The organism is Kitasatospora hibisci, assembly GCF_043950205.1.
GTDB lineage: Bacteria > Actinomycetota > Actinomycetes > Streptomycetales > Streptomycetaceae > Kitasatospora > Kitasatospora hibisci.
The window spans coordinates 7236666-7466785 of sequence record NZ_CP171642.1; the positions used below are offsets into that span (position 1 = coordinate 7236666).

Here is a 230120-nt window from a genome sequence, read left to right on the forward strand (position 1 = left end):
ACAGCTGCACGCCCCAGAGCGCGGCGATCTTCTCCAGCTTGGCCGGCGAGCAGGTCTCGCCCACGTACAGGAAGGTCCTGAGCCCGATCTCCGCCGGGTCGCGGCCGGTGTCCTTGAGCATGTCGTACAGCCGCAGCGCCCGGCTCGGCGTGCAGATCAGTGCGGTCGGCCGGACGGTCCACATCATCTCGACCATCCGCTCGAACGGGCACACCAGGCTGAGCGTGCCCACCGGGACCACCGCGGCGCCGACCTGCTCTAGCGCCCGGTCCAGGTCGTAGGAGGCGAAGGCCAGCTCGTACGGGATCGCGATGAAGGCGAGGTCGCCGGGGCCGAGCACGTGGCCGACGGACTGCTCGACCGCCACGTTGCCGCGGATCCAGTCCTCGTAGGTGATCATCGAGGAGGTCGGGCTGCCGGTGGTCCCGGTGGACTCGCCGTAGCGGATCAGCTCCTCGCGTCCCACCGCGAGCAGGCCGAACGGGTAGGCGCCGCGCAGCTCCGCCTTGGTGGTGAACGGCAGCGCCCGCAGCCCGGCGGCGTCGGTCGGCCGCACCGAGCCGAGCTCCCCGGCCCACTTCTCACGGTAGAAGGGCGAGTTGGCGAAGGCGTGGTCCAGCTGGCGGCGCAGCAGCGCGAACTGGTGGTCCGGCACCTGGTCCGGGCTGAGCTTCTCGAACGCCGCCAGGTCGGCCAGCGCGGCCTCGCGGATCTCCGGATAGCGCAGGTGCGGCGGGCGGTCGGCGGTGGTCACCGGGCATCCTCTCCAAACATCAGCTGGGTCTTGATCCGGGTGCGGGGGTCGAGCCCGAAGGCCTCCTCCGCCCGTTCGGCCGGCAGCCGGTGGGTGACGAGCAGCCCGGCCTCCTCGCGGTGCCCGGCCAGGAACTCCTGCGCCCGGGCGAAGCCGCCGGTGCCGCCGATCGAGCCGACCAGGGTCAGGGCGTTGGCCACCAGCAGGTCGGTGCGCAGCGCCGCGCTGCGCCGCAGCCCGAAGCAGAGCACCCGGCCGCGCGGCACGGCGCAGGCCAGCGCGGTGGCGAGGCCGTCGGCGCCGCTGGAGCAGTCCACCGTGAGGTCGTAGCGGGCGGCGGCGGTCAGGGCGGCGTAGCCGCCGGCCGACCGGGCGGCCGCGTCCGGCTCGGGGGCCTCGGTGCGCACCCGGGCGCTCGGCAGCAGCTCGGTGACGGCCGCGGCCTTCACCGGGTCCGCCTCCAGCAGCTCGACGTCGCCGGTCCCGTGGGCGCCGGTGAGCAGCAGGTAGGAGGCGAGGCCGAGGGCGCCGGCCCCGATCACCAGGACCCGCTCGTCGGGGCGCGGGGCGACCCGGTGCAGGCCCTGGGCGGCGACCGCGAAGAACTCGGAGAGCGCCAGCAACCCGGGCCCCAGGCCGTGCCGGTCGGGGTAGAGGTAGCGGCGGTCGACCGTCCGCAGCCGGGTGGAGAAGCCGTCCACGGTGAGGCCGAACTTCTCGATCCGGGCGCAGACGTTGCGGTCGGTGCCGCACCGCGGGCAGTCGCCGCACCAGCGCGAACAGTCGCCGGTGACCCACTGGCCGAGCAGGTCCCGGCCACCCGGGCCGGTGTCGACCACCCGGCCGGCCCACTCGTGGCCGAAGCGCAGCGGATAGCTGCTCGGTCCGCCGTAGGTGCCGTCGTACAGGGCCTGGTCGCTGCCGCACAGGGTGACCCGGTCGACCTCGACCAGCACCTCGTCCGGGCCGAGCGGCGCGGTCGGCGGCTTGGCCTCGTCGACCGTGATCCGCCCGGGGGCGGTGAGCCGCAGGTCCGGTCCGGCGCTCATCGCGCACCCCCGGCGGGCGGCGCCGGACGCGGCGGCAGGTGGTCGTTGAGCTCGGCCTCGATCCGCTCGCTCTCGGCCCGCGCCATGGTGATGCGGTCACGCAGGCTGATCGAGTTGAGGCCCCACCACAGGTACCAGTTGTCGTTGGCGAGGACGCGGGCCTGGATCTCGTCCAGGAGCGCGTCGTCCTCGATGACCGCGCGGGACGCGTAGTACTTGGGCACGATGAATCGCTCCGTTCCGGTGATCATTCCCTCGGCGACGGCGGTGGCGTGCAGGGCGGTGCCGCGGCACACCCGCAGTCCGAGGGTCCAGAAGGCGTGCACGTCGGGCGTGGCCGGCGGCACGAGCTGCTCCATCACGTCGAAGGTCTCGCGGACCGAGTCCCGGTCGTCGCCGGGGCTGCCGATGAACAGGCAGTGCTCGACCCGGATGCCCGCCTCCACGAAGCGGCGGTGGGAGTCGACGATCTGCCGTTGCCGGAAGTTCTTCTTCAGGCCGCGCAGGATCCGGTCGCAGGCCGAGTCGGTGCCGAACTCCACGTAGTAGCAGCCGGTCCGGGCCATCAGGTCGACCAGCTCGGCGGTCACGTTGCCCGGGTTGACCATGCAGGACCACGGCATCTCGATGCCGCGCCGGACGAACTCGCGCAGCACCTCCAGCGAGTAGTTCAGCGGCAGGTTGAACACCCCGTCGACGATCTCCAGGACCTCCAGGCCCTCGTCGCGCAGCCGCTCCACCTCGTCGGCCACCCGGGAGACCTCGTCGAACTTCACCCCCGTCCCGTCGACCAGGAAGTTGCTGCAGAAGACGCACTCCAGCACGCAGCCCTTCTTGGTCTGGATGGTCGCCGGCACCTTCAGGCTGCGGTCGTGCGTCTCATACGAGTAGCTGAAGTAGCGCTGGTCGTAGAGCGCCGGGTCGGGGCGGGCGGCCTTGCGGTAGTCGATCCGGAAGACCGGGTCGCGCCGGTGGTACCCGCCGTCCGGCCGCGGGCGGATCACCCCGGGCACGTCCAACGGCTCCTCGCCGCGGGCCAGGTGCTCCAGCAGCGGCTGGACCGACTCCTCGGCGAAGCCGGTGACCCCGTAGTCGGCCTGGACGAAGTCCATCAGGTCCTCCGGCACGGTGGAGAACCCGGGACCGCCCAGGAGCACGGTGACGCCCGGCAGTTCGTCGCGCGACCAGTCGGCGACCTCGCGGGCGAGCGGGGTGTAGACGACCGGCTCCAGCATGCTCTGCGAGTCGACGTTGCGGATCGAGATCCCCACCACGTCCGGCTTGAAGGACTGCACCGCGGCCCGCACCACCGGCTCGTCCTCCTCCTCCCACATCAGGTCCAGCGTCTCGACCTGGTGCCCGGCCTCCCGGGCCTGGGTGGCGATGGTGACCATGCCGATCGGCAGTACCGGCCGGAAGGACTTGAGCTTGTTGATCGACACGAAGAGCACCTTCACGGCCGGCCTCCGTCGACCTCGGTGAGCACGGCGACCAGACAGCGCAGCTGCTGCTCGCTCTGGTGCCAGTGCACGACCAGCCGCAGCAGGCCCAGCCGGCGCGCGACCGAGGCGATCAGGCCGCGCTCCTCCAGGGCGTCCACCAGCTTCTCCGGGCTCGGGTGGCGCACCGTCACCACGGTGAGCTCGGGCTCGGGGGCGACCTGGAAGCCGGCCCCGGTCAGCAGCCGCACCAGCAGCGCCCGGCGCTCCCAGAGCCCGGCCACCGCGGCCCGGTAGCCGCTGCGGCCCTGGGCGCGCAGGGCCGCCCAGGTGGCCAGCACCGCGCCGCCCGGCCGGGTGCCGAGCAGGGCCTGGTGGTCGAAGGTGCCCCGGTAGTGCGAGGAGGTGCGCAGCGCCGCGCCGTCCTCCGCATCGCGGAACAGCACGTGCCCGGCGGGGATCGGCGCGCCGCCGTACTTGTGCGGGTCCAGGGTGACGGAGGTGACGCCGGGCACGGAGAACCCGATCGGCGGCAGCGGCTCGCCGAGCTCGCGGGCGAACGGCACCAGGAACCCGCCGGTGGCGGCGTCCACGTGGACCGGGACGCCGAGCTGCGCGGCGTGCGCCGCGATCGCCGGCACGTCGTCCACGGCACCCGACTCGGAGCTGCCGGCGGTGGCCACCACCAGCGCGGTCTCCGGGGTGACCAGTGGCAGCAGCCGGTCGAGGTCGACCCGCAGCCGCTCGTCCGAGGGGACGCGCACGACCTCCACCGGGAGCAGCGCGGCGATCTTGTCGAAGGAGAAGTGCGCGCTGTCGCCCAGCAGGATCCGGGCCGGCGCGTCCGCCCCGAAGCGCGCCCGGTGGCGCCGGACGGCCGCCTGTACCGCCAGCAGGTTGGCCTCGGTGCCGCCCGAGGTGGCCACGCCGGTCGCCCCGGGCCCGTCCATCAGGTCGGCCAGCATGGCCGTCACCTCGCGCTCGGCGCGGGCCAGCGACGGGAAGATCCGGTTGTCGCCGAGGTTGGCCTGCTGGTGGGCGGCGAACACCTGCTCGGCCACCGGGAGCGGGGTCGAGCAGATCGAGTTGAAGACGGTGCCGTCCCGGTAGTCGTGGTCGTCCGCACAGAGCCCGGCGACCTCGGCCAGCACCTGCTCGACGGGGGTGCCCCGGTCGGGCAGCCCGCCGGCGGGCTCACCCGGCGGCGGGGACCCGGTGGGGGACGGCGAAGAACTGGGCAGCGTTGCCATGAGCGAGAGCCCTCACGATCTGCTCGGGGACACCATGGAGTCGGAGCCGGTGCACCGTCCTGGCCAGACCCAGCGGGTCGGCCGAGCCGAAGTGCAGCCCGGTGTTGAGCATCAGCCGCTCCGGGCCGAACCGTTCGAGCAGCCGCAGCACCTCGCGGTGCGACTGCTTCTCGCGGATCTGGAACAGCGCGTCCTGGCGCGGGGCGACCGCGATCCCGTACCCGCCGAGCCCGCGCAGCGCCGGGTGCTCGGCGAGCAGGTCGATCCGCTGCTCGTCGAGGTCGAGCAGGGCGACCGAGGCGGGGTCGATGCCGGCCCGCTCCACCGCGCCCGCCAGTGGCGCCAGCATCTCCCGGAACGGCGCGAGCGCGGGCGGCGACTCGACCAGCACCGGCACACCGCGCGCCGAGGCCAGCTTCAGCTGCCGCTCCAGCACCTCCACCTCGTCCGGGCCGCCGCTGCGCAGCGACAGCTCGCCCAGCGCCCGGACCCTCGGGTGGTCCAGGTACTCCTCCAGCGCCTCGATCCCGGCCAGCGCCCCGGACAGTCCCGCCATGTCGGCCGCGTGCACCGCGAGCGCCACGTGCAGGTCGATCCCGTACGCGGCGGCGCGCGAGGTCTCGGCCACCGCGAGCCGTTCGAACCGGGCGGCGAAGGCGCTGCCGGTGTCCCGGGCCTCCAGCGAGGCGGAGCACGGGGCGAGCGCCGTGAGCACCCCGCTGACGGCCATCAGCTCGTAGTCGTCGGCGTTGCGCAGGTCGCTGTGGATGTGGTGGTCGAACAGCGGCGTCAGGCCGGTCCCGTCCAGGGCCCGCGGGGCGAGCGGCGGCGGGGGCGGCGGCGGTCCGGGGGCGCGGCCGGCGGGCACGGCGGCCTCAGCCCCGGAGACCGTCGGCGGCGGCGACGGCGGCGGTCAGCACCTCGCGGCTGCGGCGCAGCGCGTGCTCGTACTGGTCGGCGTGGTTGTACAGCTCGACGCTGACGAACCCGTCGTAGCCGCCGCGACCGAGCACCGCGAAGAAGCCGGCGAAGTCGATGTCGCCGTCCCCGGGGATCTCGTGGTGGTGCACCCGGCCCTTGATGTCCTCGACCTGGATGATCCGGGTGTACGGCAGGTTCCGCTCGACGGAGCCGAGGTAGTCCTCCTCCACCACTCGGCAGTGGCCGAGGTCCTGGGCGAGCGCGAAGCGGTCGGAGGCCAGCTCGTCGGCGAGCCGGGCCACCCCGTCGTTGGTCTCCAGGAAGAACTCCGGCTCGGGCTCCATCGCCAGCACCGCGCTGCCCGGGCCGTCCAGCACCTGCCGGATGCCCTCCGCCAGCCACTGCCGGGCCTGCTCCTCGGAGACCTCGGCCTTGCGCTTGCCGGTGGCGAAGTTGACGTAGGGGATGCCGAGTTCGTCGGCGATCCGGACCGACCGCCGCACCAGGTCGACCCGGCGGGCCCGGCCCTCGGCGGTGGGGTGGATCAGCGAGGGCTCGAACCGCTCCTCGCCCAGCAGGTTGTCCGCGCCGGCGGCCAGGCAGCAGGCGGTCAGGCCGGAGCGCTCCAGTGCCTTGCGGATCGGTGCGGCCTCGGAGGGGCCGAAGGCGAACGGGTCCAGGTGCGCCGGGTGGAGCGAGAGCTCGATCCCTTCGTAGCCGGCGTCGGCGACCGCCTCGATCGCCCGCTCCACCGAGATCGTCCGCAGGCCGTTGGCGTTGTAGGCAAGCTTGACCACAGCAGTTCTCCTTGTCTCGGCCGGTGCTGACCGGCCGTCGGGTCCGGTGGGCTCACACCGGCGGATGGGTCACTTCTCGGCGGTGGCGTGCACGTGGAAGTCGTGCCAGGTCCGCAGCTCGATCCGGTGGAACCCGGCGGCGCGCAGCATCTCCTCCAACTCGCCCAGGGAGAAGCGCAGGTGCACCTCTTCCGGGCCGGCGCCGTCGGGCTGGCGGGCGTACCAGGCCTCGATCTCCCGGTTGCGCTCCTTGTCGGCGGTCTTGCGGTAGTCGGCCAGCGCCACCCGCCCGCCGGGGCGCAGCACCCGGTGCATCTCGGCGATGGCGGCCGGCGCGTCGTCGGCGAGCTCGTGCAGGACGTAGGTGGAGATGACCAGGTCGGCGCTGTCGTCGGCGGCGGGCAGCGGCACCACGGAGCCCACGGTGCGGGTGACCCGGTCGGCCACCCCCTCCCGGGCGGCCCTGGCGGCGAGCACGTCCAGCAGCTCCGGGCTGCCGTCCACGCAGTGCACCGAGCCCTGCGGCCCTACCGCCCGGGCGGCCGGGACGGCCGCGTAGCCGGTGCCCGCGCCGACGTCGATCACCTGCTGGCCGGGCGCGGCGCCGACGGCGCGCAGCAGGTCCTGCACCTCGCCGAGCGCCCAGCGCAGCGGACCGTCGAGCCGGTAGACCGTCTCGGCGATCTCCGGGGAATGCGCGGTGTTCATCGGGATGACTCCTTCGGGGGCCGAACGGGCGGTCCGGCCCTGCTGGTTCGGCTGGTCTGCTGGTCTGCTGGTCGGGGCGTGCACGGGGCGTCCGCGCGGACGCGGTCGGGCGTACGGGGCGTCCGCGAGGCTCAGGCGTCGGCGAGGACGCTCTTCAGCAGGGGCTCGGGCACCGGCGTCTCGTGGTCGCCGTCGACGGTGTGCACCCGGCCGATCTCGGGCACCAGCACGAACCGCACCGCGCTGCCGGCCCGGCGCTTGTTGTCGCTCAGGATGACCTCGACGATCCGCTCGGGAGTGAACTCCTCCGGCACCGAGGTCGGGCTGCCCATCAGGGTGCCGAGCACGTGCTCCTGGCGCTCCAGCACCTCCGGGTCGGTGACCCCCAGCCGGATGCCCAGCCGGGCCGCGGCACACATCCCGATGCCGACCGCCTCGCCGTGCAACAGCCGGCCGCCGGAGAGGAACTCCACGGCGTGGCCGACCGTGTGGCCGTACTCCAGGATGATGCCGGTGCCGCGCTCGCCCGGGTCCAGCTCCAGGATGCCCAGCTTGCTGCGGACCACCTCGTGGCAGACCCCGAGCAGGTCGTCCCGGATCCCGCCGACGCCGTCGGCCAGCAGGCCCTCCAGCCTGCCGAACCAGGCGGCGTCGTTGACCAGGCCGTTCTTCAGCGCCTCGACCAGCGCGCTGCGGTGCTGGCGCTCCGGCTCGGTGCGAAGCATCGCCACGTCGGCCCAGATGAAGATCGGCGCGTGGTAGACGCCGAACTGGTTCTTGCCGAGCGCGCCGTTGATGGCCTGCTTGTTGCTGAGGGTGCCGTCGGTGAGGTTGAGCATGGTGGTCGGGATCTCGACGAAGCGCAGGCCCCGGTAGACCATGGCGGCCGCCAGCCCGGCGAGGTTGCTGATCATGCCGCCGCCGAGGGCCCCGACGACCGAGTCCTTGGTGGCGCCGGCGGCGACCAGGCGCTCGCACAGGGCGGTCAGCTGAGGCCAGCCCTTGACCTGCTCGCCCTCGGCCACGGTGATCAGGTTGACCGCGACGCCGGCCCGGCCGAGCTTGTTGGCCAGGTCCCGGCCGAAGCGCTCGTACAGCGGCTCGCTGGTGACCAGGTAGAACTCGTCGAAGTCGTAGTGTCCCAGGTACTCGGGCAGGCGGTCCCCGATCCCGTCGCCGAGATAGAAGGGGCAGCTCGGCTTGGTCCCGCTGGACAGCTCGATGATGGTTCCGTCGGACACGTCGGTCCTTTCGTGCAGGGTGTCGGAACGGGGGTGTCGGAACGGGTGGTGCGGGCACGCGGCTGGTTCCGGGTGCGGCCCCGCGCGCCCGCGCGCGATCTGCGCGCGGGCCGCGGAGCGTGTGGTCGGTGGGGTGGGTGGTGGTCGGTGCTGCACGGCCGGCCGCGCAGCACCGTCCCGTGCGCGGTGCGGGTGCGGCACGGACGCTCAGCGATGGGCGAGGTAGCCGTCAAGGTCGAGCAGGCCGTTGCCGCTGACGCAGGCCACGATCACCTCGGACCGCCCGGTCTCGCGGGCCAGCACGGCCCGCTCCACCGCGGCGCGCAGGGCGTGGCAGGACTCCGGGGCGATCAGCATTCCCTCGGTGGAGAGCACCAGCCGCCCGGTCTCGAAGGCGTCCGCCTCCTCGTACGCGGTCGCGTCGAGCAGTCCCTCGCCGCGCAGCACGCCGATCAGCGGCGAGCCGCTGTGCTGGCGCAGCCCGCCGACGTGCGTCTCCGGGAGCTCGTAGTCCCGGCCCAGGGTGTACGACTTGCTGAGCGGGGTGACGCCCTCGGGGTCGGCGTGGTCGTAGCGCAGCGTGCCCCGGGTGAGCCGCGGGGCGCTCGCCGACTCCGCGCCGAGCAGCAGCAGCCCGTCCCCGCGCTCGGCCTTCTCGGCCAGGAACGGGCCCATGAAGCCGCCGAGGTTGCTGCCGCCGCCGACGCAGGCGATCAGCGCGTCCGGCTGCTCGCCGAGGGCGGCCAGCTGCGCCTTGGTCTCCTGGCCGATGACGGTCTGGTGGATCAGCACGTGCGCCAGGTTGCTGCCGGAGATGTAGCGGGTCTCCGGGTGCAGTGCGGCGTGGCTGATCGCCTCGCCGATCGCCGTGCCGAGCGAGCCGAGCAGGTGCCGGCCGTCGCGCAGCAGCGCCTTGCCGACCGGGGTCTGTTCGCTCGGGGAGGGGTGCACCTCGGCGCCGAGCATCTCGATCAGCGCGTTCCGGCCGGGCTTCTGCCGGGCCGACACGCCGGCCCAGTAGATGACGGCCTTCAGACCGAAGCGGCGGGCGGCCCAGGCCACCGCGTGGCCCCACTGGCCGGCGCCGGTCTCGGTGACCAGCGTCCCGACGCCCTGCTCGGCCGCGTAGTGGGCCTGCGCGATCGCCGAGTTGAGCTTGAAGCTGCCGGTCGGCAGGACGTCCTCGCGCTTGAGGTAGATCCGGGCCGGGGTGTCCAGGTAGCGCTCCAGGGCGCGGGCGCGCAGCAGCGGGGTCGGCCGCCCGATCGAGGCGAGCTCCTCGCGCACCCGCTCCGGGATCTCCAGGAAGGGCTCGGTGGCGGCGTCCTGGGCGCGGACGGCGTCGAGCCGGATCCGCTGCTGCAGGGCGATCCGCGAGCCCCAGTCGTCCTGCTCGGCGCCTTCGGGCTCGCGCGGCGGCGGCACAGCGCCCGGTAGGCTGGGGACGAGGTTGTACCAGTGCGACGGGACCGAACGGGGGTCCGCCGCGGCCGGCACCGGTACGGGGGTCCACGGGGCGGCTGGAGTCACGATGCATCCCTCTCGTCATCCGGATGGGGGAACCGTGCACGTCAGTCTCCGCAGCCGACGGACCGGGTGAGAAGCGGATCGAGCGTTGTTGACCGGCTCAGTCAAGCTTCGGATCGGTTGCCCGGGTCGGGCTTGACCGGAACGGTGGGAAAGCGGTTCCCGGTCCCGGATCCACGGGTTTCGCGGCCCGGACCGCGCGGCCGGCCGCGGTGACCGATCCCGCGCGCCCTCGTTCGCCCCTGCGGGGGCCTGTGGCCGCAGTGACCCCCGGGTGCCTCGCGCCCCTCGATCCATCAGCCGTACGGGAGTTCGGAACCATGAGTACCACCGGCAGGGCAGAGAAGACCGACCACCGCAAGCTCGGCGGCGCGCTGTACAGCGCGAAGTCGGTCCCCCAGGTCGTCGACGTCCCCGAGTTCGCCTTCCTCGCCGTCGACGGCGTCGGCGACCCCCGGCAGAGCCCCGACTTCGGGCCCGCCATCGCGGCGCTGTACGCCGCCTCCTACGCCCTCAAGTTCGCCGTCCGGGCCGAGACCGGCCTGGACTACGCGGTGATGCCGCTCGAAGGGCTCTGGCACAGCAACGACCCGCACTTCGACGCGGTCTCGGCCGACTCCTACGGCCCCGGCGCCCGGGCCGGCTGGGAGTGGACCCTGCTGATCCGCCAGCCCGTCCCGTACACCGACGCACAGCTGGCCGGTGCGCTCGCCAAGGCGGAGGCCAAGGCCGAGGGCAGGGCCGGCACCGAGGCGGTCGGCCGGGTCCGTCGGGAGTCCTTCGCCGAGGGCCGCTGCGTCCAGGTGCTGCACAAGGGGCCGTACGAGACCGAGCCGCGCACCGTGAAGCTGCTGCACGACTACCTGCACACCGAGCGGCTCGCCGAGGCCGGACGGCACCACGAGATCTACCTCTCCGACCCCACCAGGACCGCGCCCGAGCGGCGGCGCACCATCCTCCGGCAGCCGGTGTCCTGAGCCCCTGGTACGTTCGGACCCGGACGGTGCCCCCGTGGCCGCCGTGGCGCGCACCCGTGCACCGCCCGAGTACCGCCGGTGCACCGGTGGGCCTGCTGGACAGCCCCGGAGGGCCCCCCTAGCATCGGGAGAATCCCCGCTCGGGTCCACGACCCGCCGGGGGTCCGTCTTCGCCCGGTTTCGGGCCTGCTCCGGGGTGGTGTCCCGCACGGACCCGCCCCGGGCCGACGACTAGGGACGTCCGACCCTGGCGCGCACGGGGGGTGATCGCGCAGGTTTGCAGTGATGTGCGATCTATCGGCGTGCGTGTCAGCGACCCGTCCGTCGCCAGGTGTCGGCCCAGCAGGCCCGGACTCGGCTCCGGTGGCAGGCCCGTGCGACGGACCCGAGAACCGGAGGGCTTCAGTCCGCTATGAAGATCGACACGCTCAGCAGCCACGACGAACGACTGCGCCGGGCCATCCCGCACATCGTGGCCCAGGTCAGGGACGGTGAGGCGGCCGTCTCCCTGGAGGAGCTCGCGATGGCCACCAACACCTCTCCCGACTACCTGCGCCGGGTGTTCCGGCACCAGGTGGGCGAACCCATCCACCGGTACGTGCGCAGACTCAGACTCTCCCTCGCGGCCTACCGGTTGGTGTACGGCGACCGCACGATCATCGACATCGCGGTGAGCGCCGGGTACAACTCGCACGCGGCCTTCACCCGCGCGTTCCGGTCCGCGTACGGGATCTGTCCCACCGACCTGCGGACCAACCCGCAGAACACCACCTGGAACACCGCCGGCGCGGCCGGCACGGACATCCGCCCGGCGGCCATCCCGCAGCGCCGGGTCGCCTTCTACTCCCACCTCGGCCCGATCGACAGCGCCAACACCGCGTGGGAACGACTGCGCGGCTGGCTCACCACCCAGGGGCACTGCCCCGCCCGCTCCAAAGCGCTGGGAGTCTCCTACGACGACCCGGACTTCTTCATCGGGGCCCGGACCAGGCACGACATCTGCGTCCCGGTCTCCGACCGCTTCGACCCGCAGGCCCGCGACGGCATGGGGGTCCAGGTGGTACCCGCCTCGACCGGGCTGGCGATGCGTCACGTCGGCCCGCCCGAACTGATTCCGTTCACCTACATGCACCTGGCGGTCAGCGCCGCCACCAAGGGCATGCAGCGCACCGAACGTCCGCCTCTCCCTTATTACTTGGAGTTCTCCTCGTTCCCGTCCGCTCACCCCGAGCGCCAGGTCGCGGTGGACGTCTACCTGATGCCGCACGCCCGCCGGTCCTGATCCGCGGCGGTTCGGTGCCCGGGCAGTGGGCACCGGGCCGCCGGCGGTCGACCGACCGCCGAGCGGGCCGGGAAGGCGGACGTGCCGAGCACGTCCCGACCCCAGGGCGCCTTCGACGGTTCGCAGCTGATGCGATCCGGAGGAGGCGCCCTGGGCCGTCCGGGTGACATAGTGGCCCGCGGACGCGGCGTGCTGCCGCGTCAGATCGCGGCACGGGCAAGGTCGAACGGGGGGATTCCCGCAGGTCGTCGCCCGGTCGCTCGGAACCAAGCAAAGGATGGTTACCCGTGCGGTCCGAGAAGGCTTCGGCCACCTCCGCACCCGTGGCCGCCAGTCAGTCACTGACGCTGGCGGGCATGCTCTTCGCCGTCTCGATGACGTTCATCGACCAGACGATCATCTCCATCGCCGCCCCGGACATCATCCGTGAGCTGCACCTCTCCTCCATGGGCATGCAGTGGGTGGTCAACGCCTACCTGCTCGCGCTGGCGGCCTTCTTCGCCCTGGGCGGGCGGCTCGCGGACGTCCTCGGCCACAAGCGGATGATGGTCGTCGGCACGCTGACCTTCGTCATCGCCTCGGCCCTCTGCGGCGCGGTGCCCTCGGGCGGCGCGGCGCAGACCTGGCTGATCGCCTTCCGGGCGCTCCAGGGCGTCGGCGCCGCGTTCATGTTCCCGGCCGCGCTCGCGGTCGTGGTCGAGGTCTTCCCGGTGGCGCGGCGCGGCCGCGCGCTGGCGCTCTTCTTCGGGGTGGCCGGCGGCCTGACCGCGATCGGCCCGATCCTCGGCGGCTGGCTCACCAGCTGGACCTGGCGGGCGATCTTCTGGGTCAACGTGCCGGTCGCCGTCGTCGCGCTGGTCCTGACCGCGATGGCGAAGATCCGCAACACCCCGCGCAGCGAGCCGATCGACTGGGTCGGCGCGGCCCTGGCGGCGCTCGGCATGGGCCTGAGCGTGTGCGGCCTCCAGCAGGCCGCGACCTGGGGCTGGGACAGCCCGGCGACGTGGCTCTGCATCGGCGGCGGTCTCGCCGTGCTGGTCGTCTTCGTCCTGGTCGAACTGCGCAGCGCGGACCCGCTGATCAAGCTGCGGGTCTTCGCCGACCGCGCGTTCGCGGCCGACAACGCGGTGCTCTTCTTCGCGATGATCGCCTTCGTCCCGGTGTTCTTCTTCGCCTCGGTCTACGCGCAGGTGGCCCTCGACCAGTCGGCCAACGACGCCGGCCTGTACCTGCTGGTCTTCTTCGCGGGCTTCGGCCCCGCGTCGCAGATCGGCGGCCGGCTGCTGGACCGCCGCGGCGCCAAGCTGCCGATGATGCTGGGCACCGCGCTCTCCGCCGCCGGCTTCGCGCTCTGGGCCGGGAAGATCACGGACCTGTCGCTCGGCGCGCAGTGGCCGTACATCGTGATGGCCGGCGCCGGCATCGGCCTGCTGCTCACGGCCGCCTCGACCGACGCCGTCAACCGCGCCATCGGCGCCTCCTACGGCGAGGTCACCGGCATCACCCAGACCGTGCGCAACTACTCGGCCAGCCTGGGTCTCGCCGTCCTCGGCACGGTCCTGCTCAACAGCACCACCGCCAACATCGAGAAGACCCTGCAGGGCCAGGGCCTCCCGATGGACGTCGCGCACAGCACCGCGGAGATGATCACCAAGAGCATCACCGGTCACGGGGAGGCGGGCAGTGCCCCGTCCGACGCCCCGGCGGCGCTCATGGACGCGATCCGCCACGACTTCGCCGCGGCCAACGGGCCGGTGCTGTACGGCATGGCGGTGGCGCTCGCGGTCGCGTTCTTCTGCGCGCTGCTCCACCCCGGCACCCGGGTGACCGCCGAGGCGGACCACGCCGAGAAGGCGACCGCCGGGACGGCCGCCTGACGCCAGTACGGAACCGAGGAGCCGCCGGGTCGCAGGACCCGGCGGCTCCTCGGCGTTCCCCTTCGTTCGCCGCTTCTCCGGCGGCAACCCGAGACTCCGTGATCACCCGTACGGAGTGATCTGCCCGGAGGCGCGGTTGCCCGGGCCCGGATGCGTGCATCAGCCGTCCGGGGCGGACGGATCCGGGGCGAACGGAGTTGCGCATGGTGAACCCCACCACCACGGCGGCGTGTGTGACGGCGGCGGGTGCGGCGGCGGACGGTTCGGCTCGGCGGCCCCTGAGCTGCGCCGGCGCGGTCCGGCCGTCGCCGTCCCCGACCGCACGGGTCCGGAACGCCTACGCCAGGAATCCCCGCAGGAGGGCGGCCGTGGCGGCGAGGTGTTCGTCGGTGGCGCGGCGGGCGGCCTCGCCGTCGCCGGCCAGGATGGCCCGGGCCATCGCGCGGTGCTGCTCGGCGGCGTGCTCGATGTTCCGTTCCAGTATCGGGATCGCGTTGAGCAGGTCGTTCAGGCGCATCCGGGCCTCGGCGATGCCGGCGGCCAGCGTGGGGGAGCCGGTGAGCTCGGCGATGGCGAGGTGGAAGCGCGAGTCCAGCTGCCGGTACTGCTCCGCCGGGGCGCCCTCCAGATCGGTCAGGCGGCTCTCCAGGTAGGCCTGCTGCTCGGTGGAGAGGGTGCGCCGCGCGGCGGCCTCGGCGGCTCCGGTCTCCAGCACCTGCCGGTACGTCAGCGCGTCCTCCAGTTCGCTGCCGAGGTCGCGGGCGGCCCGCCGCAGCTCGGCGACGTCGGGTGCGGGCATCCGGTAGGTGACGAAGGTGCCGCCGTAGCGGCCGCGGCGGGACTCCACGCACTCGGCCTGCTGGAGGGTGCGCAGCGCCTCGCGCAGGGTCTCGCGGCTGACGCCCAGCCGGGCGGCGAGCTCGCGCTCGGCCGGGAGCCGGTCGCCGAAGTCGAAGACGCCGAGCTTGATCGCCTGGAGCAGCCGCTCGACGGTCTCCTCGAAGGCGTTGCCGGTCCGCACCGGGCGGAAGATCGCCCCGGCCTGCCAGTCCAGGCGCGCGCGTGCGCGTGCTTCGTCGACGTCCACGCCCGAATCGTACCCACGGGCGACGCGGGCGGACCCGCCCCGTCCGTTCTCCGCTCAGCTCTTGACGCGGGCCGAGCGCGGGGTGAACGATGCTGCCCACCACCCCAATGGTCTGGTTCCAGTCCATTGAAGAGCCGTCCGACCGTCGACCCCGCCGGGAGCGGCGCGCCACACCGCCGTGGCCGCGCGCCCCCTCGGCACACCTCAACCCCCAGGGGTGCCCATGACTGACGCACGCTCACCCGACCACCCTGCCCCGTCGGTGTTTCCGGCGAACACCGCGACCGTTTCCGCCGACGAACAACGGCTCCGCGAACTGGGCTACACCCAGGAGCTGGCCCGCTCGATGTCGGGCTTCTCCAACTTCGCCGTCTCCTTCTCCATCGTCTCGATCCTTTCGGGCTGCCTGACCCTGTACGGGACGGGGATGAACAACGGCGGCCCCGCGATGATCATCTGGGGCTGGCCGGTGGTCGGCCTGTTCACGCTCTGCGTGGGGCTGGCCATGGCCGAGATCTGCTCCAGCTACCCCACCGCCGGCGGGCTCTACTACTGGTCCGCCAAACTGGCCCGCAGCCGCGGGCCGGCCTGGAGCTGGTTCACCGGCTGGTTCAACTTCCTCGGCCAGGTCGCCGTCACCGCCGGCGTCGACTACGGCGCCGCCTTCTTCACCAACGCCTTCCTCTCGCTCCAGTTCGGCTTCGAGGCGACCCCCGCGCACACCGTGGAGATCTTCGCCGCCATCCTGCTGATCCACGGCCTGCTCAACACCCGGGGCGTGAAGCTCGTCGCCCTCCTCAACAACGTCTCCGTCTGGTGGCACCTGGTCGGCGTCGCCGTCATCGTCGGCGCGCTCGCCCTGCTTCCGGACCGGCACGCCTCCGCGTCCTTCGTCTTCACCGAGTTCGTCGACAACACCGGCTTCCACAACCAGCTCTACGTGGCCATGCTCGGCCTGCTGCTCGCCCAGTACACCCTCACCGGCTACGACGCCTCCGCGCACATGACCGAGGAGACCCACGACGCCGCCCGCTCCGGCCCGCGCGGCATCGTCAACGCCATCACCGTCTCCCTGGGGGCCGGCTGGATCCTGCTGCTCGGCCTCACCTTCGCGATCCGCGACTACGACGGCGCCCTCGCCAGCGACACCGGCGTCGCCCCCGCCCAGATCTTCATCGACGCCGTCGGCACCGGCGGCGCGGAGTTCCTGCTGCTGATCGTGATCGGCGCCCAGTTCTTCTGCGGGATGGCCTCCGTCACCGCCAACTCCCGCATGATCTACGCCTTCTCCCGGGACGGCGCGCTGCCCGGCTCCGCCCTCTGGCACCGCATCGACCCGCGCACCCAGACCCCGACGAACGCGGTCTGGCTGGCCACCGGCGGCGCCCTGCTGCTCGGCCTGCCCGCGCTCTGGAACACCACCGCCTACACCGCCGTCACCTCGATCTCCGTGATCGGCCTGTACATCTCCTACGTCATCCCGGTCTACCTCCGGCTGCGGCAGGGCGACGCCTTCCCGCGCGGCCCCTGGCACCTGGGCCGCTGGAGCCGCCCGATCGGTGCGATCGCCGTCGGCTGGACCGCGTTCATCAGCGTCGTGTTCACGCTCCCCACCGTCAGCCCGATCACCGCCGAGACCTTCAACTACACCCCCGTCGCGGTCCTGGTGGTGGTCGGCTTCGCCGGCCTCTGGTGGCTGGCCTCGGCCCGGCACTGGTTCACCGGCCCGATCCTCACCGCCCCCGCCCCCGCCGCCGCGGCGACGCCGGGACCCACCGCACCGGACCCCGAGATGGAGACCCGTTGAACAGCGCCCGGCTCACCCTCGACGAGTTGCGCACCCGCGTGGCCGACGGCTCCGTCGACACCGTCGTCCTGGCCATGACCGACATGCAGGGCCGCCTCCAGGGCAAGCGCGTCGCCGCCGAGTACTTCCTCACCGACGTCGTCGCCAACGCCGCCGAGGGCTGCGGCTACCTGCTCGCCGTCGACGTCGACATGAACACCGTGGACGGCTACGAGATCTCCTCCTGGGAGCGCGGCTACGGCGACCTGGTGCTCCGCCCCGACCTCGACACCCTGCGCGCGGTGCCCTGGCACCCCGCCACCGCGATGGTCCAGTGCGACGTCGCCCACCACGACGGCCGCCCGGTCGCCGTCTCCCCGCGGCAGATCCTGCGGCGCCAGCTGGAGCGGCTCGCCGCCCGCGGCTGGCACGCCTACGCCGCCACCGAGCTGGAGTTCATCGTCTTCCGGGACAGCTACGAACAGGCCTGGGACAAGGACTACAGCCGGCTCACCCCGGCCAACCAGTACAACGTCGACTACTCCATCCTCGGCACCGGCCGGATCGAACCGCTGCTGCGCCGGCTGCGCAACGGCATGGCCGGCGCCGGCCTCACCGTCGAGTCCGCCAAGGGCGAGTGCAACCTCGGCCAGCACGAGATCGCCTTCAAGTACGCCGAAGCCCTCACCACCTGCGACGACCACTCCGTCTACAAGACCGGCGCCAAGGAGATCGCCGCCCAGGAGGGCTGCAGCCTCACCTTCATGGCCAAGTACGACGAGCGCGAGGGCAACTCCTGCCACGTCCACCTCAGCCTGCGCGACGCCGAGGGCGCACCGGTCTTCGCCGGCGACGGGCCGCACGGCTTCTCCCGCACCATGGAGCACTTCCTGGCCGGCCAGCTCGCCTGCCTGGCCGACTTCGCCCTGCTGCTCGCCCCCACCGTCAACTCCTACAAGCGCTACGTGTCCGGCAGCTTCGCGCCCACCGCCATCGCCTGGGGCCGCGACAACCGCACCTGCGCCCTGCGGGTGGTCGGCCACGGCCCCTCGCTGCGCTTCGAGAACCGCGTCCCCGGCGGCGACGTCAACCCCTACCTCGCGATCGCCGCGCTGATCGCGGCCGGCCTGCACGGCGTCGAGCAGCAGCTCGAACTCGAACCGGAGTTCACCGGCAACGCCTACGCCTCCGACGCACCCCGGGTGCCCGCCACGCTGCGTGACGCGGCCGAGGCCTTCGAACGCAGCGCCGCCGCGACCGAGGCCTTCGGCAAGGACGTGGTCCGCCACTACGCCCACGCCGGACGCACCGAACTCGCGGCCTACGAAAGGGCGGTGACCGACTGGGAGCGGCGCCGCGGATTCGAGCGGCTCTGAGGGGGACGCCACCCGTGACCCGTGAACCGCACCCGACCCGTGAACCGCTCCGCCGCCCCCTGATCGGCATCACCAGCTACCAGGACGAGGCCGCCTGGTCCGTCTGGCGCCAGCGCGCCTCCCTGCTCCCGCAGACCTACGTCGACGCCGTCGTCCGGGCCGGCGGCACCCCCGTCCTGCTGCCACCCCAGCCCGGCGGCGCGGAGCACCTGGCCGAGGCGCTGGACGGGCTCGTCCTGGCCGGTGGACCGGACGTCGACCCGGCCCGCTACGGCGCGGCCGCCGACCCGCGCACCGGCCCGCCCCACCCCGCCCGCGACGACTGGGAGAGCCGGCTGCTGCACGCCGCGCTCGCCCGCGACCTGCCCCTGCTCGGCGTCTGCCGCGGCATGCAGGTGCTGAACGTCGCCCTCGGCGGCACCCTGCTCCAGCACCTGCCGGAGCGGAGCCACCAGATCGTCCCGGCCGGCTTCGTCCGCCACCCGGTCGCGGTCGAGGGCGGCAGCCGGCTCGCCGGCGTCCTCGGCACCGTCACCGACGTCTCCTGCTACCACCACCAGGCGGTCGACCGGGTCGGCCGCGGACTCCAGGTGACCGCCCGGAGTGCCGATGGAACCGTCGAGGCGCTCGAACTGCCCGGCCACCGTTTCGTGCTGGGCGTCCAGTGGCACCCCGAGACCGACCCCGACGACGACCGCCTCTTCCACGCGTTCCTGACCGCCAGCCAGCCCAGGGAGACCACCCGATGACCGAACCGGACCTCCACGAGGTCGTCAACCCCGCCACCGAGGAGGTGATCACCACCGTCGAGCTGGCCGGACCCGCCGAGACGGACGCCGCCGTCGCCCGCGCCCGGGCCGCCTTCGACACCTGGCGCCGGGTCGCCCCGGCCGACCGGGCCCGGCTGCTGCGCGCCTTCGCCGCCGCCGTCGACGCCGACCGCGAGCACCTCGCCGCCCTGGAGGTCGCCAACGCCGGCCACACCATCGGCAACGCCCGCTGGGAGGCCGGCAACGCCCGAGACGTCATCGAGTACTACGCCGCCGCCCCCGAACGGCTCTTCGGCCGCCAGATCCCGGTGGCCGGCGGCCTCGACGTCACCTTCCAGGAACCGCTCGGCGTGGTCGGCGTCATCGTGCCGTGGAACTTCCCCATGCCGATCGCCGCCTGGGCCCTCGCTCCCGCCCTCGCCGCCGGCAACACCGTGATCGTCAAGCCGGCCGAGCTCACCCCGCTCACCGCGCTGCGCCTCGGCGAACTCGCCCTGCAGGCGGGCATCCCGGAGGGCGTGCTGCAAGTCCTGCCCGGCCGCGGGACGGTGGTCGGACAGCGCTTCGTCACCCACCCGGACGTGCGCAAGGTGGTGTTCACCGGATCCACCCGGGTCGGCAAGGAGATCATGGCCGGTTGCGCCGCCCGGGTGAAGCCGGTCACCCTCGAACTCGGCGGCAAGAGCGCCAACATCGTCTTCGCCGACGCCGACCTCGCCAAGGCCGCCGCCACCGCCCCCTACGCCGTCTTCGACAACGCCGGCCAGGACTGCTGCGCGCGCTCCCGGATCCTGGTCGAGGCCTCCGTCCACGACGAGTTCATGGCACTGCTGGAACCCGCCGTCCGCGGGGTGCGGGTCGGCGACCCGGCCGACGAGAAGACCGAGATGGGCCCGCTGATCTCCGCCGCCCACCGGTCCAGGGTCGCCTCGTACGTCCCCGACGCCGCGGCCGTCGCCTTCCGCGGCACCGCCCCGGACGGGCCCGGCTTCTGGTACCCGCCGACCGTGCTGGCCCCGGTGCGCCACGACGACCCGGCCTTCACCGAGGAGATCTTCGGCCCGGTGGTCGCCGTCGTCCCGTTCCGCGACGAGGAGGACGCCGTGCGCATCGCCAACGCCACCGAGTACGGCCTCTCCGGCTCGATCTGGACCCGCGACGTGGGCCGCGCCCTGCGGGTCTCCCGTGCCGTCGAGGCCGGCAACCTCTCCGTCAACTCGCACTCCTCGGTGCGCTACACCACCCCGTTCGGCGGTTTCAAGCAGTCCGGCCTCGGCCGCGAGCTCGGCCCGGACGCCCTCGACGCCTTCACCCAGACCAAGAACGTCTTCATCTCCACGGAGGAGTGATCAGCATGACTCAGCGACTCGACGGCCGGGTGGCCGTCATCACCGGCGCGGGCAGCGGCATCGGCCTGGCCACCGCCCGCCGGTTCGCCCAGGAGGGAGCCAAGGTGGTCTGCGCCGACCTCGACCCGGAGACCGGCGCCAAGGCCGCCAACGAGGTGGGCGGCCTCTTCGTGGAGGTCGACGTCACCGACGAGCCGGCGGTGGAGGCCCTCTTCCAGAAGGCCGTCGACACCTACGGCCGGGTGGACATCGCCTTCAACAACGCCGGCATCTCCCCGCCCGACGACGACTCCATCCTCACCACCGGCCTGGAGGCCTGGAAGCGCGTCCAGGAGGTCAACCTCACCTCCGTCTACCTCTGCTGCAAGTACGCGATCCCGCACATGCAGCGCCAGGGCAAGGGCTCGATCATCAACACCGCGTCCTTCGTGGCCGTGATGGGCGCGGCGACCTCGCAGATCTCCTACAGCGCCTCCAAGGGCGGAGTGCTGGCGATGTCGCGCGAGCTGGGCGTGCAGTTCGCCCGCGAGGGCATCCGGGTCAACGCGCTCTGCCCCGGCCCGGTGAACACCCCGCTGCTCCAGGAGCTGTTCGCCAAGGACCCGGAGCGGGCCGCCCGCCGCCTGGTGCACATCCCGCTCGGCCGGTTCGCCGAGCCGGAGGAGATCGCCGCCGCGGTGGCCTTCCTCGCCTCCGACGACTCCTCCTTCATGACCGCCAACACGTTCCTGGTGGACGGCGGCATCTCCGGCGCGTACGTCACCCCGCAGTAGCCGGGAGCCGGCGCGGCGGCCGGGCGGACCCTCGGGACCGCCCGGCCGCCGCCGTGTACGGCGGCGCGGTGGGAATCCCGGCGAACCCGCCGGGCGGGACGGCTGCATCCGGCGTGTTGCGGACGGTCGCAGCGCTAGCCTGGGGACGGAAGCACCCCCAGCACGGCAGGGGACGGCCGGGGCCCGGCGCCCCGGAGGTTCCACCGCTCGAGTTCTAGCACACCGTGATCCGCCTGGTACGGAAGGATTCCCATGTCTGAGAACCACGATGCAAAGGTCGTAGCGGCGGAGGAGGCCGGCGGCTGCCCGGTCGCGCACGGGCGCGCCCCGCACCCGACCCAGGGCGGTGGGAACACCCGGTGGTGGCCGGAGCGGCTCAATCTGAAGATCCTCGCGAAGAATCCGGCCGTGGCCAATCCGCTCGGAGAGTCGTTCGACTACGCCGAGGCGTTCCGCGGCCTCGACCTGCCGACCGTGAAGCGGGACATCGAGGAGGCGCTCACCACCTCCCACGACTGGTGGCCCGCCGACTACGGCCACTACGGCCCGTTCGTCATCCGCATGGCGTGGCACAGCGCCGGCACCTACCGGATCAGTGACGGCCGCGGCGGCGCCGGGGCAGGCCAGCAGCGGTTCGCACCGATCGACAGCTGGCCGGACAACGCCAACCTCGACAAGGCCCGCCGGCTGCTCTGGCCGGTGAAGAAGAAGTACGGCCGCAGCCTCTCCTGGGCCGACCTGATGATCCTGGCCGGCAACGTCGCCCTGGAGTCGATGGGCTTGCGGACCTTCGGCTTCGGCGGTGGCCGGGTGGACACCTGGGAGCCGGAGGAGGACGTCTACTGGGGCCCGGAGACCACCTGGCTGGGCGACGAGCGCTACACCGGCGACCGCGAGCTGGAGAACCCCCTGGGCGCGGTCCAGATGGGCCTGATCTACGTCAACCCGGAGGGCCCGAACGGAACCCCGGACCCGCTGGCCGCGGCCCGCGACATCCGCGAGACCTTCCGCCGGATGGCGATGAACGACGAGGAGACCGTCGCCCTGATCGCCGGTGGGCACACCTTCGGCAAGACTCACGGGGCGGGGCCGGCGGAGAACGTGGGCCCGGAGCCGGAGGCCGCGCCGCTGGAGCAGCAGGGCCTCGGCTGGAAGAGCGGTTTCCGCACCGGCAAGGGCGGCGACGCGATCACCAGCGGCCTGGAGGGCGCGTGGACGCCCACCCCGGTGACCTGGGACAACAGCTTCTTCGAGACGCTGTTCGGCTACGAGTGGGAGCTGACCAGGAGCCCCGCCGGGGCGTACCAGTGGAAGCCGAAGGACGGCGCCGGCGCCGGCACCGTGCCCGACGCCCACGACCCGGCCGTCAGCCACGCCCCCACGATGCTGACGACCGACCTCTCGCTCCGCCTGGACCCGGTCTACGAGCCGATCTCGCGGCGCTTCCTGGAGAACCCCGAGGAACTGGCGGACGCCTTCGCCCGGGCCTGGTTCAAGCTCACCCACCGCGACATGGGCCCGGTCGTGCGCTACCTCGGCCCCGAGGTCCCGACCGAGCGGCTGCTCTGGCAGGACCCGCTGCCGCCGGTGACCCACCCGCTGGTCGACGCCGCGGACGTCACCGCGCTCAAGGCCCGGGTGCTCGACTCCGGCCCGGCGGTCTCCGACCTCGTCTCCGCCGCGTGGGCCGCGGCCTCCTCGTTCCGCGGCAGCGACAAGCGCGGCGGTGCCAACGGCGGGCGGATCCGCCTGCAGCCGCAGAGCGGCTGGGAGGTCAACGACCCCGACCGGCTGGCGGGCGTGCTGCGCACCCTGGAGGGCGTCCGGACGGCCTTCAACGCGGAGCAGACCGGCGGCAAGCAGATCTCCTTCGCCGACCTGGTCGTCCTCGCGGGCTGCGCGGCGGTCGAGCAGGCGGCGCGCGGCGCCGGCTTCGACGTCGAGGTCCCGTTCGCGCCCGGCCGCGCGGACGCCTCACAGGAGCAGACCGACGTGGAGTCCTTCGCCGCGCTGGAGCCGGGTTCCGACGGGTTCCGCAACTACCTGGCGAAGGGCACCCGGCTGCCGGCCGAGTTCCTGCTGATCGACCGGGCCAACCTGCTGACCCTGAGCGCCCCGGAGATGACGGTCCTGGTCGGCGGCCTGCGGGTGCTGGGCGCCAACCACCAGCAGTCGTCGGTCGGCGTGCTGACCGGGACCCCCGGGGCCCTGACCAACGACTTCTTCGCCAACCTGCTCGACCTGGGCACGACCTGGACGCCGACCTCCGAGGACGCCACCGCGTTCGAGGGCCGCGACGCCGCCACCGGCGAGCTGAAGTGGACCGGCAGCCGGGTCGACCTGGTCTTCGGTTCCAACTCCGAGCTGCGGGCCGTCGCCGAGGTCTACGCGAGCGACGACGCGAAGGAGAAGTTCGTGACGGACTTCGTCGCGGCCTGGGACAAGGTGATGAACCTCGACCGGTTCGACCTCCGCTGACCCGCTGACCGGTTGACCCGCGTGGCCGGGCCGGCCCGGCCGTGCGAGCCCCGGACCGCCCGCCGCCCGCCCGACTGCCGCGCCCCCGGATCTCCTCCGGGGGCGCGGCAGTCGGCGTTGCGGCGGCGCCGGGGGTTAGTCCTCCTCGACGGTCTCGAACGCGTCGGGCTCGGGGGTGGCGAGCCCGCCGAGGTCGCGGACCTTCTCGCGGAACGCGTCGGCGCTCATCGCCGCCCGGTGGGACTCCGCGTCGGTCCAGCGCGCCGTCTCGATGAACACCTCCGGCCGGCGGAGCGAGCGGTAGAGGGTGTGGCTGAGGAAGCCGGGCTGGGCGCTCATGTGCTCGGTGATGCCGGTGAGGACCTTGCGGAAGGCCTCGACGTCGCCGTGCACGGTGAGCCGGTTGATGACGGTGATCATGTCCTGTCTCCAGTGGGTCGGTCCGGGCGGGCCGCTCCGGCGGCCCGGCGCAGGTTGCGGCGGAGGATCTTGCCGTTCGGCGAGCGGGGGATGCGGTCGACCGCGTCCAGGTACCGGATGTGCTGGTAGTAGGGCAGTCGGTCGTTGACGAAGGCGGCCAGCTCGTCGAGCGAGGGGCCGTTGCCGAGGTCCGGGGTGAGCACGACGAAGGCGTGCGCCACCGCTCCGGTCACCGGCTCCGGGTGGTCGACGACGGCGCAGTCCAGGACGGCCGGGTGGCGGATCAGCACCTCCTCGATCTCGGTCGGGGATACCAGCCAGTTCTCGTGCTTGAAGACGTCCTTGAGCCGGTCGACCAGGAACAGGTGGCCGTCCTCCGCCTGGTAGCCGATGTCCCCGGTGGAGAACCACCCGTCGGCGTCGGTCGCCGGAACGTCGGCGTTCAGGTAGCCGGCCATCAGCTGGGGGCCGCGGACCTGGACCTCGCCGCGCTCCCCGGCGGGCAGCGGAGCCCGGGTCTCCACGTCCACCACCCGGCAGTCGGTCCCCGGGACGGGGCGGCCGACCGAGCCCGGGCGGGGGTCGCCGGGTCGTTCGCAGTGGGTGAGCGGCGAGGTCTCGGCGAGCCCGTACCCCTGCACCACCGGGATGCCGAACTGCTCGCCGAGCACTCGGGCCTGGGCCGGCAGCAGCGCCGAGCCGCCGGACAGCACCGCCCGGACGGTGTCCAGCCGGAGCTCGCCCAGGCCCGGGTCGGCGGCCAGGGCCGCCAGGCGGACCGGCAGGCTGTAGAGGTGGGTGGCCCGGTTCCGGTTGGCCGCCGCGACCGCCGCGGTGGGCGCCGAGTCGGGGCAGAGCACCTGCGTCGCCGCCGCGTGGACGGCCGAGTTGAGGTGCATCGGATGGAACAGCGGCAGGTGGTTGACGGTGACGCTGTCGCCGTCCAGGCCGTGCACGGCGGCGATCTGCGCCGCGTTGGCGACCAGGTTGCGGTGCGTCAGCCGGACGGCCTTCGGATCGCCGGTGGTGCCGCTGGTGAACTGGATGCACGCCACCGCGTCGAGGTCGGGCGCCGGGCCGCGCTCGCCCGGCGGCAGCAGCCCGGTCGGCAGCCGCTCGGCGGTGATCACCCCGCCCAGCTTCGGCAGCCGCGGGCGCAGCCGCTCCAGACGCTCGGCAACCTGCCGCGGGGCGACCACCGCGGCCACCTCCGCGGTGCCCAGGGCGTGCACCATCGCGTCGTCGCCCATCAGCGGGTTGACGACGGCCACCGTGTGGCCGGCCCGGACGGCGCCGTAGTACGCGACCACGAACGGCACGTCGAGGGCGGCCACCACGCCCACCACCGCCCCGCTCCCGCCGACCGCGGCGGTGAGGGCGCCGGCCGCGGTGTCCACCTCGGCGTCCAGGTCGGCGTAGGTGGTGTCGCCGAGGGGGGTGCGCAGGGCGACCCGGTCGGGTGCCACGGCGGCGGCCCGGCGCAGCAGGCCGTCGAGCGGGAGCTCGGGCACCAGGCCGGGCGCCGGCCCGGTGCCGGCGTCGGGGGCGGTGTCGGTGTCAGTCACGGGCCGCACGGAGGCGCTCCTCGGCGAACTGCTGCGCGTAGCGCAGGGTCTGCAGGCTGTTGGTGCTGAGCACCCGGCGCAGGTAGGCGCGGGCGTCGGCGACCGTGGTGCCCTCGCCGAGCAGGTGGAGGGCGGAGGGCTTGATGGTGGCGGTGTGCCGGGCCCGGGCGATGACGCCCTCGGGGGTCTCCTCGAAGACCCAGTGGCCGGTGTGGCCGTCCAGCAGGGCGGGGAGGTTGATCTGCTTGTAGACGATCTTGTTGATCTCGGGCAGGCAGACCCGGACCGACCGGGTGGTGTGCTCGCTCCCGTCCGGGGTGTGGGTGTGCATGTCGAAGAACTGCACGCCCGGGACCTCCTCGGTCATGTCGAGCTTGGTGACGTGCGGGACGCGCTCGGGCCACTTGTCCGCCGCGTACAGGAACTCGTAGACGTCCTCCAGCCGGCCGCCGATGAACAGCGGGTCCTCGAAGGAGATGACCCGGGGCTCAAGATCGGCCCACTGCTCGGCGCTCTCGCGCAGCGACTCCAGCTGGGCGGGGGCGCGCTCCTCGTGCTCGGCCGTGATCCGGGCGGCCGCCTCGGGGTCGTCTCCGGCGGTGGTGAAGGTGTGGACGAGCTCCACCGCGGTCGCGCCCTCGCCGTGCGGGGTGAACGTCCAGGCGGCGGTGGCCGACGCGAGCGGGGCCGGCGGGGCCACCTGCTCCAGGGTGATCCGCAGGCCGGCGCGGTCGAGCCGGCGACGGGCGTCCCAGGCGTGCACGCCGGTGCCGCCGGTCAGGGCCCAGCGGCGGACCAGCTGGACGCCGTCGGCGTCCTCCTCGACGATCTCGCCGTGCACGGCGGGTCCGAAGTGCTGCACCCAGGCGGCGAGGTCCGCCGTCAGGTCGAAGCAGAGCTCGGCCGGCGCCTGGACGATCGCGTTGTGCCGGACGGTGTGCGTGGTCGACATGCCGTTTCCTCTCTCAACGGGGGAGCTCGACGAGGAGCTCGGTGGGCCGGAGCCCGGGGCTGACGGAGCGCCGGAGGCGCATCGGGGTGAAGACGGGGGTGGTCGTCGCGCGGCCGTCGGGCGCGCGCCGGGTCAGCGGCCGCCGGAGACGTCGACGACGGCGCCGGTGATGTTGCCGTTCGCCTCCGAGCAGAGGAAGGCGACGGTGCGGGCCACGTCCTCGGGCGCGCTGAGCCGACCGGTCGGGGTGCGCAGCCGCTCCCGCTCGCGGACCTCGGCCGGCAGGTCGGCGAGGACGCCCTCGGTCCGGGTCAGGCCGGGGCTGACCACGTTGACCAGGACGCCGTCAGGCCCGGCGTCCCAGGCGAGGCTGCGGGCGAAGCCGTGCAGGGCGGCCTTGCCCGCGGCGTAGAACTCCTGGCCGGGAGCGCCGTCCCGGGCGAGGTGGGAGGAGACCAGCGCCACCCGGCCCCAGCCGCGGGCCCGCATCCCGGGGAGCACCAGCTGGACGGTGCGCAGGGTCTGTTCCAGGTTGTCCCGCAGCAGCGGCTGCCACTCCGCGGCCGGCACCTCCTCGGTGCGGCTGCCGGGCGGCCGCCGCCGGCCGCGCCGCAGCGCGTTGGCCACCAGGACGTCGACCCCGCCCCACCGCCGCTCCACCTCGGCGAAGGCCGCGGCGACGGAGTCCGGGTCGCCCAGGTCGTACGGCACGGCGAGGGCCCGGCCGGCCGCGGCGCCGAGCTCCTCGGCGAGGGCCCGGGCCTTGGCCTCGCCGGTGCGGTAGGTGACCGCCACCCGGGCGCCCTCGGCGGCGAACGCCCGCGCGGTCTGCCGGCCGATGCCGGCGGAGGCGCCGGTGACCAGCACCGTCCGGCCGGTGAGCCCGAGGTCCACGGTCACACCTCCCGGGCCGCGCGGCGCCGGCCGCGCAGCACGTCGAGGGCGGCGGCGAGGTCCGCCGGGGTGAGCCGGTCGCCGCGGGCGCAGAGGTAGCCGTCCGGCCTGACCAGCAGCCAGCCGCCGGGCGGCAGGCCGAGGTCGGCGCGGAGCGCGCCGCCGGGGTCGGGCAGCGCGGCCGGGCCGTCACCGGCGACGGTGCGCACCGACAGCCAGTCGCCGTGCTCCGCGCGGGCCGCTGCGGCGGCCTCGGCCGCGCCCGCGGGGCCGGCGGCCACCAGCAGGCTGGGCCGCAGCTCGCGCAGCTCGTCGAGCAGGGCGCTCCAGCCGGGGCCGTCGGCCCGCTCGGCGGTGACCTGGCTCAGCCGGCTGCCGGCGCGCGGCCCGGCGGCCTCGGCCGGACGGCGGTCGGGCACGGTGAGCGGGCTGTCGGCGTACTCCAGCGCCAGGGCGGACATCGAACCGATGATCTTCCGCTCGATCCGGCCGCGCAGCGGTGCGAAGGCGCGCACCAGGGCGAACACCACGGGCAGGGCCGCGCCGGCGGCGGAGTTGCGCAGCTGCACCAGGCGGGTGGCCTTGCGGGTGGAGCCGAGCAGAGCCCGGCCGACCGGCACCCGCTCGGCCGAGTAGCTGTCGAGCAAGGCGGGGTCCGCGTGGCCGTGTTCGACCAGGGCGAGCTTCCAGGCGAGGTTGTAGGCGTCCTGGAGGCCGGTGTTGAGGCCCTGGCCCGAAGCGGGGCTGTGCACGTGGGCGGCGTCCCCGGCGAGCAGGCAGCGGCCGCTGCGCATGGCCGGGATCATCCGCTGCTGGATGGTGAAGACCGACACCCAGCCGGGCCGGTGCACGGTGACGGGCCGGCCGAGCCCGCGGCGCAGCTTGCCGGCGAACCGCTCGGCGACGTCCTGCGGATCGCCCGCGTACGAGGTGTCGGCGGTGTCCAGCAGCCGCCACTTGCCCTCCTGCGGAAAGGGGATGGCCATGACCGTGCCGCTGCCGACCTTGATCCAGTGGATGCTGTTCTGCGGCAGGTCCATGTCGACCTCGGCGTCGGCGATCAGCCAGGTCTCGGTGGAGTCGCCGATCAGCGGCAGCCCGAGCAGCCGGCGGACGGTGCTGTGCCCGCCGTCGCAGCCCACCAGCCAGCCGACGGAGGCGCGTTCGGGGCCGGCCGGACCGCTCAGCTCGACGGTGACGCCGTCCTCGTGCTGCTCGAAGCCCTCCAGCCGCACCCCCCACTCGATCTCCACGCCCTGCTTGGCGACGGCCTGGCGCAGCACGTCCTCGGTGGCGGCCTGGTCGATCATCAGGGTCATCGGGAACCGGGTGGGCACCTGCGAGTAGTCCGGGCCCAGCACGGCCAGCCGGCGGCCGTTGAGGTGCATGGTGAAGCGCTGGATGACCCGGCCGCGCGGCATCATGTCGGCCAGCACGCCCTGCTGGTCGTAGACCTCCAGCGACCGGGCGTGCGTCGCCATCGCCCGGCTGGTGGCGGCGGGGCCGTCGGCCGCGTCGACCAGCCGCACCGGCACGCCGCGCCGGGCCAGTTCGAGCGCCGTCGCCAGGCCGACCGGGCCGGCGCCCGCGATGAGTACCCGCGGCCCGTCCGGCGGCGCCGCCGGGCCCTTCTCCGCCGTGGTCATGTCCGCCTCCAGGCAGTCTCGGTGGGGCCGGCCGGTCCGGTGGGGTCCGTGACGCGGCCGGCGGGGGAGCCGGCCGCGCGGGCGGCCGGGGCGAGCGGGAGCAGCCCGGCGCGGCGCGCCTCGGCGAGCGTCGGGGCGAGGCGGTCGCGGTCGGAGAGCAGCCGGTCCTGGGTGTCCGGCCACGGCAGGGCCAGCTCCGGGTCCAGCGGGTGGACCGCCCGCTCCAGCTCCGGCCGGTAGGGCGCGGAGCACAGGTAGAGCACCGTGGCGTCCTCGGTGAGCGCGGTGAAGCCGTGGCCCAGCCCCGGGGCGAGCTGGACGGCCCGCCAGTGGCCGGGCCCGAGCCGGACGGAGTCCCAACGGCCGAAGGTGGGCGAGCCGACCCGGAGGTCGACCACGACGTCCAGCACCTCACCGGCCACGCAGGTGACGTACCGGGCCTGCCCAGGCGGCGTGCTGACGTAGTGGATGCCGCGGACCACGCCCCGGCGGGAGACCGAGAGGCCGGCCAGGGCCACCGGCATCGGCCCGTCGGGGCCGGCCGGCCGGTCCACCGAGTACAGCTCCGCGAAGGCGCCGCGCTCGTCGTGGTGCGGCCTCAGGGTGACCTCCCACGCCCCCTCCACCGCTAACGGACGCATGTCGCACGCTCCTTCCGCACCAGCTCCGCCAGGACCGGGACGACCTCCGCGGGCGCGGGGAGGCCGGCGATCTCCCCGGCCAGCCCGGCCGCGGCCGTCCGCACCGCCGGATCCGCCAGCAACGCCCGCACGCCGGCCACGACACCCGCCGCGTCGGCCCGCTCGGGCGGCAGCCAGCGGCCCGCGCCGAGCCCCGACAGCCGCTCCGCGTACGCGGTGGTGTCGGACAGGTAGAACGGCAGGACCAGCTGCGGCAGGCCGTGCACCATGGCCGTCATCGCGGTGCCCGGGCCGCCGTGGTGGACCACCAGGTCGCAGGCCGGCAGCACCGTGTCCAGTGGGAGCCAGCCCGCCGCGCGCACCGAAGCGGGCAGTGCTCCGGTGGGCGCGGCGTCACCGGTGGCCAGCACCGTCTCCACGCCCGCCGCGTCCAGGGCGGCCGGCAGCGCGGCCAGCAGCCCGGCCCTGGCGCCCGGCGCCATCGATCCCAGGGTCACGCAGACCCGGGGGCGCTCGCGGGGCTCGCGGAGCCAGGACGGCACCCGGGCCGGCCCGTTGTACGGGACGTAGCGGATCCGGTGGACCGGTCCGGCCGGCCCGCCCGGGAGCTGCAGCCGCGCCGGGCACGGGTCCAGCCGCAGCCGCGGCGCCGGCAGCCCGGGCAGTTCCAGCGCCGCCAGTTCCGGCGCGAGTTCCTGCTCCGCCGCCTCCGCGTACAGCCCGGAGAGCCGCAGGCCCCAGCCGTGTTCCACCCAGGGCAGCCCGAGCCGCGCGGCGGCCAACCGGCCTGCGTACTCGGTCGGTTCACTGACCACCAGGTCCGGGCGCCACCGCTCGGCGATCCGCAGGGTCCGCTCCAGGACGTGCGCGGCCAGCCGCCCGAAGCCGCGCCCGCTGCGCCTGACCCGCCCCTGCGGGTCGGCGGGGCGGGCGGCCGGCGTGCCGTCCCGCTCGAAGCCGATCATCCCGCCCATCGACACCGCGCCGGCGCTGGCGACGGCGGGCAGGCCCGCTTCGCCCGCCACCCCGGCGAATTCCCCGGGAGCCGCCAGCAGGACTTCGTGGCCCGCCGCCCGCAGTGCCCAGGAAAGGGGCACGAGCGGCAGGACATGCCCGTACATGGGCGCCGTCGTGAGCAGAATCCTCATGCGCCCCACGATGGCAGAGCGGGGCCGCCCGGAATAGACCGGAAGCCGCTCCTCGATTCAGGGTCGAGCCGGACTCGACCGCTTCTCAGGTCCGCGCGCGGGAAACTGCGGGCGGGCCGTACCGGCCCAGGAATCGGAGGGCCCCGAAAATGCGCGTGCTGTTCACGACTTTCCCCTCGCCGTCCCACCATTTCCCGATGGTTCCGCTGGAATGGGCGGTGCGCTCCGCCGGCCACGAGGTGTGCGTCGCCAGTGCGCCCTCGCTCACCGCCGCGGTGCTCGGCTCCGGGCTCCCCATGGTGGAGGTCGGCTCCGCGGTGGACCTCGGCGGCAGCGCCCGCAACCGCGACCTGTCCGCCTGGCACGACCACGACCGCTGGCCGGCCCGCTGGCCGGTCGAGCCCGACCTGCTGGACGACTCCCGCAAGCAGCTTCTGGAGGCGCTCGGGCAACGGCAGTTCGCCATGGCGGCCGGCATGCTGGACGACCTGCTCGCCTTCGCCCGGCACTGGCGGCCCGACCTGGTCGTCCACGACGCCGTCTCCTACGCCGGCCCGGTGGTCGCCGCCGCGCTCGGAGTGCCGAACGTCAGCCACCTCTGGGGCAGCCCCGGGCTGCAGAAGCTGGAGATGAAGGGCTTCGGCGACGAGCCGCAGGACGGCTACGTCGAGCTCTTCGAGCGGGTCGGCGCCGAGGTGCGGCTGCGGCCCGCCGCCTGGATCGACCTCTGCCCGCCGAGCATGGGCTTCGGCCCCGCGCCGGACGTCCGCCAGGAGCGCTACGTCCCCTACAACGGGCCCGGGACGCTGCCGGACTGGCTGCTCGAACCGCCGCGGCGCCCGCGGGTCTGCGTCACCTGGGGCGCCACCACCGCCAAGCTGCTCGGCCCGGCCATGACGGACCTGCTGCGCAAGGCGGTCGAGGCGGTCGCCGCGCTGCCGGTCGAGGTCGTCCTGGCCACCACCGCCGACCAGCGCGAGCTGCTCGGCGACCTGCCGGACACGGTGCGCACCGCCGTCTCGCTGCCGCTGCACCTGCTGGTGCCCGGCTGCGTCGCCGTGGTCCACCACGGCGGGTCCGGGACCACCCTGACCGCCGCCCGGGCCGGCGTCCCCCAGGTCACCATCACCCGCCGGCCCGAGCCCACCCTCAACGCCGAGCGCCAGGCCGCCACCGGTGCCGGCATCCACCTCACCTACGGAGAGCTGGACCGGGAGGCCGACCCGGTGGCGGCGATCCGCGAGCGGGTGGCCGCCGTCGTGGCCGGCGGCCCCTACCGCGAGGCCGCCCGGCGGCTCGCCGCGGAGATGGCGGAGCAGCCCGCCCCGGCGGAGGTCGTCACCGAACTCGACAAGCTGGTCTGAATTCCCCGGCGACCGGCCGTCCGGCCGTTCGGAGAGTCCGCCGGAACCCCGCCCCAGGCACTTCGCCCCAGCAGAGAGAGGCATTCATGAGAAAATCACCGCCCGCCGCCGCGGTTTCCCCCGGTTCGGCAGCCGACCACCTCGTGTCGCTCACCGGACTGCGCGGAATCCTCGCCCTCACGGTATTCGGCGCGCATTTCTTCCTCTCCTTCCACTTCGCCGGCGGCACCTTCGACTCCAAATTCCAGCAGGACGTCTTCCACGCCCTGTTCTCCCGTTCCGGCGGGCCGGCCGTCGCCTGCTTCTTCCTGCTCAGCGGCTTCGTGCTGACGTACATCGCGCGGCCGGGGGACACCGCGCGCTCCTTCTACCGGCGCCGGATCGCCAAGGTCTACCCGGTGCACCTGGTCACCGCGGCGATCGCCTTCGCCCTGGTCGCCGTCCGCTACGGTGTCCCCGGCACGAAGGTCACCCTCTCGCACGTCTTCCTGGTGCAGAACTGGGTGCCCAGCCAGTGGTACTACCTGACCATGACCGGCCTCGACTGGTCGCTCAGCTGCGAGGCGCTGTTCTACCTCTGCTTCCCGGTCCTGGTCTTCGTGCTGGCGCGGGCGCGGAACTGGCAGCTCTACACCGCCGCGGCGGTCTGCACCGTGCTCGCCTTCGTCCTGCCGTACGTCGTCTCGCACACCTTCACGCTGACCAGCCCCGATCCGATGGAGATGGTCCCGACGCAGGACTACGGCGGCCCGATGGGGTACTGGTTCGCCTACATCTTCCCGCCGATGCGGATGGCCGAGTTCGTCATCGGCATCGCGCTCGCCCTGCTGGTGCGCCGCGGCGCCTGGCGCGGCCCGAACACCGCCGTCGCCCTGCTGCTCACCGCCGTCGGCTGGGGCGTCAACCTCCACCTGCCCAGCTACCTGTCGCTGGGTGCCGGAATGGTGATCCCGTTCGCGCTGCTGATCGCGGCGCTCAGCACCGCCGACATCACCGGCGGCTGGTCCCCGCTGCGCTGGCGGCCGCTGGTGTGGTTCGGCGAGATCTCGCTCTCCTTCTACCTCACCCACCTGCTGGTGCAGGAGGAACTCTTCAGCCGGCTCTGGCAGTTCGGCGTCGACCGGGACTGGCTGCCGGTCCCGCTGCCGGTGCTCTCCTGGTGGGTCGGACTCCTCTCCTTCGCCGCCCAGTTCCTCATCGCGCTGGCCGCCGCCTGGCTGCTCTACCGGCTGGTCGAGCGGCCGATGGTGCGGCTGCTGCGTCCGCGCGGCGTCCCGCCCCTGCCGATCACCACCGCAGCGTTCGGCGCGCCGCAGCCGCCCGCCGCCGAGCGGACCGACGAGACCCAGCTGGTGGAGAAGTGACCGAGCTGCGAGTCCTGGTCGCCGCCTCCGGCTGGCCCACCCACTACATGGCCATGGTGCCGCTCGCCTGGGCGCTGCGCGCCGCCGGCCACGAGGTCCGGATCGCCGCCCAGCCGTCCATGCGCCCGGCGATCGTCCGCTCCGGCATGCCGATGGTCCCGGTCGGCCCCGACGTCGACTACCTGGCGGTGCGCCGGCGGACCCTCTCCCAGGAGAAGGCCGACGGCACCTCCGGCACCGCCGAGGAGATCCGCGAGGCGGCCGCCGCCGAGGACGGCGGGCTCTTCGGCGCCTGGGCCGAGGCGACCACCGCGGCCCTGGACGACACCGTCGCCTTCGCCCGCGCCTGGCGGCCCGATCTCGTCATCGGCGACACCATGGCCCCGGCCGGCCTGGTCGCCGCCCACGTCCTCGGCGTGCCCGCCGTCCGCCACCTCTGGGGGCCCGACATCCTCGGCTCCGAGGGCGGCGAGAAGATCCTGGACATCCTCCCCGGCTACTGGGACCCCTACCTGCGTCACGGCCTGGACCTGCAAGGACAGGACCCGGCCCACCGCACCGTCTCGCCCTGCCCGCCCAGCTTGCAGGCTCCGCCCGCGCCGACCCGGTTGCAGCTGCGCTGGCCGCCGTACAACGGCCCCGGCACGGTGCCGGACTGGGCCGACCGGCCCGCCGGGCGCCCGCGGATCGCCCTCACCTGGGGCACCTCCACCACCGGGGTCCTGGACGGCGCCGGCACCCGTCTGGCCGACGTCGTGGCCGGGCTGGCCGGACTCGACGCGGAGATCGTCGTCGCCGTCACCGCGGAGGAGCGCGAACGGCTCGGCACCCCGCCGCCCGGAGTCCGGGTGCTGGAGAACCTGCCGCTGCACGTGCTGCTGCCCGGCTGCGCCCTCCTGGTGCACCAGGGCGGCTTCATGACGGCGCTCACCGCCGCCCACCACGGTGTGCCGCAGCTGCTGCTGCCACAGCTCCCCAACCAGATCAGCGACGCCGAGGTGCTGGCCGGTTCCGGCGCCGCCCGGGTGCTGCCCGCCGGGCGGACCGGAGCCGGGGACGTCCGCGCCGCAGCCGCGGCGCTGCTCGGCGACGACTCCCACGCCGAGGCCGCCCGACGCCTGCGGCAGGAGATCCTGGACCAGCCCACCCCGCGCGAGGTCGCCGCCACCCTGGCCGACCTCGCCGCCACCGGGACGTGAGCGCGGCCCCCGGCGACGGCCGCGCACCGCTGGTCGTCGTCCTCGGGGCCTCGGGCTACATCGGATCGGCCGTCGTGGCACAGCTCGCCCGGCGGCCGATCCGGCTGCGCCTGGTGGCCCGGCGGCCCGCGGTGCTGCCCGCGGTCCGCGCCGCGGTGGTCGAGCAGGTGGTGGCCGACCTCGCGGTGCCCGGCGCGGCCGCCGTGGCCGTGGCCGGTGCCGACGCCGTCCTCGACCTGGTGGCCCACCTCGACCCGGCGGTCGGCTGGCGCGCCGTGGAGGGCGGCGGCGCGGAGCTCGGCGAGCGGCTCGGCGCCGGCCTGGTCCGCGAGATCGCCGGTGCCCTGCGGGCCGGGCACCGCCCGGCCGGCGCGCCGCCCCCGTTGGTGGTGCTGGCCGGCTCGGCCTCCCAGGCCGGCCGCGGCGGCGTGGTCGACGGCACCGGCCCCGACCGGCCCCTCACGGTCTACGCCCGGCAGAAGCTGGCCGCCGAGACGGAGCTGCTGGCCGCCGGAGCCGAGGGCGTGCTCCGCGCGGTGTCGCTGCGCCTGCCCACCGTCTACGGCAGCGGCCCCGGGCCGGACGGCCACGGAGTGGTCGCCGCGATGGCGCGGCGCGCCCTGGCGGGGGAGCCGCTCACCGTCTGGGGCACCGGAAGCGTCGTGCGCGACCTGCTGCACGTCACCGACGCGGCCGCCGCGTTCACCGCCTGCCTCGACCACGGCGCCCGACTCGCGGGCCGGCACTGGCCGGTGGGCACCGGACGGCCCGTCCCGGTCCGGGAGCTGTTCACCGCGCTGGCGCGGGCCGTCGCGGACCGCACCGGCCGCCCGGCCGTCCCGGTCGGCTCTGTGGCGCCGCCCGCGGCGGCGACGGCCGCGGACGCCGCCGGCACGGTGGTGGACGCCTCGGCGTTCCGGTCCGCCACCGGCTGGCGGCCCCGCCGGGAGTTGCCCGAGGCCCTGGCCGAGCTGGCGGCGGCCCTGGCCGACCGCCCCTGAACCGCCCTCAACGCCCCGCCGCACGACGGGCCGGCCCCGCTCGACGATCGAGCGGGGCCGGCCCGTTGCCGTGGGCGCCGGAGCGCCTCAGACCACCTTCACCTCGGGCACGTAGACGATCCACCGCCCGCCCGCTCGCCGGAACCCCTCCTCCTTGGCCATGATCTCCTCGGCGTGGTTCCAGGCGAACAGCACCGCGTAGTCGGGGTAGTCGGCCCGGAAGTCCTCCGGCGAGCGGACCGGGATGTGCGAGCCGGGGCTGAGCCGGCCCTGCTTGGCCGGCGTGCTGTCCGCGACGTACGACACCAGCTCGGGGCCGATGCCGCAGTAGTTGGTGAGGGTGGCGCTCTTCGCGGTGGCGCCGTACGCGGCGACGGTGGCGCCCTCGGCCTTGCAGCGCTCCAGCACCGCGCGCAGGTCGTCGCGCACCCGGTCGACGGCGGCCGCGAACCGGGCCAGGGTGTCCCGTTCGGTGATCCGGGCGGCCTTCTCGCGCTCCAGGAACAGGCCGACCGCCGGACCGGGGGTGCGGGCGCCGCGGCGGGCGACGGTGTAGCGGATCTCGCCGCCGTGGACGGCCAGGTGCTCCACGTCGACCAGCTCGAAGCCGTAGTGGGCGGCCATCGCCTGCACGGAGCGCACGGTGAAGAAGTAGAAGTGCTCGTCGTAGATCTGGTCGAACGAGGTCTGCTCGACGATGTCCGCCATGTACGGGTCCTCGAAGACGAAGACCCCGTTCGGGGCGAGCAGGGCGTCGACGCCGCGGAAGACCGAGTCGACGTAGGAGATGTGCGAGAAGGTGTTGGCGGCGTAGATGACCTGGGCGGGCCCGTCCGCGGCGGCGATCTCCGCGGCCGTCGACTCCTCGAAGAAGGCGTTGCGCACCCGGATGCCCTTGGCGGCGGCGGCCTCGGCCACCCCCTTGCACGGCTCGACGCCGAGGTGGCGCCGGCCGGCCCGGTGGACCGTGTCGAGCATGATGCCGTCGTTGCTGCCGAACTCGACCACGAACGCGTCCGGGTCGAGCAGTTCGGTGTCCAGGAAGTGCCGTGCGGTGGCCCGGAAGTGCTGCTGCATCACCGTCGAGCCGGACGAGTGGTACGGGTAGTCGGTCCGGAACATCCGCTCGCGCGGGACGTCCTCCAGCAGCTGGACCATCGTGCAGGACTCGCACTGGGCGACCGCCAGGCGGTGGAAGAACTCCTCGGCGCCGCCGGCCGGGTCGACGAAGGCGTCGGCCAGCGGTTGTCGGCCGAAGTCGAAGAACTCGTGGACGGCGCCGCCGCAGATGCGGCACTGGGACGTGGCAGACATGGTGGCTCCTCAACTCCTGTCGATGACGCGGACCCGCCGGCCGGTCGGGCGGTGGCCCCGGGTCGGACCGCCCGCGCCCGGGGCGATCCCTTGATCGGGATCGTCCCGGACACGACTCGACAAACGGTTGAGGTGTGCTGGACGAGGACGGCCCCGGGGAGGCCGCCGCCGTCAGGCCGGGACCACCCGGCGCAGGTACTCGCCGGTGACGCCCGGGCCGGCGGCGATCTCGGCCGGCGTGCCCTGGTTGACCACCCGGCCGCCGCGGTCGCCGGCGCCCGGCCCCATGTCGATGATCCAGTCGGCGCAGGCGGCGACGTGCAGGTCGTGCTCGGCGATGACCACCGAGTTTCCGCTGGCCAGCAGGGTGTCGAAGGCGTCCACCATCTTCTGCACGTCCGAGGGGTGCAGCCCGGTCACCGGTTCGTCCAGCAGCACCAGGCCACGGCCGCGCCCGGTGGTGCCGAGCAGGATCGCGTTGGCCAGCTTCAGCCGCTGCGCCTCGCCGCCGGACAGCTCGGTGCCGCTCTGGCCGAGCTGGAGGTAGCCGAGGCCGGCCCGCTGGACGGCGCGCAGCGTGGTGGCCAGCCCGGCGGGCGCGGTGAGGAACTCCGCGGCCTCGTCCACGGTCAGCGTGAGGATCTCGTCGACCGCCTTGCCCTGGTAGGTGACGCTCAGCACCTCAGGGGTGAACCGCCGGCCCTCGCAGACGTCGCACTCCACCCACATGTCGGGCATGAAGTGCAGGTCCACCTGGCGCCGCCCGTAGCCGGTGCAGGTCTCGCAGCGGCCGCCGGGGGAGTTGAAGGAGAACGCGCCGGGCCCGAGGCCGAGCGCCTTGGCCCGCGGGGTGGCGGCGAACAGCTTGCGGACGGTGTCGAAGGCCTTGGTGTAGGTGGCCGGATTGGATCGCGGGGTGCGGCCGATCGGGTCCTGGTCCACGACGGTCACCCAGCCGAGGCGCCCGGCGCCCTCGACGCCGGCCATGGCGGCCGGGCGCTCGCCGCGCAGCACCGCGTCCATCCCGGCACCGAGCGCCTGGTGCAGCAGGCTGCTCTTGCCGCTGCCGCTCACCCCGGTGATGCAGGTCAGGGTGTTCAGCGGGATGTCCACCCGGTCGAGCCGGACGTTGTGGACGTCGACACCGAGCAGGCTCAGGCGCGCGGCCGCGCCCGCGTCGAACCGCTTGGCGCGCCGCACCCGCGGGCCGCGCCCGGCGAGGTAGGCGCCGGTGACCGACTCCGGGTGGCCGCTGAGCTCGGCGGTCGGCACCGAGGCGACCAGGGTGCCGCCCTGGCGGCCGGCGCCCGGACCGAGGTCCACCACCCAGTCGGCGAGGGCGATGAGCTCGGGGTCGTGCTCGACCAGGAGCACGGTGTTCCCGGCGTCGCGCAGGTCGGTCAGGATCTCGCGCAGCGGGTGCTTGTCGGCCGGGTGCAGGCCCGCGCTCGGCTCGTCCAGGACGAAGATGATGCCGCTGAGGTCCATGTTCAGCTGCGCGGTGACCCGGGCGCGCTGGAGCTCCCCGCCGGACAGCGAGGGCGCGGTGCGGGTCACCTGGAGGTGGCCGAGCCCGAGCTCGACCATCAGCCGGACCCGGCGGGCGAGGTCCGGCAGCACGTTGACGGCGACCTCGCGCTGCATCGGGGTGAGGGTGGCGTCGATGCCGTCCACCCAGGTGCGCAGCTCCTCCACCGGCAGCTTGATGACCTCCGGGTAGGTGAGGCCGCCGAGTTCGAGGGTGCGGGCGGTCTCGCCGAAGCCGGTGCCGTGGCAGGCGGGGCAGGGCACCCGGACCATGAAGCGGGCGTAGGCCTCGCGCGCGGTGTCGGTGCCGGAGGCCTCGTAGAGCCGGGTGACCTCGCGGACCGCGCCGACCAGCGGCACGCTGCGCTCGATCACCGTCTCGGTGCCGGACTTCTTGTGCTTGCTGGTGATCTTGAAGGTGACCGCCTCGCCGTCCGTGCCGTGCAGGACGGCGCGCCGGAACGCCTCCGGCAGCTCCTGCCAGGGGCGGTCGAGATCGGCGCCGTGCTGCGCGGCCAGGGTGGGCAGCGCCAGGTGCTCGCCGGAGTTGGTGCGCTGGAACCACTCGCCCGCGCCGCCGAACAGCGGGAGGTCGGGCCGGGTGATGATCCGGTCCGCCTCGGCGCTGTCGGTGTGGCCCATGCCGGCGCACCGCTTGCAGCGGCCCTCCATGCTGTACCGGTCGAAGTAGGCGCTGGTGAGGTTGCGCAGCTCGGGGTGGGCGACGGCGAGCGGACCGAGCGCGGGCATCCGGGCGAAGAGCAGCCCGAGGAAGTCGTTCAGCCCGCTGATGCTGCCGAGGGTGGAGCGGGGGCTGCGGTTGAGCCGGCGCTGGTCGACCGCGAGGGTGACGCCGAGCCCGCTGATCCGGTCCACCTGGGGCCGGTCCTTGGGCGAGATGAACTGCCGGAAGAACGGTGAGATGCCGTTCAGGTACCGCAGTTGCGCCTCCGCGTGGACGGTGTCGATGGCCAGCGACGTCTTGCCGCTGCCGCTCACCCCGGTGAAGGCGACGATCCGGTTCTTCGGGAAGGTGACGCTGACGCCCTTCAGGTTGTGCGTCCTGGCGCCGACGATCTCGATGACATCCCCGCCCGGGACGTGATCCGTGTGGCTCACTGCTGCTCCTCCGATGCCGTCCGATGAACTTGACTCGCGATACTACTCTCACGATACTAAAGCCGTGAATCTAACTCGACTCATGGTTCTCGGGACGCTGCAGAACAGTGGTCCGCTGCACGGCCACGAAATCCGCCGCATCGCCGAGGTGACGAGCGTCAGCAGCTGGGGCGGCGTCAGCGTCGGCGCCCTCTACCGTGAGCTCCGGACGATGGACGAGACCGGCCACGTCGAGTCCGTCCGAACCGAGCAGGTGGGCAGGCGGCCGGCGAGAACCGTCTACCGCATCACCGGCCTCGGCGAGGCCGAGCTGCGCGGGTTGCGGGAAGAGGCCGTCACCGAGATCCACCACGGCACCGACCCGTTCGGCGTCGCGCTGCTCTTCACCCGGACCGACGACCTGCCGACCCTGCTCGGCCTGCTCAAGCGTCGCCGCGACGCGATCCGGGCGATGCGCGACGGCATCGCGGCGGAGGGCGAGGCCCTGCACCGCGCCGGCACGATCGGCCCGCTCGACGCGGCGATGTTCCGCCGCCGGGTGATCCAGCTCGACGCCGAGCTCGCCTGGCAGGACGACCTCGACCGGGTCATCGAGCAGGCCGTCGCGGGCTCCTCCGGCGCCCGCCCGACGGCCGGCGCCGAGGAATCCGGTGCAGCCGACCCGGCAACAGCGGCCGACCAGGCCGACGAGACCGACGATCCGACCACGGAGGTCCACTCATGAACATGATCGAAGTCCACGGGCTCGCCCGGACGTTCCAGGCACCGCACGGGGAGGTGAACGCGGTGCGCGGCGTCGACTTCACGGTGGCCGCCGGCGAGATCGTCGGCTTCCTCGGCCCGAACGGCGCCGGGAAGACCACCACCCTGCGGATGCTCACCACCCTGCTGCGACCGACCGCCGGCACCGCCACCGTGGCCGGCGCCGACCTGCTCGCCGACCCGGTCGGCGTCCGCCGCCGGATCGGCTACGTCGCCCAGGGCGGCGGCGCCAACCCGGCCGAACTGGTCGCCAACGAGCTGATGCTGCAGGCCCGGCTCTACGGCATGTCCAAGGCCGAGGCACAGAGCCAGATCGACTCCCTGGCCGCCCAGTTAGGCCTGGCGGAGCTGACGACACGGCTCGTCGGCAGCCTTTCCGGCGGCCAACGGCGCCGGCTCGACATCGCCCTCGGCCTGGTCCACCGGCCGCCGCTGATCTTCCTGGACGAGCCCAGCACCGGCCTCGACCCGACCAGCCGCAGCAACCTCTGGGAGCACATCCGCCGACTGCGCGACGAACTCGGCGCCACCGTCTTCCTCAGCACGCACTACCTGGACGAGGCCGACGCGCTCTGCGACCGGATCCTCATCATGGACCGCGGCACCATCCTGGTGGAGGACCGTCCGGAGGAACTCAAGCGGCGGGTCGCGGGCGACGCCGTCACCATCGAGGTCGCGCCCGGCGGCGTGCGCGAGGCCGCCGCCGTGGTCGAGGGGCTGGACGGCACCTCCGGGCTGACCACCACCGGCGACACCCTCCGGTTCCGCACCGAGCACAGCAGCCGGACCATGATCGACCTGCTCCACGCCCTGGAGGCACGTCAGGTCGAACCGGTGTCCGTGCAGGTCGACCGTCCGACCCTGGACGACGTCTTCCTCACCCTCACCGGCCGCTCCGAGGAACCCGCCGCTGCCGCCACCGCCGGCGCCGTCTGAACAGAGGCCGACATGCAGACCCTCCGTGACACCCTGCTCGTCTTCGACAACCAGGTCCGCTTCACCTTCCGCAACAAGATCACGATCGTCCTCGGTCTGGTCCAGCCCGTCCTCTACCTCCTGCTCTTCGGCCCGCTGCTGACGAAGGTCGGCGGCATGGGCGGCGACGGCGACACCTGGCAGACCTTCGTCCCCGGCGTGCTGGTCTACCTCGCCCTCTTCGGCGCCGGCTTCTGCGGGTTCGGCATCATCTCGGACGTCCGCTCCGGCGTGATCGAGCGGCTGCGGGTCACCCCGGTCAGCCGCTTCGCCCTGCTGATGGGGCGGGTCGGCCGCGAGGTCGCGATCCTGCTCACCCAGTCGGCGATCATCGTCGTGGTCGGCGTGCTGCTCGGCCTGCGGGCCGGCGTGCTCGGCGTCCTGGCCGCCGTCGTCCTCGTCGTCCTGCTGGGCATCGCGCTGGCCTCGCTCTCGCTCGCGCTCGGCGTCGCCCTCAAGTCCGAGGACCAGTTCGCCCCGCTGCTCACCTCGGCCGCCCTGCCGATCATGCTGCTCGCCGGCATCCTGCTGCCGATGAGCCTCGCCCCGACCTGGCTGGACGTCATCTCGCGGCTCAACCCGCTGCGGTACGTGGTGGAGGCCATCCGCGACCTGTTCGCCGGCCACTACGCCACCGCGGCCGTGCTGGAGGGAACGCTCGTCTCCGTTCTCCTGGCCGCCGTCTGCGTCTACGTCGGCACCCGCACCTTCGCCCGCGAGAACGCCTGACGGGAGCGGTCGCACCCGTACCGCGGAGGAGCCCGAGGAGCCGTCCAGGCTCCTCGGGCTCCTCCGTCGCGCCGGCACCCGGGGCGGCTCTCACTCCGGCAGGCGGCCCTCCAGGTAGACGTACCCCTCGCGGTCGACCCGGCCCACGTCCCCGGTGCGCAGCCAGCCGCCGTCCAGCGCCCGCCGGGTGGCGGCGGGGTCGCGCCAGTACCCGCTCATCATGTGCGGCGCGCGCAGCCGGAGCTCGCCGGAGCGGCCGGCCGGTCGCCGCTCGCCGTCCGGGCCGCAGACCCGCACGTCCACGGTGGGCAGCGGCTGCCCCACCGAGCCGAGCAGCTCCGGCCGCGGGCCCGCCGCCGCCCGGTGGTCCTCCTGCCGCAGCAGGCTGATCGCGCGGACCTCGCTGCTCACGTAGTTCTGCGAGAGGATCGGCCCGAACGTTTCCACCGCCCGCCGCACCACGGACGCGGGCACCGGCCCGTTCCCGTACGGCAGGTAGCGCAGGCTCGACAGGTCGGTGCGGTCGAGGTCCGGGTGGGCGACCAGCTCGGTGAAGTGGTGCGCGGGCAGGTAGGTGCTGGTGATCCGCTCCGACGCCACGGTGGCCAGCACCCGGCCGGCGTCGAAGCCGTTCATCAGCATGACCGTGCAGCCCGCGCGCATCAGCATCAGTGCGACCTCGCCGCCGTTGCCGGCCAGCGGGCTGACCGCCAGCGTGGTCACCCCGGCCGGGAAGTCGCCGAGTTCGCCCTCGTGCGGGCGCCGCCAGGTCACGTTCATCGCGGCGAACCGGTGGACCGCGCCGCGGCGCGGTCCGGTGGTGCCGCGGGAGTACGCCACCAGGGCGACGTCCTGCTCCCGGGCGCGCGGGCGCATCGGTCCGCCCGGCATCCGCGCCGCCAGGGCGGACAGGTCGGTGCCGAAGCCGGGCACGCCGAGGGAGAGCACGCCGGGCTCCGGCGCGCCCAGCGCCGCGGCGCCCCGGCGGTCGACCACGAAGACCGCCGGCCGCTGCTCCGCGGCCACCACGCGGGACGCCGCCACGTCCGCCGGGTCGCCCGCGTGCAGCGGAACGAACCGGCAGCCCAGCAGGTGGGCGGCCAGTCGCACGGCGACGTGCTCGGGGGAGTTGCCGGCCAGGCAGACCACACCCTCGCGGTGGGTCATCCCCATGTCCTCCAGGGCCCGCGCGATCCGGCTGCTCTGCTCCACCAGCTCGCCGAAGCTCACCAGCCGGTCGCCGTCCCGCAAAGCGGTGCGGCCCGGCCACCGGCGCAGGCCCTCGAAGAGCTCGGCCGCGTACCGGGACGGCTCGCCGCGCCCGGTGCGCTCCTCGGTCAGCAGCGACCGCCGCGGCTCAGCCATCGGAGCCCCCGCCGGACACCACCGGGCCGAGGACGTCGTCGATCCGCGCCATCAGCCCCGGTTCGAGCTTGACCCCGGACGCGGCGGCGTTCTCCCGGACCTGCTCCGGCCGGGAGGCGCCGATCACGGCACCGGCCACGTTCGGCCGGTGCAGCACCCAGGCCACCGCGAGCTGGGACGGCGTCAGACCGGCCTCGGCGGCGACCGGCTCCAGCCGGGCGACCCGCTCCAGGACCTCGTCGGTCAGCAGCCGGCGCATGAACCTAGCCCGGCCGCCGACCAGTTCGGCCGCGCCGCGGGAGCCGTCCGGCGCGGGGGCGCCCGGCCGGTACTTCCCGGTGAGCACTCCCTGGGCGAGCGTGAAGTACGGGATCTGGCCGATCCCCAGCGGTTCGCAGACCGGGATCACCTCGGCCTCCGGCTCGCGCCACAGCGCCGAGTACTGCGGCATGTTGTAGACCAGCTGGACGTTCATCGAGCGGGCCAGCGCGGCCGCCTCGGCGATCTGCGGCGCCGTCCATTCGGAGACGCCGATGTAGAGCACCTTGCCCGCCCGGACCAGGTCCGCGAAGGCGGACACGGTCTCCTCCAGCGGCGTGTTCGGGTCGTACCGGTGCGCCGTGTAGAGGTCGACGTAGTCGGTGCCGAGCCGGCGCAGCGAGGCGTGCAGGGCCTCGCGGACGTGCTTGCGGGACAGGCCCGAGCCGTTGGGCCCGGTGCCGGTGGGGAAGAAGACCTTGGTGCAGATCACCACGCCGTCCCGCGGCTCGCCGGCCAGGGCGCGCCCGAGCAGTTGCTCGGAGCGCCCCATGCCGTAGATGTCCGCGGTGTCGAAGGTGGTGATCCCGCTGTCCAGAGCGGCCCGCAGGCAGCCGAGCACGCTCTCGTCGGGCGTGCTGTCCTGCGGGTAGAGCAGGTTGCCGAAGACGACCTCGCTGATCCGCAGCCCGCTGCGGCCCAGGTGCCGGTGTTCCATGGTGCGTTACCTCCAGTCCTGTGGCCCGAACCAGCGGGCCAGGGCCGCGGTCAGCCCGTCGGTCGCGGCCGCCCCGGGCTCGGCCGCCGCCCAGGCGACGTGGCCGTCCGGGCGGACCAGCAGGGCCGCCGGTGCGCCGCCCTGCGGGGGCCGGGCCGCGGTGACGTCGATCCGCCCGTGCCAGGGGGCGGCCGCCCGGGCCGGCCCGCCGCCGGCGGTCAGGTCGATCAGCACGCCGCGGCCGCGGCGCAGCAGTTCGGCGGGGCGGGTGGCCAGGCCGTCCGCCTCCAGTTCGAGATCCGGGGCGAAGCGGCCCACCAGCGGATGCCGCCCGCCGGTGCCGCCGTCCGCGGCCGCGCCGTCGTCCGGGCCCTCCTCGTCGCCGTAGCGCAGGTCGATACCGTTGAGGGCGGCGGTGAGGTGCCGGTTGGTGTCCTCCAGGAACAGCAGCTCCTCGAAGACCTCGCGCAGCGCGGTGACGTGGTGCTCGTCCGGGTTCATCAGTGCCAGCTGCGCCCGGGTGTACAGCAGCACCCGTTCGACGGCGCGGTGCCGTTCCCGGTGGTAGCTGTCGAGCAGGCCGGGCGGCGCCCAGCCGTGGATCTCGGCGGCCAGCTTCCAGCCCAGGTTCACGGCGTCGTGGACGCCGGTGTTCAGGCCCTGGCCGCCGATCGGGAAGTGGATGTGGGCGGCGTCCCCGGCCAGCAGCACCCGGCCGGACCGGTAGCTCTCGGCGAGCCGGGTCGCGTCGCTGAACCGGGACATCCACAGCACCGGTTCCACCAGGTCGAGTTCGCGTCCGTACACGCGGTGCGCGGCGGTCCGCAGCTCCTCCAGGGTGACCGGCTCGTCGGCCGGAGGGTGGGGGCGGCCGTACTCGATGACGACCACCCGTCCGATCCCGCCCTCCGGCGGGAAGGCGAGGACCACCACGCCGTTCTCGGTGCGCTGCCAGCGCTTGGGCACGTCCCGCTCGGTGAGCGTCACGTAGCCGATCAGCGCGCTCACCGAGGGCGCGAACCCGGGGAAGCCGATGCCGGCGAGCCGGCGCACCGTGCTGCGGCCGCCGTCGCAGCCCACCAGGTAGCGGGCCCGGACGCGCCGCTCGCCCGCCGGGGTGGCCAGGGTGACGGTGACCCCGTCGGCGTCCTGGGCCAGGCCGGTGAGCTCGTGGCCGCGCCGGACCTCGGTGTCCAGGGCGGCGGCGTGCTCGGCGAGCAGTTCCTCCGTCCGGGACTGCGGCACCAGGAGGCTGTACGGGTGCCTGGTCTCCACCAGGCTGTGGTCCAGGCCGCGGCTGAAGATGCCGCCGAAGGGCAGGCCGGAGACGGTGGCCATGCCGTCCTTGAACCGCTCCAGCAGGCCGCGCATGTCCAGGTACTCGACCGTGCGGGTGTGCAGCACCCCCGCCCGGTCGTGGCCGGCCGGCTCGGTGAGCTTCTCGACCACCAGGACGCGGACGCCGGCCAGGCGCAGTTCCGCCGCGAGCATCAGGCCGACCGGCCCGCTGCCCGCGACGACGACGTCGTACTCCATCGTTCCTCCTCTCAGCCGGTGATGTCCCCGGCGGCACCGTCGCACAGCCACGCCTCGATCCGGTCGACCGCCGACGCCAGCGGGGGCATGGCGAGGATCTCCTCGCGCAGCCCGCGCGAGGCGGCGAGCTGAGGCGCGCCGGGCCGGACCAGCTCGGCCACCGCCGAGCGGATCGCCGGGACGTCCGCGTGCTCGGCGGTCAGCTGGACGCAGGCGCCCGCCGCCTCCAACAGGTCGGAGTTGAGCCGCTGTTCGAACAGGTGCGGCATGGTCAGCTGCGGCACGCCGAAGCGGGCCGCGGAGAGCACGGTGGTGGCGCCGCCGTGGTGGACCACCGCCGAGCAGCCGGGCAGGACGGTGTGGATCGGCAGGTCCTGCACGATCCGCACTCCGGGCCGCTCGCCGAGCAGCTCCCGCTCGGCGGCGGTGACCGCCAGCACCGGCTCCACGTCGAGCCCGGCGAGCGCGTCGAGGATCTTCGGGACGAGGAACATCTCGGGCTGGTCGGTCGCGGTGGAGGTGAAGGTGCCCCAGGTGATGCAGACCCGGGGCCGCTCCGGCCGCTCCAGCGCCCAGGACGGCACCGTGCCCGGCCCGTTGTAGGGCACGTACTCCATCGGCAGCGACGGGCCGGGCGCGGTGATCCGCAGACTCGGCGGCGTCGGGTCGACGGCGAGCCGGTCGAAGGCCTCGGGGGCCTCGGCCCCGTACAGCGCGTACGTCGGGCCGAGGCGTTCCAGGACGTGGTGGGCGAGCCACTTGCCGGGGTCGGTGCCGTAGAGGTCCGGCCCCCAGGCGTGCCGGACCACCGGGGCGCCCACCACCTGGCCGGCCACCGAGGCGGCGAACGCGACCGGGTCGCGGACGACGAGGTCCGGCCGCCAGGCGTCGGCGAGCGCGACCACATCGGGCGCCATCATCTCGGCCACCCGGTGGAAGATCGTGATGATCGCGTCCCGCGTCCGGTACAGCGCGGGATCGGTCTCCGCCACGAACTTGCGGTGCAGCCGGGCGAAGTCGAGGTCCGGCCCGACCGGCACGGCCGTCATCCCGGAGGCCAGGACGGTCTCCACGACGTGCGGCTGGGCCGCGACCCGCACCTCGTGGCCGGCGGCGCGGAAGGCCCAGGCGAGCGGGGCCATGAACATGTAGTGCGACGGCCAGGCCGCCGTCGTGAACAGGACGCGCACAGCGACTCCGCGGGGGTCAGGAGGGCTTGGCCGCGATCAGGACGCGGTCCCCGGTCAGGGAGTCGACCGGTTCGGCCGACACGAAGGCGAATCCGGCGTCCTCCGCGTAGCGGCGGCACTCCGCGACGGTGTACTCGGAGCCGCCGTCGCGCATGATCCCGCAGTTGAGGCTCTGCAGCAGCGAGACGGCGTCGGTGCGCCCGTCGTCGAGCATCGCGTCGTAGACGACGACGATCCCGCCGGGGTTCACGGCCTCGAACACCCGCTTCAGCAGCTCGGCCCGGGCGGCCGGCGGCCAGTCGTGCAGGACGTGGCCGATGATCGCGACGTCGGAGGCCGGGGCGGTGTCGGCGAAGAAGTCGCCGCCGACGAAGCGGACCTTCCCGGCGGTGCCGAGCGCGTCCATGTGCTCGTCGAACAGCGGCTCCACCTGCGGCAGGTCGAACACCGCCCCGCTCAGGTGCGGGTGGACCCGGACCAGGTGGGCGGCCACGTTGCCGCGCGCCCCGCCGACGTCGACGAAGGAGGTGTGGCGGGACCAGTCCACGCAGCGGTCCAGCTCGTGGGCGACGAAGCTGTTGAAGGCGTCCATGTGGCCCATCAGGCCGCGCACGCCGTCGAGGTTCTCGAAGTCCTTGCGGAAGTCCCGTTGGACCTTGGCCGGCTCGTTGCGCAGCACATCGGTCAGCGAGGCCCAGGAACGGTAGTGCAGCCGGGAGTGCTGGGCGATCGAGCCGCCGAGGTAGCGCGGGCTGCCGGGGACGAGGAACTCGGCGGCCTCCGGGTGGTTGGCGTACCGGCCGTCGTGGCGCTCCAGCAGGCCGAGGCCGACCAGCGAGTCCAGGAAGTCGCCGCCCGGCCGGGCACGCAGGCCGAGCCGCTCGAACAGCTCCTCCGCGGTGGCCGGGCCCTCGGTGAGCAGCCCGAAGAGGTCGAGCTCCACGGCGCTCTGCAGCACCTTCGCCTGGAAGTAGGAGGTGTTCAGCCGCAGCAGCGCGCGGGCCACCGAGGCCGGGCCGGAGGTCTGGGCGAGGACGGTCATGTCATGCCTTTCGAGTCAGCGGGGTAAGGGGGATCGGGGGTTTCCAGGTAGCGGTCGATGACCGTCCGGAAGTAGTCGGGCCCGAAGGCGGGCCGGGTCTCGGCGGGCAGCAGCCGGAGCAGCTTCTCGTTGGAGACCGAGTGGTCGTCGGCGACGTCCACGGTCTGCTTCGCGGCGGTGGTGCCCAGCCGGGCCTCCAGATGGGCGATGATTTCCTCGATCGGCACCGCGTGCCCCGAGGCGACGTTCACCACCTCGCGGGAGACGCCGGCGGTGAGCAGCGCGTCGATGACCGCGACCACGTCGAGGACGTGCACCACGTCGCGCCGCGCCCCGCGGTGCACCCGCACCGAGCCGGCGCGGATCTGCGCGACCAGTGAGGGCAGCAGTTGGTGGCTGCGCTGGGCCCGGCCGACGGTGTAGGCGAGCCGCAGGACGAGGGTGTCGACGCCCGAGGCGCGCAGCACCCCCTCCATCGCCAGCTTGTGGCGCCCGTAGGGGGAGTTGGGGAAGACCGGCCGGTCCTCGCGGCTGCGGTGGCTGCCGGCGCCGTACATGCCGCTGGCGCAGGTGGAGAAGTAGACCAGCCGTCGGCCGTCCCGTCGGCAGCGGTCGAGGACCCGGTAGAGCAGCTCGGCCTCGCGGGCGAACTCCGCGTCGGCGGTGCTGTGTCCGCTGGACACGCCGGCCGCGAAGACCACCGTGCCGGGGTGGGCCGACGCCAGCGGCTTGAGGCTGCCGGCGAGGAAGCCGCGTCCGACGATCTCCATGTCGCTCCCTCAGCGGCGTTCGGCGATCAGCACCCGCAGCGGGTTGTGCGGCAGGGTGTGCTGGGTGGGCCGGGTGAAGCCGGCCGCGACGACCATCTCCTCGTACGCGGAGACGGGGTGCACCTGGCCCTCGGAGGTCCAGGCGAGCATGAGCGCGGAGAACAGGTGGGGGACCGGGTCGCGGTGCGGCGCGGTGTCGTCGGTGCTGATGGCGATGGCCACCAGCTTGCCGCCGGGCCGCAGGGCGCTGCCGGCGCGGGCGAGCAGCTCGGTCGCGCGGGCGGTCGAGAAGTGGTGCAGGACGTTGGCGACCACCACGACGTCGTACGGTCCGCCGAGCGGGACCTCGAACATGTCGCCGGGGAGGAAGTGGGCGCGGTCGCGGACGCCGAGCCGCTCGGCATTGGCCTCGGTGACGGCGAGCACGTTGGGCCAGTCCAGGGACCAGACCTGGGCGCGGGGGTCGCGGGCGGCCAGGGTGTAGCCGTAGAGGCCGTGCCCGCAGGCGACGTCGAGCACCCGGGGGGCGTCCTGCCCCGGGGCGCTCGGCGCCGGGAGCACCGCGTCGGCGACCAGGTCGGCGATCGGCTGGGTGTTGAGCGTGCCCAGCGCGGCGAAGTCCTCCCAGAAGGTGTAGGAGGGCGTCTCGGCGTTCTGCTCCATCACCGTGCCGCCGTTGCGGACGGCTTCGCCGAGCCGCTTGACGGCGTCCCACTCGTAGTCGCTGGCGGCGAGGCGGACGGCGTGGCCGTAGTAGTCGGGGTGGGTGCTGACGAGGATGCTGTCCGCGCCCGGGGCGAGCCGGAACCGGTCGCCCTCCGTCTCCAGCAGGCCGATCGCGGCGAGGGCGTTCAGCAGGATGTGGACGGCGCGGGGGTCCGCGCCGCAGGCGGCGGCGACCTCCTTGGGCACGGCCGGGCCGTCGGCGAGGGCGTCGAAGACCTTGAGGTCGACGCCGGCGCGCAGGACGCCGGTCTTGCGGACCGCGGACATCATGGTGAGGAGGTCCTGCCTGGTGACGGTCGGTACTCGGTCGTCGGTCATCCGGTCTCCCTGGTTTGAGCGGGAACTGACGGTTCGCCAGAGCATCGTGTGGCTGCGGGCTGGCGATCCGCTTGAGCCGCGGTGGAGGCCGTCGGCGCTCCGGAGCGGGCCGCGGGTGTGATGCAGATCACACTGACATGGCCATGATGTACGCCGGGTGATCGGGCGCGCGGGCCGTCAAGGGGTCGTCCCGGGTCGGGCCAGCGGCTTTGCCAAATCCACACATTTGTGACCCGGGGTTTGCCTGAGCCTCGCGGATACGCTCCGTGCCCGCACGGCCGGAGCCTCGGTCGGGCCGTCGGCATTGTCCGTTCATGGTGGTTGACCAGCGGCTTTGCGGGAATGGCCATAGAGGCGGCCGCGCCGGACGGGCCTGGTGGCCCCCGAGGAACAATCTTGACGTAGGCAAATAATCTCATGACACTAGTCTCACGAGAGTTTGATCACCGACGGAATTCCCGGGGGCTTGAAATGATCACGAGCGACCGTTCCGAGTGCTTCACGATCCAGGTGTTGGGTGCCCTGAAGCTCCGCACCGCCGGCGGGGCCAACATGGTGGACGACCTCACCGCGCCCAAGCCGCGCAAGATCATCGCGCTGCTCGTCATGCAGGCGAACCGCGTCGTCCCGACCGCCGCGATGGCCCGCGAGCTGTGGGGCGACAACCCGCCCGCCAGCGTCCAGACCACCCTCCAGACCTACGTCCTCCAGGTGCGCCGGATGCTCAGCCGCGCCCTCGGCATCTCCGCCGCCGAGGTCGCCCGCACCGTGCTGGTCACCAAGTTCGGCGGCTACCAGCTGATCATCCGGCACGGGAACATCGACGCCCACGAGTTCGAGCGGCTGCTCGCCGAGGGGCGGCAGGCGCTCGCCGACGGTAGCGACGAGACGGCCGTCCGGCTGCTCACCGAGGCCCTCGAACTCTGGTGCGGTGCACCACTGGTGGACGTCAAGCCCGGACCGCTGCTGGACGCCGAGATCCGCCGCCTGGAGGAGAACCGCCTCACCGCGCTGATGCAGCGGGTCGACGCGCGGCTGCGGCTCGGCCGTCACCACGAACTCCCCGGCGAACTGGCCTCGCTCGTCGGCCAGTACCCGATGAACGAGAACCTGCACGCCCAGTACATGCTCGCGCTCTACCGCTGCGGCCGCTGCCCCGAGGCGCTGGAGGTCTTCCGCCGGCTGCGCGACCACATGGTCGGCGAGCTCGGCCTCGAACCCTCGCTGCGGATCCAGAGCCTGCACCGCGCGATGCTGGCCGCCGACCCCGCCCTGGAGTACGGCCCCGACCGCGCCGACGGCAACCTGCTGCTCGACCGGCTCGGCGGGGCGCCCGCGGCACCCGGCCCCTGGGCGTCCCGCCTCGCCAGCTAGCGCTTGTCCGGCGATCCCGCAGACCCCTAGGCCGCCCGGCGCCAGTGGACGCCGTGGCCGTCGATCGGCACGATCGGCTCCCGCACCCCGTGCCGTTCACGGAAGTCCGCGACCGCCCGCCGGCACGGCTCGATGTTGTAGTCGTCCACGATCACGAAGCCCCCGACCGACAGCTTCGGGTAGAGGTGGGTCAGCGCGTCCGTGGTCGACTCGTAGAGGTCCCCGTCCAGCCGCATCACCGCCAGCGAGTCGATCGGTGCCGACGGCAGCGTCTGCTCGAACCACCCCTCCAGGAAACCCACCTGGTCGTCCAGCAGCTGGTAGCGGGCGAAGTTCTCCGCCACCTCCTCGCGCGTCACCTTGAGCACCCCGTTGATCCGGTGCAGCGCCATCTCGCGGTCCAGGGGGTGGCTCCCGGAGTGCACCACCGGAACGCCCTCGAAGGAATCCGCCACCCAGACCCGGCGGTCCCGCACGCCGTACGCCTCCAGCACGGCCCGCATCAGGATGCAGACCCCGCCGCGCCACACGCCCGTCTCGATCAGATCGCCGGGAACGCCGTCCTCCAGCACCCTGGCGACACAGGACTGGACGTTGTCCAGCCGTTGCAGCCCCACCATCGTGTGCGCGGTCGTGGGCAGGTCCCTCCCCGACGCGCGCAGGTCCGTGTCGTAGCCGTCGACGTCGCCGTACCAGCCGACCGGCGCGTCCTCGTAGATCACGTTCGCGAGCACCCGCTTCATCAGGTTCAGGTACAGCTCGCCACCGTGTGGAACCACGTCTCCTCCTAGAGCCGAAATGCGGCCGATGAACCGGGGCGCCGATCACCGGGGGCAAGAAACGTACGGCCGTGCACTCGAACTCCACTCGAAAGCCGGGGCACCTGCGGACCGGGGTGCTTCGAGTGCGACTCGACCGGGCCTGTGGGGGCGGCGGGATACCAAGGGGAGGAACGCATCCCGGCCCGCAGAGAGAGGAACTGCCTTGAAGGCTCTGGTCCTGGCCGGCGGCATGGGCACCCGGCTGCGCCCGCTCACCCATGCCATGCCCAAGCAACTCGTCCCCGTCGTCAACAAACCGGTCCTCTTCCACGGTCTGGAGCAGATCGGGCGGGCCGGCGTCACCGAGGCCGCCGTCATCGTCGGCGACTGGCACCGCGAGATCCGGGAGGCGGTCGGCGACGGCTCCCGTTTCGGCCTGGAGATCACCTGGATCCAGCAGGAGGCGCCGTTCGGCCTGGCGCACTGCGTACTGCTGGCCCGGGAGTTCCTCGCCGACGACGACTTCGTGATGTACCTCGGCGACAACGTCTTCTCGGACGGCATCGCCGACCTGGCCGACGCCTTCCGCCGCACCCGCCCCGACGCCCAGGTGGCGGTGGTCCGGGTGCCGAACCCCGAGGAGTACGGCATCGTCGAGGCCGGTCCGGACGGCCGGGTCACCGCGCTCCGGGAGAAGCCCCGGGCGCCGCGCGGCAACCTCGCGGTGGCCGGCGCGTACTTCTTCTCCCCCCTGGTCCACGACGCGGTCGCCCGGATCGAGCCGAGTCTGCGCGGCGAGTGGGAGATCACCGACGCCATCCAGCTGATGGTCGCCGAGGGCCGCGACGTGCGGGCCGCGGAGATCACCGGGTGGTGGCGGGACACCGGGAGGATCGACGACATCCTCGACTGCAACCGGCTGCTGCTCGACCGGGTGGAGACGGCCGTCACGGGCACCGTCGACGAGGCCAGCACCGTGCTCGGCGCCGTCGTGATCGAGCCCGGCGCCCGGGTGGTCCGCTCGCACCTGCGCGGACCCCTGGTCATCGGCGCCGGTACGGTGGTCGAGGACAGCTACATCGGCCCGCACACCTCGATCGGCGCGGACTGCGTGCTCACCGACGCCGGCCTCTCGCACACCATCGTGCTCGACCGGGCCACCGTCACCGACGTCAACGGCATCCACGGCTCGGTCATCGGCCGCTCCGCCCGGGTCGGGATCTCCCCGCCGGGCGACGGACGGCACCGCCTCGTCGTCGGCGACCACACCGAACTCCGCGTGCTCGCATGAGGATCCTGGTCACCGGCGGTGCCGGGTTCATCGGCTCCCACTACGTGCGCAGCCTGCTCTCCGGGGCCTACCCCGGCTACGAACGGGCCGACGTCACCGTGGTCGACAAGCTCACCTACGCAGGCAACACCGCCAACCTCCCGTTGGCCGACCCCCGCCTGACCCTGGTCCGTGCCGACGTCTGCGACCGGTCCGCGCTGCTCGACGTGCTGCCCGGGCACGACGCGGTGGTGCACTTCGCCGCCGAGTCGCACGTCGACCGCTCCATCGCGGAGGCCTCGGTCTTCGCCCACACCAACGTGGTCGGCACCCAGACCGTCCTGGACGCCTGCCTGAGCGCCCGGGTCCCGCGGATGGTCCACGTCTCCACCGACGAGGTGTACGGCTCCATCGCCCGGGGCTCCTGGACCGAGGACCGCCCCCTGCTGCCCAACTCCCCGTACGCGGCCTCCAAGGCCGGTGCCGACCTGATGGCCCGCGCCTACTTCCGCACCCACGGCCTCGACGTCTCGGTCACCCGCTGCTCCAACAACTACGGCACGCACCAGCACCCGGAGAAGGTCATCCCGCGGTTCGTCACCGCCCTGCTCGACGGCGGGCACGTCCCGCTCTACGGCGACGGCCTCAACGTGCGCGAGTGGCTGCACGTCGACGACCACTGCCGGGCCGTCCAACTCGTCCTGGAGAAGGGCGAGCCGGGGGAGGCGTACAACGTCGGCGGCGCCGAGCTCACCAACCGGGAGCTCACCGGCCGGCTGCTCGACCTCTGCGGTGCCGGCTGGGACCGCGTCCGCACGGTGCCCGACCGCAAGGGCCACGACCGGCGCTACTCCGTGGACGACACCCGCATCCGAACCCGGCTCGGCTTCGAACCGGGCATCCCGCTCGACCAGGGCCTGGCCGACACCGTCCGCTGGTACCGCGACCACCGCGACTGGTGGCAGCCGGCCCCGCACCCCACCCCGAACCCCGGGGAAGGAGACCGATGAACAGGCGCGTCGTCATCACCGGCATCGGGCTGGTGGCCCCCGGCGGAACCGGCACCAAGGCCTTCTGGGAGCTCATCACCTCCGGCCGGACGGCGACCCGGCCCATCTCCCTCTTCGACGCCACCGCGTTCCGTTCCCGGGTCGCGGCCGAGTGCGACTTCGACCCGGTACTGCACGGCCTGACCCCGCAGGAGGTCCGGCGGATGGACCGGGCCACCCAGTTCGCGGCGGTCGCCACCGACGAGGCGGTCGCCGACGCCGCCCTGGCGTACGACGTCGTCGACCCGGGCCGGCTCGGCGTCACCGTCGGCAGTGCCGTCGGCTGCACCACCAGCCTGGAGCGCGAGTACGTCGCCGTCAGCGACGGCGGGCGGAACTGGCTCGTCGACCACGGCTACGCCGTGCCGCACCTCTACGGCCACCTGGTGCCCAGCTCGATGGCGGCCGAGATCGCCCGGCGGGTCGGCGCCGAGGGCCCGGCCGCCGTGGTCTCCACCGGCTGCACCTCAGGCCTCGACTCGGTCGCCCACGCCCGCGAGCTGATCGCCGAGGGCAGCGCCGACGTCATGGTGGCCGGCGCCACCGACGCCCCCATCTCCCCGATCACCCTCGCCTGCTTCGACGCCATCCGGGCCACCACGCCCCGCAACGACGACCCGGAGCACGCCTCCCGGCCCTTCGACGTCACCCGCAACGGCTTCGTGCTCGGCGAGGGCTCGGCGATCTTCGTCCTGGAGGAGTACGGGCACGCGGTGCGCCGCGGTGCCCCCGTCTACGCCGAGATCACCGGCTTCGCCTCCCGCTGCAACGCCTTCCACATGACCGGACTGCGTCCCGACGGCAGGGAGATGGCCGAGGCGATCCGGCTCGCCCTGGCCGAGGCCGGCGCCCGGCCCGCCGACATCGACTACGTCAACGCGCACGGCTCGGGCACCAAGCAGAACGACCGGCACGAGACCGCCGCCGTCAAGCTGGCCCTCGGCGCCCGCGCCTACGAGACGCCGATGAGCTCCATCAAGTCGATGATCGGACACTCCCTCGGCGCCATCGGCGCGATCGAGATCGCCGCCTGCGCCCTCGCCCTGCGGCACGGCGTCGTGCCGCCCACCGCCAACCTGCACACCCCCGACCCGGAGTGCGACCTCGACTACGTGCCGCTGCACGCCCGGCGCCAGGACCTCGACACCGTCCTGACCGTCGGCAGCGGCTTCGGCGGCTTCCAGAGCGCCATGGTGCTCGCCCGGCCCGAGGAGCGCGCCGCATGACCGCCGTCGTCACCGGCCTCGGCGTCCTCGCCCCCAACGGCGTGGGACTGGAGGCCTACTGGGCCGCCACGCTGCGCGGCGAGAGCGGCATCGACCGGCTCACCCGGTTCGACCCGGAGCCCTACCCGTCCCGCCTGGCCGGCGAGATCACCGGGTTCGACCCGGCGGCCCTGCTGCCCAACCGGCTCCTCCCGCAGACCGACCCGGTCACCCGGCTCTCCCTGGTGGCCGCCGAGTGGGCGCTGGCCGACGCCGACCTCGACCCCGCAGAACTGTCCGAGTACGACATCGGCGTGGTCACCGCCAATACCGCCGGCGGCTTCGAGTTCGGCCAGCGCGAACTGCAGAACCTCTGGTCCAAGGGCGGCGCCCACGTCAGCGCCTACCAGTCCTTCGCCTGGTTCTACGCCGTCAACACCGGCCAGATCTCCATCCGGCACGGCATGCGCGGCCCCAGCGGCGTGGTGGTGGCCGACGGTGCCGGCGGCCTGGACGCGATCGCGCAGGCCCGGCGGCTGATCCGCAAGGGCACTCCGGTCGTGGTCAGCGGCGCCGTCGACGGCTCGCTCTGCCCCTGGAGCTGGACCGCCCAGCTCACCAGCGGCACGCTGAGCACCCGGGAGGACCCGGCCGCCGCCTACCTGCCCTTCGACGACCGGGCCTGCGGCCACGTCGTCGGCGAGGGCGGTGCCATCCTGGTCCTGGAGGACGCCGGGGCCGCCCGGTCCCGCGGCGCGCGGATCCACGGCCGCCTCACCGGCTACGGCACCTCCTTCGACGGCCACACCGCACCCGAGCGCGGCGCGGACCGCGGCGCCGGGCTCGGCCGCGCCGCCCGCCAGGCGCTCGACCAGGCCGGCTGGCGGCCCGCCGACGTCGACGTGGTCTTCGCCGACGCCGCCGGGACGCCCGCCGCCGACCGCGCCGAGGCGTCAGCGCTGGCCGACCTGTTCGGTCCGCACGGAGTGCCGGTCACCGCGCCCAAGACCATGACCGGCCGGCTCGCGGCCGGCAGCGGCCCGCTGGACGTCGCCACCGCGCTGCTCGCCCTGCGCGACCAGGTGATCCCGCCGACCGCCAACGTCCGCCGGCCGGCGGCCGGGTACGCGCTCGACCTGGTCACCGCGCCGCGCCGGCAGCCGCTGCAGCGCGCGCTGGTGCTCGCCCGCGGGCACGGCGGCTTCAACTCGGCGGTGGCCGTCGAGGCCCCGGCGGCCTGAGCGGTGCCGGCCACGCCGAACGGGCCGGGGCCCCACCCGCGGGTGGGGCCCCGGCACCGGACACGTGGTCCGGACTCGGATCCGGGCTAGGAGACCTGGGTGAGGGCCGCGTGGTAGACCGCCCCCGAACGGGTGCCGGTGCTGTCGGTCGAGGTGACGTAGAACTCCACCGTGTGCTTGTCGAAGTCGGCGACCTGACTGACGGTCACGTCGCCGGGCTCGACCCAGGAGATGAAGTACTGCTTCGGGCCGGTCTGCACGGCCAGGTCGGGGACGGTGAAGGTTCTTCCCGGGGCGGAGCCCTTGACGGTGAGGCCGGTCACCGACGTGCCGTCCGCCGAGAAGGTGTTGCGGTAGACGGCGCCGGTGTCCACGGTCACCAGATACGCGTGACCGGCGAACGGAGGGAGGTGGTCGGGCCTGTTCCGGGAGCCGGCGTCCGGGTGCTGCGCGGCGGACGCCTGGTTGGCGACGAGCGTGGCCGTACCGGTGAGGGAGAGGGCGGCGGCGGCCGCGACAGCGGCGAATTTGTGCTTCATGGGATTCCTTCCAGGGGATCCGGGAGTGCGGTGCGGTTCGGTACGCGATGGATCAGGCGGACCAACGTGGCTGATCCGCAAGGGAGTTCTTCCACGCTCGCATGGTGCTCATGCCGCAGGAGGAACCCGGTAGTCGAACTTGCCCACGAGCATGCGACCGCCGCAGTCGACTGCCGGTTCCCGCGCCCCGGACGGTCCGGACGATCACCCGGTTGATCCCAGCACCAGTCCGTCCGGGAGGTCGGGAAACGGGAGCGCTGACCGGGGGAACTTCGGCGTTCCGGGCCTGGTAGAACACTGACCTGTGGGTATTCAGGAGCGCGAACGCAAGATGTATCGGCCGCTGCGGCGGGCCGGCCTTGAGGTGATCCCGAACGCCGTGCCCGACGGCACGATGCCGATCGTCCTCGGATACCGTCCCGAGGACTCCGTCGGTCGCTTCTCTCGCCCCTACGAGACCCCACGGCTTGTCGAGCGTCTCAACGAGGACTGGTACGACCTGGCTGTTTCCTCTGGTCTCCTCGACCAGCGGCGCGAGTTCCTCGTCATGCTTCCGGAGGACACCCGTACGCACGACGCCTTCTTGCAGGACTTGCGCTGGGGCCGCCGCGCCGCACCGGCGGCCTGGACCAGGGTCCGGCTCCTGGAGTGCTGGGACATCATGGGTCGGGGTGCGGCATCGGCGTTCCTCGGCGTTCGAGCGGGCCATCCGGGCTTCGGCATGATGGCGCTCGACAGCAGCGTGTACATCAGCTGCTCGACGGGTGAGATCGGCGTCGACGTCGTCGCGGTGGGCCACCCGGACCGCTCGGAGAACGTCCTGCGGGAGTTGGAATGGTATGCCCGTTGGGACCATCCCCGCGCCGACAAGGAGTTGCAGAAGCGAATCGCCGTCTGGCTCGCGGGCCGCGCACCAAGTGCCGTCAGCCGTTCCGGACGATGACCACGCGGCCCCGGTGGCCGAGGCCGGCCAGGGTCGTCGCTGTCCAGCTGATCACGTGACCACTCCATCGCCCAGTCGTTCACGCGGTCATGGGCCGGGGTGACCTGACAGGTGCCGAATGGGAGCGGCTTCGACGTCAAGCACTGGTTCCTCGCGTACACCTTCCCGTCTCGCTTGCCGGACCCGAACCGTCCGGCAGTGTCAGTCCGTCCCGGCGTTGTCTGGGCTGCTACCACCCGTCTCGGCATCCTCCGAGACGAACTGCCTGCAGCTTCAACCAGGTTGCTGCGACGACCCGGCGGTGACGGTCTCTCACCTCACTCGACTCCATGGCGCCTCGTGGCGCACCCACTCGCTACGGCAAACGCGGCTACGTCCACCTCGGCACCGCCACAGCAGCAGCCCGCACCATCGGGCTGCGAGCGTGATCGCCTGGACAGGTCTTCTAGTGGCCGTCCCGGGTCACCACCCGGGTGCGGACCCGCCAGCCGCCGTCCGCGCGGACCAGCACGTCCTCGCAGACACAGGCGCGGTGCAGCCGCGGCTCGCCGCCGCGTGGCGTCAGGTACACCAGGGCGTAGCAGCGCACGGAGACGCTGCCGTCCGGCTGCTCCTCGACGTCCAGCATGCCGTGCCAGTGCCGGTGGGTCTCGCCCGCCGCCTCCTGGGCGGCCCGGGCCCGGCGGGCCCCCTCGGCCAGCTCGGCGCGGCCGCGGCTCGGCGCGGGCCGGCCGGGCAGCTGGAATGTGCCGTCCTCAGTGAACGTGGCGGCCCACTCCTCGGCCCGGCCGCCGTCCAGCAGCTGCATGTGTCGGGCGTAGAACTGCTCGATGTCGGCACGCAGCCGCTCCAGCGGCACCGACGTGGTCTCGTTCATCGGGTCAACTCCGTTTCTTCTCAAGGAACTCGGTGGAATCGGTGGCCACGGCGCCGGCTGCGGCGAACAGCTCGGAGCGGACCTGCGCCGCCGGGTTGCCGAAGGCGATCCGGGCGGTGAGCTTGGCGCCGACCGGGGTGTGCTGGACCAGCGAGGCCAGCCGGGGCCGGACCACCCGGGCCACCCGGCCCTGCGAGAGCATCGCCCGGGCCTGCATGGTCTGGATCCGCATCACCTGGTCGATGTCCCGTCCCCGGGGCTCGGCGTAGGCGCGCAGGCGCCCGGCCGTGACGTCACCGGCCCGCACCGCCGCCACCAGCACCGGGTGCAGCAGCGCGGCGTCCTGGATCGCCAGGTTGATGCCCTGCGCGCCGAGCGGGCTGTGGGTGTGCGCGGCGTCCCCGATCAGCACCAGGCCGTCGCGGACCCACTCCCGGGCGCGGCCGGCGAAGACGTCCAGCAGGGTCAGGTCGGTCAGCGCGGTGATCCGCTCGCCCACCGCGTCGGCGTACTCCGGCACGGCCCGCCGGATCTCCTCCTGCACGTACGCCAGCCCGCGCTGTGCCAGCCCGGCGTAGCCGCGGTGCGGCAGCGTCCAGCCGAGCTGCACCGTGTCCGGGTACGACGGGTACGCCAGTACCGGGCGGCCGCCGTCCCGGAACACCCGGACCGCCCGGTCGGGCACCCCGGTGCCGGGCAGCTTGAACCAGAGCACGTCGAAGTCGAACACGTCGTCCCGGTCGGCCGGGATCCCGGCCAGCCGGCGCACCTTGGAGAAGCGGCCGTCCGCACCCACGGTGGCCGCGGCGCGGACGGTGTGCCGCCCGCCCCGCCCCTCGGCCACCGCGCCGCGCACCGCCCCGCCCTCCTCGACCAGCGCCGTCACCCGGCACCCGGTCAGCAGCCGGAACCCGTCGAACTCCTCGCAGCGGGACTGCAGTTCGGCCAGCACGTGCTGCTGCGGCAGGCTCAGCAGCCGCGGGTACGGGCCGGGCAGCCGGGTGTAGTCGATGTCGAGCAGCGCCCGGCCCCGCTCCACCAGCTGGAACCGGTCCAGCCGGTGGCCGCCGCGGGCCTCCGCGGGGGCCAGCACCCCCAGCTGGTCGAGCAGCGCCAGACCGCCCGGCTGAAGGATCTCGCCCCGGTACTCGCGGTCGAGCGAGGCGGACCGCTCCACCACCGCGACCCGCAGGCCGGAGCGGAGCAGCAGCAGGGCGAGCGTCAGGCCGGCCGGTCCGCCGCCGACGACGCAGACGTCCGCGGTGGTCTCGGTCTCAGGGGGTGCGGTCATCGCAGGGCTCCTCGGGGAGTCGGGTCCGGGCGAGACATGCGTCGATCACCCGGCGGTAGTAGTGCGGGCCGAAGCCCAGGCCGGCAGCGGCCGGCACCAGCCGTCGCAACCGCTCGGTGCAGACCGGGTCCTCCGGCGGCACCTCGACGACCTGCCGCTCGGCCCGGACGCCCAGCCGGTGCTCGATGTGCCCGACGATGTCCTCCACCGGGACGGACCAGCCGGAGGCGAGGTTGACCACCCCGCCCGGCGCCCCGACGCCCAGCAGCGCGTCGATCAGCGCCACCGCGTGCCCGACGTCGATCAGGTCGCGCCGTGCCCCGCGGTGCACCCGCACCCGGCCGAGCCGGACCTGGCGCACCAGCGACGGCAGGAACTGGTGGGGGCGCTGCGCCCGGCCCACGGGGTAGGCCAGGCGCAGGATCACGTGCTCCGCGCCGGAGCCGCGGATCACCTCCTCCATGGCGAGCTTGTGCCGCCCGTACGGGGAGGACGGGCGGACCGGCCCGTCCTCCCGGCAGGGCCGGTGCTGGACGCCGTACAGGCCGGCCGAGGAGGTGGAGAAGTACACCAGCCGCCGCCCGCTTCGCCGGCAGCCGGCGAGGGCGTCGTAGAGCAGGCCGGCCTCCCGGGCGAAGCCGGCGTCGGCCTGGCTGGTGCCGCTGGAGACGCCCGCCGCGAAGACCACGGTGTCGGGGTGGCGGGCCACGAGGGGCCGGAGGCTCTGGGCGAGGAACCCGCGGCCGACGATCTGCATCGAGCGCTCCTAGGCAGCGGGAGGGGCCGCGGCGGCGGCCCGGCGGACCTGGTCCAGCAGGTCGGCCTGACGGAGGATGCGGTCGCCGTGGCCGGCGAAGCCGCGCCCGGCGAGGGCGGTCCGGGCGAAGGCGGCCACGATGTTGGCGAAGTGGTCGTCGGCCGGGAGCAGCAGCTCCTCGGTGCCCTCCCGACGCTCGACGCGCAGCACCGGCCGGTGGTCCGGCGGCGGGGTGAACGCGCGGTCGAGGACGGCCGTCCCCTCGCTGCCGGTCAGGCTGTAGCGGCAGCGGTAGTGGTGTTCCATGCCGAACGAGAGCGCGGCGGTCAGCCGCGGCGAGGTCAGCAGGGCCGCGCCGGCGGTGTCCACCCCGGTGGCCGGGTCGTGCCGCAGCACCGCGCCGGCCACCTCCAGCCCGGGGCCGCAGAAGAGCTGCGCCGCGCGGACGGTGTAGGCGCCGAGGTCGAGCAGCGCGCCGCCGCCCAGCTCGGGGCGGTGCCGGATGTCGCCCTCGGGGAGCCGGGGGATGGTGAACTCGGCCGAGAACGAGCGCGGTTCGCCGATCCGTCCGGACTCCACGAGGTCCCGCACCCGGCGGTGGGCGCTGTGGTGGAGGAACATGAAGCTCTCCATCAGCAGCAGTCCGTGTCGCCGGCTGAGCTCGACCACCTCCCGCGCCGGCGCCGGGTCGGTGGTGAGCGGCTTCTCCGCCAGGACGTGCTTGCCGGCCTCCAGCGCCCGGACGATCCACTCCGCGCGCAGCCCGGCGGGCAGCGGCACGTAGACGGCGTCCACGTCCGGGCGGTCGAGCAGCGCCTGGTAGCCGGCGACCGGTTCGGTGCCGAACTCCGCGGCGAACTCCCCGGCCCGCTCGCCGGAGCGGCTGGCCACGGCGGCGACCCGGGTCAGCGGGCTCGCCGTCAGTGCGGGCAGCATCTTGCGCCGGGCGATGGACGCGCAGCCGAGCACTCCGACGTTCAGGCGCTCCACCGGGCCCCCCGATCGCGCAGCGAGCCGAGGCAGGTGACCAGGGTGCGGGCCTCCACCGTGAAGTGGTTGCCGAACTGGATGAACCGCTGCACCTGGTCGGCCGTCACCCAGCGGTAGGCGTCGGGCAGCTCGGCGGGGAAGTCCTCGCCGGCGGCCGTGATCAGGTACCGGTTGGCGCGCCGGAAGAAGCGGCCGCCCTCCTCCGACAGCACCGCCGAGTAGAGCACCCGCTCCGGCGGCGCGGCCAGCACCAGGTCGAGGAAGGGCACCGGCTCCGGCAGGTCGGAGAACCCGTCGGAGACGCACTGCACCGTCGGCGCGAGCTCGACCGCGTCGAAGGTGCCGGGCTGGGACAGGCCCTGCAGCAGAAGTTGCGGTCCGGCGGGGGAGGGGCGCACCACCAGGGCCGCCAGCCCGGTCCGTTCGGCGGCCAGCAGCGGCTGCGTCCACCGGGTGACCTCGCGGTTGCCGGCGACCACGGACACCGCGACGACGCGCTGGTGGCGCCGTCCGGTGTGGGCGATCTCGGTCTCCGTCCGCCGCCACCGGTCCACCCGGTCCAGCGGCACCAGCGTCGTCTCACGCCCCTGTCGGGTCTTCAACTCGTTGAGCCAGCTGAGTACTTCGGTGTCGGAGTGCACTCCCTCGGCGTCCTCGGCGTGCTCGGCCCTCTCGGCCGGCGGCGGCCGCAGCGGGAGCGAGGACAGCACCGTCCGGGCGTCCATGTTGACCAGGTTGTCCACGGCCAGCAGCCGGTGGATCTGGCCCAGCGTCAGCCAGCGCCAGTCCGGGCGCACCTCGACCTCGCCGGTGACCTCGACCACCAGGTTGCGGTTGCGCTTGCGCAGGAAGCTGTCGCCCTGCTCGGACTGGAGCACGTCGGTCAGCACGATGCCAGGGCCCGCGGCCAGGAAGTACTCGATGTACGGGGTGGCCAGGCCCTGGTGGACGCGGGTGTAGTTGCTGCGGGTGGCCTGGACGGTCGGGCCGAGCTGGATCGTGCCGATGTTGCCCGGCTCCATCTTGGCCTGCATCAGGAAGTGCAGGACGCCGTCGAACTCCTTGGCCAGGATGCCGAGGATGCCGGTCTCCGGCTGGCAGATGATGGGCTGCGACCACGCCCGCCCGTCCTCCTCCCGGACCTCCAGGCCGCGGATCGCGAAGAACCTGCCGGTCTCGTGCACGAGGTCCCCGGTGCCGGCCTCGGTGTGCCACTTCTCCAGGCGGTCGAACGGGATCCGCTCGACCCGGAAGGTGCCGGCCCGCCGCCGCTCGGAGAGCCAGCCGGGCACCTCCTCGGCCCCCTCGACGGCCGCCGCCGAGCGGGCCAGCCTGGCGGCCGCCTCCGTCGACGGGTGACGGGCGGGCCGGTCCGCCGTCCTGGTCTCTGCTGCGCGGGCCATCACGGTCCCTTCCGAGCGCGGGTGTGGAGGGGCCCACCGTCCCGCGGCGGCGTCGAGACGGCATCGAGAGGGCGTCGAGGCGGGCTCGAAGCGGGCTGGAGCGGCGTTCGACGCCGATTCGAGCGGGGCTCCGGCGCCGGCGGCCAGGCTCGACGCGGACCACCTCCATCACGACCCGAGGAGCGAACGACCATGATCACCGAAGCCGATCTCAAGCGGATCATGCGCGAGGGGGCCGGCCAGGCCGAGGGGATCGACCTCGACGGCGACATCGCCGACGTGCTCTTCAGCGACCTGGGCTACGACTCGCTCGCCGTCCTGGAGACGGTCAGCCGGATCGAGCGCGAGTACGGCATCCGCATCCCCGAGGACGCCCTCAGCGCCGTCCGGACCCCCGGCGAGTTCCTGGCCGTGGTGAACCGGGCCACCGCCGAGGCGGCCTGATGGCCGAGTGGGAGCACCGGACGGCCCTGATCGCCGGCGGCACCCGCGGGGTCGGCCTGGCCGTCGCCCGCGAGCTCGCCGGCCGCGGCTGCCACGTCTACCTCAACCACGCCCGCGACGACGCCGCTGCGAAGGACGCGCTCGCCGCGCTCGCCGGCCTGCCCGGCCGGGCGACCGTCCTCAAGGGTGACGTCACCCGCCCCGACACCCTGCCGCGCCTGCTGCGGCGTGTCCGGGAGGAGCGCGGCCGCCTCGACGTCTTCGTCCACAGCGCGGCCTCGTTCCACCCGATGGACGCCGCCCGGCCGGACGCCGAGCTGTTCCGGCAGGACGTCACCACCGCGCTCGCGCCGCTGCTCCTGGGCGTCCGCCCGCTGGTCGAGGCCATGGCCGGCGGAGCGGGCCGGATCGTCGCCGTCTCCAGCAACGGCGCCCGGCGCGTCGTCCCGCGCTACCTCGCGGCCGGCGTGGCGAAGGCCGCCCTGGAGGCGCAGATCCGCTACCTCGCCGTCGAACTGGCACCGCTCGGCATCACCGTCAACGCGGTCGCCGCGGCCAAGCTCGACAAGGGCCCCGGCGGCGCCGACGGCGGCGTCCTGCGCGTCCTCGCGGAGCGCACCCCCGGCGGCCGCCTCACCACCCCGGCCGACCTCGCCCGGACGGTGGCCCTGCTCTGTGCGGACGAGGCGTCCTGGATCCACGGCCAGGTGGTCACCGCCGACGGCGGCCTGAGCCTGCGCGCCTGACCCTCCCTCCTTCAGCCCCCCACGACCACGCGGGCCGTCCGCACCGCCCGCGCCCCACCCCCCGAGGAGACCCGTGCGCATCATCGACCTCTCCACCCCGATCGACGCCGCGGGCTGGGAGCCGGAGCCCGTCGAGCACCGCATCATGTCCGCGGCCGAGGGCGCCAAGCACATGAGCGCGGAGATGCTCGAACACTTCGGCCTGGAGTTCGACCCGTCCGTCCTGCCGGACGGCGAGCTCCTCACCATCGACACCCTCACGCTCACCACCCACACGGGCACCCACATCGACGCGCCCTCCCACTACGGCTCGGCCGCCCGCTACGGCGACGGCCGTCCCCGCCACATCGACGAGCTCCCGCTGGAGTGGTTCCACGGCCCCGGCGTCGTCCTGGACCTCGGCGGTGCCGAGCCGGGCGCCGTCGACGCCGCCCACCTGCGCCGCGAACTGGACCGGATCGGCCACACCCTGGCGCCCGGCGACATCGTGCTGCTGCGCACCGGCGCCTCCCGGCTGGCCGGCACCCCGGAGTACTTCAGCCGTTTCACCGGGCTCGACGGCTCGGCCGTCCACTTCCTGCTCGACCGGGGCGTCCGGGTGATCGGCACCGACGCGTTCAGCCTGGACGCACCGTTCCGGATCATGATCGAGGGGTACCGGGAGACCGGCGACCGCAGCCTGCTGTGGCCGGCCCACTTCGCCGGGCGGGAGCGCGAGTACTGCCAGATCGAGCGGCTCGCCCACCTGGAGGACCTGCCCGCCCCGACCGGCTTCACCGTCAGCTGCTTCCCGGTGAAGATCACCGGCGCCGGCGCCGGCTGGACCCGCGCGGTGGCCGTCCTCCCGGCCTGACCCGCGCGGGCGCCCGTGACACGCGGGGGCGTGTCGGGCGGCGGCCTCCCGGCGGGTCGGACCGTCGTTCGGTAAGTTGGTCCGTCACGCTGGGTTTGCGGGTGCCGGGGCCGACGGAGGCCACGGTCGGCGGGGTGCCGGTCTTCCTCGGAGGGCCGCGACAACGGGCCGTGCTGGCGCTGTTGCTGATGGGGCGGGGGCAGGTCGTCCCGGTCGACCGACTGGTCGACGTGCTCTGGCCGGACACCCCCACCCGGCGCGCCCTCGCCTCCCTGCACCCCTGCCTCTCCCACCTGCGCCGGGTGCTGGAGCCCGGGCGCCCGCCGCGATCGGCGTCCGAACTGCTGGTCAGCCTGCCGCCCGGGTACGCCGTCCGGCTGCCGGTGCAGGCCGTGGACGCCTGGCGGTTCGAAGCCGCGGTGCTGGAGGCCCGGAACGCGCCCCCGGCGGACGCCCACCGGCGGCTCACCGAGGCGCTCGGCTGGTGGCGCGGCCCGGCCTACCAGGAGTGGGCCGACCAGGAATGGGCGGTCACGGAGGTCGCCCGGCTCGGGGAACTGCGCTCGGTGGCGGGGGAGTCGGCGGTCGCCTCCGGGCTGCGGGCGGGACTCCCGGCCGAGGTCCTTCCGGCGGCCGCGGAGCTGGTGCACACCGACCCGCTGCGGGAGGAGGGCTGGCGGCTGCTGGCGCTCGCCCAGTGGGACCTCCGGATCCGCACCCGCGCCGCCGGACCGGACCCGTCCGCCACCGCCGCCGGCACGTCCGCCCTCGCCGTCGCCGCCGGCCTCGCCCTCGTCCACCCCAACCCCCTGGGCGAGGCCCGGATGGCGGACCAGGCGATGGCCGCGCTGCGGATCGGCTGACCGGGAACGCGCACCGCGGGTGGCGTCCGGGCGGACGCCACCCGCGGTGCGGTGCCGTTCAGGCGCGCTGCGCGCCGTCCGCGCCGACCACCAGCCAGTGGGCCGGCAGCGCGATCCGGCTGCCGGCCGGGTCGAACTCCGTGAGCAACAGGGGCATTTCGCCGACCGCGAGGACGGCGAGGCCGGCCGAGTGGAAGAGCCCGGCGAACGCCTCGTCGGTGACCTCGGCGGGGGCGAGACCGTGGTCGAACACCGGGCGCAGCTTCGGCGGCGGCCCGGCCGGGCCGCGCACCAGGTCCGTCAGGACCTGTTTCGCCGCCGCGGCCGGCTCGACGACGAAGGCCCGGCCGCGTTCGCCGACGAGCGCGGCGACGGCCTCGGCGACCGCACTGCGGTCGGCGGACTCGCTCTGGTGGATCACACCGCGCACGTACACGTTGGCGTCGCCGAGGCGGTCGTGGAGCGCCCGGACGGCCTTGGCGTCGGTGGCGTCGAGCTGGGCGAACTCGGCCCGCTGCGCCGGGTCCCCGCGCCGGGCGAGGTCGACGGCCGCGGTGGACAGGTCGACCCCGAGCACGCGCGCGAAGCGGTCGGCGAGGAAGCGGGTCTGGGTGCCGTTGCCGCAGCCCAGGTCGACGAGGGGCAGCTCCGGGTCGGCCAGCTGGGGGTCGAACAGCGCGAGGTGGCGTTCCGCGGTGACGGCCGGCTCCGCGTCCCAGATCACCCCGCCCGGCTCCGCCGGCGCGTCCCGCCAGAAGCCCTCCCATGCGTCGCGGTACCGACTCGTCACGCTCATGGCGGAGACCTCCTGCTGTCACGCACGGTGTTGGGCTCGTGTCTACCGGTACCAGGGGCCGGGCGGCAAGCATCCTGCGGCCGACCCGTGGCGCGGTGTCGCCGGCCGCAGGGGGGGCGGCCGGGGGCGGGACCGGGGAGCCGGCCGGGCACCGCCCCGGCGAGTGCATCGTCCGGTACGGGGAAACCGTCCGGAGGACGAGGACACGGGGACCGGCCGACCGGCAGCCTGGTGGGGTGCTCCGTGGAACCGCCCGGGGCCTTCACCGACGAGCCGGCGGAGCGTGGCCCCATGACCGTCCATCAGCCGAACAGCCCGGAGCCTTCGAGTCCGGAGCCTTCGAGTCCGGGGCCTTCGAGTCCGGAGCCGACCCGGTCCGGGAGGGGTCCCGCCGGTGCGGCGCAGCGGCGCGAGCTGGTCCTGCGCGCGGCCGTGCGGCAGGGACTGCTCGACCCCGAGGACGCGCTGCTGGCGGCCTTCGTCGACCTCGACGGGGTGGCCGCGAGCGTGGCCGCTCTGCACCGCGCCTTCCCCGCCGACCTGGACGTGCTGCACACCTTCGCGGCCAAGGCGAACTGCCTGGTCCCGGTGCTGGCCCGGTTGCGCGGCCTCGGCATGGGTTGCGAGGTCGCCGGCCCCGGTGAGTTGGCCCAGGCGTTGGCGGCCGGTTTCGACGTTGGGCGGATCGTCTTCGACTCGCCGGCCAAGACCCGCCGCGAGCTGGCCCGGGCACTGGGCCTCGGCATCGCGGTGAACATCGACAACTGGCAGGAGCTCGCCCGGGTCGACGCGCTCCTGGACGCCCGGGATTCCCCGACCCGCTCCCGGCTCGGCGTCCGGATCAACCCGCAGGTCGGCGCCGGGACGATCGGGGCGGTGAGCACCGCCACAGCGACGTCCAAGTTCGGCATCCCGCTCGCCGACGAGGGCAATGCGGACCGCCTGCGCGAGGCCTTCCGGGAACGCCCGTGGCTCGGCTGGCTCCATGTGCACGTCGGCTCCCAGGGCTGCCCGTTGGACCTCATGGCCCAGGGTGTCGGCGAGGCCGTCGCCTTCGCCGAGCGGCTGAACGCCGAGCCCGGTCGCCGCCGGGTGGTGGGCATCGACATCGGCGGCGGACTCCCCGTCAACTTCGCCGGCGAGGAGACGGATCCCACCTTCGACGCGTACGTGGAGCGGCTGCGGGCCCACGCGCCGGCCCTGTTCGGGGGCGGCTACCGGGTGGTGACCGAGTTCGGCCGCTCACTGCTGGCCGAGAACGGCTTCACCGCCGCCTACGTCGAGTACACCAAGGTGTCCGGGGGCCGGCACATCGCGCTCACCCACGCCGGCGCCCAGGTCGCCACCCGGACGGTCTTCATGCCCGACGCCTGGCCGCTGCGGATCACCGCGCACCACCCGTCGGGCGCCGCCAAGGCCGGGGAGCCGGTGGAGCAGGACGTCGCCGGGCCGTGCTGCTTCGCGGGCGACGTGGTCGCCCGGGCCCGGCCGCTGCCGCTGCTGGAACCCGGGGACCTGGTCGCCCTCCTCGACACCGGCGCCTACTACGCGACGACCCACTTCGAGTACAACAGCCTGCCCCGGCCGGCCGTGCACGGCTTCACCGTGGACGCCGCGGGCGGCGTGCACTTCGAGCCGCTGCGGCCGGCCCAGGGCGTCGACGAGCTGGTCCGGGCCGATCACTGACCCCCGGGGCCGGCCGCGGCCGCCGGGACCCGACGTCAGGACACCAGGGTCTGCTCCGCGAGCTCCGTGAGCCGGACGGTGCAGAGGCCGCCGCGCTCGGTCCTGACCTCTGTCACCTTCAGCTGGGTGCCGGGCAGCAGGATGAACTCCTCCTCGCCGGTGAACGCGGAGAACTCGCGGATGCCCACGGCCCGGGCGGGCTCCACCTCGAAGAGCGTCCGCTTGCCGCGGCTGCCGAGGAACGCCCGGGCCACACCCGGCTCGGAGGTGCACGAGGACACGCCCCACCAGGTCACCGTCCGGCCGAGCGGGTACTGGCCCCGCAAGTCCAGCGGCACCCCGCGCCAGAGCGGCGCCGTGCGGGCGGGCAGCTGTGACACGGCCGCGAACAGCAGCCGCAGGTACGGGAGGTAGGGGAGGAGCCGGCTCCGGTCCGGGGAGCGCAGGATGGCGTTGATCTCCCGGTAGAACGCGGACTCGCAGGTGTAGAGGTAGAGCGCGGCGACCGCGTCGGCGGACAGCCCGCTCGTGGTCCCGTCCGCCCGTCGCTTGCCGAACTCGTGCGCCCGGGTGACGTGCCGGTCCAGCCCGGACAGCAGCTCGGCGACCGGGCCGACGGCGTCGCGGAAGTCCATCACCGGCGTGTCGAACACCCCGGTGATCGCGGGGAGGACCAGGCCCTCGTCCTTCACGCTCGCCAGGCGGTCGAGGTAGAGCTGGTGCAGCTCCATGGTGGACGTGATGAAGGCCCCCATGCGCTCGGCGGTGTCGGCGTCCGCCCGGCCGTTCTCCGCCGCGCGCTCGTTCCACCCCGTGCTCGGCAGCCAGTCGATCTCGTCCGCGCCCAGCGAGGCGAGGGCCGCGTTCACCGCGCCGAAGTGGTCGCCGTCGCAGAAGACGTCGCCCTGCGCCGCGGGGTTGGCGTGGTCGATGTGCCGGACCTCGACCGCGGGGTACTTCTCCTGGAGTTTGAGCACGACCTTCTTCAGGCTGCGCGCGTGCGCGCCCCACCACGCGAAGACCACGCCGCGGTCCTCCTCGGCGGCGTCCTGCTTGGCCTTGAGGATCTCCTCGACGATCCGCTCGGCGACCGGCCGCCAGAACGCGGTGTGCCGGTCGGTTCCCGTCGAGCCGTCGCTGCTGGAGGTGAGCGCCGCGTTCAGCAGCAGCACGCCCTGGGTGAGCATCGCCTGGAACCACTCCGGAGGCTGGACGGTCTCCCGCTCCTTCAGAAGCGCGCGGACGTCCGCGATCGGCGTCTTCTTGACGATGCCGTACTTCCACATCGCCGCCGCCTTGATGATGCAGCGGATGCTGACGACCCGGCCGAACTGGCTGTCCTTCCAGTCGTGGAAGGTGTTGTCGAACATGGCGATGCCGGTGGCGCTCTCCGGCCTCGGGTAGGGGTTCTGCCCGAACACGACGACCTTCCACTTGCTCGGCGCGTTCGGCTTGAGCGCCTGGAAGGTCAGCTCGCGGACCGGGACGACCTCCGGGCTGCGGCCCGTGCCGATGAACGAGGCCGCGTCCGGCTGCGCCTCGATGACCGGCTTCAGCAGCGGGAGCCAGGGCTCGCCGCCGCCCTTGAAGAGCTCCGTGAGCGCCAGCGGGTCGTTCGGGGCGGGCGTCGCGGCGGGGGCGGGGATGGTGGCGTCGGTCATGGTGGCGGGCTCCGAGGGTCGGACCGTGCGTGCGCGGGGCGGGGCGTGCTCGTGAGGGGCCGCCAGTCTCTGCTGACCGCCACTCACAGTCCTACCGCCCGGGTCCGACAGCCGGGCCCGGCGCCTGCGCCCCTCCCGGGCGTCGGGCGGCGCCCGGGCCTCCCGTGCCCGACCGCCTTGTCGGTGCCGCCCGCTAGCGTCGGTGGTGTCGGACGAACCACAGCTCGATCGGAGTGAAGTATGGCCATGGACCGCGTGCAGTCGCCGCTCAAGGTCGTGTTGACCGACATCAACGCGACGGTGGTGGAGGCGTGGCGGGCGGCGTTCGCCGACACCCCGGGGATCGAGATCCGCCGGGGCTCGATCCTCGACGAGCAGGTCGACGCCTGGGTCAGCCCCACCAACTCCCGCGGCCGGATGGACGGCGGCGTCGACGCGGTGGTCAAGCGACACCTCGGCGCGGGCATACAGTTGCGCGTCCAGCGGGCGATCCGCGACCGGTTCGCCGGCCGGCTCCCGGTGGGCAGCGCGGTGTGCGTCCCGTCCGGGGCGACCGACCCGGCGTTCCTGATCTCGGCGCCGACGATGGAGGCGTCCTCGCAGAACGTGAGCGAGACCCTGAACGTGGCGCTGGCGTGCGCGGCCGCGTTCCAGGCGGTCCACCAGCAGAACCGGAGGACGCCCGGCAGCATCACCTCGGTGGCGCTGGTCGGCATGGGCGCCCGGACCGGCCGGGTGCCGGCGCGGGTCTGCGCCAACCTGATGTGGACCGGCTACACCTTGTTCCAGGACCACTGCTTCGAGGACGACGACGAGCTGCGCGCCACGATCACCGCGCAGCTCGACGACCTGGAGAAGGCGCCGACCGAGCAGCGGGTGCGGATAGCCCCGCCCGCGCGCCGCATGTCCCGTCGCTGACCGGCGGCGGGGTCCGGACCCGGCCCGGTCGGCGACGGGAGCCGGCCTCACGCGGGTTCGAGGACGATCCAGACCTGCCCGGGGTGGAAGGGCATCGGCTGCCCCGCGTAGCTGAACTCCGTGCCGCCGGCCGGATCCGGCCGGGACCAGCTGCCCCGGTACGCCGCGCCGTCGCGCAGGACGACCGCCTCGCCGCTGCCGACCGTCGGGGCGAACGGCACCAGGTGCCCGAAGGAGTCGACCAGTCCCCGCGGCGACGTGGTCTCGGCGACCTTCTGCACCACGATCGTCGGTGCTCCCATCTGCCCGGCGTCCGTCGTCATCGCCGGCCTGCCGTCCGCCGCCACCAGGTACCTGCCCTGAGCGGCGGACCAGGTGAAGGTGAACGAGGCGGCCGGCATCCGCGCGGTGAACGAGCCGGTCGGGACACCGCCGGCCGGTGCGTCGCCGAAGCGGAACCCGACGTCCCGGGCCGTCGCCGCGTCCGGGAAGTGGTCGAGGATCCCGGACGGCACCACGTACTCGTTGAACGGCGGTACGTTCCACTGCCCGCGGAAGAAGGAGTCGTCCTGCTCCGGTGAACAGGTGAACAGATCGGCCCGGGCGAGTACGGGAAGGAGCGCGGACTGCGCGCCTGAGTAGGCGAAGTCCACCCGCCCGTACTGCTGCAGGAGCGGCAGGTCGGTCTCCCGGGCGCTGCGCACCGGGCCGATCCGGTCGCCCGGGGGCAGGTGGTCGGAGTCGTACACGGCCAGGAAGCGGGAGAGCCCGCCCTCGACCTCGATCGCGTAGACCACGTCGGCGGCGTTCACGCCCGTCTGCGGTCGGGCGGCCGGAGCGTTGTCGATCTTGACGGCGACGATCCGGCCGGCCCCGCCGGCGAGCCCGGTGAGCGGCGACATGCCGCCGGGGGCCGGGTGGGGGACGGCCGGCGGGGCCGAACCGGTCGTCGACGGACCGGCGGGCGGACCGTCCGCCGGGTGCCCCGGGGAGCCTGTGCCGCCGAGGGTGAGGACGGCTGCCACCACTGTTGCGAGGAGAACGGCGGCGCCGCCCACGACCAGGGCCGCGATCCGCTGCCGGAGCGACAGCGCCCGCCACCGGCCCCGCGCACGTTCCACGTACCGCATCCGGGCCCACCTCCGCGCCCCCGGCTCTCAGGACCCCGCCACCAGGGAGGACGAACCGGCCGACCCGAACGGTTCCGTGGGGTTTCAGCCGTTCCGCCCGGTTCGCCCACCCGGGTCCACCCGCCCGCCGCTCCCGCCTCCGAGGGCGCGGGCGAGGCCCCGGAACGCCAGGGCGGCGAGTCGGCACCAGGCCCGCGCCACCCCGCCGGGGACCCGGTACCAGGCCAGGCCGAACGGCAGGGCGATGGCGAACCACGACGGCGGCGCCACCTCGCCCGGCCGCTGCGCGCCCTCGCGCGCCCACCGGCGGCACCGCTCCACACCGCGGCCGGTCCAGTCCGCGCACCGGTCGGCCCGCCCGGCCCAGCTCGCCGCGGCGTCCAGCAGCCGGGCGCGCCGGTCACCACGCGGCCGCCGCGTCGCGGGCCCGGTCACCACCGCTCCAGCCGCGCCGCCAGCCACTCGGGGAGGGCGTCCCGGTTCGCCCGGCTCACCTGGAGGAGCTCCACGTCGGTGCGGTGCTTGAGCTCGTCGGTGAACGGGCCGGGCTGCGCGTGCACGGTGGCGACCACGTCGACCTCGCCGGCGAACAGCTCGCGGACGGCCTCCTGGAACGGCGGGTACGCCAGCTCCATCCGTCCGAGCTCGTCGACGAGCACCAGTCCCTTCGCCGGCCCCGACGCGGCGGTGGGCGCCCACACCAGGGACGGCACCGCCAGCCGCTCCATCACCCCGAGGTCGACCCCGTACCGTCCGACCCGCGGCGGGCCCGGGAGCCCGACGTGGGCGAGCACGCCCCGCCGGCCTGCCAGCGTCTCCAGGGCGAAGCCGACCCGGGCACCGCCCTCGCGGATCTCCTCGGTGGTGAACCCGACGGCCTCGCCCGCGCGCAGCAGTGCCGCCAGCCGGCGGATCGCGGTCGTCTTCCCGCTGCCGGGGCGCCCCTCCAACAGAATCCTCGTCGCCATCGCGTGCTCCACGGCGTGGGCGGTGGGTGGCCCTGCTCCCAGGCTCCCACCGCGGAGCCCGGCCGGGCCAACGGAACGGCGCGGGCGGCCGGGCCCGCCGGTCCCCGCGTGAGCGCACGGAGGCCCGCCGCCGGCCCGGGGGCACCGGCGGCGGGCCCGACGGCACGCGGCCGCCGAATCCCCGGCTGCTCGGACTACTTCGCCGGCACGGGGAGGAAGTAGACGTTGTTCGGCGCCACGATGCTGGTGATGGCCTGGCCGAAGAGGGTGGTCGGCTCCTGGCCGTCGGTGAGGATGTCGGTGTTGAGCACCACCACCAGGGTCGCGTCCTGCTCGGGCAGGTACAGCACCAGGCTCTCGTACCCGGGCAGCGAGCCGTTGTGGCCGATCCACCCCTGGATGTCGAACAGGCCGAGGCCGTAGCCCGCACCGGGGACGCCTCCGCCCAGGAACTTGGTGCGCTCCGCCTGGGTCTCCGGCGAGAGCAGTGTGCCGGTGGCGACGTCCTTGGCCCAGCGCCTGAGATCGTGGACGTCGGAGATCATCGCCCCGGCCGCCCAGCCCCAGCTCGGGTTCCAGTCCGTGGCGTCCACCGTCGCGCCGTCGAGGGTCTGGTTGGTGTAGCCGTGCGCGTGCGGGTCGGGGAACTCCGCCCCCTTGGGGAACACGGTGTGGCGCAGGCCGCTCGGGTCGATCACCCGGTCCTGGATGAACTCCTCCAGCGGGATGCCGCTGACCTTCTCGACGAGCAGGCCGAGCAGGATGTAGTTGCTGTTGTTGTACAGGAACTGCGTCCCCGGCTGGGCGACGTTGGGGTGCTTGTAGCCGTAGGCGAGCAGCTCGTCCGGGGTGAAGGGCCTGGTGGGGTTCGACTCCAGGGCCTTGATGAAGTCCGGGTCCGAGGAGTACGGGAACAGGCCGCTGCGCATCTCGGCGAGGTTGCGCACGGTGATGTGGTCGCCGTCGGGGACGCCGGCGATGTACTTCGAGATCGGGTCGTCGAGCCCCACCAGCCCGTCGTCGACCAGCTCCAGCACGGCGGTGGCGGTGAAGGTCTTGGTGACGCTGCCGATCCTCATGAAGAGGTCGTCGGTCATGGGGGCGCCGGTCTTCTTGTCGGCGACGCCGAAGGAGCGGAGGTAGTGGCCCTCGCCCGGCAGCCAGAGCCCGACGGTCACGCCGGGCACGCCCGTCTTGGCCATCGTCTCCTTGATCGCCGCGTCGATCTTGGCCGCGACCTCGGGGCTCAGCTCCGCCGACAGCCCGTCCGCGTCGGCGCTGACGTCCGCGTCCTGGCGCTGGTCCTCGCGCTGCTCGTGACCGCGGGCGTGGTCGTGGCGGTGTCCGTGCCCGTGCCCGCGCTTGTGGTGGTGCGCGTGGCCGCGCCCGTGCTCGTGGTCGGCTCCGTGCCGGTGGTCGTGGCCGTGGGCGGCGGCCAGCCCGGGCGTCGCCGCGTTCGCCGGGGTCGCCGCCACCGGTATCAGTCCCGCGACGGCTATGGCCGTGATGACCAGGCCGCGGTGGGCTCTCGTGTTCCGACGGTGGGGCAGCGCTCGGGTCATCTCGAATGTCCTCGTTCCGATGTGTGTCCAGCTCTTGCTGCGATCGTCGGCGGCGGACACCGCCGGGACGACTCTGACGAGCTGTACGGGTGACAAGGCATCGGATGACCCGGGCGCGCCGTCCGAGGGACGGGCCCCGCGCCCCGGTACGGCGCGCCGGCAGGGACGTCGCCGGAGAGGATTCACTCGTTCGAGTGTGGTGCCTTCGGCGGCGGCCTTCGGTGGCGTCGTCGAACCGGGGCGGGGAGCACAGCGGACGGTCAGCCCTCCGCGGCCGCGGAGGGTGCTCCGCGGGACACGAGGGCGGCGGAGACGGCCTCGCTCTTGACCAGCCACGCCACGCCGAACGCGAAGACGGAGACCGCCTCGCCGGCGTACATCGGGGTGAGCGGCGAGTCCCAGGTGAGGTGGACGACGGCCCCGACCGCGACCACGGCGAGGCACGCCACGATGGACCAGCCGCAGACCAGGTACACCCGGTCGGCGGCGGTCCGGTGCCCGCCCGCGCTCCGGGAGTCGGCGAACAGCCGGAGGCAGAAGTAGGCGAGCACCCCGAACAGCCCTGCCGCGAAGCCGAGGTGGAGCGTCCCGACGACCTTCTGCGTGGTGGTCGGGTCCGGTGTGATCGACACCGGCGGCTCGGCGGGGAAGAGCGCCACCAGGACCGCGAGGACGCCGGCCACCGAACTGAGCCGGTCCTCCCGTCGGTCGTGGCGGTAGCAGATCAGGAACACGCCGACGGCGCAGAGGCCGCCGACGAAGACGTTGCGCATGTGGGTGTAGTAGGAGGCGCTCATCGAGCTGAGCAGGGCGACGTGGGAGGAGGTGAGGATGTTGCCCACGGGAAGGACGATCGGCAGGAGGAACCCGATGACGCCGACGCCCCGGCGCAGGCGACGCACGGTCGCCCCGTCCTGGGCTTGGAAGTTGACGAGGGGAGATCGATCGGCCATGACGGCCCCCTTGACGGCCTGAGGCTGGGTGGGTCGCGGCCGGACGGGGCCGCACACCAGGCACGGTGGTCGCTGCGGGATGTACCCGCACAACCGGTCCGGGAACCCGCACCAGCCCGACCGTTCGGCAACCGTGACAGGGCGTCGCACAGCCCCTTCGGCATCGCCGAGGGCCGCGCCGAGGGCCGCGGCTCCGGCCGGGGACCGCAGAGCCGATGAGGAGCCGATGGAGAGGGGGCCCGGACAGCACGGTGGGGCGACTCGAACAGCGGGTCGAACCCGCAAGGAGGTCACATGACCAGGACCCTCACGACGCTCGGCGACCGGATGCTGGGCGCGCTGCTGAAGCAGAAGAAGGCCGGCGCCTGCGTGCCCCCGGACTACTGCGGTGTCGTCGCCTGCACCTCGCGGAGCGGCTTCTGCTCGGGCGGCTGGTGGTGGCAGCCGATGTGCAACGGCTACTACAACTGCCAGGGCGTCTGCAAGGGCACCGGCGGCTTCCAGTACGACAAGAAGGTCGCGTACGGCTGCTGACGATCCCGAGGGCGGGGGACCGTTCCCGGCGGCCCCCGCCCTCCGTCGCCATCGCCCGGCCCAGAGAGAGGAACCGACATGCTCACCGCCCTCATCGTTCTCGCCGTCGTGCTCGGCATCGCCACCGCGGCCAACCTCGTCCTCACCTTCGCCGTCATCCGCAGGCTGCGGACGCTGGAGGAGGGCGGCGGCACGGGTGCCCCCGACACCCTGCCGGCGGTCGGCACCGCCGTCGGCGAGTTCACCGCCGTCACGACCTCCGGGGAGGAGGTCACCGCGGCCGACGTGGCCGCCGGTGACGCCTTCGCCGGCTTCGTCATGGTCGGCTGCACGCCCTGCGGCACCCCTGATCGAGTCCCTGGCCGGCGGCGCCGCCACCGGGGCCGCCGACCCGCTCTTCTTCGTCGTCGGCGACCCGGAGAATCCCGAGACCCGCAGGATGACCGCCGCCCTCGGCCCCGTCGGCCGGGTGGCCGTCGTCGCCGAGAGGTCCGCGGCCACCGACGCGTTCGGCCGGGTCAGCGCCTTCCCCACGCTGCTCCGGATCAAGGACGGCGTGATCGCCGCGGCCGGCCACGAGCTGGGCGACGTCGTGCCCGCCCCGGCCCACCGCACGGCGCCCGCCCGCCCGGCACTGGTCGGGGAACGGGTGTGACCATGACCGTCCTCGGGCGGATCCGGACCGCGGCCGCCGCGCTGCGGCTCGGCTGGCGGGCCTCCCGCGGCGGGATCCTGCTCCAGCTCCTGCTCGCCCTGCTCACCGGCGCGCTCCCGGCCGCGATGGCCTACGTCACCAAACTGCTCGTCGACGACCTCGCCGGCGCTGGAGGGCCCGGCGCGGCCGACGGCACCCGGGTGGCGTGGCTCGCGGCCGCGGGCGCCGCCCTCGCCGGCGCGACCGCCGCGCTCAACCACGTCACGGCGCTGGTCGCCGCCACCGTCGGCCGGGCCGTGAACATCGAGGTGCAGGACCGGCTCTACGAACGGGTCAACGCCTACCGCGGGCTGCGTCCGTTCGAGGACCCGGCGACCCAGGACCGCATCCGGCTGGCCGAGACCGCGGCCCAGGGCGCACCGCACGACGTCCTCGACTTCCTGCTCGACTCGGTCCGCAGCACCGCCACGATCGCCGGCTTCCTCGGCACCGTGCTGGTGTTCTGGCCGCCGATGGGCGCACTGCTGGTGGTCTGCGTCGCCGTCTCCGTCGCCGGCCACCTGCGCACCTCCCGGGGCATGGCCGACGCCGCCGCCGCCGTCGTCCCCGCCGCCCGTCGGCAGTACTTCTACCGGATGCTGCTCACCGACCCCCGGGCCGCCAAGGAGATCCGGCTCTTCGGTACCGGTCCGCTGTTCCGGCAGCGCGCGCTCGACGGGCTCCGCGAGACCACCGGCGCCGGCCTGGCCGCGCTGCGCCGCAGCGTTCTCGTCCAGTCGGGGCTCGCCCTGCTCACCGCGGCAGCCGCCGGCACCGCGGCGGTCGTCGTGGCCCGGCAGGTGCTCGCCGGCCGGATCACCCTCGGCGACATGACGCTGTTCACCGCCGCGGTGGCCGCGGTGCAGGGCGCGCTCTCCTCGATCGTGATGCAACTCGGCCGCGCGGAGGAGGCGTTGAGGCTCTTCGGGCACTACCGCGCGTTGCTCGACTCGCCCGCAGACCTCGCCGACGGCACGCACGTCCCCGCCCCGCTGCACGAGGGCATCACCTTCGAGGACGTCTGGTTCCGCTACACCCCCGACGCCCCCTGGGCGCTGCGCGGCGTCGACCTGCACCTCCCGCAGGGCCGCGCGGTCGGTCTGGTCGGCGTCAACGGCGCAGGCAAGAGCACCCTGGTCAAACTGCTCTGCCGGTTCTACGACCCGGAGCGCGGGCGCATCCTGTGGGACGGCGCCGACATCCGCACGATGCCGGTCGACGAGCTGCGGCGCAGGATCGGCGCGACCTTCCAGGACTTCATGACGTACGACCTGACCGCCGCCGAGAACGTCGGCCCGGGCGCGCCCGAGCACCGGGAGGACCTCGACCGGATCCGCGCCGCCGCGGCCCGCGCCGGCATCGACCGGAGCCTGGAACTGCTGCCCCGCGGCTACCGCACCCTGCTCAGCCGGACGTTCACCGACGAGGACGAGCAGAACGGCGTCTCGCTCTCCGGCGGTCAGTGGCAGCGCGTCGCACTCGCCCGCTCGCTGATGAGGGAGGACGCCGAACTGCTCGTCCTGGACGAGCCCAGCTCCGGCCTCGACGCGCTCGCCGAGCGGGAGGTGCACCAGGCGCTGCGCCGCCACCGGGCCGGGCGCACCAGCCTGCTGATCTCGCACCGGCTCGCCGCCCTGCGCGAGGCCGACCTGATCGTGGTGCTCTTCGAGGGGCGGGTCGTGGAACGCGGCAGCCACGAGGAGCTGACGGCCCTCGACGGCCGGTACGCGGAGCTGTTCGCCGCACAGGCCGAGGGCTACCGAGAGGCCGAGGAGACCGTCGCCGAGGGTGCCGACGGCGACGGCCCCGGCATCGGCGGCGAGGACGCCGTTGCGCTGCGGGTCGCCGCGGCCCGGGCCGAAGGAGTGCGATGAACGGCCTTCCCCTGACCGCCGCCGTCACCGCCGGGGCGCTGGCCGGGGCCGTGGTGACGGTGCTGCTGGTCCGCCGCTCCTTCGAGCTGGTCGACGTCCAGGGCGGCAGCATGGAGCCCACCCTGCGCGACGGCGACCGGGTGCTGGTGCGCCGCACCCGGGTGTTCCGCCGCGGTGACGTGGTGGTCTTCTCCGTGCCGGACGGTCCGCGCGACCCGGAGGACGCGCCCTGGCTGGTGAAGCGGGTCAGCGGAGTGGCGGGCGATCCGGCTGCGGACGGCTGCCCCGCGGTGCCGCTCGGGCACCTCGCGGTCCTCGGCGACAACCCGCGCAGCCTGGACTCGCGGACCTTCGGCACCGTTCCGAGTCGTACCGCCCTCGGTGTGGCCGTCCGTCGGATGTCCCGCGACGGGCGGCCCGCGCAGCCCCTGAGCCGATCGGGCCGCGGAGCAAACCACCGTTCGGGGAGGACCGCATGACGATGCTGCAACTCGCCGCCCGCGCCCTGCTGGTGGTGGTCTTCGGTACCGCCCTGGTCGGCAAGGCGCGCAGCCGTGCCGCGCTGGGCGCGTTCGCCGCCGACCTGGCCGACTTCCGCTGGCTGCCCGCCGCGCTGCGGCGGCCGACCGCCGTCGGCGTGATCGCCGCCGAGGTGGCGGCCGTGGTGCTGCTGGCGACCGCGCGACAGCTCGGCGCGGTGGCCGTGCTGGTGCTGTTGACCGGGTTCACCGCCGCGACCCTGCAGGCCGGGCGGGCGGCGGACTGCCGGTGCTTCGGCGCGGCGAAGCCGGCCGCCCGGGGCACCGCCCGGGGCTTCGTGCTGCGCAACTGTCTGCTCGCCGCCGCCGCGCTCGTCGTGGCGCTGGCCCCCGGCGGCGCCGTGGCCCCGGCCCTGGCCGCGGCCGCCCTGGTGGTGGGCGCCGGCGCGGGTGCCGTGATCGTCCGGTGGGACGACATCGCCTACCTGTTCCAGGGCCCGGCCACGGCCCGCCGCCCCTGACGTTCCGGCGCCGTCCGGCACGGTGCGGCCGCCGCCCCGCTCCCGCCGGCGACGGTGCGGCCGCCGCTCGCGGGCGGGGTAGCGGTCCACCATGGCGGTCAGCTCGGGGACGAGCGGGCCACTCCGGTGACCCTGGTCGCCCGGGCGGGGCGGGGTCTCCCTACCCTGGGTGGGTGAACGAGGAGCGCGCTGAGCAGCGGCGCAGGTGGACGCGGAGCGGTCGTGAGATCGGGGGACCGCTGCTCTCGGTGCTGTTCGTGCTGATCGGCGTCCGGGAGACGTGGGCCAGCCCCGACCTGCGCGGGCCGATGTGGGCCAACGCCCTGTGCCTGGTGGCCATGGCGCAGCCGCTGGCCACCTGTGGGCGCCTGGTGGTCTCGCCGGTGCTGGTCGCGCTGGCCGGCATGCTGGTGCAGACCGTCCGGCTGACCCCCTCGACGGGTCTGGTGGCACCGCTGGTCGCCGCCGTGGTCGCCGCGTACAGCGCCGGGCGCAACTCCCCGCGGCGCCGTACGGCGCTGGTGCTGCTCGCCGTGGTCGTCGGTGTGGAGTGGGCGGGGCCGGTGGCCGTCAACCACGATCCGGTCGGCGACTGGCTCTTCGCCGTGGTGGCGGCCTGGGCCGGCTGGCTGCTGGGCCGGGACCGCCGGGCGAGGGAGGAGCTGACCCGCCAGCGGATCGCCCGTGCCGAGGCGGAGCGGGCGCGAAAGGGGCAGGTGGCGGCCGCCGTCGCCGCCGAACGTCAGGCGGTGGCCCGGGACCTGCACGACACCGTCGCGCATGCGGTGACCCTGATGGTGTTGCAGGCCACCGGCACCCGTCTGGTGGCCCGTACGGACCCCGCCGCCGCGGAGGCCGCGCTCGCCTCCGTCGAGACGGTCGGCCGCCAGGCGATGGACGACCTGCGGACGATGCTGCACGTCCTGCGCCGGGAGGACGAGGGGCCGGAGGGGGAGGCCCCGCCGGCCCCGGGCCTCGGCCTGGACGACCTGCCGGGGCTGGTCGACGGCGCCCGGGGCGCGGGGCTGGAGGTGCGGCTCGACCTGCCCGACGCCGACCCGGTGCTGCCGCGCGCCCAGGCCACCGCCGTGTACCGCACGGTGCAGGAGGGGCTGACCAACGCGGCCCGGCACGCACCGGGCAGCCGGGTGCACGTCGCCGTCATGGCCCGCCGCGACCGGGTGACGGTCACGGTCGGCAACGAGGCCCCGCCCCACGCGGGCCCGCCGCTGCCCGCGGGTGCCGGCACCGGTCTGGTCGGCTTGCGCGAGCGGGTCACGGCACTCGGCGGCACGCTCCGGACCCACGGCGAGCGCGGTGACGCGTTCGTCGTCACCGCCACGATCCCGAGGACGGGCCAGCGGTGACCGACGGCTCCCACGGCCCCGTCCGCGTGCTGGTCGCGGACGACGAACCCCTGGTCCGCGCCGGCCTGCGGTTGGTGGTCGACGCCGCCGCCGACCTGGCGGTGGTCGGCGAGGCCGCCTCCGGCCCCGAGGCCCTGGCCGCCGTCGAGCGGCACGCCCCGGACGTCGTGCTGATGGACGTCCAGATGCCGGGGCTCGACGGCATCGCCGTCACCCGTACCCTGCACGAGCGGCCGGCTCCGCCCCGGATCGTCATCGTCACCACCTTCGGCCTGGACGCCTACCTGCACCAGGCGCTGCAGGCGGGCGCGGACGGCTTCGTCCTCAAGGACTCGCCGGCCGAGCTGATCCAGCAGGCCGTGCGGTCGGCCGCGGCCGGCGAGGCCGTGCTCTCGCCGCGGATGACCCGGCGGCTCATCGAGCGCTACACGTCGGCCCCGGCCACCGACCCGGCGCCGCCGGACGGTTACCAGGACCTCACCGGGCGGGAGCGCGAGGTGCTGCACCTGATCGCCCAGGGGCTCTCCAACGCGGAGATCGGTGGCGAGCTGTTCATCAGCGAGGGCACCGTGAAGACGCACGTGACCCGGGTCCTGCTCAAGCTCCGGCTGCGGGACCGCGCACAGGCCATCGTGCTGGCGCACCGCCACGGCCTCCACCGGGAGCCCCCGCGGTTCGCGTAGCCCCGGCGGGTTCCGCGGTGCGGGCGGGGGTGCGCAGCGGACGCCCTGGCGGGTCGGTCGCCCCGCCGTGTCGCGCGGGTACGACGAAGGTCATACCCGCGGATGCGAGTTACGGCTGACGACACCGCGGTCCGCGTGCTCCTAGGGTCGGAGGCGGCGAGGGGCCGTGACCGGCACGGCCGTTGCGCACCGCACCGCGAACGCCGTCATGACCGCTGCCCGTTGCCCGCTCCCGCGGTGTCGACACCCGCGAAGGGACCGGGAACGGCGCCGACGGCGTTCGGCAGGTCGGTGACCGGAGCACCGCGGTCCTCCCGAGCCGCACGGGGCGCACCCGCCCCCGCACCACCTGAACGACCGTCATGGGGGACACCGATGAAGACACGCACCGCACCGGCCGCCGCTGCCGTCACCGCCCTGGCAGTGGTGTCGCTCGCGGCGTGCGGCGCCGGCTCGGGAGGCCCCGCCACCGGCAGCGCCACCGCCCCGGTCACGGCGTCGGCCGGAGCCACCGCCCCCGGCGTCCCGGCGGCGCCGAGGCACGCCCTTCCCGAGCCCTACGACAACGGCAAGGGCTGGGCGGCCAAGCCCGAGGACGGGAGCGTCCTCTCCTCGCCGATCGTCGCGCCCGGCGCCGGCCTCGTCCTGTTCCGTTCGGTCTCCGCGGACCTCGGTACGGAGCGGGTGGTCGCCCGCGACGCCCGGACGGGCGTGCCCCGCTGGAGCAGCCGGCCGGCCAAGCGGTCGGCGGGTTCCGCAGGCGGGTTCGAGTCGACCGACGCCAGCCTGCTGCTCACCCACGACCACGGCCGGGAGCTGGTCGTCCTCGCCTCGGGCGGTGTCGAGGGGGCGGCCACGGTCACCCGGCTGGCGGTGTTCGACCCCGCCGGCGCGTCCGGCGACCAGGCGGCCCCGTTGCGCGAGGTGACCGTGTCACGCCTCCGGACCGGGGCGCTCACGGCGTCCTGGGAGAACGGGCTGGTGACCGTACCCGTCCAGGACGGTGTGGTGGTGGTCGACGTCACCTCGGGGCAGGTCACCGTCCACGACCGGCAGAGCCCGGCCCGCAAGGCCCCCAAACCGTGTCCGCGGGTGCTGGAGAACTGCGACGCCGCCATCAGCAGGATCGTCGGCGCCACGTCCGCGGGCCCGCTCGTGGAGGGCTACCAGGCCTTCTGGTCGGGGCCGTGGATCAGCGACGACGTGGTCCCGCCCGAGGCCGCCGGCCCCGGCGGCGTTCGCGGCGTCCGGGTCTGGGGCACCGGGACCGGGGACGTCCTGGCGGCCTGGCCGACGAAGGACGACGCCCCGGACAGGGCCGTGTGGGCGCTGCACGGAGGGGCCGACGGCAAGGTGCTGGCCTCGGTGACGTGCGCCGTGGACGGGACCCCGGGGGAGCCGTTCCTCACCGGCGGCGGCCGGTACCTGGTGGCCGGCGCCGTGGTGTTCGACACCCGGTCCGGGCAGGGCTTCTGCTTCGAGCCGAGCGCCTCCCGCACCGGTACCCGCGTGCGGACGGTCGACCCGGAGGGCACGGCCTACGGCAGTGCCCGGTCGGGCGCGGCGCTCTGGGACGGCAAGGCCTTCGACCGGTCGCCGGCGAGCATCGACCTGGCCGCCGGCGGGCGGGTCTCGGACCAGGCGGCGGGCACCCTCGTCCCCGACCGTGCGGACGGCGGCGTCGCCGTCATCGGCGGCACCACCGCCTCGGGCGGCGTCATCCTCGTGTACCCGCACCGCTGACCCCGGCACCCCACCTCCCATCCCGCCCCGCCCGGGGCGGCCGGCCCGAGACCGTCAAGGAGCAGTACGTCATGGATCAGAACCTGGGCCCCCGGGTGCGCCAGTACGGGGCGAGCCTCATGTCGCTCGCCGTCTGGCTTGTGCTGGGCGGGCTGTTCCTCGCCGCCGGCCTCGACGTGCTGTCCGTGTGGCGGCGGGTGACCGACGGCACGACCACGTTCACCGGCGACCCGTCGGTGCTCGCGGCCGCCGGGGCCGGCCTCGCCGCGATCGGTGCGGCCGTGATCGCCGTGTCCGTCGTGCGCGCGGTCCGGCGCCCGGTGGTCGAGCTGTACGAGCACGGCATCGCGGTCCGGGCCCGCGGCGAGCTCCGCGTCCACCGCTTCGAGGACATCCGGGACTACTACCGGGCCTCTCCGCTGCGCTACCTGGCGTACCGGACGGGGGAGGGCGATCCGTGGGTCTACGTGGCGCACACGACCTCCCGCATCGGACGGCTGGAGGCCGATCTCACCCAGGCGCTGGTCGACCACCGGGTCCCGCGGGTCCTCCACGAGATCCGGACCACGGGGTCCGCCGCCTTCTGGTCGTTCGACGCGCGCAAGCAGCACCTGAAGTCGTGGGTGGCCAACACCCGCAACCTGGACGGCGCGCGCCCGGCCGTCGTCGTGTCGGCCGACGCCCTGACCGTCGACGGCCGGCGTCACTCCCTCGACCGCGGCCTGTCCTGCCGCTTCCACCCGATGAGCGAGACCGTCGCCTTCGAGAACGCCGATGGGGAGTTCCACCGCACCCACGTGGCCTCGCTGCTCTCCCTCGACGTCCTGCTCGCGGTGCTCGCCGAACTCACCGCGGCGGGCGCGCCCGCCGGTCGCTGAGAGAACTCACCGCGGCGGGCGCGCCCGCCGGTCGCTGAGCCCTCCCGCGGTCGAGCCCGGTCCGGCGGACCTGCACGGAACCGGGCTCGACCGCGTGCGCTCAGGAGCGGCCGCCGCCGCTGACGCACCGCTCGGCCGGGGTGTCCGCCCCGGCCGTCCGGACGGACCGGTGGCCTTCCTGCGCCGGACCCGGCTCTTCGCGCAGACGGCGGTCGCGGCGGATGGCCGCGGGTGTGTGGCCGTACCAGCGTTGGACGGCGCGGCGCAGGGCACGGGCGTCGGCATAGCCGCTCCGTGAGGCGATCGTCTCGATGCTGAGATCGGTGGTCCGGATCAGGTGCGTGATCCGGGTGCGGCGCACGGTCTCGACCTCGTCGGTCCAGGTGGTGCCGTGTTCGTCGAGGCGTCGCTGGAGGGTGCGCGCGCTGACAGCCATGCGCTGCGCCACCGCGGGCAGTGTCGGGGCGGCGCTGTCGCAGGTGGATGCCAGGACGGCGCGGAAGAGGTCCAGCCAGTCGTGAAGCGGGATGGCGGAGTTGAGCGTGTGCTCGGCGTGTCGTCGCAGCACGGCGGACAGACCGGGTTGGACGTGCGGTGCGGGGGTTCTCAGGTCGCAGGCGCGGAAGGTGATGGAGCTGAGCGGGGCCTCGAAGTCGATGGCCTGGGTCCCGTACAGCTCGGTGAGGGCGCCGTGCCGGCGGGGTGTCCCGGTGGCCAGGGCCACGCGCAGCGGAACGAGCCGGCGCCCGGCGGCGTCGCTCAGGCGCCGCTGGTACAGGCCGAGCGCGTAGGCGCGGACGGCGGAGGCGGCCTCGTACGTCTGGTCGGCCTCGTTGAGGTGACTGATGGTGATCAGATCACCGTCCTCGGTGATTCGGAGGCCCTCCGTGCTGAGGTCGGCCACGGAGGCGAGGTGGGCCGCGGCGTCGTGAATGCCTTCGAGCGGGGTGGGCGCGGAGGTGATCAGGTAGTCCCACACCCCGAGGGCCCCGATGGCGGACTGCTGCGTCATCAGCAGGGACACCTCGGTCCAGGGCGCACGAACGGTCGTCAGTTCCCAGAGGCGGACGGTGGTGGCCGCCGGTGTCCGGTAGAGGTCGCCCCGGAGGTGGTCGGGGTCCAGCCCCAGGAAGTGCGTGTAGGACTCCGGGGGAATGCCGAGCCGGCGCGCGCCCTCGACGTTCACGCGGGTGAGGGCGGAGGACGTCGTTCCCAGGTGCGCATGCGAGGCCACGGGGGCCCAGCATAGGCCAGCCCGAAGTTCCGGACCGTCTTCGGGCCCCGACGCCCGGCGTCCCGCACGGGAGTGAGGGAGGGACCCCTGTGGCGCGAGCTGTCCCGTGGCCGGCGCGTGGTGTCCTGGACCGGGTGATCTTCGTGACCGTAGCGTCATGACCGTTCTCGCACGGCGTGCGAGGGCCGGGACGGCGGACGACGAGCCGATGAGCCGATGAGCCCTCTCTGATCCACGGTCGGAGGGCCGCGGCCGGCGCGCACGCCGGCAGGGTGCGGCGCCGCAGCCGTGCGCCGACCGGACCCACCGAGAAACCAGACAAGAGACACACCGAGGAGCCCAGATGCGTTCCCTGATCAGTACCGCCTTCATCTCGCTCGACGGCGTCGTCGAGGCCCCGGGCGGCGAGCCCGGCTACCGGAACACCGGGTGGACCTTCAAGCACACCGAGTTCCTGCCCGAGGCGTTCGAGATCAAGGGCCGGGAGCAGAGCGAGGCCACCGCCATGCTGACGGGCCGCACCAGCTACGAGGCCTTCAGCCCGGTGTGGCCGGACATGGCGGAGTTCGCCGAGTACAAGGCGATCCCGAAGTACGTCGTCTCCACCACCCTCACCGAGGACGACCTGGTGCCGAACTGGGGCGAGACGACGATCCTGCGCTCGCTCGACGAGGTCGCCGCGCTGAAGCGGACCGAGGGCGGCCCGATCATCGTCCACGGCAGCGCTTCGCTCAACCGGAGCCTCTCGGACGCCGGGCTGATCGACCGCTACCACCTGCTCGTCTTCCCGCTCCTGCTGGGCGCGGGCAAGCGCCTGTTCAGCACTGCGGACAACGACGTCCGGAAGCTGGACCTGGTCGAGCACCGGGCCTACCCCAACGGCCTGCAGCTGAACGTCTTCGACGTCGTCCGCTGAGGAGGCCGGCGAACGGCCCGGCCCCGCGGTGGTGAGCCCGCGGGCGTCGGCTCCGGCCGGCGCTCTCCGGGCGACGTGGGGACCGCGTCCGCGCAGTGAGGCAGATCACAGTGGGCCTCGGCGCCGCCGGAGCAGCGTTCGGCCGCCGGACGCCCGTCTGGAGGGTGGACGGGCAAGTGGCTCGTCCACTCCGGCTTCTAGGGCACGGAGTTGTGCTTCGTGTAGGGGGTTTGTCCATGACGTTCTTCGCTATCCACAAGAGGCGGCTCGGCTCGCTGGTGGCGGTGGCCGGGGCTGCCGTACTGACGGCGGGTACGGGGGTGGCAGCGGGCGCGGACGCGTCCGTCCAGGCGGCTCCGGTACCCGCGGCGGCGGTCACCCGGGCGGCCGCGGCCCCGGTCGCGGCCCCCGTCGCGGCGAAGGCCGGCGGCGTGCAGACGGTCGCGCCGGGTGAGCGGCTCACCGCCGGCGGCGCCACGCTGTGGCTGACGCCGCAGGGTCTGTCCGTCGTGGCGCCGAAGTTCTCCGGCACCGACAAGCCGGACGTGACCCGGGTCGCCGATGTGCGGCCGGGCAAGGTGACCAGCGCGGCGTGGGGCGACGCTTCCGGCACCCTGTGGGCGGGAATCTTCCGGGGCCCGGTCTCGGACTCCACGAAGATCACCATCAGGCTGGGCGACCGCACCCTGGACGCCAAGGTGGTCACGCTCGCCGGCAGGCCGGGTTGGGGTGCCTTCTACGCCTTCGACACGCAGAAGACGGACGCTTCGGCCAAGCCGGCCGTCACCGTGCAGAGCTAGCGGACGGCCGAAAGAGGTGGCCGCCTCCGGGCGGCCACCTCCCGCTCTTGGGCGAGGATCAGTTTGACCAGCATCATCGACGACGAGTTCCAGGACTTCATGGCCGCCCGCTGGCCGGCCCTGGTCCGCACGGCCTACCTGCTCACGGGGAGCCACCACGGCGCCGAGGATCTCGCGCAGACCGCGCTGACCAGGGCGTTCGTGAAGTGGCACCGGGTGCGCGGCAGTGACGATCCGGCCGCCTACGTGCGCCAGATCATGGTCCGCTGCCATGCCGACCAGTTCCGCCGCAACCGGGTCCGGGAATGGCTCACCACGCATCTGCCCGACGTCGCGGCACCGTCCCAGGAGACGTCGAGGGAGCAGCGCGAGGCCCTGATGCAGGCGCTGAGACGGCTGCCCGCCCGGCAACGCGCGGCGGTGGTGCTGTACTTCTTCGAGGACATGAGTCACGCCCAGGTGGCAACGGCACTGGGGACCCGGGAGGGCACGGTTCGCAGTCAACTGTCCCGCGCCCTGGCCAAGCTGCGCGAGGACGGGCTGCTGGCCGGGCTGACCGGCCGCAGCGTCCTCGATCACCTCCCCCCCTCCGTGCCCACCCTGACCGGAAAGGACGGCCGTTGAACCCCGACGCCCTGGCCGACGCGCTGCGTCAGACCGCCTCCCGGGTCCCCGTCGGCCCGCCGCCCGTGGAAGCGGTGTTCCGACAGGGGCGAGCCCTTCGCCGCCGCCGCCGGGCCGCCGGCCTGGCCGTGGCCGCGGCGGTGCTCGCCCCCGCCTGCCTCCTGGCCGTCCGGTCGGCGGGAACGCCTCCCAGCGTTCCCGCCGGCACCGCCCAGGCGGGCACCACGCAGACCGGCCCGCAGGTGGTGACGTCCGGAGAGAAGGTCACGAACCCGTCGGGCACGTCGCTGTGGTTGACCGAACAGGGGCTGTTCCTGACGACGGCCGGTCAGCCCGGCTCCGCCGCGGAATCCGTCCTGGTCGCCGACACACCGGTCGGGCGACTCACAGGACTGGCACGGGGGAGCGGCTCGGCTACGGTGTGGGCCGGCGTCTACCGCGGCCCCGGAACGCCCGCCAAGCTCACTCTTGCGGTCGACGGCCGGACACTCCCGGCCCGGCTGTACGCCCTGGCGGGCTCCCCGGGGTGGGTCGCCTACTCCGCCGAGACGGCGCTGCCCCGGAACAGCGCCGAGAAGCCCACCGTCGAGGCCTATGCCGCCGACGGCACCCTGTTGCTCACCACCCGCCTGTGACCTCCGGGGACGACTGCGCCGTGGCTCCGTCCGCTGCGCTCATCCCCGGCCTGGCACGGTGATCGCCACCTTGCCCGTGACGCGGCCGTCGAGAAGGTGCCGGACGGCTGCTGCGGTCTCGGCGAGCGGGTAGACGCTGTCCACGACGGGGCCGAGCGTGCCCGCGTCGATGAGAGCGGTCAGGTCGCGCAGCCCGTCGGCGTGTTCGGAGGCGATGAAGGTGCCCAGGTGCTGGCCGGTGAAGGGGGACAGCAGCTGTGCGCGGAGCTGGCGGTCGGTGCCGCCGAGCCAGCGGCCGTTCGTCTCGCCGCCGGTGATGACGAGCCTGCCGCGGGGCGTCAGGGCGCGGCGCAGGTCCCGCAGACCGCGGTTGCCCGCGATGTCGATGATGACGTCGTAGGGCCGCGGGCCGGCGAGGAAGTCCTCGCGGGTGTAGTCGATCACGTGGTCGGCGCCGAGCGCCCGTACGGCGTCGAGCTTGGGGGTGCTCGCGACGGCGGTGACCCGGGCACCGAAGGCGTGGGCGAGTTGGACGGCGAAGCTCCCCACCCCGCCTGCGGCCCCCGTGATCAGTACCTGCCGGCCTTCCCCGACCCCGCCCTTGTCGCGAACCGCCCGGAGTGCGGTGAGCGCGCTGACGGGGACCGTCGCCGCCTCCTCGAAGGTGAGTCCGGCCGGCTTCGGGGCGATCCTGTCGGGGCGGGCGGCGGCGAACTCGGCGAACGCGGCGGGCGCCGTGCCGTAGACCTCGTCGCCGGGTGCGAAACCGGTCACTCCGGAGCCGACCGCCTCGACGACACCGGCGACGTTGCGGCCGGGATTGGGGAGCTTCGGCTTCCGCAGCCCGCTCACGGGCCGGACCGCGTACGGCAGGCCGGCCATCATGTGCCAGGTGCCCCGGTCCACGCTGGAGGCGCGCACCCGCACCAGCACCTCGCCCGGCCCGGCAACCGGCCGGGCGAGCCGTGCCGCGCGCAGCACGGCTTCCGGTTCGGCGCCGTAGCGCTCCTGCACGACGCCCGCCATCGTTCCGGGCTCGCCCGTGGTCACGATCGACTCGCTCATGTTCCGCATCGTCACTGTCCCGGTTTTCGTCTCTCGCACGCCTGCGGCGCGAATACAAAGGGGCTTACGCCGTAAGTAGAGCACTTACGTCGTAAGCTCGTCAATGTTCGGAGACCCGCGAGAGAAAGTGACCGGCCACCGTGACCCGACGCACCACCCCGCAGCCGACCCGCGAGACGCTCACCCGGCAGCGGGTGCTGCAGGCCGCCGTCGAACTCGCCGACGCCGGCGGCCTGGGGGCACTCAGCATGCGCAAGCTCGGCGAGGCCGTCGGAGTCGAGGCGATGTCCCTCTACAACCACGTGGCCAACAAGGAGGACCTGCTCGACGGCATGGTCGACCTGGTCTTCGGCGAGGTCGCCCTCCCCGCGCCGGGTGACGACTGGCGACGGGCGATGCGGCAGCGGGCGATCTCCATGCGCTTCGTGCTGTCCCGCCACCGCTGGGCGATCGGGCTGATGGAGTCACGCTCCACGCCCGGCCCGGAGACCCTGCGCCACCATGACGCAGTCCTCGGGTGCCTGCGCCGGGGCGGGTTCTCCCTCACCCTGACCGCCCACGCCGTCTCGGTCCTCGACAGCTACATCTACGGGTTCGCCCTACAGGAGAAGGCCCTGCCGTTCGACTCCCCGGAGGCGACCGCCGAACTGGCGGAGTCCATCATGAGCGGATTCGGCGACGGTGAGTACCCGTACCTGACCGAGATCGCGACCGCCCACGTCACGCGTCCCGGGTACGCCTACGGCGACGAGTTCGCATTCGGCCTCGACCTCGTCCTCGACGGCCTCCTGCGCGCGGCGGGCGAGGAGGCCGGTGGCCGCACGGACGCCGGCGTGGGCGATGCCCACGCCGATCCGGGAACCGGCCGCGATCCGCGCGAGGGCGCCGTGCTCGCGCAGGCGGACGGAGACGGAAGCTCGCTGCGGGCGCCGGAGCCCGCACCTGCGGCCACCCTCCCGGGCGGCGGTCGGCATGGTGACCCGCTCGGCGAGGGGGCGCGGCAGGACGGGTGACCAGCGGGGCTCTCCGGCGGAACGGCTGAGACCCCGGGCGGCTCTCAATCGGCCGGGAGCCGCCAGGGCCCCCCACCCGCGTCCGCCACCCGCAGCTGGCGCAACAGGCCGCCGTAGTCCTCGTCGTCGTCGCTGATGAAGATCGGATAGGAGCCGGCGACCAGCGCGACGCCCTCGACCTTGAGCCCCGAGCTGCGCGCGATCTGCTGCGGCGGTTCGACGGGGTGCAGGCTCGCGCCGATGGCCCCGCCCGGGCGCACGGTGGCCGCGCGGTACACGGCGCTGTCGAAAGGCCCGAGGTTGCCGGGATCGTACGCCGACGAGATGTAGAGGTTGCCCTTCGCGTCGATGTCGAGGCCGGTGGCGGGGCGTGCGCCCGGCGGCTCCGCGGCCGTGAAGGGGATCGACGTCCAGGTCGTGCCGAAGGTGATCTCGCCGTTTCGGCCGATCGTCAGGGAGGTCATGTTGATATTGGTGGTGTCGCTTCCCTGCCGCCGCTCGGCGTAGACGAAGTAGTCCCTGCCGTGGACCGTCGCGACGGCCGTCGCCTCGACGTTCACGAGCGGCTCGGGCGTCTCGGGCCACGGAACCGACCCCGCGATCTCGACGTTGAGGTCCTTGTCCCACCGGGCCAGGTAGATGGTGGGATCGGGATCGCTTCCGTCGGCGTTGCTCTCCACCAGCAGGGCCTCGTTGCGGCCGGGTACCCGGGCGATGCTCTCCAGGTCGTTGGGAACGCTGGGGAACCTGACGTCGAGCTCCTGGATCCTGATCCCGTCGGTGTTCACGGGGGTCCGGACGATCGCCAGGCGCGGCAGGTCGCGCTCGGCGTCGTTGTCCCTCGCGTCGTGGCAGACCAGGAAGACCTGTTGGGGCTCGTCGCCGCTCCCGGCGGCGGGCCTGCGCTCGGTGGCGAGCCAGGCGAGGCCACTGAACTCGCGCGGTGCCGTGTACTGGCGCGGCGCCTTGACGTCGGTGCCTACGGCCGACGGAATGCCGGAGCCGTTCCCGACGCCGCACGCGGAAAGCGCGAGACTGCTCACTCCTGCGAGCGCCGGAATGAGCCGGCACGCGACGAACCGACGTCGAATCATCTGTCCTCCCGTCGGAAGCGGGTGGGGCCGACGGCCCTTTCCGGACAAACGTAGGTCATCCGGAGCGGAGCCCCGCGCAGGCTCCCCGTGGCGATTCCAGAATGCCGAAGCCCCCCCTCGGGCGGTGTTCAGACGGTCGTGCCGGGAGGCCGCGAGGCGTCACGGGTCGATCTCCTGTACGGGGTTGACGGCACGTCGGCTGACATGGCGCGGCGATCGGGTCCTCCCCTTCCCCGCGCCCCCGGCAGCTGCACGGTGCGCCCGTGGTCGTCGGCGGACCGGTGTCGACCGCGCCGACCCCGCCGGTTCAGCCGCCGTCGGCGGGCGGGGCGGGCGGGACGGGACGGGAGCCGCCGTCGGCCTCGGCGGCGTCGGCGAGGGCCTTGGCCGCCGCCTCCGCGGCCTGTGCGGCGTCGTCGTCCGCGGCCTGCGCGGCCCTGTCGTCCGCGGGCCTCTCCCGGGTGGCCGGCGACTGCGGCAGCACTTCGCTGAAGGCGCGGGAGACGTTCTCCAGTGCGGTGGTGAGCTCGCCGGGGATCACCCAGAAGGTGCTGCCCGGGCCGCGCGCGATCCGGGGCAGCATCTGCAGGTACTGGTAGGCGAGGAGCTTCGGGTCGGGGTCGTTGCGGTGCACGGCCTGGAAGACCTCGTCGATGGCGCGGGACTCGCCTTCGGCCTTGAGGATCTCGGCCGTGCGGTTTCCCTCCGCGCGCAGGACGGCGGCCTGCTTGTCGCCCTCGGCGGTGAGGATCTGCGACTGGCGCTGCCCCTCCGCGCCCAGGATCGCCGCGCGCTTGTCCCGCTCGGCCCGCATCTGCTTCTCCATCGCGTCCTTGATCGACTGCGGGGGGTCGATGGCCTTGATCTCCACCCGGTTCACCCGCAGCCCCCACTTGCCGGTGGCCTCGTCCAGCACGCCGCGCAGCTGGTTGTTGATGGTGTCCCTGGAGGTCAGCGCCTTCTCCAGGTCCATCGACCCCACGACGTTGCGCAGCGTGGTGACGGTGAGCTGCTCGACCGCCTGGAGGTAGCTCGCGATCTCGTAGGCGGCCGCGCGGGGGTCGGTGACCTGGAAGTACAGCACCGTGTCGATCTCCACGACCAGGTTGTCCTCCGTGATCACCGGCTGGGGCTTGAACGAGACGACCTGTTCCCGCAGGTCGATCACCGGGTAGACCCGGTCGATGTAGGGGATCACGACGTTGAGGCCGGGGGTGAGGGTGCGGTGGTACCGGCCGAGCCGTTCGACGTTGCGGGCCCGGGCCTGGGGCACGATGCGCACGGCCCGCAGCACGGTGAAGACCGCGAACGCCGCGACGACCAGTCCGGCGATCAGGGCGGCTGAGACGTCCATGGTTCACTCCCGGGGATAGACGAGCGCGGTGGCGCCGCTGATCTCGATGACGTCGACCGTTGTTCCGGGTGGGATCACGAGTGCCTCGTCGTAGGCGCGGGCGGTCCATTCCTCGCCGCCGATGCGGACCCTGCCGCCGGCACCCGTCACCTCCGAGACCACGTACGCGGTCCTTCCGATCAACGCGTCCACCCCGAACCGTTCCGCCGGGGGCCGCAACGCCCGGCGTACGACGACGGGGCGGACGAAGACCACGGTGGTCGCGGCGACGGCCGTGAACACCAGGAACTGCAGCGGCAGCGGCAGCCCGGCCGCCGCGAACCCCGCGGTGACCAGCGCGGCTCCGGCCAGCAGCCCCAGTGCGGCGGTGAGCGTGAAGATCTCCGCCGCAGCCAGTACCGCGGCGGCGACGAGCCAGATCAGCCACGGGTCCATGGCGCCTCCTGCCGCAGACGGTGGGTGGGAACGGCCGGCCGGTACCTGCTCCGCCCCGCGCGACGGGTTCGTGCCGCCGGGAGGACTCCCATAGGGGATTTACCCGAACAATCTGGGGGAAATCGAACTCGGAGGCGTGAGTGCCTCTCGGGTCCGTCCGCCGACCGTGCGCCGCGGCCCCCGCTCCCCGCTGGCCCGCGCCGCCGGGGGGTGCGCACGTCCGGCCCGGCCCGGTCGGTGGCGATGCCGGTGCGACGGCCGGGGCGAAGGCCGGCGCCGCCGCGGGCGCCCCCGGGCCGCGCACCGCGGCACCCTCCGACGAACGCGCCGGTCGCAGGCGGGAGCGCCACGGTGGTGCCCCGGGCCGCCCGGCCGAACAGCGGACGACCGTGCGGCGGCGAACCATAACGCTTCAGTCAAGTCGGCCGCGAATGCAATGGCATGCAGGTATCGACCAATCCGTCCGGGCGTGGTCGACCAGGCCCGCCGGGTCGCCGTTTGACGCCCGGTCAGCGCGCAGATGCGGCGCCGTCGAAGCCGCCACCTCTCCACGCCCAGGATCGTGGATCCACGGGTGATCGGATTCTGGCAGGATTCCGGGTACTCGATCCCCCCGAGAAGCGAGGTGCGGCTTGTCCGGCCGAGTGAGCAGTGGCCCGGCGTGCCCCCGGCCCTCCCGCTGCCGCTCACCGCACGATGCCTTCCGACCTCCGGAACCGGCGCACGGCGGATCCGCGAAACCGGAACCCGTGCCGGGCGAACCCCGCTCCGGGGTCCGGCGCGAACGGTCCTTCGTGCCGCAGCCGCCGACGGGAGCGTTCCACCGGCCGCACCGCCCGACGGGCCACGCCGCTGCGTGCGAGGCGCCGACCCGACGAACCACCGCCGCGCGGTGTCCGATCCCGTCCAGGAGCACCATGAAGGACCACGCCGACACTTCTCTCGCGGATCTGACGGACGGCGAGCTGACCTCCCTGATCAGGGGCGGCTCGACCGGCGGCGAGGTCTCCGAACTCTACGCCCGCCACCGGGAGGCGGTCCTGGCCCACGCGCGCGCGTGCTGCCGTGACCCGCACACGGCGGAGGACCTGGCCTCCGAGGCGTTCGCCCGCACCCTGGACGCCGTGCGGTCGGGCGCGGGACCCGCCGAATCCTGGCGTCCCTACCTGCTGACCGTCGTGCGCAACACCGCGGCGGCATGGGCGGAGGGCGGCCGGCGGTCGGCGCCCACGGACGACATCGACCACCTGCAGGCCGCCCTGCCGCAGGTCGCCGGCGGCGAGGAGTCCGCCCTGCGCCGCGAGAACGACGCCCTGCTCGCCACCAGCTTCCGCACCCTCCCGGAGCGCTGGCAGCAGGTCCTGTGGTACACCCTCGTGGAGGAGGAACCGGCCCAGGACGTCGGGAGGAGACTGGGGCTCAGCGCCAGCGGCGTGTGGTCCCTCGCGGAGCGGGCCCGCGAAGGCCTGCGCGAGGCCTATCTGACCGCCCACATCGACGGACGGGCGGATTCCGAGGAATGCCGGCACTACCGCCCACAACTCGCCGCCGCCGTCCGCCGCGACACGCACCGCCGCAACCGGCGACTCGACGCCCATCTCGCCGAATGCCGCGCCTGCCACAGCGCCCTCGGTGACCTGGCCGACCTCAACGCCCGACTCCGCGCCGTCCTGCCACTCGTGATGCCGCTGTGGCACGGCGGAGCCGGGGCGGTTGCGGGAGGCGGCGCGGCAGGCGCCCTCACCCCGCACACCGGCGCACTGACGACGGCCGGCAGCGCCGGGGGCACGGCGGCGGGCACCGGCACCACCCTTACGGCGACCGGCTGGCTCGGCATCGCGGGCGCCACACTCGCGGTCGGTGTCCTCGGGGCCTTCGCCTACCTCGGCGGCGGCGACGGCACGGCGGCGGATCCGGCGCCCGCTCCCAGCGCAACGGCCGCCTCCCGCGACATCGCCGCCCCGCCGGCCGGACCCGCACCGTCCACCACCGACGCGTCCGCGTCCGCATCGGCACCGGCCTCACCGGGAGCCTCGGACCGCACTCCCACCGGGTCGCCGTCGGCGTCCTCCCCGACCGGCCGTACCAGACTCCGCATCGATTCCACCGACCGGTGCATGGAGATCCCCGGTGGCAGCACCGCCGTCGGCGCCCAGCCGCAGGAGGCCGCGTGCACCGGCAGCACCTGGCAGAACTGGGACGTCATCGACCTGCCAGCGGCCGGCCAGCAGGTGTCCGTGCGCAACGCCGCCAGCGGCCAGTGCCTGACCTACACCGACACCACCGACGACAAGGCCCCCGTCCGCCAGGAACCGTGCGACCCCGCCAACGCCCTCCAGGCCTGGACCCTGAAGCGGCCCCAGGACGGTCTCGTCTCCTTCGTCACGAGCAACAACACACGTCTCGGCCTCAAGGACTGGGCCCCCGCAGTCCAGGGCAAGTCCTACGGCCCGCTCATCGCGACGACCCACTACTACTACAACTCCCCCTCCCTGCGCTTCCGCGTCGACCGGTGAGCCGCGGCCCCGCACGTCCCCGCGGCCGGCGGCCGCGGCACGCGTCGTGGAAGCCGTCGTCGTAGTCGCAGTCGTGCTCCGGATCGTCCGCGTCGATCCGGGCGCGGCAGACGTGACCCGGTCCGTGAGGCTTGGCCGGGCAGGGCCCGGTCGCCGGTCTCGACGGTCGCGGAATGCCGGGTGCGGCTGCGGACGACGTCCCGTGGCGGGCGTCGCCTCTCCGTGAGGGCGTGCCGGTCAGCAGTGCGCAGCTCGTGCCCGGCCCTCCAGGGCCGCACGGGTCCTGGGACCGTAGAGGCCGCGCTCCTCGCCGCGGATCCGGGTCGAGTCCTGGAAGCCGGTGAGCGCGTCCTGCGTGCGCAGGTCGAAGATCCCGGTGAAGAACGCCGGCGGAAAACGGCGACAGCTCGCTGCGGCGAGGAGTTCCTGCAGGCGCCGGATCTCGGGGCCGTGATCGCCCAGGCGCAGGCTCCGCGGCGACGGCGCGGTGGTGGACGGCGTGGTGGTGGGCGTGCCGGGAACGGGCACGCCGGGCGAAGGCGTGGCGGGGGAGGACGGCGCCGGGCCCGTGACGGGAACGGTGGGCGCGGGGGCGGGCGCGACAGGGGCCGCAGGCCCGTTCGGCGCCTCCGGCCGACCGGTGCCCGAGGACTTCGACGGCGACGGGCGGGGACGTCGGCTCGGGGCCGAGGGCGCCGTGGGAACGGCGGGGCTCGGTGAGGCCGGGGCGGAGGACGGCGGTCGCGTGGCGGGCTCGGAGGGCGGGTTCGGACCGGGCGCGGTGGTCACCGGACCGGGACGCATCGCGTCGCCGCCGGTGCGCCCGGTCGGTGGGCCCGCGAGGGCGACCAGCCCGGCGCACAGGGCCGCGAGGCTCAGGCCGGCGCCGGCGGCCACGGCCCGGGGGCGCCAGCGGGTCGTGCCGGTGGGGTGTCCGGCGTGCTCGGAGAAGCGGTGGGTCCTCGGGGCCGGGCCGGGGCCGGGTCCTGTGTCGGTTGCGGGGGGACCGGTCGGCAGCTGTGGGGTCTCGCCGCCGACGAGTCGCTGCAGCAGGGCCTCGGGGAGGTGACCGCGCAGGAGCCGCAGATCGTCGCTTGCCCGCAGGCAGTGCGGGCAACGCCGCAGGTGTTGCCGGAGGTCGGAGGGGACGGGGCCGCGGCCGCGGGTGAGGTCGTCCAGGCGCACCGTCAGGTGACGGCAGGAGCGGTCGTCCAGTTGTGCGGTGTGGACTCGCAGGTAGGTGCTGCGGAGCTTCTTCAGGGCGGTGGATTGCGTGGTGGGCTTCGACGGTCCGCCTCCTCCGGACAGCTCGTGCCGGAGTTCGGTCTGCCAGGGTTCGGGCAACTGCCGGAAGGCCCGGGGCAGTAGCGAGGGCGCGGTTCGTGCACCGTCGTCCGGAATCCTCCGGCGGTGCGGACGCGGACGCGGGGGTGCGTCGCGTGGTTCGGGTGCCGTGACCGCAACGGCCCGGGCGTGGGCGACCTGGAGCATCGCCTCTCCCAGGTGCGGTGCCCAGCTACCGTCGGGGCCGTGCCCGGACCTGACGGCGTCGAGGACGAGGTTGAACGCGGCGGCAGCCCACTGGCCGGCCCGGTCCGGGTCGGCGCCCAACCGGAGCGCGTGGGCGAGGACGGCCCCGCCGTGACGGTGCATGAGCTCCCTGGCTGCACGCGGTGCCATCGTCGCCACGTCGAGCAGCCCGGCCAGTTCGGCGTCCGCGAGCGAGGCCACGGGCGGTCGTCGCATCGGGGTTCCCTCCAGTGATCGTGTTGGTGTGGGAGCGGCGGCGACGTCGGGTCACGTGCCCGCGGCGCCGCCCCGGGCTGTGGCCGGACCTCGGCCGGCAGGGGTTCTGCGGGCACGGCGGAACACCGGGACGGCGGTGGACGGGCGGCGGCGGTCGGCCCGTTCGGGGCCAGGCGCCGCGCGTCCCGGCAGTCGGGTCCGGGAGGCGGCCACCCGGACCCAAATGCCGCGGACCCCGCGCGGCCTCGGAGAGGCGGCGCGGAGCCCGGGCAGGGTGGTGTCGGCCGGACGGCGCGGACACGGGTCGGGATCCCGAAGCCCTTACGGGCCCGCCCCGATGGGGGTGAAGGTCCCCCGGTCGAACCGGGTGGACCGGGATGTGGCCGGGGGGTTTCGGGATCAGGGCCGCTGGTCGGCCCGGTGACGGGAGCGAGCGCGGCGGCTGGCGAGGAACACGCCGCCGAGCACGAGACCGGTACCGGCGAGCGCGGTCAGGGTGATCGCCGTACCGTCGCCTCCCGTCTCGGCCAGGTTGGGCGCGGGGCTTCCGGTGCCGCCGCCGTTGCCGGCGGCACCCGCAGTGGCGGGACCGGCGGAGGCGGGGCGTCCGGTGGCGCCGGGGGCGGTGCTTCGGCTGCCCGGCGTGCCGCCGGCCGTGGGCTGCGCGGTGCCCGGCGCACCGCCTGTCCCGGTGCCGGTGTCCGTGCCGGTGTCGGTGCCCTCGACGTCGGCGGGCCCGTCCGGGTCGGCGGGGTCGGCGTTGTCCGCGACGTCCTGGGGGGTGGTGGCAGGCCCGGTCGAGGCATCGGCCGTCACTGCGGGCGTCACGGGAACGCTCGGGGCGGTCCCGGCGGGTGCGGCGGCGCCGCCGAGGCTGACGGCGACGGTGGCACCGTCGGTGTTCTGGCCGGTGACCTTCACCGTCACCTTGCCGGCCTTGTCGTGGAGTTCGGTGACGGCCCCGTTGTGGTCGGCGGTGGACACGACGATCGGGCTGGCCGTGTGGTAGGCGCCGCCGGTCACGCGGTAGGCGTAGACGCCGTTGAGGTTGGTGTCCAGGGAGCCGGACGGGCGACGGTACTCCAGCACGAGGCTGTCCTTGCCCATCGGGATCTCCAGGGCACGGGTTCCCTGCCTCGCGCCGTACAGGGGACGGAGGGTGAAGGTGCCGGAACCGGTGGCCCTCTGGTGTTCGGCGGCGCTGAGCCAGCCGAGGCGGATCAGCTGCGTGGCGGACAGCCCGGCCTGCCCGTTGCCGCCCATCGGCGACCTGCCGGCAACGGCGGCGCGCTCCCCGCAGTCGACGAGGTTGCCGTCGTTGCACAGGTACCGGATCTGGTGGCCGAAGCCGATGTTGTGGCCGAACTCGTGGCGGATCGTCCCCTCGTTGACGTCGTTGTCGCCGGTGTTCAGCCAGGTGAAGCGGCCGCCGATCGAGCCCATGCCGAGCCAGTAGCAGCCGAGGTGGGGCAGGACGATGGACAGGTTGTCCCAGTCCCTCTTCCGGACGAGGCCCTTGGCCGCCATCTGTGCCTCGACGTCCTGCCGGACCTTCCAGAGGTCGCCGCAGCCGGCGTTCTCGTTCAGGGTCAGCGGCCCTACGACCTTCTCCTTGACGGCGGGCACGAAGGTGAACCGGCCGCGGGAGACCTGGCCGTAGTAACTGCTCAGAGACCCGTCGGCGCCGAAGTACTTGGCGATGGCGTTGTCCCTCATCGCGTTCGCGTCCGGGTGCTTCCTGTCCTTGAAGTTCGCCACGACCACGAGGACGCGGTTGTCGTGGGAGGAGTCGTCGGCGGCCGCCGGGGTGATGGTCCCTCCGACGGCCACGACCGCGAGTGACGCCGATGCCGCGAGGAACTTGCCGATGCCGTGGTGCATGGTGCCCTGTGCTCCTGTTGCTCGAAAGGCTGTTGTGCCCGGAGAGAGCCGACCCCGGCCGGCTCCTCCTGCGCCGATGCCGTTTCGTTATGTTCATCGCGTCGAAAGGGGCGGCACCCTCCGGGGCAAGGGGCGGCGGGCGGCAGGACGAGGGGGCCGGCGGTGACGGCGGGCAGGGACGTCCTCGGGGTGCCGGGGCGGCCGGCCGGGGAGTCGGCGAGGTACCGGTGCCCGTTCCTCCGCGGTGCCGGCCCCGTTGGCGCCAGGCACGGTCCGGTCGGTCTTGCCGGGCCGGCAAGACAAGTACCGGTCCAACAAGCACCCCAGGGGATCTGCCACGAAGGATGAGAAGGCCCTGACCATGTGGTTCGCGTCGGCCATCGCGGGTCCCGGCGAGCCCGCGAGCCGTGAGCACGGCCAGGACGACGGCGTCCGCGCCAACGGGGCGGAGCGTTGGTGTTTCACTATGCGCCGGAGGGCAATCGGCTTGCGGCCTGGTCCCATGGCCGAGGCTCGGCCAAGTCGTCCCTGTCGAAGGCATCCTCCTCGAACCAGCCCGTCCCCGCGAGCCATGTCTCCAGCCACGCTGCGAGGCTGGCGGAGTCGAGGAACCAACACTGATCCCACGGTCCGCCGCTGTACGGGTTCGGCTCGAAGAGCAGGACCTGACCGTCCTCACTGAGACAATCAACGCCTGCGTACATGGCACAGCCCCAGGTCAGGATCGGTACGACGCCTTCGGGCCACTCCGGGTGCTCCACGCCAACGGACGCCTCACGTCGCGTCAGGTATTCGCCGGCGACGCTGGAGCCCGGACCGAGCAGCGGCAGCAGTCGGTAGTCGGGGCCGAAGCCGCCGTCAGCGACCTCGCGATACAAGCGCGCAAGGAGCGGATGCAGCGCGAAGCCCAGTTGCCCCTCGGCCTGCGCAATCTGGGCATCGCCGACAGGCGCGGGAAGGTTCTCGTTGTCCGATGCGGCCCGGCTAGCGACGCGTTGCACGAGGTCATCAATGTCGGCCATGACCGTGATGCTGTCAGAACCCGCTGACATGCCGACGGCCAGGCCCTCCGGGCGGACTGATGGGCGACAGGAAGTTCAGAGCAGACGAGCAATCAATGCTCGTCTTCCAGTGCTGCGAAGAGTTCAGCGCACTCGCCGGCGAAGGAGCACAGTTGGTCAACGAGCTGTCGAATGCGCTGCGGGTCCCGGTCCCTATGGGGTGGAGCGTCGGTCCACTGCTGCCACAAGCCACCTGCGGCAAGGTCTAGTAGTCGGACAACTACCCTCGGTGCACCGTCATCCGGTCCCGCGTGGGCCCGCCGAGGCGGGCGGTGGTTGGTGACGGGCCCGGCGCCGCGAGGCGGGCTCACGGCGCCGGGCCAGGCGGTCAGATCAGCTGGGCGGGGTCGTCCAGCCAGGCCTGCCAGCCGTCCCGGGTGACGGTGAGTCCGAGGCGGGCGATGCCGGGCTCGCCTGCCTCGTGCCACCAGGTGAGGGCCTGCTCGAAGTCGTCCCAGAGGCGGCGGCCGCCGTACTGGCGGACCTGGTGCTCGTCCTTGCCGTCTCGGAAGGTCGCCGCCGACCAGGCCGGGGTGGTGAGGGAGTAGAGCCACAGGGTGCGGGCGCCGTCGTCGTGCGGCTGGATCGCGTGGACGACGTCGCGCAGGCGCAGGCCGGCGGCGAGTGGGAACGGGTCGAACTTGCCGTGCGGCGGCAGGACGGCGGTGGTGGTGGACTCGGCGACGGTGCCGCCGTCCGGCGGGTTCTGCGGCCATGTGAGGCGCTGGGAGCGCATCTTCATGAACTCCGCCGGCTGGAGGAACGGGCCGCTCGCGGTGCCGTCGCCGCTCACGGTGAGGCGGACCAGGGCGTCGGCGTTGGAGTAGTGGGTGCCGAACGGGGCCAGGATCAGTCCGCCGGGGCGCAGTTGCTCGATCCACGCGCGCGGGATCTGGCGCAGTCCGTAGGTCGCGGTGATCCGGTCGTACGGGGCGCCGGGCGGGTGGCCGAGCGTGCCGTCCGCGCAGACGGCCTGCGGTCGGTAGCCGGCCCGCTCGAGTGCGGCACAGGCCTGGGCGGACACGGCGGGGTCGATCTCGACGGTGGTCACGTTCGCGTCGCCGAGCCGGTGGGCGAGCAGGGCAGCGTTCCAGCCGGTGCCGGTGCCCTGCTCCAGCACCCGCATCCCCGGCTCGGCTTGGAGGTCATCCAGCATGGAGGCCACCAGCGACGGCATCGAGGCGGAACTGGTGGGCACAGTGCCGGGCTCGGCGCCCTGGTGCAGGCCGTCGTCCCACTGGGTGACGATCGGGATGTCCGCGGCGGCCGCCGCCAGCCAGCCGGCCTCGTCGACGGTCCGCTCGACGGGCCGGCTCTTCCCGGTGGCCATGTCGTGCGCCCAGATCAGGTCCGGCAGGAACAGCGAGCGCGGGACGGCGTCGAAGGCCGGCGCCCACGTGTCGGCGACGGGGAAGGACCGCCCCGGCGCGGGGCGGCCCTCCTGCTCAGGTACGAGCGTCACTTCCGGTGTCCCCCGTCCCCGGGCGGGGTGCTGCCGTCAGGGGACGGCGGGTCGGACGGCGGCGTCCACGGAGTGCCCGGGTGTCCGTCGCCCCCGCCCCCGCCGTCGCCGCCCGAGCCGCCGCCGTCGACTGCCTCGATGTCCATGCCGAGCTCCTTGTCGTCGCTGTGACGGTGCCCTCCCGTGGCCCGGGAGGAGTAGAGGGCCGGCCCCGGCGCACCGGGGCACGGTGGCTATGCCAGGGCGGGAGAGCGGGTGCGCAGGTCCGCGTGGACGGTCTTGCCCAGCGGCTCCAGGGTCACTCCCCAGTGCCCGCCGGTGAGGTGATGGACCAGGGCCATGCCGCGGCCCGACACGGCGGCGGGGCCCGCGTCGATCAGGCAGGGCAAGGCACGGGAGCCGTCGCGGACGCTGATCCGCACGCACCGGTCGGTGTTCCGCTCGATGGTGACCGTCCTTCCGCTGACACCCTGTCTTCGCCTCTTTGCCCGCCAGCTCGCTGACGACGAGTTCGCCCGTCCCGACCAGGTTGTCCAACCCTCACGTGCGCAGCGTGGTGCGCACCAGGCGCCGGGCCGCCGACGCTGACTGCGGTTCATAGGACAGCAGAGCCCCGGCGGAGCTGGCCGCCGGTGGCCGCTTCGGGGCCTCGACGGTCGTGGTCACCGGGAACCTCGCACCCGCCGGCACGCCCCGGGCGCGGCCGTGGCCGGTGGGCGGGGTATGCGCTGCGCGGCCACGGCGGTTCTCCGCTCTCGTCGGCGGTGACGGCTGCGCCCACCCGACGGAGGCGGGCGGGCGCAGCGGCCCCAGGACGCCCGCCGGGGCCGGGTGTCCGGTCCGTCACGGCGGGCGACGAATCGACGGTAGGGAGTGCGCGGCCGGGTCCTCAACGAGGTTGCGCCATCTTGCGCGAAGTCACCCGAGAGTGGCTATCGCCGCGGTGATCAGCTGACGTGCCCCAGCCCCGCGGACGGCCATCGAAGCCAGGTCGGTGAAGGTGCGAACGTAGTCGGCGATCTCGCGGGGCTGGGTGATCCGCAGGTAGCCGGAGGTCAGCTCGACGGCCACTTCGGCCTCGTCGAACATATAGAAGTCCTCGACCGGCAGGTGCGGCCGGTCGGGCCGGGTCGGGATAACGCCGATGCTGACGAACGGGCTGGAAGTGACGGCGAGCAGGTGGCCGAGCTGGGCGGCCATCGTCTCCGGGTCGCACACCGCGGCGCGCAGCACCCACTCCTCGATGAGCAGGCCGAAGCGGTGCCGGCCGGAGAAGAGCATCCGTTGGCGTTCCAGTCGGGCCTCGACGGCGTCGGCGACGTCGTCGACTTCGACGCGGGCGCGCTGGATCGAGCGAAGGACGGCGGTGGTGTACTCGGGGGTCTGGACCATGCCCGGCATGACGCGGCTGGCGTAGACGCGGAACAGGTGGGTGCGGTGGTAGAGGGCGGCTACGGACTCCTGGGCGGCGCGCAGTCCGCTGCGCTCCATGCGGCGCCACTCGGTGTACATGGAGTCCACCGTGCGGGCGGCGGCGATGAGGTCGGGGACCTGGTCGGCGGCGTCGCAGGCGGTGCACCAGGCACGCAGGTCGTCCTCGGAGGGGGCGGACTTGCCGCTCTGGATCCGGGAGGTCTTCGCCGGGTGCCACCCGCAGCGGGCGGACAGCTCGTCGCCGGTCAGGCCTGCGTCCTTGCGCAGGCCGACCAGGCGGTTGGCGAGTGCCTTGCGCGCCTCGATGACGCTGGACGACGGGGACGACGACATGGTGCTGGCTGCCCGGCGGGTGGTGGTGGACGGATCGGTCAGACGGTGTACCGGGCGTGCGGGACGGCCCGTTCCCAGACCGCTTCGAAGGCGCCGTTCACCATCTTCACCACGGCCGGATCCTCGGTGACCTCGTGGCCGGCCCACTCACCGTCCCCGGTGAACCAGTGAAAGAGCACCAGTCGCTCGTCGACCAGCCACAGGTCGTTGCCCGGCAGCGCGAGGTCCGAGGCCTTCGACCGGGGCAGCCAGCGGACCTGCTCGCCGAGTGCGACGTTGTGCCGCTCGGTGATCGCGTGTTCCCACCGGATGTAGGCGGTCACCGGCTCCGAGACGATCCTCGCCCGGCGCATCACCACTCCGCGGCCGACCGTCTCCCGCACCAGGGCCGCCCAGGTGGTGTACTCCTCCGGCAGGTCGTACGCCTCGGGCCGGTCCACCGGAAGGCCGGCTCGCCAGTCGGCGAAGACGGGGTCGTCCATGTAGGAGTCGCGCATCTCCAGGTGGCAGGCGGAGCGGTCAGCGCTCCTCAGCAGGGCGCCAAAGTCCGGCATGCTCGGCTTCATCGCACACCTTTCGCAGGAACGGGATCATCCGGACCGGGATCCGGACGACGCCTTCGTGGTCCGGGACGCCGGTGGGGTGGCCTTCCACCCACTCGGTCTCGCTGATCACGCGGTACATCTCCATGTCGGGCAACCAGCCCTGGATGACGATCTCCGCCTTCTCGTCTTCCAACCACACGGTCGGAGACCCGCCGTTGGGTGTGTCCGGGTCGATGCCCCTGAACCGTAGTGCCATGACCGCTCCTTGTGCCAAGCCGGTTGCGGATCCTTGCGCCTCCACGGTTCCGCTCGGCTGACTGACCGTCAAGAGCGCGCGGGCGCAGCCGGGCGGCACTCACCTCGTCCTTGAAGCCGTGGCCCACCAGGGTTTTCTCCAGCCGCATCCCGCATCGCTCGCACGCCCGGTCGTGCAGGGCTGTGCCGGCGGCGTTCTCGTGCGCCGATGCGGCCAGGAGCACGACACCGATGATCAGCCCCAGCACGTCGACGGCCAGCCCTCGCTTGCTGCCCGGCGTCCTCTTGTTCGCATCCAGTCCCGTCGTGGTCTTTGGGACACCCGCGGCCGCGCGCACGGACTGGGTGTCGATGACCACGAGGGACGGGACCTCTAGGCGGCGCGGGCCCGGGTCAGCTGCAGGGCCATGATCGGCTGGGTGGTGGGCCGGTCCGAGCCCCCTGCCGGCTCCTCGGTGACACCGACGGCGCGGGCGCCGTCGAGGGGTGCGGTGAGGACGAGGGCGCCGTCGCCGGCCGGCAGCAGACCGGCCGGGCTGAGGGTGCCCGCGTGGTCGAGCCAGAGTTCGTAGACGCGGCCGGGCCCGGGGGCGGGGAGTCCGGCCGCGAGGAACCCCGCCCGGTTGCGGCTGGCCGACCAGACCACGGACCCGGTCCCGGAACCGGCTGCGGTGGCGGTCGTCACCCGGGCGTCGGGAGCGGTCAGCAACTCGCCGAAGGCCGCCTGCTGCACCCGCAACCGCTCGGCCGCGGCACGCTCCTGTCGCGCCTGATCGTGCTGCTGTACGGAGAGGACGCCGAGCGCGGTGGCCGCCGCGAGGGAGGCGGCGAGGGCGAACCGCGGCCATCGGGCCCGGCGGCGGACCGCCCTCGGTGCTGCCGAAGCCGCGACGACCTCGCTGCGCAGGGGACCCGGCGGCAACTGGCGCTCGTACTCCAGCCGGGCCAGGACCCTGGCGCGCATCCCGGGCGGGGGCGGGACCGCCTGGGCCGCATCCAGGCGGGTGAGGGCCGCGGAGAAGCCCGCCACCTCCTCCCCGCAGGTGTCGCATCCGCGCAGGTGGGCCTCGAAGGCGTCGCGCTCGTCGTCGTCGAGGGCGTTCAGCGCGTAGGCGCCGGTGAGCAGGTGGGGGTTGCCGTCGTCGAGGGTGGTCATGATCCGGCTCCCAGGCAGTCGCGCAGCCGGATCAGGGCGTCACGCATGCGGGTCTTGACGGTTCCCAGCGGCGCGCGCAGCCGTTCGGCGACCTCCCGGTACGTCAGGCCCTGGTAGAACGAGAGCAGGACGGACTCGCGCTGCAGATCGGTGAGGCGGCGCAGGCAGTGCCGGACCTGCTGTTGGTCCAGGTGGGCCTCGGCGCGCTCGGCGACCTCGTCGAACGGGGTCTCCCGGGTGCCGGCGGCCGCCTTCTGGTCGCGGTCGGCCGCCGCGCGGCAGTGACGGACCCGGTCCACGGCCCGCCGGTGGGCGATGGTCATCACCCACGACATCACCTCACCGCGGTCCGGGTCGTAGCGGGCCGCGCCACGCCACACTTCCAGCATCACGTCCTGCATCACCTCCTCCGACTGGGCCTCGTCCCGCAGGACCCGGCGCACCAGGCCGAACACCGGGCCGGCCACCGCGTCGTACAGACGGGCGAACGCCTCGTGGTCACCTCGGGCCACGTGCTCCATCACCGTCCTCAGATCGGACGGGGGCTCGGCTTCGCCGCGCCGCAGGAAGGCGACGGAGCTCACTGCCCCCGCCTCCGCCACCCGCGGCCCGGAGGGCGGGTGTGCCGGGGGCGGGCGCCGGCCGGTCGGCCGGGGGCGGCACGCATGGCGGCCTCCCGGTTACTGCTCGGGACTTCGAGGCTGTGGTTCATCGGTCGCACGGTATTCGCCGGCGGTGGTCCGGCGGATTGCCTGCGGCCTGATCCGGTGCGCCAAGTCACCCGATCAGGTGAAGCCGGGCGCTTCACCCATCCGCCGCAGCCGACCACCCGAATGCGAGACGTGAGCAATGACGTGACCACTGTCCGCGCCCGGCGTCGCGTACCGGCCGGAGCACTGCCGGCCCGGATGGCGTACGGGATCACCGCCGCCTGCGCGGCCGTCGCCGTGGGCGAGGCGGCGGCGGCGTTCGTGCGCCCGCAGGCGGCCCCGGTGGTCGCGATCGGCTCGGCCGCGATCGACCTCGCACCCACCGCGGTCAAGGTGTGGGCGGTGCGCTCCTTCGGCACGTCCGACAAGACGGTCCTCCTCGCCGGGATCCACGCCACCATGGGCGTGCTCGCGGCAGCCCTGGGACCGGTGGCCGCCCGCCGCCGCGCCGCCACCGTCGTGCTGCCGACCGGCTTCGGCCTGCTCGGTGCGTGGGCGGCACTCGCCCGCCCGGACGCACATCCCGCCGACGCCCTGCCCTCGGCCCTGGCCGCCCTGGCCGCCACCGCCGTCCTGCTCCTGCTGCTGCCGCACCGTCGCCCCCGCCCGGCGGTACGGCCGAGCGGGCCCGAGCCGCAGCGCCACCCCGGCACCGGCGCCACGAGCACGCGCGACGACCCGCCCGCCACGCCGCACCCCCGCTCCGGGCGCCGCACAGCGCTGACCGCCGGCGCCGTCATCGCCCTCTCCGCAGGCCTCGCCGCCGCCGGGCGCCACCTGGCCGACCGCCGCAACGACGTCTCCGAGGCCCGCGCGGGCCTCACCCTCCCGCGCCCGGCTCGCCCCCTGCCACCACCGCCCTCCCGGGCCGCACTGCCGATCCCCGGACTGGCGCCGCTCCACACCCCGGCCGGCGACTTCTACCGTGTCGACACCGCGCTCACCCTGCCCCGCATCGACCCCCGTGACTGGACCCTGCGCATCCACGGCATGGTCGACCGCCCCGTCGAACTGTCCTTCGCCGACCTGCTCGCGCTGCCGCTGGAGGAGCTGGACCACACCCTGTCGTGCGTGTCCGGCGAGGTCGGCGGACCCTACGTGGGCACGACCCGCTGGCTTGGCGCCTCACTGCCCGCGCTGCTGCGGCGGGCCGGGGTGCGCGCGGGTGCCGACCAGCTGCTCGGCCGTTCGAAGGACGGCATGACGATCGGCACGCCTCTGGAGTGCGTCCTCGACGGCCGCACCGCGCTGCTCGTGGTGGCCATGGACGGTGCGCCCCTGCCGGTCGCGCACGGTTTCCCGTGCCGCAGCGTGGTCCCCGGCCTCTACGGCTACACCTCGGCCACCAAGTGGCTGGTCGACCTGGAGGTGACCACCTTCGCCGCCCGCGACCCCTACTGGGTGCAGCGAGGCTGGGACCGGACCGGCGAGGTGCGCACCGCCTCCCGCATCGACGTGCCCGCCGCCTTCGCCCGCGTCCGGGCCGGGGACGTCACCGTCGCAGGCACGGCCTGGGCCACCCACCGCGGAGTCGCCGCCGTCGAGCTCCGCGTCGACGGCGGGCCCTGGCAGGAGGCGGAACTCGCCGCCGACGCGGGGCCCGACATGTGGCGCCAGTGGCACCACACCTGGCACGCCGCCGTCCCGGGTACGCACCGGCTGGAGGTCCGCGCCACCGACGCCACCGGAGCCGTGCAGGACGAGACCCGCAGACCTCCCTTCCCCTCCGGGGCGACCGGCTGGCACAGCACCGTCGTCACCGTCCACTGAACCAACCGACGCGCCGCGGCCCTCCGCCGCGTGCGACACGACACCACCACCCGAGAAGAGAAGAACTGATGACCGCCATCCAGCGCCGCAAGCCCGTCACCGCCCTGCTCGTCGGAGGCGTCCTCGCCGCCGCCCTCACCGCCTGCGGCGGCAACGGGGGCGAGGCGTCCGACACGGCCGGCGGCGCCACGACGGCCACCGCGGCCGCATCGGCCTCCACCCCGGCCCCGCCCGCGGACTCCCCGGTCGGCCAGGCCATGGCCGGAGAGCCGTTCGGTGCCGCCTGCACCGCCGTGCCCAAGGAGGGAGCCGGATCCTTCACCGGCATGGCCGCCGACCCGGTCGCCACCGCGGCCTCCAACAACCCCCTGCTCTCCACCCTCGTCACCGCCGTCCAGAAGGCCGGGCTCGTGGACACCCTCAACTCCGCGAAGGACATCACCGTCTTCGCCCCCACCAACGAGGCCTTCGCCAAGCTGCCGAAGAAGGACCTCGACGCGGTCCTCGCCGACCAGGACCGGCTCACCAAGATCCTCACCTACCACGTCGTGCCGCGGCGTCTGGCCCCCGCCGACCTGACCGGTGCTCACAAGACCCTGGAGACCCACACGGTCACCGCCACCGGGACCACTCCCGACTTCACCGTCAACGGCTCCGCGAAGGTCCTGTGCGGGAACGTGCAGACCGCCAACGCCACCGTCTACATCGTCGACACCGTCCTGATGCCCGCCTCCTGACCCGCCCCGTCCCGAACCGCGGTCCCCGGCCCCACGTCCCCAGGGCCGGGGACCGCGTCACCTCCCGCCCTCCCGGCCCGTGGCCACCCCGCCGCTGGTAGCCTGCCGGCCGATGCCGAGATCGCGCCGGCCTGCTGCGGAGCTCCCGGATCCGCGGGCCCTTCGGCGACGGCGCCGTGGTCCCGTGGTCAGCGGACGGTGATCCGGTCGAGGTTGGGGCCGCCGTCGGCGGTGGTCGAGGTGACCCGGACGGTGTTCGCGCCGGCCTTCAGCGAGATCGGCAGCGACGTGGTCGACCAGGTGTCCCAGCCTCCGGTGGGCGGGAAGGCGTGTCCGACGGCTGCCAGGACCCCGTTGACGGTGACGTCCATCGGCCGGTCGGCGCCGGTGCCGTTGGCGTAGGCCAGGTCGAGGGCGGCCGCGGACGCGGCGCCCGACGGTACCGTCCACTCGGCGTAGCTCCCCTCGGCCCTGGCCAGGTTGACGAACCCGATGCCGCTGAAGCCGGCGTGGTTCGTGTCGATGGTGCCGCGGGCGATCCGGGCCTCCTCGGCCCGGTAGACGCCCGAGCCTCCGGGGACCAGCTGGTAGCCGCGCATCGCGGTGGTGAGCAGGTAGCAGTTCTGGAGTGAGCCCGAAGTGTCGCCGAGCGAGCGGTAGATGCCCCACTTGGGCCGCACCCGGTCGGCGAGGAAGGTGTCGACGCCGGTCTTCGAGACGTCGATCAGGGTGCTGCCGGCGCTGCGCAGGATCCACCGCACCGAACCCGAACTGCCGTCCCCCACCTTGATCTGGAAGTCCACGTCCACCCAGCGGTCGTGCAGCGGGTCCAGGCCGGTACGTCCGACCAGGACCCCGCTGATGGGGAGTCGGAGCTCGATCGTCTGCGCGCCGTTCACCCGGCGCAGGGACTGCACGACGATCGGCGAGGTGCCGTTGCCGGGCTGCTTCATCTGCATGATGTGGGTGAAGGTGGTGGTCGCCTTCAACGAGGAGGGGATGTACATCGAGTAGGTGGTGCGCCAGGTCTGGCCGGACCGCCACTCCAGGAGGGCGCCGCCCGCCGGGCTGCGCATGCCGGTGACCTCGTGGCGCTGCCGGTCGGTGGCGGAGTCCCGGTCCACCGTGTGCATGTTCCAGCGGTAGTTGCCGTTCTCGACCCGGATGTGGGGGTGGCCGGCCGGGTGGGAGCCGGCGCGGTCGTCCTCGATCGTCTCGAAGGCGGCGAGGCCGTCGGTGGCGGCCGAGGGTGCCCAGCGCTGCTGCCAGCTGGAGACGGTCAGGTTGGTGGCTGCCGAGGCGCCGGTGCGCGGCAGCGCGGCGGTCGCGGCCGCGGTGAGGGCGGCACCGAGGACGGTCCGGCGGGAGGGCCTGTTCACGGGGGCTCCTTGCGGTCGGTGGGCGGTGTCGGCTGCACGGCCCGTGCGGACGGGCGCCGGCGGAAGCGGATCCGCCGGCGTCGGCGCCGCGGGGTCCTGCAGCGGGTCGAACCGGCCGTCGGGTCGGGGTGGTCGAGGCGGCGGAGGCGGTTCGGCGTCAGCCCGTGGTGGTGGCGGGCCGCGAAGTCACGCTCCGGGTGGACTCGTTCATGCCGTCGCCGCGCCTTCCTCGACGGGGGTGGGCTGGGTGACGTACAGAATTCCGACATGAGGGAGCACGGTCAAGAGATTTGGTTAGGAAAGTTTCCCAACTGGCCCTGGGTGGGTCAGCGGCGGGCGGCGCGGCGGCGGCCGAGGTGTGCGGCCGCGCAGCCGGCGGCGACCAGTGCGGCCGCGCCGACGGCCGTGACGGCCAGCAGGCCGTCGTCGGCTCCGGTGGCGGCCAGTACCGGAGCGGCGGTGGCCGAGGCCTGCGCCGGGGCCGGCGCTCCGGAGGAAGGGGCCGCCGCGGCCGAGGCGGTTACCGGCGCCGTGGGCGCGGCCGTCCGAGCGGCCGTCGGAGTGGTGGAGGCCGGGGCGGCGGTGGTCGTCGGGGCGGCCGGGCTCGTCGGACCGGCGGTCGGCTTGGGCGGGCAGGCCGTGCCGCCGTTCCACGAGGCGATCAGCAGGCCGGAGAACGGCTCGTCCGGGTAGTGCGGCAGCGGGTGGTCGCTGTCCTTCCCGTCGTACTTCCCGCCGACCCCGTAGAGCGCCAACTCGCCGAAGCAGTGCGGCAGGTGGCCGCTGACGTCGAGTGTGTCGCGGTAGTGCTCGCGGGTGAGCGTCGTGGTCGCCCAGCCGAGGAAGGTCTGTCGGCCCGAGGTGGCCCAGCTCGCGCCCTGCGTCTCGTACGACCCCAGGGAGACGTGGTAGTCGCAACCCGCGGTGGGCTCGCCGGCCAGCCGGACCTGGACGGTGCCCGACGGGGAGGGGATCGCTGCGCCGTCGGTCCAGTCGGCGCCGCCGTCCACGGAGTACTGGACCGGCGGCCGCCCGCAGGCGGGTTCGGCGTGGGCGGCGGGCACGGCGAGGACCGCGGGTCCGGCGGTGAAGGCGAAGGCCGTGATCGCCGCCAGGCCGCGGCGAAGGTTGCTGGACAAGGGTGTGCTCCTGGTGCGACGGGTTGGAGAACGGTGGACCGGTACGAAGGGCGCCGGGGGCTCAGGCGCCGTGCCCTCGGTGCGCGGAGGCGTCCAGGGGAAGGAGGTTCACGGGCAGCAGGGGGAACCAGCGCAGCGCCTCGAAGCCGGCGGGCAGCCCGTTCGGGGTCCCCGAGGCGGCGTCGGCCGGGGCGTCGGCCGTGGTGTCCGGCACGGCCTCGACCGCGGGCTCGGGCCGCTCGGCGAGCAGCGCGCGGGCCTGCTCCAGCTGCTCCTGCAGCGCACCGGGCGGGAATCCCGGTGCGGTCGCCGTTCGGGTCCGCTGCCACCGCCGGCCGCGGAAGTCGGCCAGCCGGACGCCGGGTTCCCCGGCCGGGCGCGCGCGATGGCGCCACAGTCCGGTGCGGGGGTCGAACGCGTAGTCCGGCAGCAGTCGGTGACCGTCGGAGGCCACCAGCTCGACGGCGGCCAGGACGTACTCCAGCGCCTCGTCCGTGGTGAAGTACGGGAAGCTCACCCGCGTCCACCCGGGCTTGATCCCCTCGAACCCCTGACCGACGATCACCTCCCGGAATCCGGCGGACCGTTCGGCGTCGATGCCCAGCAGCCGGTGGCCGTACGGGCCGGCGCAGGAACAGCCGCCGCGCGCCTGGATGCCGAAGAGGTCGTTGAGCACGGCCGTGACGAGGTTGTGGTGCAGGTAGCGGTCGGGCCGGTTCCGGTCCCGGACCAGGAAGGACACCACGGGCAGCCGGGGCGTGTCGGTACGCCCCAGCAGCCGCAGGCCGGGGTGGCGGCCCCAGCCGTCCCGCACCCGGGCCCAGGCGGCGTCCTCCCGCTCCTGGATGAGCCGGGTGCCGACGTCCTCCTTGAGGGCGAAGACCAGGCCCGCGCGGATCGACTCGACGACGGCCGGGGTGCCGCCCTCCTCGCGGGCGACCGGGTCGGTGACGTAGTCGTGGTCGAGCGGGCCGACGTAGGACACGGTGCCCCCGCCGGGCACGGTCGGCACCGGCCCGACCAGCAGGTCCCGGTGGGCGACCAGGATGCCCGGAGTCTGGGGACCGCCGACGAACTTGTGCGGCGAGAGGAACACCGCGTCCTTGTGGTCGCCTCGGCCGGGGGCGGACTCCGCGACGCGGATCGGCAGGTAGGGCCCGGCCGTCGCGAAGTCCCAGCAGGCCAGGGCGCCATAGGCGTGCAGGAGGGCGGATATCCGATCCGTGTCGGCCAGGATGCCGGTGACGTTGGACGCGGCGGAGAAGCTGCCGACCCGCAGCGGACGGTGGGCGTGGAGGAGCAGTTGGGTGCGGAGGTCGTCCTCGTCGAGCCGGCCGTCGGCGCCCTCGCGGATCACCACGACGTCGGCGGCCGACTCGCGCCACGGCAGTTCGTTGGAGTGGTGCTCGTAGGGGCCGACGAAGACCACCGGGCGGTCGTGCTCCGGCAGCCCGGCACCGTAGCGGCGGCTGCGCCGGGACGGGCTGCGCAGGTCGAGCAGGGCCACCAGGCGGTCCACGGCGGCGGTGGTGCCGGAGCCGCAGAAGAGCACCGCGTGGTCGTCCCCCGCCCCGACGGCGCGGTGGATCAGCGCGCGTGCCTCCTCGCGGAGGCGGCCGGTGTGCAGGCCGTTGCCGGAGCTCTCGGTGTGGGTGTTGGCGTAGCGGGGGAGCACGGCGTCGCGGACGAAGTCCTCGACGAAGTCCAGGGGGCGGCCGGAGGCGGTGTGGTCGGCGTAGGTGATCCTGCGCGGGCCGTACGGGCCGTCGATGAGGTCGCCCTCGCCGATCAGCCCGGCCTGGATGCGGGCGAGGAGGTCGGCGGCCGCGGTGTCGGTGGGGGCGGGGCCGGCGACGGCGGGTCCGGCGGTGGGCCGGGTGCCCGGGCGGGGCTGGTCACCGCAGTGCGAAGAAGGGGTCATCATCCCAATGTCATAGCTTGAACCGTGGCTGTGTCTCATGAGGTTCGCCCTATCGGGCGGGCTCGGCCGTCGGCCGGGGGGAGGCGCCGTCCCCGGGGGCGGCGAGGTCTGCGGCTCGTCCGTCGCCCTCGATGTCGAGGTGCGGCAGCAGGCGGTCGAGCCAGCCGGGCAGCCACCAGTTCCCGTCGCCGAGCAGGACCATGGTGGACGGCACCAGCAGGCCGCGGACCACGGTCGCGTCGAGCGCGACGGCGGTGGCCAGGCCGACGCCGAACATCTTGACCACCGGATCGTCGGAGAGCAGGTAGCTCAGGAAGACCGCGACCATGATCAGGGCCGCCGAGCTGATGATCCGTCCGGTGCCTGCGAGGCCCGCCACCACCGCGCGACGGCTGTCGCCCTCCCGCAGGTAGCCCTCGCGCACGGCGCTGAGCAGGAACACCTCGTAGTCCATCGAGAGCCCGAAGAGCACCGCGAACATCAGCAGCGGAACGTAGCCGGGGACCGCCACAGGGCCTTCCAGGCCGATCAGTTCGGCGCCCCAGCCGTGCTGGAAGACGGCGCTGAGCACGCCGTACGCGGCGGCGACCGAGACCAGGTTCATCACGGCCGCCTTCACGGCGACGACCGGCGAGCGGAAGGCGAGCAGCAGGAGCAGGCCCGCGACCGTCAGGACGAACCCGACGACGAGCGGCATCCGGTGCGCGATCCGCGTGTTGAGGTCGGCCTGGGCGGCGGTCGCCCCGCCGACGTGCAGCACCTGGCCGCTGCCGGCGGTGGCGGAGGGCAGGACGTCGGAGCGCAGCCGGTGGACCAGCGCGGTGGTCGCGGCGTCGGAGGGGGCGGTGGCCGGGGTGACCTGCCAGCGGGCGGTGCGGCCGTCGGCGGCCACCGTGGGCTGGCCGACGGCGGCGACGCCCTCGGCGCCGCGCAGCGCGGCGGTCACGGTGGCCAGGCGCGGATCGACGGCACCCGCCCCGCCGGCCTGGGCCGGGGTGGGCAGGACGTCGACGACCTGGAGCACGCCGTTGGACCCGGGGCCGAAGGCCGCCGCCATCCGGTCGTAGGCGGTGCGGCTCATGGTGCCGGAGGCCTTGCCGCCGGCGTCCAGCTGGCCGAGGTGGAGGTTCAGCGCCGGGGCGGCGAGGACGCCGAGCAGGGCGAGACCGGCCAGCAGCAGGGGCCAGGGCCTGGCGGCGACCAGCGCGGCGATCCGGCCCCAGCCGCGCGGGCGGGCGTCCGGGGCGGGAGCGGACCGTGCGGGGGTCAGGCGCTTCCCCAGCAGGACGAGCACCGCGGGCAGGAGGGTGAGGTTCACGCCCACCGCCGTGACCACGGCGATCGCGGGGGCGAGGGCCAGGGCGTAGAGCAACGGGAGCCCGCCGAGCGCGAGCCCCGCGAGGGCGGCGACGACGGCGCTGCCCGCGAAGGCGACGGACTTGCCCGAACCGGTCGTGGTGCGCACCGCGGCGTCCTCGATGCCGACCCCCGCGGCGCGCAGCTCGCGGAAGCGGCTGAGCCCGAACAGGGTGTAGTCGATCCCGACGCCGAGGCCGATCATGGCGGCGATGGTCTCGCCGGCCTCGGGGACGTCCATCAGGTGGCCGGCCAGGCCGACGGCCGGCAGGGCGATGCCGAGGCCGGTGATCCCGGCGAGCAGCGGCAGCCCGGCGGCGACGAGACTGCCGAGGGTGAGGACGAGGATCACCAGGGCCGTCCCGAGGCCGATGGCCTCGCTGCGGCCGGTGGTCCCCTTGTCGACCGCGGCGGCGAGGAATCCGCCTGGCGTCACCTCGATGCCGGCGGCGGTGGCCGGTGCGGCCGCGGCCAGCACGGCCTCGGTGGTGCCGGCTGTCACCTCCCGCCCGGTGAGGTCGAGTTCGACCGAGAGGTAGGCGGTGTGGCCGTCGGCGCTCACCGCCGCGGCACCGGCCGGTTCGTACGGCGTGGTGACGGCCACCACGTGCGGCACCGCGGCCACGGCCGATGCCGCCGCCCGGACCGCCGCGGCGGCCCCGGGGGTGGTGAGCGGGGCCGCGGAGGCCTCGGTGTGCAGCAGTACGGGCTGGCGGCCGGACGCCGGGCCGGGGAAAGCCCGTTCGGTGACGTCCTGGGCGGCCTGGCTGTCGCTGCCGGGAATGGAGACGGCCTCGCTGGTGACGCGCCCGAACGCCCCGAGAGCGGTGAGCGCGATGGCGAGCAGCAGCAGCCAGGCCGCGACCACGCGCTTGGGCCTGCGGGCGCACCAGCGCCCCGTGCCGGTGAACATCTGCGGCGGACCGTCCTTCTTCGCGGTGGCGGGACCGCGGCGGCGTCCGGCCGAACTAATTGCACTCACCGTGCAACGCGTACACTTGCACTCACGGTGCAAAGATGTCAAAGAGACGCCGACGAGACGCCGGAGTGACCCGTGAAACGGACCGAAGCCGCCACGCCAGGACCCGACGGACGCACGGAACGCGGACGTCAGACCCGCGAGAAGATCGCCGACGCGATGCTGTCGCTGCTCGACGAGAACCAGGCGCACTTCCCGGCCGACAGGGTCGCCGAACGGGCGGGCGTCTCAAGGCGGTTGGTGTTCCACCACTTCGCGGACATGGGGCAGCTGGCCGAGGTCGCCGTCGGCCGGCGCCTCTCCCAGCTGCTGGAGCAGGCCGGGCCGCTGCCCACCGAGGGGCCACGGGGGGTCCGGGTCTCGGCGCTCGCGGAGCAGCGCGGCCGCATCCTGGAGGGCATCACCCCGGCCCGGCTCGCCATCATGCGGCTGGAGAACCCGTCCGCCCGCGTCCAGGAGGGCGTCCAGCAGATGCTGGACTTCGCCCGGCTGCGGCTCACCCAGATCTTCGCCCTGGAGCTCGATCCGCTCCCCGAACCCGCCCGGACCGACCTGCTGAACGGCCTCGACGCGGTCACCACGTGGAGCAGCTGGCACCACTGGCGAAGCTCCGGGTTGAGTCCCGAGCAGGCCCGCCACACCATGGCGGCCACCGTCCACGCCCTCCTCGCCGCCGCGGACCGCCCGGCCGGGGCGTGAGCCCTCCCGGCCCGGCGGCGGGGCCGGGACGGCCGGGCGTCTCCTGCGGCGCCTGGCCGGCCGGTTCGGTCGCCGCGAGCTCCGGGCCGCGGCCTTCCGCCGCCGTGTCGGCAGCTCCCCGGCGGACCGCCGGGGAGCGTTCCGCGCGCAGCACCGTGCGGCCCGGCGCAGGGCCGCGTGCGCCACGTGGTGCGGGCGGGGCGCGGGCCCGGGAGAGTGGAGACATGCGTGGTCGAGCCTCGCCAGGACGTCGGCGGGCGCGCTCGCAGGCATGATCGGAGGAGCATCGTGACCACAGACACCGCCCTCGGCTACGACGTGTTCGTCCTCGACCCGTCGCCGCTGACCGGGTCCGGACCGCTGCCCAACGGGGAACCGCGGCGCTACCAGCCCATCGCGGTCACCCTCGTCCACGGCCGGCAGGACGCCGTCCTCGTCGATCCGCCGCTCACCACCGAGCAGGCGCAAAGGGTCGGGGACTGGGTCGAGGCGAGCGGGAAGCGGCTGACGCACATCGTCGCCACCCACGGTCACGGCGACCACTGGTTCACCGCCGACATGCTCGCCGGGCGCTTCGGCGCCCAGGTGATCGCCTCCGCCGGGACCATCGATCGGATGCACGACAACGTGTCGGCGCGGGAACTGCTCTGGGACGTGATGTGGCCGGACCAGATCCCGGTGACCGCCGTCACGGCCGAGACGGTCCCCGGCAACCGGCTCGCCCTCGAAGGGCACGACCTCCGCCTCGTCGAGGTCGGGCACGCGGACAGCGACGACTGCACCGTTCTGCACGTGCCGGACCTCGGTCTGGTGGTGGCCGGCGACGCGCTCTACAACGGCGTGCACCTGTATCTCGGCGATGCGGCCGATGGGGAGTTCGGCCCGTGGCGCAAGGCCATCGACACGGTCGCGGCCCTGCAGCCGCGCCGGATCGTCGCGGGCCACCAGAACAAGAACCTCGACGACGACGCCGGCCGGATCATCGCCGAGACCCGCCGGTACCTCGACGACGCCGAGGCCGTCCTGGCCGAGCAGGCGACGGCGGAAGGCTTCTTCGCGGCGATGCTGGAGGGTCACCCCGACCGGCTCGGCAGGACCGTCCTGTGGGTGAGCGCACGGGCGCTGTACTTCGCTCGTGAGGGGGACGACCCCTGGCAGTCCCTCATGGCGGCCTGGCTCTGATCGGACGCCGCCGGCCGCGAGGTGGGACCGCCGGCGGTTGCCGGGGGGCGAAGGGCCCGCTCGGGGGGCTGTCTCCGTACCCACCGGCGGCTCCTGTGCCGACCGGCGGCGCCGCCGCCCTTCGCCGGCGTGCCAGCCGGGCGGCAGGCGGCCGGGTGTTTGTAGCGATCTCTTGACTGGCGTCACCAGAGCGCCATACTGGCCTCACTCCCCGCTCGCCGAAGAGGTGCCGCCGCATGGAGCTCACACCCTCAGCGCATCTGGACACGTTCTGCCGCGACAACCTCCCGCCGCTCGACCAGTGGCCGGAACTTCTCTTCGAACTCCCCGAGCTGGCCTATCCGGACCGGCTCAACTGCGCGCACGTGCTGCTCGACGAGTCGATCGAGCGCCTCGGCCCCGACCGGCGGTGCCTGCTCACTCCGACGGAGCAGTGGAGCTACGGCGAACTGCGCGAGAACGCGGACGCGGTGGCCCGGGTCCTGACCGAGGACCTGGGCCTCGCCACCGGCAACCGGGTGCTGCTGCGCGGCCCCAACACCCCCTGGCTGGTGGCGTGCTGGCTCGGGGTGCTGAAGGCCGGCATGGTGGCGGTCACCACCATGCCGCTGCTGCGGGCACCCGAACTGACCGCGATGCACGAGATCAGCCTGCCGGCGGCGGCGCTGTGCGACCACCGCAGCCTGGCCGAGCTGGAACGGGCCGCCCCGCGGGACCTGACCGTCCTGGCCTACGGCGGTCCCGGACCGGACGACCTGATCGCCCGCTGCGCCGCCCGGCGCGGCCGCTTCACCGCCGTGCCGACCGCCGCCGACGACGTGGCGCTGATCGCCTTCACCTCCGGTACCACCGGCCGGCCCAAGGCCACCCTCCACTTCCACCGCGACGTCCTCGCCAACGCCGACACGTTCTCCCGGCACGTCCTTCGGCCCACCCCGCATGACCTCTTCGCCGGCACTCCGCCGCTCGGCTTCACCTTCGGCCTCGGCGGCCTCGTGGTCTTCCCGCTGCGGGCCGGCGCCGCCACCCTGCTGCTGGAGCAGGCCGGCCCGGAGGAGCTGACCGAGCAGGTCGCCCGGCACCGGGTCAGCGTGCTGTTCACCGCGCCCACCGCCTACCGGGCGATCCTGGCCGCCGGGCTGGCCGGCCGGCTGGCGGGTGTACGGCGATGCGTCTCGGCCGGCGAGCACCTGCCGGCCTCCGTCTGGGAGGCCTTCCACGCGGCCACGGGGCGGCGGCTGGTCGACGGGATCGGGGCCACGGAGCTGCTGCACGTGTTCATCTCCGCCGCCGACGGTGACATCCGCCCCGGCGCGACCGGCCGGCCGGTCCCCGGCTACCGGGCCGCCGTGCTCGACACGGACGGCGTGCCGGTGCCGGACGGCAGCCCGGGACTGCTCGCCGTCAAGGGCCCCACCGGATGCCGCTACCTGCGCGACGAGCGCCAGCTCAGCTACGTGCGCAACGGCTGGAACCTCACCGGCGACACCTACGTGCGTGACCGCGACGGCTACTTCTGGTACCAGGCGCGCACGGACGACATGATCGTCTCGGCCGGCTACAACATCGCCGGACCCGAGGTCGAACGGGTGCTGGCCGACCACCCGGACGTGCTGGACAGCGCGGTGGTCGGCGTGCCCGACGAGCGGCGTGGCAGCGTGGTCCGGGCGTACGTGGTGCTGCGCGAGGGCGTGCCGGCGGGGCCCGGGACCGTCCGGGCACTCCAGGAGCACGTCAAGCGGACGATAGCGCCGTACAAGTACCCGCGTGAGATCGAGTTCGTCACCGAACTGCCGCGCACCGCCACCGGCAAGCTGCACCGGGCCGAGCTGCGCCGTCGGGCGGCGGTGCACCCGGCCAGCGTGGCGGTGGAGCGGCGGGTGGAGTGGTCGGACACCGACGCGGCCGGGCACTACCACTTCTCGGCGGTGCAGCGCTGGGTCGAGGCGGCGGAGGCGGTGCTGCTGCGCCGGCTCGGTCTGGCCGGGCTGTTCGGCCGGATCCCGCGGGTGCACTTCGAGGCCGACTACCGCGAACGCCTCTGGTTCGGCGACCAGGTCCGCACCGAGCTGCGCGTCCTGCGGGTCGGAGGCTCCTCGCTGCACTACGCCTTCGAGGTGCACGGCCCGCTGGGCCTGGCCGCGACCGGGCGGATGTCGGTGGTGCACGCCGCCGCGCAGGCCAAGGGCGCCGAACCCTGGCCCGCCGAGGTGCGCCGGGCGCTCGCCGAGTCCGGGCCGCAACGGCCGGAGGGTTACCGGTGACCGGCGGCGTGCCGCCGGTGAACGGCGGGGGCGTGCCGGCAGGCTCCGCGGTGCGGCGGATCGCGGTGATCGGCGCGGGTCCCGGCGGTCTCTACTTCGCCGCGCTGGCCAAGAAGTTGGCGCCGCACCGGGAGATCACCGTGTGGGAGCGCGACGCCCGCGACGACGCCCACGGCTTCGGCGTGGTCTTCTCGGACGAGACGCTGGACGGCATCGCCCAGGCCGATCCGCCCGTCCTCGCCGCGCTGTCCGCCGAGTTCGCCCGCTGGAGCGACGTCGACGTCCGCTACGCCGGCCAGGTCCGCACCTGCGGCGGGCACGGCTTCGCCGCGCTGGACCGCAACCGGTTGCGCACGATCCTGCAACAGCGCTGCGCCGCTCTGGGGGTGGACGTGCGCTACCGCACGCCCGCGCCGCCGGTGGCCCGACTGGCGGCGGGGTACGACCTGGTGGTGGCCGCCGACGGGGTGCGCTCGGCCACCCGGGCGGCGTTCGCGGAGGCCTTCCGGCCCGAGCTGGACGAGCGGCACTGCCGCTACATCTGGCTCGCCACCGACAAGGTCTTCGAGGCCTTCACCTTCATCGTCGAGCAGCACGACTTCGGCGCGCTCCAGGTGCACGCCTATCCGTACAGCCGCCGGCGCTCGACGTTCATCGTGGAGATGGCCGAGGAGGCGTGGCGCAAGGCGGGCTTCGAGGAGCCGGCCGGCCGGGAGCCGGGGCGCGGGGAGAGCGACCTGCCGAGCGTGCTGCGGTGCGAGCGGCTGCTCGCTCCGCACCTGGACGGGCACCGGCTGATCCCCAACGCCTCGCGCTGGATCCGTTTCACCACCGTGCGCAACGCGAGCTGGCACCACCGCAACGTGGTGCTGCTCGGGGACGCCGCGCACACCGCCCACTTCTCGATCGGATCGGGCACCAAGCTGGCCCTGGAGGACGGCCTGGCGCTGGCCGCCGCACTGCACGAACACCCTTTGCTCGAAGCTGCGTTGGTGGCCTACGAGCGCGAGCGGCGGCCGGTGGTGGAGTCCGCGCAGCGGGCCGCGCAGGCGAGCCTGGAGTGGTTCGAGACCGTCGGCCGGCACACCGGACAGGGCGCCGATCAGTTCGCCTTCAACCTGCTCACCCGCAGCCGCCGGGTCACCTACGGCAACCTGCGCGCCCGGGACGCCGCCTTCGTGGACGCCGTCGACGCGGCCTTCGGCGGTGCTGCGGACGGCGCGGCGGCGGCCCGCGCGGCGAGCCCCGACAGCGCGGCCTCCCCGGCCGGGGACCCCGACGGCGGCGGCCCGGCGGGGGTTGCGCCGATGTTCCGGCCGCTGCGGCTGGGCCGGCTGCGGCTGCGCAACCGGATCGTGGTGCCGCCGCTGGCCACCTTCACCGCCGTCGACGGGATGCCCAGCGGCTTCGACCGGGCCCAGCTCTGCGCGCAGGTCCTCGGCGGCGCCGGTCTGGTCTTCACCGGCATGACCGCGGTCAGCGCGCGGGGCCGGGCCACCGAGCGGTGTCCGGGCCTGTGGACGGACGCCCAGGAGGCCGCCTGGCGCTCGGTGGTGCGCGCGGCCCGGGAGCTCGGTGACACCCCGGTGGGCATCCAGCTGACCCACGCCGGCCGGCGCGCGGCGAGCACCGTCCCCGGCCCGGACGGGATCGGGCGCCCCCTCGCGGACGGTTGGCCGACGCTGGCGGCCTCGCCGCTGCCATGGGCGGCGGGGGGCCCGGCGCCGCACCCGGCCGGCGCGGCGGAACTGGCCGGTGTGGTCGCCGACTTCGCGGCCGCCGCGGCCCGTGCCGACCGGGCCGGATTCGACGTGCTGGGGCTGCAGTTCGGCCACGGGCACCTGGTCTCCGGTTTCCTCTCGCCGCTGACCAACCACCGTACCGACCGCTACGGCGGGCCGCTGGAGCACCGGGTCCGGCTGGCCCTGGAGGTGCTCGCCGCGGTGCGGGCCGCCTGGCCGGCCGGCAAGCCGATCGTGGTCCGGGTCTCGGCCGCCGACTGGGCGCCGGGCGGAACCACCGAGGCGGAGGCGGTGGCGATCTGCCGGGCACTGGCCGGAGCGGGCGCGGACGCCCTGGACGTCTCCACGGGCGAGGTGGTCGCGCACCAGGAGGTGCCCTACGGGCGCGGCTACCAGGTGCCGTTCGCCGACCTGATCCGCAACGTGACCGGGATCCCGACCATCGCGGTCGGCGCGATCTCCGGTCACGACGACGCCAACTCGGTGCTGCTGGCCGGCCGGGCGGACCTGGTCGCGATCGGCCGGGCCCACCTGTACGACCCGCTGTGGACGCTGCACGCCGCGGCCGAGCAGGGCTACGCGGGCCCCGGGGCGCGCTGGCCGCAGCCGTGGCAGCCGGGCAGCCGTCGGCCGCCCGGGCCCGGCACGGACCGGGTCGCGCCCCGGCTGCGGCTGCTGCCGGAGGCGGCCGCGCCGGTGCACCGCCGCTGGCTTCCGGCGGACGCTCCGGCCGCCGGAAGCCGGGACCAGAACGCCGGCCGGGAGCCGACCGAACCCGTGCCGAACTGAGGGAGGACCGGATGCCCCATCTGCCCCGCTTCACCGCCGCCGCCGTCCAGGCCGCCCCCGTCTACCTCGACGCGGACGCCACCGTCGACAAGGCCGCGGCCCTGATCGCCGAGGCGGCCGCGCACGGCGCCGAACTGGTGGTCTTCCCCGAGGTCTTCGTGCCCGGCTACCCCTACTGGAACTGGACGATGAACCCCGTCCAGGGCTCGCCCTGGTTCGAACGCCTCTACCTGGCCTCGGTCGACGTCCCCGGCCCGCACGTGGACCTGCTGTGCGCGGCCGCCCGCCGGGCCGGGGTGGTCCTGGTGATCGGCGTCAACGAGCGCGGCGGGCCGGCACTGGGAACCCTGTACAACACGCTGCTCACCATCGGTCCGGACGGCCGGCTGCTGGGCGTGCACCGCAAGCTCGTACCGACCTGGGCCGAGAAGCTGACCTGGGCACCGGGCGACGGCAGTTCACTGGTGGTGCACCGCACGCCGGTCGGCCCGCTCGGAGCGCTCGCCTGCGGCGAGAACACCAACCCGCTGGCCCGCTTCACCCTGCTAGCCCAGGGCGAACTGGTGCACGCCGCGAGCTACATCGCACTGCCGGTCGCGCCCGACGACTACGACATGGCGGAGGCGATCGCCCTGCGCGCGGCCGCGCACTGCTTCGAGGGCAAGGTGTTCACCGTGGTCTCCTGCTCGACGATCTCGGCCGAGATCGTCGACCTGGTGGCCGGCGGGGACCAGCAGGTGCGCAAGCAGCTCGCCCGCCCGCGCGCCGCGCTCTCCGGAGTCTTCGGCCCGGACGGGCGCCCGGTCACGGAGCCGCTGGTCGACGAGGAGGGCATCGTCTACGCCGAGATCGACCTCGCGCGCTGCGTCCGGCCCAAGCAGATGCACGACATCGTCGGCCACTACAACCGCTTCGACGTCTTCCGGCTGCACGTCGACACCGGCCCGCACCGGCCCGTGCACCTCCGTGACGGCCACCGGCCCGACGACCACCGGCCCGGCGCGAACCGGTTCCACCCCGAGCAGGAGAGCACCCACCACCAGGAGGACGCGTGAACGACTACGACGACACCCGGCCTGGCCGGGCCAGGGTCGGGAGCAGCCCCGAACTCGACTCCTACTACGAGGAGTTGGCCAAGCAGGAGGCCGGCGCTCTGTGGACGGTGGCGAACGAGATCGAGCCCTGGTACCCGCAGCCCAGGTCCGTCCCGGTGCTCTGGCGCTACGCCGACCTGGCACCACTGGTCCGCAAGGCGCTGCCGCTGGTGCGGGCGGACGACGCCGGCCGCCGGGTGGTGATGCTGGTCAACCCCGGCCGGCGTGAACTGAGCGCGGCCGTCGGTCTGTTGTACACGGGCCTGCAGATCATGGGTCCGGGCGAGGCGATGACCGCGCACCGCCACCAGGCAGCCGCACTGCGCTTCGTCCACGAGGGCACCGGCGCCTGGACGGTCGTGGACGGCCAGAAGCTCAAGGTCGGGCCGCGCGACTTCGCGATCACGCCCAACAACACCTGGCACGAGCACGGCAACGAGGCCTCGGACCAGCCGGTGATCTGGCAGGACGGGCTCGACATCCCGCTGGTCAACGCGCTCGACGCGGGCTTCTACGAGGTCCACCCCGAGCTCTACCAGCAGCCCGGCACGGTCGTGAACTCCTCGCTGCTCAGCTACGCCGGCACCCTGCTGCCGTACGGCGTCGAGAAGTGGAGCCGGCCGTACTCCCCGCTGCTCGGCTGGCCCTGGGAGCCCAGCTACGAGGCGCTCCGGCGGCTGGCCCGGGCGGGCGAAGGATCCCCGTACGACGGCGTGATCATGGAGTACGCCAACCCGGTCACCGGCGGTCCGGTGATGCCGACCATGAGCGCCCACCTGCAACTGCTGCGCCCGGGGCAGGCCACGTCGGCGCACCGGCACACCGGTTCGGTCGTCTACACCGCGGCCAAGGGCCGCGGCGTCTCGGTGATCGCCGGGCAGCGCTTCGAGTGGCAGCAGGGCGACGTCTTCGTGGTTCCGTCCTGGGCCTGGCACGAGCACGCGAACCCCGACCAGGGCGAGGACGCCTGCCTCTTCTCGTTCAACGACTTCCCGGTGATGCGCTCACTCGGCATGTACCGCGAGGAGGCCCACCCGGACAACGGCGGCCACCAGCCCGTCCTCTCGTAAGGAGTCCTTCGATGCACCTGCTCAGCTTCCACACCGGCGGCAGCGACACGCCCCGTCTCGGCGCGCGGAGCGGCGAGCGCGTGGCCGACCTGGCGGCGCTCGCCGCCGCGGCCGGTGCCGAGCTGCCCGGCGATCTGGCCGCGTTGATCCGGGCCGGCGAACCCGCCCTGTCCACCGCGCGAGCGCTGCTGGCCGGTGCACCGGCCGACGCCTGGCTGCCGATCTCCCGGGTCACGCTCCGTGCGCCGCTACGCCCCGGCAAGATCGTCGGAGTCGGCCTCAACTACGTCGAGCACGTCGAGGAGTCGCACCGCTCGCTCGACACCGAGCGCGAACTGCCGGACCGCCCGGTGCTGTTCGGCAAGCCGGCCACCGCCGTCACCGGCCCCGGCGGGCCGATCCTGCACAACGCGGACCTGACCAAGCAGCTCGACTGGGAGTGCGAACTGGCCGTGGTGATCGGCCAGGCCGCCCGCCGGGTCACCGAGGCCGAGGCGCTGCGGCACGTCTTCGGCTACAGCATCGTCAACGACATCAGCGCGCGTGACCAGCGCCGCTCCGGGCAGTGGTTCTTCTCCAAGGGCCAGGACTCCTACTGCCCGTTCGGACCGGTCGTGGTCACCGCCGACGAGATCCCGGACCCGCAGAACCTCGACCTCTCGCTCAAGGTCAACGGTGTGACCAAACAGGACTCCAACACCCGCCACATGCTCTTCGGCATCGCCCGGCTGATCGCCGACATCTCCTCCGGCATGACCCTGGAGCCCGGCGACGTCATCGCCACCGGCTCGCCGTCCGGCGTCGGAGCCGGCCTCGTCCCGCCGCAGTTCCTGCAGCCCGGCGACGTGGTGGAGGCCACGGTCGAGCGGATCGGCACGCTCGCCAACCCGGTCGTCGACGCCCGCGGCCACGAGGCCCGCGACCACGGCGAACTGGCGGGCGCATGACCGCCTACCGGATCGGCCAGATCGTCCCGAGCTCCAACGTCACCATGGAGACCGAGGTGCCGGCCCTGCTGCGGGCGAGGGAGAGGGTCGCCCCCGAGCGCTTCACCTTCCACTCCAGCCGGATGCGGATGACCAGGGTCACGCCCGAGCAACTGCGCGCGATGGACGCCGACTCGGACCGCTGCGCGCTCGAACTCTCCGACGCCCGGGTCGACGTGCTCGGCTACGCCTGCCTGGTGGCGGTCATGAGCAACGGGCCCGGCTACCACCGGGAGGCCGAGCGGCGGCTGCACCGGCGCACCGCCGAGAACGGCGCACCGGCCCCGGTGGTGACCAGCGCCGGCGCCCTGGTGGCGGGGCTGCACGTTCTCGGGGCGAAGAAGGTCGTGCTGGTGGCTCCCTACCTGCGGCCGCTCGCCCGGACGGTGGTGGACTACCTGGCGCACGAGGGCATCACGGTGACCGACCACGCGGCCCTGGAGATCCCCGACAACCTGGCGGTCGCCGCCCACGACCCGGCCCGGCTTCCCGGGATCGCCGCCCGCCTGGCGCACGCCCGGGCGGACGCCGTGGTGCTCTCCGCCTGCGTGCAGATGCCCTCGCTGGCGGCCGTCGAGGAGGCCGAGCAGCGGCTCGGCAAGCCGGTGGTCTCCGCCGCGATCTGCACCGTCCACCAGCTGCTGCGCGCGCTCGGGCTGCCCGCCTTCGCCCCCGGGGCGGGGGCGCTGCTCTCCGGCGCCTACGCGGGGAGCGAGTCACCGGTCCCGGGTCCGGCGCCCAGCACACCGCCGTCCCGGCCGCCGGCGGCCGTGCCGCAGCCGCCCGCCGTCCCGCCGTCGGGATCACTTGGCTGCGCTCCGACAGTATGATCACGCCGGACGGCCGCGGACGCCGGCGCCGCCGCGCGCCCGCGAGGCCACGACGGGAGGAGGGTCGCCATGCCGGAGAACGCGCCACGCCCCAGCTCCCTGATCCACACGATCTACGGCGAGTTCGTGCGGCGGCTCGGCGGCTGGATCTCGATAGCCGACCTGATCGCGCTGATGGCCGAACTGGACGTCGACGCACCCGCCGTCCGGTCGGCGATCTCGCGGCTGAAGAAGGCCGGCACCCTGCTGCAGGAGCGGCGCGCGGGCACCGGCTACCGGCTGAGCCCGGCGATGGGCCCCGTCTTCGACGAGGGCGACCGCCGGATCTTCCACAGCCTGGCGCCCGCCGAGCTCGCCGACGGCTGGGTGGTCGCGGTCTTCTCGGTCCCCGAGTCGGAGCGGGCCAGCCGCCACCAGCTGCGGTCGCGGCTGGGCTGGCTCGGCTTCGGCAACGCCGCCCCCGGGGTCTGGCTGGCGCCCGCCCGGGTGCTGCCGGACGCCCGGCGGCTGCTGGAGCGACTCGGGCTGAGCGCGTACGTCCACCTGTTCCTGTCCGAGTACGCGGGTTTCGCCGAACTGCGGTCGGCGGTCGGATCCTGGTGGGACTTCCCGGCGATCGAGGCGCAGTACGCCGAGTTCACCCAGGTCTGGGGGCAGGTGGCCGCCGGCCTGCGCCCGCACGCGCACGCGCCGATCGATCCGGTCGAGGCGTTCCGCGCGTACGTTCCGATGCTCACCCAGTGGCGCCGGCTGCCCTACCTGGACCCGGGGTTGCCGGCGCCGCTGCTGCCGCCGGAGTGGAACGCCGTAGCGGCCCGCGCGGTCTTCACCGAACTGCACGGTCTGCTCGCCGAACCCGGTCTCCGGCACGTCGAGCAGCTCACCGGCCTGTCCCGCCGGGCGCTCGACGCCCAGCCCCAGCCGGCGCCGGATCCCCGTCCGTCGGCCCATCCGCCGCCCGACCGGACGCCGTGACCGAGGAGATACCGCCGTGACCGACCACGCCCCCGCCGACCTGCTGATCCGGTCCCGCGCCGTCCACACGCTCGTCCCCGGCGAGGCTCCACGTCGTGCGCTGGCCGTCACCGGCGACCGGATCACCGCGCTGTCCGCCGCGGCCGACGGCCTGGACCACCTGATCGGCCCGGGGACGGAGGTGCTGGACCTGCCCGGCGCCTCCGTGCTGCCCGCCTTCGACGACACCCACACCCACCTGATCCTCGCCGCACACAGCGTCCACGACGTACCGGTCCACCGGGCCCGCGACCTCGGCGAGTTCCTCGGCCTGATCCGTGAGCGGGCGGCGAACACACCCCCCGGGCAGTGGATCCGCACCACGATCAACTGGCAGGAGGTCAACCTCGCCGAACAGCGCCTGCCCCGCACCGAGGAGTTGGACGCGGCCACCGACCGGCACCCGGTGCTGGTGCGGCGCGGCGCCTACAACATGGTCCTCAACACGCCCGCGCTGCGACTGGCCGGCATCACCGGTGCGACCGAGCCTCCGCCCGGCGGCGTGATCGAGCGGGACGAGCAGGGCCGGCTGACCGGCCGGCTGGTCGACAAGGCGGTCGCACTGGCGGAACGGGTACTGCCGCGCCCCGCGCTCGCCGATCGCATCGACGGCCTGCGGGCCGCGTCCGCCGACTACGCCGCGACCGGGATCGGCACCGTCCGCGACTGCCTCGTCCCGGTGGAGGACCTCGACGTGCTCGGTGCGGCCCGCCAGGCCGGTGCGCTGAGCGTGCGGGTGCGCGCCCTGGTCTCCGGCTTCGGGGCCCGCACGCCCGCGCAGGTGGACGAACTGCTCGACCGGATGGAGCCCCGGCGCGCCGAGGGCGACGCGTGGTTGAGCGTGTGGGGCGTCAAGTTCGGCATCGACGGCGGCATCGAGGCGGGCGCCCTGGACGAACCGTACGAAGGCCGCCCGTGCTACCACGGCACCCTGCTCTGGGAGCCGGAGGAGCTGGCCGCCGCGGTCGACCGGGTGGTCGCGCGCGGCTGGCGGGTCGGCGTGCACGCCTGGGGGGACCGCGGCCTCCGCACGTTGCTGGACGTCTTCGAGCAGGTGCTCAAGGACCGCCCCGGCCTGGCCCCGGGCACCCTGGTGGTCGAGCACGGCGGCCTGGCCAGGCCCGACCAGCGAGCGCGTGCGATCGCGCTCGGCATCCCGGTCACCGTCCAGCACCCGCTGCTGCACGACGCGGCGACGGCCCAGATCCGGGCCTGGGGCGCCGAGCGGGTGCGCGGCATCTTCCCGCTGCGGGAGTGGCTGGACGAGGGCGCGCTGCTGGCGGCCGGCTCGGACTTCCCCGTCGGGCCGTACGGGGCGATGGTCTCGGTCTGGGGTATGACGACCCGGCAGACCGTGGCGGGCGCACAGGGCGCCGAGCACGCGATCACCCGGGCCGAGGCGATCGCGCTGCACACCGTCGACGCGGCCCGCCTGCTCGGCGAGAGCGGCACCCGCGGGAGCCTGCGCCCCGGCGCGCTGGCGGACCTCACCCTCTGGCCCGCCGACCCGCTGACCTGCCCGCCCGACGAGCTGGCCGAGCTGCGGCCGCTCCGCACCGTCCTCGGCGGCCGGACGGTCCACCGGACCTGACGGCCGTCCGGCCACGGCCGGGCCGCCGGCGCGCATGCGCTGATCCGCGACTTCATCGGGCTGTCATCGGCCGCTGTCACCGTCGTCCGGTGATCTCGGCCGACCGCGTGCCGCACCGGAGAGCGGGCGCGTGGGCCGACTGCGTTGGGAGGAACGAATGCGAGCACGACGGATCGCGGCCGCGGCAGCCGGAATCCTGCTGACGGTCGGGCTGACAGCGGCACAGGGGGCCACGGCACAGGGGGCCACCGCGCGCGTGACGGCTCCGTGCGAGGGCACCTACACGATCGTCGTCGGGGGCACCGGCAGCTCGTGGAACAACGACGGGTTCACCGGCAACATCCAGCAGCACGTCGGGTATCCCACCCAGATCCCCAACGGTGCCAGCACGCGGGCCGGCGTCAACGAGCTGAACCGGCTGGTCCGCGACCAGCGGGCCGCGTGCCCGGGCCAGCACGTCAAGATGGCCGGGTACTCGCTGGGAGCCGGGGTGGTGCACGTCTGGGTCACCGAGAACTGGCAGACCTTCGACAACGTCAACGCCATCCTCGTCTCGGACCCCAAGCGCCAGGGCCCGCCCGGGGCCAACGGCGGGGCCGTGCCGTTCGGCGGAATCATCGGGGCTCCGCTCGCCGGTGCCGACAGGTTCTTCGGCAACGTGCCCGTCAAGACGATCTGCCACTGGGACTACGTCTGCGACGAGTCCGCCGGCATCTGGACCTACCCGTACAACCACGTCCACAACTACCCCGAAGACTTCAACATGGACCACCACAACGACAGTGCCAACGAGGTCTGGTACAACGGCGCCTGGTACCCCGCGTAGGCAGTGAACGCCCGTCGGCCGGGCCCGTGGCCGCAGTCCTGCACCGCCTGTCGACGGCCGGGAACGTCCGGCCGCCGACAGGCGGTGAGCCGTTTCCGCCGCCGTGCAGCTCTGCCGCCCCGGGGTGCGACGCTTCATCGGGATGTCATCGGCCCTCCCTAGCCTGGCCGTGTTCAGTCAAACGACCGGACCGCAGGGGGAAGGACGACTCGATGGCACGGAGCAGACTCGAAGCGAGGCTGCCGATCGCGGTCATGGCCGCGATGGCACTGATGAGCACGGTGGCGGCGGCCGGGACACCGGCCGCCGGGGGCCCGGCCGCCGTACGGGGGCCGGCGCCGGACCGGCCGACGATCCGGTACACCGAGTACGGGATCCCGCACATCATCGCCTCGACCCTGGAGGGCCTGGGCGAGGGGTACGGATACGCGGCGGCCAAGGACAACATCTGCACCCTGGCCGACACCTACCTGATGGTCAGCGCCCAGCGGTCCCGCTACCTGGGGGCCGACGGCAGGGCGAGCCCCGGCCAGAACCAGAACAGCACCAGCAATCTCAACAGCGACCTGTACTTCCAGCGGATGAACGACGACCGGGTGGTGGAGCGACTGCTCGACCAGCCCGCCCCCAACGGGCCGGAGCCGGAGGTCAAGGAGGCCATCCGCGGCTATGTCCGGGGGTACAACAGGTACCTGGCCGAGACCGGCGTGAACAACCTCTCCGACCCGGCCTGCCGGGGCGCGGCCTGGGTGCGGCCGATCACCGAGCTGGACGTCTACCGGCACGCGCACGCCGAGATCATCATGGGCAGCGCCGATCCGCTGCTGGACGGCGAGGTGAACGCCGCGCCCCCGGGAGCCGCCGCCGCGCCGTCCGCCGCCGCGCCGGCGGTCTCCCCGGAGGAGACCGCGGCGAAGATCCGCGAGGCCATGGCCGCGAGCCGGCAACAGGGCAGCATGGGCAGCAACGCCCTGGCGGTCGGGTCGCAGGGCCTGGCCGCGGGCACCGGCACCAGCATGCTGCTGGCCAACCCGCACTTCCCGTGGCAGGGCAAGAACCGGATGTGGCAGAGCCAGCTGACGATCCCGGGGAAGATGAACGTCTCCGGGGCCAGCCTGCTCGGACTCCCCGCGGTGAACATCGGGCACACCGACGACGTCGCCTGGAGTCACACCGTCGCCACGGTCGCCCCGTTCGGGCTGTTCGACGTGCAGGTGGACCCGCTGCACCCGACCAACTACCTGGTGGACGGCGCCTGGCAGCAGATGACCTCGCAGCAGGTCGGCGTCGACGTGCTGAATCCGGACGGCTCCCTCGGCAGGGTCACCAGGACGCTGTGGTCCACCCGCTACGGTCCGGTCACCACCTCCGTGCTCGGCGTCGCGCTGCCCTGGGTGGTGAGTGCGCACGCGGTGCGCGACGCGAACATGGACAACCTGCGGGCCCTGAACACCTGGTTCCACCTCGACCAGGCCAAGGACGTCGACGACGTGGTGAGCACGCTGGAGACCACGCAGGGCGTGCCGTTCTTCAACACCGTCGCCTCCGACCGCAAGGGCAACGCGCTGTACGCGGACATCCAGGCCGCCCCGAACATCACCGACGCGCACGCGCAGTCCTGCCTCACCCTGACCGGCCAGGTGCTGTTCAACCAGCAACTGCGGCTGCCCAACGTGCCGCCGGTCTCCGTCTTCGACGGCAAGCGCAGCGAGTGCGACTGGCCGGACGACCCGAATGCCGTCGCACCGGGACTGCTGGACCCGCACAAGCAGCCGCGCCTGATCCGGTCCGACTTCGTGGGCAACGCCAACGACAGCGCCTGGCTGGCCAACCCCGAGCAGCCGCTGTCCTTTCCCCGGGTGATGGGCGACACCGCGGCGCCCCGCTCGCTGCGCACCCAGGAGCTGATCCTGACCGCGCAGAACCGGATCAGCGGCAGCGACGGCCTGCCTGGCCGGGGTTTCACCCCGGAGGCCATGCGGCAGTTGCTGTTCGCCGACAACAGCAGGGCGGCCGACCTGGCCCTCAACGCCACGGTGAGCATGTGCCGCAGCCAGCCCTTCGGGCTCGTCCTGGTGGACGGCAACCTGGTCAACGTGAGCGAGGCCTGCCCGATCCTGGCCGCCTGGAACCACAAGTACACCGCGGACAGCCGAGGGTCCTGGCTGTTCGAGAACTTCTGGTACCTCCTGACCAACGGCCAGGCGATCGAGAAGCTGCCGTGGCGGGTTCCCTTCGACCCCAAGGACCCCGTGCACACGCCCAACTCGCTGGACCCCGGGAGCTCCGCCGTCCGTGACGCGCTCGGCCGGGCGGTCCTCGCGCTGCGCAACGCGGGCGTTCCGCTGAACGCGCCGCTGTCGGACGTCCAGAAGATCACCCGCAACGCCGAGCAGATCCCGATCCACGGGGCGATCCACGAAATGGGCGTGCTGAACGTGGTCACTCCCGGAACGGTCGACGGAAGGCTGGACATCACCTTCGGCTCCAGCTTCGTCCAGGAGACGCGGTTCACCGCCGACGGCCCGCCGCAGGCCGCCTCGCTGCTGGCCTACTCCCAGTCCGCCGACCCGAACTCGCCGCACCACTCGGACCAGACCAAGCTGTTCTCGGCCGGCCAGTGGGTGACCGAACGCTACACCGAGGAGCAGATCGCGGCCTCACCGGCGCTGGAGATCAAGGTCCTGGACTGATGCTCTCGCTCCGCGCAACGACGACACCGACGAGAGGGAACACCGTGACGAGGACATGGAGCCGGTGGCGCATGGTGGTGGCCCTGCTGGCCGCCGTCCTGGCGACGGCCACGACGGCGGGTACGGCACGGGCCGCCGGCGGCACCGGGGCGCCGCCGCCGATGGCGAACGGGTTCGGCCTGACCCAGGTCGAACCCGCCGTGGGCGGTCCGACCAACTTCTACCTCACCGTGACCACTCCCGAGGTCACGGGCCGGCACCACATCAAGATCATCCTGCCGGGCGGGTACTACGACGACCCGACCAGGCGCTACCCCGTGCTGTACTTCCTGCACGGCTCACCCGACGACCCCGTCCAGCAGAACTACCCGGCGCTGACCATGTCCGACTCGATGATCACCGTCATCCCGGACGGCGGTGCCCGGGGCTGGTACGCCAACTGGCTCGACCAGAACACCCTGCTCGGAGCCCAGAACTGGGAGAACTTCCACCTCCGGCAGGTGGTCCCGTTCATCGACGCGAACCTGCGGACCGTCGCCGCCAAGAAGGCCAGGGCCGTCGCGGGCGTCTCGATGGGCGGCTTCGGGGCCCTCCACTACGCCCAGGACCACCCCGAGCTGTTCAGCCAGACCGCGTCACTGTCGGGAGACATCGATCTGTCGGCCGACTCCATGGACCTGCGGCTGGCCGTCGTCGCCTCCCTCATCGACGCACAGGGCGCGCTCTGCGGCTCGTCCTCCGGATTCTGCGGCGACCCCGCGAACGACCCGTACAAGCCCGGCGTGGACAGCGACGCCCTGTTCGGCTCGCCCTACCCGGTCTTCAACGTGGACTGGCGGTGGAACGCGGCCGACCCGTCCCAGCACATGGACAAACTCGCCGGAGTCGGGGTCTCCATCTACGTGGGCAACGGACGCGGCGTGCCGACCGACCTGGAGTTCTGGCTCGAAGGCGCGTCCAAGCACGTCAAGGACCGGATGGACGCCCTGGGCATGTCCTACCACTACGTCGACTACGGCGACGGCTCCGGCTGGGGCACCCAGTGCAACGGCGGCCACAACGCCGGCTGCTGGGAACAGGACCTCCGGGACCTGATCCCCCGGCTCGAACGGGCCTTCGCTTCCTGAGCGTGACCCAGGGCCTGTCCCGTGGACCGGCCCGGGCGTCACCGCGTGGCTGCGGTCAGGCCCGGGCCGACCTCGTCCCCGCTCAGGATCAGCCGGTGCGTCTGCCGCAGCAGCCGACTCGGCGCGACCCCCAGGTCGTCGGCCAGCCGGCGGCGGGCGCGGTCGAACACGGTCAGCGCCTCGGCCTGTCGGCCACTCCGGTACAGCGCACGCATCAGCATCGCGGCCACCGGCTCGTTCAGGGGGTGCTCCGCAGCCAGGGCGAACAGCTCGGCGGTCGCCTCGGCGCACCGGCCCAGTCGCAGCTGCCACTCCAGCTTCCGCTGGGTGACGGCGATCCTGCGCTCGGCGAGCCGCAGCCGCTCCAACTCGGCCAGCGGGCCGGGCAGCCCGGCGAGGAGCTCGCCGCGGAACAGGTCCAGGGCCCGGGCACAGAGGCGGACCGCCTCGGTCGGGTCGCCCGCCCGATGGGCGGCCCCGGCTTCGGTGACCAGGCGCTCCATGCGCGCCAGGTCCACCTCGACCGCACCCGGTACCAGCCGGTAGCCGCACCGGGCGTGCTCGATCACCGAGTCCGGGCTGTCCCCGATGCGCAGGGTCTTGCGGAGGCGGTAGATGTGGACCGGTACCACGTTCGTGACCGGCTGGTCCGACCCCCAGACGCCGTCCAGCAGTTCCTGCTGGCTGACGGTCCGCCCCGCGTGCAGCGCCAGTGCTGCCAGCACGGCTTGCTGGCGCAGGTGCCCCAGGTCCAGGGACCGCCCGCCCCACCGGGCCTGCAGCGGTCCGAGTACGGAGATCTGCACCTTCGGCCCGGCCGCCGGGCCGGCGGTGCTGCGCGGAACCGGGCCCGCCGCCTGTGAGCGGGGGCCGCAGCCGGGGGAGACCACTCCGCAGTCGAAGGCGTGGACGATGGCGGCGGCGCGGTCGCGCAGCCCGAGCTTCCCGAGGATCCGCGCGACGTGCCCGGCCACGGCCTCCTCGGAGATCGCGAGGGCGGTGGCGATCTCGTCGTCCCGCAGGCCGCAGCCGACCGCGTGGAGCACGTCGCGCTCGTGGGGACCGAGCGCGGCGGCGTTCGGCCGGCGGGTGGTGGCGGTCGTCGGCATCGCTGCTCCCTGGACTCCGGGCCGGCCGGTCCGGCGGACGCCGTCGACGGTAGTGACGGGCGCCCCGGGCCCGTAATCCGGAACGATCCGGAGGAGGGCGCACGGCGGTTCCCGCCGTGGACGCCCGGTCAGGACCGCGGGCAGCCGGTCAGGGGCAGTGGACGAGGGCGGGGTGGTCCTTGGTGCGGACGGCGGGGAGCCAGGCGGTGGTGGGGCCGGGGAGGTGGACGCGGTACCAGAGGGTGGAGGAGCGGTCCTCTTCGTCGATGACGGGGAGGCCGGTGGGGAGTTGGCAGTCGGCGTCGAGGAGGTCGTCGTGCCAGACGCGGGTGGGAACGACGTTCTCGGCGGTGTAGGGGCGAAGGGGGTCGACGGCGAGGCCGAGGCTGCACCGGGGGTCGCGGTCGGCGCGGTCCTGGCAGCTGCGTTCGGCGTTGAAGACCCTGATGCGGGTGGGGTGTTCGGCCGGGCCGGAGTGCGGCCGCAACACGGCGACGGCGACCGCGGCCGCGGCGCAGGCGGCGAGGGCGAGCACGACGGTGCGCGGTCGGGGGTGACGGGTGCGGCGGCCGGACCGGTGGGCGCGGATCCGGGCGAGCAGGCTCTCGGCGGTGTACGGGGCGCGGGCGGCGTGGGTGGGGGCGAGGCAGTCGGCGGCGAGGGCGCGCCAGAACGGGGGGACCTCGGGGGCCAGTCGCAGCGCGGCGCGGCCCTGGGCGTACTGCTGGGCGGCGGCGCTGCGGGCGGTGGGGGTGGCGCCGGGGAAGGGCGGGACACCGGCGGCGAACACCTCGTGGATCACGATGCCGAGCGCCCAGATGTCGGCGGTGGGACGGATCTTGACGCCGTGTTCGCCGAGCGGCTCCCTCCAGCGCTCCGGCGGGAGGTAGTCGGGGGTGCCCATGGGGGCGGAGTGGCCGTGGGTGCCGGTGAGTTCGATGGCGAGGCCGAAGTCGGAGAGGCGGACCTCGCCGTCCTCGGCGATGAGGACGTTCTCTGGCTTGAGGTCGGTGTGGACCCAGCCGGAGCGGTGCAGGTGGGCCAGGCCCTCGCAGATGCCGGCGATGATCCGGGCGCCCCGGTCCTCGTCGACGCCGGTGGCGAGCAGGTCGCGCAGCGTGCCCCGGGCCCGTTCCATCACCAGGACGGTCGCGCCGTCGAGCGCGGGGTGGCCGGGGGAGTCCAGGGCGAGGGTGTCGAGCAGGCGGACCAGCCGAGGGTGCGGGGCGGTGCGGGCCAACTCGGCCTCGCGGCGCGCGGCGTCGGCGACCTGGCGGGCCTGGCGGGGGGCGAGTCCGGCGGTCGGCAGCACCTTGAGGGCCACGGTGTCGTCCACGCCGGCCGTGTTGTCCGAGCCGTCGGCACGAGTGGTGTCCTCGGCCCGGCGGGCGGCGTAGACGGTGGCCCATCCCCCTTCGCCGATCGGCTCGGTGACGATCCAGTCGCCGATCCGGTGGCCGGCGGGCAGCAGTTCCTGTCCGGACCCGCGGAAGGCCGGAACGTGCACCATCGGGCCCCTACCCCCGGGGCCCGGCGGCTTCGGGGCGCGGCAGGAGTGCCAGGTGCTCCTCGCGAACGATGCCGAACTTCAGGGCGAGTCCCACGACGGCCTCGCGCTTGCCGCTGCGGCGGTCCGCGCGGCCCGCGTCGTCGGGCAGGTCGATGCGGAGCTTCTCGTCGGCGAGGTAGTCGAGGTGCGAACTGACCGCGCGGGCGGTGAGCCGGGCGCAGACGGGGTGGTCGCGCAGCCGCGCGACCACCTGGGGGGTGGTGGGCACGGCGGCGGGGGAGCGGTCACGCAGCCACGGCTCGCAGAGCGCGACCAGGACCAGGAAGTAGGTGGCGGTCTCGTCCAGCGAGTACGCCGTCATGGTGCGGCTCTCCCAGGAGCCGCCACCGCGGGCCTGCGGGTCCAGGTAGACGTGGTCGGGCGCGAACACCTGGAAGGACAGCGGCGTCTCACGCCGTGAGGGCAGCACCACGCGGGAGAACTCGAACGGGATCGGCGCGCCGATGCGCCGTGGCGGCACCCGCAGGTACTCGCCGGCGCCCTCCGGGTTCTCCACCAGATAGGCGTGGGTGCTGCTGAGGTTGCTCAACTGCCAGTGGTCGTCGGTCGCGTGGATCTCGCCGGCGAGGCGGGAGACCGTCTCGTCGCCGAGTCGGAGCTCCACCGGCGTGCCGGCGGAGCCGCGGCCGAAGCGCACCCGCTCCCCCGGACCGAGCCGCAAGGTCACCGCGTCCTCGCCGTTCCCCTCCGGCAGGTGGACGAGAATCCCGCTCACCGTTCCTCCGTCCCGCGCACCGCTTCCCCGTTCGCCTGCCGATCGTTGTCGGACGGACGGAACGTTACCTCCTTGGGCATGACAATAAACCGTATGGTGGCGCAGGCCACGCGACGGTGAAGCAGGGGAACGCGCGTGCGGAGGGTCAGCGCATCGGCGCCCTCGGGTGCGGCAACGGCGCCGGCCGGCCGCCGCCCACGGCGGTACGGCCCGCGAGCGGGAGCACGCGTGCTCCCGCTCCGGCAGCCCGCAGCGGGCTGTGCCCGCTGATCGGGGACATCGTCGCCCTCCAGGAGTTCCGGTGCGGTCAGGGGACGGCGGGTCCGGCGGTGGTGTTCAGCCAGGTCCAGTCGGACCAGGTGGAGAATCCGGTCTGCCACTTGTGGTGGACGCCGGCGCTGCTGGTGCCGAAGACCTCGATCCGGCCGTCGGCGTTGGCGGTGGCGACGGTCTCGGTGCCGGCGCCGCCGAAGGTGTCCCACGGGCCGTAGGGCGCGTTGACGCCGGTCTGCCAGGTGTGCTGCGCGGTGCTGCCGTTGATGGCGAACACCTCCACCCGCCCGTCGGGCGAACGCTCACTGGTGAGTTGGGAGTCGGCGGGTCCGCCGGCGGGTTCCCAGTCGGACCAGGTGGTGGGGTTGGTCTGGTACTTGTGGAAGACGCCTGCGGGTCCGGAGGCGAGGACTTCGAGGCGGCCGTCCTGGTTGTGGTCGACGGTGAGGTCGTGGCCGCCGCCGCCGAAGGTCTCCCAGGTGGACCAGGCGCCGTTGACGGCGGTCTGCCATTGGTGTTGGAAGGTGGTGGTGTTGAGGGCGAAGACTTCGAGGCGGCCGTCGGGGGCCTTGCCGAGTGAGATGCGGCTGTCGGCGGGGCCGCCGCCGGCGGGTTCCCAGTCGGACCAGCCGCTGTTGGGTGCGGTCTGGTACTTGTGGAAGATGCCGGCGGGTCCGGAGGCGAAGACTTCGAGGCGGCCGTCCTGGTTGGAGCCGGCGGCGATGGAGTGGCCGCCGCCGCCGAAGGTCTCCCAGTCGGACCAGGTGCCGGAGGGCTGGAGCTGGTAGCGGTGCTGGAAGGTGGTGCCGTTGATGGCGAACATCTCCAGGCGGCCGTCGGGGTTCGGGCCGATCGCCAACTCGGCGCCGCCGGGGCCGCCCAGGGGTTCCCAGTCCGACCAGGCACCGCTCACGGCGGTCTGCCAGGCGTGCGAGACGCCGTCGGCACCGGCTGCGAACACCTCCAGCCGGCCGTCCGCCGAACGCGCCGACACCACCTTCCCGGACTGCGCCGGATACACCAACGGCGCCGGTCCGGGCTCGTGGTGGCCGTGCCGGTCCGCGGCGGCGCGCGCCGCGTCCAGGTACCGCAGGTGGGCACCCGCGTTGTAGGTCGACCAGGGCTGCCAGTTGGTGCCGCCGTTGGAGATGCGGAAGGTCTCGTCGGCGTTGCACTGGGCGTCGTAGGCGCAGGCGTCGGTGACCTCGGGATGCCAGTAGTCGTTGATCTCCCACAGGCCGCGGTCGGTGGACGGCGGGGTGTTGTTCTGGACGTTGGACGCCAGCGGGTTGCAGCTGGACTCGGCCATGCCGACGGCGATCGCGGTCACCAGGGCGTCGCCCCGGAACCCCGCGTTGTAGCCGACCTCGGCGCACAGGTCGATGCCGGTGGCGGCCGGTGCGGGCGTGGCGCCGACCACCAGGCCCGCCGCCACGCCCAGTGCGGCGCATGCGGACAGCAGGACCCGGTGGGACGCCCGGCGGGCAGGTTGTGTGCTGGTCACGTGGTCGCTCCTCAACTGACGGCGGGTCCGGCGGTGGTGTTCAGCCAGGTCCAGTCGGACCAGGTGGAGAATCCGGTCTGCCACTTGTGGTGGACGCCGGCGCTGCTGGTGCCGAAGACCTCGATCCGGCCGTCGGCGTTGGCGGTGGCGATGATCTCGGTGCCGGCGCCGCCGAAGGTGTCCCACGGGCCGTAGGGGGCGTTCAGGTTGGTCTGCCAGGTGTGCTGCGCGGTGCTGCCGTTGATGGCGAACACCTCCACGCGGCCGTCCGCGGTGGGCTGGCTGGTGAGTTGGGAGTCGGCGGGTCCGCCGGCGGGTTCCCAGTCGGACCAGGTGGTGGGGTTGGTCTGGTACTTGTGGAAGACGCCTGCGGGTCCGGAGGCGAGGACTTCGAGGCGGCCGTCCTGGTTGTGGTCGACGGTGAGGTCGTGGCCGCCGCCGCCGAAGGTCTCCCAGGTGGACCAGGCGCCGTTGACGGCGGTCTGCCATTGGTGTTGGAAGGTGGTGGTGTTGAGGGCGAAGACTTCGAGGCGGCCGTCGGGGGCCTTGCCGAGTGAGATGCGGCTGTCGGCGGGGCCGCCGCCGGCGGGTTCCCAGTCGGACCAGCCGCTGTTGGGTGCGGTCTGGTACTTGTGGAAGATGCCGGCGGGTCCGGAGGCGAAGACTTCGAGGCGGCCGTCCTGGTTGGAGCCGGCGGCGATGGAGTGGCCGCCGCCGCCGAAGGTCTCCCAGTCGGACCAGGTGCCGGAGGGCTGGAGCTGGTAGCGGTGCTGGAAGGTGGTGCCGTTGATGGCGAACATCTCCAGGCGGCCGTCGGGGTTCGGGCCGATCGCCAACTCGGCGCCGCCGGGGCCGCCCAGGGGTTCCCAGTCCGACCAGGCACCGCTCACGGCGGTCTGCCAGGCGTGCGAGACGCCGTCGGCACCGGCCGCGAACACCTCCAGCCGGCCGTCCGCCGAACGCGCCGACACCACCTTCCCGGACTGCGCCGGATACACCAACGGGGCGGGGCGCGGACCGGTTCCCGGGGTGCAGGGCATGGTGATCCCGCGCTCCGCCAGGTAGGGGATCGGGTCGGTACGCACGGTCGCGTCCGGGTCGGCCCAGACCCGCAGGTGCAGGTGCGGCCCGCTGGAGGTGCCCTCGCTGCCCATCTGCGCGATCGGCTGACCGGCCGTCACGTGGTCGCCGGTGGCGACGTCCCGCTCGCGCATGTGCCCGTACTCGGTGATGGTCCCGTCCGGGTGCAGGATGCGGATCCACTGGCCGTAGCCCTGCGCCGCGCCGGAGACCAGTACCCGGCCGTCGCCGACCGCGTAGATCGGGGTGCCGTAGTCGTTGGCGATGTCGATGCCGTTGTGCTCCGGGGTGTAGCCCTGGGAGATGTAGCCGGCCGCCGGGCAGGACGCCGCGAATCCGTCGGCCGCTGCAGGGGTGGCCGAGGCGGGGGCGGCCGGCAGGGTGACCGGCAGCAGCAGGGTGACCGCGGCCATGGCCAGGCGCGCGGCCCGGCGGGAGGTGCGACGGGTGAAGGAGGGGAACACCGGGCCGCCCCTCACGCCTTGCACGGACGGCCGACGGTGCCGCCGGGCGCCGACGGGCCCGCGGCGCCCGGTTCCGGTGCGGCGACGAACCCGCCGGGGGAGTTCGGGACGCTGCTGCGGGTGGGGTGGTGCGCGGTCAACGTGACCTCCTGCGGGCGTGACGGCCACCTGTCCGGACCGCCGGGGAGTGGGGCGGTTGGGACGGTAGCCACGCACCGCACGGCACAGAACCCGGAACCATCCGGACTGACAGGGGCTCACCGGCCGAGGAGACTGTCGTCCTCCGGACGGGGCTGTGCAGGGCACGCCGGACGGCGGCGGGAATGCGTGGTCGGCACATGCGTGGTCAGCAGGAGTCGACGGACCGGCCCCGCCCCGGCAGAGGCGGGCCTGAACGGCCGGGGACCCGTAGGGCGGGGTCAGCCGCCCGCCGGGGGTCAGCGCCGTGCGGCGGCCTTGTCCAGGTCGGCGGTGAACCTTGCGAACTCCTTCCGCCAAGCGAGGCGAACGTTCATCCGGGTGGGTTCGTCGTGCCCGGGGAGGGCGAACGGGAAGGAGCTCCAGAGCAGTCGGCGGCGGACCGTGCCCATCCGGCGGGCCGTTTCGTCCCGGTCGAAGCTGTAGACGAGGTCGCCCGGCCGCTGCCCTATGCCCCTGGTCTTGACCTGGTGGAAGTGGACGGACCGCGCGGTCGCGGTGACGAAGTAGGTGTCGGCGTCGAGGCCGCCGCCGAGGCAGGAGAGCCATGGGCTGTCGTCGAGGAACACGCCGAAGACGGTGAGCGGGGGATCGGTCGGATCCATCTCAAGCACCGTCTGCTCGACCTGCTTGATCGTGGCGTCCTTGCGCACTGCCATCCGTCCGTCCTCCCGTCCCGGTCGGCCCGGCGTCGGGGCCGGCCCTGTCCGTGACCGATCGGGCGCCGACTGCCGCCCGGGGTGGCCGGGCGCATCCCGTGCCCCGGCCGTGGCCCAACGTAGGGGCTGCGGGGGGCGGAGTGGATGACGGTCGGCACCGAAAGACTTGGGAGGTCCGGGACCTCTCGGTCCCGAGGGGTCGGTCCGGTGACCGGTGGCGGAGGGCGCCGGGGAGAGCCTGCGGGCGGTCCCGGTGCGCGTCGGCCCGTCGGCCCGCGTCACCGACGCGTGGCGGGGAACCGTGAGGCTGCGCCGGACGGAGGTGACGCAGGGCGGCGGCCGGGGCCGAGCCGTCGGCGGCCGAGCGGATTCACGAGTGGCCGCACGGGTGAACGGTCGTCAGATGCTCAACCCGCCAGTGGGAATTCGCACCAGACGTTCTTGCCGCTGCCGAGCGGCTCCACACCCCAGTTCCCGGCGAGGGCGTCCACCAGCAGCAGGCCACGGCCCGAGGTGGCGGTCTCGCCGGGGGCCCGACGGTGAGGCAGGGCGCTGGAGCGGTCCTGGATCTCCAGCCGGATGCAGGGGGTGCTCCCGGTCCGCAGTTCCATGGTGAGCAGGGCGCCCCCGTCGGTGTGCACCAGGGCGTTGGTGATCAGTTCGTCCGCAGTCAGTTCGACGTCGGACAGCAGGTCCGTCGCGCCCCACGCGGCCAGGGCCTGGCGGAGCACGGCCCTGGTCTGAGCCAGCCCTTCCGGATCGGCCTGGTGGACGTGCTGGGTCAGCTGCCTGGTGGCGTGGGCGCCGGGTACGGCTGCGCGGTGCAGCAGCAGGAGGGCCATGTCGTCGCTGCTGCCGAGGCGGTTCGGGTGGCCGCCGCAGAGGTGGTCGGCGAGCGCCTCGGTGTCGGTCGGCCCGGCGCGCATGGCGGCGGCGAGGTCCTCGATGCCGTCCGCGATGTCCCGGCCGGGGTGCTCGACCATGCCGTCGGTGCACAGGAGCAGGGTGTCCGAGGGAGCGAGGTCGAGGCGGGTCTCGGGGTAACCGTCCTGGCCGAACACCGTGGCCACGCCGAGCGGCAGACCACCGCGGACGCTGGCCCAGCCGGTGCGGCCGGTGCTGTGCCGCACGAGTGGTTCGAGGTGGCCGGCCCGGACCAGGCGCAGTGTGCCGGTCTCCAGGTCGGCGTCGACGTAGATACAGGTCGCGGACCGCTCGGTGTCGAGCTCGGCGAGGAACCCGGAAGCGCGGGCCATGACCGTCGCGGGAGCGTGCCCCTCGGTTGCGTAGGCCCGCAGGGCTATCCTCAACTGACCCATGACGGCGGCCGCGTGGCTGTCGTGCCCCTCCACGTCGCCGACCACGAGACCCACCCGCCGACCGGGCAGAGGGATGACGTCGTACCAGTCTCCGCCCACCTCGCGTCCGCTGCGGCCGGCGCGGTAGCGGACGGCCACCTCGCCGCCGTCGATCTCGGGGATGCGGCGCGGCAGCATGGTGGTCTGCAGCGTGGTCGCGAATTCGCGTTCCTGGTCGAAGAGCATGGCGCGTTGCAGGGACTGCGCGACGGCGCTGCTGAGCGCGATGCAGATGTTGCGGTCCTCGGTGCTGAAGTGGTGCCTGTCCCGGTAGAACAGGCCCATGGCGCCGATGGAGCGGGCCTGCGCGGCCAGGGGCAGGAAGGCCGCGGCCTCGATCCCCATCTCCTCGGCGTAGGGCAGCAGGCGGGGGTAGCGGGTGGTGAGCTCCTCCCGGGTGCTGACGAAGCGCGCGTGCCGGGTGAGCACGGCCTCGGACAGCGGCAGCCCGTCCTCCAGGTGGGTCAGCGAGAGGTCGTCCTGGGCCCTGAGCTCCGCCGACGGCTGCTCGGTCACGGCGACGAGGCGCATGACGTCCCCGTCCACCAGCCCGAGGGCCAGCCCGTCCGCGCCGAAGCGTCGCAGCCCTTCGCTGTCGGTCAGCACGTTGGTCACGTCGCGGACGGTGATGGCGCGGGCGAGGGCTTCGGTGGTGGCGCGTACGGAGTCGGTCTGGCGGCGGCGGTCGGCGGCGAGCGTCCGCATCCCCTCGGCGTGGGCCAGCTCCTCCTCGGCGTTGCGGACGATGCCGACGATGCGGTAGGGGTGCGCCTGCGGGTCGCGCAGGATGCGTCCCTGCGTGTGCGCCCAGCGCAGGGACCCGTCGCGGCAGACGATGCGGAAGTACGACGCGAAGGTCAGGTGCCCCTCCCGCAGCGCGAGGGACACGGCCTGGTCGAGCCGCTCGCTGTCCGTCGGGAGCACCCTGGCGGACAGCGACGCGGGCACTCCGTCGAACTCGTCGGCCCGTAGGTCGAACACCTCCAGGCCCACGTCGTCGAGGTGGTAGGTGCCGCTGTCGAGGTCCCAGTCGAAGCTGCCCATGCCGTTGAGCGCCAGCCGGTCGTTGGCCGCGGTCGGCTCGGTGTCACCGGAGGAGCGTGGCGACGGCGAAGACGCGCGGGCGGACACGGGGCGGGTGGTTCCGGGGCCGTGGCCGCCCGGAGACCTGGACGTGTTCGCCATGGCAGGGCTCCCGTCCGATCGATGGCCCGCTGCCGGATCATCCGCGACGGGCATGCCGCCGCCGTGCGATCACGGAGTGTGGCGTGCACGTGCGAGGACGACGCGCCTGGGTGCTCCGTCGCCCGCGTCGGTCCGGTCCCGGAACACCTGGTCAGTCTATCCACGGGTCGACGGCTCGGCACCGATGCGAGCCGCGGTTCAGGCCCTCCCGGCCGCACCCGGGCGGGTTCCCCCGCCGACGGCGCTCGGCCCTGACGGCCGGAGCGTTCCTCGCGTCGGCGTACCGGCTGGTGTGCTTCGGGCACGGAGCGCCATCGCGCTCGTCCGGCCGGGGCGTCCCGGCCCCGGCGTCGGCTCCGCAGGGTACGCGGACGGCCACCGGCGGGTGGTGTGCCCGCGATCCGTCCGCGGACCTCGTGCTCGGCCTCGCCGCCGGCGGACCGGGAGTGCCGCCCGGCTGTCGTGAAGCACCGGTGTGCTCTGTTTCAGTTGTCGCCGAAGTCGTACGCCACGGTGACCGGGGCGTGGTCGGACCAGCGCTCGGTGTGGGTGGCGGCGCGCTCGACGTAGGCCTCGACGGCCTTGGCGGCCAGCCCGGGGGAGGCGACCTGGAGGTCGATCCTCCAGCCGGAGTCGTTGTCGAAGGCGCGGCCGCGGTAGGACCACCAGGTGTAGGGGCCGGTGCGGTCGGGGTGGAGGGTGCGGACGACGTCGACGTAGCCCGCCTCGTCGTAGACGCGGGAGAGCCACGCGCGCTCCTCGGGGAGGAAGCCGGCGGCCTTCTGGTTGGCCTTCCAGTTCTTGAGGTCCTCCGGGCGGTGGGCGATGTTCCAGTCGCCGCAGACGACGACCTCGCGGCCCTCGGTGGCGGCCCGGGCGCGGAGCTCGGTGAGGTGGACCAGGAACTCCGCCATGAAGCGTTCCTTCTCGTCCTGGCGTTCGGTGCCGACTTCACCGGAAGGGAGATAGAGGCTGGCCACGGTGAGGCCCGGAAGGTCGATTTCCGCATACCTGCCCGAATTGTCGAATTCCGCGGATGCGAAGCCGACCGCCGTGCGTGCCGGTTCCTGCCGGGACAGCACCGCGACACCCGCCCGGCCCTTGGCGGCCGACGGGGCCCAGACCGTGTGCCAGCCCTCCAGGTCGCGCAGCTCCACCGGCAGCTGCTCCGGCTCGGAGCGGACCTCCTGAAGGCAGATGACGTCCGCCTCGGTGGCGGCCAGCCACTCGATGAGGCCCTTCTTGGCGGCTGCCCGGATCCCGTTCACGTTGACACTCGTCACCACAATCACCCGGGAAGCCTATCGGGGCCCGCGGGCCCGGTCGGCGACGACGCGTCCGCATGTCGACAGGCCTGCGCGCCGGAATGCCGATATGGCGTGAACGCGACACGAGTCCCGGTGGCAGCCGCACCAACCGCTGCCATTGGTCTTGACCATCTCCGGAGGCAGCCCCTAGGGTCGCTTACTGCAAAGACCTTTAATAAAGAAGGACGGATAAAGCCCGCTCTCCCACCTGCCGCAACAGCGGACAGCGGGTCGGCATCCGCCCTCCTTCCGGCAGGGCGGACAGAGGACGACACAGGTGGAGGCCATGGTGGGGACGACAGGGCAGCTCGCGACGGTTCCGGAGCCGAAGTACTGGCACCTGCGCACGGTGCTGCTCCGCGCCATCGAGACGGAGTTCACCACCGGCCAGATCCTCCCGAACGAGCGTGAGCTCTCCGCCCGCTTCGGCGTGGCCCGGGCCACCCTCCGGCAGGCGCTCGACCAGCTGGAGCTGGAGGGCCGGCTGGTCCGCCGCCGCGGCATCGGCACCCTGATCGCCGCCCCGCGCGTCGGCGTCCCGGTCAACCGGCACGAGGAGGGCTGGCCGGGCACCGCCCGGAGCCAGGCGTGGCGCATCGTCGACTGCACCACCGCCCCGGCCACCCCCCGGCTCGCCAAGGCGCTGGGCGTCGTCGAGGGCGCCACCGTGCACACCGTGCGAAGGGTCCGCATGGTCCAGGGCCAGAACATGGCCACCGAGTCGCTGCACGTCCCCGCCGCCGTGCTGCCGCACCTGCCCGGCTTCCGGGCGGAGAGCGACCGGGCCCGCTCGGTGCTGCGCCAGCTGGAGCGCCTGGAGGTCGACGGCGAGTCCCGCTCGGTCGAGCTGGGCGTCGCGGAGGCCGGGGAGGCCGCCCTGCTGGAGCGTCCGCCGGGCTCGCCGGTCCTGGTGATGACCACCCAGTACGCGGCGGCCGGCCGCCTGGTCGCGATCGCCGTCTCCACCTACCGCGCCGACACCTGCAAGCTCACCTTCGGTGAGACCGGCCTGGTCGAGGTCACCCCCGTCGCTGCCTCCTCCGAGGTGCGCAGCGCCTCCTGAGCCACCCTCCGAAACCCTCGGGTCACGGGCCCGGACGCGACCACGGGCGTCCGGGCCCGCGACCGTCCGGGCGTCCGCAGGGCGAGACGCACGAGCGGGACCGGGCCGGCACACGCCCGCGGTGCCCATCGCCCGGCCCGGTGCCGGGCCGCTCAACCCCGGGCGCCGGTGCCCGTCGGGGGATCGACGGCGAACAACTGCTCCTCGACCTGGTCCAGCGCCACCCGCAGGGCACCCGTCGCGACCACCTCCGAGCCCAGTGCGGCCAGTGCCACCTCGGGCGCGCGCAGCGTGAGCTGGGCCAGGCGCTCGCGCAGCGGCTCCAGGACGCCGTCCAGGCCGGCCGCCCAGCCGCCGACCACCACCAGCTGCGGGTCGATCGCCAGCACCAGTGCCGCCACCCCCTGCACCAGCCGGGTCAGGAACCGGTCCATCGCGACCTGCGCCACCTCGTCGCCCTCGCGGGCCAGCTTCAGCACCCGGGCGACGGCGGCCTCGTCCAGCGGGTTGAGCGGCTTGCCGGTGGTGGAGAGCAGTCGCTCGGGGGTGACCTCCTGGCCGAGCAGGTGCAGCGCGCCGATCTCGCCGGCCGCACCGCCGAAGCCGCGGTGCAACCGGCCGTTGATCAGCGAGCCGGCGCCGGGGCTGAGGCCGGCCATCACGAACACCACGTCGTCCGCGCCGATCGCCGCGCCCTGCCAGTGCTCGGCGATGGCGGCGAGGTTGGCGTCGTTCTCGATCATGACCGGGCAGCGGAACGAGCGGCGCAGCCGAGCGCCCAGGTCGAGGCCGGTCCAGCCGGGCATCGCGGTGCCGAGCTGCACCGCGCCGTCCCGGTCGACGATGCCGGGGGTGCCGACGCCGACCGCCCAGAGGTTGTCGCGGGAGACGCCGGCCTTCCGCAGCGCGTCGGTGACCACCGCGCGGACGGCGGCCAGCCGCTCCTCGGCGTCCAGGGCCTCCTCGACCGGGCGGTAGTGACGGCCCACCACCTCGCCGGTGAGGTCGGCGAGGATCACCCGGACGTCGTGGACCCCGATCTCGATGCCGAGGATGTGCCCGGCCTCGGCACGGAACCGGAACCAGCGGGCCGGCCGACCGCGCCGTCCACCGCCGGGCTGGCCGCCGTTCTGCGGCTGCTCGACCTCGGCGACCAGGCCGGTCTCGACCAGGCCCTCGATCACGCCCTCCACCGTCGGCCGGGACAGCCCGGTGTCCCCGACCAGCTGAGTGAGGGTCACCGCATGGCCTGCCCGCAGCGCCCGCAGCGTCACCGCCGCATTGATCCGCCGCAGGAGCGAGGAGTCCCCACCGGTGAGTCGATCCGCCAAGACGCTGCCCTTCGCCGTACGCGCGACTGCCCTGGCGCGCGTGCCGAGTGCACGGTGACCGCCGGATGCCGACCACCGAGGGCCGACCGCCGAGTGTCCCGCGAGAGTCCGCCGCCCGGCGCGCCGGCACGGCAGCATCGGGCCGCCTGCGCCAGGCCGGAGGGCATGTGCCGGATGCTACCCGGGCGTGACCTGGACGGGCGAGCATCTTCGCAGCTCACCCCGGCTTCGGTATCGAAATGGTACGCACCGGGTGGCGGTGGGGGATCCGGCTCGCCACCGCCCCCGACACGGTCCTCGCATCGGGGCGCGTCGAGGCGGGAGGGGCGCGGCGAGGAGGGACGCGGCGGCGTCCCGGGCGGTCCGCGCGACCGCCCGGGAGCCTCTATGCTGCGGGCATGCCGAACGAGACGCACACGGCCCATCCAGGAGCAACTGCGGTGTCGGATCGAAGCTTTGTGCGGAGAGAGACCCGGCCCACGCCCGTCCCCTTCGTGCCCGAGGTGACCCTGCACATGGCGGAGGACGCCATCGCGCTCTGGGAGACCACCGAGGACGCGCGTGGCGAGATCGGCATGCCACCGCCGTTCTGGGCGTTCGCCTGGGCCGGCGGGGTCGGGGTGGCGCGGTACGTGCTCGACCACCCGGGGCTGGTGGCCGGGCGGAGGGTGCTGGACCTCGCGGCCGGCTCCGGGCTGGTGGGGATCGCGGCCGCGCTGCGCGGTGCCCGATCGGTGCGGGCCGCCGAGATCGACGCCTACGCCGTGGCGGCGATCGAGATCAATGCGGAGGCCAACGGCGTCCGCATCGATGCCGTGGTGGCGGATCTGCTGGACGGGGACGGCACGCCGGCCGAGGTGGTGCTGGCCGGGGACGTCTTCTACGAGCGGGCGATGGCCGCTCGGTTCCTCCCGTTCCTGGAGCGGGCGCTGGCCCGCGGCGCCGAGGTCGTCGTCGGCGACCCCGGACGGGCCTACCTGCCGCGCGAGCGGTTCACCTCCCTGGCGGCGTACGAGGTTCCGGTGGTGGCCGATCTGGAGGACGCGGCGCTCAAGACCACCACGGTCTGGCGCCTCGACCCGCCGCGCGGCTGACTCCCCGTACGGCGGCGCGGCGGGCGGCCGTCCGCACACCGGGACTTCCGGTGGGGCGGCCTGACGCCCTGACGGAAGCTCGGGGACGGTCCGGGGGCGCTCACGGATGGCTGAGCGCGTACGTGCGGAAGGTCGCCAGCAGCGGCAGCACGTCCGTCTTGCTCGGCTCCTCCGTCACCGCGCGCATGGCGTCGATGACCGTGCAGGCGATCACCTTGGTGACCGCCAGGTCGTCGGCGGCGGCCGTCTCCCCCCAGACGCACAGCGTCTGGGCCAGCAGGGCGCTCATCCGGGCGCCGATGTTCGAGCTCACCGCGTCGGTGAGCTCCTCCAGTTCCTCGTCGGTCATGCTGGATCGCAGCCCGAAGGCGAGCGCCATCAGGGTGTCGATGGCGTGCTCGCCGTACGCCGCGACCAGGGCCGGCAGCGCCCGTTCGCCCGGGCCGCCGGCGGCCAGCGCGGTCAGTGCCTCGTCGTCGTCCTTCCACGCCGCTTCCAGCGCGGCGAGGGCCCGCAGGGCCTCGTCTACCGTCAGGCCGTCTGTCATGCCGAGAACGGTATTGAGCCCGGCCGGGCCCGGCGACGGCCGGGCGTGGATTCTCACTCCTTCGAGCGACACCGGCCCGGATTCCCGCGCCCCGGTCCCACCGTGCCCCCTCCGGAGACCCGGGCCGCCCGGCCCCGCCGCTACGCGGGCGCGTTCACGGCGGTGAACTCCGCCGCGTCCCAGCCGCCGTGCAGCTCCGGAGCCAGCGCCGCGGACGCCAGCGCCGTGAAGTCCCCTGCGCCGGCCGCCCGTTCCGGCAGGGCGCCGAGCAGTGGGGCGCCGGCCGCCGTCGGCAGGTCGGCCAGGTTGCAGCGGTCGGCGAGACCGGGGGAGTCGGGCCAGGCGCCGATGACCACGCCGAGCAGCGGCAGGCCGCGCGCGGCCAGCGCCTCAGCGGTGAGCGCCGTGGTGTTGAGGGTCCCGAGGCCGGCCGTCGCCACCAGCAGGACCTCCGCCGGGAGGCCGAGCTCCCGGACGGCGGCCGCCTGGTCGGCGAGTGTGCGGCCCTCCTCGTCGTAGCGGACCAGCAGGCCGCCGGCGCCCTCGACGAGCACCAGGTCGTGCGCGTCGGCGAGTTCGGCGACGGCCGCCGCGGCCCGGTCCGGCGACAGGTATGGCCGCCCCGACCGCCGCGCGGCCGTGTCCGGGGCCAACGGCTCCGGGTAGCGCACGAGTTCGCGCGTCGTCAGCGGCGCACCGACCAGGCGGGCCACCTCGTCGACGTCCCCCGGCTCGTCCGGTCCGACGCCGGTCTGCCCGGGCTTGAGCACCGCGACCCGCAGGCCCGCGCGGACCGCGGCCGCGGCCGCGGCGGCGGTCGCCACCGTCTTGCCGACCTCGGTGCCCGTCCCGGTCACGAAGAGGATCCGGGCGCTCATCCGGCCACCGCCGCCGCCGTCACCGCGGCCGCGATCCGCGACACGTCCTCGTCCTCGGTCACGTACGGGGGCATGGTGTAGATCAGGTCCCGGAACGGGCGCAGCCAGACACCCTCCCGGGCCGCCGCCTCGGTCGCCGCCACCATGTCCACCGGGTGGTCCAACTGCACCACCCCGATGGCGCCCAGGACGCGCACCTCCCGCACGCCCGGCAGCTCCGCCGCGCCGGCCAGACCGGTCCGCAGACCGGTCTCGATCCGCTTCACCTCGACCTGCCAGTCCTGCCCGAGCAGCAGGTCGATCGAGGCGTTGGCGACGGCCGCGGCCAGCGGGTTAGCCATGAACGTCGGCCCGTGCGCCAGCACCGGCATCTCGCCGCTGCTGATCCCGTCCGCGATCGCGCTCGTGCAGAGCGCCGCCGCCATGGTCAGGTAGCCGCCGGTCAGCGCCTTGCCCAGGCACATCACGTCCGGCGAGACGCCCGCGTGGTCGGCTGCGAACAGCGCGCCGCTGCGGCCGAACCCGGTGGCGATCTCGTCGAACACCAGCAGCACGCCGTGCCGGTCGCACAGTTCGCGCAGCATCCGCAGGTAGGCCGGCGAGTGGAAGCGCATCCCGCCCGCGCCCTGGACCACGGGTTCGACGATCACGGCCGCCAACTCGTCGGCGTGGCGCGCCATCAGCGCGTCGAACTGCGCCGCGTACTCCTCGTCCAGCGGCGCGTCGAAGCCGGCCGGCGGCTCCGGTGCGAAGAGCTGGCCGGGCAGCACCCCGCCCCAGAGGTGGTGCATGCCGCCCTTGGGGTCGCAGACCGACATCGGGTGGAAGGTGTCCCCGTGGTAGCCGCCCCGCCAGGTCAGCAGCCGGCGCTTGGCCGGGCGGCCGATGGACTGCCAGTACTGCAGGCACATCTTCATCGCGACCTCGACCGCCACCGAGCCGGAGTCGGCGAGGAAGACGTGTTGCAGCGGCTCCGGGGTGATCTCCACCAGGCGGGCGGCCAGCCGGACGGCGGGCTCGTGGGTGAGCCCGCCGAACATCACGTGGCTCATCCGGCCGAGCTGGTCGCGCACGGCCGCGTCCAGCACGGGGTGGCCGTAGCCGTGCACCGCCGCCCACCAGGACGACATGCCGTCGACCAGCTCCGTTCTGCCCGCGACCGGTCGGGCGAGCCGCAACCGCACCCCGGACGCGGACTCGACCACGTACGGGGTGACGGTGCCGGGCATCGGACCGTACGGGTGCCAGACGTGCGCCCGGTCGAGGGCGAGCAGGTCATCGGTGGGCAGATGGGCCATGGCGGTGGAGTTCCTCGGGGTCCCGTGTGCTTGTGGTTGTGGTTGCGGTTCCGGGGTACGGCGCTCAGGCGTTCGGCGCCAGCTCGGTGCCGGCGCCACGGCGGCGGACCCGGACCAGGCCGCTGCGCAGCTCGCCGTTCGGGTTCTCGCCCGCCGCCTCGTCGCCCGACGGGCCCTCGGCCGGCGCCTCGTCGCGCACCGGCGCGGCACGGTGGCCGCCGCAGGGACCGCAGCCGTGCCCGTCCCGGGCGTCGCCCGGAGCATCGGCCCGGCCGCCGGCCGGCTCCTCGCCGTGCCCGCCGCAGGGGCCGCAGCCGCCGCCGGCCGTCCCGCAGCCGCCGCCGGCCGCCGCAGCGGCCGCGACGTCGGCGCGGTGGCGCGGCAGGGTGGCCTCGCCGGCGCCCTCGACCTCGAAGCCCGCGTCCTTGATCATGTCGAGGTCGGCCTGACCGGCCTGGCCCTCGCTGGTCAGGTAGTCGCCCAGGAAGATCGAGTTGGCGAGGTGCAGACCCAGCGGCTGCATGGTGCGCAGGTGGACCTCGCGGCCACCGGCGATGCGCACCTCGGTGTCCGGGTTCACGAAGCGGACCATCGCCAGGATGCGCAGGCAGCGCTGCGGGGTGAGGTTCCACTCCTTGGCCAGCGGCGTGCCCTCGAACGGGATGAGGAAGTTGACCGGCACCGAGTCCGAGCCCAGCTCGCGCAGCGCGAACACCACGTCGACCAGGTCCTCGTCGCTCTCGCCCATGCCCGCGATCAGGCCGGAGCAGGCCGACAGGCCGGCGCCGTGCGCCTTCTGCACGGTGTCCACCCGGTCCGCGTAGGTGTGGGTGGTGGCGATGTCGCCGTAGGTGCCCTCGGAGGTGTTCAGGTTGTGGTTGTACGCGTCGGCGCCGGCCGCCTTCAGCCGCTCCGCCTGGTTGTCGGAGAGCAGGCCCAGGCAGGCGCAGATCTCGACGGCCGGGTCGGCCTCCTTGATCGCCGAGATGGTGTCGGTCACCCGGTCGATGTCACGGTCCGTCGGCCCGCGGCCGCTGGCCACCAGGCAGACCCTCTTGGCGCCGCCCGCGACGCCCGCCTTCGCCGCCTCGGCGGCCTGGTCCGGCTTGAGCCAGGTGTACTTGAGGATCTCGGCCTTCGAGCCCAGCCGCTGCGAACAGTAGGAGCAGTCCTCCGGGCAGAGGCCGCTCTTCAGGTTCACCAGGTAGTTGAGCTTCACCCGGCGGCCGAACCACCGCCGGCGCACCCGACCGGCGGCCGCGACCACGTCCAGCAGCTCGTCGTCGGTGGTGGCGAGAACGGCGAGCGCCTCCTCGCGGGTGGGGGCTTCCCCGCGCAGGCCCTTGGCGGTGAGGGTATCGAGCAGATCCATGAGCCTGATCCTGCCTGGTGGCCGACGGACGACGCCAGAGGGAACCCGCCAGAAGATCCCCGGGAGGATGTGCGAGTTGTCACAGTGTCGCCGCTCACGGTAGTGGCGCACGTCACTCCCCGGCCCGCTGCGGCTACCGACCGGTAGTCAGGTTCGGCCGCAGACCGCCCACCCCGTGATCTGCGACACCTGTGACCTGCTTAGAATCTCCGCCATGACCACGCAGGGGGAGCGCACCCCGTCATCGGGAGACCACGGAATCGACCACCTGCCGTCCGGGACGTACCGGCGGCCCAGGAGAAGCATCGCGCGCCGCGCGGTGGGGTGGGTCGTGGTGGTGGGAGTGGTGGCGGCCGGCGGCTGGATCATCACCCGCCCGACGCCCGGCGACTACATACCCGGGCTCGGTCCCTCCAGCAACGACGCCAGCAAGACGCCGCCGGTCGTCGGCACGCCGGCGCCGCGCACCGTCGCCGACCCCGAGGGCCTCGACGTCGACACCCTCTTCCCCGCCCAGCGGCTGGTGGAGGCCGGCGGCTACAAGGGCAAGCGTTCCGGCGTCCGCCAGGGCGAGGACTGCACCGAGGCGCTCCAGGACCGCACCCAGGACGTGCTGCGCGAGACCGGTTGCCAGGGCTACCTGACCGTCAGCTTCGCGGGCCAGGAGAAGCCGGTGCTCAGCAGCGTCACCGTGCTGCGATTCGCCGACCAGGCCGGGGCCGCCAGGGCCGCCGACGCGCTGCGGGCCAAGCCCGGCGCGCTCGCCTTCATCCTCCCCGACGCCACCACGGCCCGTCCGCCGGCCGCCGGCGCCGCCCAGCGCGGCACGGAGGGGCGCATCGAGGCCGTCGGCCGGCACGTGACCGTCACCAGCTCCCGGCTGCCCGAGGCGCACACCCCCGCGGCAACGGCCTCCGCCACCGGTACGGGCTCCGCCGCGCCGCTCACCGTCCCGCCCGGCCCGGCGGCGAGCCCGGAGCAGATCCTCGACGAGGCCACCCGGGCGGTCTCCTACGCCGCCGGCTCGCCGTTCGCCTGGATGTAGCCCGCCCCGGGCGGCGCCGAAGCGCCGCCGGTGCCGCCGGCCCGAACCTCCGGTGCCCTCTCGAACGCAGACGGCGGGGCCCACCACCCGGTGGGCCCCGCCGCCCTCACGCCCTCACCGTCCGAGCGCGCCGGCGGACGGACACCCCGCCGCGCCGGCACCGCCCGCGAACGGGCCTCAGCCGCCCAGCCGGTCCACCGCCGTGACCCGCAGGACCGCGCGGCCCTCCTCGTCCGAGCCGTACAGGTCGACCTCGGCGCTGATGCCCCAGTCGTGGTCGCCCTCCGGGTCGTCGAAGATCTGCCGGACCCGCCAGGCGGAGTCCTCCTCCTCGATGATCAGCATCTTCGGGCCGCGCGCGTCCGGACCGGTACCGAGGTCGTCGTATTCCTCCCAGTACCCGTCCATCGCGTCCGCCCAGCGGTCCGCGTCCCAGCCGTACTCGCCGTCCAGCTCCGCGAGCTCCTCGTAGTGCTCCAGCGCGCAGAGCTCCACCCGGCGGAACATCTCGTTGCGCACCAGCACCCGGAAGGCCCGGGCGTTGGCCGTCACCGGTGCCGGCTTGTCGTCCAGCGCCACCTCGGCGGCCTGCGGATCGGTCGGGTTGGCCAGCTGCTCCCACTCGTCCAGCAGGCTGGAGTCGACCTGGCGGACCAGCTCGCCCAGCCAGGCGATGACGTCCTTGAGGTCGTCGGTCTTGATGTCGTCGGGGACGGTCTGCTCCAGCGCCTTGTACGCGCCGGCCAGGTAGCGCAGCACGATGCCCTCGGTGCGCGCCAGCTCGTAGAAGCCGACGTAGTCCGAGAAGGTCATCGCCCGCTCGTACAGGTCGCGGACCACGGACTTCGGCTGCAGCTGGTGGTCGCCGATCCACGGGTGCGCCCGGCGGTACACCTCGTAGGCGTGGGTGAGCAGCTCCTCCAGCGGCTTCGGGTAGGTGATCTCCTGGAGCCGCTCCATCCGCTCCTCGTACTCGATGCCGTCGCGCTTCATCTCGCCGATGGCCTCGCCGCGCGCCTTGTTCTGCTGCGAGGCGAGGATCTGGCGCGGGTCGTCGAGCGTCGCCTCGACCACCGAGACCACGTCCATCGCGTACGAGGGCGAGGCCGGGTCGAGCAGCTCGAACGCGGCCAGTGCGAAGGTGGAGAGCGGCTGGTTGAGCGCGAAGTTCTCCTGCAGGTCCAGGGTGAGCCGGACGATCCGGCCCTCGGCGTCCGGCTCCGGCAGCCGCTCGACGATGCCGCCCTCCAGCAGCGAGCGGTAGATGGCGATCGCGGAGCGGATGTGCCGGCGCTGGGCGGCGCGGTCCTCGTGGTTGTCGGTCAGGAGCTTGCGCATCGCCTCGAAGGCGTTGCCCGGCCGGCCGATCACCGAGAGCAGCATCGCGTGGCTGACCTTGAACCGGGAGACCAGCGGCTCCGGGTCGGCGGCGATCAGCCGCTCGAAGGTCTCCTCGGACCAGCCGACGAAGCCCTCCGGCGCCTTCTTGCGGACGATCTTGCGCTTCTTCTTCGGGTCGTCGCCGGCCTTGGCGACCGCCTTGTCGTTCTCGATCACGTGCTCCGGCGCCTGCGCGACGACCTGCCCCACGGTGTCGAAGCCGGCCCGCCCGGCCCGGCCGGCGATCTGATGGAACTCCCGGGCCCGCAGGATGCGCACGCGGGTGCCGTCGTACTTGGACAGCGCCGTGAACAGCACCGTGCGGATCGGCACGTTGACGCCCACGCCGAGCGTGTCGGTGCCGCAGATCACCTTCAACAGGCCCGCCTGGGCCAGCCGTTCGACCAGCCGCCGGTACTTGGGCAGCATGCCGGCGTGGTGCACGCCGATGCCGTGGCGCACGAACCGGGAGAGGTTGCGGCCGAACTTGGTGGTGAAGCGGAAGTTGCCGATCAGCTCGGCGATGGCGTCCTTCTCCGCCTTCGAGCACATGTTGATGCTCATCAGCGACTGGGCCCGCTCGACCGCCTCCTTCTGCGTGAAGTGCACCACGTAGACCGGCGCCTGACCCGTCTTCAGAAGTTCTTCCAGAGTGTCGTGCAGGGTGGTGCGCCGGTACTCGTAGAACAGCGGGACCGGCCGGGTCGCGGAGCGCACCACGGTGGTGGCGCGCCCGGTGCGGCGGGTGAGGTCGTCCTCGAAGCGGCGGACGTCGCCGAGCGTGGCGGACATCAGCAGGAACTGCGCCTGCGGCAGTTCGAGCAGCGGGATCTGCCAGGCCCAACCGCGGTCCGGCTCGGCGTAGAAGTGGAACTCGTCCATCACCACCTGGCCGATGTCGGCCCGGTGCCCGTCCCGCAGGGCGATCTGCGCCAGCACCTCGGCGGTGCAGCAGATGATCGGCGCGGTCGGGTTGACGCTGGCGTCGCCGGTCATCATGCCGACCTGCTCGGTGCCGAACACCTTGCAGAGGTCGAAGAACTTCTCCGACACCAGGGCCTTGATCGGGGCGGTGTAGAACGTCCGCTTGCCCTCGGCCAGCGCCGCGAAGTGGGCACCGGCCGCCACCAGGCTCTTGCCCGAGCCGGTCGGCGTCGCGAGGACCACGTTGTTCCCCGACACCAGCTCGATCAGCGCCTCCTCCTGCGCCGGGTACAGCGTGATCCCGCGCTCCTCCGCCCAGGCGGCGAACGTCTCGAAGAGAGCGTCGGGAGTGGCGGGCTTCGGCATCAGGTCAAGGAGGGTCACCCGGCTATCTTGCCTGCTCGCCGCCGCCCCGGGCAAAGCCCGGGGCGGGTCGCGGGGCCGGAACTGCGGGCGGGGGACCCACCGCGGCGGAGCCCCGGCGGCCCTCGGCGGCGATCGCCGCCGCTGCGAGCCGCCGGGCCCTCCGCCCGCCGCCGGCCGGCGGCGGGGTGACGGGTGCCGTGTTGCCGACGGCCGCCGCGGCCTGGTCCGGGAACCGTTTCGAAGCCTGCTCGGTCAGGTCCCCGGACAGTCGAAGAGCCGGGGACGTCGTCCTTGTTGATCCCGTGCGCGTGAGCGGTGGATCGGGAGCCGGCCCTGTGCCACGACGCACATTGCCCGCGCCGCGCCCGACGTGCCAGAGTGCCGACCATGGCCCACCGCACCGCGCCCGAACCGCCCGCCCTCGTCCCCGCGGCCGCCCCGGAAGGGGCCCCGGCCCCGGGCGCCGTCTTCGACTGGCTCGACGAGACGGCCGAGCTGCGCGCCCGCGCCGGCCTCACCCGTGCTCTGCGCAGCCGCCCCGCCGACGACCCGGTGATCGACCTCGCCGGCAACGACTACCTCGGGCTCACCCGGCACCCCGCCGTCACCCGGGCCGCCGCCGACGCCGCCCTCCGCTGGGGCGGCGGCGCCACCGGCTCCCGCCTGGTCACCGGCACCACCGCCCTGCACACCGAACTCGAAGGCGAACTCGCCGAGTTCTGCGGAGTGGAGGCGGCCCTGGTGTTCTCCTCCGGCTACACCGCCAATCTGGCCGCGCTCACCGCGCTGACCGACCCCGACACCCTGATCGTCTCCGACGCCTACAACCACGCCTCGCTGATCGACGGCTGCCGGCTCGCCCGTGGCGAAGTCCACCGCGCGCCCCACGACGACCCCGACGCCGTCCGCGCCGCCCTCGCCGGACGCACCCACCGGCGCGCCCTGGTGGTCACCGACTCCGTCTTCTCCGTCGACGGCAACGCCGCCCGGCTGCTGGAGCTCTCCGCCGCCGTCCGCGCCCACGGCGCCGCGCTCCTGGTCGACGACGCGCACGGGCTCGGCGTCCTCGGCCCCGGCGGCTCCGGCGCCCTGGCCGCCGCCGGGCTCGCCGGCGAGCCGGACACCGTCGCCACCGTCACCCTCTCCAAGTCGCTCGGAGCCCAGGGCGGCGCGGTGCTCGGCCCGCACCGGGTCATCCGCCACCTCGTCGAGACCGCCCGCACGTTCATCTTCGACACCGGCCTCGCTCCGGCCGCCGCCGGCGCCGCGCTCGGCGCGCTGCGTCTGCTGCGCGCCGAGCCGCACCGCGCCGAACGCGCCCGCGAGGTCGCCCGCAGCCTCGCCGACCGGCTCACCGCCGCCGGCCTGCGGGCCTCCACCCCGGACGCGGCGGTCGTCTCGGTGCGCGCCCCCGGGCCCGAGGCCGCCGTCGCCTGGGCCGCGGACTGCCGCCGGGCCGGACTCGCGGTCGGCTGCTTCCGCCCGCCGTCCGTCCCGGACGGCGTCTCGCGCCTGCGCCTCACCGCCCGCGGCGATCTGACCGATGCCCAGATCGCGGACGCCGTACGGACGATCGCCGCGCTCGCCCCGGCCGCGGCGCACACGGCCTGAGCCGAGTCCGGGGCGCGGCGCCGCGGTGGCGGCTCCCGGTGCCGCCCCGGCCGCTCAGACCCGAATCCGCAGGTAGTGGCCGACGGTCCGTCAGTTGATCTCTGTGCTGGCCGTTGGCCCGGGTTCAGGGTTTCCGGGTAGGCCGACGGTCCGGCTGTCGTGCCGGGTGGACGGCTTTCCAGGGCGGGGATGGGTGGTTCGGGCCGGTAGGGGCGGTAGGTCAGGTGGCCGTCAGGTGCCGGTGGGCTCGAATCCGGGCCAGCGTGTTGGCGATCAGCTCGCGGGCTTCGGCGGTGAACCGGAGCCGACGGCGGCGGGCGGTCGTGGTCCAGCGGGCGGCGCGGCGGATCAGCAGCCGTCGCACGGTGGCGATGCGGCGGCGGGCCCGGCCGATCGGGGCGAGCGTCTGCAGCCAGGCGGTGAGGTTGTAGGCCAGCAGCGCGCCCCACATCCACATGCTGTTGACGGCGTGGGAGCCGGACGGCAGGTGGTTGAGTCCGGCTCCGTGCGCGGTGTCGCGGAACAGTTCCTCGATCCTGGTGCGGCGGCGGAACTCCCACTCCGCCACCGCGACCTCCTCGTCCAGGTCCAACGGCTCGTTGGTGGCGATGAACGAGTAGGCGTATGCCTGTTCCTCCAGGCCTTCCAGGACCAGGGCGAGCTGGTCCTTGCCGACGGTGCGCGAGCGGCGCGAGCGCGGGTCGGCGGACAGTTCGGCGGCGTCGTAGCGCACCCGTCGCGCGATCACCCGGGTGCCTTCGGGCCAGCCGGGTGGCGCGTAGTCCAACAGTGCGACCTGCGCGGCCGGGTAGTCCAGGGCGTCGATCCAGTCGTCGACGTGCACGGCGGCCACCGCCCGCCACAGCGGTCGGCTTCGCGGTACGGCAAGCCTGAACAGCGCCCGGCGGGCGACGATCTTCTCGGCGACCCTCCCCGCGTAGTAGCCCGTATCGCCCTGGATCAGGATCTGCCCGGTGGCTCCGGCCGTGCGCACGGCGTCCACGGCCCGGTCGATCTGGGCAGGGGCGACGGTGCGGCCGTCCGAGCGGCCGTCGAGGAGATCGGCGGCCAGGACGGTGCCGGCCTGGGCCCAGTGCGCGGCGTGCACCCGCCCCGAGACCTCGCCCTTGTAGGAGCGGACGACCCGTTCCTTGCGGGTGGAGAACACCTCGACGTCCTTGGCGTCCAGGTCGATAGTGACCGACCCGGACAGGATCGGGGCCCGATCCCTGGCCGGCAGCGCGGCGAGCGCGCGGGCGGTGACCTTGGCGCACGCGGTCTCGATGCCCTCGCGCTGCACCTGGCCGAAGCGTGCCGCCAAGGTGGCGGCGGTGGTCGCGGCCGGGAGTGGCGCGGGCAGCAGCCCCTCGCCCACCACGTCCGCGCGCAGCCGGTCGAAGCCGACCAGGTGGTCCTCGCCGGTCAGCTGAACCACCGCCGTTGCCAGCGCAAACTCCCCACCCGACAGGCCCCGATCACGTACCTTGACCGGCCCGATCCCGGCGTCAAGAGCGGCCGTGACCCCCAGCACCCGGTCCAGCTCGGCCACCAGCACCAGGCCGCCGTTCTCGGTCAGCGACCCGTCCACCCCACCCACCCGAGCGTCCAACCTGGTCCAGCGCCCGCCGGAGGTGCGGGAGGCGGTACGACGACGCGATATCTTCTTCACCAGACAGGTGTCCTTGCAGGTTGAGTGGTTAGGCGTAGAGAACCTCGATCATCTCAAACCAGCACGGGCACCTGTCGCCGTATCAGCCCGACGTACGCCGCACTACCTGCGGATTCGGGTCAGAGCCCGGCCAGCTCCAGCAGGAGCGCAGTCCCCGCGTCCCGCCGCCCGGCTGCGGCACGCGGGGCGGCGACCACCACCGCGCCCACCCGGCACCAGGCGAGCACGCGTTCAGGGTCCGAGCCCGGAACCCCCGCCGCGAGGGCGCCGACCCGCCGCTCCAGACCGGGCCGGTCGGTGACTCCGTCGATCGCCCAGTCCACCAGGTCGAAGTCCGGGTCCCCGAGCGACGGCCGGGGGTCGATCGCGACCGGCCCGGCCGGGCCGTCCAGGACGTTGCCCGGGTGCAGGTCGCCGTGGACCAGCGCCGTCGGGCCGCCGTCGGCCAGCTCCGCGGCGAGCGCGCGGGCCCGGCCGATCGCCGCGGCCGTCGCCGCTCCCGGTGCCCGCCGCTCGGTGAGGTCGAACAGGAACTCCACGCGCTCCGCCAGCGTCCCCAGCGCGAGCCCGTCCACCGGCACCGACCGCAGTGCGCCGAGCAGCGGCGCCACCTCCTCCGGGCGCCACGCCCGCTGCCGCAGTGTCGTACCGGGTCGCACGTCGGCCAGCAGCAGGGCGCCCGCGGCCGGGTCGTCCGCCAACACCCTGACCACTGGCGGGAGTCCGGCCCACGCCCGCAGTGCCACCGCCTCCTGCCGGGCCACCTCGGGGTCGGGCGTCAACTTCAGCCAGACGCTCTCGCCGCCGTCCCGGTCGTCCTCGCGTCCGTCCCCGCTCGTGCAGCGGAACACCCGGGCCGTGCCGCCCCCGCCCGCCGCGCGGACCGTCAGACCCCAGCGCCCGGCCAGCTCCGCCACCAGGCCGGGCAGCGCATCGCACCACGCCTCCGCCGGCGCCCCGAACCGCACCGCCAGCCGCGCCCGTACGTCCGCCGGCACCGGAGCCACCGCCGCCGACGCCCCGGTCTCCGCCGCCGACGCCCCGTGTACTCCCATTCGAACCCCTCCGCCCCGTACAACCGCCCCGCACCGCACGGGCACCTCGACACCTCGACGCCCCGCGCAGCCGTGTGCGGGCACCCCGTCGCACCGCAGTGCGTCCGATCGGATGACCGACGGCGGCCAGCCTATGCGGCTGCCCGGCCCGAACGATCAGGATTTCCGCGCCCGACTGGGCTGCACGCGCCTCGGCTCGCCCGCGGCCTTCGGATGGTCCGGCGGGTACGGCAGCTCGCCCAGCCCCTCGTCCCGCAGCTGCCGCTCGTACAGCTCCAGCAGCCCGTCCAGCCTGAAGGCCTGCCCGTCCATCTCCGCCTGCAGGTCGCCGACCTCGGCGAAGCGGGCGGGCAGCGTCCGCAGGTCGAAGTCCTCCGGCGCGGCGTCGTCCAGCTCCTCCCAGTGCAGCGGCGCCGAGGCCGTCGCCCGCGGGCGGGCGCGAAGCGAGTACGCGGACGCGATGGTCCGGTCCCGGGCCATCTGGTTGTAGTCCACGAAGATCCGCTCGCCGCGCTCCTCCTTCCACCACGCCGTGGTGACCCGGCCCGGCAGCCGCTGCTCCAGCACCCGGCCCAGTGCGATCACCGCGTGCCGCCCGTCGGTGAACGTCCACCGCGGCTCCAGCGGCACGTACACGTGCAGGCCGCGCCCGCCCGAGGTCTTCGGCCAGCCGCGCAGCCCGAACTCCTCCAGCAGCGCCTGCAGTTCGTGCGCGGCCCGCACCGCGTCGCGGAAGTCCGTCCCCGGCTGCGGATCGAGGTCGATCCGCAGCTCGTCCAGGTGGTCGGTGTCCGAGCGCCGTACCGGCCAGGGGTGGAAGGTCAGGCAGCCCAGGTTGGCGGCCCAGAGCACCGCGGCCGGCTCGGCCGGGCAGATCTCGTCGGCCGAGCGGCCGCTCGGGAAGCTGATCCGCGCCGTCGGCAGCCACTCCGGCAGGCCCTTCGGCGCACGCTTCTGGTAGAAGAACTCGCCCTCCACCCCGTCCGGGAACCGCTGCAGCGTGGTCGGACGGTCCCGAAGCCCGCGCAGCACCCCGTCCGCGACCGCCAGGTAGTACTGCGCCACGTCCATCTTCGTGAAGCCGCGCTCCGGGTAGTACACCTTGTCCGGATTCGACAGCCGGACGCTGCGCCCGGCGACATCCAGTTCCACGGCCGATCCCGATCCCATGCCATTCACGCTAAGCGCGCCCGGCCCGACGCGCGCCCCGGAACGGTTGGCACGAGGATCGGAACCATGGACCTGCCCGTGATGCCGCCGGTGGCACCGATGCTCGCCAAGTCGGTCGCCGAGATCCCGCCCGGGATGCAGTACGAGGCCAAATGGGACGGCTTCCGCACCATCGTCTTCCGCGACGGCGCCGAGGTGGAGCTCGGCAGCCGTACCGGCAAGCCGCTGACCCGGTACTTCCCCGAGCTGGTCGAGGCCCTGCAGCGCGAGCTGCCGCCCCGCTGCGTCCTCGACGGGGAGGTGGTCATCGCCCGGGACGGCCGGCTGCGCTTCGAGGAACTGCTGGAGCGGATCCACCCCGCCGCGAGCCGGGTGCGGATGCTCGCCGAACGCACCCCCGCCTCCTTCGTCGCCTTCGACCTGCTCGCCCTGCGTGACCGGTCCCTGCTCGACGAGCCGCTCTCGGCCCGCCGCGCCGCCCTGGAGGAGGCCCTGGCCGGCGCCGCCGACCCGGTCTTCACGGCCCCCGCCTCCACCGACCGCGACCTGGCACAGAGCTGGTTCGCCGAGTACGAGGGCGCCGGCCTCGACGGCGTGGTCGCCAAACCGCTCGACCAGCCCTACCGCCCGGGCGAGCGCACCATGTTCAAGATCAAGCACGAGCGGACCGCCGACTGCGTGGTCGCCGGCTACCGCGAGCACAAGAGCGGCCCGGTCGTCGGCTCCCTGCTGCTCGGCATCAACGACGCCGAGGGCCGGCTCCAGCACGTCGGCGTCTGCGCCGCCTTCTCGATGGCCCGTCGCCGCGAACTCGCCGAGGAGCTGGCCCCGTTGCGGATGGACGATGCCACCGGCCACCCCTGGGGCGGCTGGGCCGACGAGGCCGCCCACGCCGACGCCCGGCTGCCCGGCGCGGTCAGCCGGTGGACCGGCGGCAAGGACCTCTCCTGGGTGCCGCTGCGCCCGGAGCGGGTGGTCGAGGTGGCCTACGACCACATGGAGGGCACCCGGTTCCGGCACACCGTGCAGTTCCGCCGCTGGCGCCCCGACCGGACGCCGGCGAGCTGCACGTACGCGCAGCTGGAGGAGCCTGTCTCCTACGACCTGGCACGCGTCCTCGGCGGCTGACGGCCCGGCCCGCCCGCCGCCGGTGCGCCGGTGACCGGCCCGGAGCCCGCAGCGGGCCCCGGGCCGGGTCGGTTCAGGTGCTCAGGTCGCCGCGAGCGCCGGGCTGGAGCCCGGCCCGGACGGCGACCCGCTCGACGGCGCGACCGGCAGCGAGTACACGTTCCCCGGCGAGACGATCTCGGTGATCGCCTTCGCGAACAGCGTCGAGGGCGCCGAACCCAGGTACGGGATGTCGGTGTTCAGCAGCACCACCAGCGTCGCCTGCGCCGACGGCAGGTAGACCGCCACGCTCTGGTAGCCGGGCAGCGAACCGTTGTGCCCGATCCAGCCGTGGTTCACGAACAGCCCCAGACCGTAGCCGAGGCCGGGATCGCCCGACGGCGGCGTCTGCAGCCGCTCGGCCTGGGTCGCCGGCTTCAGCAGCGTGCCGGTCGCCAGCACCTTCGCCCATTTCTGCAGGTCGGGGAGGTCCGAGATCATCGCTCCCGCCGCCCAGGCCCAGGACGGGTTCCAGTCGGTGGCGTCCTCGATCGCGCCGCTCTGCGTCTGGTCGGTGTAGCCGCGGGCGTGCGGCTGGGGGAACGACGCGTCGACCGGGAAGACCGTCCGGCCCAGATCGGCCGGCTTGAACACCTGCTGCTCCAGGAAGGTGCCGAGCGGCTGGCCCGAGACCTTCTCCACCACCAGGCCGAGCAGGACGGTGTTGGTGTTGGAGTACTCGAAGTCCGTGCCCGGCGGGAAGTCCGCCGGGTGCGCGAAGGCGTAGGAGAGCAGCTGCTGCGGCGTGAACTCCCGGTGGGGGTCGGCGAGCAGGGCCTGCACGAAGCCCTGGTCCGAGGTGTAGGGGAAGAGGCCGCTGCGCATGTTCGCGAGCTGGCGCAGGGTGATCGCGTCCCCGCCGGGCACCTCCGGGACGTACCTGGAGATCGGGTCGTCCAGACCGACCCGGCCCTGGTCGACCAGCCGCAGCACCCCGGTGACGGTGAAGGTCTTGGTCTCGCTGCCGATCCGCATGTTCAGCCCGGTCACCATCGGGATGCCCGCGATCTTGTCCGAGACTCCGAAGGCCTTGATGTAGCTGTCCTGGGGGGTGGTGAGCGCGACCATCACGCCGGGGACGGAGGCCTGGTTCAGCACCCGCTGCACCGCGGCGTCCAGCCGGGCCGTGACGGCCGGGGTCAGCCGGGCCACGGTGCCCGGGGCCGAGGCCGAGCCCGGGGACGACGGGGAGAACGTGGGCGAGCCGGTCGGGGAGACGGTCGGGGAGGGGCTGAGCGCGGCGGGCACGGCGGTGGCCGCCCCCGCGGCCGCCGGTCCGGGCGCGGCACCGCCGGAGCAGCCGGCGCCGGCCAGCAGGCCGGCCACGCCCACCGCCGCCGCGGCCGCCCGCCCGGGACGGCTGCGGAGCGCGGGGGACGGCCGTCGTCGTGGATTCGTCATCGTCGAGGCGCCTCTCTGGGCTTCTCTGGGGCCCGGGGATTCTCCGGGCCGGGATCTCTCGGGGCCGGGACTTCTCGGGCCGGGACCTCCCGGGCCGCCACTCCGGGCGCTTCCTCCTGGGCCGGACGGACCCGGAGCCCGGGCCGGACGGCCCCGGAGCGGCGCTCCACGAGGCCGTGGGGGAGCGCTCCCGACCGTATGCGCGCCGCCGACCGGCCGCGCGCCGATCGTCGCGCCGCTGGACCGAACGGACCCAACCCTCAGCCACCCGCCCCAATCCCGCTGGCGCCCCCGGCCGCCGAGTGCGTACGGGCCGATGAGCAGGCTCCCGGTCCAGCTGCCCCCCCCGCAGCCCGGTGGGGTGCCGGACGGGGCCGGCGCGGGGTCGGGCGCGGGGTGCGGCGCCCAGCGCCGTCCACGCCCGCCTCGGCCGAGTCGGCGCGGGGTCCGGTCGCCCGTCCGCCGCTCCCGCCGTGACTGCGCGCCTGGTCGGGCCGTGCGCCCGGCCCGTCACCTGCCGTACGCCGCCGCGCCTCGCGCGCTCGGCCGAACGGGTGGCCACCGGCACGCCGCAGGGCCCGCCCGCCCCTGCTCGGGCACGATCGTTTAGCCCAGCTGCGGCGGCCCTTAAGAATTCCTCGATGGACCGCACCCGCTCCCACCAGGCAGATTGCTGCGTGCCCGGTGCGAGGCAGGCAGCAGCCGCCGCCCGCCGGGCCCCGTCGGCCTGCCCACCGCAGGCCGCCCCCCTCGTGCGTCAGGAGCCGTCGCAGTGAAGGCACTCGTCAAGCAGAAGTCCGAGCCCGGGCTCTGGCTGGTGGACGTCCCGAAGCCGGTCATCGGCCCGGGCGAGGTGCTGATCAAGGTGCTGCGCACCGGTATCTGCGGCACCGACCTGCACATCCGCAACTGGGACGGCTGGGCGCAGCAGACCATCAAGACCCCGCTCGTGCTCGGCCACGAGTTCGTCGGCGAGGTCGCCGAGCTCGGCGCCGGCGTCACCGACGTCTCCGTCGGCGACCTGGTCAGCGGCGAGGGCCACCTGGTCTGCGGCAAGTGCCGCAACTGCCTGGCCGGCCGCCGCCACCTCTGCCGCAACACGGTCGGCCTCGGCGTCGGACGGGACGGCGCCTTCGCCGAGTACGTGGCCCTGCCGGCCGCCAACGTCTGGGTGCACCGGGTGCCGGTCGACCTCGACGTGGCCGCGATCTTCGACCCGTTCGGCAACGCCGTGCACACCGCGCTCTCCTTCCCGCTGGTCGGCGAGGACGTGCTGATCACCGGCGCGGGCCCGATCGGCATCATGGCCGCGGCCGTCGCCAAGCACGCCGGCGCGCGCAACGTGATGATCACCGACGTCTCCCCGTACCGCCTCGACCTGGCCCGCGAGGTCGGCGTCACGCTCGCCCTGAACGTGGCCGAGCACACCATCGAGGAGGGCCAGCAGAAGCTCGGCCTGCGCGAGGGCTTCGACGTCGGCCTGGAGATGTCCGGCCGCCCCGAGGCGATGCAGTCGATGATCGCCAACATGACCCACGGCGGGAAGATCGCCATGCTCGGCCTGCCCGCCGAGCAGTTCCCGGTCGACTGGGCGTCCGTCGTCACCTCGATGATCACCATCAAGGGCATCTACGGCCGCGAGATGTTCGAGACCTGGTACGCGATGTCGGTGCTCCTGGAGGGCGGACTCGACCTCACGCCGGTGATCACCGGCCGGTACGCCGCCTCCGACTTCGAGGCCGCCTTCGACGACGCCGCCAGCGGCCGCTGCGGCAAGATCATCCTCGACTGGACCGCCTGAGCAGGCCTCCGGGCCGCCCGAGACCGTCTGACACCCTGTAGGGAGACACCGTGTTCGACAACGTGCGCGCCGACATCGCCGCCACCCTCGACGAGATCCGCGAGGCCGGCCTCTTCAAGCCGGAGCGGGTGATCGGCACGCCGCAGAGCGCCGCCGTGACCGTCACCGGCGGCGGCCGCCCGGGCGAGGTGCTGAACTTCTGCGCCAACAACTACCTCGGCCTGGCCGACCACCCCGAGGTGCTCACCGCCGCCAAGGACGCCCTCGACCGCTGGGGCTACGGCATGGCCTCGGTCCGCTTCATCTGCGGCACCCAGGACGTGCACAAGGAGCTGGAGGACCGCCTCTCCGCGTTCCTCGGCCAGGAGGACACCATCCTCTACTCGTCCTGCTTCGACGCCAACGGCGGTGTCTTCGAGACCCTCCTCGACGACCGCGACGCGGTGATCTCCGACGCCCTCAACCACGCGAGCATCATCGACGGCATCCGCCTCAGCAAGGCCCGCCGCCACCGCTACGCCAACCGCGACCTGGCCGACCTGGAGCAGCAGCTCAAGGAGACCCAGGACGCCCGGCGCCGGCTCGTCGTCACCGACGGCGTCTTCTCCATGGACGGCTACGTCGCCCCGCTGCGCGAGATCTGCGACCTCGCCGAGCGCTACGACGCCATGGTGATGGTGGACGACTCGCACGCCGTCGGCTTCGTCGGCCCCAACGGGCGCGGCACCCCCGAGCTGCACGGCGTGATGGACCGTGTCGACATCATCACCGGCACCCTGGGCAAGGCGCTCGGCGGCGCCTCCGGCGGCTACGTCGCGGCGCGCCGCGAGATCGTCGCCCTGCTGCGCCAGCGCTCTCGGCCGTACCTGTTCTCGAACTCGCTCGCCCCGGTGATCGCGGCGGCCTCCCTGAAGGTGCTCGACCTGGTCGAGCGCTCGACCGAGCTGCGCGAGAAGCTGGCCGCCAACACGGCGCTGTTCCGCTCGAAGATGACCGAGGCCGGCTTCGAGATCCTGCCCGGCGACCACCCGATCGCCCCGGTGATGATCGGTGACGCCGCCAAGGCGGGCCGGCTCGCCGAGCTGCTGCTGGAGCGCGGCGTGTACGTGATCGGCTTCTCGTTCCCGGTCGTCCCGCACGGCCAGGCCCGGATCCGGGTGCAGCTGTCCGCGGCCCACTCCACCGAGGACGTCGAGCGCGCCGTGGCGGCCTTCGTCGACGCGCGCGCCGCGCTGGGGGAGTAGCCACCCCCGAGCCCCGGGCGTCCCCCCGGGGGCTCGCCTCCGGACGCCCGTGGCCCGTCCGCCCGGAACCGGACGTGCCACGGGACCGAGCCGCCGTGCGGCGGAGGCCGGCCGGTCCGGCCTCCGCCGCACGGCACACCAGACCACCTGCCCCACCCTCCCGCCGGGAGTGGGAAGTCGGCCCGTCCGACTTCCCACTCCCAAGGCGGCGGCGGTGGGCGTTGTGGTTTCCCGGCCTGCCGACCTCCGCCCGCCGGGCGCGCGGCGTCCCTCCCGCGGCCACCCGTGCGGCGCCGTTCGGGGTGCGGTGTGGGCGCCGACGGCCGAGAGTCGGCAGGAGGCGACGACCAGCCCCGCGGCCGCGGGCCGGCGTGCGGGCCCGGCTTCGGGCACCCGCGCCGGCACCGTCCGCCGGATCGGGCCCGCGGGCGCGGCGAGAGGAGCAGGATGCCCCCGAGCAGGGCGGTGCGGGGATCCACGGCCGGATCCCCGCCCGGGCTGCGACGGGGCAGGGCTCCCGCCGTGCTCGCGTCCTGCTGGGTGGTGGCACTCGCCGCGACCGCCACCGCCACCTGGACGACCCTGGGCGATGCCGCCGACGACCGACCGGCACTTCCGCTGCCGGTCGGCACCTGGCCCTCCACCGCCACCCGGGTCGGCCTGCTGATCGCCGCCCTCGCCGCCGTCACCGGCCTCGGCGCCCTGATCGGCCGCAACCCGCCGCCCGGCGTCCGCGCCCCGGCCGGGCTCTGGCCGCTCGCCGCCGCGGCGTTCCTGATCAGCGCCGAGCTGCGCGGCCACCCCGCCGACGCGGTCCTCGGCGTGACCACCGCCGTCCTCGTCCTGCTCGACCTCCTGCCCCGCGGGCTCCCGCCCCGCAGGACCCCGCCGCACCGGGGCTCGCCGCCGGACGGCCCGGGGTGCCGTCCCCCCGCCCCACCGCACGCCTTCCCGCGCGGCGTGGCGCTCGGCGTGGCCATCGCGCTGCACCCCGCCCTGGTGCTGTTCGCCGCGGCCCTCCCGCCACCGCCCGCCGGGCGGCGGACCACCCGCACCGCCCGATCGGCCCCCGCCCTGACCGCCGTCGCCGTGGCCGTCCTGCTCCTCGCCGTCGCGCAGCTCGCCGACCCCGCCGCCGGCGGCGCGTTCCGCCACCGGCTGGCCGACCACGGCGTCATCGCCGACCCGGGCAACGAGACCGCACTCGGCGTGCTGACCCGCCTCGGCCTGCACGGCCCGCCGCTCATCGCCCTCTGGACCGCCGTCGCCGCCGCCGCGGCCGCGCTCGCGCTGCGCCGGGGCCACGCGCTGGCCCGCGACCGCCAGCACCTGCTCGCCGCCGGCGTCGTCGGCTGCGCCACCCTGATCGTCGCCCCCGTCGCCGGCCCGGCCGACCTCTGCTGGCTGCTGCTCGCCGCCACCGGCCGCCTCGGGCGCCGCCCGGAGGACCGCGCCCTCTGGCCGGTCGTCGCCGTCACCGTCGCCCTGCTGCCCAGCACCCTGCTCGACCCCGGCATCGAACCGGTCAGCGGCCTGCTGCTCCGCAAGGCCCCCACCCTGCTGGCCCTCGCCGCCGCCACCGCCCTCCCGTTCCGCCGGCGAGACGACCCGCTCTGGCACCTGGCCCGCACCCCCGCACCGCCTCCGCGCCGTCGCCCCCTGCTGCGCGGCGTGCCGCTCCTGCCCGCCCGGCTGCGAACGGTGTCGCGTCCGAACCTCGTACTGGAACTGGTCCTCATCCAGGTCGGCTACGGCGTCTACTCCTACATCCGCAACGCCGCCCCCGACCGCCTCGCCACCGCCACCGACCACGCCCGCTCCCTCTACGGGCTGGAGCAGACCCTGCGACTGGACATCGAGCCCGCGATGAACGGCTGGTACCTGCGCAGCGGTGACGACCTGATGCGCGCGGCACAGCAGTACTACACGACGATGCACTTCACGATGGTGCTGCTGGTCCTGGTCTGGCTCTACACCCGGCACCCGACCCACTACCGCACCGGCCGGACCGTCCTGTTCGCCGCCACCGGCCTCGCGCTGCTCGGCTTCTGGGGCTACCCGCTGGCGCCGCCCCGCCTGGTGCCGGAGCTGGGGCTGCGCGAGTACCCGGCCGGTGCGCCGGAGGATGCCCCGCTCGGCGCGCTGACCGCCCTCACCAACCAGTACGCGGCGATGCCGTCCCTGCACATCGGCTGGGCCTGCTGGTGCGCGCTCGCGGTCGCCACCACGACGCGACGCCACTGGCTCCGGGCGGCGGCGCCGCTGTATCCGGTGGTCACCTTCGTCGTGGTGGTGGCCACCGCCAACCACTGGGTGCTGGACGCGGTCGGCGGGGTGGCGGTGCTGCTGGCGGGCTGCGTGGTCCAGTACGTGCTGACCGGCAGGCTGCTGCTGGACCAGGAGGCGGCTCTCCCGGCGCCGCGGCCGGTGCCCACCGCCGCCTCGGTGGACGGGTTCGCGGCCCGTGACAGGCCCGACCGGCCGGACCGGCCCGACCTGCCCGGCCGACCCGACCGGGCAGGTCGGCCCGGGCGGTCCGGCCCGCCCGACCGGCCGGACCACGGGGACGGCTGACGGGCCCGACCCCGGCCCGCCCGTCGCCCGCAGCCCACCGGCCCTCACCGGCGGTTCCGCACCGTCCCGGCACCCGTCCCGGCCAAGCGCGCCACGCTGGCAGAATTGGCGTGTGATCGACGCAAGACGGCTGCGGACCCTGCGGGCCGTGGCGGACCACCGGACCGTGACCGCGGCCGCGGCCGCCCTCTACCTCACCCCCTCGGCGGTGTCCCAGCAGTTGGCGGCGCTCGAACTGGAGACCGGCCACCACCTGCTCGCCCGCGAGGGCCGGGGCGTCCGGCTCACCGCCGCCGGAGAGATCCTGCTCGGCCACGCCGACGTGGTCCTCGCCCAGCTCGAACGCGCCGAGGCCGATCTCGCCGCCTACTCCGCGGGCGTCTCGGGCGAGGTCACCGTCGCGTCCTTCGCCACCGGCATCTCGCTCGTCCTCGCCCCGGCCATCGGCACCCTCGCAGACCGGGCACCCGGCGTCCGCCTCAAGGTGCTCGACGCCGAGGGCGACGCCAGCCTCCCGATGGTCCTGGACGGCCGCGCCGACCTGGCGGTGGCCGTCGAGTACCGGGGCGCGCCCCGGGCGGACGACGCCCGCCTCACCCGCGTGCCGCTGTACGCGGAGCCGTTCGAGGCGGTCCTGCCGCTCGGCCACCCGCTGGCCGAGTCCGAGGGCCCGATCGCGGTCGCCGACCTCGCGGACGAGCCGTGGATCGGCCCGTACCCCGGCAACCCCTGCCACGACGTGGTGCTGCTCGCCTGCGAGCACGCCGGCTTCCAGCCGCGCCTGGTGCACTCCTCCGACGACTTCCGCGCCGTGGTCGCCCTCGCCTCCGCCGGGGCGGGCGTCGCGCTGGTGCCGCGCTCGGCCCTGCTCGGGGTGGACCTCGGCCGGGCCGTCGTCCGGCCGGTGGACAGCGCGCTCGCGACCCGCCGCGTGTTCGCCGCGGTGCGTGCCGGAGCGGACGGGCACCCCCTGATCCGTCCGGTTCTGGACGCCCTGGCCGAGGCGGCCGCGGCCACCGCCTGAGCACCGGGCCGGGGGTGGGCCGCAGCGGCACGGCGACCGCGAACCCGTCCCGCCGCACGGGTGACTGCACCGCGGCTCCGGGGGCGGCCGACGGGTCCGCGGCCGGATCACCGACGACCACCGCCTCGCCGTGAGCCCGCGACGGGCTTTGGCCTGCGGCTCCTGTTCCCTGGCATGATCGGTGCATGGTCGAACGAGTCATTGCAGCGTGTGACGGAGCAGCCAAGGGCAACCCGGGCCCGGCCGCCTGGGCCTACGTGGTCGCGGACAGTGCCGGGGTGCCGCAGCGCTGGGAGTCCGGCGCGCTCGGGCGCAGCACCAACAACATCGGCGAGCTGACGGCGCTGCAACAACTGCTGACCGCGACGGACCCGGCGGTGCCGCTGGAGGTCCGGCTCGACAGCACGTACACCCGCGACGCCGTGACGAAGTGGCTGGTCGGCTGGAAGCGCAACGGCTGGAAGACCGCCGCCGGCAAGCCGGTGGCCAACCAGGAGCTGATCCAGAGCATCGACGCGCTCCTGGAGGGCCGCGACGTCACCTTCGTCTACGTCGCCGCCCACCAGGTCGACGGCGACCCGCTGAACGCCATCGCCGACAAGGCCGCCAGCGACGCCGCCCGCACCCAGGAGAGCGCCGCCGGGACCGCCACCGACCTCCCCGTCCCCGACCCGGTGCCGGCCGCCGTCTCCCGCCCGGCCCGCGCGGCGTCCTCCGCCGCTGCGGCGAAGCGGAAGGCGGGCTCCGGCGGCTCCCGTACCCTCGCCGCCCGCTACCCCGGCACCTGCCCGTGCAGCCGCCCCTACGCCAAGGGCGACAAGATCACCAAGGTCGGCAGCTCCTGGGGCCACCCCGAATGCGCCCCCGCCTCCGCCTGACCCCGTCGGCACCGGCTCGGCGGTCGGCCCGGAGAAGCCCGCCCGCCTGACCTCGTCGGGAGCCCGGGACGGAGGAGTCTCACACGGGCCCGGGCCGTGGAGATCGGCGCATAGGGTTGGGGTGGCTGATGATCGTTCGCGAGGCTGGAGATGTCATGAGTGAGAACGCTGCCCCCGATGCCCTGCTGCCGGTCGGGGTGATCGGGCTCGGTGACATCGCGCAGAAGGCGTACCTGCCGGTCGTCGCCGCGCTGCCGGGCTTGGACCTGCGGCTGATGACGCGGGACCGCGCGAAGCTCGACCGGATCGGGGACGCCTACCGGATCGGGGCGGGCGGGCGGTTCACCGATCTCGGGGAGCTGATCGGCAGCGGGATCCGGGCGGCGTTCGTGCACGCGGCGACCGAGCAGCACGTGCCGATCGTGGAGCAGTTGCTGACGGCCGGCGTCGACGTGTACGTCGACAAGCCGCTGGACTACACGATCGACGGGGCCCGGCGGCTGGTGGACCTCGCCGATCGCACCGGGCGTTCGCTGATGGTGGGGTTCAACCGGCGCCACTCGCCCGGGTACCTGCTCGCCAAGGAACGGCCGCGCGATCTGATCGTGCTGCAGAAGAACCGCGAGGGGCTGCCGGAGGCGGCCCGGAGCCTGGTCTACGACGACTTCATCCACGTGGTCGACACGCTGCGCTTCCTCGTCCCCGGGGAGATCGAGCAGGTGGACGTGCGCTCCCGGGTGCAGGACGGCCTGGTGGAGCACCTGGTGCTGACGCTGGGCGGGGAGGGCTTCACGGCGCTGGGGATCATGAACCGGGTCTCCGGGTCGACGGAGGAGGTCCTGGAGGTCTCCGGCGGCGACTCCAAGCGCGAGGTCCACAACCTCGCCGAGGTGATCGACCACCGCGGCCAGCCGACGGTCCGGCGGCGCGGCGACTGGGTCTCGGTGGCGCGGCAGCGCGGGATCGAGCAGATCGTGCTCGCGTTCCTGGACGCGGTGCGCGGGGGCAAGGTGCTCGACGCCCACGACGCGCTGCGGACGCACGAGTTGTGCGAGCTGATCGTGGAGCGCATCGAGGTGGGCTGAGCCGGCCCGGTGATCCTGTGCGCGGGTGAGCCGGTGAGCGGCGAGGAGGCGGGCCGCCGGGGGCCGTGAGGTGCAGCCTCGGCGGGTTGCGGAAGAAGCAGGGCATCACGGACGGCAGGTACGTCGACACCGCGGAGGGCGCCGCCGAGGACAAGCGGATCGGCCGGACGGAGAGCACTCCTGCGAGGCGCTCGGCGCGCTGGGCGCGGTGTCAGGGTGCGTCGGCGGTGAGGTCGAGGAAGTACTCGCGCTTCGGAAGGGCGGCCGGCAGCGGGTAGTCGAGCAGGACGTGCAGGTTGCACGCGGCGAGGGTGTAGGCGTGTAGGAGCAGGTCCGCAGTGGCGTCGGGGCCGAGCTTGCGCAGCACGGTCCTGGTGGTGCGGCTCCGCTCCGCCCGCTCCCGCCACACCGCGCGCTGCTCCTCGTCGCGGCCGAGCAGGTCGAGCACCTCGTTGGCCCGGGCGGCCCGGGCGGCGCGCTCAGGCCCGGTGCCGCCCCCGCCGTCGGCAGCGTAGGCCGTGCCGGCCGCGTTCGCGTACGCGTCCGCCACGCGGTACGGAGACTGCGCGATGTGCACCAGCGCGCCGACCGGGCCGCCGTCCAGGGCCGCACGGTGGGACCCCCGCACCAGCGTGCTGCGCCGCTGGTTGGTGCTGACGTCGTACATCACGCTCTTGATGCGGACCAGCGCCAGCAGTTCACCGAGCACGGGAACGCGCGATGCGGGGAACGGTTCCCACGTCATCCCGGCCGAGGCGTTGACGACGACGATCTCGTCGACCCCGTAGTCGGCGGGCGGGTGGACGGGGCGGCGGGCCCGTTCGCCGAGCCCCACCAGCCACTGGTCCGCCATGTTGTCGTACACCCCGCCGTCCGTGACCACCATGTCCGTCGCGGACGGTGCGGACGGTCCGGAGGGCGCGGACGCGCCGGTAGCAGCGGCCACTGCGGTCCCGCCCCCGGCCGTGAAGCGGTGGCGGTCCGCGGGGAGTCGCCGGACGGCGAACGCGCCCGGCAGGCAGGCCGAGGCCTGGACCGCCGTGGAGAGCGGGAGGTCGCCCGGCTCGCCCGTGCCGAAGCGGAACCCGTAGACGAACGAGGGGGAGAAGTAGAAGTGGTCCCCGCTCTGCAGCTCGGTCGTGCAGAAGACGTGGTCGACGGAGCGCCGCACGTCGGCGAGTGCGGTCGGGGCGCCGCTGCGGTGGAAGAACTCGCGCGCGAGCGCCCTGTCCACGACGACGCTGCGCCGCTGGAAGTACAGCAGCGCGCCGGCCAGGAGCAGCAGCCCCGAGGCGAGGAGGGTGCCGGAGACGAGGCGGAGGCCTTCGACGGCGGTGGCGACCACCCCGGCCAGCAGTGCCACGACCGCCAGGCCGGCGAGGGCGAAGAGCGAGCGCACGTACCGGTTGGTGGACGGCCCCCAGAAGAACAGGCCGGTCCGGGCGCAGTGCCGGATCAGCGGGCGGACGCGTTCGGCGAAGTCCCCGCCGGGGTCCTGCCGGAAGTCGGTCTCATGGGCGACCACGCCGTTGGCGACCGAGCCGCCGGACACCGAGGAGATCGCCACGACGTCCCGGTGACGACCGGTCTCGGCGAGGTAGAGCAGGGCGCCGATGCCCCACATGGTGGCGCGGTAGCCGCCACCGGAGATGGCCACACCGATGCGGGCCATGGTCAGACCTCCACGGTCGTGCCCGCTGCCGCCGTTGCCGGATAGACCGCGGTGTAGCGGCGCTCGCGCTGTCGCGCGGGGTCGGACCACGGCTCCGTCGTGCGGCTGCGGTAGTTGAAGACGAGCTCGGCCTGCGCGGCGTCGGCGTCGGGGCCGACGGGCCGGGCCGCCTCGTCGAGGCGGCCCACCGCGGCGAGCATGCGGTCGATCGCCGCCGCGTCGGGGTGGTTGAACTTGTCCCCGTTGGTCGAAATGAGGAAGCGGCGGGTGTCGAGCCGCGACAGCAGGTCGTCCGTGACGTTGGCGGCGCTGCCGTGGTGCGGGACCTTGACGGCGCCGACCGCGAGCCTGGTTCCGCCGAGCCGGCTCAGCAGGCGGTCCAGGCCGCGGGCGAGGACCTTCCCGTGGCCGTCGCCGGTGAGCAGCAGTCGGTGTCCGTCGTGCTCCAGCAGGAAGGCGATGCTCGAACCGTTCGGCACGGACGTGTCCAGCCGTTCGCCGCCGAGGAGGTCGGCGGCGAGGCCGCGCAGGCTCTTGCGGTGAGCCAGTCGGTCGAGCGCCTCGTCGGGCATCCCGGGGGTCACGCCGAGGTTCCTCAGCACCTTGCCCCATTCCTTGAGCAGTTTGTCCAGTTCGGGCAGGCCAGGGGAGACCAGGGTCGCCCGGGCGCCTCCGGGCAGGTCGGCGGACGGGAGCGCGCCCTGGGCCGGAAGGCAGACGGCGCGCGGCGGCCTCCCCCGGGCGGGAGAGCCGAAGGCGGCGTTCCAGGAGAGCCGTTGGCTGTCGATGAGCGCCTGGAGCATCTCGCCCTGGTCGGCCCCGAGCAGGCCGGCGCGCTCGGAGATCTGCGGCCAGCCGTTGAACCACAGGTCGTCGATCGAGAGCTTCAGCGCGGCGCGGTCCTGGAGGAGGCGGACGACGCCCTCGATGTGGTCGGCGTCCACGTGGGTCGCCACCAGGACGTCCAGGTGGCGGCTGCGCGGCGGCAGTGCCTTCACCCGCTCGAAGACGGCCCGGTAGGTGGGGCTCGGGCCGGCGTCGACCAGCATGCGGTGGACGTCCGTTCCGCTGCCGGGCCACTCGATCCACAGCGCGTCGCCGTGCGCCGCGGGCAGCATCTCCACAGTGATCACGGGGTGCCTCCCTGTCGACTGCCGACCAGCCAGCGGGCGTCGCCGAAGGCCACCACCGCCATCGCGAGCGTGTAGCCGAGGGCGAGCAGTCGCCGCCGGATGTCGCGGACCAGCTCGCCGATCCTTCTGTCCGTGCTGGTGTTCTCGGCGAGCATCACGGCGGCGATGCCCGCCATCACCGCCGCCTGCCGCCCGAGGGTCGGTACCAGCGTCCCGACCACGACGGGAGCGCTCTTCTCCAGGAACCTCGCCGCCACGTTCTGCCAGCTGATGTCCTCCTGGATCGTGTTGCAGCCGAGCAGCATGACGATCGGACCGGTCTCGCGGTCGTGCCGGTCGGAGACGATGTCCCGGCGGTCGATCTGGAGCGACGCCAGCTTGCTCGGGCGGCTGATCCGGCCGATCTGCAGGACGGGGGTGAGCCCTTGGTCGCGCGCGTTGTGGGCTACGGCCAGCAGCAGGGCGGGGCCTTCAGTCCGGACCACCCTCCGCCAGTCCCGCCAGCTCTCGACGACGTACACGTGGTCGCCGCCCAGCGAGCCGCGGAGGCTGCCGACCGCGCCGTCCCGGTCGGCCCCCCGGACGATCTCGCTGGCCGCGAAGAGGACGCTGTTCACCGGGCGCAGGGAGCCGGCGGCGTCCGGTGGGGCCGCTTCGACGACGGTGTGGTCGAGCCTGCGTTCCACCCGGCGTTCGATGACCATGCGGATGCCCCAGAAGCCGAGCGGGCAGATCGTCCGGCGGCCGTTGACGGTGGGACGGCGCGAGCGGCGGCAGGTGCACGTGCCGGTTTCGAGGGCGCGCTGCCATCCGGCGCAGAGCCGGGCGTTGTCGGCGGGGTAGCCGTAGTCGTAGACGAACTCCAGCGGCCAGAGCTCGGCGGCCTCGGCCGACACCACCTGGAGGGATGTGGCGTCCTCCAGGCCGCCGTGCCGCTGCTGCTCCAGCTGGGCGAAGAGGAAGCTGCCCTGCTGGGCGAGACCGCGGAGCAGCGAGTCCGGGGTGGTGGGCACCGACCCGGACCCGTCGTCGGCGGCGTCGGCCGCGGCGTCCGCGTTCACGGCCGAGAGGAGGTGGTCGCGGATCCTGGCCCGGAACCGGTCGAGATCCGGGACCCTGACCGGGATGCGGTTCCCTCCGGTCATGATCACGGCATTCTCGCCGTCGATGATCCGGATCATCGCCTCGGGGCTCCCGGGGTCCTGGCCGGGCGGCTCGGCGAGGGAGCTGAACGCCTCGCCGTTGATCGAGATCTCCCGTCCGTCGAGGGCCGCGTCGGTCGCGTCGGCCGGGCCGCTGATCTCCAGCCGCTGCAGCAGGCGGTTCCGGTGGAAGACCCGGGCGGTGCAGCGGATCTCCCGTTCCTGCGCGCCGACCTCGACGGGGAAGACGGCCTCGCTGGAGGCGCCCCGCCGGGGCAGGGTGATGTTCATCGGCTCGTGGAGGAACGCCTGGTCCCGCTCCTCGTCGAAGACGACCGTGAGACGTGCCTCCCCGTCCCGGAAGTCCAGGTTCTGCTCGGGGAACCCCGTCGCCAGCGCGTGCCACTCGGCGCTGACCGGTCCCACCCGGATGTGGACGTCGTTGACGGCGGACGCGCGGAAGGCGTGCAGACGCCGCTCGCCGGACTCCTGGTCGCTGACGAGTGCCTGGAGGAAGCGGGCATTGGCCCGGCCCGGCGCCACCCCGGCGCGGTGGATCTCGCGGAAGGCCTCGGTGACCGCCCCGTCGAGTCTTCGTCCGAGGAATCGGGCGGTGGCGGCTTCCACGGCGATCCCGTGCGTGACCTCGGTGACCGGTGCCGGGCCGTCGGGAAGGTTCAGGACGCGCGCTGTGTCGGCGCCGAACGCGATGGTCAGCGGATCCCCGTGTTGGGGCATGCGCACGTGGGCCGCGGAGTCCGCGTCCCGTACGGCGTCGGCCACGGCGCCGTGCTCGGCGATCCTCGGGTGGGCGACCGTCAGCCACGAGCCCGCGCGGCCCGCCGCCTCGTCGAGCGGGAGGTTGTCGGCGAGGTTGCGGATGAGCCGGTCGAGCCAGTCGACGGCGTCGGTCGCCGAGAGGTCGGCGACGACCCAGCCGGCGGCGCCCAGATTGCGCGCGGCCGCGTCGAGCCGGGTCAGCTCGCGGCGGTCGGGCGGTCGGGGGCCGCACCAGGCGAGGCAGGCGGCGCTGAGGCCGCCGCCCGCGGTCAGCACGTCGAGCTCGGCGGCGCTGGAGACGGCCAGGACGTCGCAGTCGCCGTCCTGTTCGCCGAGGGTGTACGCGTCGATCAGCGGGGCGATCCCCTCGTCGTGCGTCAGGACGTCGAACAGGCCCTCGGCCGCCCCGGCGGTGACGGTGCAGACCCGCAGTGGCCACGACCAGTGGGGCTCCGGCTGCAGCGTGTCGTCCGCGACGAAGACGGCGCCGACTGCGGGACGCGCCTGGCCTAACCGCGTCATCAGCGCGTGCCGGCCCGCGCGCGGCACGCCGTGCAGTGCCAGCCGCACGGGCTCGGTCCCGCTGCTCGCGGACTCGGTCCAGGTGCGGCTCAGGTCCACCTGCAGGTCGGCGTCGTCGAGCAGCCGTGCGGGAATGTCGGGGGACCAGCGCCACTCCCACGGCCGCCCCGGAGCGGGCAGGTCGACCGTGACGCGGCCGTCCCGCGTGGGGGCTCCGGTCAGGCCCCGCCAGTCCACGACACCCGCGACGGCCAGGGCCTCCGGGCTGACGGAGAGGATGCCGCGCAGCTTCACCATGGGAGACCTCCCCAGTGGCTCCGTGGGGAGGCCGGCCACCGCTCGGGTCGATCTCCCGACACCTCCCACTCTCCCACGTATCGGGCGTGGTGGAACGATCGGATCCGGGCCGGCCGGCGTGACGGAGGACGGGTGAGCCGACGGTCGGCGCGCTGGACGTCGAACCGTCGACCACGCGGCCCGGCGGGCCCGGGCCCGGGCCGGGACGCTCCGATCCCGCCGTGCGGAGGGGCGTGACGAGGCTTCGGACCAGCGCGGACTGCAGCACGGTAGCGTTACGTTGAGGTGTCATGTACGCTGCGTGTCGCTGGTTGAACAGAAGGCGGGCCTGGTCGCCACTCCGTGGGGGGAGTCACGTCCAGGCCCGGTCGCCGGCCAGGGCCCGGTTGCGCTCGTGGGGGAGCTTCAGCCGGGCCCATCGGTGGGCTAACGAGGTCATGCCCATTCTGACGGTGTTTCAGTCATGACAACTTCCACGACAATCCCCGGCCGGGGCCGAGGGCGACGCCCGGGGAGCCCTCCCGGGGTGCGGGACCGTTCCCGGCGCACCCCGCGCCGCCTACCAGAAGTCCGCGTCCTCGCCCGTCCCGGCGTCCTGGTCGTCGTTCAGGACCGGCCGCGGGGCCGCCGCCTCCGGGCCCCCGTAGAGGTCGTCGTCGGCGCCGTAGACGCCGCTGTCCGCGCTGCGGGTCGCCTCGGCACGGGTCCGGTGGCCCTCGCCCCCCGACCGCCCCGCGAAGAGGTCGTCGGGGGCCGCTTCGTCCACCTCGGACAGGTGATCCAGCCTGTCCCGCTGCTCGTCACCGGTCATCTGATCTCCTCCGTCGATGCCCCGGATCACCTCCCCACCCCCGGCCGCGGCACCTCGGCCGGGGGTGGGGGCGAGCGCGCCACCGGTCAGCCGCTGTGGCCGCCGGAGGCCGCCGCGCTCCACGCGGTGGGCCACTTGAACTCGATCTCCAGCTCGATCTCCCCCTCGCCGACCTCGACCTCGATCTCGGTCTTCAGCTCCTCGGGGACCCGCAGGGTCATCGTTCCGGGGCCGAGATCGAGCTCGGCGCTGCCGCCGTGCCGCAGCGCCGCCGCGAGTGCTTCGAGCTGATCGGCGGCTTCGAGGCGGGACAGCGAACGCTTCTGCTCGAACTTGAGGTCCTTCACGGCACGCTCCAATCCACGGGGAACACTCCTCGCGCTTCCAGCCTGCGCGCCCCGGGCGGCATCGGCACCTCGTCGCCCTCTCCATCCGGCCGGCGGCCGGGCACGCCGGCCGTGGTGCGCCTCGCGCGCAGCGCCCTCACGGGGCCGCGTCCAGGTCGATCGCCGCGGTCCGGAGCGCACGGGCGACCCGTGCGGCGGGCTCGGTGAGCGGGCCCGGGGTGCGGGCGAGCACCACGCGGCGCAGCTCCTGCGGACCGCCGCGCACGGGGAGGATCCGCACCCCCTCTGGTGCGGCCGGGGCGAGCACCCCCGGGACGGTGGTGATCCCGAGGCCGGCGGCGACCAGGTGCAGCTTGGCCAGCCAGTCGCGGGCGGTGTGGGCGATCTCGGGCCGCTCGTCCAGGCCGGGCCAGACGCCCATCAGCTGGTCCTCGCCGGCGCTCGGCGCGGTGATCCAGCGCTGGCCGCGCAGGTCGGCCACGTCGACGAAGTCCCGGTGGGCCAGCGGGTGCCCGGCGGGGACGGCCAGGCGCAGGCTGCGCTCGGTGAGCGTGCGCACGGCGAGCGCGGGCGTCTCGGCGTCCAGGGGCCGGAACGGCGGCGCGGAGGCGAGCACCGCGAGGTCGACGCGGCCGGCCCGCAGCGCCCGCACCAGGGCCGGGGTGGTGCCTTCACGGGTGACGACGGTGATCGCGGGGTCGGTGCGGCGCAGGGCGCTCAGGGCGCGGGGCAGCAGGACGGCGCCGGCGCTGGGGAACCACCCCACGTGGACGGTCCCGGCCCGGGCGGGCAGACCGGAGAGCTCCCGGGCGGCGGCGTCGATCTCGTCCAGGACGACGGCCGCCCGGCGCAGCACGATCCGGCCTGCCGGGGTCAGCCGCACGCCGCCGCGACGCCGCTCCAGGAGCGGGGCGCCGGCCATCCGTTCGATCGAGGCGATCTGCCGGGAGACCGCGGACTGGGTGTACCCCAGCTCGGCGGCCGCGGCCGTGAACGTCCCCTGCTCCGCGACGGCCCGCAGGACGCGCAGGGCGGTCAGTGACACCTCGGTGAAGTCCATGACGTCTACGCATACCACCTGTGCCTGACTTTCGTTGGACTCATGCAACGGCGCTTCCTAGCGTGGAGGGCATGACGAACACCGCGAGCACCGCAGGAACCGTAGGCACCGCAGGAACCGAAGCCATCGCAGGAACCGACAGCACCGCCACCACCGCGGCCGCCGCCGGAGCCGCGCGCCCCGCCCGGATCGCCCTCGTCACCGGGGCGAACCAGGGTCTGGGCCGCGCCCTGGTCGAGGGCCTGGCCGCGCGGATGGCACCCGAGGACCTCGTTCTGCTGACCGGCCGTCACGCCGGGCGGGTGGCCGACGCCGCCCGCGAGGTGGCCGGGGCCCCCGCCACCCGCGCCCGCGTCGAGGGGCGCATCCTCGACGTCGCCGATGCCGACGCCGTCGCCGCCCTCGCGGCCGGGCTGGCCGAACGCCACGGCGGCGTGGACGTCGTCGTCTCCAACGCGATCGCCCCGTTGCTGCCCGACCGCTCCCAGGCCGAGCAGGCCGACGAGTTCATCGACGTCGCCAACGGCGGCACCCACGCCGTGCTCCGCTCCTTCGGCCCGGTGCTGCGCCCCGGCGGCCGGCTGCTCGTCGTCGCCAGCGGGCTGGGCACGCTCGGATTCCTGCCGCCGCGGCTCCAGCCGCTGTTCGACGGGGCGAGCCTGGAGCAGATCGAGTACGCCGTGGAGTCCTGGCGCAGCGCCGTGCACGCGCGGACGGTGGTGGAGTCCGGCTGGCCGCTCTGGGTCAACATTCCGTCCAAGGTGGCCCAGGTCGCCGCGGTGCGGGCGGTGGCGGACGCGCGGCGCGAGCGCGACCTCGCCGAGGGGACGCTGGTCGCTGCGGTCTGTCCGGGCATGGTGGACACCCGGGCGTCCCGGCCGTGGTTCACCGACTACAGCGGGGCGCAGACCCCGGCCGAGGCCGCCCGTGCCGTCCTCGACCTGGTCCTGGCCGACGGCGTGGACCCTGCGTACTACGGCGAGTTGGTTCAGTTCGGCAAGGTCCTGCCGTGGACCGGCGGCGCACCGCTCACCGAGCAGGACGCCCTGCTCACCCCGTGACCGCACGGCGGCCCGGCCGGGCCCGGGGGCACCCGCGCCCCCGGGCCCGGCCGGATCCGGTAGCGGCTAGGGGCTACGGCGCGTCGGCCGGATCGGCGACGCTGACGGGCACGTCCGGGTGCCGGAACCAGGAGCCCTGCACCGCCCACTGGACGATCATCAGTACGACCCCGATGGCGAGGGCGCCGATGCCGATCACGGTGACGCCGCCGGTCTCGCCGAAGATCGGCAGGTCGATGGAGGTGGCGCCGTAGTCGGGGTCGGCGTAGACGTCGAAGGCGCCGTAGCAGAAGAAGTACAGCAGCATCAGACCGCCGGCCAGCGGCGCGAGGCCCTTGAACAGGAAGTCGCGCACGCTGCGGGTGAGGACCTTGCGGTAGTACCAGACGCAGGCGAAGCCGGTGAGGCCGTAGTAGAAGGCGATGGCCAGGCCGACCGAGGCGATCGAGTCGGCCAGTACGTTGCCGCTGATCGCGGTGAGCAGCACGTAGAAGGCGATCGAGGCGATGCCCATGCCGACGGTCGACCAGGTCGGGGTGAGGTGCCGCGGGTGGACCCGCGCGAACTCGTCGGGGATGGCCTTGTGCGCGGCCATCGAGAAGGTGGTCCGGGCGGTCGGCAGGATGGTGGTCTGGGTGGAGGCGGCGGACGACGTCAGCACCATGAAGATCAGCAGCTTGGTCAGGAACCAGCCCAGGCCGGTGGAGCCGAAGACGGCGCCGCCCAGTGCGGAGAGCACGTCCCCCGAGTTCTCCTCGTTGCCGAGCCCGATCCCCTCGGTGCCGATGCCCGCGAAGGCCTGGGCGGAGGTGGACGCCAGCGCGTAGATGAGCAGCAGCAGGACCGTCGAGATGACGGCGGCGCGGCCGGGGGTGCGGGCGGCGTCGGCGGTCTCCTCGTTGACCGAGACCGCGGTGTCCCAGCCCCAGTAGATGAAGACGGCGGCCAGGATGCCGGCGGTGAAGGCGGTCGACGAGGCGACGTCGAAGGGGTTGAACCACGAGGCGTCGACCTCGATCGCGGTGGGCGGCGGGTTCTCGCCGTAGACCTTGACCAGCGCCGTCACCGACAGCAGCACCAGCATCACGACCTCGATCGCGAGCAGCCAGCGCTGCAGGGCCGCGGAGATCTCGATGCCGATGTAGCAGATGGCGGTCATCACGACGATCCAGACCACCCCGGCCGCGGTGGTCCAGGCCGTGCTCTCGGCGAGGCCGTTGAAGCCGAACAGCCGGAAGCCGTACACACCGGCGATCTGCGCCAGGTTGGCCATCACGATGATGTCGGCCGCCACGATCCCCCAGCCGCCCAGCCACCCGGTACGCGGCCCGAAGGCGCGGGCGCCCCACGTGAACGTGGTGCCGCAGTCCGGGTCCGAGGCGTTGAGCTCCTTGTAGGCGAAGGCGATCAGCAGCATCGGGATGAAGGCCAGGATGGTGATGATCGGTGCCTGCAGCCCGACGCCGACCACGATGATGCCGAGCGTGGCGGCGAGGCTGTACGCCGGCGCGGTCGAGGCGAGGCCGATCGCGACGGACGAGACCAGGCCCAGGGCGCCGGTCTTGAGGCCCTTCTCACCGGCCCCGGAGCTGGCCGCGGTCGGCGCGGACAGCGGGGACGGCGGGGGCGAGGGACGTTCTCCAGGGGGGCCGTTCATCGTTCCCACCTCCCGATCCAGTGCGCGTCCGGGGCGCGGCGGCACCAGAGGGGGGCCGGACCACCTCAGCGTACGACGCGGGCCGGGCCCCTTCCTGGGGGATCGTCCGACCGGGTGGCCGGGGGCGGTGTGACCCGTCAGCCGTCGGCTTGTGCTGCCGTCAGCTCGTGATGCCGCAGTACTGCTGCTGCTTGCCGATCGCGCGGTACATGCAGTCGGCCGTCTCCACCAGCCGCAGCACGGCCTCGCGGTTGCGGCTGGTCTCGCGCCCGATCACCTCGTCCGGCGGGTAGAAGCCGCTGCTGCCGTTCGGCCCGGGGTACATCTCGAAGGTGAAGGCGAAGATCCGGTGCGCGCCCCACAGCCAGTCGTCGATCGAGCCGTCCGTGATGTAGAGGTCGCTGGACTGCTCCGGCGTGTAGCCGTTGGTGCCGGCCATGGTCCGGCCGAAGGTTGCGAAGGTGTCGGCCTCGTCGGCGGTCATCCCGGTGGCCGTGTCCGCGGTGGTCCAGCCGAACGGCCAGAGCACCAGTTCGCTGTAGGTGTGGAAGTCGATGGCCGCGGTGATCTGCTGCCTGCCGCCGACCACCCGGCTGCGGACGAAGTCGGCGACCACCTTGGTCTCCCGGGCGGACTCGGGGGCGGCGCCCCGGTACGTCTCGCTGGAGGTGGAGCCGGAGGAGCCGCCGCAGCAGCCCCACCGGTAGTCCCAGTTGCGGTTCAGGTCGGTGCCGATGTGGCGGCTGCCGCTGTTGGGCTGGCGGTCCTTGCGCCAGCTTCGGTAGCGCCCGGTGGCGATGTCGTACTCGCCGCCGTCCGGGTTGAGGTCGGGGACGACCCAGATCTCCCGGCTGTTGACGGCGTTCGCGATCCGGCTGTCGGTGGCGTACTTGTCCCCGAACTCGTGCAGCAGGTAGAGCGCCATCTCGACGGTGAGGTGTTCGCGGGCGTGCTGGTGGGCGGTGAACAGCACCTCGGGTTCGTTCTCGTCCGTGCCGACGTTGTCGCTGATCTTGACGGCGACGATCGGGCGGCCCTCGTACGAGGTGCCGATGACCCGCTTGCTCATGATGTCGGGGTGCGCCGCGACGACGGCGTCGATGTCGGCGGCGGCCTCCGCGTAGTTGTGGTAGCCGGAGTCGGACGAGGGGAAGTCGTCGATCGCCGCGCCGACGGACTCCGCGGCCGGGTCCTCGGCCTGCGGCGGGGCGGGCAGCGGGGTGGGGGACCAGCCGAGCGCCCGCAGCCGGGCGGCCTCGGCGGGGGAGGCGGTGATCACCACCGAATCGGGCCGGACGGCGTCGACGGAGGCGCCGGTCGCCGCGATGGCGGTGCGCTCGGCGACGGTGCGGGGGCCGTCGACGACGTACTGCCGGGCGGTTTCCTCCTGGGCGGTGGCCGTGGTGGCCGCGCCGGCGGCGGCGGGGTGCGCGGTGGCCTGGGTGCTGAGCGGGGATGCGAGGGCGAGGGCCAGCAGGACGGCGGTGACCGCGGCGGGCTTCCCTCGGCGGGGCAGTCGCATGACTGTCCTCCTGTGGGGGTCCGTAGGGACGGAACGGGGAGGAGGTGCGGCGCGCCAGCATGATGGTCCGTCAGTGTCATGCGTTCGTCAATGGGCTTGGCGCGGGCGGGACTTCAGCGGGGGCGCCGCCCGCCGGCGTGGGCGCGTGGGCGGGGCGCCGCCGGGCTCCGGTTCGGGCCTCGCAGTGCCGGCCGGCGGGCCCGGGGGCGACGGCCTCGGCGAAGGGCGGGCGTCAGCGGTACCAGGTGCGGATGGCGGCGGCGGTCTCGCGGACGTCGGCCCGCCCGTCGCGGATCCGCGCGGCGAGGTCGACCGCAGCCCCGGGCTCCGCGGTGACGATCACCCCCGAGGCGCTCAGGTAGGAGGCGGCGACGACGGCGGCGTAGTGCTCGTTGCCGAACTCCAGCGCCGGGACACGGATGAGCTGGTGCATCAGGGCGGCCGCCCGCTGGTGCAGTTCCCCGTACACGGGCACGCCCATGACCTCGTCGGCGTGACGGGCCACCGCAGCGGCGAGGGTCCCGTAGTCCGTGACGTCCGGATCGGCCTGCAGGTGCTCGTGGGCGATCTCCAGCAGCCAGGCCCGGTCGATGCGCAGGATCACGTCGAGCAGCGTAGCGATGTGCACCGGTCGCTACAAGTGACGATGGCGCACCCCTGCGTCGCCGCGGTACGCGGCCCCGCCCGCTGGGCGGGTGCGTGTGCCGGGGCCGTAGGCTGAAGGCTTCAGGCGTCCCGGTGGTCATCGGGGGTGCAGGTGCGGTGGACCCCGTTGCGGCGGGCGAGTGGGGGGACGGCGTGGCGTACCGGATCGAACGGATCGGGACCGAGGACTGGGAGCGCCTGCGGCGGGTGCGGCTGGCACAGCTGCTGGACACCCCGACGGCGTTCATGGAGACCCACGCGAGGGCGCTCGCGTTCGGCGAGGACGAGTGGCGTTCGCGGGCGGCGCGGGTCAATGAGCCGGGAGCCATCGGGCTGGTGGCCGTGGACGAGGCCGGCGAGTGGGTCGGCACGATGATCTCGTTCGCCTCCGGGCCGGAGAGTGCCGTGCTGGTCGGCGTCTGGGTGGATCCCGAGCACCGCGGCCGCGAGCGCGGGGTGACGGACCGCCTGCTGGACGGCGTCGTCCGGTGGGCGCGGACCGAGGCCGGGGCGCGCCGGCTGGTGCTGACCGTGCACGAGGACAACCCGCGGGCGACGGCCTTCTACCGGCGGCGCGGTTTCGAGTTCACCGGTGAGTCCGAGCCCTACGGGCTGGACCCGGGAAGCCTGCTGGTCGAGATGGCCCTGCCGCTCGCCTGACGGGCCGGCGGGCCCCCGTACCCGAGCCGCCGCGCCGGCTCAGCCCGGTTTCTCCTCGACCGCCGCAACCTCGCCCTCACCCTCGGTGTCGATGTGCGGCAGCACCCGGTCGAGGAAGCGCGGCGTCCACCAGGCCGCGGCGCCCAGCAGCGTCATCACCGCCGGCACCAGCAGCAGCCGGACGACGGTGGCGTCGATCAGCACGCTGACGGCCAGGCCGAGGCCCATCATCTTGATCACGATGTTGTCGCTGACGATGAAGGCGGCGAAGACGCTCACCATGATCAGTGCGGCGCAGGAGATCACCCGGGCGGTGATCTCCAGGGCGTGCGCGACGCTGCCGTGGCTGTCCCCGGTCCGCAGCCACGCCTCGTGGACGCGGGAGAGCAGGAAGATCTCGTAGTCCATGCTCAGGCCGAAGACGATCGCGAACATCATCATCGGCACGTAGCTCTCGATCGGCACCGTCCCGGACACCCCGAGCGCCGGCCCGCCCCAGCCCCACTGGAACACCGCGACCACCACGCCGTACGAGGCCGCGATCGACAGCAGGTTGAGCACCGCCGCCTTCACCGCGATGAGCAGGCCGCGGAAGACCGCCAGGATGATCAGGAACGCGAGCCCCACCACGACCGCGATGATGGGCAGCAGCCGGCTCGACACGATGTCCAGGAACTCCACCTGGGCCGCGGTGGTGCCGGTGAGGTAGGTCTGCGCCCCGGTGCCCGCGACCGCCTGCGGCAGCACGGTGTCCGTGAGGTCGTTGACCAGATCGGTGGTGCTGCGGTCCTGCGGCCGGTCCGCCGGGATCACCGTGTTGAACAGCACCGCGCCGTCCGGGCTGGTCTGCAGCGGGGTGGCGCTCGCCGCGTTCGGCACGCCGGTGAGGGCCTGCTGAACGGCGGACAGGAGCGCCGGCCTGGCGTCGGCGGGGACGGCGCTCTGGTCCACGACCACGGTCAGCGGCCCGTTGGAGCCCGGGCCGAAGGCGTCGGACATCAGGTCGAAGGCGCGCCGGTCGGTGAACGTCGTCGGGTCGGCGCCGTCGTCGATGTGGCCGAGCTGGATCGAGAACAGCGGCACCGTGAGCACCCCGAGGATCACCACGCCCGCCGCCAGGTACCGCCACGGGTTGCGCTCGACCCGCCGGGCGTACCGGTGCCAGACCCCGGTGGCCTCCTCGCCCGGCGCGCTGCCGGTCTCCGCGACCGGCTTGCGTACCGAGAACCGGTCCATCCGACGGCCGATCACGCCCATCAGTGCCGGTAGCAGGGTGATCGCGCCGAGCACGGCCGACACCACGGTGACCGCGGCGGCGGCCCCGAGCTTGGCGATGAACGTGATGCCGGACACCGAGAGCCCGGAGAGCGCGATGATCACCGTGCAGCCCGAGACCAGGACCGCCCGCCCGCTGGTGGCCACCGCCTGTCCGGCCGAGGCCACCGGATCCGCCCCGTCCATCAGGTTCTGACGATGGCGGGTGAGCAGGAACAGCGCGTAGTCGATGCCGACACCGATGCCGATCATCGTGGCGAGGGTGGGCGCGACCGTGGCGAAGGTGGACAGCGCGGCGATCAGGCCGAGCACCCCGAGGCCCACCACCGCCGCGAACAGGGCCGTCAGCAGGGGCAGGCCCGCCGCGATCGCGCTGCCGAAGCCCACCAGCAGGACGACGATCGCCACCGCGAAGCCGATCGCCTCGCTGCGCCGGTCGTCCGGCGTGGGCCGGGCCAGCTCGCCCAGCGGCCCGCCGTACTCCACCTCCACACCGGCCGCCCGCATCGGCGCGACGGCGGCGTCCACGCCGTCCAGGTACTCCTTGCCGAACTCGGCCGGGTTGGTGTCGAACCGGACGGTGATGTAGCCGGTGAGCCCGTTCGCGGAGAGCGGCCCGCCCGGCGGCGCCGGCTGCCCCGCGGGCGGCAGCGGGCTCTGGACCGAGAGGACGTGCGGCAGTTGCTGGAGCGCGGCCACGGACTGGCCGATCTGCGCCTGGAAGCCGGTGAGCGGTTGCGCGTCGTTCAGCACCACCTGGGAGCTGGTGCCCGCGGCGGCCGGCTCGTGCGCCTGCAGCAGCTCCTTGCCCTGCTGCGCCGAGGTCCCCGGCAGCGAGAAGTTGTCGGAGTACGAGCCGCCGACCGTCTTGTTGGCCGCCTGCACCCCGGCGAGGGCGACGACCCACAGCACGATGACGAGCACCGAGTGGCGCGCGCACCACTCGCCCAGCGTGCGCAGGGCCGAGCGCTTGGCCGCCGGCGCGACGGCCGGTGGGGGGCGGCGGGCGGACGGCGGCACGGCGGCTCCTCGGGGTGGGGCTGTCGGCGGGTGCGTGGCTGCGCACCGGTCCGGAGGGTCGTCCCCGCTCCGCCCCGCCGACTCCCGGTGACCGGCCGGTAGTCACCCCGTCAGCCGTGCCCCGGGGCAGCCGGGCGCCCCTGCCCTGGCTCGGGGCGTCCTCCGGAGCGGCCCCGGGGGACGCCCGGCCCCGAGCGTACTCAGGCCGGGACGAGTGCGTCCCACTGCTCCCGGGTGGGGCCGTCGTGCGTCGGCGCGAAGTCCGGGCGGGCGGCCAGCCAGGCGGTGACGTGCCGGTCCACCTCCTCCGTGCCGTAGGCCTCGTCGGCCGGTTGCAGGAGGTGGCGCACCCGGGCTCGCGCCCTCATGACGACGGGCTCGTCGAAGGCGCAGGCGGCCAGGGCGGCGGCCCGCCGGTCCGAGAGCGGAGCGCTCTCGGCGAGGCGCTGCTCGTTGACGCGGTCGGCCGTCACCTGTGCGTCGAACCACGGGCGGAGGGCCTGCGCCGCCCAGTCGTGGTAGTCGGCCGGGTCCGCGGCGATCCGGTCGACGTGGCCGGCGAGGTACTCGGCGGCGCGGAGTCCGAGGGCCACGCCGTGGCCCAGCGTGGGGTTGGTGTGGATGAGGCTGTCCCCGGCGTTGACCAGCCCGGTGACGACGGGTCCGTCGGCGTCGGCCAGGGAGGTCCAGCGGTTGTCCAGGCCGGCCATCGCCAGGACGGCGGACTGCGGTTCGTGTGCCAGGTCGAGCCAGGCGGCGCAGGCGGGGAAGCGGCGGGCGGCGGCCTCGAACACGGCGGGGTCGGTGAGCGCGCCGCGGGTCGGGTCGGCCGTGGAGAGCACGATGTTCACCGCGAAGGTGTCGTTGTCGGACGGGAAGACGCCGGCGAGCGCGAACGGTGCGGCCGAGCCGTTCCTCACCTGTCCGGGGTCGCGCGGGCCCTCGGCGCGCAGGCGGTACCAGCGGCACAGGTAGGCGATCCCGGCGCGATGGCTGTGCACCACGGGCGGGCGGCAGCCGGCCGCGACCAGCCAGGCGGGCACGGGGGAGCGGCGGCCGGCCGCGTCGACGACGAGGTCCGCCCGGTGTGTCTGCCCGTCCGCCTGCACGCCGGTGACCCGGACGGGTCGGCCCTCGCCGAAGGCGAGGGCGCGCACCCGGCAGCCCCGCCGCACGTCGACGGACGGCTCCCGTCGCACGGCCGCGGTCAGGGCGGCCTCCAGCACGATGCGGCGGGTGCGCAGGGTCACCAGCTCCTCGTCGCCGGCCCGCTGCGGCGGGTGCTCGCCGAACCAGTCGAAGTCGTGGTACTCCCGGGCTCCGCGCGCCAGCAGGTCCGCGTAGACGTCGGGGGCCTCGGCGCGCAGCACCGTGCGCACGGGGGCGAGGAACGAGTGGGGTTGGACGGCCTGCGGGACCCGGGGCCTGTTCCAGTCGAAGAAGTCCCGGTCGAGGTCCTCGCCGGCGTCCCGTGCGTCCTGTTCGAACAAGGTGACCGTATGGCCACGCCGGCCGAGCATGAGCGCCGTCCCCAGCCCGCTGATACCTCCGCCGATCACTGCAACCCGCGCCACTGGCTCCCCTTCGCGTCGTGTTGCGGAGCGAGCCTACTACTCGGTGATCTTGTGTCGGCGCCCGGCCCGATCGTCGCGCGGGGGGCGGGCTGTTCCCGCTCGCCGACGGAAAACAAGCAGGCGTGATTGCTTTTTCTTCCCCGCGGTGCCACGCTGCTGCGCGACGACGAGGGTGGCGGGTGGTGGGCTGCCGGCGGGGAGGTGGGGCTGTGGCGTCGGAGGCGGTGCTGCGGGTCGGGAACGCGTCCGGGTTCTACGGGGACCGGTTCTCGGCGGTGCGGGAGATGCTGACGGACGGTCCGCTGGACGTGCTCACCGGGGACTACCTGGCCGAGCTGACCATGCTGATCCTGGCCCGGGACCGGATCAAGGATCCGGCGACGGGCTACGCGAAGACCTTCCTGCGCCAGATGGAGGAGTGCCTCGGGCTGGCGTTGGAGCGCGGGGTGCGGATCGTGGTCAACGCGGGCGGGCTCGCGCCGGCCCGGCTGGCCGAGGCGCTGCGGGAAGTGGCCGAGCGTCAGGGGCTGCATCCGGCAGTCGCCCACGTGGAGGGGGACGACCTCCTGCCGCGCCGGTCCGAACTCGGACTGCCGGACGGTCTGTTGGCGGCCAACGCCTACCTCGGGGCGTTCGGCGTCGCCGAGTGCCTGAAGGCCGGGGCGGACGTGGTGGTCACCGGTCGGGTGACCGACGCCGCGCTGGTAGCCGGGCCGGCGATCGCCCACTTCGGGTGGGGGGTGGACGCGCTGGACGCGCTCGCCGGGGCCGTGGTGGCCGGGCACGTGCTGGAGTGCGGTGCGCAGGCGACCGGGGGCAACTACGCGTTCTTCCGTGAGCACGACGTCACCCGGCCGGGCTTCCCGGTCGCCGAGCTGAACGCCGACGGCTCCAGCGTCATCACGAAGCACCCGGGCACCGGCGGCTCCGTCACCACCGGCACGGTCACGGCCCAACTCCTGTACGAGACGAGCGGTGCACGCTACCTCGGGCCGGACGTCACGGCCCGCCTGGACAGCGTCCGGCTCACCCAGGAGGGTCCCGACCGGGTGCGGATCGGCCGCGTGCGCGGCGAAGCGCCGCCGTCGACGCTCAAGGTGGGACTGAACAGCCTGGGCGGGTACCGCAACGAGGTGGTGTTCGTCCTCACCGGGCTCGACATCGAGGCCAAGGCGGCGCTGGTGCGGCGGCAGCTGGACGCGGCGCTGCCGCCCGGGGCGCGGCCGGCCGAGCTGTGCTGGACCCTGGCCCGCACCGACCACCACGACGCGGACACCGAGGAGGGTGCCTCCGCGCTCCTGCGGCTCACCGCCCGGGACCGCGACCCTGCCAAGGTCGGTCGTGAACTCGGTAGGGCGGCAGTGGAGTTGGGCCTCGCCGGCTACCCCGGCTTCCACCTCACCGCGCCGCCGGGGCCGGGCGCGCCGTACGGGGTGTTCACCGCCGCGTACGTCGACGCCGCGGAGGTGGCGCACACCGCCGTGCTGCCCGACGGCGGCCGGATCGGGATCGCGCCCGGACCGCGGAAGGACGCTTCGTCCGTGCCCGGCGTGGACGACCCCGGTGCAGGACTGCCGGCCCCGGTGCCGCCCGGCCCCACCCGCAGGGCGCCGCTCGGCCTGGTGGCCGGTGCCCGCAGCGGGGACAAGGGCGGCGACGCCAACCTCGGTGTCTGGGCCCGGGACGACGCCGGCTGGAGCTGGCTCGCACACACCCTCACCGTCGGTCTGCTGCGCCGACTCCTCCCCGAAGCGGCGGACCTGCCGATCGAGCGGCACCTGCTCCCGAACCTCCGCGCGGTCAACTTCACCATCACCGGCCTGCTCGGCGAGGGCGTCGCCGCCCGACACCGCTTCGACCCGCAGGCCAAGGCCCTGGGGGAGTGGCTCCGCTCCCGCCACCTCGACATCCCGGAGGCGCTGCTGTGACCGTCCTGCCCACCCGCCTCGACCCCGCCGGCGCCGACCACGCCGAGCACCGCGCCGCGATGCTCGGCAAGCTCGCCGATCTCGACGCCGAGCACGCCGGGGCGCTGGCCGGCGGCGGACCGAAGTACGTCGAACGGCACCGCAGTCGAGGCAAGTTGCTGCCCCGCGAACGGATCGAGCTGCTGATCGACCAGGACTCGCCGTTCCTCGAACTCTCCCCGCTCGCCGCCTGGGGCAGCGACTACCCGGTGGGCGCCGCCCTGGTGACCGGCATCGGGGTGATCGAGGGCGTCGAGTGCGTGATCACCGCCAACGACCCGACCGTGCGCGGTGGTGCCAGCAACCCCTGGACGCTCCGCAAGGCGTTGCGCGCCAACGAGATCGCCCTCACCAACCGCCTCCCGCTGGTCAACCTGGTCGAGTCCGGCGGGGCCGACCTGCCCAGCCAGAAGGAGATCTTCATCCCCGGCGGGGCCCTCTTCCGCGACCTCACCCGCCTCTCCGCGGCCGGAATCCCCACCGTGGCCGTGGTGTTCGGAAACTCGACGGCCGGCGGTGCCTACGTGCCGGGGATGTCCGACCACACCGTGATGGTGAAGGAGCGGGCGAAGGTCTTCCTCGGCGGACCGCCGCTGGTGAAGATGGCCACCGGCGAGGAGTCCGACGACGAGTCGCTGGGCGGGGCCGAGATGCACGCCCGCACCTCCGGGCTCGCCGACCACTTCGCCGTGGACGAGCCCGACGCACTGCGTCTGGCCCGCCGGGTGGTCGCGCGCCTCGACCACCGTAAGCCGGGCGCCGATCCGGACGTCCACGCCGAGCCGCCGAAGTACGACGAGGACGACCTGCTGGGCATCGTCCCGGGTGACCTCAAGGTGCCGTTCGACCCGCGCGAGGTGATCGCAAGGATCGTCGACGGCTCGGACTTCGACGAGTTCAAGCCGTTGTACGGGACCAGCCTCGCGACCGGCTGGGCCCGGCTGCACGGCTACCCGGTCGGCATCCTGGCCAACGCGCAGGGCGTGCTGTTCAGCGAGGAGTCCCAGAAGGCCGCCCAGTTCATCCAACTCGCCAACCAGCGGGACATCCCGCTGCTGTTCCTGCACAACACCACGGGCTACATGGTCGGCAAGGACTACGAGCAGGGCGGCATCATCAAGCACGGCGCGATGATGATCAACGCCGTCGCCAACTCCCGCGTCCCGCACCTGTCGGTACTGATGGGCGCCTCCTACGGGGCCGGCCACTACGGCATGTGCGGGCGGGCGTACGAACCGCGGTTCCTCTTCGCCTGGCCGAGCGCCAAGTCGGCGGTGATGGGCCCGCAACAGCTGGCCGGGGTGCTGTCGATCGTGGCGCGGCAGTCCGCCGCGGCGAAGGGGCAGCCGTACGACGAGGACGCGGACGCCGCGATCCGGGCCGTGGTCGAGCAGCAGATCGAGGCGGAGTCGCTGCCGGTCTTCCTCTCCGGCCGGCTCTACGACGACGGGGTGATCGACCCGCGCGACACCCGGACGGTGCTCGGCCTCTGCCTCTCGGCGATCCACAACGCCCCGGTCGAGGGCGCCCGCGGCTACGGCGTCTTCCGGATGTGACGCCACCCGCGCCCGGCGTCCGTGCCCCGTACCCGCGTCCGGCGCGACGCCCTCCCGGGCCGGACGCCGCGCGCGGAGCGCCGACCGCCGAGAAACCACACGCGACACGCGACATGCGAGGAACCCTGACGTGATCACCAACCTGCTGGTCGCCAACCGCGGCGAGATCGCCCGCCGGGTCTTCCGCACCTGCCGGAGCCTGGGCATCGCCACCACGGCGGTCCACTCCGACCCGGACGCCGGCGCCCCGCACACCCGTGATGCCGATGCGGCCGTCCGGCTGCCCGGCGCCGCGCCCGCCGACACCTACCTCCGCGGCGACCTCATCGTGAAGGCCGCCCTGGCGGCCGGTGCCGACGCCGTCCACCCCGGCTACGGGTTCCTCTCCGAGGACGCCGAGTTCGCCCGCGCGGTGATCGACGCGGGCCTGGTCTGGATCGGCCCGCCGCCGGACGCGATCGCCGCGATGGGGTCGAAGACCGAGGCCAAGCGTCTGATGGCGGCCGCCGGCGTCCCCGTGCTGGACGCGGTCGCGGAGCCCGTCGAGGCCGATCTGCCGCTGCTGGTCAAGGCGGCCGCGGGCGGTGGGGGACGCGGCATGCGGGTGGTCCGGCGGTTGGACGAGCTGGCCGACCGGCTCGCCGCCGCCCGCTCCGAGGCGGCGAAGAGTTTCGGCTCCGACGAGGTCTTCTGCGAGCCCTACCTGCCGACCGCCCGGCACGTCGAGGTCCAGCTGATGGCCGATGCGCACGGAACGGTGTGGGCCGTCGGCGACCGCGACTGCTCGCTGCAGCGCCGGCACCAGAAGGTCGTCGAGGAGGCGCCGGCCCCGGGTCTCGAAGACGAGGTGCGCGCCGCCCTGCACCGGGCCGCCGCCGACGCCGCCCGGGCGATCGGCTACACCGGCGCCGGGACGGCGGAGTTCCTGCTCGCCGCCGACGGCCGGTTCTTCTTCCTGGAGATGAACACCCGCCTCCAGGTCGAGCACCCGGTGACCGAGGCGGTGACCGGGCTCGACCTGGTGGCGCTCCAACTCGCCGTCGCCGAAGGTGACGAACTGGCCGAGCACCCCCCGGTGACGGTCGGCTGCGCGATCGAGGCCCGCCTCTACGCGGAGGACCCGGCTCGGGACTGGCAGCCTTCGACCGGAACCATCCACCGCTTCGAACTCCCTCTTCCGTACGAGGAGTTCGGCGGTCGCGGGCTGCGTCTGGACTCCGGCGTCGAGCCGGGCAGCGAGATCACCGTGCACTACGACGCCATGCTGGCGAAGCTGGTCGCCTGGGCGCCCACCCGGGCGGCCGCCGCCCGGCGCCTCGCGGACGCGTTGAGCCGGGCCAGGATCCACGGGCCGGCCACCAACCGGGAGCTGCTCGTCCGGGCCCTGCGCCACCCGGCCTTCCTGGCCGGGAACGTGCACACCGCGTTCCTCACCGAGCACGCGGCCGGTCTGCACCTCGCCGACCTGAACGCGGAGGAAGCCGAAGGCCGACTGGCCGCGCTCGCAGCCGCGCTGGCCGACGCCGCCGAGCGCAGGTCCGGACATGCGCTGCCGTCGGGCTGGCGCAACCTGCCCTCCGCGCCGCAGACCAAGCGGTACGTGGCGGCAGACGGCACCGAGTTCGAGGTCCGCTACCGGCTCGGCCGCGCCGGGTTGGACGCCGACGGCCACCCGGGCACCGAGCTGGTCTCGGCCACGCCGACCCGGGTCGTGCTCGCCACGGACGGCCTGCGGCGCGGCTACGACGTGGCCCGCTACGGCGACCGCGTCCACGTGGACGGCCCGACCGGCGGCACCGTGCTCACCGCCTCGGGGCGGTTCCCCGACCCCGCCGACCACACCGACCCGGGTGCCCTGCTGGCTCCGATGCCCGGCACGGTGGTGCGGACCGCCGCTGCCGTCGGCGACGCCGTCGAGGCCGGGCAGCCGCTGCTCTGGCTGGAGGCGATGAAGATGGAGCACCGCGTGACCGCCCCGGCCGACGGCGTCCTCACCGAACTCCGGGCCACCCCGGGCCTGCAGGTCGAACTCGGCGCCCTGCTCGCCGTCGTCCAGCCGCACCAGCCGCACCAGCCGCACCAGCCGCACCAGCCGGGCTAGCCGCACCGGCCGGGCTAGCCGCACCGGCCGCACCGCCCCAGGCGCGCACGCACTGCCCGAAGCACCCGCACCACCCCGGACCCCGAGGCCCGCCAACACCCGAACCCCCCGGAATCCCGTACCGCCCGGAAGGACGTACCGCCCATGTCCGCACCGCGCACCACCACGCCCACCGTCGGCAGCCGACTCATCGAGACGCCCGAGCGGCAGGCCCTGCGCCGCGCCGTCGCCGAACTCGGCAACCGCTACGGCTCCGCGTACTTCCTCGGCAAGGCCCGTGCCGGCGAGGCGGCCGACGAGCTCTGGGCCGAGGCCGGCAAGGCCGGCTACCTCGGGGCCAACCTGCCCGTCGAGTACGGCGGCGGGGGCGGGGGCATCACCGACCTCGCCATCGTCCTGGAGGAGCTCGGCACCGCGGGTTGCCCGTTGCTGCTGCTCGTCGTCTCCCCGGCGATCTGCGGCACGGTCATCGCCCGCTTCGGCACCGAGGAGCAGAAGCGCCGGTGGCTGCCCGGACTCGCCGACGGCACCCGGCGGATGGCCTTCGGCATCACCGAGCCGGACGCCGGCTCCAACTCCCACCGGATCTCCACCGTCGCCCGCCGCGACGGAGAGGACTGGCTGCTGACCGGTCGGAAGGTGTTCGTCTCCGGCATCGACCACTGCGACGCCGTGCTGTTCGTGGCCCGGACCGAGGACTCCCGGACCGGCAGGCTCAAGCCGGCCCTGTTCGTCGTGCCGCGCCGGGCGCCGGGCTTCGAATACCGGGCGATCCCGATGGAGCTGGTGTCCCCCGAGAAGCAGTTCCAGGTCTTCCTGGACGACGTCCGGCTGCCCGCCGACGCCCTCGTCGGCGACGAGGACGCGGGGCTGCTCCAGCTCTTCGCCGGACTCAACCCGGAGCGGATCATGACCGCGGCCTTCTCGCTGGGGCTCGCCCGTCAGGCGCTCGGCAAGGCCGTCGAGTACGCGAAGACCCGTACGGTCTGGTCGACGCCGATCGGTGCCCACCAGGGTCTGGCCCACCCGCTGGCCCAGTGCGCGGTGGAGATCGAGCTGGCCCGGCTGATGAACCAGAAGGCCGGTCTGCTCTACGACGACGGCGACGACCCGGCGGCCGGCGAGGCGGCCAACATGGCCAAGTACGCGGCGGGCGAGGCCGCTGCCAGGACCGTGGACCAGGCGGTGCAGACCCTCGGCGGCAACGGGCTCACCCAGGAGTACGGGCTGGCCGCGCTGATCGCGGCGACCCGGGTCGGCCGGGTGGCCCCGGTCAGCCGGGAGATGGTCCTCAACTACGTCGCCCAGCACACCCTCGGCCTGCCCAAGTCCTACTGAGCCCCCGCCCGGACCCCGGTCGCCTCCCCCGACCGCACCCGCCGGGGGAGGCGGCGGGCCGCCGGGGGGAGGCCGAGCCCTCGTTCACCAGCCAGGCGCCGGCGACCGCCGCGAGGGTGACGGCCCCTGGAAGCCGCCGAGCCGGCCGGGGCTCCTGCGCGGGCCCGACGATCCCCGCCGGGCGTGGGAACCGTCGGCTCCGCGCCTGCGCGGTGGCGGTGCCGGTCAGGACTCGCCATTGCGTCCCGGGCGCCGGCGCAGCGAGCGGACGCCGAACCAGCCCGCGGTGGCGATCAGCGCGGCGCCGCCGAGCACCTCGCGGGTGTCGGGGCCGGAGGCGCCGCCACCGCCGGTGCCGACTCCGCCGACGGGGTGGGGCTCCGGGGATCGGCTGGGGGATCCGCCGTGGGCGCCGGGGATCGGCGAGGCGGTGGAGGTGGGCGAGGCGGTGGACGTCGGCGAGCCGGTGGCGCACCGGACCGCGAAGGACTCGTGCCTGGCGCTGCCGTTCTCGCCGACGAAGGTCCAGGTGAGCCGGTAGCGGCCGTCCGGGAGACTGTAGTTGCCGGTACTGCCGGTGCCGTTGGTCAGCACGAGCGCGCCGGCCAGCACCAGGGCGTTCCCGGTCGGCTGCTGCTCGATCGTCCAGTTGACCAGCGTGATGGTGTCGAAGTCGAACGCGTCCAGGTAGAACTGGCAGACCTGGGGGTCGTCGGTCCTACTGTCCACCGCGGTGGCGCCGTCGTGGATCTTGACGTCGCCCTTGTCGCCGGGGGCGGCGTCCGCGAGCGGCGCCGAAGCGAAGGCGAGCGCGGCGGCCGCGGCGGTGGCGGCCGCGGCGGTGGCGGTCGGGAGCCGGCGGGGCGCGGGCAGCTGTCGGGTGGTGCGTCTCACGGTGGGGCGCTCCCTGGTCGGGGGCCGCCCTCGGGGGCGGGCGGCCATGCAGGAAACGGTCGGCGCGCCCGCCGGGCGCGGCAAGCGTGCCACGCGTGCGCCCGCGAACCGTCGTCACAATGGCGCAGCGCTGCGCCACTGTCCGTATGCTCCTGTCCCGCACGCCCGGCCGGTGGTGCTCCGTGACCGTCCGCCGCCAGTTTGAGGTTTCGTCAACTACCTTCGAGGAGGCACGCCTTGGTGTTCCACAGCGAGTTCCCGGATGTCGCAGTCGTCGACCTGCCGATCCATGAGGCGGTCCTGGGCGGCGCCGACCGCTTCGGTGACCGGCCGGCCCTGGTGGACGGGGTCACGGGGGAGTCGGTGAGCTACGCGCGGCTCGGAGCGGCGGTGCGCCGGGTGGCGGCCGGCCTGGCCGAGGCGGGCGTGCGGCGCGGCGACGTGCTGGCCCTCTTCAGCCCGAACACGGTCGGCTATCCGATGGCCTTCTACGGCGCCACCCGGGCCGGAGCCACGGTGACCACGGTCTCCTCCCTCGCCACCGCGGGCGAGCTGGCCGGCCAGCTCGCCGACAGCGGCGCCCGCTGGCTGGTCACCGTCTCGCCGTTCCTGGCCGCCGCCCGGCAGGCCGCGGAGAAGCTCGCGGCCGGGGGCACCCCGCTGGCGGAGATCATCGTGCTGGACGGCGCCGAGGGCCACCGCTCGCTGGCCGACCTCCTCGCCGCCTCCGGCCCCGAGCCTGAGCCCGACCTCGACCCCGGCACCGACATCGCCGTCCTGCCCTATTCCAGCGGAACCACCGGCCTGCCCAAGGGCGTGATGCTCACCCACCGGTCGATCGCCACCAACCTCGCCCAGACCGACGCCCTCTACCGTCCCGCGGTGGGTGAGCGGGTGCTCGCCGTCCTCCCCTTCTTCCACATCTACGGCCTCGCCGCACTGCTGAACCAGCCGCTGCGCTGCGGCGCCACCGTCGTCGTGCTGCCCCGCTTCGACCTGGAGCAGTTCTGCCGGACCATCGAGGAGCAGCGCGTCCAGGCGCTGATCGTGGCGCCGCCGATCGCCCTGGCGCTGGCCAAGCACCCGATCGTCGACCGCTTCGACCTCTCCTCGCTGGAGTACCTGCTCTGCGCGGCCGCGCCGCTGGACCACGAGCTGGCGGAGGCGTGCGCCCGCCGGCTGGGCCTGCCGCGGATCCTCCAGGGCTACGGGATGACCGAGCTCTCCCCGGTCACCCATGTGGTCTCGCCGGACGAGCACGACCCCTCGCCGGGCTCGGTCGGCCGGATGGTGCCCTCCACCGAGCTTCGGGTCGTCTCGCTCGACGGCACCGGCACGGGTAGCGGCACCGACCTCGGCCCGGGCGAGCGGGGCGAGCTGCTGATCCGCGGGCCGCAGGTGATGAAGGGCTACTTCGGCCGCCCCTCCGACACGGCGGCCACCATCGACGCCGACGGCTGGCTGCACACCGGTGACGTCGGCTACGTGGACGAGCGCGGCTACCTGTTCATCGTCGACCGGGTGAAGGAGCTGATCAAGTACAAGGGCTACCAGGTCGCGCCCGCCGAGCTGGAGGCGCTGCTGCTCGGCCATCCGGGGATCGCGGACGCGGCGGTGATCGGGGTCGCGGACGAGGACGGCACCGAGCGGCCCAAGGCGTTCGTGGTCCGTGCGCCCGGTTCCACGCTGACCGAGGAGGAGGTGACCGCCTTCGTGGCCGGCCAGGTCGCGCCGTACAAGAAGGTCCGGGCGGTGGAGTTCCTGGACGCCGTGCCCAAGTCCGCGGCCGGCAAGATCCTCCGCCGGGAGCTGCGGGCACGGGAGGCCGGCCGCTGAGCCGTCGGCCCGCCGCGCGGCGGGGCGCCCGGTACGCCGCCGGGCGCGCCCGCCGCGCCCGCCGCGCCCGCCGCCGCCCGCCCGCCGCCGCGCCCGCCCGCCGGGCCGCTCCCGCGGTCTGCGAGGATCGACCCCTGAGCACCGCCGCACGGACAGGACCAGTCGCCGCCGATGACCACCCACCCCGCCGCCCGCACCCCGCAGCAGGACCGCAGCCGCGCCACCCGGCAGCGGCTGTTGGCGGCGGCCGTCGACTGCCTCGCCGAGGTCGGCTGGAACGGCTCCACGGTCAGTGTCGTCGCCGAGCGCGCCGGTGTCTCCCGCGGCGCGGCCCAGCACCACTTCCCGACCCGCGAGGACCTCTTCACCGCGGCCGTCGAACACGTCACCGCCGAACGGATGGCGGCCGTCCGCGCCCACGCGGACGAGCTGCCCGCCGTCGGCCCGGCCCGGACCGAGGCCGTCGTCGACATGATCGTGCGCCTCTACACCGGCCCGCTGTTCCGCGCCGCCCTCCACCTCTGGGTCGCCGCCGCCACCGAGGAGCCGCTGCGCGAGCGGATCGTCGCCCTGGAGGGCCACGTGGGCCGCGAGGCCCACCGGGCCACCGTCGAGTTCCTCGGGGCGGACGAGAGCGCCCCCGGCGTCCGCGAGACCGTGCAGGCCACCCTCGACATGGCGCGCGGCCTCGGCCTGGCCAATCTGCTCACCGACGACAGCGCCAGGCGATCCGGAGTGATCCGGCAGTGGGCGGGCGTTCTTGAGAGTACGCTGCGGCCGGTACGCCCATGATGCCCGTACACCAGGTGGGTCCGGCACACCCCTGACCAAGGGGTCGCCGGTCGGCCGATGTCCGTGCAGTCTGGAGAAGAACCCCGGCCGGCACGGACCGCGAGGCCCCGCCCGGCCGGGCACGAGCCGAACCGGGGTGCTGCCTGATCATGCACGGACAAGAGTGGGACGCGACCGATGCCGCCGGCCCCGCGCGGGACGGAACCCCCGCACGCCTCGACGGCCACCGCCTGGTCCCGCTCGCCACCGCCCTGCTCCAGGACGACGGTCTCATCCTGCACTGGAGCGAGGACGCCGAGGCCCTGCTCGGCTTCTCCGCCGACGAGGCCGTCGGCAGCTACGCCGCCCAGCTCCTCACCTCCGGCGACGACCGCCCCGAGGTGCTCGCCCTCTTCGAGCGCATCATGAGCGGAAAGGGCTGGTCCGGCATATTCCCCGTCCGGCACCGGGACGGGCACGTGGTCGAGCTGGAGTTCCGCACCTACCCGATCGCCGGACCGGCCGGCACCCTGCTGCTCCTCGCCACCGCCTCCGACACCGCGGCACTCCACCGGGTCGAGGCCGACCTCGCAGTCCTGGACGGCATCTTCGGCCAGTCCCCGATCGGCATGGCCGTCTACGACACCGACCTGCGCTACGTCCGGCTCAACAAGGCGCTGGCCCGGATGAACGGCGTCCCCGTCGAGGAGCACCTGGGCCGGCGGATCAGCGCCGTCCTGCCCGGCATCAACAGCGCCGAGATAGAACAGACCATGCGACAGGTGCTCACCACCGGCCGCCCGGTGGTCGATGCCCGATCGCACGGCCGCGTCCCGGGCGACCCGCGCCGCGACCGGGCCTGGTCCGCCTCCTACTTCCGGCTGCAGGACTCCACCGGTCGGGTCTTCGGGGCCTGCTCGTCCATCATCGACGTCACCGAACGGTTCCAGGCCGAGGCCCGTGCCTCCCGCGCGCAGGAACGTCTCGCCACCATCGCCGAGGCCACCGCCCGGATCGGCACCACCCTCGACCTGAAGCGCACCGCGGAGGAGCTGATCGAGGCCGTCGTGCCGCGCTTCGCCGACTTCGCCACCGTCGACCTGCTGGAACCGGTGCTGCGCGGCGCCGAGCCCACCACCATCCCGCTGGACCGCTCCGTCCAGTTGCGCGCCGTCGCCGTCGGGGAGTCCTACGAGTCCGGCCTCGCGCTCGCCGTCGACACCGTCGGCGAGGTCTCCGAGTACGCCCCCGACCGCAGCTACACCCAGTGCCTGCGCAGCGGGCGGCCCCTGCTGCGCTCCCACGTCGACGAGGACGTGCTGCGCGGCCTGGTCGCCACCCCGGAACGCGTCGCCCCCGGGATAGCGGCCGGCATTCACTCGTACCTGATGGTGCCGATGACCGCGCGCGGCATGGTGCTGGGCGGCGCCGAGTTCATCCGGATGCGGAACCCTGAGCCGTTCACCGACGCCGACGTCGCCCTCGCCGAGGAACTGGTCGCCCGCACCGCGCTCGCCGTCGACAACGCCCGGCTCTACCGGCGCGAGCGCGAGACCGCGCTGACCCTGCAGCGCAGCCTGCTGCCGCAGGAGATCCACCGCACCCTCGGGCTGGAGATCGCCTACCGCTACCTGCCCAGCAGCGTGGTCAGCGAGGTCGGCGGCGACTGGTTCGACGTCGTGCCGCTCTCCTGCGGCCGGGTCGCCCTGGTGGTCGGCGACGTCATGGGCCACGGCATCCGCGCCGCCGCCACCATGGGCCAACTCCGCACCGTGGCACGCACCCTCGCCACCCTGGACATGCCGCCGGAGCAGGTGCTCACCCGGCTCGACGAGACCGCCTCGGGCATCGGCGAGGGCCAGTTCGCCACCTGTATCTGCGCCGTCTACGACCCGCTGGAACGCACCGTCCAGGTCTCCTCGGCGGGCCACCTGCCCCCGGTCTGGGTCGGCCCGGACGGCACCACCCGCAGGGTCGACGTGCCGCCCGGCGTCCCGCTCGGCGTCGGCGGCGTGGCCTTCGAGTCGATCGAGTTCGCCCTCCCCGAGGGCGCCATGGTCGCCCTCTACACCGACGGCCTGGTCGAGCGGCGCGGCCAGGACCTCGACGACGGCATCGACCTGCTCGCCCGCACCCTGGCCGGGCCCGGCCGCACCCTGGAGGAGAGCTGCGACGCCGTCCTCGGCGCGCTGGTCACCGACGGCACCGACGACGACATCGCGATGATCATGGCCCGGGTGCTGCCGCTGCCCGCCGACCGGATCGCCACCCTCCCGCTCACCGGCGGCGGCCGCCTGCCCGGCAAGGCCCGCCGCTTCACCCGCGCCACCCTGGACGCCTGGGGCCTGTCCGCACTCTCCGACTACGCCGAGCTGCTGGTCAGCGAGCTGGTCACGAACGCCCTGCTGCACGCCGACGCCCCGCGACGGCTCCGGCTCTTCCGCGACCGGGTGCTCACCGTCGAGGTCGCCGACACCGGCGGGCAGACGCCCCAGCTGCGCCCGTTCGCCGAGCAGGACGAGGGCGGCCGCGGCATGTTCCTGGTCAGCGAGCTGGCCCAGCGCTGGGGCAGCCGGCTGACGCGGGACGGCAAGGTGGTCTGGGCAGAGCTGGAGCTCCCGTTCGGGACGGTCTGAGACCGCCGGGCCCGAGACCACCGACGCTGGGAGTGCCCGGCCCGGGGCCGCCGGCCGGAACGCGCGGATCCCCGCGCCCCTGCGGGGGACACGGGGATCGACGGGCGACGGCGAAGGCACCGCGGGCTTCGGTTACGCGTCCGCCCTCACCCGCTCCGCGGGCTGCTGCTCCGGCCGGTCACGCCGCTCCGGCCGGTCGTCCTGCTGCGCCGCCCGCGGCAGCCTGCGGAGCAGGCGCCAGGCCAGTGCCGAGGCGGCCAGCAGCGAGGCCCCGGCCAGCACCGCCGCGACGTTCATGCCGTGCACGAAGGCGTCGCGGGCGCTCGCCAGCAGCGGCTCGGCCAGCGCGGCCGGCAGGCCGGCCGCGGCCTCCACCGCACCGCCCAGCGACTCGCCCGCCCGGGCCGCAGCTTCCGGGCCGGCCCCGGCCGGGACGGCCAGCCCGCTCGCGTAGAGCGAGGTCGCCACCGAGCCGACCAGAGCGATGCCGAGCGCGGTGCCCAGCTCGTACGCCGTCTCGGAGACCGCGGAGGCGGCGCCGGCCTTGTCGGCGGGCGCGGCGCCCAGCACGAGGTCGGCGCCGAGCGTGTAGACCACGCCCTCGGCGGTGCCGACGATCAGGAAGGCGGCGGCCACCACGAGGTACGCGGTGTCCTGCTGCACCCAGCCGATCATCCCGACGCCGAGGCCCATGGCCAGCAGGCCCGCGGTCAGCGCGGCCCGGGCGCCGGTGCGCCGCACCAGCCGGGCGGTCAGCAGGCCGCCTGCCACCGCGCCGGCGAAGGCCGGCAGCTCGGCCAGGCCGGCCTGGAGCGGCTCGTAGCCACGGACCAGCTGCAGGTACTGCGAGGTCACGAAGACGACGCCGGAGAGGCCGATCAGCGCGGTGAGCGAGGCCAGCACGGCCGCGGTGAACCGCCGGTCGGCGAAGAGCCGCACGTCCAGCAGCGGAGTCGGAAGGCGCAGCTGGCGCCGGACGAAGACGGTCAGCGCGGCGGCGCCCAGCACTGCGGCGACGGGGACGTCCCAGCGGGCGACGCCGTGCGCGGCGGCCTCCTTGACGGCGTAGACCACGCCGATCACGCCGGCGAGCGAGAGCAGCACGCTGAGCACGTCCCAGCGACCCGGCCGCGGATCCCGGGACTCGGGCAGCAGCCAGATGCCGAGGACCAGCAGCAGGAGCAGCACCGGGATGTTCAGCAGGAAGACCGAGCCCCACCAGAAGTGCTCCAGCAGTGCCCCTCCGACGACCGGGCCGAGGGCGGCGCCCGCGGTGGCGCCGGCGCCCCAGATGCCGATCGCGGTGGCGCGCTCGCGGTCGTCCGGGAAGAGCGCGCGGATCAGCGAGAGGGTGGACGGCATGATGGTCGCCCCGGCCACGCCGAGCAGCGCGCGGGCCAGGATCAGCCAGCCCGGGCCGGGGGCGTAGGCGGCGAGCAGGGACGCGGCGCCGAAGGCGGTGGAGCCGGCCAGCAGCAGCTTCTTGCGGCCGATCCGGTCGCTCAGCGCGCCCATGCTGACCAGCAGGCCGGCCAGCACGAAGGAGTAGGCGTCGCCGATCCAGAGCAGCTGGGTGCCGCTGGGGCGGAGCGTCTCGCTGATCGAGGGTATGGCGAGGGAGAGGACGGTCGCGTCGACGGCGACCAGGGTGACGGCCAGGACGAGGACGGCGAGGCCGGTCCAGCGCTGGCGCGGGCTGGTGCGGAGGGTGCTGCTCATGGGGTATCGGTTTCCGACCGCCGGTTCCGGCGGCCTGTGCGTCCGAGGTGCTGTGGGTGGGGGACGTGCTTACTGCGGATGCGGCTGGGGCGGGGTTCGCAGGGCGCCGCCGAGGAAGAGCTCGGCGAGCGAGAACGCCGCGTCGCGCGGGGCGAGCCGGCCGTCCTGGATGGCCCAGCCGATTCCGGCGACCAGGTCGAAGAAGGCCTCGCTGAGCCAGGCGGCGGAGAGCTCGACGCGGAAGACGCCCTGCTGCTGACCGCGCAGGAAGAGCGCGTGCATCCGGACGATCTGCGACTCCCAGAGCTCGTCGATGGCTTCGTCGTCGTAGAGCTGGTTCTCGCCGGCCAGGAAGGCGCAGAGCGCGGCGTCCGGGACGACGGCGTCGACGAGGCGGCGCAGCGCCGCGTGCGCGTCGCCGTCCTCGATGGCCGCGGTGTCCAGGGCGGCGCGGAACCGCTGGAGGCCGAGCAGGCCGACCTCGCGGATCAGGGCGTCCCGGCCCGGGAAGAGCCGGTGGAGGGTGGCGCGGCTGATGCCCGCCGCGCGGGCGATCTCGTCGAGGTGCGCGGTGGGGCGGCGGGAGAGCACGCCCACGGCGGCTTCGAGGACGGCATCGCGATCGGTGGCCATGATGCAAGCATACATCGATTGAGACATGCATGTCTCAATCGAAGATGGGGCGATGCAGATGAGTCGACGGTGAAGCGGGTCTGGACGAGCGCTCTCTGGGGTCCGGGGGCTGACAGCAAGAGACCGGGGACGGCGGTGGCCGTCCCCGGTCTCTTCGGTCGCGCGCGCCCGGTCGCGCGCGGGTGCTCAGCTCTGGTTGTAGAACCCGGTGTCGTCCAGCGGTCGGTCGATCACCATCACCTCGACGTCCGCAGGGGTGAGCAGGAACACCCGGCGGGCGATCCGCTCGATGCCGCCGCAGGTGCCGAAGACCAGTCCGGAGGCGAAGTCGACCATGCGCTTGGCCTCGGCCTCCTCCATCTCGGTGAGGTCCATGACCACCGGGGTGCTCGCCCGGATGTGCTCACCGACCGTCCGGGCGGCCTCGAAGCCGGTCGGCCGCAGGGAGACGATCTTCGTGGGGGCGGGGGAGGACGGTACCGTCTCCTGCTCGATCCACTCGTCGTCGTACACCGCGGCCGGGTAGTTCCCGGAGGGCATCAGCCACCCGTTGTGGTGCTCGTCGCGAAGTGCTCCCATGCCGCGCCTCCCTGCCTCGTTCCGTACAGGTCCCCGGTGCGCGTGTCCTTTTGACACGTCATCCACTCGTCGGAACTGTCCGAGTATCGCACTGATCACCGGTCCCGTGCCCGCTCGCGACCCCCGTACGAGTCGTGCCGCGCCGGAAACCCGGGCGAACCCGGGCAACTGTTGCGACGCAACGGAAGCGCGGACGGTTGCGCGCGTAGACCATATCGGTCGCGGTCACCGCCCAATTGACCCTTTGTCAACAATGCGGAAAATACTTCACTCGCCGGTGGCGCCGTCCACCAGCTCCCGGAGCAGATCGGCGTGCCCGTTGTGCCGCGCGTACTCCTCGACCATGTGGAGGAGGATCCAGCGGAGCGTCACCTGCTCGCCCCGGCGGTCGCGTTTGCCGACCGTCTCCAGCGGCAGGCCCGCGCATGCGGCCCGGGCGGCGGCCACCTCGCCCTGCCAGGCGCCGAAGTCCGCCGCGGCGTCCGCGCCGTCGACGCTGTCGAAGTCGCCGTCCGGGTCCTCGCGGGTCCAGTACAGGCCGTCGGGGCCGGTGTCCTCCCCGAGCAGGATGGTCCGGAACCAGTGCCGCTCGACCTCGGCCATGTGCCGGACCAGCCCGAGCAGCGAGAGCGCGGACGGCGGGACGGACCGCAGCTTCAGCTGTTCGTCGGTCAGCCCCTCGCACTTCAGGGCGAGGGTGGCGCGGTGGTAGTCGAGCCAGGCGATCAGCATCGCGGGCTCGTCCGCCGCCATCGGGGGATCGATCCGGGTGGTGGTCGTCGTCATGGCGGCCATCGTGGCGCACCCGGCGCCGTGGATGCGAGCGAATAGTCGGTGTGGGCGGGGCGTGCCGCCGCCCGGGGGCGCTCAGGCCGCGCGCGAACGCCGTCGCGCGGCCGCCCGCCAGAGCCCCACCAGGCTCCCCGCGACCAGCACGCCGATCGTGCCGGCCGAGAGCAGGAACGCGGCCGAGCCGGGCTGGTCCGCACTGGCGGCCGCCGTGACGTAGACGGCCGTCGCCGGGGTGACGCCGAGCGCGGTGGCGATCAGGAACGGCACGAACCGCACGCCGGAGAAGGCCGCACCGTAGTTGCCGGCCTGGAACGGCAGTCCGGGCATCAGCCGGAGCACCAGCACGCTGCGGAAGCCCTGTTCGGTGAACCGCTTGTCCAGGGCGAGCAGCATTCGTCCCCGCAGGTACGGGCGGAGCGCCTCGCGCCCGAGCAGCCGCCCCAGGGCGAAGGCCATCGCCGCGCCGAGCGTGGTGCCGACCACGGCCATCGCCACGCCCTGCTGGATGCCGAGCAGCAGCCCGGCCGCCGCGTTGAGCGCCGGCCGCGGGACGAAGGCGAGCGTGCCCACCGCGTACACCGTGACGAAGACCGGTGCCAGCCAGTACCCGGGGACCCCGGCGGGGAGGCCGCCGGAGAGCAGTGCCGTCGGGCTCCAGAGCAGCAGCGAACCGGCCGCCGCGCCGAGGATCAGCACCAGCAGGGCGAACCGCAGCCACGCCGAGCGCGCGGCCGGACCGGTCGGCGGCGTGGCCGCCCCGGTGGTCGGTGGTTCGCCGGCCGGCGGCTCGGCGGTGGGCGGTGCGGGCGGTGCGAGCGGCATGGTGTCGGGCACCGGCCGAGCCTAACCTCCGTGCCGGCCCGCCCGGCCCCCGGCTACCGGCCGCAGGACGCGGCCGCTGCTTCCGCAGGCGGCCGGGCGCCGGCGTCCGCGGCGTCGGGCTCGGCGCGGCGCAGTGCGCCCGCGCTCGGCAGCAGGGCGAGCGCCAGGGCGGTGACCACCGCGAAGGAGGCGGTCAGCGAGGTGGCCTGGGCGAGCCCGCCCACGATGGCGGGCGCGATCAGGCCGGAGGTGTAGGTCACGGTCGCGACGCCCGCGATGGCCTGGCTCGGGTTGTCGCCGATCCGGCCGGCCGCCGCGAAGGCCAGCGGGACGACCACCGCTATTCCGATCCCGATCAGGGCGAACCCGAGGATCGCCGGCGGCGGGCTGTCCGCGCAGACCACCAGCACGCCGCCCGCGACCGCGACCGCGCCGCTGAGCCTGGTCGCCCGGACGGCGCCGATCCGGCGGATCACCGCGTCGCCGGCCAGTCGGCTGACCGCCATGGTCAGCGAGAACGCCGTGTACGAGGCGGCCGCGAGGGTGGCGGAGGCGCCGGTGACGTCCTTGAGGTAGACGCCGCTCCAGTCCATCGACGCGCCCTCGGCGAACACCGCGCAGAAGCCGACCAGGCCGATCACCAGCGAGCTGCGCGGGGGCAGCGCGAACCGCGGCGGCGCCTCGGCCTCCTCGGGCGCCCGGAAGTCGGGCAGGCCGCGGCAGACCGGCTGGGCCAGGGCGCAGAGCACCAGGGCGGTGACGGTCAGCTGGAGCCGGGCGTCGAGGTCCCGGTGGGCGGCGAGGATGCCCAGAGCCGAGGCCAGCAGCCCGCCCGCGCTCCACATCCCGTGCAGTCCGGACATGATCGAGCGCCCGAGCCGACGCTCGATCTCCACGCCCTGTGCGTTCATCGCGACGTCCGCCATGCCGGCGGTCGCGCCGTACACCAGCAGGGCCGCGCAGAGGGCCGGCAGCGAGGGGGCGAGCGCGGGCAGGACCAGCGCCAGGCACCAGACCGAGAGCAGCCCGCGCACCGCCGCCCGCCCGCCGTGACGGTGGACCACCCGGCCGGCCAGTGGCATGGCCACGAACGAGCCGACCGCCGGCATCACCAGGGCGAGGCCGAGCTGGCCGGGTGAGAGGTCCAGCCGGTCCTGGATCCACGGGATGCGGCTGACGAAGGTGCCGCCCACCGCGCCGTGCACGGCGAACACCAGGGCGATGGCGGTCCTCGCCCGGCGCGGCCGTTCCAGCGCCTCGTCGGCCGGCCCGGTCCCGGCCGGCCCCGTCTGGGGTCCTGTGGTCGGTGCGTCTGTCATCAGGTCTGCCCTCCCGGCCGCGCGGCGCGCGGCGATGCCCTGTGGGTGGTGGTTGCCGTAGGCGCTCCCACCGGGTGTGGGGGTTCCTACTGGTGTGTGCCCCGGCGGACGGCCGTCCGTACCGGGCTGCGGTTCGATAAATTATCAGGAAGGGATCCTGATAGAAACACTCTGGAAGGATGCACGTCCATGACCACCGCGCGTACGGCCACGCCGAGCACCGCCCGGGCGATCAACGACCGGCTGGCGCTCAACCTGCTGCTCGAACAGGGGCCACTGACCGCAACCGAGCTGCGCGACCTCACCGGCCTCTCCCGGCCCACCGTCGCCGACCTGCTGGAGCGCCTGCAGCGCACCGGCCTGGTCGCCGTCGTCGGCGAGCGCGGCGAGCAGCGGCGCGGCCCCAACGCCCGGCTGTACGCGCTCGTCGCCTCGCGGGCCCACCTCGCCGCCGTCGACGTCCGCTCCGGCGGCGTCAGCCTGGTCGTCGCCGACCTCGCCGGACAGGCCCTGGCCACCGCCGAGCTGGCCGTCGGGGACGGCGGCGGCGACGGGACCGCCGAGCGGATCGTCCGCACCCTGCACGAGACCGCCCGGCAGGCCGGGGTCGAGCGCCTGCACACCGTCGCCGTCGGCGCCCCCGGCCTGGTCGACCCCGCCACCGGGCGCCTGCACAGCACCGGCGCGCTGCCCGGCTGGCACGCCGAACTCCTCGCCGCACTGCGTGAACTGCCCGGCACCGACGTGATCCTGGAGAACGAGGTCAACCTGGCCGGCCGCGCCGAGTACCGGATCGGTGCCGCTCAGGGCCGGGACACCTTCGTCCTGATCTGGCTCGGCCACAGCGTCGGCGCCGCCGTGATCCTCGACGGAAGGCTCCGCCGCGGGGCCTCCGGCGGCACCGGCGAGATCTGCTTCCTGCCCGTGCCCGGTACCTCCGGCCTGCCCAGCGCGGCCGGGTGCGAGGAGGGCTTCCACGGTCTGGTCGGCAGCGCCGCGGTCTGCGGTCTGGCCCGCGCCCACGGCCTGCCCGCCGACCCCGCCGACGACGCGGCCGCAGCCGAGGCCGCCGTGCGCGCCGCGCTCGGCGCGCTCGGCGAGGGCGAGCCGGGAGCCGCCTTCCTGGACGAGCTCGCCGCGCGGATCGCCGTCGGCGCGGCCGCCGTCTGCGTCGTGCTCGACCCGGGCTGCGTCGTGCTCGGCGGCGAGATCGGCCGGGCCGGCGGCCCCGAGCTGGCCGGTCGGGTCGAGCACCGGCTGGCCGGACTCTCGCCGCTTCGCACCGAGGTCCGGGCCGGGACGGCGGGCGGCGGCGCGGTGCTCGCCGGCGCCGTCCTCACCGCCGGCGACGCGGTCCGGCGGGACCTCTTCGGTGAGCCGTAGGGCGGGCCGCCGAGGCCACCGTCCGCCCTGCTCGCCGCCCGTCGGACCGGTGCCGGCCCGCTCCGCTTGGCCCCGGGGGCGCCCGGTACGGCAGGATGGCGGCGGCGGTCGCCTCCGCGGCCGCCGCGACCCCCGAGGGCGGCCCCGGCCCCGCGGTCCCCGCCCCGAACCACCGTCAGGAGTCACCCATGGGCCAGTCCGAGGCGTCGGTCAACCCGTACCGGATCGGCGAGGCGGCGGCGATGCTCGGCGTGAGCGCCGACACCATGCGACGCTGGGTGGACGCGGGGCGGGTCGCCGCCGAGCGCGACGAGCACGGTCACCGGATCATCCCCGGAGCCCGGCTGGCCGCCTTCGCCCGGGAGCTCGCCCGCCCCGAGAACGCCGAGAGCGAGGGGCGGCCCTCCTCGGCGCGCAACCGGTTCCCCGGCATCGTCACCGACGTCGTGCTCGGGGACGTCGCCGCTCAGGTGGAGATCCAGGCCGGGCCGTTCCGGGTGGTGTCGCTGATCAGCCGGGAGTCGGCCGAGGAGCTCGACCTGGTGCCCGGCGCCCCGGCGACCGCGGTCATCAAGTCGACCAATGTGATGATCGAACGACGCTGAAGCTCCGCTCCCGCCGACGAGAGGACCACCGCCCGATGCCCCACCCGCCGCTGCCGTCCACCCAGAGCGCCGTGTTCGCCGTCGAGGCGATGGCCGCCCGGCACGGCCGCGAGGTCCGTGCGAGCCACGACATCGGCCGCGACCGGACGTTCGCCGGGCTGGTCGGCGCCGACACGGCCGCCGGCGGCTCCGGAGTCGACGCGATACCCCACGAGGCGCTGCTGGAGATCGCCGGACGGCCCGCGATCAGCGTCCGCCTCTTCGTCCACGACGAGGCCGTGGTCACCGTCGACGACATCGCCTTCGACGTGCCGCGCGACAGCGTGCCCGCCTTCCTGCACTCGGTCTGGACCGGCCTGGTCCACGTCAAGCAGCGCGCCTTCCCGCCGTCCTGCACGCTGGTCGTCACCGTCCCCGGCGAACCGAGCTACCGCGAGGCCGTCACCCACCTCCAGCTGTCCCCGTGGCTCGCCGGACTGATCCGCTGAGCGCCCGCCGTCCGGCCCGGCGCCAGCCGGGCCGGGTGACCCGAAGCGCGACCGACCCGAGGAACCCCACCGCCGCGATGAACGCCGCCCGTCCGAACGCCGCCCGCCCCGCCGCCGACCTCCGCCCGGTGCTCGCCGTCGCCCACCGCGGCGACCCCTACCGGTACCGCGAGAACACCCTGCCATCCGTCGAGTCCGCGCTCGCCGCCGGAGCCGACGCCGTCGAGGTCGACGTCCGCCTCACCCGCGACGGCGTGCCCGTGCTGCTCCACGACGAGACCCTGGAACGCCTCTGGGGCGACCTGCGCCCGCTGCGCCGCGTCCCGCTCGACCAGCTGGAGGAGCTGCGCGACGGCGACCTCGCGGTCCCCACCCTCGCCGAGGCGCTCAAGGCGGTGGCCGCGACCCCCGCCGCCCGGCTGCTGATCGACCTGGACGACCCGCATCCGGCCGCGGCCACCTGGGAGGTCGTCACCGGCCTCGGCCTGGAGCACCGGGTGGCCTTCTGCGGCCCCGCCACCGCGATGCTCGCCGTCCGCGCCGCCGCCCCGCACGCCGAGATCGCGCTCACCTGGAAGCAGCCCCGGCTGCCCGTCCGCGCCCTGCTCGACGACCTGCGGCCGACCTACCTGAACCCGCCGTTCGGCCTGGTCACCGCCGAGTTCACCACCGCCGCCCACGACGCCGGGCTCGCCGTCTCCACCTGGACCGCCGACCTGCGCCGCACGATGCGCCGGCTGTGCGCGGCCGGCGTCGACTCGATCACCACCAACCGGATCGACCTGCTGCGCTCCGTCCTGGACGGCCGGCGGTGAGCCGGTCACCCGCGGCCGGCCCGCCCGTCCTGGGCGCCCGGGCGCTCGGCCGCGCGCTGCTGGCCCGTCAGCACCTGCTCACCCGCTCGACCATGACGGCCGGGGCGATGGTGCGCCATCTCGGCGGCCTCCAGGCGCAGGCCGCGCCGCGGCCGCCCTACCTCGGCCTGCTCAGCCGGCTGGACGGCTTCGCCCACGAGGACCTGACCGCGCTGATCGAGGGGCGCGAGGTGGTCCGGATCGCCCTCCAGCGCGGCACCATCCACCTGGTCACCGCCGACGACTGCCTCACCCTGCGCCCGCTCGTCCAGCCCGTGCTCGACCAGGGCCTGCGCAGCGCCTACGGCAAGCGGCTGACCGGCCTGGATCTCGACGCGCTGGCCGCCGAGGCGCGGGTGCTGGTCGAGGAGGAGCCGCTCACCTTCCGGCGGCTCGGCGCACTCCTGGCCGCCGGCCGCCCCGACCGGGATCCGGCCGCGCTCGCCCAGGCCGCGCGGTGCCTGCTGCCGCTCGTCCAGGTGCCGCCGCGCGGCGTCTGGGGCCGGAGCGGTGCCGCCGCGCACACCACCGCCGAGCACTGGCTCGGCCGCCCGCTGGACCCGGCGCCCTCGCCGGACGACCTGGCACTGCGGCACCTCGCCGCGTTCGGCCCCGCCACCGCCGCCGACCTGCAGAAGTGGTGCGGCCTCAGCCGGCTCGGCCCGGTCCTGAAGCGGCTCGAACCGCAGCTGCTCACGTTCCGCGACGAGCACGGCCGGACGCTGTACGACCTGCCCGACGCGCCCCGGCCGGACCCGTCCGTGCCGGCGCCGGTCCGGCTGGTCGCGCCCTTCGACAACCTGGTCCTCTCGCACGCGGACCGGACCAGGGTGCTGCCGGAGGAGTACCGGCCGCGGGTGATGACGCAGAACGGCATCGTGCTCGGGATCCTGCTGGTCGACGGCCTGGTCGCCGGCAGCTGGGAGCTGACGGAGGACGAGAGCGGCGAGCGCACCGTGGTGATCCGCCCGTTCGCGGCGCTGGGGCGGGCCGACCGGCAGGCGGCCGAGGCCGAGGCCGAGCGGGTCCTCGCCTTCGCCGGTGGGAGCGGGACGGTCCGCTTCGAGGAGGCGGGATAGGGCGGGCGCGCTCCTGCCGGCGCTCCTCCCGCGCTGTTCCCAGGTGCTCCGGCCGGGCGTGATCGCCCCGGGGCCGCTGCCGTGGGGCACATCGGATTCCGCATAACGGGCGATCCGTCACATCATCTGCTGAGATGGGGCGAGGAGGGTGCGATCGACCCAGGCGGAGGTGGAGATGTCGGGGGAGTCCCCGTCCGGAGGCGGTCCCGCCGAGCGCCGGGAGGACCACCGGCGGCCGTACCTGATGCTCCCGCCCGTGATCCGGGCGGCCGCCGCCTGGTCGGCCGCGGGCATCCTCCTCATCGCCGTCGCCTCCCTGGTGGGCTTCGCCCTGGTCGAGCTGCGCGCCGCCACCATCCCGGTCGCCCTCGCGCTGCTCGGCACCGCGCTGCTCCACCCCGTGATGCCGTGGATGGTCCGGCGCGGGGTCGGCCGCGGCACCGCCGCCGGGCTCACCTGCGCCCTGCTGGTGGCCGCCGTCGGCGGCGTGGTCGCCCTGCTGGTCAACTCCCTGGTGCACAGCGCCCCGCAGATCGCCTCGGCACTCCAGGAGGCCGGCGACCGGATCGCCGAGTGGCTCGGGCCGTTCGGCGAGAAGATCCGCCACGCGCTGGACAACGCCCAGGGCGAGAGCAGTGCGCTGGTCTCCACCGTCACCAACGGCGTGCTCTCCGGCCTCGGCCTCGCCACGCAGGTCCTGACCGGTGCCGTGCTGGCCTTGGCGCTGGTCTTCTTCTTCCTCCGCGACGGCCACCGCACCGGCGAGTCCATCCGTGCCAACCTCCCGCCCCGCACCGCCGAGACCGTCGTCGCCTGCGCCGGCCGGGCCTTCGACGCGATGGCCGGCTTCATGCGGGGCACGACGCTGATCGCGCTGATCGACGCCTTCTTCATCACCGTCGGCCTGCTGCTGCTCGGAGTCCCCGGTGCGGCCGGGCTCGGCGCCCTGGTCTTCATGGGCGCCTACATCCCGTTCGTCGGCGCCTTCCTCTCCGGGACGGTGGCGGTGCTGGTCGCCCTGGCCGAGGGCGGCATCGGCACGGCGCTCTGGGCACTCGGCATCGTCCTCGGGGTGCAGGCGGTGGAGGGCAACATCCTGCAGCCGCTGATCCAGAGCCGGACCGTCGAGCTGCACCCGGCCACCATCATGATCGCCGTGGTGGCCGGCGCCGGCCTCGCCGGGATCCTCGGCGCCCTGCTCGCCGTCCCGCTCTGCGCCGCCGCGGTCGGCGTGATCTCGGTCCTGCGCGGCGACGCCGGCCGCACCCGGCGCGGCGCCCGTGCCGGGCCGGCCGTGGGCGAGGCCGCGGCCGACAGGTAGTTGCCGTACGGACGGAGGCGTGGCAGGATCACTAATGCGACGGAAGTCGCAATAGTGAAGGGGTGGGTTGCGGATGGCGTTCGAGCGGTTCCAGGTGTCGGACGGTCAGGCCGGGCCGTACGGAGTGGCGGTGGGCCCGGACGGCGGCGTCTGGTTCACGCTGGTGCACTCCGGGGAGGTCGGGCGGCTGGCGGCCGACGGCTCGGTGCGGCGGTTCGGCCCGGCCGCGCCGGGGAGCGGGCCGGCGGTGATCACGGCGGGCCCGGACGGCGCGCTCTGGTTCACCCGGATGCGGGACCACCGGATCGGGCGGATCGGCACCGACGGCCGGGGATGCTCGTTCGGGCTGCCGACCGAGGGCGCCGGACCGTACGGGATCACCGCGGGCCCCGACGGCGCCCTCTGGTTCACCGAGCTGAACGCCGGCCGGATCGGGCGGATCACCGTGGACGGCGAGGTGACGGAGCATCCGCTGCCGATGGGGGGAGGCCTCCCGTCGATGATCACCGCCGGGCCCGACGGGGCGCTCTGGTTCACCCTCAACCAGGCTCATGCCGTCGGCCGGATCACCGTCGCCGGGGAGGTCGTCGTGCACCCGCTGCCCACCGCGGGGGCGGCCCCGGTCGGGATCGCCCAAGGCGGCGACGGTGCGCTCTGGTGCGTCGAGATCGGCGCCGGGCAGGTCGCCCGGATCGCGCCGGACGGCGCGGTCGTCGAGCACCCGCTGCCCGACCGGGCCGCCCGGCCGCACGCGATCGCGGCCGACCCCCAGGGCCGGCTCTGGTTCACCGAGTGGGCCGGCAACCGGATCGGCAGCCTGACCCCGGACGGCGCCTACCGCGGCTACGAGCTGCCCGTCCCGGGTGCCGAGCCGCACGGCATCGCCGTCGGCCCGGACGGCGCCGTCCACGTGGCACTGGAGATCGGTGAGATCGTCCGCCTGACGCCCTGAGCCGCGGCACCCGGAACCCGCGGCAGCCCGGCCCGGTCCACGGAACCGGCCCTACACGATTGGGCCGTCGGCGAGTTCGGCGGCGAGGTCGCAGAGGGCGGCACGGTCCGGGCGGCCGGTCTTGGCGAGCAGGCCGGCGATGTGCTTCTCCACCGTGCGCGGGGAGATGGAGAGCCGGCGGGCCAGCTGCTGGTTGCCGGGCCGCTCCGCGAGCAGGACGAAGACCTCGTACTCGCGCAGCGTCACACCGCAGCCGCGCAGCTCCGCCGGGACGGCGTCGCGGCCGCCGCGGTGCTGGGCGACGCTGGCGCCGGCGCGGCGCAGCAGGGCTCGGCAGGCGGACGCGACCGGCTGGACGCCGGTGGCGTGGAAGTACTCCTCGGCCGTGCGCAGCCAGGCCACCGGCTCGCCCCAGGCGTCGGCGAGCGCGCTCTCGGCGGTGAGCCGCAGCGCGAGGTGGTGGGCGAGCGGGAACGGCGCGGCGGTCGCGCGGGCCTCGGCGACGGCGCGGGCGGCCTCGTCCGGCTGACCCTCGCGGCCGAGCAGGACGGCGTCGGCGAAGCCCAGGAACTGGCGGTTCCAGGCGAGCTCGGCGGCCGGGGTGGCGGCGGCCCGGACCAGGTCGGCGCGGTGCCAGGTGCCGGACAGCACCTCCAGCAGGGGGTGCAGTCCGTGCCGGCCGGCCAGGTAGAAGACGCTGGGATGCTGCTCCTCCCAGGCGATCCCGGCGGCCAGTTCGGCCCTGGCGCGGCCGACGTCCTCGGCGAGCAGGGCGCCGACGGCCCGGCAGAGCCCGTGGCGCAGCGGCATCAGGAACGACTCCTCGCCGCCGGCCTGCCGGAACCGGGCCAGCTCGCGCTCCATCTCGCGGTCGCGGCCGAGATGGGCGGCGAGGGTGGCGGAGCCGAGCAGCAGATAGCGGTGGGCGCCGAGGTTGCGCAGCCGGGCGGTGGCGTCGAGGCGGTCGTCGATGACGGCGCGGGCGGTGTCCCACTCGCCGCGCAGCACGGCGTTCATGGCGAGCAGGCCGTCCAGGGTCTGGGTGAGCACGATCGCGCCGAGCGCGGCGGCGGCCTCCCGGGCGGCTTCGAGGCGGGCGCCGTCGCCGGTGCGCATGAAGGCGTTGGCGCCGAGCCGGAGCAGCGCCTGGACCCGCCAGACCGGGAGGGAGTGCGCCTCGGCGACGGCGAGCATCCGCTCCAGGCAGGCGTCGGCGTCGTCGAAGCCGCGCTCGCGCGCGAGCAGGGCGAGCAACTGCCACGCCTGGCAGGCGACCACCGGCAGACCGGCGGCCTCGGCCACCTCGGCGGCCCGGCGGGCCAGGCGCTCGGTCTCGGCGAGTCGGGCGCGGGCCGGCTGGGTGTCGGTCGCGACGGTGCCTCCGGTGCGCCCGGGCTCTCCGGCCGTGCGGGCCGTGCCGGTCTCCCCGGCAGCCTCGGCCTGTTCCGGCTGTTCGGCGCCGTCGGCGGTGGGGCCGTGGCCGGGCAGCAGGGCGAGGTGGCCCTCCACGACCACCAGGGCGGCGTCCTGTTCGGGGCGCAGTTCGGTGCCGGCCAGTGCCCGGGCGGCGGCGAGCTGGGCGGCGGCCTCGCCGGCGCGCTCGGCCATCACCGCGGCGAAGGCCAGCCGGGTGTGCAGGTCGATCCGGCGGTCGGCGGCGGGGCGGCCGTGGGCGGGCGGGCGGTCCGCGGGCGGGCGGTCCGCGGGCGGGTGGTCGGTGGGCGGGTGGTCGGTGGGCATTGGCGGCAGTGCGTTCGCCGGTGCGGCGGAGGGTATCGGGGGCAGTGCACGGGCCAGTTCGAAGGCCCGGTCCAGCTGGCCGGCCTCGGCCAGCGCCAGCAGCAGCTGCTCGACGACGGCGGCGCGGTCCGCCGACCCGGCGAGATCGTGGGCGCGTTCCAGCAGCACCACGGCCGAACCGGCGGCGCCGGTCGCCAGGGTCCGCCGGCCGGCCTCCGCGAGGTGCGCGGCGGCGCCCGCCGGGTCGCCCCCGGCCACCAGCAGGGAGGCCACCAGCTGGCGCCGCTCGTCGCCGAGCTCGGGGTCGGCCCGCAGGATCGCCCCGGCGGCGCGGCGGGCCAGGGCGGCGCGCTCGGCGGGGGCCAGGGTCGCGATGACGGCGTCGGCGGTGAGGGCGTGCCGGAAGGCGTAGCGGTCCGGGTCGGCGCCGTCCGGCACGATGACGTTGGCCTCGCAGGCGGAGCGCAGGTGGCTGAAGAGCGTCCGGTCGTCGTGACCGGTGATCAACTGGACGGTGGCGACGGAGAAGCGGCTGCCCAGGGTGGCGGCGGTGAGCAGCAGGTCGCGCACCGGCGGGTCGAGCTGGTCGATGCGCCCGCCCCAGCTGCGGACGACCGTGGTGGGGACGGCGGTGCAGAGGTCGCCGGCCACCTCCCAGCGGGCCTCGGGCCGGCGCAGCGCACCCGAGGCGATCATGTCGGCGAGCAGTTCCTCGACGAGGTAGGGGCAGCCGTCGCCGCGTTCGGCGAGCCGTTCCAGGACCGGCGCGGGTACTGCGGCGGCCTCGCTCTCCAGGATGTCCGCGGCCATCGTCCGGACGTCGGCGGGCGGCAGCGGCCGCAGCTCGGTGACGGTGGCGGCGCGGCGGCGTTCGGCGGCGCGGACGAGGTCCAGGGCCGGTCCGGGCTCCCCGCGCAGCGTCCCGACCAGCAGCACCGGCAGGCCCTCCAGGTTGTCGACCAGGTACTCCAGCACGGCGACCGTCTCGGCGTCGGTGTCGTGCAGGTCCTCCAGCAGCAGGACGCAACCGGTGTCGCGGCCGAGGACGGCGAGCAGGCGCAGCAGCGCCTCGGCGAGCTCGACCACCGTCTCCGGGTAGGCGGGCGCGGTTCCGGCGGTCGCGCGCCACTCGGGCACCAGCCGGGCGAGTGCGGGGCGGTAGGGGTCGAGCTCGGCGTCGGTGGGCGTGCCGGCGGCCCGGAAGCGCGAGGCGAGGGCTTCGACCAGTGGCCGGAACGGCGTCACGGTCAGGGTCGAGGAGCCCCGGCCGCGCAGCACCGGCAGGCCCAGTCCGTAGGCCTGGTAGGCGCACTCGCCGGCCAGCCGGGACTTGCCCATGCCGGCGTCGCCGAGCAGGAAGACCGCCCGGCCGGCCCGCTGGCGGGAGGCGGCCAGCGCGCTGCCGAGCAGGCTGATCTCGGCGTCCCGGCCGACGGTGATCGACGAAGTCGTGCGCATGGGCGCAGGCTACTTGACGGTTCGTCGGATCTGTAGTGCAGCTCATCGGCCGTAAGGCGAACGCGCCGCCATCACGGGATCGTTACCATACGATCGCATCTGCGGGAATCGGGTCCGGTTAGGGCGGGGAGGGCCCCGGCGGCGTCGGACCGGACGCGGCCGGTTCGGCCTGCCGGGCGCCGCCACCGGGAGGCTGCCCGGTCCCCGGTGGCGGCGGTGTGACGGCCCGGATCCGGGTCCTAGGCCGGGACGGTCATGGTCGGGAAGTCGAAGGCCGGTGCCGTGCCGCCGGAGGCGAGCAGCTGCGAGCGCAGGCCCAGGCCGCCGCCGGCCCGCAGGCGGATCTCGCCGGCCGGGTGGTCGAAGGAGTCGTCGGACCGGGTGTCCGGGTGCTGCCGGGTCGGCGCCAGGTCGGTGTCGTTCACGGGTTCTCCCATTCGTCGTCGGGTGGGTGGCGGTCGGAGCGGGCGGGTGGCTGCCCGCCCGCCGCACCGCCCGCCATCCTGACGGACGGCGGGCGCGGCGCGTTCAACGGGTCGGCGGGCGGGTCGGCGGGTCGGCCGGTGCACCGGGGCGCAGCAGCAGCGCGGGCGGGACGCGCTCGGGATAGCCCAGCCGCAGCAGGCCGTGGCCGATCCCGGCGAGGCCGGTGAGCAGACCCGGGTGCGGCACCTGGTCCGGGCTGCCGCAGCGCGGGCCGTCCTGGTCGAGACCGGCCAGCAGCGCGCCCGCCCGCCGTACCCAGGGCGTCCGGCCGGGCGCGGGGCGGCCGTGGCCGAGCAGTTCGAGGACGCCCAGCTCGCCGTGGCAGAGGCTGTGGTCGGGCAGGCCGGCGGCCCGGGCGGTGTTCCGGGCGGCGCGCTGCAGCCACTCGGCGAGCGGCCGCTCGGCGAGGGCGGCGGGGCTGTCGGCCACGGCGAGGGCGATGCCCGGCCGGCCTCGGCACCAGGACGACTCCCGGGCCCGGACGGCGGTGGCGGCGTGCAGGGCGGCGAGTCCGGCCGCGCGGTGCGGGCCGTCGGCGGGCTCCCCGACGGCCTCCGCGTACCGCAGCAGCGCCCAGCCGGTGCCGGCCGCGCCGTGTGCGAAGCCGGTCCCGGCGGGTGCCGGGGCGGCGGCCAGCAGCGCGGCGCAGTCGGCGGCGGCGCTCAGCGGCTCGGGTCGGCCGGTGGCGGCGTGCACGGCGAGCAGCGTGGCCAGTCCGCCGGCGGTGCCGCTGTGCACACCGGTGTCGGTCTCGCGTTCGGCGGCTGCCGCGGTGAGCGCCACCGCCGGCTCGCACCACTGCCGGATCAGCGGGTCGTCCAGGGTGCGGGCGATCTCGGTGAGCGCGTAGGCGATGCCGCCGAGCCCGGCGAAGCCGCCGGAGCCGACGGCGGCCGGCCGGTCGGGGTGCGCGGCGAGCGTGTCCAGCAGCCCGGGGACGGGCGCGAGCGCCCGGCGGGCCACCTCGGCGTAGCGGTCCGAGCCGGTGAGGGCGGCGAGTTGGGCGAGGAAGAGCGCGGTTCCGGTGTAGCCGCCGGCGAGGTCGGCGCCGAGCGGCCGGACCCGCCAGTACCGGTCGGCGAGCAGTTCGAGGCCCAGCCAGTTGGTCCGGCCGCGCCCGCCGTAGGCGGCCGCCACCAGCTGGTCGCCGACACCGCGGGCGGCGGCCAGCAGCCGCTCCGGCTCGGGGGCGGTGGCCCACAGGTTCTCCGGCGCCGGACGGCCGGGTCGGTGCGCCGGTACGGCGGCGCCGCAGGCCATCGCGGCCCGCACGATCCACTCCTGGTCCTTGCGGTCCACCCCGCCGAGCGCGGCGAGCTTGGCCTCGGCGCGGGCCAGCCCGGTCTCGGTCAGCTCGCCGGGCAGCCGGCGGCCGTCGGCGGTCCAGAGGTCGCGGCCGCCGGGGCGGGTGGTGAAGAGCGGGACGTCGCCGGCCCACAGGTCGGCGAGTTCGTGGTCGGCCAGCCCGGGGCGGCCGGGGTCGTCCACGGCGTCGGTCCGCAGCAGGTCCAGGACGGCGCCGCGGTCGGCGGCCTCGCGCAGCAGGTTCGGGTGGGTCGACTCGTCCAGCAGCCGGGCGTAGACCCGGGTGGCCCGGGGCACCACCCTGACCTCGTCCTCGGCGAACGTGCGCAGCAGGCCGCGGGGCCCGGTGAGGTCGTCCCGGCCGTCGGCGAGCGCCGTGTACCCGGCCCGGAACCCGGCCACCAGGGCGTCGGTGTGGTCGGCGGGGTCGACGACGGCGCCGTCCAGCCGGGGGCGGTTGCGGGCCTCGCGGAACGGGCGGGGCCGCCGGACGAGCCGCATCTCGTCCGTGCCGGCGCCGGCCCAGTCGACGCCCTCCACCGGGGAGGTGGTATGCAGACCGCCACCGATGCCGGAGACGTCCACCGCGCCGGCGTCGCCCAGCAGCAGCTGCGGCAGCAGGCCGACCCGGTGGACCGACTCCTCCAGTGCGCGGGCCGCCGGGTCCGCCGTCGGGCCGGCCGGGGAGGGCGGGTGGAACAGCGTCTCCACGTCCACCAGCACCGGCTGGTCCGCGCAGGCGACCACGTTCTCGACGTGCATGTCGGTGCCGTCCAGCACGTGCAGCAGCGCCAGCAGCGCGCCCTGGCGCCGGTAGAACCGCTCGACCTCGAACCCGGTGCGGCAGGGCCGGAACCCGGCGAACTCCGTCCAGCCGTAGCCGCCCCGGTCGACCAGCCCGAGCGCGCGCAGCCGGGGCACGCCGGGTCGGCTGTTGTACCAGCCCAGCAGGGCGTTGAAGTGGCGGTGGGCCGCGGGCGGGCGCGGCCGGTGGACGACGGAGGCGCCGTCGGCGAAGTGCAGCACCGCGACGGCCCGGCCGTGGCGGTGGCGGTCGCCGGCCTCGGTGTCGACGGCCACCAGCGGCCCCGGGTCGGTGCCGCGCAGCAGGTCGGAGACCAGCAGCGGTCGGTCGGCGAGGAGTCGCAGGAGCAGTTCGGCGTAGGCGTCGGCGGCGTCCAGACTGGTCCGGGCGAGCAGCCGGGCGAGAACCGGGTACGTCCGGAGCAGGGCGGCGAGGCCCTCGCGGCGGGCGGTGAGGGCGACGAACGAGCGGAACCGATCCTGCGGGGTGCCGCCGCGGAGCCGGCCGGCGGCCCGGGCGGTGTGCAGCTCCAGCACCAGCGTGCGGGCGGCGATCCGGGCGAGGCGCTCGGTGAGCCCGGTGGCGAAGGCGGCCCGCAGGGCGGGCAGGTCGAGGTGGACGGCGAGGTTGGCCGCCGCGCTCCGGTCGGCGGGTGAGGCGGGGCCGGTGCGGCCGGGCGGGGTTGCGGCGGGGCAGAGGGCGGCGGACAGCCGGACGAGCGCGCGGTCGGCGAACGGCGCCAGGACGAGGCCGAAGCCGGTCAGGCCCGGGTACGACGTCTTGGGGACGACCGCCCGGACCGGCGCCGTGGCGACCGCGGCCTCGGTGAAGGCGGCCCAGTCGGGGCGCCCCTCGGGACGGGCCTGGCCCGGTGTCAGGGCCGGCTCCCACCAGGCGGACGGGGCCGGCCCGGCCACACGGAGCCGGGCCGGGCCCGTCCGCCCGGCGCCCCCCGCCGCGTCGGGGGTCGATACCGCGGCGGGGGCCGGGGCGGAGGCCCCGGTCGGGGCCGGCACGGTGGCCTGGACCGGGGCGTCGCCGGGCATCGGAGCGTGCGGGGTCGCGGTGGCCGCGGTGGGTACCTGCGCGACCGGGCCCTGATCCGGTGCGCGGCCCCCGTCGGGGCGCGCGCTGCGCACGGCGCTCACCTCTGCCACCACCGCACCTCCGATGCCGGGAGAGGGCGGCGCTGCCGTCGAAGTCGCTGCCCTCGGTGCTGAATCCTTGTCCTGCCGGGGCCGTCGGGGCATGGGGGACTCGCCCCCATCTTTGTGCCGTCCGGCCCGCATGATCCGCTCCCCTCGTCACCCGCGACCTCCGGCGCCGCCCTCGTCGAGCCCTCCGCTCCCTCGGGTCCCTCCGGCCCCTCCGCCCTCTCCGGCCTGGAGCCTTCTGGCCTGCGCGCGCCGCGTCGCGCGTCCGTGGGGCGCGGTCGGCCGGTCAGCGCCGGGTGACCAGGAGCTGGGTGGCGACCGCCGGACGCCCGTTCATCGTCCGCACCGGCAGGGTGCGTTCGGCGACCGGGTCGAAGGCGCCGAGCAGCGCGTCCAGCCACTCCCGGGTGTGGTGGCGGCAGACCGCGCCGTCGCTGGTCTCGAACACGCCGTGGCGGCCGTACCGCCCGGCGAACCGGGCGTAGCGCTCGCGGTTGCGCTCGTCCGGCTGCAGGCAGTAGTCGCTGACATAGAGCAGGCCGCCGGGCCGCAGTACCCGGTGCAGCTCCGCGACCAGGTCACGCTGGGCCGCGTCGTCCGGCACGCAGGTGAGGACGGCGAAGAGCAGTGCCGCGTCGAGCGTGGCGTCGGCGTGCGCGAGCCTGGGCGGATCGGTCAGCACGGTGAACCGTGCCGCGGGCTGCTCGGACCGGGCCCGGTCGACCAGGGCGGGTGCCACGTCGACGCCCTCGACGTCCGTGAAGCCCAGCGCGGCCAGATCGCCGGCGAGACGGCCGTAGCCGCAGCCGTAGTCGAGCAGCGCCGCGCCGCGGTCGAGCCCGGCCAGCCACGCGGGGTGGAGCGGGTGGCCGAAGGTCTTCGCCGTGCCGGCGGAGTTCCAGTAGTCGGCCTGGTTGTCGAGAGTAGGCATGTCCCGATCATTCCACGGAGTGGCGGACGGGTCGTGGTGGGGCGACGGCCGGGTCGGCCGGCGGGTCGTCGACGGGCCGTCGGTCGGGCCGCGGCGGGCCGTGGTGGGGTCCAGGGGCAGGTGGGGTGGGGCCGTTAGGCCCTTGTCGGTGGTCGCGCAGGGAGGGAGGGTGGGCGCCGAACAGGGTGTGCGACGCAGGCCCGGGGCAGGCCCGGCGGCGCACGGAGGGACAGGAGAGGGTCCGAAGTGGGCGGGTTGGTCACAGTGCAGATGGACGGGCAGCTGGCACGGGGTGCGGCGGCCGATGCGCGGGCCCGGGTCGCGGCCGTCGCGGGCAGGGCGGACGCCCTGGTCGAGGCGGTCCGGGTGCGGGTCGGCCGGATCGGCGCGGGGGCCGTGCTGGCGCAGGTGAATGCCGAGGTGAACGGCCGGCGGATCCGCGTCCAGGAGACCGCCGCGGACCACGGCGAGGCGTTGGACCGGCTGGCCGAGGGGCTGCGCGGCCGGATCGCCACGGTGGCCGCCGGCTGGTCGCCCCGCCCGTGGCCGCGGCGGGTGCGCGGCCGGGGCCCCGCTGCCGCCCCCGTACCGGACACGCCCCGACCGCTCGCGGAAGTCCCTTGCGAAGGAGAGTCGTTGAGCATCGTACGGCGCAAGCGGGTGGGCCTCGTCCGGTGCTCGCCGGATGCCGCCGCCCGGACCATGGACGCGATGGACTTCGACATCCACCTGTTCACCGACCCCGTCACCGAGACCGACGCCGTCGTCTACCGGGTGGGCCCCACCGGGTACCGGCTGGCCCGGACGGCTGCCGCCGGGCCGCCGCTCCGGCCGGCCGTCCCGTTCACCCTGAGCCCCTGCGGTGCACCGGAGCTGACCGAGGAGCAGGCGGTCGCGCGGCTCTCCGCCGCAGAGCTGCCCTTCCTGTTCTTCGCCCACCCGGCGACCCGCCGCGGCCGGGTGCTCTACCGCCGGTTCGACGGGCGGCTCGGGCTGATCGCGGCCGCCTCGTGAGCGGCGAGGCCGTGCGCAGGCGAGTCCGGGCGCGGCGCCGTCCGGCCGGGTCGGCAGCGTCGGTGGGGTCTGCGGGGGTGGCCGTGCCGTCCGGGGTGTCCGCTCCGCCGGTGCCGGCGTTCGGGGGCGTTCCGACGCCCGGCGCAGCGCCGCCGGCCGGTGCGCTCCCGCCGGACGGGGGCGTACCGCCGCGTCACCTCGTGCCGCTCGAACGGGCCGAGGCGCTGAAGCTGTTGGCCGGCGTCCCGTTCGGGCGGATCGTCTTCACCTCGCGGGCGCTGCCGGCCGTCCGCCCGGTCAACCACCTGCTGCTGGACGACACCGTGGTGATCCGCACCCACGACGGCGCCGCGCTCAGCGGGGCGGTCGGTGCGGAGGAGGGCGTCGTCGTCGCCTATGAGGCCGACGCCATCGACCCGGTGACCAGGCTCGGGTGGAGCGTGGTCGTCACCGGCTACGCGCGTCCGGTCACCGATCCGGACCAACTGGCGCGCTACCGGGAGGTGTTGCACCCCTGGGTGGCGGCCTCCATGGACCACACCGTGGCCATCCGGCCGGACCTCGTCGCAGGCTTCCGCCTCACCGCGGAGGCCGACGGGTAGCGCCGTCCGCCACGGGCCGCCGGTCTGTGGCAACTCCCCTCCATCGCAAGCTCGCTGGACGGGGTCCTGGAACGCGCCGGTACGGGCCGTCGGAGTTCGCCCCGACTCCACGCCCCGTACCGGCGCTTCGGCGTGCCTGGAGCGGTCCGACGGGGCCGTCCGGCGGCCCGCCTGCGGGGTGGCGTCCCGGCCGGGCCGGTCGGCAGAGGTCCCGGGCGCAGGCCCGGAACCGAGGCCCACCGACCCCCGGGCGCTGGGTCCAAGGACCCTGGGGCGCAGGGGTGTCGAGTTCTGATCATGGATCGCCATCCATCCGCAGTAGTTCCGAAGGAGTGCGTCCTTGAGCGCCATCGAGGCACAGGGCGACAGCGCGCCGCCGCCGTCCGCCGTCCGGCCGGGGGAGGTCCGGGTCCGAAGGCCCGGCTCGGCCCTGGTCAGGCTGCTGACGACCACCGACCACAAGACGATCGGCTCCATGTACCTGGTGTCGGCGTTCGGGTTCTTCCTGATCGGCGGCATCCTCGCGCTGGTCATGCGCGCCGAGCTCGCCCGGCCGGGGACGCAGATCCTCTCCAACGAGCAGTTCAACCAGGCCTTCACCATGCACGGTTCGGTGATGCTGCTGCTGTTCGCCATGCCGCTGTTCACCGGCTTCGCCAACTGGATCATGCCGCTCCAGATCGGCGCCCCCGATGTGGCCTTCCCGCGGCTGAACATGCTGGCCTACTGGCTGTTCATGTTCGGCTCGCTGATAGCCGCCGGCGGATTCGCCACCCCGCAGGGCGCGGCCGACTTCGGCTGGTTCCTCTACGCCCCGCTGTCCGACGCGGTCCACTCGCCCGGCGTCGGCGCCGACATGTGGATCATGGGCGTCACGCTCTCCGGCTTCGGCAGCATCCTCGGCGCGGTCAACTTCATCACCACCATCATCTGCATGCGCGCCCCCGGCCTGACCATGTTCCGGATGTCCATCTTCTGCTGGAACGTGCTGCTCACCTCGGTCCTGGTGCTGATGGTCTTCCCGGTCCTGGCCGCCGCACTGCTGGCGCTGGAGTGCGACCGCAAGTTCGGCTCGCACGTCTTCGACCCCGCCAACGGCGGTGCGATGCTCTGGCAGCACCTCTTCTGGTTCTTCGGCCACCCCGAGGTGTACATCCTCGCCCTGCCGTTCTTCGGGATCATCTCCGAGGTGATCCCGGTCTTCTCGCGCAAGCCGATGTTCGGCTACGCGGGCCTGATCGCGGCCACCGTCGCCATCGCCGGCCTCTCGGTGACGGTCTGGGCACACCACATGTACGTCACCGGTCAGGTGCTGCTGCCCTTCTTCTCGTTCATGACCTTCCTGATCGCCGTGCCCACCGGGGTGAAGTTCTTCAACTGGGTCGGCACCATGTGGAAGGGCTCGCTGAGCTTCGAGACCCCGATGCTCTGGACCGTCGGCTTCCTGGTGACGTTCCTCTTCGGCGGGCTCACCGGCGTGCTGCTCGCGGCCCCGCCGATCGACTTCCACGTCTCCGACTCGTACTTCGTCGTCGCGCACTTCCACTACACGCTGTTCGGCACCGTCGTCTACGCGATGATGGCGGGCTTCCACTTCTGGTGGCCGAAGATGACCGGCAAGATGCTCGACGAGCGACTCGGCCGGATCACCTTCTGGACGCTCACCATCGGCTTCCACGCCACCTTCCTGGTGCAGCACTGGCTCGGCGCGGAGGGCATGCCCCGCCGCTACGCCGACTACCTCGCCTCCGACGGCTTCACCACGCTCAACACGGTCTCCACGATCGGCTCGTTCCTGCTCGGCCTGTCCATCCTGCCGTTCCTCTACAACGTCTGGAAGACCGCCAAGTACGGCGAGAAGGTCACGGTCGACGATCCGTGGGGCTACGGCCGCTCGCTGGAGTGGGCCACCTCCTGCCCGCCGCCGCGGCACAACTTCGCGACGCTGCCGCGGATCCGCTCCGAATCCCCGGCGTTCGACCTGCACCACCCGGAGATCGCCGCCATCGACCACCTGGAGAACACCGGCGAGCCGGCCAAGCACCTCGCCGGGGTCGTCCCCGCCGTGTACGACACCCCCGTCCGGCGCGGCCTCGCCCGTTCGGCCGAGGCCGCGCCCGGCGGGCCCGGGCGGTCCCGGCAGGCGGCGCCGCCACAGGCGCCGGGGGCGGCGAACGGGCCGGCCGCGCCGGAGTCGCAGGAGCGCTGACACGGTCGCCGGGGCACCGGCCCCGGCGGCCACCCGAGATGCCGTCCCCGCCCGCCCCTCCCCGATGCCCCCGGCCGGGCGGGGACGGCCGCACCGATCACCACCCCGGGCGCCGACCATCGCCCGTCCGCACCCGCACACCACCGCTCGAACCCCATCGGCTGAGGAGCGCACGGCATGTCCCACACCGTTCTGGCCATCGGCACGGCCGCCATCACCGCCTCCGGCTGCGTCTGGTACCTGCCCGCCGTCGCCGACCTCCGGGCGGGCGACGACCGCCCCCGGTCGGTCCGGACCGCGGCCGCGGCCTGCGTCGTCTGGTGGGCCGCGCTGGCGCTGGCCGGCGGACTGCTGCTGGCCGTGCCCGCCTGGCAGCCCGCGGCGCAGGTCGCCCTCGCCGGACTGGTCGCCGGCGTCCTGCTGCGGATCCGGGCGTTCGCACAGAGCCGGGCCGAGCGGCGCGAGGACCGGCTGCGCTGGGCGATGCTCGAAGCCGGGCCCGTTCCGCGCGGCCCGCGCCCGGCGGCCGTGGCCCTGGTGGGCTGGCTGCTGGTCGGCCTGGCGGTCTCCTCGCTCGGCGCGCTCTCCATCCTGCTGGCCGGCGGCGGCGCGCTCGCCCCCCGCCTGGCCGCCGCGGCCGGCAGCGCGGTGGCGGTGTCGGGGGCGTTCCTCCTCGTCGGCCTGGGCAACGCCCGCCGCCACCGCCCCTGACCGGACGTCCGCGGCCCGGCGCGGGGCACCCCCGCGCCGGGCCGCCTGCACGTAGGGCCGCGGCGCCGGCCCCGCGCGGCCGCCTCCCGCCCCGACCGCGGGCGGGCGCTTTGCCGCGCGGGCGGAGCCGCGCCGAAATGGGGCCGTTGGGCCCTGGGGAACCGGCCACCGACCAGGCATGATGCGATGGACCCGCGGCAGCGTGCCGGGGCACGGGAAGGTGGAGCCGCGAGATGGCGAGCATATCGGGGGGCGTCGAGACGCCGGCGCCGGTGAGGGTGTTCCTGCTGGACGACCACGAAGTGGTGCGCCGCGGCGTCCACGACCTGCTGGACAGCGAGCCGGACCTGGAGGTGGTCGGCGAGGCCGCCACGGCCGAGCAGGCCCTCGTCCGGGTTCCCGCGCTGCGCCCCGACGTCGCCGTGCTGGACGTCCGCCTCTCCGACGGCGACGGTGTGGCGGTCTGCCGCGAACTCCGCTCGCGCATGCCCGACCTGGCCTGTCTGATGCTCACCTCGTTCGACGACGAGGAGGCGCTGCTGGACGCCGTGATGGCGGGCGCCGCCGGATACGTCCTCAAGCAGATCAGCGGCACCGACCTGGTGTCCGCCGTGCGCACCGTCGCCTCCGGCCGTTCCATGCTGGACGCGGGCGCCGCGACCCGCCTGCTGAACCGCCTGCGCAGCGACGCCGAGCCGGCCCAGCCGGCCACCGCCGGGCCCGAGCTCACGGCGCGCGAGCAGGAGGTGCTGGAGCTGATCGGCGAGGGGCTGACGAACCGCCAGATCGGCGAGCGCCTCTACCTCGCCGAGAAGACGGTGAAGAACCACGTCTCCCGGCTGCTGGCCAAGCTCGGCGTCGAGCGCCGCGTCCAGGCCGCGCTGATCGCCACCGAGCGACGCCAGTCGCCCGCCCCCGCGCACCCCGGCCAGCACGCCCGTCCACGCGGCTGAACCCCCGGACGGGCGAAGCGCGTTCGTCCGCCGCCC

At 74.2% G+C, this 230120-nt stretch carries 189 protein-coding genes and 5 pseudogenes (1 of these 194 only partly in view); 91 read left to right on the forward strand and 103 right to left on the reverse strand.

Annotated features, from left to right (window positions below; translation table 11 throughout):
• From ACF9IK_RS31540 to ACF9IK_RS31580, 9 genes are all read right to left on the reverse strand, one after another.
• Positions 1-754, reverse strand: partial view of a phenylacetate--CoA ligase family protein gene (locus tag ACF9IK_RS31540; RefSeq protein WP_395297473.1) — the 5' portion only. The gene continues 581 nt to the left of window position 1, outside the view; only the first 754 of its 1335 coding nucleotides appear in the window; its start codon is at positions 752-754; its stop codon lies off the left edge, out of view.
• Complete coding sequence (locus ACF9IK_RS31545) at positions 751-1803, reverse strand: zinc-dependent alcohol dehydrogenase (protein WP_395297474.1); 1053 nt, start codon at positions 1801-1803, stop codon at positions 751-753. Before ACF9IK_RS31545 ends, ACF9IK_RS31540 begins: the two co-directional genes overlap by 4 nt.
• Positions 1800-3260 (reverse strand): B12-binding domain-containing radical SAM protein, encoded by a 1461-nt coding sequence (locus tag ACF9IK_RS31550; RefSeq protein ID WP_395297475.1) that lies wholly within the window; start codon positions 3258-3260, stop codon positions 1800-1802. Before ACF9IK_RS31550 ends, ACF9IK_RS31545 begins: the two co-directional genes overlap by 4 nt.
• Positions 3257-4492 (reverse strand): tyrosine decarboxylase MfnA, encoded by a 1236-nt coding sequence (mfnA, locus tag ACF9IK_RS31555; RefSeq protein ID WP_395297476.1) that lies wholly within the window; start codon positions 4490-4492, stop codon positions 3257-3259. Before mfnA ends, ACF9IK_RS31550 begins: the two co-directional genes overlap by 4 nt.
• Entirely contained in the window at positions 4437-5360 is a 924-nt protein-coding gene (locus ACF9IK_RS31560; protein WP_395297477.1) for a deoxyribonuclease, read from the reverse strand. The genes mfnA and ACF9IK_RS31560 overlap by 56 nt, the downstream gene beginning before the upstream one ends.
• A gap of 7 nt (positions 5361-5367) precedes the next feature.
• Positions 5368-6210: a sugar phosphate isomerase/epimerase family protein gene (locus tag ACF9IK_RS31565; protein ID WP_395297478.1), complete on the reverse strand. Its 843-nt coding sequence runs from the start codon at positions 6208-6210 to the stop codon at positions 5368-5370.
• A 69-nt stretch (positions 6211-6279) separates the two neighbouring features.
• A complete protein-coding gene (locus tag ACF9IK_RS31570; protein WP_395297479.1) occupies positions 6280-6918 on the reverse strand; it encodes a class I SAM-dependent methyltransferase in 639 nt (212 codons plus the stop codon).
• Between the two features lie 131 nt (positions 6919-7049).
• Positions 7050-8159 carry a 2-deoxy-scyllo-inosose synthase gene (locus ACF9IK_RS31575; protein WP_395297480.1) on the reverse strand — a complete coding sequence of 370 codons (1110 nt, stop codon included), beginning with the start codon at positions 8157-8159 and terminating at the stop codon, positions 7050-7052.
• A 207-nt stretch (positions 8160-8366) separates the two neighbouring features.
• Positions 8367-9689 (reverse strand): TrpB-like pyridoxal phosphate-dependent enzyme, encoded by a 1323-nt coding sequence (locus ACF9IK_RS31580; RefSeq protein WP_395297481.1) that lies wholly within the window; start codon positions 9687-9689, stop codon positions 8367-8369.
• A gap of 317 nt (positions 9690-10006) precedes the next feature.
• On the opposite strand from ACF9IK_RS31580, the gene ACF9IK_RS31585 reads away from it, so the two are divergent.
• The 3 genes from ACF9IK_RS31585 to ACF9IK_RS31595 all read left to right on the forward strand — a co-directional run bounded on the left by ACF9IK_RS31585 (position 10007) and on the right by ACF9IK_RS31595 (position 13822).
• Entirely contained in the window at positions 10007-10663 is a 657-nt protein-coding gene (locus tag ACF9IK_RS31585) for a GyrI-like domain-containing protein (protein WP_395297482.1), read from the forward strand.
• A 412-nt stretch (positions 10664-11075) separates the two neighbouring features.
• On the forward strand, positions 11076-11945 hold the full coding sequence (locus tag ACF9IK_RS31590; RefSeq protein WP_395297483.1) for an AraC family transcriptional regulator: 870 nt from the start codon (positions 11076-11078) through the stop codon (positions 11943-11945).
• 356 nt (positions 11946-12301) lie between these two features.
• Positions 12302-13822: an MFS transporter gene (locus ACF9IK_RS31595; protein WP_395298729.1), complete on the forward strand. Its 1521-nt coding sequence runs from the start codon at positions 12302-12304 to the stop codon at positions 13820-13822.
• Between the two features lie 337 nt (positions 13823-14159).
• Here the strand turns inward: ACF9IK_RS31595 and ACF9IK_RS31600 are convergent, their stop codons facing one another.
• On the reverse strand, positions 14160-14909 hold the full coding sequence (locus ACF9IK_RS31600) for a FadR/GntR family transcriptional regulator (protein ID WP_395297484.1): 750 nt from the start codon (positions 14907-14909) through the stop codon (positions 14160-14162).
• A 346-nt stretch (positions 14910-15255) separates the two neighbouring features.
• Between ACF9IK_RS31600 and ACF9IK_RS31605 the strand changes: the two genes are divergently transcribed.
• The 6 genes from ACF9IK_RS31605 (at position 15256) to katG (ending at position 23441) form a co-directional block, all read left to right on the forward strand.
• Positions 15256-16716, forward strand: coding sequence for an amino acid permease (locus tag ACF9IK_RS31605; RefSeq protein ID WP_395298730.1), 1461 nt, complete (start codon positions 15256-15258; stop codon positions 16714-16716).
• The gene (locus ACF9IK_RS31610) at positions 16713-18071 is read left to right on the forward strand and encodes a glutamine synthetase family protein (protein WP_395297485.1); all 1359 of its coding nucleotides are present in this window, start codon (positions 16713-16715) and stop codon (positions 18069-18071) included. Before ACF9IK_RS31605 ends, ACF9IK_RS31610 begins: the two co-directional genes overlap by 4 nt.
• Positions 18072-18085: 14 nt before the next feature.
• Complete coding sequence (locus ACF9IK_RS31615; RefSeq protein WP_395297486.1) at positions 18086-18820, forward strand: gamma-glutamyl-gamma-aminobutyrate hydrolase family protein; 735 nt, start codon at positions 18086-18088, stop codon at positions 18818-18820.
• A complete protein-coding gene (locus tag ACF9IK_RS31620; RefSeq protein ID WP_395297487.1) occupies positions 18817-20190 on the forward strand; it encodes an aldehyde dehydrogenase family protein in 1374 nt (457 codons plus the stop codon). The genes ACF9IK_RS31615 and ACF9IK_RS31620 overlap by 4 nt, the downstream gene beginning before the upstream one ends.
• 5 nt (positions 20191-20195) lie before the next feature.
• Positions 20196-20963 (forward strand): 3-oxoacyl-ACP reductase, encoded by a 768-nt coding sequence (locus tag ACF9IK_RS31625; protein ID WP_395297488.1) that lies wholly within the window; start codon positions 20196-20198, stop codon positions 20961-20963.
• A gap of 252 nt (positions 20964-21215) precedes the next feature.
• Positions 21216-23441 carry a catalase/peroxidase HPI gene (gene katG / locus ACF9IK_RS31630; RefSeq protein ID WP_395297489.1) on the forward strand — a complete coding sequence of 742 codons (2226 nt, stop codon included), beginning with the start codon at positions 21216-21218 and terminating at the stop codon, positions 23439-23441.
• 135 nt (positions 23442-23576) lie between these two features.
• Here katG and ACF9IK_RS31635 read toward each other — a convergent pair whose 3' ends face one another.
• The 7 genes from ACF9IK_RS31635 to ACF9IK_RS31665 form a co-directional block, all read right to left on the reverse strand.
• Positions 23577-23861: an antibiotic biosynthesis monooxygenase family protein gene (locus tag ACF9IK_RS31635; RefSeq protein ID WP_395297490.1), complete on the reverse strand. Its 285-nt coding sequence runs from the start codon at positions 23859-23861 to the stop codon at positions 23577-23579.
• Complete coding sequence (locus ACF9IK_RS31640; protein WP_395297491.1) at positions 23858-25426, reverse strand: class I adenylate-forming enzyme family protein; 1569 nt, start codon at positions 25424-25426, stop codon at positions 23858-23860. The genes ACF9IK_RS31635 and ACF9IK_RS31640 overlap by 4 nt, the downstream gene beginning before the upstream one ends.
• Positions 25419-26378 carry an aromatase/cyclase gene (locus tag ACF9IK_RS31645; protein WP_395297492.1) on the reverse strand — a complete coding sequence of 320 codons (960 nt, stop codon included), beginning with the start codon at positions 26376-26378 and terminating at the stop codon, positions 25419-25421. The genes ACF9IK_RS31640 and ACF9IK_RS31645 overlap by 8 nt, the downstream gene beginning before the upstream one ends.
• A gap of 132 nt (positions 26379-26510) precedes the next feature.
• Positions 26511-27272, reverse strand: coding sequence for an SDR family NAD(P)-dependent oxidoreductase (locus ACF9IK_RS31650; protein ID WP_395297493.1), 762 nt, complete (start codon positions 27270-27272; stop codon positions 26511-26513).
• A gap of 2 nt (positions 27273-27274) precedes the next feature.
• Entirely contained in the window at positions 27275-28918 is a 1644-nt protein-coding gene (locus tag ACF9IK_RS31655; RefSeq protein ID WP_395297494.1) for an FAD-dependent oxidoreductase, read from the reverse strand.
• Positions 28915-29559, reverse strand: coding sequence for a dTDP-4-dehydrorhamnose 3,5-epimerase family protein (locus tag ACF9IK_RS31660; protein WP_395297495.1), 645 nt, complete (start codon positions 29557-29559; stop codon positions 28915-28917). Before ACF9IK_RS31660 ends, ACF9IK_RS31655 begins: the two co-directional genes overlap by 4 nt.
• A complete protein-coding gene (locus tag ACF9IK_RS31665) occupies positions 29547-30707 on the reverse strand; it encodes a nucleotide disphospho-sugar-binding domain-containing protein (RefSeq protein ID WP_395297496.1) in 1161 nt (386 codons plus the stop codon). The genes ACF9IK_RS31660 and ACF9IK_RS31665 overlap by 13 nt, the downstream gene beginning before the upstream one ends.
• 197 nt (positions 30708-30904) lie before the next feature.
• Here ACF9IK_RS31665 and ACF9IK_RS31670 point away from each other — a divergent pair, with 197 nt between their 5' ends.
• The 4 genes from ACF9IK_RS31670 (at position 30905) to ACF9IK_RS31685 (ending at position 35635) form a co-directional block, all read left to right on the forward strand.
• Positions 30905-32071 carry a nucleotide disphospho-sugar-binding domain-containing protein gene (locus tag ACF9IK_RS31670; RefSeq protein ID WP_395297497.1) on the forward strand — a complete coding sequence of 389 codons (1167 nt, stop codon included), beginning with the start codon at positions 30905-30907 and terminating at the stop codon, positions 32069-32071.
• Positions 32072-32157: 86 nt separating this feature from the next.
• Positions 32158-33435 carry an acyltransferase family protein gene (locus tag ACF9IK_RS31675; protein WP_395297498.1) on the forward strand — a complete coding sequence of 426 codons (1278 nt, stop codon included), beginning with the start codon at positions 32158-32160 and terminating at the stop codon, positions 33433-33435.
• Positions 33432-34634, forward strand: a complete 1203-nt coding sequence (locus ACF9IK_RS31680; protein WP_395297499.1) for a nucleotide disphospho-sugar-binding domain-containing protein — start codon at positions 33432-33434, stop codon at positions 34632-34634. The genes ACF9IK_RS31675 and ACF9IK_RS31680 overlap by 4 nt, the downstream gene beginning before the upstream one ends.
• Complete coding sequence (locus ACF9IK_RS31685; protein WP_395297500.1) at positions 34631-35635, forward strand: NAD-dependent epimerase/dehydratase family protein; 1005 nt, start codon at positions 34631-34633, stop codon at positions 35633-35635. Before ACF9IK_RS31680 ends, ACF9IK_RS31685 begins: the two co-directional genes overlap by 4 nt.
• Positions 35636-35722: 87 nt before the next feature.
• Here ACF9IK_RS31685 and ACF9IK_RS31690 read toward each other — a convergent pair whose 3' ends face one another.
• Positions 35723-36949 carry a methyltransferase domain-containing protein gene (locus ACF9IK_RS31690; RefSeq protein ID WP_395297501.1) on the reverse strand — a complete coding sequence of 409 codons (1227 nt, stop codon included), beginning with the start codon at positions 36947-36949 and terminating at the stop codon, positions 35723-35725.
• A 171-nt stretch (positions 36950-37120) separates the two neighbouring features.
• The gene (locus ACF9IK_RS31695) at positions 37121-39595 is read right to left on the reverse strand and encodes an excinuclease ABC subunit UvrA (protein WP_395297502.1); all 2475 of its coding nucleotides are present in this window, start codon (positions 39593-39595) and stop codon (positions 37121-37123) included.
• A gap of 82 nt (positions 39596-39677) precedes the next feature.
• Here ACF9IK_RS31695 and ACF9IK_RS31700 point away from each other — a divergent pair, with 82 nt between their 5' ends.
• The 3 genes from ACF9IK_RS31700 to ACF9IK_RS31710 are packed head-to-tail and all read left to right on the forward strand — an operon-like array spanning position 39678 to position 42061.
• On the forward strand, positions 39678-40319 hold the full coding sequence (locus ACF9IK_RS31700; protein WP_395297503.1) for a PadR family transcriptional regulator: 642 nt from the start codon (positions 39678-39680) through the stop codon (positions 40317-40319).
• Complete coding sequence (locus ACF9IK_RS31705; RefSeq protein WP_395297504.1) at positions 40316-41293, forward strand: ATP-binding cassette domain-containing protein; 978 nt, start codon at positions 40316-40318, stop codon at positions 41291-41293. The genes ACF9IK_RS31700 and ACF9IK_RS31705 overlap by 4 nt, the downstream gene beginning before the upstream one ends.
• 12 nt (positions 41294-41305) lie before the next feature.
• Entirely contained in the window at positions 41306-42061 is a 756-nt protein-coding gene (locus ACF9IK_RS31710; RefSeq protein WP_395297505.1) for an ABC transporter permease, read from the forward strand.
• 90 nt (positions 42062-42151) lie between these two features.
• Here the strand turns inward: ACF9IK_RS31710 and ACF9IK_RS31715 are convergent, their stop codons facing one another.
• The 7 genes from ACF9IK_RS31715 to ACF9IK_RS31745 are packed head-to-tail and all read right to left on the reverse strand — an operon-like array spanning position 42152 to position 49984.
• Positions 42152-43426 carry an AMP-binding protein gene (locus ACF9IK_RS31715; RefSeq protein WP_395297506.1) on the reverse strand — a complete coding sequence of 425 codons (1275 nt, stop codon included), beginning with the start codon at positions 43424-43426 and terminating at the stop codon, positions 42152-42154.
• The gene (locus ACF9IK_RS31720; RefSeq protein ID WP_395297507.1) at positions 43419-44402 is read right to left on the reverse strand and encodes an aldo/keto reductase family protein; all 984 of its coding nucleotides are present in this window, start codon (positions 44400-44402) and stop codon (positions 43419-43421) included. Before ACF9IK_RS31720 ends, ACF9IK_RS31715 begins: the two co-directional genes overlap by 8 nt.
• A 6-nt stretch (positions 44403-44408) precedes the next feature.
• Positions 44409-45938 (reverse strand): FAD-dependent monooxygenase, encoded by a 1530-nt coding sequence (locus tag ACF9IK_RS31725; RefSeq protein WP_395297508.1) that lies wholly within the window; start codon positions 45936-45938, stop codon positions 44409-44411.
• A gap of 11 nt (positions 45939-45949) precedes the next feature.
• A complete protein-coding gene (locus ACF9IK_RS31730; protein ID WP_395297509.1) occupies positions 45950-47128 on the reverse strand; it encodes a nucleotide disphospho-sugar-binding domain-containing protein in 1179 nt (392 codons plus the stop codon).
• 16 nt (positions 47129-47144) lie between these two features.
• Positions 47145-48170, reverse strand: a complete 1026-nt coding sequence (locus ACF9IK_RS31735; RefSeq protein ID WP_395297510.1) for a methyltransferase — start codon at positions 48168-48170, stop codon at positions 47145-47147.
• The gene (locus ACF9IK_RS31740) at positions 48167-48940 is read right to left on the reverse strand and encodes an NAD-dependent epimerase/dehydratase family protein (RefSeq protein ID WP_395297511.1); all 774 of its coding nucleotides are present in this window, start codon (positions 48938-48940) and stop codon (positions 48167-48169) included. Before ACF9IK_RS31740 ends, ACF9IK_RS31735 begins: the two co-directional genes overlap by 4 nt.
• Positions 48941-48949: 9 nt before the next feature.
• Positions 48950-49984: a methyltransferase gene (locus tag ACF9IK_RS31745; protein WP_395297512.1), complete on the reverse strand. Its 1035-nt coding sequence runs from the start codon at positions 49982-49984 to the stop codon at positions 48950-48952.
• Positions 49985-50455: 471 nt separating this feature from the next.
• On the opposite strand from ACF9IK_RS31745, the gene ACF9IK_RS31750 reads away from it, so the two are divergent.
• The gene (locus tag ACF9IK_RS31750) at positions 50456-51358 is read left to right on the forward strand and encodes an AfsR/SARP family transcriptional regulator (protein ID WP_395297513.1); all 903 of its coding nucleotides are present in this window, start codon (positions 50456-50458) and stop codon (positions 51356-51358) included.
• Positions 51359-51384: 26 nt separating this feature from the next.
• Here the strand turns inward: ACF9IK_RS31750 and ACF9IK_RS31755 are convergent, their stop codons facing one another.
• Positions 51385-52137 (reverse strand): TylF/MycF/NovP-related O-methyltransferase, encoded by a 753-nt coding sequence (locus ACF9IK_RS31755; RefSeq protein ID WP_395297514.1) that lies wholly within the window; start codon positions 52135-52137, stop codon positions 51385-51387.
• Between the two features lie 205 nt (positions 52138-52342).
• Here ACF9IK_RS31755 and ACF9IK_RS31760 point away from each other — a divergent pair, with 205 nt between their 5' ends.
• The 4 genes from ACF9IK_RS31760 to ACF9IK_RS31775 are packed head-to-tail and all read left to right on the forward strand — an operon-like array spanning position 52343 to position 56884.
• Positions 52343-53410 carry a glucose-1-phosphate thymidylyltransferase gene (locus tag ACF9IK_RS31760; RefSeq protein WP_395297515.1) on the forward strand — a complete coding sequence of 356 codons (1068 nt, stop codon included), beginning with the start codon at positions 52343-52345 and terminating at the stop codon, positions 53408-53410.
• Positions 53407-54399 carry a dTDP-glucose 4,6-dehydratase gene (gene rfbB, locus ACF9IK_RS31765; RefSeq protein ID WP_395297516.1) on the forward strand — a complete coding sequence of 331 codons (993 nt, stop codon included), beginning with the start codon at positions 53407-53409 and terminating at the stop codon, positions 54397-54399. The genes ACF9IK_RS31760 and rfbB overlap by 4 nt, the downstream gene beginning before the upstream one ends.
• The gene (locus ACF9IK_RS31770) at positions 54396-55664 is read left to right on the forward strand and encodes a beta-ketoacyl-[acyl-carrier-protein] synthase family protein (protein ID WP_395297517.1); all 1269 of its coding nucleotides are present in this window, start codon (positions 54396-54398) and stop codon (positions 55662-55664) included. Before rfbB ends, ACF9IK_RS31770 begins: the two co-directional genes overlap by 4 nt.
• The gene (locus ACF9IK_RS31775) at positions 55661-56884 is read left to right on the forward strand and encodes a ketosynthase chain-length factor (RefSeq protein ID WP_395297518.1); all 1224 of its coding nucleotides are present in this window, start codon (positions 55661-55663) and stop codon (positions 56882-56884) included. The genes ACF9IK_RS31770 and ACF9IK_RS31775 overlap by 4 nt, the downstream gene beginning before the upstream one ends.
• An 86-nt stretch (positions 56885-56970) precedes the next feature.
• On the opposite strand, the gene ACF9IK_RS31780 is transcribed toward ACF9IK_RS31775, so the two are convergent.
• A complete protein-coding gene (locus ACF9IK_RS31780) occupies positions 56971-57423 on the reverse strand; it encodes a MoaF-related domain-containing protein (RefSeq protein WP_395297519.1) in 453 nt (150 codons plus the stop codon).
• Between the two features lie 304 nt (positions 57424-57727).
• Between ACF9IK_RS31780 and ACF9IK_RS31785 the strand changes: the two genes are divergently transcribed.
• Positions 57728-58366 carry a hypothetical protein gene (locus ACF9IK_RS31785; protein WP_395297520.1) on the forward strand — a complete coding sequence of 213 codons (639 nt, stop codon included), beginning with the start codon at positions 57728-57730 and terminating at the stop codon, positions 58364-58366.
• 445 nt (positions 58367-58811) lie between these two features.
• Here ACF9IK_RS31785 and ACF9IK_RS31790 read toward each other — a convergent pair whose 3' ends face one another.
• The 5 genes from ACF9IK_RS31790 to ACF9IK_RS31810 are packed head-to-tail and all read right to left on the reverse strand — an operon-like array spanning position 58812 to position 63684.
• Positions 58812-59243: a nuclear transport factor 2 family protein gene (locus tag ACF9IK_RS31790; RefSeq protein WP_395297521.1), complete on the reverse strand. Its 432-nt coding sequence runs from the start codon at positions 59241-59243 to the stop codon at positions 58812-58814.
• 4 nt (positions 59244-59247) lie between these two features.
• On the reverse strand, positions 59248-60534 hold the full coding sequence (locus ACF9IK_RS31795) for an FAD-dependent monooxygenase (RefSeq protein WP_395297522.1): 1287 nt from the start codon (positions 60532-60534) through the stop codon (positions 59248-59250).
• Positions 60518-61291: an NAD-dependent epimerase/dehydratase family protein gene (locus ACF9IK_RS31800; RefSeq protein WP_395297523.1), complete on the reverse strand. Its 774-nt coding sequence runs from the start codon at positions 61289-61291 to the stop codon at positions 60518-60520. The genes ACF9IK_RS31795 and ACF9IK_RS31800 overlap by 17 nt, the downstream gene beginning before the upstream one ends.
• A gap of 9 nt (positions 61292-61300) precedes the next feature.
• Positions 61301-62281: a Gfo/Idh/MocA family protein gene (locus ACF9IK_RS31805; RefSeq protein WP_395297524.1), complete on the reverse strand. Its 981-nt coding sequence runs from the start codon at positions 62279-62281 to the stop codon at positions 61301-61303.
• Positions 62269-63684 carry an NDP-hexose 2,3-dehydratase family protein gene (locus ACF9IK_RS31810; RefSeq protein WP_395297525.1) on the reverse strand — a complete coding sequence of 472 codons (1416 nt, stop codon included), beginning with the start codon at positions 63682-63684 and terminating at the stop codon, positions 62269-62271. The genes ACF9IK_RS31805 and ACF9IK_RS31810 overlap by 13 nt, the downstream gene beginning before the upstream one ends.
• A gap of 192 nt (positions 63685-63876) precedes the next feature.
• On the opposite strand from ACF9IK_RS31810, the gene ACF9IK_RS31815 reads away from it, so the two are divergent.
• The 4 genes from ACF9IK_RS31815 to ACF9IK_RS31830 all read left to right on the forward strand — a co-directional run bounded on the left by ACF9IK_RS31815 (position 63877) and on the right by ACF9IK_RS31830 (position 66590).
• Positions 63877-64128: an acyl carrier protein gene (locus ACF9IK_RS31815; RefSeq protein WP_395297526.1), complete on the forward strand. Its 252-nt coding sequence runs from the start codon at positions 63877-63879 to the stop codon at positions 64126-64128.
• Entirely contained in the window at positions 64128-64874 is a 747-nt protein-coding gene (locus ACF9IK_RS31820; protein ID WP_395297527.1) for an SDR family oxidoreductase, read from the forward strand. Before ACF9IK_RS31815 ends, ACF9IK_RS31820 begins: the two co-directional genes overlap by 1 nt.
• 73 nt (positions 64875-64947) lie before the next feature.
• The gene (locus ACF9IK_RS31825; protein WP_395297528.1) at positions 64948-65727 is read left to right on the forward strand and encodes a cyclase family protein; all 780 of its coding nucleotides are present in this window, start codon (positions 64948-64950) and stop codon (positions 65725-65727) included.
• Between the two features lie 101 nt (positions 65728-65828).
• A complete protein-coding gene (locus tag ACF9IK_RS31830) occupies positions 65829-66590 on the forward strand; it encodes an AfsR/SARP family transcriptional regulator (protein WP_395297529.1) in 762 nt (253 codons plus the stop codon).
• 58 nt (positions 66591-66648) lie between these two features.
• Here the strand turns inward: ACF9IK_RS31830 and ACF9IK_RS31835 are convergent, their stop codons facing one another.
• Positions 66649-67386, reverse strand: coding sequence for a class I SAM-dependent methyltransferase (locus ACF9IK_RS31835; RefSeq protein WP_395297530.1), 738 nt, complete (start codon positions 67384-67386; stop codon positions 66649-66651).
• A gap of 291 nt (positions 67387-67677) precedes the next feature.
• Between ACF9IK_RS31835 and ACF9IK_RS31840 the strand changes: the two genes are divergently transcribed.
• Positions 67678-69072, forward strand: coding sequence for a diaminopimelate decarboxylase (locus tag ACF9IK_RS31840; protein ID WP_395297531.1), 1395 nt, complete (start codon positions 67678-67680; stop codon positions 69070-69072).
• 35 nt (positions 69073-69107) lie between these two features.
• On the opposite strand, the gene ACF9IK_RS31845 is transcribed toward ACF9IK_RS31840, so the two are convergent.
• The gene (locus tag ACF9IK_RS31845; protein WP_395297532.1) at positions 69108-70733 is read right to left on the reverse strand and encodes an ADP-ribosyltransferase domain-containing protein; all 1626 of its coding nucleotides are present in this window, start codon (positions 70731-70733) and stop codon (positions 69108-69110) included.
• A gap of 246 nt (positions 70734-70979) precedes the next feature.
• Between ACF9IK_RS31845 and ACF9IK_RS31850 the strand changes: the two genes are divergently transcribed.
• Positions 70980-71651: a macro domain-containing protein gene (locus ACF9IK_RS31850; RefSeq protein WP_395297533.1), complete on the forward strand. Its 672-nt coding sequence runs from the start codon at positions 70980-70982 to the stop codon at positions 71649-71651.
• A 47-nt stretch (positions 71652-71698) separates the two neighbouring features.
• Here ACF9IK_RS31850 and ACF9IK_RS31855 read toward each other — a convergent pair whose 3' ends face one another.
• From ACF9IK_RS31855 to ACF9IK_RS31875, 5 genes are all read right to left on the reverse strand, one after another.
• Positions 71699-72781: a DUF3048 domain-containing protein gene (locus ACF9IK_RS31855; RefSeq protein ID WP_395297534.1), complete on the reverse strand. Its 1083-nt coding sequence runs from the start codon at positions 72779-72781 to the stop codon at positions 71699-71701.
• A gap of 84 nt (positions 72782-72865) precedes the next feature.
• A complete protein-coding gene (locus ACF9IK_RS31860; protein WP_395297535.1) occupies positions 72866-73216 on the reverse strand; it encodes a hypothetical protein in 351 nt (116 codons plus the stop codon).
• The gene (locus ACF9IK_RS31865) at positions 73213-73749 is read right to left on the reverse strand and encodes a nucleoside-triphosphatase (RefSeq protein ID WP_395297536.1); all 537 of its coding nucleotides are present in this window, start codon (positions 73747-73749) and stop codon (positions 73213-73215) included. The genes ACF9IK_RS31860 and ACF9IK_RS31865 overlap by 4 nt, the downstream gene beginning before the upstream one ends.
• Before the next feature lie 194 nt (positions 73750-73943).
• Entirely contained in the window at positions 73944-75311 is a 1368-nt protein-coding gene (locus tag ACF9IK_RS31870) for a serine hydrolase domain-containing protein (RefSeq protein ID WP_395297537.1), read from the reverse strand.
• Positions 75312-75571: 260 nt separating this feature from the next.
• The gene (locus ACF9IK_RS31875) at positions 75572-76264 is read right to left on the reverse strand and encodes a DUF998 domain-containing protein (RefSeq protein ID WP_395297538.1); all 693 of its coding nucleotides are present in this window, start codon (positions 76262-76264) and stop codon (positions 75572-75574) included.
• 294 nt (positions 76265-76558) lie between these two features.
• On the opposite strand from ACF9IK_RS31875, the gene ACF9IK_RS31880 reads away from it, so the two are divergent.
• The 9 genes from ACF9IK_RS31880 (at position 76559) to ACF9IK_RS31920 (ending at position 85037) form a co-directional block, all read left to right on the forward strand.
• On the forward strand, positions 76559-76798 hold the full coding sequence (locus tag ACF9IK_RS31880; RefSeq protein WP_395297539.1) for a hypothetical protein: 240 nt from the start codon (positions 76559-76561) through the stop codon (positions 76796-76798).
• Between the two features lie 295 nt (positions 76799-77093).
• Positions 77094-77453 carry a hypothetical protein gene (locus tag ACF9IK_RS31885; protein WP_395297540.1) on the forward strand — a complete coding sequence of 120 codons (360 nt, stop codon included), beginning with the start codon at positions 77094-77096 and terminating at the stop codon, positions 77451-77453.
• Positions 77454-77455: 2 nt separating this feature from the next.
• Positions 77456-79366 carry an ABC transporter ATP-binding protein gene (locus ACF9IK_RS31890; protein ID WP_395298731.1) on the forward strand — a complete coding sequence of 637 codons (1911 nt, stop codon included), beginning with the start codon at positions 77456-77458 and terminating at the stop codon, positions 79364-79366.
• Positions 79363-79845 carry a signal peptidase I gene (gene lepB / locus ACF9IK_RS31895; protein WP_395297541.1) on the forward strand — a complete coding sequence of 161 codons (483 nt, stop codon included), beginning with the start codon at positions 79363-79365 and terminating at the stop codon, positions 79843-79845. The genes ACF9IK_RS31890 and lepB overlap by 4 nt, the downstream gene beginning before the upstream one ends.
• A complete protein-coding gene (locus ACF9IK_RS31900; RefSeq protein WP_395297542.1) occupies positions 79842-80366 on the forward strand; it encodes a MauE/DoxX family redox-associated membrane protein in 525 nt (174 codons plus the stop codon). The genes lepB and ACF9IK_RS31900 overlap by 4 nt, the downstream gene beginning before the upstream one ends.
• Positions 80367-80539: 173 nt before the next feature.
• A complete protein-coding gene (locus ACF9IK_RS31905) occupies positions 80540-81733 on the forward strand; it encodes a sensor histidine kinase (protein ID WP_395297543.1) in 1194 nt (397 codons plus the stop codon).
• The gene (locus ACF9IK_RS31910; RefSeq protein WP_395297544.1) at positions 81730-82416 is read left to right on the forward strand and encodes a response regulator; all 687 of its coding nucleotides are present in this window, start codon (positions 81730-81732) and stop codon (positions 82414-82416) included. The genes ACF9IK_RS31905 and ACF9IK_RS31910 overlap by 4 nt, the downstream gene beginning before the upstream one ends.
• 375 nt (positions 82417-82791) lie before the next feature.
• Entirely contained in the window at positions 82792-84159 is a 1368-nt protein-coding gene (locus ACF9IK_RS31915) for a hypothetical protein (RefSeq protein WP_395297545.1), read from the forward strand.
• Between the two features lie 71 nt (positions 84160-84230).
• Positions 84231-85037 carry a hypothetical protein gene (locus ACF9IK_RS31920; RefSeq protein WP_395297546.1) on the forward strand — a complete coding sequence of 269 codons (807 nt, stop codon included), beginning with the start codon at positions 84231-84233 and terminating at the stop codon, positions 85035-85037.
• A gap of 100 nt (positions 85038-85137) precedes the next feature.
• Here the strand turns inward: ACF9IK_RS31920 and ACF9IK_RS31925 are convergent, their stop codons facing one another.
• Entirely contained in the window at positions 85138-86271 is a 1134-nt protein-coding gene (locus tag ACF9IK_RS31925; RefSeq protein ID WP_395297547.1) for a helix-turn-helix domain-containing protein, read from the reverse strand.
• Between the two features lie 343 nt (positions 86272-86614).
• Here ACF9IK_RS31925 and ACF9IK_RS31930 point away from each other — a divergent pair, with 343 nt between their 5' ends.
• From ACF9IK_RS31930 to ACF9IK_RS31945, 4 genes are all read left to right on the forward strand, one after another.
• A complete protein-coding gene (locus tag ACF9IK_RS31930; RefSeq protein WP_395297548.1) occupies positions 86615-87187 on the forward strand; it encodes a dihydrofolate reductase family protein in 573 nt (190 codons plus the stop codon).
• Between the two features lie 236 nt (positions 87188-87423).
• Positions 87424-87987 carry a hypothetical protein gene (locus tag ACF9IK_RS31935; RefSeq protein ID WP_395297549.1) on the forward strand — a complete coding sequence of 188 codons (564 nt, stop codon included), beginning with the start codon at positions 87424-87426 and terminating at the stop codon, positions 87985-87987.
• A 63-nt stretch (positions 87988-88050) separates the two neighbouring features.
• Complete coding sequence (locus ACF9IK_RS31940; RefSeq protein ID WP_395297550.1) at positions 88051-88611, forward strand: SigE family RNA polymerase sigma factor; 561 nt, start codon at positions 88051-88053, stop codon at positions 88609-88611.
• Positions 88608-89246 (forward strand): hypothetical protein, encoded by a 639-nt coding sequence (locus ACF9IK_RS31945; RefSeq protein ID WP_395297551.1) that lies wholly within the window; start codon positions 88608-88610, stop codon positions 89244-89246. The genes ACF9IK_RS31940 and ACF9IK_RS31945 overlap by 4 nt, the downstream gene beginning before the upstream one ends.
• Before the next feature lie 39 nt (positions 89247-89285).
• Here ACF9IK_RS31945 and ACF9IK_RS31950 read toward each other — a convergent pair whose 3' ends face one another.
• On the reverse strand, positions 89286-90311 hold the full coding sequence (locus ACF9IK_RS31950; RefSeq protein ID WP_395297552.1) for an NAD(P)-dependent alcohol dehydrogenase: 1026 nt from the start codon (positions 90309-90311) through the stop codon (positions 89286-89288).
• A 140-nt stretch (positions 90312-90451) separates the two neighbouring features.
• Between ACF9IK_RS31950 and ACF9IK_RS31955 the strand changes: the two genes are divergently transcribed.
• A complete protein-coding gene (locus ACF9IK_RS31955) occupies positions 90452-91324 on the forward strand; it encodes a TetR/AcrR family transcriptional regulator C-terminal domain-containing protein (RefSeq protein WP_395297553.1) in 873 nt (290 codons plus the stop codon).
• 44 nt (positions 91325-91368) lie between these two features.
• On the opposite strand, the gene ACF9IK_RS31960 is transcribed toward ACF9IK_RS31955, so the two are convergent.
• The 3 genes from ACF9IK_RS31960 to ACF9IK_RS31970 all read right to left on the reverse strand — a co-directional run bounded on the left by ACF9IK_RS31960 (position 91369) and on the right by ACF9IK_RS31970 (position 94207).
• Positions 91369-92367 (reverse strand): hypothetical protein, encoded by a 999-nt coding sequence (locus ACF9IK_RS31960; protein ID WP_395297554.1) that lies wholly within the window; start codon positions 92365-92367, stop codon positions 91369-91371.
• A 358-nt stretch (positions 92368-92725) separates the two neighbouring features.
• The gene (locus ACF9IK_RS31965; RefSeq protein ID WP_395297555.1) at positions 92726-93772 is read right to left on the reverse strand and encodes an SPFH domain-containing protein; all 1047 of its coding nucleotides are present in this window, start codon (positions 93770-93772) and stop codon (positions 92726-92728) included.
• Between the two features lie 3 nt (positions 93773-93775).
• Entirely contained in the window at positions 93776-94207 is a 432-nt protein-coding gene (locus ACF9IK_RS31970) for an NfeD family protein (protein ID WP_395297556.1), read from the reverse strand.
• A 917-nt stretch (positions 94208-95124) separates the two neighbouring features.
• Here ACF9IK_RS31970 and ACF9IK_RS31975 point away from each other — a divergent pair.
• Entirely contained in the window at positions 95125-96723 is a 1599-nt protein-coding gene (locus tag ACF9IK_RS31975) for a sigma-70 family RNA polymerase sigma factor (RefSeq protein ID WP_395297557.1), read from the forward strand.
• Positions 96724-96960: 237 nt separating this feature from the next.
• Here the strand turns inward: ACF9IK_RS31975 and ACF9IK_RS31980 are convergent, their stop codons facing one another.
• From ACF9IK_RS31980 to sigK, 12 genes and pseudogenes are all read right to left on the reverse strand, one after another.
• Positions 96961-98469: a peptidoglycan-binding domain-containing protein gene (locus tag ACF9IK_RS31980; protein ID WP_395297558.1), complete on the reverse strand. Its 1509-nt coding sequence runs from the start codon at positions 98467-98469 to the stop codon at positions 96961-96963.
• A gap of 399 nt (positions 98470-98868) precedes the next feature.
• Positions 98869-100350, reverse strand: a complete 1482-nt coding sequence (locus ACF9IK_RS31985; protein ID WP_395297559.1) for a hypothetical protein — start codon at positions 100348-100350, stop codon at positions 98869-98871.
• Between the two features lie 464 nt (positions 100351-100814).
• Complete coding sequence (locus ACF9IK_RS31990) at positions 100815-101372, reverse strand: SMI1/KNR4 family protein (protein WP_395297560.1); 558 nt, start codon at positions 101370-101372, stop codon at positions 100815-100817.
• 367 nt (positions 101373-101739) lie between these two features.
• Positions 101740-102873: a methyltransferase domain-containing protein gene (locus ACF9IK_RS31995; protein WP_395297561.1), complete on the reverse strand. Its 1134-nt coding sequence runs from the start codon at positions 102871-102873 to the stop codon at positions 101740-101742.
• Positions 102870-103019: a hypothetical protein gene (locus tag ACF9IK_RS32000; protein ID WP_380391401.1), complete on the reverse strand. Its 150-nt coding sequence runs from the start codon at positions 103017-103019 to the stop codon at positions 102870-102872. Before ACF9IK_RS32000 ends, ACF9IK_RS31995 begins: the two co-directional genes overlap by 4 nt.
• Before the next feature lie 87 nt (positions 103020-103106).
• Positions 103107-103295: a hypothetical protein gene (locus ACF9IK_RS32005; protein WP_395297562.1), complete on the reverse strand. Its 189-nt coding sequence runs from the start codon at positions 103293-103295 to the stop codon at positions 103107-103109.
• 496 nt (positions 103296-103791) lie between these two features.
• Positions 103792-104640, reverse strand: coding sequence for a helix-turn-helix domain-containing protein (locus ACF9IK_RS32010; protein ID WP_395297563.1), 849 nt, complete (start codon positions 104638-104640; stop codon positions 103792-103794).
• Between the two features lie 38 nt (positions 104641-104678).
• Entirely contained in the window at positions 104679-105206 is a 528-nt protein-coding gene (locus tag ACF9IK_RS32015) for a DUF6879 family protein (RefSeq protein ID WP_395297564.1), read from the reverse strand.
• The gene (locus ACF9IK_RS32020) at positions 105160-105441 is read right to left on the reverse strand and encodes a hypothetical protein (RefSeq protein ID WP_395297565.1); all 282 of its coding nucleotides are present in this window, start codon (positions 105439-105441) and stop codon (positions 105160-105162) included. The genes ACF9IK_RS32015 and ACF9IK_RS32020 overlap by 47 nt, the downstream gene beginning before the upstream one ends.
• 100 nt (positions 105442-105541) lie before the next feature.
• Positions 105542-105823 (reverse strand): annotated as a pseudogene (locus tag ACF9IK_RS32025) (transposase); the annotation flags it as partial.
• A complete protein-coding gene (locus ACF9IK_RS32030; protein WP_395297566.1) occupies positions 105814-106596 on the reverse strand; it encodes an anti-sigma factor in 783 nt (260 codons plus the stop codon). The gene ACF9IK_RS32030 and the pseudogene ACF9IK_RS32025, both read right to left, overlap by 10 nt.
• Positions 106593-107180, reverse strand: a complete 588-nt coding sequence (sigK, locus tag ACF9IK_RS32035; RefSeq protein ID WP_428846375.1) for an ECF RNA polymerase sigma factor SigK — start codon at positions 107178-107180, stop codon at positions 106593-106595. The genes ACF9IK_RS32030 and sigK overlap by 4 nt, the downstream gene beginning before the upstream one ends.
• A gap of 249 nt (positions 107181-107429) precedes the next feature.
• On the opposite strand from sigK, the gene ACF9IK_RS32040 reads away from it, so the two are divergent.
• A complete protein-coding gene (locus tag ACF9IK_RS32040; protein WP_395297567.1) occupies positions 107430-109076 on the forward strand; it encodes a molybdopterin-dependent oxidoreductase in 1647 nt (548 codons plus the stop codon).
• Between the two features lie 68 nt (positions 109077-109144).
• Positions 109145-109813: a fasciclin domain-containing protein gene (locus ACF9IK_RS32045; protein WP_395297568.1), complete on the forward strand. Its 669-nt coding sequence runs from the start codon at positions 109145-109147 to the stop codon at positions 109811-109813.
• A 188-nt stretch (positions 109814-110001) separates the two neighbouring features.
• Here the strand turns inward: ACF9IK_RS32045 and ACF9IK_RS32050 are convergent, their stop codons facing one another.
• The 5 genes and pseudogenes from ACF9IK_RS32050 to ACF9IK_RS32070 all read right to left on the reverse strand — a co-directional run bounded on the left by ACF9IK_RS32050 (position 110002) and on the right by ACF9IK_RS32070 (position 116590).
• Positions 110002-110412: a carbohydrate-binding protein gene (locus ACF9IK_RS32050; RefSeq protein WP_395298733.1), complete on the reverse strand. Its 411-nt coding sequence runs from the start codon at positions 110410-110412 to the stop codon at positions 110002-110004.
• Positions 110392-111192, reverse strand: a pseudogene (locus tag ACF9IK_RS32055) (Tat pathway signal sequence domain protein); the annotation flags it as partial. The pseudogene ACF9IK_RS32055 and the gene ACF9IK_RS32050, both read right to left, overlap by 21 nt.
• Positions 111193-111518: 326 nt before the next feature.
• Entirely contained in the window at positions 111519-112331 is an 813-nt protein-coding gene (locus ACF9IK_RS32060) for a hypothetical protein (RefSeq protein ID WP_395297569.1), read from the reverse strand.
• 61 nt (positions 112332-112392) lie between these two features.
• Positions 112393-114255, reverse strand: a complete 1863-nt coding sequence (locus tag ACF9IK_RS32065) for an aminotransferase class V-fold PLP-dependent enzyme (RefSeq protein WP_395297570.1) — start codon at positions 114253-114255, stop codon at positions 112393-112395.
• A gap of 46 nt (positions 114256-114301) precedes the next feature.
• Positions 114302-116590: an MMPL family transporter gene (locus ACF9IK_RS32070; RefSeq protein ID WP_395297571.1), complete on the reverse strand. Its 2289-nt coding sequence runs from the start codon at positions 116588-116590 to the stop codon at positions 114302-114304.
• A 72-nt stretch (positions 116591-116662) separates the two neighbouring features.
• Between ACF9IK_RS32070 and ACF9IK_RS32075 the strand changes: the two genes are divergently transcribed.
• The 14 genes and pseudogenes from ACF9IK_RS32075 (at position 116663) to ACF9IK_RS32140 (ending at position 134494) form a co-directional block, all read left to right on the forward strand.
• Positions 116663-117286 carry a TetR/AcrR family transcriptional regulator gene (locus tag ACF9IK_RS32075; RefSeq protein ID WP_395297572.1) on the forward strand — a complete coding sequence of 208 codons (624 nt, stop codon included), beginning with the start codon at positions 116663-116665 and terminating at the stop codon, positions 117284-117286.
• Positions 117287-117574: 288 nt separating this feature from the next.
• Positions 117575-118468, forward strand: coding sequence for an MBL fold metallo-hydrolase (locus ACF9IK_RS32080; protein WP_395297573.1), 894 nt, complete (start codon positions 117575-117577; stop codon positions 118466-118468).
• 236 nt (positions 118469-118704) lie between these two features.
• Positions 118705-120315 (forward strand): annotated as a pseudogene (locus tag ACF9IK_RS32085) (AMP-binding protein); the annotation flags it as partial.
• A gap of 93 nt (positions 120316-120408) precedes the next feature.
• A pseudogene (locus ACF9IK_RS32090) lies at positions 120409-120732 on the forward strand (acyl-CoA thioesterase); the annotation flags it as partial.
• Positions 120729-123263: an FAD-dependent monooxygenase gene (locus tag ACF9IK_RS32095; RefSeq protein ID WP_395297574.1), complete on the forward strand. Its 2535-nt coding sequence runs from the start codon at positions 120729-120731 to the stop codon at positions 123261-123263. The pseudogene ACF9IK_RS32090 and the gene ACF9IK_RS32095, both read left to right, overlap by 4 nt.
• Before the next feature lie 11 nt (positions 123264-123274).
• Complete coding sequence (locus tag ACF9IK_RS32100; protein ID WP_395297575.1) at positions 123275-124318, forward strand: carbon-nitrogen hydrolase family protein; 1044 nt, start codon at positions 123275-123277, stop codon at positions 124316-124318.
• The gene (locus tag ACF9IK_RS32105) at positions 124315-125427 is read left to right on the forward strand and encodes a cupin domain-containing protein (protein ID WP_395297576.1); all 1113 of its coding nucleotides are present in this window, start codon (positions 124315-124317) and stop codon (positions 125425-125427) included. Before ACF9IK_RS32100 ends, ACF9IK_RS32105 begins: the two co-directional genes overlap by 4 nt.
• An 11-nt stretch (positions 125428-125438) precedes the next feature.
• Positions 125439-126374: a fumarylacetoacetate hydrolase family protein gene (locus ACF9IK_RS32110; RefSeq protein ID WP_395297577.1), complete on the forward strand. Its 936-nt coding sequence runs from the start codon at positions 125439-125441 to the stop codon at positions 126372-126374.
• On the forward strand, positions 126371-127243 hold the full coding sequence (locus tag ACF9IK_RS32115; RefSeq protein ID WP_395297578.1) for a maleate cis-trans isomerase family protein: 873 nt from the start codon (positions 126371-126373) through the stop codon (positions 127241-127243). Before ACF9IK_RS32110 ends, ACF9IK_RS32115 begins: the two co-directional genes overlap by 4 nt.
• Positions 127244-127312: 69 nt before the next feature.
• The gene (locus ACF9IK_RS32120) at positions 127313-128218 is read left to right on the forward strand and encodes a PaaX family transcriptional regulator (RefSeq protein ID WP_395297579.1); all 906 of its coding nucleotides are present in this window, start codon (positions 127313-127315) and stop codon (positions 128216-128218) included.
• Positions 128219-128234: 16 nt separating this feature from the next.
• Positions 128235-129848: an amidohydrolase gene (locus ACF9IK_RS32125; protein WP_395297580.1), complete on the forward strand. Its 1614-nt coding sequence runs from the start codon at positions 128235-128237 to the stop codon at positions 129846-129848.
• Positions 129849-130005: 157 nt separating this feature from the next.
• The gene (locus ACF9IK_RS32130) at positions 130006-130674 is read left to right on the forward strand and encodes a cutinase family protein (RefSeq protein ID WP_395297581.1); all 669 of its coding nucleotides are present in this window, start codon (positions 130006-130008) and stop codon (positions 130672-130674) included.
• Positions 130675-130886: 212 nt separating this feature from the next.
• Positions 130887-133367 carry a penicillin acylase family protein gene (locus ACF9IK_RS32135; RefSeq protein ID WP_395297582.1) on the forward strand — a complete coding sequence of 827 codons (2481 nt, stop codon included), beginning with the start codon at positions 130887-130889 and terminating at the stop codon, positions 133365-133367.
• Positions 133368-133438: 71 nt separating this feature from the next.
• Positions 133439-134494 carry an alpha/beta hydrolase gene (locus ACF9IK_RS32140; protein WP_395297583.1) on the forward strand — a complete coding sequence of 352 codons (1056 nt, stop codon included), beginning with the start codon at positions 133439-133441 and terminating at the stop codon, positions 134492-134494.
• Positions 134495-134532: 38 nt separating this feature from the next.
• Here the strand turns inward: ACF9IK_RS32140 and ACF9IK_RS32145 are convergent, their stop codons facing one another.
• From ACF9IK_RS32145 to ACF9IK_RS32185, 9 genes are all read right to left on the reverse strand, one after another.
• Positions 134533-135603: a BTAD domain-containing putative transcriptional regulator gene (locus tag ACF9IK_RS32145; RefSeq protein ID WP_395297584.1), complete on the reverse strand. Its 1071-nt coding sequence runs from the start codon at positions 135601-135603 to the stop codon at positions 134533-134535.
• Between the two features lie 148 nt (positions 135604-135751).
• The gene (locus ACF9IK_RS32150; RefSeq protein WP_395297585.1) at positions 135752-137113 is read right to left on the reverse strand and encodes a serine/threonine-protein kinase; all 1362 of its coding nucleotides are present in this window, start codon (positions 137111-137113) and stop codon (positions 135752-135754) included.
• Between the two features lie 7 nt (positions 137114-137120).
• On the reverse strand, positions 137121-137888 hold the full coding sequence (locus tag ACF9IK_RS32155) for an FHA domain-containing protein (protein WP_395297586.1): 768 nt from the start codon (positions 137886-137888) through the stop codon (positions 137121-137123).
• Positions 137889-138195: 307 nt separating this feature from the next.
• Positions 138196-139665, reverse strand: a complete 1470-nt coding sequence (locus ACF9IK_RS32160) for a hypothetical protein (protein WP_395297587.1) — start codon at positions 139663-139665, stop codon at positions 138196-138198.
• 11 nt (positions 139666-139676) lie between these two features.
• Positions 139677-141158, reverse strand: coding sequence for a peptidoglycan DD-metalloendopeptidase family protein (locus ACF9IK_RS32165; RefSeq protein ID WP_395298734.1), 1482 nt, complete (start codon positions 141156-141158; stop codon positions 139677-139679).
• 62 nt (positions 141159-141220) lie between these two features.
• Positions 141221-141349 carry a hypothetical protein gene (locus ACF9IK_RS32170; protein ID WP_395297588.1) on the reverse strand — a complete coding sequence of 43 codons (129 nt, stop codon included), beginning with the start codon at positions 141347-141349 and terminating at the stop codon, positions 141221-141223.
• A gap of 297 nt (positions 141350-141646) precedes the next feature.
• Positions 141647-142066, reverse strand: a complete 420-nt coding sequence (locus ACF9IK_RS32175) for a hypothetical protein (RefSeq protein ID WP_395297589.1) — start codon at positions 142064-142066, stop codon at positions 141647-141649.
• A 407-nt stretch (positions 142067-142473) separates the two neighbouring features.
• On the reverse strand, positions 142474-144609 hold the full coding sequence (locus tag ACF9IK_RS32180; protein ID WP_395297590.1) for a SpoIIE family protein phosphatase: 2136 nt from the start codon (positions 144607-144609) through the stop codon (positions 142474-142476).
• A gap of 485 nt (positions 144610-145094) precedes the next feature.
• Entirely contained in the window at positions 145095-145901 is an 807-nt protein-coding gene (locus tag ACF9IK_RS32185) for an exodeoxyribonuclease III (protein ID WP_395297591.1), read from the reverse strand.
• Between the two features lie 304 nt (positions 145902-146205).
• On the opposite strand from ACF9IK_RS32185, the gene ACF9IK_RS32190 reads away from it, so the two are divergent.
• Positions 146206-146979 (forward strand): GntR family transcriptional regulator, encoded by a 774-nt coding sequence (locus ACF9IK_RS32190; protein ID WP_395298735.1) that lies wholly within the window; start codon positions 146206-146208, stop codon positions 146977-146979.
• Between the two features lie 152 nt (positions 146980-147131).
• Here ACF9IK_RS32190 and ACF9IK_RS32195 read toward each other — a convergent pair whose 3' ends face one another.
• Complete coding sequence (locus tag ACF9IK_RS32195; RefSeq protein WP_395297592.1) at positions 147132-148448, reverse strand: ROK family protein; 1317 nt, start codon at positions 148446-148448, stop codon at positions 147132-147134.
• A gap of 356 nt (positions 148449-148804) precedes the next feature.
• On the opposite strand from ACF9IK_RS32195, the gene ACF9IK_RS32200 reads away from it, so the two are divergent.
• Entirely contained in the window at positions 148805-149404 is a 600-nt protein-coding gene (locus ACF9IK_RS32200; RefSeq protein WP_395297593.1) for a class I SAM-dependent methyltransferase, read from the forward strand.
• Between the two features lie 100 nt (positions 149405-149504).
• On the opposite strand, the gene ACF9IK_RS32205 is transcribed toward ACF9IK_RS32200, so the two are convergent.
• From ACF9IK_RS32205 to bioB, 4 genes are all read right to left on the reverse strand, one after another.
• Positions 149505-149951, reverse strand: coding sequence for a hypothetical protein (locus ACF9IK_RS32205; RefSeq protein WP_395297594.1), 447 nt, complete (start codon positions 149949-149951; stop codon positions 149505-149507).
• Positions 149952-150091: 140 nt separating this feature from the next.
• A complete protein-coding gene (gene bioD / locus ACF9IK_RS32210; RefSeq protein ID WP_395297595.1) occupies positions 150092-150829 on the reverse strand; it encodes a dethiobiotin synthase in 738 nt (245 codons plus the stop codon).
• Positions 150826-152127 carry an adenosylmethionine--8-amino-7-oxononanoate transaminase gene (locus tag ACF9IK_RS32215; protein ID WP_395297596.1) on the reverse strand — a complete coding sequence of 434 codons (1302 nt, stop codon included), beginning with the start codon at positions 152125-152127 and terminating at the stop codon, positions 150826-150828. The genes bioD and ACF9IK_RS32215 overlap by 4 nt, the downstream gene beginning before the upstream one ends.
• Positions 152128-152191: 64 nt before the next feature.
• Positions 152192-153499 carry a biotin synthase BioB gene (gene bioB / locus ACF9IK_RS32220; protein WP_395297597.1) on the reverse strand — a complete coding sequence of 436 codons (1308 nt, stop codon included), beginning with the start codon at positions 153497-153499 and terminating at the stop codon, positions 152192-152194.
• A 214-nt stretch (positions 153500-153713) separates the two neighbouring features.
• Here bioB and ACF9IK_RS32225 point away from each other — a divergent pair, with 214 nt between their 5' ends.
• Positions 153714-154544, forward strand: a complete 831-nt coding sequence (locus ACF9IK_RS32225) for a hypothetical protein (protein WP_395297598.1) — start codon at positions 153714-153716, stop codon at positions 154542-154544.
• A gap of 177 nt (positions 154545-154721) precedes the next feature.
• Here ACF9IK_RS32225 and ACF9IK_RS32230 read toward each other — a convergent pair whose 3' ends face one another.
• Complete coding sequence (locus ACF9IK_RS32230; protein ID WP_395298736.1) at positions 154722-157214, reverse strand: DEAD/DEAH box helicase; 2493 nt, start codon at positions 157212-157214, stop codon at positions 154722-154724.
• Positions 157215-157601: 387 nt separating this feature from the next.
• Here ACF9IK_RS32230 and ACF9IK_RS32235 point away from each other — a divergent pair, with 387 nt between their 5' ends.
• Positions 157602-158825, forward strand: a complete 1224-nt coding sequence (locus tag ACF9IK_RS32235) for an 8-amino-7-oxononanoate synthase (RefSeq protein WP_395297599.1) — start codon at positions 157602-157604, stop codon at positions 158823-158825.
• A 220-nt stretch (positions 158826-159045) separates the two neighbouring features.
• Here the strand turns inward: ACF9IK_RS32235 and ACF9IK_RS32240 are convergent, their stop codons facing one another.
• The 3 genes from ACF9IK_RS32240 to ligD all read right to left on the reverse strand — a co-directional run bounded on the left by ACF9IK_RS32240 (position 159046) and on the right by ligD (position 162719).
• Positions 159046-160494 (reverse strand): IS1380 family transposase, encoded by a 1449-nt coding sequence (locus tag ACF9IK_RS32240; protein WP_395297600.1) that lies wholly within the window; start codon positions 160492-160494, stop codon positions 159046-159048.
• A 119-nt stretch (positions 160495-160613) separates the two neighbouring features.
• Positions 160614-161549 (reverse strand): aminoglycoside phosphotransferase family protein, encoded by a 936-nt coding sequence (locus ACF9IK_RS32245; protein ID WP_395297601.1) that lies wholly within the window; start codon positions 161547-161549, stop codon positions 160614-160616.
• Positions 161550-161705: 156 nt separating this feature from the next.
• Positions 161706-162719: a non-homologous end-joining DNA ligase gene (gene ligD / locus ACF9IK_RS32250; RefSeq protein ID WP_395297602.1), complete on the reverse strand. Its 1014-nt coding sequence runs from the start codon at positions 162717-162719 to the stop codon at positions 161706-161708.
• A gap of 66 nt (positions 162720-162785) precedes the next feature.
• On the opposite strand from ligD, the gene ACF9IK_RS32255 reads away from it, so the two are divergent.
• Positions 162786-163847, forward strand: a complete 1062-nt coding sequence (locus ACF9IK_RS32255) for an ATP-dependent DNA ligase (RefSeq protein WP_395297603.1) — start codon at positions 162786-162788, stop codon at positions 163845-163847.
• An 81-nt stretch (positions 163848-163928) separates the two neighbouring features.
• On the opposite strand, the gene ACF9IK_RS32260 is transcribed toward ACF9IK_RS32255, so the two are convergent.
• Entirely contained in the window at positions 163929-165287 is a 1359-nt protein-coding gene (locus ACF9IK_RS32260) for a serine hydrolase domain-containing protein (RefSeq protein ID WP_395297604.1), read from the reverse strand.
• A 772-nt stretch (positions 165288-166059) separates the two neighbouring features.
• On the opposite strand from ACF9IK_RS32260, the gene tdh reads away from it, so the two are divergent.
• The 6 genes from tdh to ACF9IK_RS32290 all read left to right on the forward strand — a co-directional run bounded on the left by tdh (position 166060) and on the right by ACF9IK_RS32290 (position 173893).
• The gene (tdh, locus tag ACF9IK_RS32265) at positions 166060-167088 is read left to right on the forward strand and encodes an L-threonine 3-dehydrogenase (protein WP_395297605.1); all 1029 of its coding nucleotides are present in this window, start codon (positions 166060-166062) and stop codon (positions 167086-167088) included.
• Positions 167089-167138: 50 nt separating this feature from the next.
• The gene (locus ACF9IK_RS32270; protein WP_395297606.1) at positions 167139-168332 is read left to right on the forward strand and encodes a glycine C-acetyltransferase; all 1194 of its coding nucleotides are present in this window, start codon (positions 167139-167141) and stop codon (positions 168330-168332) included.
• A 447-nt stretch (positions 168333-168779) separates the two neighbouring features.
• Positions 168780-170906: a phosphatase PAP2 family protein gene (locus tag ACF9IK_RS32275; protein WP_395297607.1), complete on the forward strand. Its 2127-nt coding sequence runs from the start codon at positions 168780-168782 to the stop codon at positions 170904-170906.
• A gap of 112 nt (positions 170907-171018) precedes the next feature.
• Positions 171019-171930: a LysR family transcriptional regulator gene (locus ACF9IK_RS32280; protein WP_395297608.1), complete on the forward strand. Its 912-nt coding sequence runs from the start codon at positions 171019-171021 to the stop codon at positions 171928-171930.
• A 185-nt stretch (positions 171931-172115) separates the two neighbouring features.
• The gene (locus ACF9IK_RS32285; RefSeq protein WP_395297609.1) at positions 172116-172808 is read left to right on the forward strand and encodes a ribonuclease H family protein; all 693 of its coding nucleotides are present in this window, start codon (positions 172116-172118) and stop codon (positions 172806-172808) included.
• A 185-nt stretch (positions 172809-172993) separates the two neighbouring features.
• Complete coding sequence (locus ACF9IK_RS32290; RefSeq protein ID WP_395298737.1) at positions 172994-173893, forward strand: Gfo/Idh/MocA family protein; 900 nt, start codon at positions 172994-172996, stop codon at positions 173891-173893.
• Between the two features lie 211 nt (positions 173894-174104).
• On the opposite strand, the gene ACF9IK_RS32295 is transcribed toward ACF9IK_RS32290, so the two are convergent.
• The 6 genes from ACF9IK_RS32295 to ACF9IK_RS32320 form a co-directional block, all read right to left on the reverse strand.
• The gene (locus ACF9IK_RS32295) at positions 174105-175565 is read right to left on the reverse strand and encodes a patatin-like phospholipase family protein (protein WP_395297610.1); all 1461 of its coding nucleotides are present in this window, start codon (positions 175563-175565) and stop codon (positions 174105-174107) included.
• Between the two features lie 2 nt (positions 175566-175567).
• Complete coding sequence (locus tag ACF9IK_RS32300) at positions 175568-176698, reverse strand: ComEC/Rec2 family competence protein (RefSeq protein WP_395297611.1); 1131 nt, start codon at positions 176696-176698, stop codon at positions 175568-175570.
• Positions 176695-179439 carry a hypothetical protein gene (locus ACF9IK_RS32305; RefSeq protein ID WP_395297612.1) on the reverse strand — a complete coding sequence of 915 codons (2745 nt, stop codon included), beginning with the start codon at positions 179437-179439 and terminating at the stop codon, positions 176695-176697. The genes ACF9IK_RS32300 and ACF9IK_RS32305 overlap by 4 nt, the downstream gene beginning before the upstream one ends.
• Before the next feature lie 559 nt (positions 179440-179998).
• The gene (locus ACF9IK_RS32310) at positions 179999-180250 is read right to left on the reverse strand and encodes a hypothetical protein (protein WP_395297613.1); all 252 of its coding nucleotides are present in this window, start codon (positions 180248-180250) and stop codon (positions 179999-180001) included.
• An 86-nt stretch (positions 180251-180336) separates the two neighbouring features.
• A complete protein-coding gene (locus ACF9IK_RS32315) occupies positions 180337-180597 on the reverse strand; it encodes an amphi-Trp domain-containing protein (RefSeq protein ID WP_395297614.1) in 261 nt (86 codons plus the stop codon).
• A 136-nt stretch (positions 180598-180733) separates the two neighbouring features.
• Entirely contained in the window at positions 180734-181657 is a 924-nt protein-coding gene (locus ACF9IK_RS32320; RefSeq protein WP_395297615.1) for a LysR family transcriptional regulator, read from the reverse strand.
• 71 nt (positions 181658-181728) lie between these two features.
• Between ACF9IK_RS32320 and ACF9IK_RS32325 the strand changes: the two genes are divergently transcribed.
• Entirely contained in the window at positions 181729-182718 is a 990-nt protein-coding gene (locus ACF9IK_RS32325; RefSeq protein WP_395297616.1) for an SDR family NAD(P)-dependent oxidoreductase, read from the forward strand.
• Positions 182719-182791: 73 nt separating this feature from the next.
• On the opposite strand, the gene ACF9IK_RS32330 is transcribed toward ACF9IK_RS32325, so the two are convergent.
• The 3 genes from ACF9IK_RS32330 to ACF9IK_RS32340 form a co-directional block, all read right to left on the reverse strand.
• Positions 182792-184375: an APC family permease gene (locus ACF9IK_RS32330; protein WP_395297617.1), complete on the reverse strand. Its 1584-nt coding sequence runs from the start codon at positions 184373-184375 to the stop codon at positions 182792-182794.
• A 160-nt stretch (positions 184376-184535) separates the two neighbouring features.
• A complete protein-coding gene (locus ACF9IK_RS32335; RefSeq protein ID WP_395297618.1) occupies positions 184536-185897 on the reverse strand; it encodes a M14 family metallopeptidase in 1362 nt (453 codons plus the stop codon).
• A 232-nt stretch (positions 185898-186129) separates the two neighbouring features.
• Positions 186130-186525, reverse strand: coding sequence for a fic family toxin-antitoxin system, toxin component (locus ACF9IK_RS32340; RefSeq protein ID WP_395297619.1), 396 nt, complete (start codon positions 186523-186525; stop codon positions 186130-186132).
• A gap of 134 nt (positions 186526-186659) precedes the next feature.
• On the opposite strand from ACF9IK_RS32340, the gene ACF9IK_RS32345 reads away from it, so the two are divergent.
• Positions 186660-187202, forward strand: a complete 543-nt coding sequence (locus ACF9IK_RS32345; RefSeq protein ID WP_395297620.1) for a GNAT family N-acetyltransferase — start codon at positions 186660-186662, stop codon at positions 187200-187202.
• A 39-nt stretch (positions 187203-187241) separates the two neighbouring features.
• Here the strand turns inward: ACF9IK_RS32345 and ACF9IK_RS32350 are convergent, their stop codons facing one another.
• Positions 187242-189497, reverse strand: a complete 2256-nt coding sequence (locus ACF9IK_RS32350; protein ID WP_395297621.1) for an MMPL family transporter — start codon at positions 189495-189497, stop codon at positions 187242-187244.
• Positions 189498-189697: 200 nt separating this feature from the next.
• Positions 189698-191071, reverse strand: coding sequence for an FAD-dependent oxidoreductase (locus ACF9IK_RS32355; protein ID WP_395297622.1), 1374 nt, complete (start codon positions 191069-191071; stop codon positions 189698-189700).
• 284 nt (positions 191072-191355) lie between these two features.
• Here ACF9IK_RS32355 and ACF9IK_RS32360 point away from each other — a divergent pair, with 284 nt between their 5' ends.
• From ACF9IK_RS32360 to ACF9IK_RS32375, 4 genes are all read left to right on the forward strand, one after another.
• Positions 191356-192999: an acyclic terpene utilization AtuA family protein gene (locus ACF9IK_RS32360; protein WP_395298738.1), complete on the forward strand. Its 1644-nt coding sequence runs from the start codon at positions 191356-191358 to the stop codon at positions 192997-192999.
• Positions 192996-194594, forward strand: coding sequence for an acyl-CoA carboxylase subunit beta (locus ACF9IK_RS32365; RefSeq protein ID WP_395297623.1), 1599 nt, complete (start codon positions 192996-192998; stop codon positions 194592-194594). The genes ACF9IK_RS32360 and ACF9IK_RS32365 overlap by 4 nt, the downstream gene beginning before the upstream one ends.
• A gap of 130 nt (positions 194595-194724) precedes the next feature.
• A complete protein-coding gene (locus tag ACF9IK_RS32370) occupies positions 194725-196695 on the forward strand; it encodes an acetyl/propionyl/methylcrotonyl-CoA carboxylase subunit alpha (RefSeq protein ID WP_395297624.1) in 1971 nt (656 codons plus the stop codon).
• Positions 196696-196839: 144 nt separating this feature from the next.
• Positions 196840-198033: an acyl-CoA dehydrogenase family protein gene (locus tag ACF9IK_RS32375; protein WP_395297625.1), complete on the forward strand. Its 1194-nt coding sequence runs from the start codon at positions 196840-196842 to the stop codon at positions 198031-198033.
• Between the two features lie 225 nt (positions 198034-198258).
• Here ACF9IK_RS32375 and ACF9IK_RS32380 read toward each other — a convergent pair whose 3' ends face one another.
• Positions 198259-198927, reverse strand: coding sequence for a hypothetical protein (locus ACF9IK_RS32380; protein ID WP_395297626.1), 669 nt, complete (start codon positions 198925-198927; stop codon positions 198259-198261).
• A gap of 240 nt (positions 198928-199167) precedes the next feature.
• On the opposite strand from ACF9IK_RS32380, the gene ACF9IK_RS32385 reads away from it, so the two are divergent.
• The 3 genes from ACF9IK_RS32385 to ACF9IK_RS32395 all read left to right on the forward strand — a co-directional run bounded on the left by ACF9IK_RS32385 (position 199168) and on the right by ACF9IK_RS32395 (position 204170).
• On the forward strand, positions 199168-200763 hold the full coding sequence (locus ACF9IK_RS32385) for a 4-coumarate--CoA ligase family protein (protein WP_395298739.1): 1596 nt from the start codon (positions 199168-199170) through the stop codon (positions 200761-200763).
• A 171-nt stretch (positions 200764-200934) separates the two neighbouring features.
• Entirely contained in the window at positions 200935-201555 is a 621-nt protein-coding gene (locus ACF9IK_RS32390; RefSeq protein ID WP_395297627.1) for a TetR/AcrR family transcriptional regulator, read from the forward strand.
• A 149-nt stretch (positions 201556-201704) separates the two neighbouring features.
• Positions 201705-204170: a SpoIIE family protein phosphatase gene (locus ACF9IK_RS32395; protein ID WP_395297628.1), complete on the forward strand. Its 2466-nt coding sequence runs from the start codon at positions 201705-201707 to the stop codon at positions 204168-204170.
• A 132-nt stretch (positions 204171-204302) separates the two neighbouring features.
• On the opposite strand, the gene ACF9IK_RS32400 is transcribed toward ACF9IK_RS32395, so the two are convergent.
• The 6 genes from ACF9IK_RS32400 to ACF9IK_RS32425 form a co-directional block, all read right to left on the reverse strand.
• Positions 204303-205889, reverse strand: coding sequence for an MFS transporter (locus ACF9IK_RS32400; protein ID WP_395297629.1), 1587 nt, complete (start codon positions 205887-205889; stop codon positions 204303-204305).
• 69 nt (positions 205890-205958) lie between these two features.
• On the reverse strand, positions 205959-206522 hold the full coding sequence (locus ACF9IK_RS32405; protein ID WP_238864949.1) for a TetR/AcrR family transcriptional regulator: 564 nt from the start codon (positions 206520-206522) through the stop codon (positions 205959-205961).
• Positions 206523-206708: 186 nt separating this feature from the next.
• The gene (locus ACF9IK_RS32410; protein WP_238864950.1) at positions 206709-207101 is read right to left on the reverse strand and encodes a cell division protein SepF; all 393 of its coding nucleotides are present in this window, start codon (positions 207099-207101) and stop codon (positions 206709-206711) included.
• 267 nt (positions 207102-207368) lie between these two features.
• A complete protein-coding gene (locus tag ACF9IK_RS32415) occupies positions 207369-207887 on the reverse strand; it encodes a DinB family protein (protein ID WP_395297630.1) in 519 nt (172 codons plus the stop codon).
• Positions 207888-207968: 81 nt separating this feature from the next.
• A complete protein-coding gene (locus ACF9IK_RS32420; protein WP_395297631.1) occupies positions 207969-208727 on the reverse strand; it encodes a TVP38/TMEM64 family protein in 759 nt (252 codons plus the stop codon).
• 41 nt (positions 208728-208768) lie between these two features.
• A complete protein-coding gene (locus tag ACF9IK_RS32425; RefSeq protein WP_395297632.1) occupies positions 208769-210034 on the reverse strand; it encodes an MFS transporter in 1266 nt (421 codons plus the stop codon).
• Positions 210035-210223: 189 nt separating this feature from the next.
• Between ACF9IK_RS32425 and ACF9IK_RS32430 the strand changes: the two genes are divergently transcribed.
• The 7 genes from ACF9IK_RS32430 (at position 210224) to ACF9IK_RS32460 (ending at position 216716) form a co-directional block, all read left to right on the forward strand.
• Positions 210224-211417 (forward strand): ROK family transcriptional regulator, encoded by a 1194-nt coding sequence (locus tag ACF9IK_RS32430; RefSeq protein ID WP_395297633.1) that lies wholly within the window; start codon positions 210224-210226, stop codon positions 211415-211417.
• Between the two features lie 188 nt (positions 211418-211605).
• Positions 211606-212022, forward strand: coding sequence for a TOBE domain-containing protein (locus tag ACF9IK_RS32435; RefSeq protein WP_395297634.1), 417 nt, complete (start codon positions 211606-211608; stop codon positions 212020-212022).
• Positions 212023-212057: 35 nt separating this feature from the next.
• Positions 212058-212510, forward strand: coding sequence for a hypothetical protein (locus ACF9IK_RS32440; protein ID WP_395297635.1), 453 nt, complete (start codon positions 212058-212060; stop codon positions 212508-212510).
• A gap of 77 nt (positions 212511-212587) precedes the next feature.
• On the forward strand, positions 212588-213325 hold the full coding sequence (locus tag ACF9IK_RS32445) for a glycerophosphodiester phosphodiesterase (RefSeq protein WP_395297636.1): 738 nt from the start codon (positions 212588-212590) through the stop codon (positions 213323-213325).
• Positions 213322-214443, forward strand: coding sequence for a winged helix DNA-binding domain-containing protein (locus tag ACF9IK_RS32450; protein WP_395297637.1), 1122 nt, complete (start codon positions 213322-213324; stop codon positions 214441-214443). Before ACF9IK_RS32445 ends, ACF9IK_RS32450 begins: the two co-directional genes overlap by 4 nt.
• Positions 214444-214591: 148 nt before the next feature.
• On the forward strand, positions 214592-215764 hold the full coding sequence (locus ACF9IK_RS32455) for an AI-2E family transporter (RefSeq protein WP_395297638.1): 1173 nt from the start codon (positions 214592-214594) through the stop codon (positions 215762-215764).
• A 73-nt stretch (positions 215765-215837) separates the two neighbouring features.
• On the forward strand, positions 215838-216716 hold the full coding sequence (locus tag ACF9IK_RS32460; RefSeq protein WP_395297639.1) for a virginiamycin B lyase family protein: 879 nt from the start codon (positions 215838-215840) through the stop codon (positions 216714-216716).
• A gap of 51 nt (positions 216717-216767) precedes the next feature.
• Here the strand turns inward: ACF9IK_RS32460 and ACF9IK_RS32465 are convergent, their stop codons facing one another.
• The 4 genes from ACF9IK_RS32465 to ACF9IK_RS32480 form a co-directional block, all read right to left on the reverse strand.
• Entirely contained in the window at positions 216768-219914 is a 3147-nt protein-coding gene (locus ACF9IK_RS32465) for a helix-turn-helix transcriptional regulator (RefSeq protein ID WP_395297640.1), read from the reverse strand.
• 239 nt (positions 219915-220153) lie between these two features.
• Positions 220154-220339: a hypothetical protein gene (locus ACF9IK_RS32470; RefSeq protein WP_395297641.1), complete on the reverse strand. Its 186-nt coding sequence runs from the start codon at positions 220337-220339 to the stop codon at positions 220154-220156.
• A 103-nt stretch (positions 220340-220442) separates the two neighbouring features.
• Entirely contained in the window at positions 220443-223667 is a 3225-nt protein-coding gene (lanM, locus tag ACF9IK_RS32475; RefSeq protein WP_395297642.1) for a type 2 lanthipeptide synthetase LanM, read from the reverse strand.
• Between the two features lie 283 nt (positions 223668-223950).
• Positions 223951-224595 carry a class I SAM-dependent methyltransferase gene (locus ACF9IK_RS32480; protein WP_395297643.1) on the reverse strand — a complete coding sequence of 215 codons (645 nt, stop codon included), beginning with the start codon at positions 224593-224595 and terminating at the stop codon, positions 223951-223953.
• A gap of 264 nt (positions 224596-224859) precedes the next feature.
• On the opposite strand from ACF9IK_RS32480, the gene ACF9IK_RS32485 reads away from it, so the two are divergent.
• The 5 genes and pseudogenes from ACF9IK_RS32485 (at position 224860) to ACF9IK_RS32505 (ending at position 230084) form a co-directional block, all read left to right on the forward strand.
• Positions 224860-225609, forward strand: a complete 750-nt coding sequence (locus ACF9IK_RS32485) for a sigma 54 modulation/S30EA ribosomal C-terminal domain-containing protein (protein ID WP_395298740.1) — start codon at positions 224860-224862, stop codon at positions 225607-225609.
• Between the two features lie 200 nt (positions 225610-225809).
• The gene (locus ACF9IK_RS32490) at positions 225810-226211 is read left to right on the forward strand and encodes a pyridoxamine 5'-phosphate oxidase family protein (protein WP_395297644.1); all 402 of its coding nucleotides are present in this window, start codon (positions 225810-225812) and stop codon (positions 226209-226211) included.
• Positions 226212-226551: 340 nt separating this feature from the next.
• Positions 226552-228264, forward strand: a pseudogene (ctaD, locus tag ACF9IK_RS32495) (aa3-type cytochrome oxidase subunit I); the annotation flags it as partial.
• A 333-nt stretch (positions 228265-228597) separates the two neighbouring features.
• Complete coding sequence (locus tag ACF9IK_RS32500; RefSeq protein WP_395297646.1) at positions 228598-229131, forward strand: hypothetical protein; 534 nt, start codon at positions 228598-228600, stop codon at positions 229129-229131.
• Positions 229132-229364: 233 nt separating this feature from the next.
• The gene (locus ACF9IK_RS32505) at positions 229365-230084 is read left to right on the forward strand and encodes a response regulator (RefSeq protein ID WP_395297647.1); all 720 of its coding nucleotides are present in this window, start codon (positions 229365-229367) and stop codon (positions 230082-230084) included.
• Positions 230085-230120 lie beyond the last annotated feature (36 nt).

Excerpts from the sequence above, each read along its gene's own strand:
- ACF9IK_RS31800 (WP_395297523.1), bottom strand. The coding sequence starts at position 61,291 with ATGCAGATCGTCGGCCGCGGGTTCCTCGCCCAGAGCCTCCGGCCCCTC.
- ACF9IK_RS31990 (WP_395297560.1), bottom strand. The coding sequence starts at position 101,372 with ATGGCCGACATTGATGACCTCGTGCAACGCGTCGCTAGCCGGGCCGCA.
- ACF9IK_RS32235 (WP_395297599.1), top strand. The coding sequence starts at position 157,602 with ATGGCCCACCGCACCGCGCCCGAACCGCCCGCCCTCGTCCCCGCGGCC.
- ACF9IK_RS32010 (WP_395297563.1), bottom strand. The coding sequence starts at position 104,640 with ATGTCGTCGTCCCCGTCGTCCAGCGTCATCGAGGCGCGCAAGGCACTC.
- ACF9IK_RS32215 (WP_395297596.1), bottom strand. The coding sequence starts at position 152,127 with ATGGCCCATCTGCCCACCGATGACCTGCTCGCCCTCGACCGGGCGCAC.
- ACF9IK_RS32305 (WP_395297612.1), bottom strand. The coding sequence starts at position 179,439 with ATGGTGAAGCTGCGCGGCATCCTCTCCGTCAGCCCGGAGGCCCTGGCC.
- ACF9IK_RS32325 (WP_395297616.1), top strand. The coding sequence starts at position 181,729 with ATGACGAACACCGCGAGCACCGCAGGAACCGTAGGCACCGCAGGAACC.
- ACF9IK_RS32030 (WP_395297566.1), bottom strand. The coding sequence starts at position 106,596 with ATGACCACCCTCGACGACGGCAACCCCCACCTGCTCACCGGCGCCTAC.
- ACF9IK_RS32285 (WP_395297609.1), top strand. The coding sequence starts at position 172,116 with ATGGTCGAACGAGTCATTGCAGCGTGTGACGGAGCAGCCAAGGGCAAC.
- katG (WP_395297489.1), top strand. The coding sequence starts at position 21,216 with ATGTCTGAGAACCACGATGCAAAGGTCGTAGCGGCGGAGGAGGCCGGC.
- ACF9IK_RS31665 (WP_395297496.1), bottom strand. The coding sequence starts at position 30,707 with ATGAGGATTCTGCTCACGACGGCGCCCATGTACGGGCATGTCCTGCCG.
- ACF9IK_RS31930 (WP_395297548.1), top strand. The coding sequence starts at position 86,615 with ATGCGTTCCCTGATCAGTACCGCCTTCATCTCGCTCGACGGCGTCGTC.
- ACF9IK_RS31690 (WP_395297501.1), bottom strand. The coding sequence starts at position 36,949 with ATGTCTGCCACGTCCCAGTGCCGCATCTGCGGCGGCGCCGTCCACGAG.
- ACF9IK_RS31875 (WP_395297538.1), bottom strand. The coding sequence starts at position 76,264 with ATGGCCGATCGATCTCCCCTCGTCAACTTCCAAGCCCAGGACGGGGCG.
- ACF9IK_RS32245 (WP_395297601.1), bottom strand. The coding sequence starts at position 161,549 with ATGGGAGTACACGGGGCGTCGGCGGCGGAGACCGGGGCGTCGGCGGCG.
- ACF9IK_RS32115 (WP_395297578.1), top strand. The coding sequence starts at position 126,371 with ATGACCGCCTACCGGATCGGCCAGATCGTCCCGAGCTCCAACGTCACC.
- ACF9IK_RS31775 (WP_395297518.1), top strand. The coding sequence starts at position 55,661 with ATGACCGCCGTCGTCACCGGCCTCGGCGTCCTCGCCCCCAACGGCGTG.
- ACF9IK_RS31605 (WP_395298730.1), top strand. The coding sequence starts at position 15,256 with ATGTCGGGCTTCTCCAACTTCGCCGTCTCCTTCTCCATCGTCTCGATC.
- ACF9IK_RS32120 (WP_395297579.1), top strand. The coding sequence starts at position 127,313 with ATGCCGGAGAACGCGCCACGCCCCAGCTCCCTGATCCACACGATCTAC.
- ACF9IK_RS31795 (WP_395297522.1), bottom strand. The coding sequence starts at position 60,534 with ATGACCGCACCCCCTGAGACCGAGACCACCGCGGACGTCTGCGTCGTC.
- ACF9IK_RS31545 (WP_395297474.1), bottom strand. The coding sequence starts at position 1,803 with ATGAGCGCCGGACCGGACCTGCGGCTCACCGCCCCCGGGCGGATCACG.
- ACF9IK_RS31715 (WP_395297506.1), bottom strand. The coding sequence starts at position 43,426 with ATGGCTGAGCCGCGGCGGTCGCTGCTGACCGAGGAGCGCACCGGGCGC.
- ACF9IK_RS31865 (WP_395297536.1), bottom strand. The coding sequence starts at position 73,749 with ATGGCGACGAGGATTCTGTTGGAGGGGCGCCCCGGCAGCGGGAAGACG.
- ACF9IK_RS32110 (WP_395297577.1), top strand. The coding sequence starts at position 125,439 with ATGCACCTGCTCAGCTTCCACACCGGCGGCAGCGACACGCCCCGTCTC.
- ACF9IK_RS31845 (WP_395297532.1), bottom strand. The coding sequence starts at position 70,733 with ATGACCGACGCCACCATCCCCGCCCCCGCCGCGACGCCCGCCCCGAAC.
- ACF9IK_RS32400 (WP_395297629.1), bottom strand. The coding sequence starts at position 205,889 with ATGAGCAGCACCCTCCGCACCAGCCCGCGCCAGCGCTGGACCGGCCTC.
- ACF9IK_RS32460 (WP_395297639.1), top strand. The coding sequence starts at position 215,838 with ATGGCGTTCGAGCGGTTCCAGGTGTCGGACGGTCAGGCCGGGCCGTAC.
- ACF9IK_RS32445 (WP_395297636.1), top strand. The coding sequence starts at position 212,588 with ATGAACGCCGCCCGTCCGAACGCCGCCCGCCCCGCCGCCGACCTCCGC.
- bioD (WP_395297595.1), bottom strand. The coding sequence starts at position 150,829 with ATGAGCGCCCGGATCCTCTTCGTGACCGGGACGGGCACCGAGGTCGGC.
- ACF9IK_RS32505 (WP_395297647.1), top strand. The coding sequence starts at position 229,365 with ATGGCGAGCATATCGGGGGGCGTCGAGACGCCGGCGCCGGTGAGGGTG.
- ACF9IK_RS32295 (WP_395297610.1), bottom strand. The coding sequence starts at position 175,565 with ATGGCCCGCATCGGTGTGGCCATCTCCGGTGGCGGCTACCGCGCCACC.
- ACF9IK_RS31850 (WP_395297533.1), top strand. The coding sequence starts at position 70,980 with ATGGACCGCGTGCAGTCGCCGCTCAAGGTCGTGTTGACCGACATCAAC.
- ACF9IK_RS32480 (WP_395297643.1), bottom strand. The coding sequence starts at position 224,595 with ATGCCTACTCTCGACAACCAGGCCGACTACTGGAACTCCGCCGGCACG.
- ACF9IK_RS32165 (WP_395298734.1), bottom strand. The coding sequence starts at position 141,158 with ATGGCCGCGGTCACCCTGCTGCTGCCGGTCACCCTGCCGGCCGCCCCC.
- ACF9IK_RS32275 (WP_395297607.1), top strand. The coding sequence starts at position 168,780 with ATGCCCCCGAGCAGGGCGGTGCGGGGATCCACGGCCGGATCCCCGCCC.
- ACF9IK_RS32040 (WP_395297567.1), top strand. The coding sequence starts at position 107,430 with ATGCGAGACGTGAGCAATGACGTGACCACTGTCCGCGCCCGGCGTCGC.
- ACF9IK_RS31915 (WP_395297545.1), top strand. The coding sequence starts at position 82,792 with ATGAAGACACGCACCGCACCGGCCGCCGCTGCCGTCACCGCCCTGGCA.
- ACF9IK_RS31980 (WP_395297558.1), bottom strand. The coding sequence starts at position 98,469 with ATGCGACGACCGCCCGTGGCCTCGCTCGCGGACGCCGAACTGGCCGGG.
- ACF9IK_RS32225 (WP_395297598.1), top strand. The coding sequence starts at position 153,714 with ATGACCACGCAGGGGGAGCGCACCCCGTCATCGGGAGACCACGGAATC.
- ACF9IK_RS31770 (WP_395297517.1), top strand. The coding sequence starts at position 54,396 with ATGAACAGGCGCGTCGTCATCACCGGCATCGGGCTGGTGGCCCCCGGC.
- ACF9IK_RS32335 (WP_395297618.1), bottom strand. The coding sequence starts at position 185,897 with ATGCGACTGCCCCGCCGAGGGAAGCCCGCCGCGGTCACCGCCGTCCTG.
- ACF9IK_RS31675 (WP_395297498.1), top strand. The coding sequence starts at position 32,158 with ATGAGAAAATCACCGCCCGCCGCCGCGGTTTCCCCCGGTTCGGCAGCC.
- ACF9IK_RS32430 (WP_395297633.1), top strand. The coding sequence starts at position 210,224 with ATGACCACCGCGCGTACGGCCACGCCGAGCACCGCCCGGGCGATCAAC.
- ACF9IK_RS31835 (WP_395297530.1), bottom strand. The coding sequence starts at position 67,386 with ATGAGCGTGACGAGTCGGTACCGCGACGCATGGGAGGGCTTCTGGCGG.
- ACF9IK_RS32255 (WP_395297603.1), top strand. The coding sequence starts at position 162,786 with ATGGACCTGCCCGTGATGCCGCCGGTGGCACCGATGCTCGCCAAGTCG.
- ACF9IK_RS31890 (WP_395298731.1), top strand. The coding sequence starts at position 77,456 with ATGACCGTCCTCGGGCGGATCCGGACCGCGGCCGCCGCGCTGCGGCTC.
- ACF9IK_RS31655 (WP_395297494.1), bottom strand. The coding sequence starts at position 28,918 with ATGACCACGGCGGAGAAGGGCCCGGCGGCGCCGCCGGACGGGCCGCGG.
- ACF9IK_RS31705 (WP_395297504.1), top strand. The coding sequence starts at position 40,316 with ATGAACATGATCGAAGTCCACGGGCTCGCCCGGACGTTCCAGGCACCG.
- ACF9IK_RS31840 (WP_395297531.1), top strand. The coding sequence starts at position 67,678 with ATGACCGTCCATCAGCCGAACAGCCCGGAGCCTTCGAGTCCGGAGCCT.
- ACF9IK_RS31880 (WP_395297539.1), top strand. The coding sequence starts at position 76,559 with ATGACCAGGACCCTCACGACGCTCGGCGACCGGATGCTGGGCGCGCTG.
- ACF9IK_RS31815 (WP_395297526.1), top strand. The coding sequence starts at position 63,877 with ATGATCACCGAAGCCGATCTCAAGCGGATCATGCGCGAGGGGGCCGGC.
- ACF9IK_RS32330 (WP_395297617.1), bottom strand. The coding sequence starts at position 184,375 with ATGAACGGCCCCCCTGGAGAACGTCCCTCGCCCCCGCCGTCCCCGCTG.
- ACF9IK_RS32020 (WP_395297565.1), bottom strand. The coding sequence starts at position 105,441 with ATGGCACTACGGTTCAGGGGCATCGACCCGGACACACCCAACGGCGGG.
- ACF9IK_RS32140 (WP_395297583.1), top strand. The coding sequence starts at position 133,439 with ATGGTGGTGGCCCTGCTGGCCGCCGTCCTGGCGACGGCCACGACGGCG.
- ACF9IK_RS31975 (WP_395297557.1), top strand. The coding sequence starts at position 95,125 with ATGAAGGACCACGCCGACACTTCTCTCGCGGATCTGACGGACGGCGAG.
- ACF9IK_RS31870 (WP_395297537.1), bottom strand. The coding sequence starts at position 75,311 with ATGACCCGAGCGCTGCCCCACCGTCGGAACACGAGAGCCCACCGCGGC.
- ACF9IK_RS31810 (WP_395297525.1), bottom strand. The coding sequence starts at position 63,684 with ATGGCCCGCGCAGCAGAGACCAGGACGGCGGACCGGCCCGCCCGTCAC.
- ACF9IK_RS32320 (WP_395297615.1), bottom strand. The coding sequence starts at position 181,657 with ATGGACTTCACCGAGGTGTCACTGACCGCCCTGCGCGTCCTGCGGGCC.
- ACF9IK_RS31970 (WP_395297556.1), bottom strand. The coding sequence starts at position 94,207 with ATGGACCCGTGGCTGATCTGGCTCGTCGCCGCCGCGGTACTGGCTGCG.
- rfbB (WP_395297516.1), top strand. The coding sequence starts at position 53,407 with ATGAGGATCCTGGTCACCGGCGGTGCCGGGTTCATCGGCTCCCACTAC.
- ACF9IK_RS31700 (WP_395297503.1), top strand. The coding sequence starts at position 39,678 with ATGGTTCTCGGGACGCTGCAGAACAGTGGTCCGCTGCACGGCCACGAA.
- ACF9IK_RS31920 (WP_395297546.1), top strand. The coding sequence starts at position 84,231 with ATGGATCAGAACCTGGGCCCCCGGGTGCGCCAGTACGGGGCGAGCCTC.
- lepB (WP_395297541.1), top strand. The coding sequence starts at position 79,363 with ATGAACGGCCTTCCCCTGACCGCCGCCGTCACCGCCGGGGCGCTGGCC.
- ACF9IK_RS31720 (WP_395297507.1), bottom strand. The coding sequence starts at position 44,402 with ATGGAACACCGGCACCTGGGCCGCAGCGGGCTGCGGATCAGCGAGGTC.
- ACF9IK_RS31900 (WP_395297542.1), top strand. The coding sequence starts at position 79,842 with ATGACGATGCTGCAACTCGCCGCCCGCGCCCTGCTGGTGGTGGTCTTC.
- ACF9IK_RS31750 (WP_395297513.1), top strand. The coding sequence starts at position 50,456 with ATGATCACGAGCGACCGTTCCGAGTGCTTCACGATCCAGGTGTTGGGT.
- ACF9IK_RS31710 (WP_395297505.1), top strand. The coding sequence starts at position 41,306 with ATGCAGACCCTCCGTGACACCCTGCTCGTCTTCGACAACCAGGTCCGC.
- ACF9IK_RS32390 (WP_395297627.1), top strand. The coding sequence starts at position 200,935 with ATGACCACCCACCCCGCCGCCCGCACCCCGCAGCAGGACCGCAGCCGC.
- ACF9IK_RS31620 (WP_395297487.1), top strand. The coding sequence starts at position 18,817 with ATGACCGAACCGGACCTCCACGAGGTCGTCAACCCCGCCACCGAGGAG.
- ACF9IK_RS31670 (WP_395297497.1), top strand. The coding sequence starts at position 30,905 with ATGGTTCCGCTGGAATGGGCGGTGCGCTCCGCCGGCCACGAGGTGTGC.
- ACF9IK_RS31590 (WP_395297483.1), top strand. The coding sequence starts at position 11,076 with ATGAAGATCGACACGCTCAGCAGCCACGACGAACGACTGCGCCGGGCC.
- ACF9IK_RS32435 (WP_395297634.1), top strand. The coding sequence starts at position 211,606 with ATGGGCCAGTCCGAGGCGTCGGTCAACCCGTACCGGATCGGCGAGGCG.
- ligD (WP_395297602.1), bottom strand. The coding sequence starts at position 162,719 with ATGGGATCGGGATCGGCCGTGGAACTGGATGTCGCCGGGCGCAGCGTC.
- ACF9IK_RS32195 (WP_395297592.1), bottom strand. The coding sequence starts at position 148,448 with ATGCTGCCGTGCCGGCGCGCCGGGCGGCGGACTCTCGCGGGACACTCG.
- ACF9IK_RS31820 (WP_395297527.1), top strand. The coding sequence starts at position 64,128 with ATGGCCGAGTGGGAGCACCGGACGGCCCTGATCGCCGGCGGCACCCGC.
- ACF9IK_RS32500 (WP_395297646.1), top strand. The coding sequence starts at position 228,598 with ATGTCCCACACCGTTCTGGCCATCGGCACGGCCGCCATCACCGCCTCC.
- ACF9IK_RS32100 (WP_395297575.1), top strand. The coding sequence starts at position 123,275 with ATGCCCCATCTGCCCCGCTTCACCGCCGCCGCCGTCCAGGCCGCCCCC.
- ACF9IK_RS32425 (WP_395297632.1), bottom strand. The coding sequence starts at position 210,034 with ATGACAGACGCACCGACCACAGGACCCCAGACGGGGCCGGCCGGGACC.
- bioB (WP_395297597.1), bottom strand. The coding sequence starts at position 153,499 with ATGGATCTGCTCGATACCCTCACCGCCAAGGGCCTGCGCGGGGAAGCC.
- ACF9IK_RS31780 (WP_395297519.1), bottom strand. The coding sequence starts at position 57,423 with ATGAAGCACAAATTCGCCGCTGTCGCGGCCGCCGCCGCCCTCTCCCTC.
- ACF9IK_RS31985 (WP_395297559.1), bottom strand. The coding sequence starts at position 100,350 with ATGCACCACGGCATCGGCAAGTTCCTCGCGGCATCGGCGTCACTCGCG.
- ACF9IK_RS32145 (WP_395297584.1), bottom strand. The coding sequence starts at position 135,603 with ATGCCGACGACCGCCACCACCCGCCGGCCGAACGCCGCCGCGCTCGGT.
- ACF9IK_RS31635 (WP_395297490.1), bottom strand. The coding sequence starts at position 23,861 with ATGATCACCGTCATCAACCGGCTCACCGTGCACGGCGACGTCGAGGCC.
- ACF9IK_RS32065 (WP_395297570.1), bottom strand. The coding sequence starts at position 114,255 with ATGATGACCCCTTCTTCGCACTGCGGTGACCAGCCCCGCCCGGGCACC.
- ACF9IK_RS31735 (WP_395297510.1), bottom strand. The coding sequence starts at position 48,170 with ATGACCGTCCTCGCCCAGACCTCCGGCCCGGCCTCGGTGGCCCGCGCG.
- ACF9IK_RS32050 (WP_395298733.1), bottom strand. The coding sequence starts at position 110,412 with ATGCGCGGCTACCAGCTGGTCCCCGGAGGCTCGGGCGTCTACCGGGCC.
- ACF9IK_RS31645 (WP_395297492.1), bottom strand. The coding sequence starts at position 26,378 with ATGTCGACCACGCACACCGTCCGGCACAACGCGATCGTCCAGGCGCCG.
- ACF9IK_RS32405 (WP_238864949.1), bottom strand. The coding sequence starts at position 206,522 with ATGGCCACCGATCGCGATGCCGTCCTCGAAGCCGCCGTGGGCGTGCTC.
- ACF9IK_RS32130 (WP_395297581.1), top strand. The coding sequence starts at position 130,006 with ATGCGAGCACGACGGATCGCGGCCGCGGCAGCCGGAATCCTGCTGACG.
- ACF9IK_RS31725 (WP_395297508.1), bottom strand. The coding sequence starts at position 45,938 with ATGGAGTACGACGTCGTCGTCGCGGGCAGCGGGCCGGTCGGCCTGATG.
- ACF9IK_RS31745 (WP_395297512.1), bottom strand. The coding sequence starts at position 49,984 with ATGACCGACGACCGAGTACCGACCGTCACCAGGCAGGACCTCCTCACC.
- ACF9IK_RS32415 (WP_395297630.1), bottom strand. The coding sequence starts at position 207,887 with ATGACGACGACCACCACCCGGATCGATCCCCCGATGGCGGCGGACGAG.
- ACF9IK_RS32045 (WP_395297568.1), top strand. The coding sequence starts at position 109,145 with ATGACCGCCATCCAGCGCCGCAAGCCCGTCACCGCCCTGCTCGTCGGA.
- ACF9IK_RS32395 (WP_395297628.1), top strand. The coding sequence starts at position 201,705 with ATGCACGGACAAGAGTGGGACGCGACCGATGCCGCCGGCCCCGCGCGG.
- mfnA (WP_395297476.1), bottom strand. The coding sequence starts at position 4,492 with ATGGCAACGCTGCCCAGTTCTTCGCCGTCCCCCACCGGGTCCCCGCCG.
- ACF9IK_RS31660 (WP_395297495.1), bottom strand. The coding sequence starts at position 29,559 with ATGCGTCCGTTAGCGGTGGAGGGGGCGTGGGAGGTCACCCTGAGGCCG.
- ACF9IK_RS32205 (WP_395297594.1), bottom strand. The coding sequence starts at position 149,951 with ATGACAGACGGCCTGACGGTAGACGAGGCCCTGCGGGCCCTCGCCGCG.
- ACF9IK_RS32260 (WP_395297604.1), bottom strand. The coding sequence starts at position 165,287 with ATGACGAATCCACGACGACGGCCGTCCCCCGCGCTCCGCAGCCGTCCC.
- ACF9IK_RS31950 (WP_395297552.1), bottom strand. The coding sequence starts at position 90,311 with ATGAGCGAGTCGATCGTGACCACGGGCGAGCCCGGAACGATGGCGGGC.
- ACF9IK_RS32465 (WP_395297640.1), bottom strand. The coding sequence starts at position 219,914 with ATGCGCACGACTTCGTCGATCACCGTCGGCCGGGACGCCGAGATCAGC.
- ACF9IK_RS31585 (WP_395297482.1), top strand. The coding sequence starts at position 10,007 with ATGAGTACCACCGGCAGGGCAGAGAAGACCGACCACCGCAAGCTCGGC.
- ACF9IK_RS32310 (WP_395297613.1), bottom strand. The coding sequence starts at position 180,250 with ATGACCGGTGACGAGCAGCGGGACAGGCTGGATCACCTGTCCGAGGTG.
- ACF9IK_RS31790 (WP_395297521.1), bottom strand. The coding sequence starts at position 59,243 with ATGAACGAGACCACGTCGGTGCCGCTGGAGCGGCTGCGTGCCGACATC.
- ACF9IK_RS31965 (WP_395297555.1), bottom strand. The coding sequence starts at position 93,772 with ATGGACGTCTCAGCCGCCCTGATCGCCGGACTGGTCGTCGCGGCGTTC.
- ACF9IK_RS32230 (WP_395298736.1), bottom strand. The coding sequence starts at position 157,214 with ATGCCGAAGCCCGCCACTCCCGACGCTCTCTTCGAGACGTTCGCCGCC.
- ACF9IK_RS32180 (WP_395297590.1), bottom strand. The coding sequence starts at position 144,609 with ATGGCGAACACGTCCAGGTCTCCGGGCGGCCACGGCCCCGGAACCACC.
- ACF9IK_RS32375 (WP_395297625.1), top strand. The coding sequence starts at position 196,840 with ATGTCCGCACCGCGCACCACCACGCCCACCGTCGGCAGCCGACTCATC.
- ACF9IK_RS31855 (WP_395297534.1), bottom strand. The coding sequence starts at position 72,781 with ATGCGGTACGTGGAACGTGCGCGGGGCCGGTGGCGGGCGCTGTCGCTC.
- ACF9IK_RS32000 (WP_380391401.1), bottom strand. The coding sequence starts at position 103,019 with ATGGACATCGAGGCAGTCGACGGCGGCGGCTCGGGCGGCGACGGCGGG.
- ACF9IK_RS32440 (WP_395297635.1), top strand. The coding sequence starts at position 212,058 with ATGCCCCACCCGCCGCTGCCGTCCACCCAGAGCGCCGTGTTCGCCGTC.
- ACF9IK_RS32175 (WP_395297589.1), bottom strand. The coding sequence starts at position 142,066 with ATGGCAGTGCGCAAGGACGCCACGATCAAGCAGGTCGAGCAGACGGTG.
- ACF9IK_RS31625 (WP_395297488.1), top strand. The coding sequence starts at position 20,196 with ATGACTCAGCGACTCGACGGCCGGGTGGCCGTCATCACCGGCGCGGGC.
- ACF9IK_RS32135 (WP_395297582.1), top strand. The coding sequence starts at position 130,887 with ATGGCACGGAGCAGACTCGAAGCGAGGCTGCCGATCGCGGTCATGGCC.
- ACF9IK_RS31740 (WP_395297511.1), bottom strand. The coding sequence starts at position 48,940 with ATGGAGATCGTCGGACGCGGCTTCCTCGCCGGCAGCCTCAAGCCGCTG.
- ACF9IK_RS32360 (WP_395298738.1), top strand. The coding sequence starts at position 191,356 with ATGCTGACGGACGGTCCGCTGGACGTGCTCACCGGGGACTACCTGGCC.
- ACF9IK_RS31935 (WP_395297549.1), top strand. The coding sequence starts at position 87,424 with ATGACGTTCTTCGCTATCCACAAGAGGCGGCTCGGCTCGCTGGTGGCG.
- ACF9IK_RS31595 (WP_395298729.1), top strand. The coding sequence starts at position 12,302 with ATGCTCTTCGCCGTCTCGATGACGTTCATCGACCAGACGATCATCTCC.
- ACF9IK_RS32150 (WP_395297585.1), bottom strand. The coding sequence starts at position 137,113 with ATGGTGCACGTTCCGGCCTTCCGCGGGTCCGGACAGGAACTGCTGCCC.
- ACF9IK_RS32410 (WP_238864950.1), bottom strand. The coding sequence starts at position 207,101 with ATGGGAGCACTTCGCGACGAGCACCACAACGGGTGGCTGATGCCCTCC.
- ACF9IK_RS32015 (WP_395297564.1), bottom strand. The coding sequence starts at position 105,206 with ATGAAGCCGAGCATGCCGGACTTTGGCGCCCTGCTGAGGAGCGCTGAC.
- ACF9IK_RS31570 (WP_395297479.1), bottom strand. The coding sequence starts at position 6,918 with ATGAACACCGCGCATTCCCCGGAGATCGCCGAGACGGTCTACCGGCTC.